At 72.9% G+C, this 227,921-nt stretch carries 197 protein-coding genes, 5 tRNA genes, 9 pseudogenes and 1 riboswitch (1 of these 212 running past the window's edge); of the genes and pseudogenes, 113 read left to right on the forward strand and 98 right to left on the reverse strand.

Annotated features, from left to right (window positions below):
• From M1O15_RS06425 to M1O15_RS06445, 5 genes and pseudogenes are all read right to left on the reverse strand, one after another.
• Positions 1–171 (reverse strand): annotated as a pseudogene (locus tag M1O15_RS06425) (ATP/GTP-binding protein); the annotation flags it as partial.
• Positions 152–559, reverse strand: coding sequence for a DUF742 domain-containing protein (locus M1O15_RS06430; RefSeq protein WP_248632276.1), 408 nt, complete (start codon positions 557–559; stop codon positions 152–154). The gene M1O15_RS06430 and the pseudogene M1O15_RS06425, both read right to left, overlap by 20 nt.
• Positions 560–680: 121 nt before the next feature.
• Positions 681–1,094 (reverse strand): roadblock/LC7 domain-containing protein, encoded by a 414-nt coding sequence (locus M1O15_RS06435; RefSeq protein ID WP_248632277.1) that lies wholly within the window; start codon positions 1,092–1,094, stop codon positions 681–683.
• Between the two features lie 10 nt (positions 1,095–1,104).
• Positions 1,105–4,824 (reverse strand): sensor histidine kinase, encoded by a 3,720-nt coding sequence (locus M1O15_RS06440; RefSeq protein ID WP_248632278.1) that lies wholly within the window; start codon positions 4,822–4,824, stop codon positions 1,105–1,107.
• On the reverse strand, positions 4,824–5,288 hold the full coding sequence (locus tag M1O15_RS06445) for a hypothetical protein (protein ID WP_248632279.1): 465 nt from the start codon (positions 5,286–5,288) through the stop codon (positions 4,824–4,826). The genes M1O15_RS06440 and M1O15_RS06445 overlap by 1 nt, the downstream gene beginning before the upstream one ends.
• 127 nt (positions 5,289–5,415) lie before the next feature.
• Here M1O15_RS06445 and M1O15_RS06450 point away from each other — a divergent pair, with 127 nt between their 5' ends.
• The 10 genes from M1O15_RS06450 to M1O15_RS06495 all read left to right on the forward strand — a co-directional run bounded on the left by M1O15_RS06450 (position 5,416) and on the right by M1O15_RS06495 (position 10,241).
• Positions 5,416–5,652, forward strand: coding sequence for a hypothetical protein (locus tag M1O15_RS06450; protein ID WP_248632554.1), 237 nt, complete (start codon positions 5,416–5,418; stop codon positions 5,650–5,652).
• 130 nt (positions 5,653–5,782) lie between these two features.
• The gene (locus M1O15_RS06455) at positions 5,783–6,571 is read left to right on the forward strand and encodes a fumarylacetoacetate hydrolase family protein (RefSeq protein WP_248632280.1); all 789 of its coding nucleotides are present in this window, start codon (positions 5,783–5,785) and stop codon (positions 6,569–6,571) included.
• 4 nt (positions 6,572–6,575) lie between these two features.
• Complete coding sequence (gene gltX, locus M1O15_RS06460; RefSeq protein WP_282576391.1) at positions 6,576–8,039, forward strand: glutamate--tRNA ligase; 1,464 nt, start codon at positions 6,576–6,578, stop codon at positions 8,037–8,039.
• Positions 8,040–8,157: 118 nt separating this feature from the next.
• Positions 8,158–8,850 (forward strand): DUF4241 domain-containing protein, encoded by a 693-nt coding sequence (locus M1O15_RS06465; RefSeq protein WP_248632282.1) that lies wholly within the window; start codon positions 8,158–8,160, stop codon positions 8,848–8,850.
• A gap of 30 nt (positions 8,851–8,880) precedes the next feature.
• Positions 8,881–9,600, forward strand: a complete 720-nt coding sequence (locus M1O15_RS06470; RefSeq protein ID WP_248632283.1) for an HAD family hydrolase — start codon at positions 8,881–8,883, stop codon at positions 9,598–9,600.
• A gap of 88 nt (positions 9,601–9,688) precedes the next feature.
• Positions 9,689–9,760, forward strand: a tRNA-Gln gene (locus M1O15_RS06475).
• 21 nt (positions 9,761–9,781) lie between these two features.
• Positions 9,782–9,854 (forward strand) — tRNA-Glu (locus M1O15_RS06480).
• An 84-nt stretch (positions 9,855–9,938) separates the two neighbouring features.
• Positions 9,939–10,014, forward strand: a tRNA-Glu gene (locus tag M1O15_RS06485).
• A gap of 18 nt (positions 10,015–10,032) precedes the next feature.
• Positions 10,033–10,104 (forward strand) — tRNA-Gln (locus M1O15_RS06490).
• 61 nt (positions 10,105–10,165) lie between these two features.
• A tRNA-Glu gene (locus M1O15_RS06495) sits at positions 10,166–10,241 on the forward strand.
• A gap of 105 nt (positions 10,242–10,346) precedes the next feature.
• Here the strand turns inward: M1O15_RS06495 and M1O15_RS06500 are convergent.
• Together M1O15_RS06500 and ndgR are read right to left on the reverse strand one after the other, a co-directional pair.
• Positions 10,347–10,595, reverse strand: a complete 249-nt coding sequence (locus M1O15_RS06500) for an SCO4226 family nickel-binding protein (RefSeq protein WP_248632284.1) — start codon at positions 10,593–10,595, stop codon at positions 10,347–10,349.
• Between the two features lie 134 nt (positions 10,596–10,729).
• Positions 10,730–11,446, reverse strand: coding sequence for an IclR family transcriptional regulator NdgR (gene ndgR, locus M1O15_RS06505; protein ID WP_248632285.1), 717 nt, complete (start codon positions 11,444–11,446; stop codon positions 10,730–10,732).
• Between the two features lie 214 nt (positions 11,447–11,660).
• Here ndgR and leuC point away from each other — a divergent pair, with 214 nt between their 5' ends.
• The 4 genes from leuC to M1O15_RS06525 all read left to right on the forward strand — a co-directional run bounded on the left by leuC (position 11,661) and on the right by M1O15_RS06525 (position 15,106).
• The gene (gene leuC, locus M1O15_RS06510; protein WP_248632286.1) at positions 11,661–13,091 is read left to right on the forward strand and encodes a 3-isopropylmalate dehydratase large subunit; all 1,431 of its coding nucleotides are present in this window, start codon (positions 11,661–11,663) and stop codon (positions 13,089–13,091) included.
• A 6-nt stretch (positions 13,092–13,097) separates the two neighbouring features.
• Complete coding sequence (gene leuD, locus M1O15_RS06515; protein ID WP_248632287.1) at positions 13,098–13,691, forward strand: 3-isopropylmalate dehydratase small subunit; 594 nt, start codon at positions 13,098–13,100, stop codon at positions 13,689–13,691.
• A gap of 380 nt (positions 13,692–14,071) precedes the next feature.
• On the forward strand, positions 14,072–14,299 hold the full coding sequence (locus tag M1O15_RS06520) for an SCO5555 family protein (protein ID WP_248632288.1): 228 nt from the start codon (positions 14,072–14,074) through the stop codon (positions 14,297–14,299).
• Between the two features lie 144 nt (positions 14,300–14,443).
• The gene (locus tag M1O15_RS06525) at positions 14,444–15,106 is read left to right on the forward strand and encodes an HU family DNA-binding protein (protein ID WP_248632289.1); all 663 of its coding nucleotides are present in this window, start codon (positions 14,444–14,446) and stop codon (positions 15,104–15,106) included.
• Positions 15,107–15,252: 146 nt separating this feature from the next.
• Here the strand turns inward: M1O15_RS06525 and M1O15_RS06530 are convergent, their stop codons facing one another.
• Together M1O15_RS06530 and cofC are read right to left on the reverse strand one after the other, a co-directional pair.
• On the reverse strand, positions 15,253–15,456 hold the full coding sequence (locus tag M1O15_RS06530; RefSeq protein ID WP_248632290.1) for a hypothetical protein: 204 nt from the start codon (positions 15,454–15,456) through the stop codon (positions 15,253–15,255).
• A gap of 28 nt (positions 15,457–15,484) precedes the next feature.
• The gene (cofC, locus tag M1O15_RS06535; protein WP_248632291.1) at positions 15,485–16,183 is read right to left on the reverse strand and encodes a 2-phospho-L-lactate guanylyltransferase; all 699 of its coding nucleotides are present in this window, start codon (positions 16,181–16,183) and stop codon (positions 15,485–15,487) included.
• Positions 16,184–16,322: 139 nt separating this feature from the next.
• Here cofC and M1O15_RS06540 point away from each other — a divergent pair, with 139 nt between their 5' ends.
• From M1O15_RS06540 to M1O15_RS06550, 3 genes are all read left to right on the forward strand, one after another.
• Complete coding sequence (locus M1O15_RS06540; protein ID WP_248632292.1) at positions 16,323–17,075, forward strand: lysophospholipid acyltransferase family protein; 753 nt, start codon at positions 16,323–16,325, stop codon at positions 17,073–17,075.
• Positions 17,072–18,118 carry an NAD(P)H-dependent glycerol-3-phosphate dehydrogenase gene (locus M1O15_RS06545; protein ID WP_248632293.1) on the forward strand — a complete coding sequence of 349 codons (1,047 nt, stop codon included), beginning with the start codon at positions 17,072–17,074 and terminating at the stop codon, positions 18,116–18,118. The genes M1O15_RS06540 and M1O15_RS06545 overlap by 4 nt, the downstream gene beginning before the upstream one ends.
• 119 nt (positions 18,119–18,237) lie before the next feature.
• Complete coding sequence (locus tag M1O15_RS06550; RefSeq protein WP_248632294.1) at positions 18,238–19,389, forward strand: D-alanine--D-alanine ligase family protein; 1,152 nt, start codon at positions 18,238–18,240, stop codon at positions 19,387–19,389.
• A gap of 164 nt (positions 19,390–19,553) precedes the next feature.
• Here M1O15_RS06550 and M1O15_RS06555 read toward each other — a convergent pair whose 3' ends face one another.
• Entirely contained in the window at positions 19,554–19,787 is a 234-nt protein-coding gene (locus M1O15_RS06555; protein WP_248632295.1) for an Lrp/AsnC family transcriptional regulator, read from the reverse strand.
• Between the two features lie 320 nt (positions 19,788–20,107).
• On the opposite strand from M1O15_RS06555, the gene M1O15_RS06560 reads away from it, so the two are divergent.
• Both M1O15_RS06560 and thiD read left to right on the forward strand, forming a co-directional pair.
• Positions 20,108–21,076, forward strand: a complete 969-nt coding sequence (locus M1O15_RS06560) for a thiamine-phosphate kinase (RefSeq protein WP_248632296.1) — start codon at positions 20,108–20,110, stop codon at positions 21,074–21,076.
• Between the two features lie 23 nt (positions 21,077–21,099).
• Positions 21,100–21,882, forward strand: coding sequence for a bifunctional hydroxymethylpyrimidine kinase/phosphomethylpyrimidine kinase (gene thiD, locus M1O15_RS06565; RefSeq protein ID WP_248632528.1), 783 nt, complete (start codon positions 21,100–21,102; stop codon positions 21,880–21,882).
• A 374-nt stretch (positions 21,883–22,256) separates the two neighbouring features.
• Here the strand turns inward: thiD and rpmB are convergent, their stop codons facing one another.
• A complete protein-coding gene (rpmB, locus tag M1O15_RS06570) occupies positions 22,257–22,442 on the reverse strand; it encodes a 50S ribosomal protein L28 (protein WP_105867062.1) in 186 nt (61 codons plus the stop codon).
• 238 nt (positions 22,443–22,680) lie between these two features.
• Between rpmB and M1O15_RS06575 the strand changes: the two genes are divergently transcribed.
• The 9 genes from M1O15_RS06575 (at position 22,681) to mutM (ending at position 31,833) form a co-directional block, all read left to right on the forward strand.
• Complete coding sequence (locus M1O15_RS06575) at positions 22,681–24,264, forward strand: DAK2 domain-containing protein (RefSeq protein ID WP_248632529.1); 1,584 nt, start codon at positions 22,681–22,683, stop codon at positions 24,262–24,264.
• A 93-nt stretch (positions 24,265–24,357) separates the two neighbouring features.
• Positions 24,358–26,499 carry an ATP-dependent DNA helicase RecG gene (gene recG / locus M1O15_RS06580; RefSeq protein WP_248632530.1) on the forward strand — a complete coding sequence of 714 codons (2,142 nt, stop codon included), beginning with the start codon at positions 24,358–24,360 and terminating at the stop codon, positions 26,497–26,499.
• Positions 26,500–26,578: 79 nt separating this feature from the next.
• Positions 26,579–27,178: a 16S rRNA (guanine(966)-N(2))-methyltransferase RsmD gene (gene rsmD, locus M1O15_RS06585; protein WP_248632297.1), complete on the forward strand. Its 600-nt coding sequence runs from the start codon at positions 26,579–26,581 to the stop codon at positions 27,176–27,178.
• A gap of 26 nt (positions 27,179–27,204) precedes the next feature.
• Positions 27,205–27,693 carry a pantetheine-phosphate adenylyltransferase gene (coaD, locus tag M1O15_RS06590; protein ID WP_248632531.1) on the forward strand — a complete coding sequence of 163 codons (489 nt, stop codon included), beginning with the start codon at positions 27,205–27,207 and terminating at the stop codon, positions 27,691–27,693.
• A gap of 94 nt (positions 27,694–27,787) precedes the next feature.
• Positions 27,788–28,873, forward strand: coding sequence for an ATP synthase subunit B family protein (locus tag M1O15_RS06595; RefSeq protein ID WP_248632298.1), 1,086 nt, complete (start codon positions 27,788–27,790; stop codon positions 28,871–28,873).
• Positions 28,874–29,050: 177 nt separating this feature from the next.
• Positions 29,051–29,653 (forward strand): YceD family protein, encoded by a 603-nt coding sequence (locus tag M1O15_RS06600; RefSeq protein WP_248632299.1) that lies wholly within the window; start codon positions 29,051–29,053, stop codon positions 29,651–29,653.
• Positions 29,654–29,655: 2 nt separating this feature from the next.
• On the forward strand, positions 29,656–29,829 hold the full coding sequence (gene rpmF / locus M1O15_RS06605) for a 50S ribosomal protein L32 (protein ID WP_015036448.1): 174 nt from the start codon (positions 29,656–29,658) through the stop codon (positions 29,827–29,829).
• Positions 29,830–29,837: 8 nt separating this feature from the next.
• Complete coding sequence (rnc, locus tag M1O15_RS06610) at positions 29,838–30,764, forward strand: ribonuclease III (RefSeq protein WP_248632300.1); 927 nt, start codon at positions 29,838–29,840, stop codon at positions 30,762–30,764.
• Positions 30,765–30,969: 205 nt separating this feature from the next.
• Entirely contained in the window at positions 30,970–31,833 is an 864-nt protein-coding gene (gene mutM, locus M1O15_RS06615; protein ID WP_248632301.1) for a bifunctional DNA-formamidopyrimidine glycosylase/DNA-(apurinic or apyrimidinic site) lyase, read from the forward strand.
• 68 nt (positions 31,834–31,901) lie between these two features.
• Here the strand turns inward: mutM and M1O15_RS06620 are convergent, their stop codons facing one another.
• Positions 31,902–32,831, reverse strand: a complete 930-nt coding sequence (locus M1O15_RS06620; protein ID WP_248632302.1) for a CAP domain-containing protein — start codon at positions 32,829–32,831, stop codon at positions 31,902–31,904.
• Between the two features lie 162 nt (positions 32,832–32,993).
• Between M1O15_RS06620 and M1O15_RS06625 the strand changes: the two genes are divergently transcribed.
• From M1O15_RS06625 to M1O15_RS06640, 4 genes are all read left to right on the forward strand, one after another.
• Positions 32,994–33,275, forward strand: a complete 282-nt coding sequence (locus M1O15_RS06625; protein WP_248632303.1) for an acylphosphatase — start codon at positions 32,994–32,996, stop codon at positions 33,273–33,275.
• A gap of 397 nt (positions 33,276–33,672) precedes the next feature.
• On the forward strand, positions 33,673–33,885 hold the full coding sequence (locus M1O15_RS06630; protein ID WP_248632304.1) for a hypothetical protein: 213 nt from the start codon (positions 33,673–33,675) through the stop codon (positions 33,883–33,885).
• Between the two features lie 250 nt (positions 33,886–34,135).
• Positions 34,136–37,690: a chromosome segregation protein SMC gene (smc, locus tag M1O15_RS06635; RefSeq protein WP_248632305.1), complete on the forward strand. Its 3,555-nt coding sequence runs from the start codon at positions 34,136–34,138 to the stop codon at positions 37,688–37,690.
• Between the two features lie 211 nt (positions 37,691–37,901).
• Positions 37,902–39,320 (forward strand): sugar porter family MFS transporter, encoded by a 1,419-nt coding sequence (locus M1O15_RS06640; RefSeq protein WP_248632306.1) that lies wholly within the window; start codon positions 37,902–37,904, stop codon positions 39,318–39,320.
• Positions 39,321–39,407: 87 nt separating this feature from the next.
• Here M1O15_RS06640 and M1O15_RS06645 read toward each other — a convergent pair whose 3' ends face one another.
• A complete protein-coding gene (locus M1O15_RS06645; protein ID WP_248632307.1) occupies positions 39,408–40,904 on the reverse strand; it encodes a cytosine permease in 1,497 nt (498 codons plus the stop codon).
• Positions 40,905–41,079: 175 nt separating this feature from the next.
• On the opposite strand from M1O15_RS06645, the gene ftsY reads away from it, so the two are divergent.
• Positions 41,080–42,309, forward strand: coding sequence for a signal recognition particle-docking protein FtsY (gene ftsY / locus M1O15_RS06650; RefSeq protein ID WP_248632308.1), 1,230 nt, complete (start codon positions 41,080–41,082; stop codon positions 42,307–42,309).
• Positions 42,310–42,524: 215 nt separating this feature from the next.
• Here the strand turns inward: ftsY and M1O15_RS06655 are convergent, their stop codons facing one another.
• On the reverse strand, positions 42,525–43,187 hold the full coding sequence (locus M1O15_RS06655) for a bifunctional DNA primase/polymerase (protein WP_248632309.1): 663 nt from the start codon (positions 43,185–43,187) through the stop codon (positions 42,525–42,527).
• Between the two features lie 446 nt (positions 43,188–43,633).
• Here M1O15_RS06655 and nsdA point away from each other — a divergent pair, with 446 nt between their 5' ends.
• From nsdA to ffh, 5 genes are all read left to right on the forward strand, one after another.
• Positions 43,634–45,103 carry a transcriptional repressor NsdA gene (nsdA, locus tag M1O15_RS06660; RefSeq protein ID WP_248632310.1) on the forward strand — a complete coding sequence of 490 codons (1,470 nt, stop codon included), beginning with the start codon at positions 43,634–43,636 and terminating at the stop codon, positions 45,101–45,103.
• 498 nt (positions 45,104–45,601) lie between these two features.
• The gene (locus tag M1O15_RS06665; RefSeq protein ID WP_248632311.1) at positions 45,602–46,978 is read left to right on the forward strand and encodes an ammonium transporter; all 1,377 of its coding nucleotides are present in this window, start codon (positions 45,602–45,604) and stop codon (positions 46,976–46,978) included.
• Positions 46,975–47,313, forward strand: coding sequence for a P-II family nitrogen regulator (locus tag M1O15_RS06670; protein WP_248632312.1), 339 nt, complete (start codon positions 46,975–46,977; stop codon positions 47,311–47,313). The genes M1O15_RS06665 and M1O15_RS06670 overlap by 4 nt, the downstream gene beginning before the upstream one ends.
• Before the next feature lie 26 nt (positions 47,314–47,339).
• Positions 47,340–49,784, forward strand: coding sequence for a [protein-PII] uridylyltransferase (locus M1O15_RS06675; RefSeq protein WP_248632313.1), 2,445 nt, complete (start codon positions 47,340–47,342; stop codon positions 49,782–49,784).
• Positions 49,785–49,953: 169 nt separating this feature from the next.
• Positions 49,954–51,504: a signal recognition particle protein gene (gene ffh, locus M1O15_RS06680; protein ID WP_248632314.1), complete on the forward strand. Its 1,551-nt coding sequence runs from the start codon at positions 49,954–49,956 to the stop codon at positions 51,502–51,504.
• A gap of 67 nt (positions 51,505–51,571) precedes the next feature.
• On the opposite strand, the gene M1O15_RS06685 is transcribed toward ffh, so the two are convergent.
• Positions 51,572–52,480 carry a methyltransferase domain-containing protein gene (locus M1O15_RS06685; RefSeq protein ID WP_248632315.1) on the reverse strand — a complete coding sequence of 303 codons (909 nt, stop codon included), beginning with the start codon at positions 52,478–52,480 and terminating at the stop codon, positions 51,572–51,574.
• Between the two features lie 695 nt (positions 52,481–53,175).
• Between M1O15_RS06685 and M1O15_RS06690 the strand changes: the two genes are divergently transcribed.
• The 9 genes from M1O15_RS06690 to lepB (M1O15_RS06730) all read left to right on the forward strand — a co-directional run bounded on the left by M1O15_RS06690 (position 53,176) and on the right by lepB (M1O15_RS06730) (position 59,580).
• Positions 53,176–53,769: a hypothetical protein gene (locus M1O15_RS06690; protein ID WP_248632316.1), complete on the forward strand. Its 594-nt coding sequence runs from the start codon at positions 53,176–53,178 to the stop codon at positions 53,767–53,769.
• A gap of 155 nt (positions 53,770–53,924) precedes the next feature.
• On the forward strand, positions 53,925–54,368 hold the full coding sequence (gene rpsP / locus M1O15_RS06695; RefSeq protein WP_248632317.1) for a 30S ribosomal protein S16: 444 nt from the start codon (positions 53,925–53,927) through the stop codon (positions 54,366–54,368).
• 2 nt (positions 54,369–54,370) lie between these two features.
• Complete coding sequence (locus tag M1O15_RS06700) at positions 54,371–54,610, forward strand: RNA-binding protein (protein ID WP_004924853.1); 240 nt, start codon at positions 54,371–54,373, stop codon at positions 54,608–54,610.
• A gap of 142 nt (positions 54,611–54,752) precedes the next feature.
• Entirely contained in the window at positions 54,753–55,325 is a 573-nt protein-coding gene (rimM, locus tag M1O15_RS06705) for a ribosome maturation factor RimM (protein WP_248632318.1), read from the forward strand.
• The gene (gene trmD / locus M1O15_RS06710) at positions 55,322–56,143 is read left to right on the forward strand and encodes a tRNA (guanosine(37)-N1)-methyltransferase TrmD (protein WP_248632319.1); all 822 of its coding nucleotides are present in this window, start codon (positions 55,322–55,324) and stop codon (positions 56,141–56,143) included. The genes rimM and trmD overlap by 4 nt, the downstream gene beginning before the upstream one ends.
• Before the next feature lie 143 nt (positions 56,144–56,286).
• Entirely contained in the window at positions 56,287–56,637 is a 351-nt protein-coding gene (rplS, locus tag M1O15_RS06715; RefSeq protein WP_248632320.1) for a 50S ribosomal protein L19, read from the forward strand.
• 97 nt (positions 56,638–56,734) lie between these two features.
• Positions 56,735–57,559 carry a signal peptidase I gene (gene lepB / locus M1O15_RS06720; RefSeq protein WP_248632321.1) on the forward strand — a complete coding sequence of 275 codons (825 nt, stop codon included), beginning with the start codon at positions 56,735–56,737 and terminating at the stop codon, positions 57,557–57,559.
• Positions 57,552–58,730 carry a signal peptidase I gene (gene lepB / locus M1O15_RS06725; RefSeq protein WP_248632322.1) on the forward strand — a complete coding sequence of 393 codons (1,179 nt, stop codon included), beginning with the start codon at positions 57,552–57,554 and terminating at the stop codon, positions 58,728–58,730. Before lepB (M1O15_RS06720) ends, lepB (M1O15_RS06725) begins: the two co-directional genes overlap by 8 nt.
• Positions 58,696–59,580, forward strand: a complete 885-nt coding sequence (lepB, locus tag M1O15_RS06730) for a signal peptidase I (protein WP_248632323.1) — start codon at positions 58,696–58,698, stop codon at positions 59,578–59,580. The genes lepB (M1O15_RS06725) and lepB (M1O15_RS06730) overlap by 35 nt, the downstream gene beginning before the upstream one ends.
• Before the next feature lie 258 nt (positions 59,581–59,838).
• Here lepB (M1O15_RS06730) and M1O15_RS06735 read toward each other — a convergent pair whose 3' ends face one another.
• From M1O15_RS06735 to M1O15_RS06750, 4 genes are all read right to left on the reverse strand, one after another.
• The gene (locus M1O15_RS06735; protein WP_248632324.1) at positions 59,839–60,714 is read right to left on the reverse strand and encodes a carbohydrate ABC transporter permease; all 876 of its coding nucleotides are present in this window, start codon (positions 60,712–60,714) and stop codon (positions 59,839–59,841) included.
• A gap of 48 nt (positions 60,715–60,762) precedes the next feature.
• The gene (locus tag M1O15_RS06740; RefSeq protein ID WP_248632325.1) at positions 60,763–61,725 is read right to left on the reverse strand and encodes a carbohydrate ABC transporter permease; all 963 of its coding nucleotides are present in this window, start codon (positions 61,723–61,725) and stop codon (positions 60,763–60,765) included.
• Positions 61,726–61,916: 191 nt separating this feature from the next.
• The gene (locus M1O15_RS06745; RefSeq protein WP_248632326.1) at positions 61,917–63,341 is read right to left on the reverse strand and encodes an ABC transporter substrate-binding protein; all 1,425 of its coding nucleotides are present in this window, start codon (positions 63,339–63,341) and stop codon (positions 61,917–61,919) included.
• A 154-nt stretch (positions 63,342–63,495) separates the two neighbouring features.
• Positions 63,496–64,506 (reverse strand): LacI family DNA-binding transcriptional regulator, encoded by a 1,011-nt coding sequence (locus tag M1O15_RS06750; RefSeq protein WP_248632327.1) that lies wholly within the window; start codon positions 64,504–64,506, stop codon positions 63,496–63,498.
• 309 nt (positions 64,507–64,815) lie between these two features.
• On the opposite strand from M1O15_RS06750, the gene M1O15_RS06755 reads away from it, so the two are divergent.
• The 5 genes from M1O15_RS06755 (at position 64,816) to M1O15_RS06775 (ending at position 70,657) form a co-directional block, all read left to right on the forward strand.
• Entirely contained in the window at positions 64,816–68,268 is a 3,453-nt protein-coding gene (locus tag M1O15_RS06755; protein WP_248632329.1) for a CARDB domain-containing protein, read from the forward strand.
• A 189-nt stretch (positions 68,269–68,457) separates the two neighbouring features.
• Positions 68,458–68,664 carry a hypothetical protein gene (locus M1O15_RS06760; RefSeq protein ID WP_248632330.1) on the forward strand — a complete coding sequence of 69 codons (207 nt, stop codon included), beginning with the start codon at positions 68,458–68,460 and terminating at the stop codon, positions 68,662–68,664.
• Positions 68,648–69,169, forward strand: coding sequence for a DUF6879 family protein (locus tag M1O15_RS06765; protein ID WP_248632331.1), 522 nt, complete (start codon positions 68,648–68,650; stop codon positions 69,167–69,169). The genes M1O15_RS06760 and M1O15_RS06765 overlap by 17 nt, the downstream gene beginning before the upstream one ends.
• Positions 69,159–70,007, forward strand: coding sequence for a helix-turn-helix domain-containing protein (locus tag M1O15_RS06770; protein WP_248632332.1), 849 nt, complete (start codon positions 69,159–69,161; stop codon positions 70,005–70,007). Before M1O15_RS06765 ends, M1O15_RS06770 begins: the two co-directional genes overlap by 11 nt.
• Positions 70,008–70,462: 455 nt before the next feature.
• Complete coding sequence (locus tag M1O15_RS06775; RefSeq protein ID WP_248632334.1) at positions 70,463–70,657, forward strand: hypothetical protein; 195 nt, start codon at positions 70,463–70,465, stop codon at positions 70,655–70,657.
• Between the two features lie 82 nt (positions 70,658–70,739).
• On the opposite strand, the gene M1O15_RS06780 is transcribed toward M1O15_RS06775, so the two are convergent.
• Both M1O15_RS06780 and M1O15_RS06785 read right to left on the reverse strand, forming a co-directional pair.
• Entirely contained in the window at positions 70,740–71,777 is a 1,038-nt protein-coding gene (locus M1O15_RS06780) for a PP2C family protein-serine/threonine phosphatase (RefSeq protein WP_248632335.1), read from the reverse strand.
• A gap of 204 nt (positions 71,778–71,981) precedes the next feature.
• Positions 71,982–72,534 (reverse strand): annotated as a pseudogene (locus tag M1O15_RS06785) (GNAT family N-acetyltransferase).
• Between the two features lie 77 nt (positions 72,535–72,611).
• Here M1O15_RS06785 and M1O15_RS06790 point away from each other — a divergent pair.
• A complete protein-coding gene (locus M1O15_RS06790) occupies positions 72,612–73,391 on the forward strand; it encodes a maleylpyruvate isomerase family mycothiol-dependent enzyme (protein ID WP_248632336.1) in 780 nt (259 codons plus the stop codon).
• Positions 73,392–73,469: 78 nt separating this feature from the next.
• On the opposite strand, the pseudogene M1O15_RS06795 reads toward M1O15_RS06790, so the two are convergent.
• From M1O15_RS06795 to M1O15_RS06850, 12 genes and pseudogenes are all read right to left on the reverse strand, one after another.
• Positions 73,470–74,064 (reverse strand): annotated as a pseudogene (locus M1O15_RS06795) (glycosyltransferase); the annotation flags it as partial.
• 56 nt (positions 74,065–74,120) lie between these two features.
• Positions 74,121–75,398 (reverse strand): thymidine phosphorylase, encoded by a 1,278-nt coding sequence (locus M1O15_RS06800; protein WP_248632337.1) that lies wholly within the window; start codon positions 75,396–75,398, stop codon positions 74,121–74,123.
• Between the two features lie 110 nt (positions 75,399–75,508).
• On the reverse strand, positions 75,509–75,910 hold the full coding sequence (locus M1O15_RS06805; RefSeq protein ID WP_308282238.1) for a cytidine deaminase: 402 nt from the start codon (positions 75,908–75,910) through the stop codon (positions 75,509–75,511).
• Positions 75,907–77,196, reverse strand: a complete 1,290-nt coding sequence (locus M1O15_RS06810) for an ABC transporter permease (protein ID WP_248632338.1) — start codon at positions 77,194–77,196, stop codon at positions 75,907–75,909. The genes M1O15_RS06805 and M1O15_RS06810 overlap by 4 nt, the downstream gene beginning before the upstream one ends.
• Entirely contained in the window at positions 77,193–78,305 is a 1,113-nt protein-coding gene (locus M1O15_RS06815; RefSeq protein WP_248632339.1) for an ABC transporter permease, read from the reverse strand. The genes M1O15_RS06810 and M1O15_RS06815 overlap by 4 nt, the downstream gene beginning before the upstream one ends.
• The gene (locus M1O15_RS06820; protein ID WP_248632533.1) at positions 78,302–79,834 is read right to left on the reverse strand and encodes an ABC transporter ATP-binding protein; all 1,533 of its coding nucleotides are present in this window, start codon (positions 79,832–79,834) and stop codon (positions 78,302–78,304) included. Before M1O15_RS06820 ends, M1O15_RS06815 begins: the two co-directional genes overlap by 4 nt.
• A 352-nt stretch (positions 79,835–80,186) precedes the next feature.
• Complete coding sequence (locus tag M1O15_RS06825; RefSeq protein ID WP_248632340.1) at positions 80,187–81,227, reverse strand: BMP family lipoprotein; 1,041 nt, start codon at positions 81,225–81,227, stop codon at positions 80,187–80,189.
• 321 nt (positions 81,228–81,548) lie between these two features.
• A complete protein-coding gene (locus tag M1O15_RS06830; RefSeq protein ID WP_248632535.1) occupies positions 81,549–82,775 on the reverse strand; it encodes an amidohydrolase in 1,227 nt (408 codons plus the stop codon).
• 435 nt (positions 82,776–83,210) lie between these two features.
• Positions 83,211–84,284 carry a hypothetical protein gene (locus M1O15_RS06835; RefSeq protein WP_248632341.1) on the reverse strand — a complete coding sequence of 358 codons (1,074 nt, stop codon included), beginning with the start codon at positions 84,282–84,284 and terminating at the stop codon, positions 83,211–83,213.
• On the reverse strand, positions 84,281–85,171 hold the full coding sequence (locus tag M1O15_RS06840) for an N-acetylneuraminate synthase family protein (protein WP_248632342.1): 891 nt from the start codon (positions 85,169–85,171) through the stop codon (positions 84,281–84,283). Before M1O15_RS06840 ends, M1O15_RS06835 begins: the two co-directional genes overlap by 4 nt.
• Before the next feature lie 63 nt (positions 85,172–85,234).
• Complete coding sequence (locus M1O15_RS06845; RefSeq protein ID WP_248632343.1) at positions 85,235–86,830, reverse strand: acylneuraminate cytidylyltransferase; 1,596 nt, start codon at positions 86,828–86,830, stop codon at positions 85,235–85,237.
• 65 nt (positions 86,831–86,895) lie between these two features.
• Entirely contained in the window at positions 86,896–88,194 is a 1,299-nt protein-coding gene (locus M1O15_RS06850) for a DUF6716 putative glycosyltransferase (protein ID WP_248632345.1), read from the reverse strand.
• Positions 88,195–88,360: 166 nt separating this feature from the next.
• On the opposite strand from M1O15_RS06850, the gene M1O15_RS06855 reads away from it, so the two are divergent.
• Complete coding sequence (locus M1O15_RS06855; RefSeq protein ID WP_248632346.1) at positions 88,361–89,380, forward strand: glycosyltransferase family 2 protein; 1,020 nt, start codon at positions 88,361–88,363, stop codon at positions 89,378–89,380.
• Positions 89,377–90,738: an alpha-2,8-polysialyltransferase family protein gene (locus M1O15_RS06860; protein WP_248632347.1), complete on the forward strand. Its 1,362-nt coding sequence runs from the start codon at positions 89,377–89,379 to the stop codon at positions 90,736–90,738. Before M1O15_RS06855 ends, M1O15_RS06860 begins: the two co-directional genes overlap by 4 nt.
• Before the next feature lie 108 nt (positions 90,739–90,846).
• Here the strand turns inward: M1O15_RS06860 and M1O15_RS31810 are convergent.
• The 4 genes and pseudogenes from M1O15_RS31810 to M1O15_RS06880 all read right to left on the reverse strand — a co-directional run.
• Positions 90,847–91,098: pseudogene (locus M1O15_RS31810) on the reverse strand (MerR family transcriptional regulator); the annotation flags it as partial.
• Between the two features lie 47 nt (positions 91,099–91,145).
• On the reverse strand, positions 91,146–92,255 hold the full coding sequence (locus M1O15_RS06870) for a hypothetical protein (protein ID WP_248632348.1): 1,110 nt from the start codon (positions 92,253–92,255) through the stop codon (positions 91,146–91,148).
• Positions 92,255–92,941, reverse strand: coding sequence for an RNA polymerase sigma factor (locus tag M1O15_RS06875; protein WP_248632349.1), 687 nt, complete (start codon positions 92,939–92,941; stop codon positions 92,255–92,257). Before M1O15_RS06875 ends, M1O15_RS06870 begins: the two co-directional genes overlap by 1 nt.
• 296 nt (positions 92,942–93,237) lie before the next feature.
• Complete coding sequence (locus tag M1O15_RS06880) at positions 93,238–93,837, reverse strand: CGNR zinc finger domain-containing protein (protein WP_248632350.1); 600 nt, start codon at positions 93,835–93,837, stop codon at positions 93,238–93,240.
• 83 nt (positions 93,838–93,920) lie between these two features.
• Here M1O15_RS06880 and M1O15_RS06885 point away from each other — a divergent pair, with 83 nt between their 5' ends.
• Positions 93,921–95,102: an epoxide hydrolase family protein gene (locus M1O15_RS06885; protein WP_248632351.1), complete on the forward strand. Its 1,182-nt coding sequence runs from the start codon at positions 93,921–93,923 to the stop codon at positions 95,100–95,102.
• A gap of 26 nt (positions 95,103–95,128) precedes the next feature.
• On the opposite strand, the gene hemC is transcribed toward M1O15_RS06885, so the two are convergent.
• The 3 genes from hemC to M1O15_RS06900 form a co-directional block, all read right to left on the reverse strand.
• Entirely contained in the window at positions 95,129–96,061 is a 933-nt protein-coding gene (gene hemC, locus M1O15_RS06890; protein WP_248632353.1) for a hydroxymethylbilane synthase, read from the reverse strand.
• Positions 96,062–96,305: 244 nt separating this feature from the next.
• Positions 96,306–97,445: a hypothetical protein gene (locus M1O15_RS06895; protein WP_248632355.1), complete on the reverse strand. Its 1,140-nt coding sequence runs from the start codon at positions 97,443–97,445 to the stop codon at positions 96,306–96,308.
• A 96-nt stretch (positions 97,446–97,541) separates the two neighbouring features.
• Positions 97,542–99,119: a beta-N-acetylhexosaminidase gene (locus tag M1O15_RS06900; protein ID WP_372499373.1), complete on the reverse strand. Its 1,578-nt coding sequence runs from the start codon at positions 99,117–99,119 to the stop codon at positions 97,542–97,544.
• 603 nt (positions 99,120–99,722) lie between these two features.
• On the opposite strand from M1O15_RS06900, the gene M1O15_RS06905 reads away from it, so the two are divergent.
• The 11 genes from M1O15_RS06905 (at position 99,723) to M1O15_RS06955 (ending at position 109,148) form a co-directional block, all read left to right on the forward strand.
• The gene (locus M1O15_RS06905; protein ID WP_248632357.1) at positions 99,723–100,292 is read left to right on the forward strand and encodes a 2-oxo-4-hydroxy-4-carboxy-5-ureidoimidazoline decarboxylase; all 570 of its coding nucleotides are present in this window, start codon (positions 99,723–99,725) and stop codon (positions 100,290–100,292) included.
• Positions 100,293–100,609: 317 nt separating this feature from the next.
• Positions 100,610–100,990, forward strand: coding sequence for a succinate dehydrogenase, cytochrome b556 subunit (sdhC, locus tag M1O15_RS06910; protein WP_308282240.1), 381 nt, complete (start codon positions 100,610–100,612; stop codon positions 100,988–100,990).
• An 8-nt stretch (positions 100,991–100,998) separates the two neighbouring features.
• Positions 100,999–101,475 (forward strand): succinate dehydrogenase hydrophobic membrane anchor subunit, encoded by a 477-nt coding sequence (locus tag M1O15_RS06915; RefSeq protein ID WP_248632358.1) that lies wholly within the window; start codon positions 100,999–101,001, stop codon positions 101,473–101,475.
• 18 nt (positions 101,476–101,493) lie between these two features.
• Positions 101,494–103,248, forward strand: a complete 1,755-nt coding sequence (gene sdhA, locus M1O15_RS06920) for a succinate dehydrogenase flavoprotein subunit (protein ID WP_248632359.1) — start codon at positions 101,494–101,496, stop codon at positions 103,246–103,248.
• The gene (locus tag M1O15_RS06925; RefSeq protein WP_248632360.1) at positions 103,248–104,012 is read left to right on the forward strand and encodes a succinate dehydrogenase iron-sulfur subunit; all 765 of its coding nucleotides are present in this window, start codon (positions 103,248–103,250) and stop codon (positions 104,010–104,012) included. Before sdhA ends, M1O15_RS06925 begins: the two co-directional genes overlap by 1 nt.
• Before the next feature lie 240 nt (positions 104,013–104,252).
• Complete coding sequence (locus tag M1O15_RS06930) at positions 104,253–105,467, forward strand: cytochrome P450 (protein ID WP_248632361.1); 1,215 nt, start codon at positions 104,253–104,255, stop codon at positions 105,465–105,467.
• A gap of 30 nt (positions 105,468–105,497) precedes the next feature.
• Complete coding sequence (locus M1O15_RS06935) at positions 105,498–105,689, forward strand: ferredoxin (protein WP_248632362.1); 192 nt, start codon at positions 105,498–105,500, stop codon at positions 105,687–105,689.
• A gap of 254 nt (positions 105,690–105,943) precedes the next feature.
• On the forward strand, positions 105,944–106,375 hold the full coding sequence (locus M1O15_RS06940) for a hypothetical protein (RefSeq protein WP_248632363.1): 432 nt from the start codon (positions 105,944–105,946) through the stop codon (positions 106,373–106,375).
• 72 nt (positions 106,376–106,447) lie between these two features.
• Complete coding sequence (locus M1O15_RS06945) at positions 106,448–107,245, forward strand: ATP-binding cassette domain-containing protein (protein ID WP_248632364.1); 798 nt, start codon at positions 106,448–106,450, stop codon at positions 107,243–107,245.
• Entirely contained in the window at positions 107,242–108,540 is a 1,299-nt protein-coding gene (locus M1O15_RS06950) for a DUF7224 domain-containing protein (RefSeq protein ID WP_248632365.1), read from the forward strand. Before M1O15_RS06945 ends, M1O15_RS06950 begins: the two co-directional genes overlap by 4 nt.
• Positions 108,510–109,148 (forward strand): hypothetical protein, encoded by a 639-nt coding sequence (locus tag M1O15_RS06955; protein ID WP_248632366.1) that lies wholly within the window; start codon positions 108,510–108,512, stop codon positions 109,146–109,148. The genes M1O15_RS06950 and M1O15_RS06955 overlap by 31 nt, the downstream gene beginning before the upstream one ends.
• A gap of 27 nt (positions 109,149–109,175) precedes the next feature.
• Here the strand turns inward: M1O15_RS06955 and M1O15_RS06960 are convergent, their stop codons facing one another.
• A complete protein-coding gene (locus M1O15_RS06960) occupies positions 109,176–110,627 on the reverse strand; it encodes a hypothetical protein (RefSeq protein WP_248632367.1) in 1,452 nt (483 codons plus the stop codon).
• A gap of 141 nt (positions 110,628–110,768) precedes the next feature.
• On the opposite strand from M1O15_RS06960, the gene M1O15_RS06965 reads away from it, so the two are divergent.
• The 13 genes from M1O15_RS06965 (at position 110,769) to M1O15_RS07025 (ending at position 122,892) form a co-directional block, all read left to right on the forward strand.
• Complete coding sequence (locus M1O15_RS06965; protein WP_248632368.1) at positions 110,769–111,425, forward strand: Crp/Fnr family transcriptional regulator; 657 nt, start codon at positions 110,769–110,771, stop codon at positions 111,423–111,425.
• A 143-nt stretch (positions 111,426–111,568) separates the two neighbouring features.
• Positions 111,569–112,495: a hypothetical protein gene (locus tag M1O15_RS06970; RefSeq protein ID WP_248632369.1), complete on the forward strand. Its 927-nt coding sequence runs from the start codon at positions 111,569–111,571 to the stop codon at positions 112,493–112,495.
• A complete protein-coding gene (locus M1O15_RS06975) occupies positions 112,492–114,702 on the forward strand; it encodes an nSTAND3 domain-containing NTPase (RefSeq protein ID WP_248632370.1) in 2,211 nt (736 codons plus the stop codon). Before M1O15_RS06970 ends, M1O15_RS06975 begins: the two co-directional genes overlap by 4 nt.
• On the forward strand, positions 114,699–115,607 hold the full coding sequence (locus M1O15_RS06980; RefSeq protein WP_248632371.1) for a hypothetical protein: 909 nt from the start codon (positions 114,699–114,701) through the stop codon (positions 115,605–115,607). Before M1O15_RS06975 ends, M1O15_RS06980 begins: the two co-directional genes overlap by 4 nt.
• A 268-nt stretch (positions 115,608–115,875) precedes the next feature.
• Entirely contained in the window at positions 115,876–116,166 is a 291-nt protein-coding gene (locus M1O15_RS06985) for a hypothetical protein (RefSeq protein ID WP_248632372.1), read from the forward strand.
• Positions 116,156–118,210 (forward strand): hypothetical protein, encoded by a 2,055-nt coding sequence (locus tag M1O15_RS06990; protein WP_248632373.1) that lies wholly within the window; start codon positions 116,156–116,158, stop codon positions 118,208–118,210. Before M1O15_RS06985 ends, M1O15_RS06990 begins: the two co-directional genes overlap by 11 nt.
• Before the next feature lie 13 nt (positions 118,211–118,223).
• Positions 118,224–118,964: a hypothetical protein gene (locus M1O15_RS06995; RefSeq protein ID WP_248632374.1), complete on the forward strand. Its 741-nt coding sequence runs from the start codon at positions 118,224–118,226 to the stop codon at positions 118,962–118,964.
• Positions 118,961–119,233, forward strand: a complete 273-nt coding sequence (locus M1O15_RS07000) for a DNA-binding protein (RefSeq protein ID WP_248632375.1) — start codon at positions 118,961–118,963, stop codon at positions 119,231–119,233. The genes M1O15_RS06995 and M1O15_RS07000 overlap by 4 nt, the downstream gene beginning before the upstream one ends.
• Positions 119,234–119,304: 71 nt before the next feature.
• On the forward strand, positions 119,305–120,375 hold the full coding sequence (locus M1O15_RS07005) for a hypothetical protein (protein ID WP_248632376.1): 1,071 nt from the start codon (positions 119,305–119,307) through the stop codon (positions 120,373–120,375).
• A 172-nt stretch (positions 120,376–120,547) separates the two neighbouring features.
• Complete coding sequence (locus M1O15_RS07010) at positions 120,548–120,976, forward strand: hypothetical protein (protein ID WP_248632377.1); 429 nt, start codon at positions 120,548–120,550, stop codon at positions 120,974–120,976.
• A 14-nt stretch (positions 120,977–120,990) separates the two neighbouring features.
• Entirely contained in the window at positions 120,991–121,482 is a 492-nt protein-coding gene (locus M1O15_RS07015) for a thiol-disulfide oxidoreductase DCC family protein (RefSeq protein WP_248632378.1), read from the forward strand.
• 12 nt (positions 121,483–121,494) lie between these two features.
• The gene (locus M1O15_RS07020) at positions 121,495–122,070 is read left to right on the forward strand and encodes a DUF3515 domain-containing protein (protein ID WP_248632379.1); all 576 of its coding nucleotides are present in this window, start codon (positions 121,495–121,497) and stop codon (positions 122,068–122,070) included.
• Between the two features lie 171 nt (positions 122,071–122,241).
• On the forward strand, positions 122,242–122,892 hold the full coding sequence (locus tag M1O15_RS07025) for a TetR/AcrR family transcriptional regulator (protein WP_248632538.1): 651 nt from the start codon (positions 122,242–122,244) through the stop codon (positions 122,890–122,892).
• A 519-nt stretch (positions 122,893–123,411) separates the two neighbouring features.
• Here M1O15_RS07025 and M1O15_RS07035 read toward each other — a convergent pair.
• The gene (locus tag M1O15_RS07035; RefSeq protein WP_248632539.1) at positions 123,412–123,837 is read right to left on the reverse strand and encodes an ATP-binding protein; all 426 of its coding nucleotides are present in this window, start codon (positions 123,835–123,837) and stop codon (positions 123,412–123,414) included.
• A 177-nt stretch (positions 123,838–124,014) separates the two neighbouring features.
• Here M1O15_RS07035 and M1O15_RS07040 point away from each other — a divergent pair, with 177 nt between their 5' ends.
• The 3 genes and pseudogenes from M1O15_RS07040 (at position 124,015) to M1O15_RS07050 (ending at position 125,186) form a co-directional block, all read left to right on the forward strand.
• Positions 124,015–124,812 (forward strand): helix-turn-helix domain-containing protein, encoded by a 798-nt coding sequence (locus M1O15_RS07040; RefSeq protein WP_308282242.1) that lies wholly within the window; start codon positions 124,015–124,017, stop codon positions 124,810–124,812.
• A pseudogene (locus M1O15_RS07045) lies at positions 124,809–124,982 on the forward strand (DUF397 domain-containing protein); the annotation flags it as partial. The gene M1O15_RS07040 and the pseudogene M1O15_RS07045, both read left to right, overlap by 4 nt.
• Positions 124,968–125,186, forward strand: coding sequence for a DUF397 domain-containing protein (locus tag M1O15_RS07050; protein ID WP_248632541.1), 219 nt, complete (start codon positions 124,968–124,970; stop codon positions 125,184–125,186). The pseudogene M1O15_RS07045 and the gene M1O15_RS07050, both read left to right, overlap by 15 nt.
• Before the next feature lie 68 nt (positions 125,187–125,254).
• Here M1O15_RS07050 and M1O15_RS07055 read toward each other — a convergent pair whose 3' ends face one another.
• The 3 genes from M1O15_RS07055 to M1O15_RS07065 all read right to left on the reverse strand — a co-directional run bounded on the left by M1O15_RS07055 (position 125,255) and on the right by M1O15_RS07065 (position 128,200).
• Entirely contained in the window at positions 125,255–126,049 is a 795-nt protein-coding gene (locus M1O15_RS07055; RefSeq protein ID WP_248632381.1) for an SDR family oxidoreductase, read from the reverse strand.
• Positions 126,050–126,239: 190 nt separating this feature from the next.
• A complete protein-coding gene (locus M1O15_RS07060; RefSeq protein WP_248632382.1) occupies positions 126,240–127,802 on the reverse strand; it encodes an ABC transporter substrate-binding protein in 1,563 nt (520 codons plus the stop codon).
• A 104-nt stretch (positions 127,803–127,906) separates the two neighbouring features.
• Positions 127,907–128,200, reverse strand: a complete 294-nt coding sequence (locus M1O15_RS07065; protein WP_248632383.1) for a hypothetical protein — start codon at positions 128,198–128,200, stop codon at positions 127,907–127,909.
• Positions 128,201–128,694: 494 nt separating this feature from the next.
• On the opposite strand from M1O15_RS07065, the gene M1O15_RS07070 reads away from it, so the two are divergent.
• Positions 128,695–131,850 carry an RHS repeat-associated core domain-containing protein gene (locus M1O15_RS07070; RefSeq protein ID WP_308282244.1) on the forward strand — a complete coding sequence of 1,052 codons (3,156 nt, stop codon included), beginning with the start codon at positions 128,695–128,697 and terminating at the stop codon, positions 131,848–131,850.
• Positions 131,851–133,260: 1,410 nt separating this feature from the next.
• On the opposite strand, the gene M1O15_RS07075 is transcribed toward M1O15_RS07070, so the two are convergent.
• From M1O15_RS07075 to M1O15_RS31605, 3 genes and pseudogenes are all read right to left on the reverse strand, one after another.
• Complete coding sequence (locus tag M1O15_RS07075; RefSeq protein ID WP_248632384.1) at positions 133,261–134,139, reverse strand: PhzF family phenazine biosynthesis protein; 879 nt, start codon at positions 134,137–134,139, stop codon at positions 133,261–133,263.
• Between the two features lie 52 nt (positions 134,140–134,191).
• Positions 134,192–135,505 (reverse strand): metallophosphoesterase, encoded by a 1,314-nt coding sequence (locus M1O15_RS07080; RefSeq protein WP_248632385.1) that lies wholly within the window; start codon positions 135,503–135,505, stop codon positions 134,192–134,194.
• 149 nt (positions 135,506–135,654) lie between these two features.
• Positions 135,655–135,885: pseudogene (locus M1O15_RS31605) on the reverse strand (SCO4848 family membrane protein); the annotation flags it as partial.
• Positions 135,886–135,964: 79 nt separating this feature from the next.
• Here M1O15_RS31605 and M1O15_RS07090 point away from each other — a divergent pair.
• The gene (locus tag M1O15_RS07090) at positions 135,965–137,251 is read left to right on the forward strand and encodes a D-alanyl-D-alanine carboxypeptidase family protein (RefSeq protein WP_372499388.1); all 1,287 of its coding nucleotides are present in this window, start codon (positions 135,965–135,967) and stop codon (positions 137,249–137,251) included.
• Here M1O15_RS07090 and M1O15_RS07095 read toward each other — a convergent pair.
• The 3 genes from M1O15_RS07095 to M1O15_RS07105 are packed head-to-tail and all read right to left on the reverse strand — an operon-like array spanning position 137,193 to position 140,143.
• Positions 137,193–138,155 (reverse strand): YihY/virulence factor BrkB family protein, encoded by a 963-nt coding sequence (locus tag M1O15_RS07095; RefSeq protein ID WP_248632388.1) that lies wholly within the window; start codon positions 138,153–138,155, stop codon positions 137,193–137,195. The genes M1O15_RS07090 and M1O15_RS07095 overlap by 59 nt on opposite strands.
• Positions 138,156–138,204: 49 nt before the next feature.
• Positions 138,205–139,167, reverse strand: coding sequence for a decaprenyl-phosphate phosphoribosyltransferase (locus M1O15_RS07100; RefSeq protein ID WP_248632389.1), 963 nt, complete (start codon positions 139,165–139,167; stop codon positions 138,205–138,207).
• Positions 139,160–140,143, reverse strand: a complete 984-nt coding sequence (locus M1O15_RS07105) for a phosphatase PAP2 family protein (RefSeq protein WP_248632390.1) — start codon at positions 140,141–140,143, stop codon at positions 139,160–139,162. The genes M1O15_RS07100 and M1O15_RS07105 overlap by 8 nt, the downstream gene beginning before the upstream one ends.
• An 881-nt stretch (positions 140,144–141,024) precedes the next feature.
• Here M1O15_RS07105 and dprE1 point away from each other — a divergent pair.
• A complete protein-coding gene (gene dprE1 / locus M1O15_RS07110) occupies positions 141,025–142,443 on the forward strand; it encodes a decaprenylphosphoryl-beta-D-ribose oxidase (RefSeq protein ID WP_248632391.1) in 1,419 nt (472 codons plus the stop codon).
• A gap of 55 nt (positions 142,444–142,498) precedes the next feature.
• Positions 142,499–143,260, forward strand: a complete 762-nt coding sequence (gene dprE2 / locus M1O15_RS07115; protein ID WP_248632392.1) for a decaprenylphospho-beta-D-erythro-pentofuranosid-2-ulose 2-reductase — start codon at positions 142,499–142,501, stop codon at positions 143,258–143,260.
• Positions 143,261–143,271: 11 nt separating this feature from the next.
• Here the strand turns inward: dprE2 and M1O15_RS07120 are convergent, their stop codons facing one another.
• From M1O15_RS07120 to glyA, 3 genes are all read right to left on the reverse strand, one after another.
• Entirely contained in the window at positions 143,272–143,865 is a 594-nt protein-coding gene (locus tag M1O15_RS07120; RefSeq protein WP_248632393.1) for a 2'-5' RNA ligase family protein, read from the reverse strand.
• 255 nt (positions 143,866–144,120) lie between these two features.
• Entirely contained in the window at positions 144,121–145,134 is a 1,014-nt protein-coding gene (gene trpS, locus M1O15_RS07125) for a tryptophan--tRNA ligase (protein ID WP_248632394.1), read from the reverse strand.
• A gap of 76 nt (positions 145,135–145,210) precedes the next feature.
• Positions 145,211–146,509 (reverse strand): serine hydroxymethyltransferase, encoded by a 1,299-nt coding sequence (gene glyA, locus M1O15_RS07130; protein WP_248632395.1) that lies wholly within the window; start codon positions 146,507–146,509, stop codon positions 145,211–145,213.
• 32 nt (positions 146,510–146,541) lie between these two features.
• A riboswitch (ZMP/ZTP riboswitch) is annotated at positions 146,542–146,631 on the reverse strand.
• A 107-nt stretch (positions 146,632–146,738) separates the two neighbouring features.
• Here glyA and M1O15_RS07135 point away from each other — a divergent pair.
• Complete coding sequence (locus M1O15_RS07135; protein WP_248632396.1) at positions 146,739–147,236, forward strand: hypothetical protein; 498 nt, start codon at positions 146,739–146,741, stop codon at positions 147,234–147,236.
• 307 nt (positions 147,237–147,543) lie between these two features.
• Positions 147,544–148,740, forward strand: a complete 1,197-nt coding sequence (rocD, locus tag M1O15_RS07140) for an ornithine--oxo-acid transaminase (protein WP_248632542.1) — start codon at positions 147,544–147,546, stop codon at positions 148,738–148,740.
• A gap of 27 nt (positions 148,741–148,767) precedes the next feature.
• Here the strand turns inward: rocD and M1O15_RS07145 are convergent, their stop codons facing one another.
• The 3 genes from M1O15_RS07145 to pdxR form a co-directional block, all read right to left on the reverse strand.
• Complete coding sequence (locus M1O15_RS07145; RefSeq protein WP_248632397.1) at positions 148,768–149,955, reverse strand: glutathionylspermidine synthase family protein; 1,188 nt, start codon at positions 149,953–149,955, stop codon at positions 148,768–148,770.
• A gap of 18 nt (positions 149,956–149,973) precedes the next feature.
• Complete coding sequence (locus tag M1O15_RS07150; RefSeq protein WP_248632398.1) at positions 149,974–150,249, reverse strand: hypothetical protein; 276 nt, start codon at positions 150,247–150,249, stop codon at positions 149,974–149,976.
• A gap of 162 nt (positions 150,250–150,411) precedes the next feature.
• Positions 150,412–151,833, reverse strand: coding sequence for a MocR-like pyridoxine biosynthesis transcription factor PdxR (gene pdxR, locus M1O15_RS07155; protein WP_248632399.1), 1,422 nt, complete (start codon positions 151,831–151,833; stop codon positions 150,412–150,414).
• A 47-nt stretch (positions 151,834–151,880) separates the two neighbouring features.
• Between pdxR and M1O15_RS07160 the strand changes: the two genes are divergently transcribed.
• On the forward strand, positions 151,881–152,411 hold the full coding sequence (locus M1O15_RS07160) for a carboxymuconolactone decarboxylase family protein (RefSeq protein WP_248632400.1): 531 nt from the start codon (positions 151,881–151,883) through the stop codon (positions 152,409–152,411).
• A gap of 371 nt (positions 152,412–152,782) precedes the next feature.
• Here the strand turns inward: M1O15_RS07160 and M1O15_RS07165 are convergent, their stop codons facing one another.
• Positions 152,783–153,892, reverse strand: a complete 1,110-nt coding sequence (locus tag M1O15_RS07165; RefSeq protein WP_248632401.1) for a GNAT family N-acetyltransferase — start codon at positions 153,890–153,892, stop codon at positions 152,783–152,785.
• 114 nt (positions 153,893–154,006) lie between these two features.
• Here M1O15_RS07165 and M1O15_RS07170 point away from each other — a divergent pair, with 114 nt between their 5' ends.
• Both M1O15_RS07170 and M1O15_RS07175 read left to right on the forward strand, forming a co-directional pair.
• Positions 154,007–154,537 (forward strand): DinB family protein, encoded by a 531-nt coding sequence (locus M1O15_RS07170; RefSeq protein WP_248632402.1) that lies wholly within the window; start codon positions 154,007–154,009, stop codon positions 154,535–154,537.
• A 288-nt stretch (positions 154,538–154,825) separates the two neighbouring features.
• Complete coding sequence (locus tag M1O15_RS07175) at positions 154,826–156,805, forward strand: ricin-type beta-trefoil lectin domain protein (protein WP_248632403.1); 1,980 nt, start codon at positions 154,826–154,828, stop codon at positions 156,803–156,805.
• Between the two features lie 84 nt (positions 156,806–156,889).
• Here the strand turns inward: M1O15_RS07175 and M1O15_RS07180 are convergent, their stop codons facing one another.
• From M1O15_RS07180 to M1O15_RS07200, 5 genes are all read right to left on the reverse strand, one after another.
• Complete coding sequence (locus M1O15_RS07180) at positions 156,890–157,474, reverse strand: HAD family acid phosphatase (protein ID WP_248632404.1); 585 nt, start codon at positions 157,472–157,474, stop codon at positions 156,890–156,892.
• A 164-nt stretch (positions 157,475–157,638) separates the two neighbouring features.
• Positions 157,639–158,706, reverse strand: coding sequence for a helix-turn-helix domain-containing protein (locus tag M1O15_RS07185; protein ID WP_248632405.1), 1,068 nt, complete (start codon positions 158,704–158,706; stop codon positions 157,639–157,641).
• Complete coding sequence (locus tag M1O15_RS07190) at positions 158,703–159,599, reverse strand: hypothetical protein (RefSeq protein ID WP_248632406.1); 897 nt, start codon at positions 159,597–159,599, stop codon at positions 158,703–158,705. Before M1O15_RS07190 ends, M1O15_RS07185 begins: the two co-directional genes overlap by 4 nt.
• A 448-nt stretch (positions 159,600–160,047) precedes the next feature.
• On the reverse strand, positions 160,048–160,362 hold the full coding sequence (locus tag M1O15_RS07195) for a hypothetical protein (RefSeq protein WP_248632407.1): 315 nt from the start codon (positions 160,360–160,362) through the stop codon (positions 160,048–160,050).
• Between the two features lie 107 nt (positions 160,363–160,469).
• Positions 160,470–160,925 carry an NUDIX domain-containing protein gene (locus M1O15_RS07200; protein WP_248632408.1) on the reverse strand — a complete coding sequence of 152 codons (456 nt, stop codon included), beginning with the start codon at positions 160,923–160,925 and terminating at the stop codon, positions 160,470–160,472.
• 203 nt (positions 160,926–161,128) lie between these two features.
• On the opposite strand from M1O15_RS07200, the pseudogene M1O15_RS07205 reads away from it, so the two are divergent.
• From M1O15_RS07205 to M1O15_RS31815, 3 genes and pseudogenes are all read left to right on the forward strand, one after another.
• A pseudogene (locus M1O15_RS07205) lies at positions 161,129–161,520 on the forward strand (NUDIX domain-containing protein).
• A 646-nt stretch (positions 161,521–162,166) separates the two neighbouring features.
• On the forward strand, positions 162,167–163,468 hold the full coding sequence (locus tag M1O15_RS07210) for an AAA family ATPase (RefSeq protein WP_248632409.1): 1,302 nt from the start codon (positions 162,167–162,169) through the stop codon (positions 163,466–163,468).
• A complete protein-coding gene (locus M1O15_RS31815) occupies positions 163,425–164,207 on the forward strand; it encodes an HNH endonuclease signature motif containing protein (protein ID WP_372499374.1) in 783 nt (260 codons plus the stop codon). Before M1O15_RS07210 ends, M1O15_RS31815 begins: the two co-directional genes overlap by 44 nt.
• Before the next feature lie 361 nt (positions 164,208–164,568).
• Here M1O15_RS31815 and M1O15_RS07215 read toward each other — a convergent pair whose 3' ends face one another.
• From M1O15_RS07215 to M1O15_RS07225, 3 genes are all read right to left on the reverse strand, one after another.
• A complete protein-coding gene (locus M1O15_RS07215; RefSeq protein WP_248632410.1) occupies positions 164,569–165,564 on the reverse strand; it encodes a hypothetical protein in 996 nt (331 codons plus the stop codon).
• 5 nt (positions 165,565–165,569) lie between these two features.
• The gene (locus M1O15_RS07220) at positions 165,570–166,022 is read right to left on the reverse strand and encodes an NUDIX domain-containing protein (RefSeq protein ID WP_248632411.1); all 453 of its coding nucleotides are present in this window, start codon (positions 166,020–166,022) and stop codon (positions 165,570–165,572) included.
• A 65-nt stretch (positions 166,023–166,087) separates the two neighbouring features.
• Entirely contained in the window at positions 166,088–166,552 is a 465-nt protein-coding gene (locus M1O15_RS07225) for an ATP-binding protein (protein WP_248632412.1), read from the reverse strand.
• A 155-nt stretch (positions 166,553–166,707) separates the two neighbouring features.
• Between M1O15_RS07225 and M1O15_RS07230 the strand changes: the two genes are divergently transcribed.
• From M1O15_RS07230 to M1O15_RS07240, 3 genes are all read left to right on the forward strand, one after another.
• The gene (locus tag M1O15_RS07230) at positions 166,708–168,060 is read left to right on the forward strand and encodes an NsdA family TPR-like regulatory protein (protein WP_248632413.1); all 1,353 of its coding nucleotides are present in this window, start codon (positions 166,708–166,710) and stop codon (positions 168,058–168,060) included.
• A 36-nt stretch (positions 168,061–168,096) separates the two neighbouring features.
• Positions 168,097–168,315 carry a DUF397 domain-containing protein gene (locus tag M1O15_RS07235; protein WP_248632414.1) on the forward strand — a complete coding sequence of 73 codons (219 nt, stop codon included), beginning with the start codon at positions 168,097–168,099 and terminating at the stop codon, positions 168,313–168,315.
• A gap of 131 nt (positions 168,316–168,446) precedes the next feature.
• Positions 168,447–168,785, forward strand: a complete 339-nt coding sequence (locus tag M1O15_RS07240; RefSeq protein WP_248632415.1) for a cold-shock protein — start codon at positions 168,447–168,449, stop codon at positions 168,783–168,785.
• Between the two features lie 57 nt (positions 168,786–168,842).
• On the opposite strand, the gene M1O15_RS07245 is transcribed toward M1O15_RS07240, so the two are convergent.
• From M1O15_RS07245 to M1O15_RS07270, 6 genes are all read right to left on the reverse strand, one after another.
• Complete coding sequence (locus M1O15_RS07245) at positions 168,843–169,028, reverse strand: hypothetical protein (RefSeq protein WP_248632416.1); 186 nt, start codon at positions 169,026–169,028, stop codon at positions 168,843–168,845.
• Positions 169,029–169,181: 153 nt separating this feature from the next.
• A complete protein-coding gene (locus tag M1O15_RS07250) occupies positions 169,182–170,141 on the reverse strand; it encodes an ABC transporter substrate-binding protein (RefSeq protein ID WP_248632417.1) in 960 nt (319 codons plus the stop codon).
• A gap of 2 nt (positions 170,142–170,143) precedes the next feature.
• Positions 170,144–172,060 (reverse strand): ABC transporter permease, encoded by a 1,917-nt coding sequence (locus tag M1O15_RS07255; protein WP_248632418.1) that lies wholly within the window; start codon positions 172,058–172,060, stop codon positions 170,144–170,146.
• Positions 172,057–173,241, reverse strand: a complete 1,185-nt coding sequence (locus M1O15_RS07260) for a quaternary amine ABC transporter ATP-binding protein (protein WP_372499376.1) — start codon at positions 173,239–173,241, stop codon at positions 172,057–172,059. Before M1O15_RS07260 ends, M1O15_RS07255 begins: the two co-directional genes overlap by 4 nt.
• Positions 173,238–174,833 (reverse strand): GMC family oxidoreductase, encoded by a 1,596-nt coding sequence (locus tag M1O15_RS07265; RefSeq protein WP_248632419.1) that lies wholly within the window; start codon positions 174,831–174,833, stop codon positions 173,238–173,240. Before M1O15_RS07265 ends, M1O15_RS07260 begins: the two co-directional genes overlap by 4 nt.
• A 64-nt stretch (positions 174,834–174,897) precedes the next feature.
• Entirely contained in the window at positions 174,898–176,400 is a 1,503-nt protein-coding gene (locus tag M1O15_RS07270) for an aldehyde dehydrogenase family protein (RefSeq protein WP_372499389.1), read from the reverse strand.
• 407 nt (positions 176,401–176,807) lie between these two features.
• Here M1O15_RS07270 and M1O15_RS07275 point away from each other — a divergent pair, with 407 nt between their 5' ends.
• Positions 176,808–177,989, forward strand: coding sequence for an acyltransferase family protein (locus tag M1O15_RS07275; RefSeq protein ID WP_248632421.1), 1,182 nt, complete (start codon positions 176,808–176,810; stop codon positions 177,987–177,989).
• 18 nt (positions 177,990–178,007) lie between these two features.
• On the opposite strand, the gene M1O15_RS07280 is transcribed toward M1O15_RS07275, so the two are convergent.
• From M1O15_RS07280 to M1O15_RS07295, 4 genes are all read right to left on the reverse strand, one after another.
• Positions 178,008–178,997 (reverse strand): malate dehydrogenase, encoded by a 990-nt coding sequence (locus M1O15_RS07280; RefSeq protein WP_248632422.1) that lies wholly within the window; start codon positions 178,995–178,997, stop codon positions 178,008–178,010.
• Positions 178,998–179,153: 156 nt separating this feature from the next.
• Complete coding sequence (locus tag M1O15_RS07285; RefSeq protein ID WP_248632423.1) at positions 179,154–180,242, reverse strand: helix-turn-helix domain-containing protein; 1,089 nt, start codon at positions 180,240–180,242, stop codon at positions 179,154–179,156.
• 384 nt (positions 180,243–180,626) lie between these two features.
• The gene (locus M1O15_RS31610) at positions 180,627–181,001 is read right to left on the reverse strand and encodes a DUF3017 domain-containing protein (RefSeq protein WP_308282245.1); all 375 of its coding nucleotides are present in this window, start codon (positions 180,999–181,001) and stop codon (positions 180,627–180,629) included.
• A gap of 626 nt (positions 181,002–181,627) precedes the next feature.
• Complete coding sequence (locus M1O15_RS07295; RefSeq protein ID WP_248632425.1) at positions 181,628–182,497, reverse strand: bifunctional methylenetetrahydrofolate dehydrogenase/methenyltetrahydrofolate cyclohydrolase; 870 nt, start codon at positions 182,495–182,497, stop codon at positions 181,628–181,630.
• Between the two features lie 295 nt (positions 182,498–182,792).
• Here M1O15_RS07295 and M1O15_RS07300 point away from each other — a divergent pair, with 295 nt between their 5' ends.
• Together M1O15_RS07300 and M1O15_RS07305 are read left to right on the forward strand one after the other, a co-directional pair.
• Positions 182,793–183,371, forward strand: coding sequence for a hypothetical protein (locus M1O15_RS07300; protein ID WP_248632426.1), 579 nt, complete (start codon positions 182,793–182,795; stop codon positions 183,369–183,371).
• 220 nt (positions 183,372–183,591) lie between these two features.
• On the forward strand, positions 183,592–184,383 hold the full coding sequence (locus M1O15_RS07305) for an RDD family protein (RefSeq protein WP_248632427.1): 792 nt from the start codon (positions 183,592–183,594) through the stop codon (positions 184,381–184,383).
• A gap of 115 nt (positions 184,384–184,498) precedes the next feature.
• Here the strand turns inward: M1O15_RS07305 and purH are convergent, their stop codons facing one another.
• Positions 184,499–186,067 carry a bifunctional phosphoribosylaminoimidazolecarboxamide formyltransferase/IMP cyclohydrolase gene (gene purH, locus M1O15_RS07310; RefSeq protein ID WP_248632428.1) on the reverse strand — a complete coding sequence of 523 codons (1,569 nt, stop codon included), beginning with the start codon at positions 186,065–186,067 and terminating at the stop codon, positions 184,499–184,501.
• Positions 186,054–186,677 (reverse strand): phosphoribosylglycinamide formyltransferase, encoded by a 624-nt coding sequence (purN, locus tag M1O15_RS07315; RefSeq protein WP_248632429.1) that lies wholly within the window; start codon positions 186,675–186,677, stop codon positions 186,054–186,056. Before purN ends, purH begins: the two co-directional genes overlap by 14 nt.
• A 299-nt stretch (positions 186,678–186,976) precedes the next feature.
• Here purN and M1O15_RS07320 point away from each other — a divergent pair, with 299 nt between their 5' ends.
• Positions 186,977–187,885, forward strand: a complete 909-nt coding sequence (locus M1O15_RS07320) for a hypothetical protein (RefSeq protein WP_248632430.1) — start codon at positions 186,977–186,979, stop codon at positions 187,883–187,885.
• Between the two features lie 81 nt (positions 187,886–187,966).
• On the opposite strand, the gene M1O15_RS07330 is transcribed toward M1O15_RS07320, so the two are convergent.
• The gene (locus tag M1O15_RS07330) at positions 187,967–189,598 is read right to left on the reverse strand and encodes a cell division protein PerM (protein ID WP_308282246.1); all 1,632 of its coding nucleotides are present in this window, start codon (positions 189,596–189,598) and stop codon (positions 187,967–187,969) included.
• A gap of 123 nt (positions 189,599–189,721) precedes the next feature.
• Between M1O15_RS07330 and M1O15_RS07335 the strand changes: the two genes are divergently transcribed.
• Positions 189,722–191,137, forward strand: coding sequence for a helix-turn-helix domain-containing protein (locus tag M1O15_RS07335; RefSeq protein ID WP_248632431.1), 1,416 nt, complete (start codon positions 189,722–189,724; stop codon positions 191,135–191,137).
• Between the two features lie 96 nt (positions 191,138–191,233).
• Here the strand turns inward: M1O15_RS07335 and sucD are convergent, their stop codons facing one another.
• From sucD to M1O15_RS07365, 6 genes are all read right to left on the reverse strand, one after another.
• Positions 191,234–192,118 carry a succinate--CoA ligase subunit alpha gene (gene sucD, locus M1O15_RS07340; RefSeq protein ID WP_248632432.1) on the reverse strand — a complete coding sequence of 295 codons (885 nt, stop codon included), beginning with the start codon at positions 192,116–192,118 and terminating at the stop codon, positions 191,234–191,236.
• Between the two features lie 20 nt (positions 192,119–192,138).
• Positions 192,139–193,317, reverse strand: coding sequence for an ADP-forming succinate--CoA ligase subunit beta (gene sucC, locus M1O15_RS07345; protein WP_248632433.1), 1,179 nt, complete (start codon positions 193,315–193,317; stop codon positions 192,139–192,141).
• A 321-nt stretch (positions 193,318–193,638) separates the two neighbouring features.
• Positions 193,639–194,811 (reverse strand): VWA domain-containing protein, encoded by a 1,173-nt coding sequence (locus M1O15_RS07350; protein ID WP_248632434.1) that lies wholly within the window; start codon positions 194,809–194,811, stop codon positions 193,639–193,641.
• Positions 194,808–197,306 carry a DUF5682 family protein gene (locus tag M1O15_RS07355; RefSeq protein ID WP_248632435.1) on the reverse strand — a complete coding sequence of 833 codons (2,499 nt, stop codon included), beginning with the start codon at positions 197,304–197,306 and terminating at the stop codon, positions 194,808–194,810. The genes M1O15_RS07350 and M1O15_RS07355 overlap by 4 nt, the downstream gene beginning before the upstream one ends.
• Complete coding sequence (locus M1O15_RS07360; protein WP_248632436.1) at positions 197,303–198,403, reverse strand: AAA family ATPase; 1,101 nt, start codon at positions 198,401–198,403, stop codon at positions 197,303–197,305. Before M1O15_RS07360 ends, M1O15_RS07355 begins: the two co-directional genes overlap by 4 nt.
• 247 nt (positions 198,404–198,650) lie before the next feature.
• Complete coding sequence (locus M1O15_RS07365) at positions 198,651–199,103, reverse strand: MmpS family transport accessory protein (protein ID WP_248632437.1); 453 nt, start codon at positions 199,101–199,103, stop codon at positions 198,651–198,653.
• A gap of 167 nt (positions 199,104–199,270) precedes the next feature.
• Here M1O15_RS07365 and M1O15_RS07370 point away from each other — a divergent pair.
• Together M1O15_RS07370 and M1O15_RS07375 are read left to right on the forward strand one after the other, a co-directional pair.
• Positions 199,271–200,329: pseudogene (locus M1O15_RS07370) on the forward strand (SWIM zinc finger family protein); the annotation flags it as partial.
• 173 nt (positions 200,330–200,502) lie between these two features.
• Positions 200,503–202,173, forward strand: coding sequence for a DUF5691 domain-containing protein (locus M1O15_RS07375; protein ID WP_248632438.1), 1,671 nt, complete (start codon positions 200,503–200,505; stop codon positions 202,171–202,173).
• Between the two features lie 32 nt (positions 202,174–202,205).
• On the opposite strand, the gene M1O15_RS07380 is transcribed toward M1O15_RS07375, so the two are convergent.
• The 3 genes from M1O15_RS07380 to M1O15_RS07390 form a co-directional block, all read right to left on the reverse strand.
• Entirely contained in the window at positions 202,206–202,862 is a 657-nt protein-coding gene (locus M1O15_RS07380; protein WP_248632439.1) for a hypothetical protein, read from the reverse strand.
• Positions 202,863–203,004: 142 nt separating this feature from the next.
• On the reverse strand, positions 203,005–203,418 hold the full coding sequence (icmB, locus tag M1O15_RS07385; protein ID WP_248632440.1) for a coenzyme B12-dependent isobutyryl CoA mutase small subunit: 414 nt from the start codon (positions 203,416–203,418) through the stop codon (positions 203,005–203,007).
• A 173-nt stretch (positions 203,419–203,591) separates the two neighbouring features.
• Positions 203,592–203,957, reverse strand: a complete 366-nt coding sequence (locus tag M1O15_RS07390) for a hypothetical protein (RefSeq protein ID WP_248632441.1) — start codon at positions 203,955–203,957, stop codon at positions 203,592–203,594.
• On the opposite strand from M1O15_RS07390, the gene M1O15_RS07395 reads away from it, so the two are divergent.
• Positions 203,956–204,798: an alpha/beta fold hydrolase gene (locus M1O15_RS07395; RefSeq protein WP_248632442.1), complete on the forward strand. Its 843-nt coding sequence runs from the start codon at positions 203,956–203,958 to the stop codon at positions 204,796–204,798. The two genes, M1O15_RS07390 and M1O15_RS07395, sit on opposite strands and share 2 nt — an antisense overlap.
• Before the next feature lie 223 nt (positions 204,799–205,021).
• Positions 205,022–206,605 (forward strand): M23 family metallopeptidase, encoded by a 1,584-nt coding sequence (locus M1O15_RS07400; protein ID WP_248632443.1) that lies wholly within the window; start codon positions 205,022–205,024, stop codon positions 206,603–206,605.
• Between the two features lie 90 nt (positions 206,606–206,695).
• On the opposite strand, the gene pcrA is transcribed toward M1O15_RS07400, so the two are convergent.
• Positions 206,696–209,158 (reverse strand): DNA helicase PcrA, encoded by a 2,463-nt coding sequence (gene pcrA / locus M1O15_RS07405; protein WP_248632444.1) that lies wholly within the window; start codon positions 209,156–209,158, stop codon positions 206,696–206,698.
• A gap of 448 nt (positions 209,159–209,606) precedes the next feature.
• Between pcrA and M1O15_RS07410 the strand changes: the two genes are divergently transcribed.
• Positions 209,607–210,743 (forward strand): C40 family peptidase, encoded by a 1,137-nt coding sequence (locus tag M1O15_RS07410; protein ID WP_248632445.1) that lies wholly within the window; start codon positions 209,607–209,609, stop codon positions 210,741–210,743.
• A gap of 58 nt (positions 210,744–210,801) precedes the next feature.
• Here the strand turns inward: M1O15_RS07410 and M1O15_RS07415 are convergent, their stop codons facing one another.
• A complete protein-coding gene (locus M1O15_RS07415; RefSeq protein ID WP_248632446.1) occupies positions 210,802–211,155 on the reverse strand; it encodes a hypothetical protein in 354 nt (117 codons plus the stop codon).
• Positions 211,156–211,557: 402 nt separating this feature from the next.
• Between M1O15_RS07415 and M1O15_RS07420 the strand changes: the two genes are divergently transcribed.
• Entirely contained in the window at positions 211,558–212,538 is a 981-nt protein-coding gene (locus M1O15_RS07420) for a C40 family peptidase (protein ID WP_248632447.1), read from the forward strand.
• A gap of 36 nt (positions 212,539–212,574) precedes the next feature.
• Here M1O15_RS07420 and M1O15_RS07425 read toward each other — a convergent pair whose 3' ends face one another.
• Both M1O15_RS07425 and M1O15_RS07430 read right to left on the reverse strand, forming a co-directional pair.
• Complete coding sequence (locus M1O15_RS07425) at positions 212,575–213,276, reverse strand: LuxR C-terminal-related transcriptional regulator (protein ID WP_248632448.1); 702 nt, start codon at positions 213,274–213,276, stop codon at positions 212,575–212,577.
• Positions 213,273–214,544 (reverse strand): ATP-binding protein, encoded by a 1,272-nt coding sequence (locus M1O15_RS07430; RefSeq protein WP_248632449.1) that lies wholly within the window; start codon positions 214,542–214,544, stop codon positions 213,273–213,275. Before M1O15_RS07430 ends, M1O15_RS07425 begins: the two co-directional genes overlap by 4 nt.
• A gap of 190 nt (positions 214,545–214,734) precedes the next feature.
• Here M1O15_RS07430 and M1O15_RS07435 point away from each other — a divergent pair, with 190 nt between their 5' ends.
• Together M1O15_RS07435 and M1O15_RS07440 are read left to right on the forward strand one after the other, a co-directional pair.
• Complete coding sequence (locus tag M1O15_RS07435; protein WP_248632450.1) at positions 214,735–216,030, forward strand: PspC domain-containing protein; 1,296 nt, start codon at positions 214,735–214,737, stop codon at positions 216,028–216,030.
• On the forward strand, positions 216,017–216,280 hold the full coding sequence (locus M1O15_RS07440; RefSeq protein ID WP_248632451.1) for a hypothetical protein: 264 nt from the start codon (positions 216,017–216,019) through the stop codon (positions 216,278–216,280). Before M1O15_RS07435 ends, M1O15_RS07440 begins: the two co-directional genes overlap by 14 nt.
• On the opposite strand, the pseudogene M1O15_RS07445 reads toward M1O15_RS07440, so the two are convergent.
• Positions 216,187–216,654 (reverse strand): annotated as a pseudogene (locus tag M1O15_RS07445) (DoxX family protein); the annotation flags it as partial. The gene M1O15_RS07440 and the pseudogene M1O15_RS07445 overlap by 94 nt on opposite strands.
• 1,075 nt (positions 216,655–217,729) lie before the next feature.
• Here M1O15_RS07445 and M1O15_RS07450 point away from each other — a divergent pair.
• The gene (locus tag M1O15_RS07450) at positions 217,730–218,212 is read left to right on the forward strand and encodes a cupin domain-containing protein (protein ID WP_248632452.1); all 483 of its coding nucleotides are present in this window, start codon (positions 217,730–217,732) and stop codon (positions 218,210–218,212) included.
• Positions 218,213–218,276: 64 nt separating this feature from the next.
• Here the strand turns inward: M1O15_RS07450 and guaA are convergent, their stop codons facing one another.
• Positions 218,277–219,860: a glutamine-hydrolyzing GMP synthase gene (gene guaA / locus M1O15_RS07455; RefSeq protein ID WP_248632453.1), complete on the reverse strand. Its 1,584-nt coding sequence runs from the start codon at positions 219,858–219,860 to the stop codon at positions 218,277–218,279.
• Positions 219,861–220,185: 325 nt separating this feature from the next.
• On the opposite strand from guaA, the gene M1O15_RS07460 reads away from it, so the two are divergent.
• The gene (locus M1O15_RS07460; protein ID WP_282576387.1) at positions 220,186–220,533 is read left to right on the forward strand and encodes a chorismate mutase; all 348 of its coding nucleotides are present in this window, start codon (positions 220,186–220,188) and stop codon (positions 220,531–220,533) included.
• A gap of 718 nt (positions 220,534–221,251) precedes the next feature.
• Here the strand turns inward: M1O15_RS07460 and M1O15_RS07465 are convergent.
• The 4 genes from M1O15_RS07465 to M1O15_RS07480 form a co-directional block, all read right to left on the reverse strand.
• A complete protein-coding gene (locus tag M1O15_RS07465; protein WP_248632455.1) occupies positions 221,252–223,075 on the reverse strand; it encodes a GMC oxidoreductase in 1,824 nt (607 codons plus the stop codon).
• Positions 223,076–223,132: 57 nt separating this feature from the next.
• Complete coding sequence (locus M1O15_RS07470; protein WP_248632456.1) at positions 223,133–224,800, reverse strand: succinic semialdehyde dehydrogenase; 1,668 nt, start codon at positions 224,798–224,800, stop codon at positions 223,133–223,135.
• Between the two features lie 103 nt (positions 224,801–224,903).
• Positions 224,904–226,457, reverse strand: a complete 1,554-nt coding sequence (locus tag M1O15_RS07475) for a serine/threonine-protein kinase (protein WP_372499381.1) — start codon at positions 226,455–226,457, stop codon at positions 224,904–224,906.
• Positions 226,458–226,941: 484 nt separating this feature from the next.
• Positions 226,942–227,921, reverse strand: partial view of a serine/threonine kinase C-terminal domain-containing protein gene (locus M1O15_RS07480; protein WP_248632457.1) — the 3' end only. The gene runs 2,029 nt beyond the window's last position; only the last 980 of its 3,009 coding nucleotides appear in the window; its start codon lies beyond the right edge, outside the window; the stop codon is at positions 226,942–226,944.

The raw sequence follows: 227,921 nt of genomic DNA on the forward strand, positions 1-227,921 counted from the left end.
CGCGGAGGCGGATGTCATGACGGCCTCGGTGCGCAGCGGGTTGATCTCCGAGACGGCGCCGACGAACGTGGTCTTGCCCACGCCGAAGCCGCCTGCCACCACGATCTTCGCGGAGGTGGTGGAGCGGCCGCCGCCGGCCGCCCCGTCGCCGCTAGAGCTTCCGAAGTCCACTGAGCACCCTTTCCAGCAGTGTCACATCCGGCGTGCCGCCGGCCTCTCCGTTGCCCGGCTGGTGGATCGCCACCATGCCGGCCTCGGCCAGGTCGGCCACGAGGATGCGGGCGACGCCCAGCGGCATCGACAGCAGGGCCGACACCTCGGCCACCGACTTGACCTCGCGGCACAGGTGGCAGATCCGCTGGTGCTCCGGGAGCAGCCCGGAGAGGAGGGAGGGGTCGGCCGTGGTGCTGACCAGCGCCTCGATGGCGAGCTGGTAGCGCGGCCGGGTCCGGCCGCCGGTCATCGCGTACGGGCGGACCAGCGGCTGGTCGCCCTCGTCCCCGTAACCGGCGTCCATCGAGACGCCGTACGGATCATGAGAGGCGGGGGGCGGGGTCATTGAGTCCTCCAGTGACAGCAGGGTCTGCCTGTCGTCATTCTGGGCCGGTGGGGGGCCGGACGAGGCGGCCGACGGTGATTGGGCGATGGGGCGCTGGTCGCGGGTGGGGCCGCGAGGCGCCTCAGCGGAGCAGACTGCCTTGCAGTTCCGCCCGGAGGTCCGGGGTGAGGACGCTGCCCGCGCGGTCCACGAGCAGGGCCATCTCGTAGCCGACGAGGCCGATGTCGCAGTCGGGGTGCGACAGCACGGCCAGCGAGGAGCCGTCGGAGACGGACATGATGAAGAGGAAGCCGCGCTCCATCTCCACCACGGTCTGGTTGACCGCGCCGCCCTCGAAGATCCGGGAGGCGCCCGCGGTCAGCGAGGTCAACCCGGAGGCCACGGCCGCGAGCTGGTCCGCGCGGTCGCGCGGGAAGCCCTCGGACATCGCGAGCAGCAGTCCGTCGGCGGAGACCACCACGGTGTGGGACACCCCGGGGGTGTTGTCCACGAAGTTGGTGATCAACCAGTTCAGGTTCTGCGCCGCCTGGCTCATCGGTCTCAAACTAACGCTCCTGCTGGTGAGAGGTGCCGGCGCCGAAGCCGCCGCCGGACTGACCGCCCGCCTGGCGGCCCTGCTGGATACCGCGGCGGAGGTTGGTCAGACGGCCGCGCACGTCGTCGGGCGCGCGCGAGACCTGCGGACCCGGACCGGCCGGGCGGGCCGACTCCTGCGCGGTGCCCGCGACCAGGTTCTGGCGCGGGACCCGGCGGGGCAGGCCCGAGGTGGTGACGCCGCCGGCCGCGGGCTTGCGGACCCGCTCGGCCTGGCGCCCCAGGTCGTCGTTGGGGGTGGTGCGCCACGAACCGGTGGTCGAGGCGTCCGAGGGCTGCTGGGCCGCCGCGCCGTGCTGCGGCTGCTGCGGGGAGACCACCGGGGTGGGCATGGTCTCGTCGAAGCCGCGGCCGCCCTGGCGCTGCGGGGCCTGGCCGTACGCGGGTGCCGGTTGGCCCTGGCCGTTCGGCGCGGGGTGGCCGTTCGGACCGCCCTGGCCGTGGGCCCAGTTGGTCTCCAGTGTGTCGTACAGCGGAGTGCGGCCGTCCCCGGCGTTCGGGGCCGGGGGCAGCGCCTCGGGCCGGGGCTGCGCCGGGAGCCCGGGCCGCTGCCGGCCGCCGTAGCCGCCGTCCGCGTTCCCGGCGGGCCGCTGCTGCGGCGCCGGAGCCTGCGGAAGGCCGTAGTCCGGCTGGGCGAACTGCGCGGTGGACGCCGGGTCCTGGGGAGCGGCCGGACGGGCGTGCTGCCCGGTGCTCTCCGGCTCCTCGTGGCCGCGCGGGGCGTCCAGCGGAGTGGTACGGGCCTGCGGCGGTACGGGCGCGGGGGCCGCGTTCCAGCCGCTCGGGTCCTGCTGCGCGGACGGTACGGGGCCGGTGGGCGCCGGGTTCCAGCCGCCGTCCTGCGCCTGCGGGGCGCGGCCCTGCGGCGGTACGGCGGAGGCGTCGGCGTTCCAGGCGGCCGGCTGGGGCTGCTGCTGCGGGGTCCCACCGGGCAGTTCGCCGCGGGGGGAGCCGGCGGCCGGTGCGGCCGGGCGCTGCTGCTCGCCGGAGCGGGGGCCGTTGCCGCCCGCGTTGCCCCAGACGTCGGAGCGCGTCGGTATACCGCCCTGCGGGGACTGCTGGCCGAGTGCTCCGGCGCCCGCGCCGGCGGGGGCGCCGAAGGCACCGGCGCCCTGGCGCTGCGGGTCGCCCGGCTGCTGCGGCTGCGCGGGGCGCTGCGGGCGCCCGCCCTGCTGGCCGCCGCCGAGCAGTCCGCCGCCCTGGCCGTTCTGCGGGTTGCCGCCGCGGCCGGGGCTGCCGTTGCCGGGCAGCGCCGCGCGGTTGCCGCCGGCGCCGAGCTGGCCGCCCGCGCCGCCGGGACGGCCCGGCAGACCGGTCCGGCCGTTGCCGTTGCCCGCGCCGGGCGGGACCTGGCCGGGAGCGCCCTGGGCGCCGGCGCCCGGCTTGCCGGGAAGCTTCTTGCCCTGGGCCACGTCCACCGGGAGCATGACCAGCGCGGTGGTGCCGCCCGAGTCGGAGGGGCGCAGCTGGATGCGGATGCCGTGGCGCAGCGACAGCCGGCCGACCACGAACAGGCCCATCCGGCGGGAGACGGAGACGTCCACGGTGGGCGGCGAGGCCAGACGCTCGTTGATCGCCGCCAGGTCCTCGGGGGAGAGGCCGATACCGGTGTCGTGGATCTCGACCAGCACCCGGCCGTCGGGCAGCGCGTGGCCGGTGACCCGGACCTTGGTCTGCGGGGAGGAGAACGAGGTGGCGTTCTCCAGCAGCTCGGCGAGCAGGTGGACGAGGTCGTTGACGACCCGGCCGGCCACCTCGGTGCCCGGCACCGAGGCCAGCTCGATCCGCTCGTACTGCTCCACCTCGGAGGCCGCGGCGCGCAGCACGTCGACCAGCGGCACCGGGCGGGTCCACCGGCGGCCCGGCTCCTCACCCGCGAGGACGAGGAGGTTCTCACCGTTCCGGCGCATACGGGTGGCCAGGTGGTCCAGCTTGAACAGCGAGGACAGCTGGTCCGGGTCGGCCTCGCGGGACTCCAGCTCGGAGATCAGCGACAGCTGGCGCTGGATGAGGCCCTGCGAACGGCGCGAGAGGTTGGTGAACATCGCGTTGACGTTGCCCCGCAGCAGGGCCTGCTCGGCGGCGAGCCGGACCGCCTCGCGGTGCACGTCGTCGAAGGCCGCGGCCACCTTGCCGATCTCGTCGCGGGAGTGCACACCGACCGACTCCACGGAGGTGTCCACGTCCTGCGGGTCGGACTCGGAGAGCTGCTTGACCAGCTCGGGCAGGCGGTCCTGGGCGACCCGGGTCGCGGTGTCCTGGAGCCGGCGCAGCGAGCGGATCATGGACCGGGCCACCACGAAGGCGCCGATCAGCGAGACGCCGAGGACGAGCAGGATCAGCGCACCGTTGATCAGCGCGTCCTGCTGCTCCTCCTGGCGCAGCTCACGGGCGGTGGACTCCATCTCGCCCAGCAGCTGGGACTCGATGGTCTTCATCGCCCGCATCTTGGGCTCTTCGGCGTCGGTCCAGTCCAGGTAGTTGCGCGCCTCGGACCGCTCCAGACCCTCCTTGGTGCGCAGCACGCCCTCGGAGTACCGCTCGGCCTGCTGCACCGAGGGGTTGTTGGCGCCCAGCGGGGACAGCAGCTCCTGGGCGTTGCCGCCGAGCGAGCTGTAGACCGCCTCGAACGACCGCAGCGCCTGCTGCTCGTCGCTGTGCGCGGCGTAGCCGTACTCGCGGTCGTTCTCGTCGAGCTTGCCCTTCTCCTTGTTCGTCTCCGGCAGCGCGGCGGCGATGATCGCGCGCTGGATGGAGGCGTACTCCTTGGCGGAGGAGAAGGCGGCCAGGGCCCGGGTCCGCTTGATCATCTCCGGGTTGCTGGTGGCCTGGGCCATGTCCTGGGACAGGCCGATCAGCGAGTCGATCAGACGGCCGTAGCGCTGGACCGTCTGGAAGTCCTGCGCGTTGTCCGAGTAGGCGTTGGTCCGGATCCGGCCCAGGGTGATGACCTGCGCGGCGATCTGCTCCACGTTGGAGCGGATGGACTGCAGCGCCTCGTTGCCCTGGGTGTCGCTGAGCCCCTCGGTGGCCTTGAGGAACCGCTGCTGCGCCTGGTCGGCCTTCTTGCGCCAGTCGGCGACCGTGTAGTCGTCCGAGGAGTAGCCGTTGGAGAGCGGACCGGCCGTCATGTCGCGCTCGTTCTGCAGCGCGGTGGCGAGGCTGGTCGCCTCCTGGGTCAGCCGGGTGAGCAGCTGCATGTGGTCCAGCTGCTCGATGTCGTTCATCGACTCGTTGATCCGCAGACCGCCCAGGGTGGTGGCGGCGACCACGGGGAGGGTCAGCAGCGCCACCAGGCGGGTGGAGATGCGCCAGTTGCGCAGGGCGAGGCGGGAGCCGGTGTCGGAGGGAGTGGCCGACCTGGCCCGCGAGCCGCCCTTTCCGGCGCCCTTGGCACCGGACTTGCCGCCGCCCTTGGCACCGGGGGTGCCGGCCTCGGCGCCGGGCGCGCTGCCGCCCGCGCCGGGGTCCTCACCGGCGGCCGGGTTCTGGCCGGGGCCGCCGGGGCGCCCGGGGTGCTCGGCGCCGCCGGTCTGGCCCGGGTTCCGGGTGTGCTGGGGTGAGGAGCCGCGGTCGGACCCGCCGAACGCCTCCTGCTCCGCTGCGGCTTCCCCCTGGCCCTTGCGGGCCTGGGGACGCCCCGCGCCATCCCTCTTGAAACGTCCCTGCACTAGCGTCGCAACCTCTGGACCAGGCGTCCCGCCGCGTGAACGGCGAGGACGGTGTCGGCGTCGTGGAGCGCGAGCGCGCTCCTGTTCGAAGTGGTCGTCAATGACCGGCGCAGTCCCCCCTCCCGTACCGTCGCCCGGCGCCGCGCTGCGCCCCAGCGCGCCGGTTTCTCGTACGCGACGGTGCGGAGATTCCAGCACAGTGCCGGATCTCCAACAAGGCCGACGATCCGGCCTCCCCACTCGAACACAGCCGGTGAGAAGGGGATCACCTGCTGTCGAAGTCGATCAGGGAGCAAACGGACGTTCCCCTGCGTATCGCTCGATCGCGCAGGGACGGCGATCGGTGTCCCAGTCGCCATGATCAGCAGCGGAATGCAGCATTCCAGCACGGAATGTCCGTTTGCTGCCTCGGAGTTACGCATCCGGAATGCCGGATTCATCCCGCCGGGGGTGAGCAAACTCACATATGGATCGTTGCCTGATACCGGCATTCCACGGGAATCCCATGTTTAGCCTGACGCTTTACTTGGGATGGCCAACAGTCCACCCGGCGTCCCCGCGGCGCCCGTATCCGAGGTTCAGCAGCCACCGATGAAGACGACGAAGACGGCGAAGCCGGCCACCGCGACGGCGGTCATCCGCGCCACCGCCAACCCCCGCCGCACCACCCTGATGCACCTCGACGGCACCGCCGGACTGGAGCGCGGCGCACAGCCGGAGTTCGCCCTCGAACTGCCCGCCGCCACGGCCAACCCGCGCCGCACCATCCTGATGGAGGCTCCCGAGGCCTTCCGGCTCCCGCAGTCCGAGGTCGCCCCCGCCGTCTGACCCGCGGCCCGGCCCGTCCCGGCCCCGCCGTGCGACCCGGCCGCGCCGCCGCGGTCCGAACCGGTCGCCCGCTCCGCGTTAGCCTGGGGTGTCACACTCCAACCAGCGGAAACAGGGGGCTCGGCAGCCCGTGCGCATCGCCAGGTTCTCCATCGACGGCAACGTCGCCTTCGGCGCGGTCGAGGGCGAGGCCGCCCCCGGCACCGCCGACGGCCTCGTCCTCGACATCATCAAGGGCATCCCCTACGGCGACTTCGAGCTCAGCGGCACCAAGGTCCCGCTGAACAAGGTCCGGCTGCTGCCGCCCGTACTGCCCAACAAGGTCGTCGCGATCGGCCGCAACTACGCCGAGCACGCCGCCGAACTGGGCCATGAGGTCCCCGAGGCCCCGGTCGCCTTCTTCAAGCCCACCACCTCGGTGATCGGCAGCGGCGACGCGATCGAGTACCCCTCCTTCTCGAACGAGCTGCACCACGAGGCCGAGCTCGCCGTCGTCATCGGCCGGATGTGCCGCGAGGTCCCCCGCGAACGCGTCAAGGACGTCGTCTTCGGCTACACCTGCGCCAACGACGTCACCGCCCGCGACGTGCAGAAGCGCGAGCTCCAGTGGGCCCGCGCCAAGGGCTTCGACACCGCCTGCCCCCTGGGCCCCTGGGTGGAGACCGACCTCGACCCCGCCGACGCCACCATCCAGTGCACCGTCAACGGCGAACAGCGCCAGCTGGGTCGTACGAGCGACATGCTCCGCTCCGTGGAGGACCTGGTCGTCCACATCACCGAGGCCATGACCCTCCTGCCCGGAGACGTCATCCTCACCGGCACCCCCGCCGGAGTGGGGCCGCTCAACCCCGGCGACGAGGTCGCCGTCACCATCGAAGGCATCGGTACTCTCACCAACAGGGTGATCAAGCGTGGCTAACGGCATGATCCGCGTACGTTTCTGTCCCTCCCCGACCGGCAACCCCCATGTGGGCCTGGTCCGCACCGCCCTGTTCAACTGGGCGTTCGCCCGGCACCACCAGGGCACCCTGGTCTTCCGTATCGAGGACACCGACGCGGCCCGCGACTCCGAGGAGTCCTACACCCAGCTGCTCGACTCGCTGCGCTGGCTCGGCCTGGACTGGGACGAGGGCCCCGAGACCGGCGGCCCGCACGCCCCCTACCGCCAGTCCCAGCGGATGGACATCTACCGCGACGTCGCGGCCAGGCTGCTGGACGCCGGCCACGCCTACCACTGCTACTGCACCACCGAGGAGCTGGAGACCCGCCGCGACGCCGCCCGCGCCGCCGGCCGCCCCTCCGGCTACGACGGCCACTGCCGCGAGCTGACCGCCGAGCAGGCCGAGGCCTACCGCGCCGAGGGCCGCGAGGCGATCGTCCGCTTCCGGATGCCCGACGAGCCGATCACCTTCACCGACCTGGTCCGCGGCGAACTCACCTTCACCCCGGAGAACGTCCCCGACTACGGCATCGTGCGGGCCAACGGCTTCCCGCTCTACACCCTGGTCAACCCGGTCGACGACGCCCTGATGGAGATCACCCACGTCCTGCGCGGCGAGGACCTGCTCTCCTCCACCCCCCGGCAGATCGCCCTCTACAAGGCGCTGATCGACCTGGGCGTCGCCAAGGAGATCCCCGCCTTCGGCCACCTCCCCTATGTCATGGGCGAGGGCAACAAGAAGCTCTCCAAGCGCGACCCGCAGGCCTCCCTCAACCTCTACCGGGAGCGCGGCTTCCTCCCCGAGGGCCTGCTCAACTACCTCTCCCTGCTCGGCTGGTCCTTCTCCGCCGACCAGGACGTCTTCACCATCCCCGAGATGGTCGAGCGCTTCGAGATCGCCGACGTCAACGCCAACCCGGCCCGCTTCGACCTGAAGAAGGCCGAGTCCATCAACGGCGACCACATCCGCATGCTGGACGTGAAGGCCTTCACCGCCGCCTGCGAGCCCTGGCTGCGCGCCCCGCACGCCAACTGGGAGCCCGAGGAGTTCGACCAGGCCGCCTGGGAGGCCATCGCCCCCCACGCCCAGACCCGGCTCACCGTCCTCTCCGAGATCACCGCCAACGTCGACTTCCTCTTCCGCCGCGAGCCGGTCGAGGACGAGGCCTCCTGGCAGAAGGCGATGAAGGGCGACCCCGCCGCCCTGCTCACCACCGCCCGCGCGAAGCTGGAAGCCGCCGACTGGACCAGCCCCGAGTCCCTCAAGGAGGCCGTCCTGGCCGCCGGCGAGGAGCACGGCCTCAAGCTCGGCAAGGCCCAGGCCCCGGTCCGGGTCGCCGTCACCGGCCGCACCGTCGGCCTGCCCCTCTTCGAGTCGCTGGAAGTCCTCGGCAAGGACCGCACCCTCGCCCGCATCGACGCCGCCCTGGCCAAGCTGGCCGGCTAGTCCCGCGTACGCCCCTGGGGGCGGTGGCCGACACCGGCCACCGCCCCCTCGGTGTGTCAGCGCCCCCGGTTAGTGTTCGAGGCGATCACCGAACCGCCGCTCCCTCGGGGGGACAGCCATGCCCATGACCGCGCCCGACCTCGACTGGTACTTCACGCCCGGCAACCGCTTCGAGCGGTCCGGGGACCATCCGCTGGCCGGCACCATGTCCGTGGTCCGGGCGCCCGGGGAGCTGTGGCTGCCGAGCGGGCGGGTCACCGCCTGCGACCCGTTCGTCTCGCTGGGCACCGGCGAGGCCGAGCCCTTCACCGCCGCCGTCCCGCCCGGGCGGTACCCGGTGGAGTGCGCCGTCGCCACCCTCACCCACCCGGGCCAGGAGCCCGGCGACCGGCCGCACCAGCGGGTCGCCGCCGCCCGGCTGCTGATCTCCGGCGCCCCGGCGTTCTCCTGGGAACCGGCCCTCCTCGCCGGCCAGGACCTGTCCGAACTCGGTGACGAGGAGTTCTACGGGTACGGCGTGGACGCCGGCACCGGCTGCTTCTACGACGCCGCCTGCGACGAGTCCTTCCCGGAGGACGAGGACGGCGAGAGCCCGGTCTGGTACGCGCTCTTCGGCGGCGAGGAGCCCCCGGACGACCTCGGTCCCTACCTGGTCGACGCCCCGGAAGGCGGTCACAACCTGGTCGCCTTCACCTCCGGCTGGGGTGACGGCGCCTACCCGACCTGGGTCGGCCGCGGCGCCGACGGACAGGTGGTGTCCTTCGTCACGGACTTCCATGTGGTCCCGGACGGCGTGGGCGCGCGGGCCTGAGCCGCCGGCCGGCCCCGTAGGCTCGGCCCCATGGCGATCCGGGCGGTCCTGTGGGACATCGACGACACGATCTTCGACTACGCGAGCGCCGACCGCGCGGGAATGCTCCACCATCTGCGCGCCGAGGGCCTGAGCGGCGGATACGGATCCGTCGACCAGGCCCTCACCCGCTGGAAGGAGCTGACGCTTCTCCACTGGCGGCGCTTCGAGGCGGGTGGGATCTCCTTCGAGGACCAGCGCCGGGACCGGGTACGGGACTTCACCGGCACCGCCCTCACCGACCCCGAGGCCGACGACTGGTTCGCCCGCTACCTCACCCACTACGAGGCCGCCTGGGAGCTGTTCCCGGACACCCTGCCCGTACTGGAGCTGCTCGCCGCCGACTACCGGCACGCGGTGCTCTCCAACTCCTCGGCCCGCAACCAGGAGCGCAAGCTGCGGATACTCGGGGTGCGCGACCGGTTCGAGGCGCTGCTGTGCGCCGCCGAACTGGGCGTCGCCAAGCCCGCCCCGGAGGCCTTCCACGCCGCCTGCGACGCCCTGCGGCTGCCCCCGGCGGACGTCGCGTACGTCGGCGACCAGCCGGACATCGACGCCCGCGGCGCCGTCGAGGCGGGACTGACCGGGATCTGGCTCGACCGGGCCGGCGCGGGCGGCCGGCCGGAGCTGAAACGGATCACCGGGCTCGACCAGCTCCCCGCGCTGCTGCGGCCCGATACCCGTTTTGGAGCCCCGGACTCCATCGGGTAATGTTCTTTCTGCGCCGAGGGGAGCGGGACGGAAGTCCGGAGCCCGGAGGCGTAACCCGAACGAAGCCCCACAGGGGATCTTGTTCTGGTGGCCTATGGTGTAATTGGCAGCACGACTGATTCTGGTTCAGTTAGTCTTGGTTCGAGTCCAGGTAGGCCAGCTCGCAGAGCTCATCTGCAAAGCCCCCGTTGTGTAGCGGCCTAGCACGCTGCCCTCTCAAGGCAGTAGCGCCGGTTCGAATCCGGTCGGGGGTACAGATCCATCCCGCAGGTCACCAGGGTCGCACCCGGTGAACAAGCGGTGACATCACCCGGCGAGAGCCGGGTGGGATCGCCAGGGCCCCCGTTGTGTAGCGGCCTAGCACGCCGCCCTCTCAAGGCGGTAGCGCCGGTTCGAATCCGGTCGGGGGTACCAACTGGTCTGAGTCACCAGTGGCCTATGGTGTAATTGGCAGCACGACTGATTCTGGTTCAGTTAGTCTTGGTTCGAGTCCAGGTAGGCCAGCGCAGTACAGCAGTACCCAGCAGGACAGGGATCGCGGTTCACCCCGCGTGACATATGGCTAGCCCCCGTTGTGTAGCGGCCTAGCACGCCGCCCTCTCAAGGCGGTAGCGCCGGTTCGAATCCGGTCGGGGGTACCAGCAGGACAGAAGGGGCCTTCCCATCCGGGAGGGCCCCTTCCGCATGTCCGCTCACCCTTGTCCGTCACCTGTGTCCGCTTCCCTCGGTCCGCCGCACACCGGGGCTCACACCGTGATCGGCACCGGGTGCACCTCGTCCGCCGGGTGGCCGGTCCGCTCGTGGACCCGCTGCACCGCGTCCGCCGAGGGGCCCTCCGAGAGGCAGTAGACCGTCCCGGTGTCCGGGTCCGCCCACGCCCGCTTGAAGTGCACGCCCTCCTCGCCCTCGATCGCGAGGTCGGCCCGGTGCGCCTCCATCAGCTGATCGCTGGTGATCCCCTTCATCCCCCGGTGTACGTCCATGAACTCCGTCATCGCCTCTGCACCTCCAGGGCTCGGCAGCCACTCCCTTCCATGGTGCACCCGGGGCCCGGCCCGAACACCTCCGGCCGGGCCCCCGCGGCGTCGCCAGGGGCCCGGCCGGAGAGGGCAGGGGCGGGGGAGTGGGCTCAGCCGGAGCGGCGCAGGGCGTCGCTGAGCCGGGCGGCCGCGTCGATGACCGCCTGGGCGTGCATCCGGCCCGGGTGGCGGGTCAGCCGCTCGATCGGCCCGGAGACCGACACCGCGGCGACCACGCGGTTGGAGGGCCCGCGCACCGGGGCGGAGACCGAGGCCACCCCCGGCTCGCGCTCGCCCAGCGACTGCGCCCAGCCCCGGCGCCGTACGCCGGACAGCGCCGTCGCCGTGAAACGGGCGCCCTGGAGGCCGCGGTGCAGCCGCTCCGGCTCCTCCCAGGCCATCAGGATCTGCGCCGAGGAGCCGGCCTTCATGGTCAGCGTGGAGCCGACCGGCACGGTGTCCCGCAGTCCGGACAGCCGCTCCGCCGCCGCCACGCATATGCGCATGTCGCCCTGGCGCCGGTAGAGCTGCGCGCTCTCCCCGGTCACATCGCGCAGGTGGGTGAGCACCGGTCCGGCCGTGGCCAGCAGGCGGTCCTCACCGGCCGCGGCGGCGAGCTCCGCCAGCCGCGGGCCGAGGATGAACCGGCCCTGCATGTCCCTCGCCACCATCCGGTGGTGTTCCAGTGCCACGGCCAGGCGATGGGCCGTGGGTCGTGCGAGCCCGGTCGCCGCGACCAGCCCGGCGAGGGTGGCCGGACCGGACTCCAGGGCGCTCAGTACCAGAGCTGCCTTGTCGAGAACGCCGACGCCGCTAGAGTTGTCCATGCAACGATACTCTCGTCTCACTCTGTGAAACGCAAGTTCAATTTTCCCGAGAACTTGCCAGGCTGTAGGGGCGGCCCGCGGACCAATCGGGTCCGCAGCCGGCGTCCGCCAGGTGAGAAGCGCGCACGAGACGCGCGCGGTCACCCAGGGGAGCGGACGCGGCCCCCGTATCTCTGAGAAGTGCCGGCGCGACCTGCCGGCCGGAGGGAAAGCGATGGGTAGGACACTCGCGGAGAAGGTCTGGGACGACCATGTCGTCCGGCGCGCCGAGGGCGAGCCCGACCTCCTCTTCATCGATCTGCACCTGCTGCACGAGGTGACCAGCCCGCAGGCCTTCGACGGGCTGCGCAAGGCGGGCCGTCCCGTCCGCCGCCTCGACCTCACCATCGCGACCGAGGACCACAACACCCCCACCCTCGACATCGACAAGCCCATCGCCGACCCGGTCTCCCGCGCCCAGTTGGAGACCCTGCGCAGGAACTGCGCCGAGTTCGGCGTCCGGCTGCACCCGCTGGGCGACGTCGAGCAGGGCGTCGTCCACGTGGTGGGACCGCAGCTGGGACTGACCCAGCCCGGCACCACCGTGGTCTGCGGCGACTCGCACACCTCCACCCACGGCGCCTTCGGCGCGCTGGCCTTCGGGATCGGCACCTCCCAGGTCGAGCATGTGCTCGCCACCCAGACGCTGCCGATGACCCGCCCCAAGACCATGGCGATCACCGTCGACGGCGAGCTGCCCGAGGGCGTCACCGCCAAGGACCTCATCCTGGCGATCATCGCGAGGATCGGCACCGGCGGCGGGCAGGGCTACGTCCTGGAGTACCGCGGCTCCGCCATCGAGCAGCTCTCGATGGAGGCCCGGATGACCATCTGCAACATGTCCATCGAGGCCGGCGCCCGGGCCGGCATGATCGCCCCCGACCAGACCACCTTCGACTACCTCAAGGGCCGCCCGCACGCCCCCGAGGGCGAGGACTGGGACGCCGCGGTCGCCTACTGGAAGACCCTGCGCACCGACGAGGACGCCGTCTTCGACGCCGAGGTCGTCATCGACGCCGCCCGGCTGGCCCCCTTCGTCACCTGGGGCACCAATCCGGGCCAGGGCGCCCCGCTTTCGGCCTCCGTCCCCGATCCCGCCTCGTACGAGGACGCTTCGGAGCGCCTGGCCGCCGAGAACGCCCTGACGTACATGGGCCTGACCGCCGGGCAGCCGCTGCGCGAGATCGCGGTGGACACCGTCTTCGTCGGCTCCTGCACCAACGGCCGGATCGAGGACCTGCGCTCCGCCGCCGCCGTGCTGGACGGCCGCAAAGTCGCCGACGGGGTGCGGATGCTCGTCGTCCCCGGCTCCGTCCGGGTCGCCCTGCAGGCCGTCGAGGAGGGCCTGGACAAGGTCTTCACAGGCGCCGGGGCCGAATGGCGGCACGCCGGCTGCTCGATGTGCCTGGGCATGAACCCCGACCAACTCGCGCCCGGCGAGCGCTCCGCCTCCACCTCCAACCGCAACTTCGAGGGGCGGCAGGGCAAGGGCGGCCGCACCCACCTGGTCTCCCCGCAGGTCGCCGCCGCCACCGCGGTCCTCGGCCATCTGGCCTCGCCCGCCGACCTGACCGAAGCCGCCGCCCCCGCCACCGCCGGAGTCTGAACCGCCATGGAAGCCTTCACCACCCACACCGGCCGGGCCGTCCCGCTGCGCCGCAGCAACGTGGACACCGACCAGATCATCCCCGCGCACTGGCTGAAGAAGGTCACCCGCGACGGGTTCGAGGACGGGCTGTTCGAGGCCTGGCGCAAGGACCCGGAGTTCGTCCTCAACCGCCCCGAGCGCCAGGGCGCCACCGTGCTGGTCGCCGGCCCCGACTTCGGCACCGGCTCCTCCCGCGAGCACGCCGTCTGGGCGCTGCAGAACTTCGGCTTCAAGACGGTCGTCTCCTCCCGCTTCGCCGATATCTTCCGCGGCAACTCGCTGAAGAACGGCCTGCTCACGGTGGTGCTGGAGCAGAAGACGGTGGACGCGCTCTGGGAGCTGACCGAGGCCGACCCGACGGTCGAGGTGACCGTCGACCTCCAGCGGCGCGAGGTGCGCGCCCCGGGCGTCACCGCCCCCTTCGAGCTGGACGAGAACTCCCGCTGGCGGCTGCTGAACGGGCTGGACGACATCAGCATCACCCTGCGCGAGGAGGAGCACATCGCCGCGTACGAGGTGTCCCGGCCGTCCCACAAGCCCCGCACTCTCCAGGGCTGAGCCCCCCGGGCCCCGCGCCCCGCACCCTCGATGCCCCCGGCCGACCCCCGGCCGGGGGCATCGGCGTGTCCGCCACCCTCCCGTACGGCGGGGCCAACTCCGCTCTCCGTGCGGGGGGCGGTGGCCTGAAACCGACCCTGCGGGGTAGCGGAACAGCCGGAGAGAGCCATCCGGCTGACCCTCGCCCGGAGATTTCCACCAAGGTGCCGGACCCCGGATCCGGCCCCGCCGCCAGACGTCAACTGCGTTCTGTTGAAAGGTAGTTGGAGGATGTTGAGGGGGCCGCACGGGGGTGGTGCGACCGGTCCCTACGGCCGGACGCAGCACGGTAGTTGCCCCCTAAGCGGGCGACAACTCGCCCCAGATGGCACAATCGGTGCATGGAACGCGACAGCCAACTCCAGCTCTATCAGGCCGTCGCAGCCCGACTGAAAGAAGCGCACACCCGAGTGCGCGAACTGCAAGTCCCGGAGGGCGTGAGGATGGCGCTGTCCCGGAAGCTGCTGACCATCACGGCTGCGGCGAAGCACGATCTCGCAGGCGCTGCAAGGCGGCTGGACCGGTTGATGAAGGACCTGGACGAGGGTCGATTCCCCGAAGGGGACTGACATCCGATTTCCGTGACGGACGACCGACTCCGTTGCGGCACTAGGGTGATTAGCCCGTTTCGTGTTTGATTTGCGGTATATATCTGCCTAACGTGCGAAAAGCTTGAACACTTTCGTTCCGGCAATGTCTCCGAAGGGGAAGACGTGAACAAGGCGCAGCTCGTAGAAGCGATTGCCGACAAGATGGGTGGCCGCCAGCAGGCCGCCGACGCCGTCGACGCGGTGCTGGACGCCATCGTCCGTGCCGTGGTCGCCGGTGACCGGGTCTCCGTCACCGGCTTCGGCTCTTTCGAGAAGGTCGACCGCCCGGCCCGCTACGCCCGCAACCCGCAGACGGGCGAGCGCGTCCGGGTCAAGAAGACCTCCGTTCCGCGCTTCCGTGCCGGTCAGGGCTTCAAGGACCTGGTGAGCGGCTCCAAGAAGCTCCCCAAGGGTGGCGAGGTCTCGGTGAAGAAGGCCCCCAAGGGCAGCCTCTCCGGCCCGCCCCCCACCATCGCCAAGGCCGCCGGCAAGAAGGCCGCCGCCAAGAAGACCTCGGCCGCCGCGGCCAAGAAGACCGCCGCCAAGAAGGCCACTCCGGCCAAGAAGACGACGGCCACCGCCAAGAAGACCACGGCGAAGAAGACCACCGGGGCCGCGGCCGCCGCCAAGAAGACCGGCGCGGCCAAGACCACGACGGCGAAGAAGACCTCCGCCGCCGCCAAGAAGACCGCCCCGGCGAAGAAGACCACCGCCAAGAAGGCCCCGGCCAAGAAGACCACGGCGCGCAAGACCACCGCCGCGAAGAAGGCCACCAGCAGCAAGTAGGCCGCCGGCGCGCACGCTTCCCCGCCCCGCGGGGGCGGAGCTCCGCCGCACGCCGTACCGGATCGAAAGTCGCACCGCCGGGCCGGGCCCTCCGCGAGGAAGGCCCGGCCCGGCGGGCTGTCGTGCGCTCTGGCGCGGGGGCGCGGCTAGAAGGTCTGCAGGGTGACGAGGGTGATCCGCCGCGCCTCGCCCTCGCCCTCCGTCTCGATCCGCACCCGCTGCCCGGGCCGCAGCAGCCGCAGCCCGCCCGCGTCGAACGCCGAGGCGGGGAAGTCCACCGGGGTGCCGTCGTCGAGCAGCACACTGCCGCTGCGGGTGCCGGGATCGTAGGTGTACGCGGTGGCCTGCATGCCCCAAAGCCTAGCCGCCGCCGACGGTTCAGCCCCGGTCGCGTACCGGTTCGCGGGCGGCCCAGAGGGCGCTGGTGCGGGGGCCGGTGCCGAGTTCCACGGCCGCGCGCAGGTCGTCGGGGGTGTCCACGTCCTGCCGTACCGAGGCGACGTCCGGCAGCAGGATTTCCACCGCGCCCGACACCGAATGGCGGTGCCGCGAGGGGCCGCCGAAAGCGGGGTCCAATTCGACTCCGGGCGCCGCCGACAGCAAAGTCGTACCGATTTCCGCCGCGTCGCAGAGAAAAGCGCGCGGGAATTCCCCGGCCACCGCCAGCACCCGCGCCAGCTCCGCGGGCCGCAGCGCCGGCAGGTCCGCGTTGAGGGCCGCCACCGGGGCCCCGGGCCGCACCGCCCGGGCCGCCCCCGCCCCGTACGCCAGCGCCGCGTTCAGCCCGGCGGCCGGGGCGTCCGGCACCACCCGGGCGCCCAGGGCGGTCAGGGCGAGCGCCGCCGTACGGTCGTCCGTGACGACGAACACATCCCGTACCGCCGCACTGGCCAGCGCCGCGGCCACGGTGTCCTCGGCGAACGCCAGCGCCAGCCGGCGCCGCAGCAGCGGGCCGGCGGCACCGCTCAGCCTGCTCTTGGCCCGTACAAGGGGTTTCAGCGGAACGACCAGCGACCAGGCGCCGGTCGGATCGGGGTTCGTGGCGGGCTCTCCTTCCTCAGGGCGCGCCGTGCGCACCGCGCCCATTGTGGCCCGGCCCCGGGACCGTCCGGCCGTCCGGTGTCCGAGGCGGGGCGTACCGTGTCCTCGACAGACCAGGGGCCCGGGGCCACACTTGATCCCCGGTCGAGCCAAGTCCCTTAAGGAAGGTGTGCGCGTGTCCCGCCGCAGAATCGGCTTCTGGTACCGCCTGGCGGCGGTCATCGCAAAACCGCCGCTGGTGGTTCTGTTCAAGCGGGACTGGCAGGGAACGGAGCACATTCCCGCCGAGGGCGGTTTCATCACCGCCGTCAACCACAACTCCTATCTCGACCCGCTGTCGTACGCGCACTACCAGTACAACACCGGACGGGTGCCGCGCTTCCTGGCCAAGGCCGCGCTGTTCCGCGGCTCGTTCGTCGGCGCGATCCTGCGCGGCACCGGCCAGATCCCCGTCTACCGGGAGACCACCGACGCCCTGAACGCCTTCCGGGCCGCCGTCGCCGCCATCGAGCGCGGCGAGTGCGTCGCCTTCTACCCCGAGGGCACCCTCACCCGGGACCCGGAGATGTGGCCGATGGCCGGCAAGACCGGCGCCGCCCGGGTCGCCCTGATGACGCGGGTGCCCGTCATCCCGGTCGCCCAGTGGGGCGCCAACCTGGCGATGCCGCCGTACGCCAAGGAGAACAGGCTCAACCTGCTGCCGCGCAAGACGCTGATCGTGCGCGCCGGACCGCCCGTGGACCTGGACCGCTTCTACGACAAGGAGCCCACCGGCGAGGTGCTGCGCGAGGCGACCGAGGCCATCATGGTCGCGATCACCGCGCTGCTGGAGGAGGTGCGCGGCGAGCAGGCGCCGCCCGAACCGTACGACCACCGCAAGGCCCGTCTCGCGCAGCGGCGCCGGGCGGCAGGGGAGGAAGTCACGTGACACAGCCCGAACAGCCGGGACACGCCGCTGGGGGCGCCAGGCGCCCGAAGGCCGCGGTCTTCGGCTCCGGTTCCTGGGGCACGGCCTTCGCCATCGTGCTCGCCGACGCCGGTTGCGAGGTGGTCACCTGGGCCCGCCGCAAGGAGGTCGTGGACGCGATCAACACCGGCCGCACCAACCCCGACTACTTCCCCGGCGCCGAACTGCCCGCCTCCATCCGGGCCACCACCGACCCCGCCGAGGCCGCGCACGGCGCCGACTTCACGGTGCTCTCCGTCCCCTCCCAGACGCTGCGCGACAACCTCGCCGCCTGGACCCCGCACCTCGCCCCGGACACCCTGCTGGTCTCCCTGATGAAGGGGATCGAACTCGGCAGCGCCAAGCGGATGAGCGAGGTCATCGGGGAGGTCGCCGGTGTCCTCGAAGAGCGGGTCGCCGTGGTCACCGGACCCAACCTGGCCAAGGAGATCGTCGCCCGGATGCCCGCCGCCGCGGTGGTCGCCTGCCGCGACGAGGAGAACGCCCGCCGCCTCCAGGCGGCCTGCCACACCCCGTACTTCCGCCCGTACACCAACACCGACGTGGTCGGCTGCGAACTGGGCGGCGCGGTGAAGAACGTCATCGGCCTCGCCGTCGGCATCGCGGACGGCATGGGCCTCGGGGACAACGCCAAGGGCTCCCTGATCACCCGCGGCCTCGCCGAGACCACCCGGCTGGGACTGGCCATGGGCGCCGACCCGCTGACCTTCTCCGGACTCGCCGGCCTCGGCGACCTGGTCGCCACCTGCTCCTCCCCGCTCTCCCGCAACCACACCTTCGGCACCAACCTGGGCCGGGGCATGACCCTCGCGGAGACCATCGCCGTCACCAGGCAGACCGCGGAGGGCGTGAAGTCCTGCGAATCGGTGCTCGACCTGGCCCGCCGGCACGGCGTCGACATGCCGATCACCGAGACGGTCGTCGGCATCGTCCACGAGGGCAAGCCGCCGATGGTCGCGCTCAAGGAGCTGATGTCCCGCGCCGCCAAGCCCGAGCGGCGCTGACGCCCGGCGGCGGGGCGGCTCACCGACCGGGGCCGGGGGAGCGGGAGGGGCGCCGGGCGGGTGGACCGGCGGGGCGGGTCACTGACGAGCCCGGGGCGAGCGGGTACCCTCAACGCGATATGAGCAGCGAGAACCTCCCCACCAGCCCCGAGCACAAGCCGCGCGTGGCCGTCGTCTTCGGCGGACGCAGCTCCGAGCACGCCATCTCCGTCGTCACCGCCGGCGCCGTGCTGCGCGCCATCGACCGGGACGTCTACGACGTGCTGCCGATCGGCATCACCACCGACGGCCGCTGGGCGCTCACCGCCGACGAACCGGAGCGGATGGCCATCGCCGGCGGCACCCTGCCCAGCGTCGGCGACCTCGCCGAGTCCACCGAGGGCAGCGTGGTGCTCTCCGTCGACCCCGCCAACCGCGAGGTCGTCTACAGCGAACCCGGCTCGGTGCCCAAGGCGCTGGGCGACGTGGACGTCGTCTTCCCCGTGCTGCACGGGCCGTACGGCGAGGACGGCACCCTCCAGGGCCTGCTGGAGCTGTCCGGGGTGCCCTATGTGGGCGCCGGGGTGCTCTCCTCGGCCGTCGGCCAGGACAAGGAGTACATGAAGCGGATCTTCACCTCGTTCGGGCTGCCGGTCGGCCCCTACGAGGTGATCCGCCCCCGCGAGTGGGAGCAGGACCCCGCCGCCGCCCGCAAGCGGATCGCCGACTTCGCCGCCGAGCACGGCTGGCCGCTGTTCGTGAAGCCCGCCCGGGCCGGCTCCTCCATGGGCATCAGCAAGGTCGACGGCTTCGAGGACCTGGACGAGGCGGTCGAGGAGGCCCGCCGCCACGACCCCAAGGTCATCGTGGAGTCGCTGCTCACCGGCCGCGAGATCGAGTGCGGCGTGCTGGAGTTCGAGGACGGGCCGCGCGCCTCCGTCCCGGCCTGGATCCCGCCCGTCACCGCCCACGACTTCTACGACTTCGAGGCCAAGTACGGCGCCGAGTCCGCGTCCGGGGTGGTCCCCGCCCCGATCACCCCCGAGCAGACCGCCGAGGTGCAGCGCCTCGCCATCGCCGCGTTCGAGGCGGCCGCCTGCGAGGGCCTGGTCCGGGCGGACTTCTTCCTCACCGACGAGGGCGAGTTCGTCATCAACGAGATCAACACCATGCCGGGCTTCACCCCGATCTCCATGTACCCGCGGATGTGGCAGGAGAGCGGCGTGGACTACCCCGAGCTGATCGACCGGCTCATCCAGGCCGCGCTGCGCCGCCCGACGGGGCTGCGCTAGCCGAACGCGTTCGAGGGGCGGCCGCCTGGTGGGCGGCCGCCCCTCGTGGTGTACCGGGGACCGGTACGGGAGGCTGTCGGTAGGCCGGGCGGGTGACCGCGCAGTACGATCGCCCCGTCCCCCGGGCCGCCGCCCGGGACAGGGCGAGCGGCCGGATACGGGGGCTAGAGGTGGACGACCGGGCAGGTCAGCGTGCGGGTGATCCCGTCCACCTGCTGCACTTTGGCGACCACCATGCGGCCGAGCTCGTCGACCGTGTCCGCCTGGGCGCGGACGATGACGTCGTAGGGGCCGGTGACGTCCTCGGCCTGGACCACCCCCGGCATCTTGGCGATGGTCTCGGCGACCGTCGACGCCTTCCCCACCTCGGTCTGAATCAGGATGTACGCCTGTACCACGGAACCTCCAGGGCGGCCATGAGGATCTTGGTCCCCGCCCTCGGCGGGGAGAACGGCAGGTCAAAGAAAGGGACGCCACGGTACCGCGTCGCCGTGGGCGAGCGGGAGACCCGCGCGGTCCACGCGGCGCCCGGGCGGTGGACCGGTGCGCGGGGAGTTGACGGCCCCCGGTCGCGGGGGAGGCACGGGGCCGGGTGCGACGAACGGTACGGGGCCGGGTTCGGGGGGCGGTACGGAACCGGGCCCCGGGCCCGGAACGGGGGCGCGGCCGTACGGTGGCGGCCGCTTCGACTCACGAGCATATGGAGAGGTGAACCTCGGTGAAGGGCACTGTGGGCGAGTTGGGGGAGTTCGGGCTCATCAGAGAGCTCACCTCCCGGCTCACCACCACCCCGGCGGTACGGGTCGGGCCGGGCGACGACGCCGCGGTCGTGGCCGCGCCCGACCGGCGCGTCGTGGCCAGCACGGACATCCTGCTGGAGGGACGGCACTTCCGGCGCGACTGGTCCACCGCCTACGACGTGGGCCGCAAGGCCGCCGCGCAGAACCTCGCCGACATCGCCGCGATGGGCGCGGTCCCGACGGCCCTGCTGCTGGGCCTTGTCGTCCCCGCCGAACTCCCGGCCGCCTGGCCCACCGAGCTGATGGACGGCCTGCGCGACGAGTGCCAGGTGGCCGGTGCCTCGGTGGTCGGCGGCGACGTGGTGCGCGGCGAGACCATCACCGTCTCCATCACCGCCCTCGGCGACCTGCGCAACCACGAGCCCGTCACCCGGGCCGGCGCCCAGCCCGGCGACGTGGTCGCCTACACCGGCTGGCTCGGCTGGTCCGCCGCCGGGTACGCGGTGCTCTCCCGCGGCTTCCGCTCCCCGCGCGCCTTCGTCGAGGCGCACCGGCGCCCCGAACCCCCGTACCACGCGGGCCCCGCCGCCGCCGGGCTCGGCGCCACCGCCATGTGCGACGTCAGCGACGGGCTGATCGCCGACCTCGGCCACATCGCCGAGGCCAGCAAGGTCCGCATCGACCTGCGCTCCGGGTGCATCGACATCCCCACCCAGATGAACGACATCGGCCAGGCCGTCGGCGTGGACCCGATGCAGTGGGTGCTCACCGGCGGCGAGGACCACGCCATCGTCGCCACCTTCCCGCCGGACGTGAAGCTGCCCGCCCGCTGGAAGGTGATCGGCGAGGTGGTCAACCCCTCGGCCCTGCCCCAGGTCACCGTGGACGGGGCGCCCTGGCACGCCACCGGCGGCTGGGACCACTTCGGAGAGGAGCCGCAGCAGTGAGTTTCGTCAACGGTGGTCCGGGTGTGCTGCCCAACGTCCTGACCGTCGCCGGGTCCGACTCGGGCGGCGGCGCCGGGATCCAGGCCGACCTGAAGACCATGCTGGCGCTCGGGGTGCACGGGATGAGCGTGGTCACCGCCGTCACCGCGCAGAACTCGCTGGGCGTGCAGGGCGCCTGGGAGCTGCCCGCGGAGGCGGTGCGCGCCCAGTACCGCAGTGTGGTGGACGACATCGGCGTCCAGGCTGTGAAGACCGGGATGCTGGCGACCGCCCCGCTGGTGGAGGCCGTGGCGGAGCTGCTGGCCGGTACCGAGGCGCCGGTGGTGGTCGACCCGGTGGGGGTCTCCAAGCACGGGGACTCGCTGCTGGCCGCGTCCGCGCTGGACTCGGTACGGGGCGCGCTGCTGCCGGTCGCCACCGTGGCCACCCCCAACCTGGACGAGGTGGCCCAGATCACCGGGGTGCGGGTGGAGCGGGAGGACGACCTCCGTGAGGCGGCGGGGGCGCTGCTCGCCTTCGGGCCCCGGTGGGCGCTGATCAAGGGCGGCCATCTGGCCGGGGACGCGGTGGACCTGCTCACCGACGGCACCGAGGAGCACTGGCTGCGGGCCCCCCGGCACGACAACCGGCACACCCACGGCACCGGTTGCACCCTCGCCTCGGCGGTCGCCGCGGGGCTCGCCAAGGGCCTCACGGTGCCGCAGGCGGTGCGGGCGGCGAAGGAGTACGTGACGGGGGCCATCGCGGCCGGCTTCGCCCTGGGTGCGGGGATCGGGCCGGTGGACCACGGGTGGCGGCTGAGGTAGCCCTGGGGCGGGCGGCGGCCGGGGGTTCGCCCACCGGCCGGTGGGCCCGCTGACGCGGGTGGGTCTGTGCTTGGTGCGGTGCGGTGGCCGGGTGCGCCTTCGGTGGTCGGGTCTGCGGTTCGGTGGGTGGGGGCGTGGGCACTCCGGGCTCACGTGCTCGCGGCTCGCGCTGACCGTTCGACGCTCAAGCGCACCGCCTCATTACGCTCGGCCGCTGCGCGCGCGACCCTGCGTACCCCCACCCGGCCGGTGGGCGGCTGACCCGCCATGGTGGCTGCGCGATTCCCGGCCGACGGCCGGGTACGGCAAAAAGCCGGTCCACCGAGGTGGACCGGCTCTTCTGGCAACCGACAGGCTGCGCTACGACGTAGGCGTCAGCGCGCGACCTTGCCGGCCTTGATGCACGAGGTGCAGGCGTTGAGGCGCTTCGGCGTCCCACTGACCACGGCACGCACGCGCTGGATGTTCGGGTTCCAGCGACGGGACGTACGGCGGTGCGAGTGCGAGATGTTGTTGCCGAAGCCCGGCCCCTTGCCGCAGACGTCGCAGTTGGCAGCCACGGGTCACTCCAAAGACTTCAGATGCACGTACGGTGAAATCCGGCGAGCCGGATCAGTTCGGTGACCGAGTGGCGTTGCCGGGGGAATGGCCCGATTCTCATCGGGCAACCGGAGCAGCATACAACGACCGCTTCGGTAGAACGAAACTACCATGGCTCGCTCCCGCCCCGCCCCGGGGCCGGGATCGTCGCAGGTCTACGCTGCCGTGCAGCCCGTTCCGCCCAAGGAGGACCTCCCGGTGCCGCACCCGCTCGACTCCGCCGCGGTCCGCCTCTGGTGCTCACTGGCGCTGGAGGCGCTGGGGCGGGAACGCGAGGACATCGACGCGATCAACGTCTACCCGGTGGCCGACGGGGACACCGGGACGAACCTGTACCTGACCGCCGAGTCGGCTCGGGAGGCGGTGGAGGCCCTGGCGGGGGCCGGGGTCGGGGTCGGGGAGACCGTACGGGCCATGGCGCACGGGGCGTTGCTCGGGGCGCGGGGCAACTCGGGGACCATCCTGGCGCAGCTGCTGCGGGGGATGGCCGGGGTGCTGGCCGCCGCCGAGGGCGCGGAGTGCTCCGGTGAGCTGCTGGCCCGGGGGCTGGCGGAGGCCGCCTCGGAGGCGCGGCGGGCGGTGGCGCATCCGGTGGAGGGGACGATCCTCACGGTGGCCTCGGCGGCGGCGCGGGCGTGCGAGGACGTGGGCGGGGCGGACGCGGCCACGGTGGCGCGGAGGGCGTACGAGGGGGCGCGGGTGGCGTTGGAGGCGACGCCGGGGCAGTTGGGCGCGCTGGAGCGGGCCGGGGTGGTGGACGCCGGCGGGCGCGGGCTGGTCGCGGTGCTGGGGGCGCTGGTGGAGGCGCTGTCGGGGGCGGCCCCGGCGCGGCCGGTGCGGGCGGCCCGGCCGGTGCCGGTGGTGGAGGAGTGCGCGGCGGGTGGGCCCGCCTTCGAGGTGATCTATCTGCTGGAGGCCGAGGACGCCGCGGTGGACCGGCTGCGGGAGCGGCTGGACGGGCTCGGGGACTCGCTGGTGGTGGTCGGCGGGGACGGGCTGTGGAACGTCCATGTGCATGTGGACGACGCGGGCGCGGCCGTGGAGGCCGGGGTGGAGGCCGGGCGGCCGTACCGGATCCGGATCACCCACTTCGAGGGGGCGGCCCCGATGGTGGAGCGGGTGCAGCGGGCCGTGGTGGCGGTGCTGCCGGGCGAGGGGCTGGCCGCGCTCTGCGAGGCGGCGGGGGCGACGACGGTGCTGGTCAAGGCGGGGGAGTCGCCGGCCAGCGGGGAGCTCGCCGAGGCGATCCGGCGGGCGCACGCCCATGAGGTGGTGCTGCTGCCGAACGCGGTGGAGCTGCGCCACACCGCCGCGGCCGCCGCCGAGCAGGTACGGGGCGAGGGGGTGCGGGTGGCGCTGATCCCGACCCGGTCGGCGGTGCAGGGCATCGCCGCGCTCGCGGTGCACGAGCCGGAGCGGCGGTTCGACGAGGACGTGGTGGCCATGACGGCGGCGGCCGGTGCGACGAGGTACGGGGAACTGGCGCTGGCGGAGCGGCAGTCGTTCACCTCGGCGGGGGTGTGCCAGGCGGGCGACGCACTGGGGCTCATCGACGGGGACGTGGCGGTGATCGGGCAGGACGTGGCCGGGACGGCACGGGAGGTGGTGGACCGGATGTTGTCCGGCGGCGGCGAACTGGTCACCCTGGTGGTGGCGGACGACGCTCCGGAGGGGCTGGCGGACGGGCTTCAGGCGTATGTCCGGGGGACCCGGCTGGCGGTGGACACGGTGGTGTACGCGGGTGGGCCGCAGGCTCCGCTGCTGCTGATCGGGGTGGAGTAGACGGCGGTTGTCGGTGGGGTGGTGGACGATGGGGGCGTGTCCGGACTCGACGAACCCCTGAAGAAGTCGCTGGGGCCCGCCACCGCGAAGGTGATGGCCGAGGCGCTTGAGCTGCACACCGTCGGCGACCTGCTGCATCACTATCCGCGCAGGTACGCCGAGCGCGGTGAGCTGACCACGCTGGCCGATCTGCCGCTGGACGAGCATGTGACGGTGGTGGCCAGGGTCGCCGACGCCCGGGTGCACACGTTCAACGGGGCCAAGGGGCGCGGGCAGCGGCTGGAGGTGACGATCACCGACGGCAGCGGGCGGTTGCAGCTGGTGTTCTTCGGCAAGGGCGTGCACAAGCCGCACAAGGAGCTGCTGCCGGGCACCCGGGCGATGTTCGCCGGGAAGGTGTCGGTGTTCAACCGGCGTACCCAGCTGGCGCACCCGGCGTATGAGCTGCTGCGGGGCGAGGAGGGGGACGGCGAGCCGGCGGTGGACTCCTGGGCCGGGGCGCTCATCCCGATCTACCCGGCCACCGTGAAGCTGGAGTCCTGGAAGATCGCCCGCGCGGTGGACGCGGTGCTGCCCCGGGTGTCGGACGCGGTGGACCCGCTGCCGGCCTCGCTGCGGCAGGGGCGGGGGCTGGCGGAGCTGCCGGACGCGCTGCGCATGATCCACCGGCCCGCCACCAAGGCGGACATCCTGGACGCACGGGAACGGCTCAAGTGGGACGAGGCGTTCGTGCTTCAGGTCGCGCTGGCCCGGCGGCGCCACGCCGACACCCAGCTGGCCGCGGTGCCCCGGGTGGCCACCGCGGGCGGGCTGCTGGACGCCTTCGACGCCAAGCTGCCGTTCACCCTCACCGAGGGGCAGGACAAGGTGTCCGCGGAGATCTTCGGGGATCTGGCGCTGGAGCACCCGATGCACCGGCTGCTCCAGGGCGAGGTCGGCTCGGGCAAGACCATGGTGGCGCTGCGGGCCATGCTCGCCGTGGTGGACGCCGGGGGGCAGGCCGCGATGCTGGCGCCCACCGAGGTGCTGGCCCAGCAGCACCACCGGTCGGTGGTGGAGATGTTGGGGGAGCTGGCGGAAGGTGGGCTGCTGGGGGGCGCCGAGCAGGCGACGAAGGTGGTGCTGCTGACCGGGTCGATGGGGGCCGCGGCGCGGCGGCAGGCGCTGCTGGACCTGGTGACCGGTGAGGCGGGGATCGTCATCGGCACCCACGCCCTCATCGAGGACAAGGTGAAGTTCCACGACCTGGGCCTGGTGGTGGTGGACGAGCAGCACCGGTTCGGCGTGGAGCAGCGGGACGCGCTGCGGGGCAAGGGCAAGCAGCCGCCGCATCTGCTGGTGATGACCGCCACCCCGATCCCGCGGACGGTGGCCATGACGGTCTTCGGCGATCTGGAGACCTCGGTGCTGGACCAGTTGCCGGCCGGGCGCTCGCCGATCGCCAGCCATGTGGTGCCGGCCGCCGACAAGCCGCACTTCCTGGCCCGCGCCTGGGAGCGGGTGCGCGAGGAGGTGGAGAACGGCCACCAGGCGTATGTGGTCTGCCCCCGGATCGGCGACGACGAGGACGAGAAGAAGAGCGGGAAGAAGGGCGCCGCGGCAGGGGAGGACGGGGACAAGCGGCCGCCGCTGGCGGTGCTGGAGGTGGCCGAGCAGCTGGCCAAGGGGCCGCTCGCCGGGCTGCGGGTGGAGGTGCTGCACGGGCGGATGGCGCCGGACGACAAGGACGCGGTGATGCGCCGGTTCGCCGCGGGGGAGGCGGACGTGCTGGTGGCCACCACGGTGATCGAGGTGGGGGTGAACGTCCCCAACGCCACCGCCATGGTGATCATGGACGCCGACCGGTTCGGGGTCTCGCAGCTGCACCAGCTGCGGGGCCGGGTCGGCCGCGGGTCCGCGGCCGGACTGTGCCTGCTGGTGACCGATGCCCCCGAGGCGAGCCCGGCCCGGGGGCGGCTGTCGGCGGTGGCGTCGACGTTGGACGGCTTCGAGCTGTCGCGGATCGACCTGGAGCAGCGCAGGGAGGGCGATGTGCTGGGGCAGGCCCAGTCCGGGGTCCGCTCCAGCCTGCGGGTGCTCGCGGTCATCGAGGACGAGGAGGTCATCGCCGCCGCCCGGGAGGAGGCCGCCGCGGTGGTCGCCGCCGACCCGGAGCTGGAGCACCTGCCGGAGCTGCGGATCGCGCTGGACGCCCTGCTGGACAAGGACCGCGCCGAGTATCTGGACAAGGGCTGACGGCACCGGGCCCGTATCGTGGGACGGGGGCCGTGCGCGGCCCGGTAGACGCCGAACGACGTGGACGGAAGAACAGCAGATGACCCGCGTGATCGCCGGGACGGCCGGCGGACGCCGCCTCGCCGTACCGCCCGGCAACGGCACCCGCCCCACCTCCGACCGGGCCCGCGAGGGGCTGTTCTCCAGTTGGGTGGCGTTCCTGGGAAGCCTGGACGGGGCGCGGGTCGCCGACCTGTACGCCGGGTCCGGTGCGGTGGGCCTGGAGGCGCTGTCCCGGGGCGCCGCCCACGCGCTGCTGGTGGAGGCCGACCAGCGGGCCGCCCGCACGCTCAGGGAGAACGTCCGCACGCTGGGGCTGCCCGGCGCCGAGGTGCGCACCGGCAAGGCCGAGCAGGTGGTGGCGGGCGCTGCCCCGGCGGAGCCCTATGACGTGGTCTTCCTCGACCCCCCGTACGCGGTCCCGGACGCCGAGCTCGGCGAGATCCTGCTCACACTCGCGGCGGGCGGCTGGCTGGCCGAGGACGCGCTGGTCACCGTGGAGCGCGGGACCAGGGGCGGCGAGTTCGGCTGGCCGGAGGGGTTCGAGCCGCTGCGCTCACGGCGTTACGGCGAGGGCACGCTCTGGTACGGTCGCGCCGCCTTCCCCGAGGGGGCCTTCCCCGAGGAGGGCGCACGATGACCGGATCCGAGAGCGAGGGACTTCAGTTGCGCCGCGCAGTCTGCCCGGGGTCGTTCGACCCCATCACCAACGGCCACCTCGACATCATCGCCCGGGCCGCCCGGCTCTACGACGTGGTGCACGTCGCGGTGATGATCAACGCTTCCAAGCAGGGCCTGTTCACCGTCGAGGAGCGGATGGAGCTGATCCGCCGGGTCACCGGCGAGTACGGCAACGTGGAGGTGGAGTCCCACCACGGGCTGCTGGTCGACTTCTGCAAGGAGCGGGAGATCCCGGCCATCGTCAAGGGGCTGCGCGCGGTCAGCGACTTCGACTACGAATTGCAGATGGCCCAGATGAACAACGGGCTGTCCGGGGTCGAGACGCTGTTCGTGCCGACCAACCCCACCTACAGCTTCCTGTCCTCCTCACTCGTCAAGGAGGTCGCCGCCTGGGGCGGGGACGTCTCCCATCTGCTGCCCGCGCCCGTGCACGAGGCGCTGGTCGAGCGGCTGGCGGAGCGCAGGAAGGCCTGACGGCCCGTCATCCGCTGTCCGGGGCCGCCCGGCGGGCCGTACAGTCGTCCTTCGAACCTCTCCATCCCGGCCGCACGAAGTGGAAGAGCACACGGTGGACGTGCACAAGAAGCTCGACGAGATCGTCGAGACGGTCCAGGGCGCCCGGTCCATGCCCATGTCGGCCTCCTGCGTGGTCAACCGCGCCGAACTGCTCGCCCTGCTGAACGACCTGCGGGACGCCCTGCCCGGCTCGCTGGCGCAGGCCCAGGAGCTGATCGGCGGCCGGGACCAGCTGGTCGAGCAGGCCCGCGCCGAGGCCGGGCGGATCATCGAGCAGGCGCACGCCGAACGCGGCTCGCTGATCTCCGGCACCCAGGTCGCCCAGAGCTCCCAGGCCGAGGCCGACCGCATCCTCGCCGAGGCCCGCCAGGAGGCCGAGGAGATCCGCGCCGAGGCCGACGAGTACGTGGACTCCAAGCTGGCCAACTTCGAGGTGGTCCTCACCAAGACCATCGGCTCCGTCGACCGGGGCCGGGAGAAGCTGCTCGGCCGCGGCCCCGGCCTGGACGAGCAGGGCTACGGCGACGCGGACGCCCCCGAGTACAGCGCCGACCCGGCCACCCTGATCGGCCGCGCCGACGCCTATGTGGACACCAAGCTCGGCGCCTTCGAGGCGGTGCTCAGCAAGACCCTGGAGGCCGTCGGCCGGGGGAGGCAGAAGCTGCACGGGCGGATCGCCAGCGACGAGCTGGGCGCGCACATGGCCGCCCAGGACGCCGCCGGGAACCCGCTGCACACCAGCGACGCCGACTACCTGGCCGGGCTGGCCGCCGTCGCCGAGCCCGAGGCCGCCGCCGCGCAGGCCCCGCCCGCCCCCGCCGCGCCCCCGCAGCCGGTGGCGCCCGCCGTGCCCGCGCAGGCCGACCCCTACGCGTACCCCCAGGCCGCCGACGCCTACGGCTACCCGCAGGACCCCTACGCGTACCAGGGCTACGACCAGCAGCAGGCGTACGGGCAGCAGCAGTCCTACGGCTACGAGCAGCAGCAGCCGGTCCCGCAGCAGGGGCACCCCCAGCACGGGCACCAGCAGCAGGGACACAACCAGCAGGCACAGCCGGCCGCGCTGGACGAGACCAGCTTCTTCGACACCAGCATGATCGACCTGGAGCAGCTGCGCCGCTACGAGCAGGGGCGCTGAGCCTCCGGCCCCGATTGGGACGGAGCGAGCCGGGGAGGTATCCTGGCTCTTCGGTCGCGAGTACGTCCGCGATCCAGCCTGCCCGCGTCGGCGCACTGCGCGACCGCGGGCGGCCCCCAGACGAAACCGAAAGCAGGAAGAGCCCTGAGTACGCGCCTCGACCACCGCAACCCCCTCGTGTTCGACACACACGAGCTGGGCCGGCGTCCCGGTGCCCTGCAGCGTCTCGACCGCTCGGTACCGGCACCGGCCGACCTCGGCCTGGACGGCGTCATCGCCGTCCCCGAGGGATCGCCCGTGGAGCTGGAGCTGCGCCTGGAGTCGGTCATGGAAGGTGTGCTTGTCACAGGCACCGCCCGTGCGTCGGCGGCAGGCGAGTGCGTAAGGTGTCTGGAGCCGCTGCACCGCGAGGTCGCCGCGGACTTCCAGGAGATGTACTCGTACCCCGACACCGACGACCGCGGGCGGCACAAGCCCGCGGACGACGAGGACGGGGAAGGCGAGGACATCGTCCCCCTTGAGGACGGCATGTTCGACCTCGAACCCGTGCTGCGCGATGCGGTGGTGCTCGCACTGCCCATGCAGCCGGTGTGCCGGGAGGACTGCGCCGGGTTGTGCCCCGACTGCGGGCTCGACCTGAACGAGGACCCCGACCACCACCATGACGCCGTCGACATCCGTTGGGCGGCACTGCAGGGACTCGCCGGTTCACTCGGAACCGATGAGAAGGACAACATGAGCGGCGCCGAACCTGGCGTCGACGAGAAGCAGGAGAAGTAGCCGTGGCTGTTCCGAAGCGGAAGATGTCGCGCAGCAACACGCGCCACCGCCGGTCGCAGTGGAAGGCTGCGGTCCCCACCCTGGTGTCGTGCGAGCGCTGCCAGGAGCCGAAGCTGCAGCACATCGCGTGCCCGAGCTGCGGCACGTACAACAAGCGCCAGGTCCTCTCGGTCTGAGCGGGCTGGTGAGAGGCACCGTGTCTGGCCAGAAGACGGCGGAAGACGCCAAGAAGCAGGCGGAGAACACGGCCTCGTCCCACACGCTTCTGGAAGGGCGGCTCGGGTACACCCTGGAGTCCGCCCTTCTGGTGCGTGCGCTGACCCACCGCTCCTACGCGTACGAGAACGGCGGTCTGCCCACCAACGAGCGGCTGGAGTTCCTCGGGGACTCCGTGCTCGGCCTGGTGGTCACGGACACGCTGTACCGGACCCACCCCGACCTGCCCGAAGGCCAGCTGGCCAAGTTGCGGGCCGCGGTGGTCAACTCTCGTGCGCTGGCGGAGGTCGGTCGCGGCCTCGACCTGGGAGCCTTCATCCGGCTCGGCCGGGGCGAGGAAGGCACCGGCGGCCGGGACAAGGCGTCCATCCTCGCCGACACCCTTGAAGCGGTGATCGGCGCGGTCTACCTCGACCAGGGCCTCGACGCGGCGTCCGAGCTGGTGCACCGGCTCTTCGACCCGCTGATCGAGAAGTCCTCCAACCTCGGCGCCGGCCTGGACTGGAAGACCAGCCTCCAGGAACTCACCGCGGCCGAGGGTCTCGGGGTTCCGGAGTACCTGGTCAGTGAGACCGGACCGGACCACGAGAAGACCTTCACTGCTGCCGCCCGCGTCGGTGGTGTCTCGTACGGCACCGGCACCGGCCGCAGCAAGAAGGAAGCGGAGCAGCAGGCGGCGGAGTCCGCCTGGCGGTCCATCAAGGCCGCCGCGGACGAGCGGGAGGCGGCGGCCAAGGCCGCGGCCGACGGCACCGGCGCCACCCCGGCACCGGAATCACCCGCCGCGAACGGTGCTCCCGCTTCCGCCGAGGCGCCCACCGCCCGGGAAGAGGCCGCCGACACCTCTTCCGTGGCGCAGGGCTCCTCCCGGGTGGCGGACTCGGCCACCCGCTGAGCACCGCCACCGCCCCGCCGCACCGGGAAACACTCCGGGGCGGCGGGGTTTCCCATGTGCCACGGGGTGTTTCCCAGGTGGTTCGGGCGGTTGCCCAGGCGGCCCCGGGGGTTTCCCGGGTGGCCCGGAGGGTTTCCCGCCCGTTGCCGTCGGCCCCCGTCCGTTCCCGTCGGTGTCCTGTCCGTTTCCCGTCCGAGGAGTCGCGTTGCCCGAGCTGCCCGAGGTCGAAGTCGTCCGGCGCGGACTGGAACGCTGGGTCAGCGGCCGTGTGGTCGCCGCCGTCGAGGTACTGCACCCGCGCGCGGTCCGCCGCCATCTGGCCGGCGGTGACGACTTCGCCGCCCGGCTCACCGGCCACCGCCTCGGCGTGCCCAGGCGGCGCGGCAAGTACCTCTGGCTGCCGCTCGCCGACACCGACGCCTCGGTCCTCGGCCACCTCGGGATGAGCGGGCAGCTCCTCGTCCAGCCGGACACCGCCGCCGACGAGAAGCACCTGCGGGTCCGCGTCCGCTTCGCCGACCCGCTCGGCACCGAACTGCGCTTCGTCGACCAGCGCACCTTCGGCGGACTCTCGCTGCACGACAACACTCCCGACGGGCTGCCGATACCCATCGCGCACATCGCCCGCGACCCGCTCGACCCCGCCTTCGACGAGGACGCCTACCACCGGGCGCTCCGGCTGCGCCGCACCACCCTCAAGCGTGCCCTGCTCGACCAGACCCTGATCAGCGGCGTCGGCAACATCTACGCCGACGAGGCGCTGTGGCGCTCCCGCCTGCACTACGACCGCCCCACCGCCACCCTCACCCGGCCCCGCTCCGCCGAACTCCTCGGCCACATCCGGGACGTGATGACCGCCGCCCTGGACGTCGGCGGCACCAGCTTCGACAGCCTGTACGTCAACGTCAACGGCCAGTCCGGCTACTTCGACCGGTCGCTGGACGCCTACGGCCGCGAGGGCCTGCCCTGCGCCCGCTGCGCCACCCCGATCCGCCGCCGCCCCTGGATGAACCGCTCCAGCTACTACTGCCCCCGCTGCCAGCGCCCGCCCCGGCCGCCGGTGGTCTGAGGCCCACGGAAGACAAGGCGGCCCCGACCGGAACGATCCGGTCGGGGCCGCCTTGTCGCGTACCTCTGCTAGAAGCCGAAGTTCTGCGTCCACCAGGGGCCGCCGGAGCCGAAGTGCACTCCGACGCCCAGGGTCGTGTAGTCGGGGTTGAGGATGTTGGCGCGGTGGCCCGCGCTGGTCATCCAGGAGGCCATGACCGCCTCGGCGTCCGCCTGGCCGCGGGCTATGTTCTCGGCGGACAACCCGGAGACACCGGCCGCGGCGGCCCGGTCCCAGGGGGTGCGGCCGTCGGGGTCGGTGTGCGAGAAGTAGCCGCGGGCGGCCATGTCCCGGCTGTGCGCCCCGGCCAGCGAGTCCAGCTTGGCGGAGGCGGTCAGCGGCTTCAGGCCGGCCTTGGCGCGCTCGGCGTTGACCAGCTTCAGCACGGCGGCCGCGGCGGCCTGCTCACGGCTGCCCGCCGGGTCGGAGGTGCTCGGCGCCGCCTGGGTCGGGCGGACGGGGGCCCGCTCCCGGGTCTTCTCCGGCGCCGGGGCCTGGCTGCGGGAGGGGGTGGCGGTCCGCTCCGGGGCGGCCTTGCGCTCGGGTGCCTTCCGCTCGGCGGCCGGCTTCGCGGCGGGTGCCGCGCTCTTCGCCGCCTTGGGGGCCTTGGTGGAGGGCGCCGCCTTGGGGGCCTTCGACGGGGAGGCCGACGGCGTCGTCGACGGAACGGCGGAGGAGGCCTTGGCCGAGGGGGTGGGAGGCGCCGAACGGTCGGCGCCGCGGCTGGCCGGAGTCTGCTGCGAGCGGTCCTCGGCGCGGGCGCTCGTGCCGCCCTGCGGGTCGAGAGAGGAGCCCTCCACCTGGACGCTGTCCCCGGAGGGACCGCCGACGGTGACGAAGTCCCCGCCGGGCAGCAGGCCCGAGGCGACGGCGACCGCGCCGACCGCCATCGCGGCGGAGGCACCGAGGAGTCCGGTGCGCACCGGAACCACGGCGCGCTTCTTGCGGTGGCGTCCCATCTGCTGAGCCCTCCTGGTCGACGTCAGGCTGGCCGCTCCTCGATCCCCCGAACGGGTGAGGCCATTGCGTCGGGACTGTACGCCATGACGGATGGGGCGGACGGGGATCGTGACGGATTCGGCGGGCATCGAGGCGCGGCGGAGAGCGGTTAGCGTGCTGCCATGAACGAGGAAGCGCGGTTGACGGCCTGGGTGCGCGGGCGGGTACAGGGAGTGGGGTTCCGCTGGTTCACCAGGGCGAACGCGCTGGAGATCGGAGGCCTCTCCGGCTTCGCCCGGAACACCGACGACGGCCGGGTGCAGGTGGTGGCCGAGGGGCCGCGTGAGAATTGCCACCGTCTGCTGGCCTGGCTGAACTCCACCGACACGCCCGGTCGGGTCGACGGCGTCACCGAGATCTGGGACACACCCCGCGGCGGCTACCAGGGCTTCGCCATCCGTTGAGGGGCGGGGCGGCGGTCAAGGGAGCGGGGGTGTGCCGGAGGCGCCTGGCATATGCCGGAGGCGCCGTGACCTGCTGGTTGCCAGACCACGGCTTGTCATGGCAGGCTGCCCGGTCAAGGATGGGCGAAGCACCGTCCGACGCCCCCGGGCACCGCGCGCGAGGCGCCGCCGCCACCGAAGCGGCCGCAGCCCCCCGGTCGCCCGCCGTTGCGGGGTGTGATCGTGTTGACCGTCAAACTTTTTGGTGAGACTCTGAAAGCCCCGCGCACCTTGGCTGTTCGGCAGGCAGAGCACGACGGTATGTACGGACCTGCGAGCACCGCCGGTGCGGGTTTCCCACACGAACCCACGACCCACACCGTTACGGTCGGTCACTCATTGTGGAGGACCAAAAGTCATGGCAAAGGCGCTTCTCGGTTACGTCGGCGGCACCGACCCGCGACTCCTCGCCGAGATGCGACGGCTCCAGCAGCGCGTCCAGGACCTGGAATCGGAACTCGTACGCATCCAGTCCGAGAACGACGCGCTGAACGCTGCCGCCGCTCACAGCGAGTCCCCCTTCGACGGGCTGGACATCGACGTACCCACAGCGGAGCCTGCGCTCACCTGATCCCGCTCGACGGCTTCGGCCCACCGGCCCCCAGGCCGCGGGCAGGGTGAGAGACACTCTCGCGAGATATGCAAGGGACGCTTCGGCGTCCCTTCTGTCTTTCCCCCGCCTCCAGGTGCTGCACGGGCCCTCTCGGCCATCGTCCGGCGCGCTCCGCCCCCCGTTCACCCTCCGTACCCCGCGTTGTACGGACTGATCTGCCCACCGCCCTCACCGGTCAAACGGACACCGGCGGGTAGAGTCCGAAGGCGTGCACCTCAAGGCCCTGACCCTGCGCGGCTTCAAGTCGTTCGCCTCCGCCACCACCCTGCGGTTCGAACCGGGCATCACCTGCGTCGTGGGGCCGAACGGCTCGGGCAAGTCCAACGTGGTGGACGCGCTGTCCTGGGTGATGGGGGAGCAGGGCGCCAAGTCGCTGCGCGGCGGCAAGATGGAGGACGTCATCTTCGCTGGCACCACCGGCCGCCCGCCGCTCGGCCGGGCCGAGGTCGCCCTCACCATCGACAACTCCGACGGCGCGCTGCCCATCGACTACGCCGAGGTCACCATCACCCGGATCATGTTCCGCGGGGGCAGCAGCGAGTACCAGATCAACGGCGACACCTGCCGGCTGCTGGACATCCAGGAACTGCTCTCCGACTCCGGCATCGGCCGCGAGATGCACGTCATCGTCGGACAGGGCCAGCTGGACTCCGTACTGCACGCCGACCCCACCGGCCGCCGGGCCTTCATCGAGGAGGCGGCCGGGGTCCTCAAGCACCGCAAGCGCAAGGAGAAGGCGCTGCGGAAACTGGACGCCATGCGGGCCAACCTGGCCCGCGTCCAGGACCTCACCGAGGAGCTGCGCCGCCAGCTCAAGCCGCTCGGCCGGCAGGCCGCCGTCGCCCGCCGGGCCGCCGTCATCCAGGCCGATCTGCGCGACGCCCGGCTGCGGCTGCTCGCCCACGACCTGGTCCGGCTCACCGAGGCGCTGACGGCGGAACTCGCCGACGAGGCCGCGCTGAAGGAGCGCCGGGAGCGGGCCGAGGCCGAGCTGACCGCGGCGCTCGCCCGGGAGGCGGAGCTGGAGGAGGAGGTACGGCGGCTGGCGCCGCGGCTGGGCCGGGCCCAGAGCACCTTCCACGAGCTGTCCCGGTTCGCCGAGCGGGTCGGCGGCACCGTCTCGCTCGCCGAGGCCCGTGAGCGCGCCGCCCGCAACCAGCCTCCCGAGGAGCGGCGCGGACGCGACCCGGAGGACATGGAGCGCGAGGCGGCCCGGATCCGGGAGCAGGAGGCCGAACTGGAGGCCGCCATGGAGGCGGCCCGGTCCGCGCTGGAGGACACCGTCGCCCACCGGCACGAGCTGGAACGCGAACTCGCCGCCGAGGAGCGCCGCCTGAAGGACGCCGCCCGGGCCATCGCCGACCGCCGGGAGGGCCTGGCCCGGCTGAACGGGCAGGTGGGCGCCGCCCGTTCGCGGGCCGCCGCGGCCCAGTCCGAGATCGACCGGCTGGCCGCCGCCCGCGACGAGGCCCGGGAGCGGGCGGTCGCCGCCCAGGAGGAGTACGAGGAGCTGAAGGCCGAGGTCGACGGGCTGGACGCCGGGGAGAACGCGCTGGGCGAGGAGTACGAGCGGGCCCGGGCCGCCCTCGCCGCCGCCGAGACCGCGCTCGGTGCCGCCCGCGAGGAGGCGTCCGCCGCCGAACGCTCCCGGGCCGCCGCCCTGGCCCGCCGGGACGCGCTCGCCCTCGGGCTGCGCCGCAAGGACGGCACCGGTGCCCTGCTCGGCGCCGCCGACCGGCTGCCCGGACTGCTCGGGCCCGCCGCCGAACTGCTGAGCGTCGAACCGGGGTACGAGGTGCCGGTGGCCGCCGCCCTGGGCGCGGTCGCCGACGCGGTCGCCGTCGACGGTCCGGCCGCCGCCGTGGAGGCGCTGCGGATGCTGCGCGAGCGGGACGCCGGCCGGGCCGCCCTGCTGCTGGGCGGCGCCCCCGGTCCGGCCGGCGCCGGTGGGCGCGAGCCCGGGCTGACCTACGCCGCCGACCTGGTCGCCGGCCCCGAGGCCCTGCTGCCCGCGGTCCGCCGGCTGCTCGACGGGGTGGTGGTGGCCGCCACCCTGGAGCGCGCCGAGGAACTCGTACGCACCCGGCCTTCGCTCACCGCGGTGACCGCCGACGGCGACCTGCTCTCCGCCGGGCACGCGCACGGCGGTTCGGCGGGCGCCCCCAGCCTGCTGGAGGTCCAGGCCTCGGTGGACGAGGCCGCCGCCGAGGCCGGCACCCTCGCCGTACGGTGCGGGGAACTGGCCGCCGCCCAGCGGGCCGCCACCGAGCGGCGGGCCGAGGCGGCCGCACTGGTCGAGGAGGTGGGCGAGCGGAGGCGGGCCGCCGACCGGGAGCGCTCCGGCACCGCCGCCGCGCTCGGCCGGCTCGCCGGGCAGGCCCGGGGCGCCGCCGGGGAGGCCGAACGGAGCGAGGCCGCCGCCGCCCGCGCCCAGGACGCCCTGGAGACCGCCACCGCCGAGGCCGAGGAGCTGGCCGAACGGCTGCTCGTCGCCGAGGAGGCGCCCATCGAGGACGACCCCGACACCTCGGTACGCGACCGGCTCGCCGCCGACGGGGCCAACGCCCGGCAGACCGAGATGGAGGCCCGCCTCCAGACCCGTACCCATGAGGAGCGGGTCAAGGGCCTCGCCGGACGGGCCGACGCGCTGGACCGGGGCGCCAGGGCCGAGCGGGAGGCCCGCGCCCGGGCCGAGCGGCGCCGCGCCCGGTTGCGCCACGAGGCCGAGGTGGCCGCCGCGGTGGCGGCCGGCGCCCGGCAGCTGCTGGACCATGTGCGGGTCTCGGTGGACCACGCCGAGCGGGAGCGTACGGCCGCCGAGGCGGCCAAGGCGGCCCGGGAGACCGATCTGACCGCCGCCCGGGCCCGGGGCCGGGACCTCAAGGCCGAGCTGGACAAGCTCACCGACTCGATGCACCGCGGCGAGGTGCTGGGCGCCGAGAAGCGGCTGCGGATCGAGCAGCTGGAGGGCCGGGCGCTGGAGGAGCTGGGCGTGGAGCCGGCGGTGCTGGTCGCCGAGTACGGCCCCGACCAGCCCGTACCGCCCTCCCCGCCGGCCGAGGGCGAGGAGCTGCCGGAGGACCCGGAGCACCCGCGCAACCAGCCCAGGCGTTTCGACCGGGCGGAACAGGAGAAACGGCTGAGGTCGGCCGAACGGGCGTACCAGCAGCTCGGAAAGGTGAATCCGCTGGCGCTGGAGGAGTTCGCCGCGCTGGAGGAGCGCCATCAGTTCCTGTCGGAGCAGCTCGCCGACCTGAAGAAGACGCGGGCCGACCTCCTTCAGGTGGTGAAGGAGGTGGACGAACGGGTCGAGCAGGTCTTCACGGAGGCGTACCGGGACACGGCCCGGGAGTTCGAGGGCGTCTTCTCGCGGCTCTTCCCGGGCGGCGAGGGGCGGCTGGTGCTCACCGACCCCGACGACATGCTCGCCACGGGCGTGGACGTCGAGGCCCGCCCGCCGGGCAAGAAGGTCAAGCGGCTGTCGCTGCTGTCCGGCGGGGAGCGCTCGCTGACGGCGGTGGCCCTGCTGGTGTCCATCTTCAAGGCGCGGCCCAGTCCGTTCTACGTGATGGACGAGGTCGAGGCGGCGCTGGACGACACCAACCTCCAGCGGCTGATCCGGATCATGCGGGAGCTCCAGGAGAGCTCCCAGCTGATCGTGATCACCCACCAGAAGCGCACCATGGAGGTCGCGGACGCCCTGTACGGGGTGTCCATGCAGGGCGACGGGGTCTCCAAGGTGATCAGCCAGCGCCTGCGCTGAGACCCCTGTGCACCCTCCCTTCACCTCCTGAAGTCGACGCGTGATCGGTGTCCCTCGTTCTTGGGACTTTCTGACTATTGACTTCGAAACTTGAAGGCATAAGGTCGGCAACGTTGTGTTTACCTTCAAGTGGTGGGCAGCGGCATGTTGTGCCCCACTGGAAGGGCTCGCCCCCCATGCCCGGCGACGGTGCCGGGCTCCAGGAGTTCACGTGACCAGCACCGCGCAGCCACCGTCGTCGGGGGCCAGGACGGCCCACCCCGACCACCTCGGGCACGTCATCTTCATCACGGCCTCGGCCGCGATGGGCGGCTTCCTCTTCGGCTACGACAGCTCCGTCATCAACGGCGCCGTCGAGGCCATCCGGCACCGGTACGACATCGGCTCCGCCACCCTCGCCCAGGTCATCGCCATCGCCCTGATCGGCTGCGCCATCGGCGCCGCCACCGCGGGCCGCATCGCCGACCGCATCGGCCGGATCGCCTGTATGCGGATCGCCGCCGTGCTGTTCACCATCAGCGCCGTCGGCTCCGCCCTGCCGTTCGCCCTGTGGGACCTGGCCATGTGGCGGATCATCGGCGGCTTCGCCATCGGCATGGCCTCGGTGATCGGCCCCGCCTACATCGCCGAGGTCGCGCCCGCCGCCTACCGCGGCCGCCTCGGCTCCTTCCAGCAGGCCGCCATCGTCATCGGCATCGCCGTCTCCCAGCTGGTCAACTGGGCCATCCTCAACATGGCCGACGGCGACCAGCGCGGTGAGATCGGCGGCCTGGAGGCCTGGCAGTGGATGCTCGGCGTGATGGTCATCCCCGCCCTGCTCTACGGACTGCTGTCCTTCGCCATCCCCGAGTCCCCGCGCTTCCTGATCTCGGTCGGCCGCAAGGACAAGGCCCGCAAGGTGCTCTCCGAGGTCGAGAGCAAGGGCGTGGACCTGGACGCCCGGGTCGCCGAGATCGAGACCGCGATGCACCGCGAGCACAAGTCCTCCTTCAAGGACCTGCTCGGCAGCCGTTTCGGCTTCCTGCCGATCGTCTGGGTCGGCATCGGCCTCTCCGTCTTCCAGCAGCTGGTCGGCATCAACGTCGCCTTCTACTACTCGGCGACGCTGTGGCAGTCCGTCGGCATCGACCCGGCCGGCTCGTTCTTCTACTCGTTCACCACGTCGATCATCAACATCATCGGCACCGTGATCGCGATGGTCCTGGTCGACCGGGTCGGCCGCAAGCCGCTCGCCCTCGTCGGCTCCGTCGGCATGGCGCTCGCCCTCGCCCTGGAGGCCTGGGCCTTCTCCGCCGACCTGGTCGACGGCAAGCTGCCCCAGGCGCAGGGCGTCACCGCGCTGATCGCCGCCCATGTGTTCGTGCTCTTCTTCGCCCTCTCCTGGGGCGTGGTGGTCTGGGTCTTCCTCGGCGAGATGTTCCCCAACCGGCTCCGCGCCGCCGCCCTCGGCGTCGCCGCCTCCGCCCAGTGGATCGCTAACTGGGCCATCACCGCGAGCTTCCCGTCGCTCTCCGACTGGAACCTCTCCGGTACGTATGTGATCTACGCGGTCTTCGCCGTGCTCTCCATCCCCTTCGTGCTCAAGTTCGTGAAGGAGACCAAGGGCAAGGCGTTGGAGGAGATGGGCTGACCGACCCCGCTGCGCCCACTCCTCGAAACGGCGGCCGCCCCGGACCTCAGGAAGTACGAGGTCCGGGGCGGCCGTGTGCGGTCCGGATCAGCCGGAGACCCGCTCGGGCTCCCGCTCGCCGCCGGCCGGAACCGGGGCGCCCGGGGTGGGCCGGGCGCCCGGCAGCACCGCGTACAGCGCGGCGGCCACCGCGGCCGTCACCAGCCAGCCCAGGCCGTTGGCACCGATCCAGGAACCGGCGAGCGGCCCGGCGAACCAGTCCACCTTGGTGAACAGCAGGCCCACCACCAGCGCGATCGCCCAGGCCGCCATCGCCGGCCAGGCGAAACCGCCGCGGTACCAGTAGGCGCTGGTGCGCCCGGTGTCCATCAGCGCCGCCCCGTCATAGGAGGTCCGGCGGAGCATGTCCACGCCGAAGACACCGATCCACGCCGAGAAGGCCACCGCCAGCAGCGTCAAGAAGGAGATGAACGAGCCGATGAAGCTGGTCGCCACCACCATCAGCAGGAAGCCGAAGACCAGCGAGATCACCGCGTTGACGCTGACCGCCCAGGCCCGGCCCACCCGGATGCCCAGGGTCTGCGCGGTGAAGCCGGCCGAGTACATCGACATGGAGTTGATCAGCAGCATGCCGATCAGCGCGATCAGCAGATACGGCACCGAGATCCAGCCCGGCAGCAGCGCCCCGATGAACGACACCGGATCCTGCGCGGACGCCAAATCCGGCGTACCGACCGCCATCACCGCGCCCATCAGCACCATCGGCAGCACCACGATCCCGGCGCCGCCGACGGTCGTCGCGACCACCGCGCGACTCGACGCCGTACGCGGCAGATAGCGGGTGAAGTCCGGGCCGGAGGGCACCCAGCTGATGCCGCCGGCCGCGATGGTGCCGATACCGGCGACCATCATCGCCGTGGAGCCGGCGGGCTTGGCGAAGACCGCGCTCCAGTCGGTGTTCACCACCAGATAGACCAGCACCAGCACCGAGAAGGCCCCGAAGAGGTACGTCGACCAGGTGCTGCACACCCGCAGCGCGTTGATGCCGAGGCCGGAGACCAGGAAGGTCGCGGCCACGAACAGCAGCAGCACCACCACGATCAGGGCGGTGCTCGACTCCACGCCGAACAGCAGGTCCAGCACGGTCAGCACCGCGTACGCGCCGGTCACCGCGTTGATGGTCTCCCAGCCCCAGCGGGCCACCCAGATCAGCGTCCCGGGGAAGAGGTTGCCGCGCTGCCCGAACACCGCCCGGGACAGCGCCATGCCCGGCGAACCGCCGCGCTTGCCGGCGATGGAGATCAGCCCGACCAGCCCGTAGGAGAGCAGCGGGGCGGCGATCGCCACCACCAGGACCTGCCAGAAGTTCAGGCCGTTGAAGACCACCAGCCCGGCGCCCATGGTGAGCAGCAGCACACTGATGTTGGCGGCCACCCAGGTGGGCAGCAGCTCACGCACCCGGCCGGTGCGCTCGGCGTCGGGGACGGGTTCCAGACCGCGGGTCTCGACCGCGGACTCGGCGCTCGTCGCGGCGGAGGCCGCGGGCGCGGTGGGCGCGGCGGTGCCTTCGGAGGCGTGGGGCATGGATCAGCTCCGAACGGGGAAACGGGGGATTCACGGCATCGTACGTTCTTTCGTATAGAGCCCCAAACAGGTCTTTGGTCCCTCGCCGGGCCCCGGGCCCGGCCGCGCGGGGACGCACCGCACCGGTGCCGGGTGACCTTCCGCCACGGCCGCCGTGGCCGATACTGGACGGGTTATGGACATCCTCATCCTTGCTGTAGTCATCGCCGTGGTCGCGATCGGCGCGATCAGCGGCCTCGTCGTCGGCACCCGCCGCAAGAAGCGGCTGCCACCGCCGGAGGCCCCACCGGCCCCGCCGACCATCACCGCTCCGCCCACCGAACCCCGCGTCGGCGAGGAGGCGGAGACCCCGCGCGAGGAACCGCGCCGGACCATCGAGGAGGTGGACCTGCCGACGGCCGAGGACGCCGTCGAGGCCCCGCCGGCCGTCGAGGACCCGGTCGTCGCCGCGCCGCCCGCCCCCGAGATCGAGATCCCCGAGCCCACCGCCGGGCGGCTGGTACGGCTGCGCGCCCGGCTCGCCCGCTCGCAGAACTCCCTCGGCAAGGGGCTGCTCACCCTGCTCTCCCGCGAGCACCTCGACGAGGACACCTGGGAGGAGGTGGAGGACACCCTGCTCAGCGCGGACGTCGGTGTCGCCCCCACCCAGGAACTGGTCGAGCGGCTGCGCGAGCGGGTGAAGGTGCTCGGCACCCGCACCCCCGCCGAGCTGCGCACCCTGCTCCGCGAGGAGCTGCTCACCCTGGTCGGCCCCGACCTCCCGCGCGAGGTCCGCACCGAGTCCGGGACCGACACCCCGGGCGTGGTGATGGTGGTGGGCGTCAACGGCACCGGCAAGACCACCACCACCGGCAAGCTCGCCCGGGTGCTGGTCGCCGACGGCCGCTCGGTCGTGCTGGGCGCCGCCGACACCTTCCGGGCCGCCGCCGCCGACCAGCTCCAGACCTGGGGCGAGCGGGTCGGCGCCCGCACCGTGCGCGGCCCCGAGGGCGGCGACCCGGCCTCCATCGCGTACGACGCGGTCAAGGAGGGCATCGCCGAGGGCGCCGACGTCGTCCTCATCGACACCGCCGGCCGGCTGCACACCAAGACCGGCCTGATGGACGAGCTGGGCAAGGTCAAGCGGGTCGTGGAGAAGCACGGCCCGCTGGACGAGGTGCTGCTGGTGCTGGACGCCACCACCGGTCAGAACGGGCTGATCCAGGCCCGCGTCTTCGCCGAGGTGGTCAACATCACCGGCATCGTCCTCACCAAGCTGGACGGCACCGCCAAGGGCGGCATCGTCGTCGCCGTCCAGCGCGAGCTGGGCGTCCCGGTCAAGCTGATCGGCCTCGGCGAGGGCCCCGACGACCTGGCCCCCTTCGAGCCGGGCGCGTTCGTCGACGCCCTCATCGGCGAGGGCTGAGACACCCGGAGCACGTACCCGGATACGCCAGGAGGGCGGCACCCGACCACGGGTGCCGCCCTCCTCACGTACCGGCCCCGCCGGTCTACGCGACACGGTGTACACCTGCCCGGAGCCGGCGTCCGCGGCCCCGGCCGCAGGGCTCCCGATGCGCCGGAGGGCGGCACCCGTCCGCCCGGGCGCCGCCCTCCTCGTCCCCCGCCGGCCCCACCGGGCTACGCGGCGCCGGTGGCCGAGCGGTGGCAGATGTAGGCGAGGGTGCCGAGCAGCAGGCGGGCCTGCGGCGGGGCGCAGGTGTCGGGGGCGGGGGCGCGCAGCCAGCGGACCGGGCCGCGGCCGCCCATATCCGAGGGCGGGGCCGTGATGTGCGTACCGGCGCCCAGGCAGAGCAGGTCGAGATCGGCGTCGTCCCAGCCCATCCGGTACAGCAGCTGGGGGAGCTGCGCGGCGGCGCCGGGGGCCACGAAGAAGCGGGCCCGGCCGGTGGGCGTGACGCAGACCGGGCCCAGCGGCAGGCCCATCCGCTCCAGCCGCACCAGCGCCCGACGGCCCGCCGCCTCGGCCACCTCCAGCACGTCGAAGGCCCGCCCCACCGGGAGCATCATCGACGCCCCGGGGAAGCGGGCCCAGGCCCGGGCCGCGTGGTCCAGGGTCGCCCCGGCCGGCACCTCGGGCGCGAAGGAGAGCGGATGCGCGCCCGGCGCCGTACAGGAGTCGTCGCCGCAGGAGCAGCGGCCGGCGGCGGCGCGGGCACCGGGGACGACGTCCCAGCCCCACAGGCCGGTGTACTCCGCGACGGCGGTGCACTCGGCGGTGGTGCGGCCGGTGCGTCGCCGTGAGCCGGACAGGATGCGGGTGGCGCCGATCGTGAAGCCCATGCCCCCTCCAACGGGTGGAACTCGCCGGTGGTTACGACCGGGAACGGTGTGGTGACGCTCCGTCGCGGCCCGGGGTGGCGCGGCGGGGCGCCGGGAAGGGCCGGGGTGGTGCGGTCCGCGGCGCACTCCCCCTCGCGCCACCGGCCGCCTGTGCCTGGTCGTCCTGGTGTCAAGTGAATCGCGCCCGGGCGCCGGGGAGTTCATTCGAAGGGGTGGCGAATGGTGGCGTTTCCCGAAAGGCCCTCGCCGGACGGGTGATCGTAGGATTACTTTCGGTGTACGAACCCGGGGTAACGACCGGCCCCATGGGTATGCCGGAGGCACGTCGGGTTCGTGTTCGAAGGGTGCAACTCCCGGACAGGCGGCCCCCGGCGGCGGCATTCTGGTACACGTTCGCGCGCGACGGACGCGGGCGGCGGCGACACAGCGGATGGGGGCGTTACCGAGTGGACGGCAGCGGCGCGGACGGCACGGGCGCGGGGAAGCGGCCGAACGAACGCCTCACCTCGTGGTTCCTACGCAGCGGCTGGTCCAAGGGCGAGCTCGCCCGCCAGGTCAACCGCAGGGCCCGCCAGCTCGGCGCCCACCACATCAGCACCGACACCTCCCGGGTGCGCCGCTGGCTCGACGGGGAGCAGCCCCGCGAACCCATCCCGCGGATCCTCTCCGAGCTGTTCACCGAGCGCTTCGGCAACGTCGTCGCCATCGAGGACCTCGGACTGCGCAGCGCCCACCAGTCCCCCTCCGTCTCCGGCGTCGACCTGCCCTGGGCCGGGCCGCAGACCGTGGCGCTGCTCGGCGAGTTCTCCCGCAGCGACCTGATGCTCGCCCGCCGCGGCTTCCTCGGCACCTCCCTCGCCCTGTCCGCCGGCCCCGCCCTGATCGAGCCCATGCAGCGCTGGCTGGTCCCCGCCCCGGCCGCCGACCCGGCCCGCGCCGAACCGGACAACCGGCGCCGCGCCCGGCTCTCCGACCCGGAGCTGGAGCAGCTGGAGTCGGCCACCGTGATGTTCCGCCAGTGGGACGCCCAGTGCGGCGGCGGGCTGCGCCGCAAGGCGGTCGTCGGCCAGCTGCACGAGGTCACCGACCTGCTCCAGGAGCCGCACCCGGCCGCCACCTCCAAGCGGTTGTTCACCTGCGCCGCCGAACTGGCCCAGCTGGCCGGCTGGATGAGCTACGACGTGGGCCTCCAGCCCACCGCCCAGAAGTACTTCGTGCTCGCCCTGCACGCCGCCAAGGAGGCCGGGGACAAGCCGCTCGGCTCGTACATCCTGTCCGCGATGAGCCGGCAGATGATCCACCTCGGCCGCCCCGAGGACGCCCTGGAGCTCGTCCACCTCGCCCAGTACGGCAGCCGGGAGAGCGCCACCGCCCGCACCCAGGCCATGCTGTATGCGGTGGAGGCCCGCGCCTACGCCAACATGGGCCAGCCCGGCAAGTGCAAGCGGGCCGTGCGGATGGCCGAGGACACCTTCTCCGACGCCGGATTCGACGGCGAGCCGGACCCCGACTGGATCCGCTTCTTCTCCGAGGCCGAGCTCAACGCCGAGAACGCCCACTCCTACCGCGACCTCGCCTATGTCGCCGGCCGCAGCCCCACCTACGCCTCACTCGCCGAACCGGTCATGGCCAAGGCCGTGGAGCTGTTCGCCAAGGACGGCGACCACCAGCGCTCCTACGCCCTCAACCTGGTCGGCATGGCCACCGTGCACCTGCTCCAGCGGGAGCCCGAGCAGGCCACCGCGCTGGCCGAGACCGCGCTCACCGTCGCCCGCCGGGTCCGCTCCGAACGGGTGACCAACCGGCTGCGCAAGACCGTGGACACCGCCGCCCGCGACTTCGGCGACGTCCCCGAGGTCGTCCGCCTCACCGACAAGCTCACCGCCCAGCTCCCGGAGACCGCCGAAGCCGTCTGACCCGGCGCCCCTCCCCGCGAGAGGCCCGGCACCCCCTGGATTCCGGCCGCGACCGCCGCCCCTACCGCCCGACTCGGCTCCCCCGCCAGGTCACCGGGCAGCGGCCGCGGCCGGTTCGCGTACCGGGCGACGGGGCGCCCTCCCCCGGAGGCGCCTCCGTCCCGTACGCGGTCAGCTCCCCGTGTGCGGCTCCCTCCCGGGGGCGCCTCCGTCGCGTACGCGTGTCCTCGCCCTCCGTGACGCCGACCGGAAGATACTTCCGTTACCTGCCCGTGACCCCAGGGTTCACGGCGGCGTAACACGGCGGCCTCCCTTGTCACGGCCGCGAAACACCGGGCGGCATCGACCGAAACCGCGCTGCGCCAATCTCGGGACCCATAACCGGCCACCCCTCACCGGCCGCGCCACCCGGATCGCCGCCCGGCCCCGTACGCCGACCGGCCCCGCCCGGAACGCGGCCCCGCCCCGCACCGGCCGCACGACGACGAGGAGACGCCGATGCCCCCAGGCATCACGACGCTTGCCGCGGACACGCCCACGCTGTCCGCCGCCAACACCGGGTTCATGCTCATCTGCACCGCCCTGGTGATGCTGATGACCCCGGCGCTCGCCTTCTTCTACGGAGGCATGGTCCGGGTGAAGTCCACCCTCAACATGCTGATGATGAGCTTCATCAGCCTCGGGATCGTCACGATCCTCTGGGTGCTCTACGGCTTCAGCGTCGCCTTCGGCACCGACAGCGGCGGCGTCGTCGGATGGTCGGGCGACTACGTCGGCCTCAGCGGCATCGGCATCACCGAGCTCTGGGACGGCTACACCATCCCGGTATACGTCTTCGCCGCCTTCCAGCTGATGTTCGCCGTGCTCACCCCCGCGCTCATCAGCGGCGCCCTCGCCGACCGCGTCAAGTTCACCGCCTGGGCCCTGTTCATCGCCCTGTGGGTGACGATCGTCTACTTCCCCGTCGCCCACTGGGTGTGGGGCGCCGGCGGCTGGCTGTTCGAGATGGGCGTCATCGACTTCGCCGGCGGCACCGCCGTCCACATCAACGCGGGCGCCGCCGCGCTCGGCGTGATCCTCGTCATCGGCAAGCGCGTCGGCTTCAAGAAGGACCCGATGCGCCCGCACAGCCTCCCGCTGGTCATGCTCGGCGCCGGACTGCTGTGGTTCGGCTGGTTCGGCTTCAACGCCGGCTCCTGGCTGGGCAACGACGACGGCGTCGGCGCGGTGATGTTCCTCAACACCCAGGTCGCCACCGCCGCCGCCATGGTCGCCTGGCTCGCCTACGAGAAGATCCGCCACGGCGCCTTCACCACCCTCGGCGCCGCCTCCGGCGCGGTCGCCGGCCTCGTCGCCATCACCCCCGCCGGCGGCTCCTGCTCCCCGCTCGGCGCCATCGCCATCGGCGCCGTCGCCGGACTGCTCTGCGCCATGGCCGTCGGCCTGAAGTACAAGTTCGGCTACGACGACTCCCTCGACGTCGTCGGCGTCCACCTCGTCGGCGGTGTCGTCGGCTCCCTGCTCGTCGGCTTCTTCGCCACCGGCGGCGTCCAGTCCGACGCCAAGGGCCTCTTCTACGGCGGCGGCCTGGACCAGCTCGGCAAGCAGGCCACCGGCGTCTTCGCCGTCCTCGCCTACTCGCTGATCGTCTCCGCCGTCCTCGCCTTCGCCCTCGACAAGACCATGGGCATGCGGGTCCCCGAGGACGACGAGGTCTCCGGCATCGACCAGGTCGAGCACGCCGAGACCGCGTACGACTTCAGCGGCGCCGGCGGCGGAACCGGCTCCCGCAAGGCCCAGCCCGCCGCCGTGGCCGCCCACACCGCGGCCGGCCCCGCCGCGGCCGAGACGAAGAACACGAAGGTGGACGCATGAAGCTCATCACCGCGGTCGTCAAGCCGCACCGCCTGGACGAGATCAAGGAGGCCCTGCAGGCCTTCGGAGTCCAGGGCCTGACCGTCACCGAGGCCAGCGGCTACGGACGGCAGCGCGGCCACACCGAGGTCTACCGCGGCGCCGAGTACACCGTCGACCTCGTCCCCAAGATCCGCATCGAGGTGCTGGTCGAGGACGAGGACGCCGAACAGCTCATCGAACTCGTCGTCAAGGCCGCCCGCACCGGCAAGATCGGAGACGGCAAGGTGTGGAGCGTCCCCGTCGACACCGCCGTGCGCGTCCGCACCGGCGAACGCGGCCCCGACGCCCTGTAAGACCAGCCGACCAAGGGAGACGCCGGGTGACGAGCGCTGACACGACCGAACCCACGGACGGAACGGGCGGATCGGGCGGATCGGAGCCCGGCGGCTACCCCGCGGCCCGGCTGCGCCTCCTCCGCGAGGAGGCGCGGACCGGGCCGCCCCGGCGCGCCGCCCTCGCCCGCCTCACCGACGAGTGGCTCACCGCCCTGTTCACCGCCGCCCGGCCGCCCCGCGGCACCGCGCTGGTCGCCGTCGGCGGCTACGGCCGCGCCGAACTCTCCCCGCGCAGCGACCTCGACCTGCTCCTCCTGCACGACGGCAGCGCCCGCCCCGACGAGATCGCCGCCGTCGCCGACCGCGTCTGGTACCCGGTCTGGGACCTCGGCCTCGCCCTCGACCACTCCGTACGCACCCCCGCCGAGGCCCGCGCCACCGCCGCCGACGACCTCAAGGTCCACCTCGGGCTCCTCGACGCCCGCCACCTCGCCGGCGACCTCGGCCTCACCACCGCACTGCGCACCACGATCCTCGCCGACTGGCGCAACCAGGCCCCCAAACGCCTGCCCGCCCTCGGCGAACTCTGCCGCGAACGCGCCGAACGCCACGGCGAACTCCCATACCTGCTGGAAGGCGACCTCAAGGAGGCCCGCGGCGGACTGCGCGACGCCACCGCGCTGCGCGCCGTCGCCGCCTCCTGGCTCGCCGACGCACCCCGCGCCGGACTCGCCGACGCCCGCCGCCGCCTCCTCGACACCCGCGACGCCCTCCACCTCACCACCGGCCGCGCCACCGACCGGCTCACCCTCCAGGAACAGGACGAGGTCGCCGCCGCCCTCGGCCTCCTCGACGCCGACGCGCTGCTCCGCGAGGTCTACGAGGCCGCCCGCACCATCGCGTACGCCCAGGACACCACCTGGCGCGAGGTCGACCGGGTGCTGCGGGCCCGCTCCGCCCGGCCCCGGCTGCGCCGCCTCATCGGCGGCCGCCCCCAGCCCGCCGCCCGCGCCCCGCTCGCCGACGGCGTGGTCGAGATGGACGGCGAGACGGTCCTCGCCCGCACCGCCCGCCCCGAACGCGACCCGGTGCTGCCCCTGCGGGCCGCCGCCGCGGCCGCCCAGGCCGACCTGCCGCTCTCCCCGCACGCCGTACGCCACCTCGCCGCCACCGCCCCACCGCTCCCGGTGCCCTGGCCCGCCGAAGCCCGCGAGAGCCTCATCACCCTGCTCGGCGCCGGCCCCTCCGCCGTCCCCGTCTGGGAGGCCCTGGAAGCCGAAGGACTGGTCACCCGGCTGCTGCCCGACTGGGAACGCGTCCGCTGCCGCCCCCAGCGCAACCCCGTCCACACCTGGACCGTCGACCGCCACCTGGTGGAGACCGCCGTCCGCGCCGCCGCCCTCACCCGCCGCGTCAGCCGCCCCGACCTCCTGCTGGTCGCCGCCCTGCTGCACGACATCGGCAAGGGCTGGCCCGGCGACCACGCCCTCTCCGGCGAGACCATCACCCGCGACGTCGCCGCTCGCACCGGCTTCGACCGCGCCGACACCGACACCCTCGCCACCCTCGTACGCCACCACCTGCTGCTCGTCGAGACCGCCACCCGCCGCGACCTGGACGACCCCGCCACCGTACGGACCGTCGCCGACGCCGTCCGTACCACCGACACCCTGGAACTCCTGCACGCCCTCACCGAGGCCGACGCCCTCGCCACCGGCCCCGCCGCCTGGTCCGCCTGGCGCGCCTCCCTCGTCGCCGACCTGGCCGAACGCGTCGCCGCCGTCCTCGCCGGGCAGCCCCCCGCCGCCCCCGAACCGGCCGCCCCCAGCGCCGAACAGGAACGCCTCGCCGTGGAAGCCCTGCGCACCGGCGAACCCGTCCTCACCCTCCGCACCGAGAGCCAACCGGATGAGGACGGCACCGAACCCGTCGGCGTCCAGCTGCACCTCGCCCTGCCCGACCGGCCCGGCGTACTGCCCGCCACCGCCGGCGTGCTCGCCCTGCACCGGCTCACCGTCCGCGCCGCCGACCTGCGCGCCGTCGACCTCCCCGGACCCGGCGGCGCGGTGCTGCTGCTCAGCTGGCGGGTCGCCGCCGAGTACGGCTCCCTGCCCGAGGCCGCCCGGCTCCGCGCCGACCTGGTCCGCGCCCTCGACGGCAGCCTCGACATCCGCGCCCGCCTCGCCGAACGCGAGGCCGCCTACCCGCGCCGCCGCGGCGTCAAGGCCCCGCCGCCCCGGGTCACCGTCGCCCCCGCCGCCTCCCGCCACGCCACCGTCATCGAGGTCCGCGCCCAGGACGCCCCCGGCCTGCTGCACCGCATCGGCCGCGCCCTGGAGGAGGCCGGGGTACGGGTGCGCAGCGCCCATGTCTCCACGCTCGGCTCCAACGCGGTGGACACCGTCTACGTGACGGGGGAGGACGGCGGCCCGCTGGACGCCGACCGGGCGGCGGAGGTGGCCCGGGGGGTGGAGAAGGCGCTGGGGTGAGGCGTGACCTGCTGAGCGGACCGGCAGTTGACCGTATGGTGCTCCCCGCCCATGCGGGGATCTGTCCCCGCTCACCGGATTCCCGGCGGGCGGGGACGATTGCTTTGCCGGGCCGGATAGTCTGGAGGGCGATTCTCCGCCCCCGACCTCCGAAGGACCGACGAGCGCTGTGTTCGATACTCTCTCCGACCGCTTGACGGGTGTCTTCAAGACCTTGCGCGGCAAGGGCCGCCTCTCCGAGGCGGACATCGACGCCACCGCCCGCGAGATCCGCATCGCGCTGCTCGAAGCCGATGTGGCCCTGCCCGTGGTCCGGTCCTTCATCAAGCAGGTCAAGGAGCGGGCGCTCGGCTCCGAGGTCTCCGGGGCGCTCAATCCCGCCCAACAGTTCATCAAGATCGTCAACGAGGAGCTCGTCGGCATCCTCGGCGGCGAGACCCGCCGGCTGCGGTTCGCCAAGAACCCGCCGACCGTGATCATGCTCGCCGGCCTCCAGGGCGCCGGCAAGACCACCCTCGCCGGAAAGCTCGGCCTCTGGCTCAAGGGCCAGGGCCACGCCCCGCTGCTGGTCGCCTGCGACCTCCAGCGCCCCAACGCGGTCAACCAGCTCGCGGTGGTCGCCGAGCGCGCCGGCGTCGGCGTCTACGCGCCCCAGCCCGGCAACGGCGTCGGCGACCCGGTCCAGGTCGCCAAGGACTCCATCGAGTACGCCAGGACCAAGCAGCACGACGTGGTCATCGTCGACACCGCCGGCCGCCTCGGCATCGACGAGGAGCTGATGCGGCAGGCCGCCGACATCCGCGACGCGGTCAGCCCCGACGAGGTGCTGTTCGTCGTGGACGCCATGATCGGCCAGGACGCGGTCAACACCGCCGAGGCCTTCCGCGACGGCGTCGGCTTCGACGGCGTGGTGCTCTCCAAGCTCGACGGCGACGCCCGCGGCGGTGCCGCGCTCTCCATCGCGCACGTCACCGGCAAGAACATCATGTTCGCCTCCAACGGCGAGAAGCTGGACGAGTTCGACGCGTTCCACCCGGACCGCATGGCGTCCCGCATCCTCGGCATGGGCGATGTGCTCTCGCTGATCGAGAAGGCCGAGCAGACCTTCAGCCAGGAAGAGGCCGCCAAGATGGCCTCCAAGCTGGCGAGCAGCAAGGGCAAGGACTTCACCCTGGACGACTTCCTCGCCCAGATGGAGCAGGTCCGCAAGATGGGCAGCATCAGCAAGCTCCTCGGGATGCTGCCCGGCATGGCCCAGATCAAGGACCAGATCAACAACATCGACGAGCGGGACGTGGACCGCACCGCCGCCATCATCAAGTCGATGACCCCCGGCGAGCGCCAGGACCCGACGATCATCAACGGCTCCCGCCGGGCCCGTATCGCCCGCGGCTCCGGCGTCGACGTCAGCATGGTCAAGAGCCTGGTCGAGCGGTTCTTCGACGCCCGCAAGATGATGTCCAAGATGGCCGCCGGCGGCATGCCCGGGATGCCCGGCATCCCCGGCATGGGCGGCGGCCCCGGCCGGCAGAAGAAGCAGCAGAAGCAGGCCAAGGGCAAGCGCAAGAGCGGCAACCCGATGAAGCGGAAGGCCGACGAGGCCGCCGCCCAGGCCCGCCGCGAGGAGGCCGCCCAGCAGGGCGGCGCCTTCGGCCTGCCGGCCGGCCAGGACGCCAAGGACTTCGAGCTCCCCGACGAGTTCAAGAAGTTCATGGGCTGAGGCCCAGTGACGTGGAAGGGGCGCCCACCGGCGGTGGGCGCCCCTTCCCGTACGGTCCCGTACCGCCCTACGGCGTACGGGCCACCAGGTAGCGGAAGACATTGGCCATCCACACCGTGCCGTCCGGGCGGACGTGCGGGTGCAGCGCCTCGATGACCTCCTTCTCGACCGTCGCCTGGTCGGCCGCGGCCACCGCCGCGTCGAACAGCCCGGTCGACATCAGCCCGCGCACCGCGCTGTCCATGTCCGCGTACCCGAACGGGCAGGCCACCCGGCCCGAACCGTCCGGCCGCAGCCCGGCCCGCCCGGCCACCTCCTCCAGGTCGTCCCGCAGCGCCGGCTGCCAGGACTTCGCCGTGTGCAGCCGCTCGGTGAGCCGGCCCGCCACCCGCAGCACCGCCGAGGTCGCGCACCGCTCCGGCGGACCCCAGCCGGCCAGCACCACCGCGCTGCCCCGCTCCGCCATCGGCACCGCCGCGGACAGCGCCGCCGCCAGCGAGTCGGCGTCCTCCTCGTCGTCCACCGCGCAGCCGCCGATCGGCTGGAACGCCGTGATGAGGTTGTACGCCGGACGGGTGGCGTCCCCCGCCTCCGCGGGCCGGCCGTACAGCAGCCGCGTCCCGCCGTGCCGGTGCGCGCCCACCTCGATACCGGCCGCCGTGGAACCGCCGCCGGAGCCCGCGCCGGAGTCCGGCAGCAGCCGCTCCCGCGCCAGGTCCATCCGGGGCTGGTCGGTGTCCACGCCGGTCACCTGCGCGCCGCGCGCCGCCGCCATCAGCAGCGCCAGCCCTGAGCCGCAGCCGAGACCCAGCAGCCGCGTCCGGGTGCCGACCTCCAGGTGCTGGTAGACCGCTTCGTACAGCGGTACGAGCATCCGCTCCTGGATCTCCGCCCAGTCGCGGGCACGGCCGGGGCCGTCCGCCGCGGGGGGAGCCGAAGCCGGGTGGGGGTGGTGCTGGACGAGCATAGGTGTCATCGAAAGCGCCCCAATCCGCCGAAGGTCCGTTACTGCCTCGACTGCCCTCCTGTCCTCACCGGACAGCGGTCGGACAGCCAGTCCCCCCGTGTGCGTGCGCCCGCACTCCCCGTATGCCAGGGAACTGCGCTTCCGCCCCCAAGTCCAGGGGGCGGTGGGCATTGCTTCGTGCCCCGGCCGTGCGCCCCCGGACCCGGCGCGAACCACCTCCCATAGTGGGGTGCCTCCGGGAATCCCGCCACGCCGGCACCGCGCCGCAGGTCGGCACGGACGCCCTGCGCTGGGCGCTTCCCGGCCGCCTCCCCGCGCCCGGGGCGCGCGCCCGGCGGGACGGGGTGGAGCGGATGTCCGAAATCCCGTGGGTGGGGCGGAGGGCGCCGTCGGGCCGCCGGGACCGCCCGGGTAGGGTCCCTCCCGCACCATCGGGCAGCACGGCTTTCCCTCGGCCGCATGGCCCCCTCGGGCGGCATCGGCCCGCCCCTGCCCGTATCGGCCCGGTCCGGTCCTCACCGTCCCCGTCGCGCCCCGCGGTGGACTCCGCTACGTACCGTCTTGCGGCGGGCTGGGCGGCTTCCTGCGCAGTTCCGCGCACTCGGCATCGTCAGACCGCATCAACGGCAACTGACTGGTACGTGCAAATTATTTGGGATGCCCCGGAATGGAACCCAGCGGCTGCCCGGCTCGTTGTACACGACGTGAGCACGACACCACCTGTTCTCGCCGCCGAGCTGGCACAGGCGTGGGCCGACATTCAGCGGCACCACCCCGAGCTGCCCGACCTCGCCGCGCCCGAATCCCTGATCGGAGAGTCCTCGTCGGCCTGCGGGTCCGAGCTCTCCTTCGAACGGCTGCTGCACGAGGCAGTCCACGGCATCGCCGCCGCCCGAGGGGTCCGCGACACCTCCCGCGCCGGCCGCTACCACAACCGCAGATTCCTGGCGATCGCCGAGGAGATGGGCCTGGACCACCCCGAGGAGCCGCACGCCAGCAGCGGCTTCTCGCTGGTCACGCTCAGCCCCGAGGCCAAACGCCGCTACCGCCCCACCATGGAGCGGCTGCAGCGGGCCCTCAAGGCGCACACCGCCGCCACCGCGGGCGACACCAAGCGCTCCTTCCGGGGCCCGGCCGCCCGGCACGGCTCCTCCGGCGGGGGAGTGCGGGTCAAGGCCGTCTGTGACTGCGGACGCAACGTCCGGGTCGTCCCCTCCGTGCTCGCCCAGGCGCCCATCGTCTGCGGCGGCTGCGGCAAGCCCTTCCGCATCCCGGAAGCGGTGGGCGCGGCGAGCTGACCTCGCGTGGTGTGGCACAATGGCCAGCTGTACTCGACAGTCGAACAGGACCCCTCTCTCCTCCGGCTGACGCGTCCGTCGGGCACTCGGGTACCGCAACCCCACGTGGCATCTCGTTGTGCCCACCCACGTCAAGACCAGGAGACACCACACCCGTGGCAGTCAAGATCAAGCTGAAGCGTCTGGGCAAGATCCGTTCGCCTCACTACCGCATCGTCGTCGCCGACTCCCGTACCCGCCGTGACGGCCGGGCCATCGAGGAGATCGGCCTGTACCACCCGGTGCAGAACCCGTCGCGCATCGAGGTCGACTCGGAGCGCGCCCAGTACTGGCTGTCCGTCGGCGCCCAGCCGACCGAGCCGGTCCTCGCCATCCTCAAGCTCACCGGCGACTGGCAGAAGGCCAAGGGCCTGCCCGCCCCGGAGAAGCCGCTGCTCGCCCCGGCGACCAAGGAGGACAAGCGCGCGTCCTTCGAGGCCTTCGCCAAGGCGATCGAGGGCGACGAGAACAAGGGTGAGGCCATCACCCCGAAGGCCAAGAAGGCCGACAAGAAGGCGGACGAGGCCGACGCCGCGTCCACCGAGTCGACCGAGGCCTGAGCATGCTCGAGGAGGCTCTCGAGCACCTCGTGAAGGGCATCGTCGACAACCCCGACGACGTGCAGGTGGCCTCCCGCAACCTGCGCCGGGGGCGTGTGCTGGAGGTCCGGGTCCACCCCGACGACCTCGGCAAGGTGATCGGCCGCAACGGCCGCACCGCTCGCGCCCTGCGAACCGTCGTGGGTGCCATCGGCGGCCGCGGGATCCGGGTCGACCTGGTCGACGTGGACCACGTCCGCTGAGCAGTTGAACACCGGCTGCGGGCCGGGGAGGGCTACGGCCCGCCCCGGCCCGCAGCCGTCCCCGGGAAACGGTGCCGGGGAACGCCGGGGAAACCGCGGACCGCCCCGGGGAAACTCGGGAAACGAAGGAAAGGCAACAGGAGTGCAGCTCGTAGTCGCGCGGATCGGCCGCGCCCACGGGATCAAGGGCGAGGTCACCGTCGAGGTGCGGACCGACGAGCCGGAGCTGCGGCTCGCCCCCGGGGCCGTACTCGCCACCGATCCGGCCGCCACCGGCCCGCTCACCATCGAGACCGGCCGGGTGCACAGCGGCCGGCTGCTGCTGCGCTTCGCCGGAGTCAGCGACCGCACCGGTGCCGAGGCGCTGCGCAACACCCTGCTGATCGCCGACGTCGACCCCGACGAACGTCCCGAGGACGACGAGGAGTTCTACGACCACCAGCTGATCGACCTGGACGTGGTGCTCGCCGACGGCACCGAGATCGGCCGGATCACCGAGATCTCCCATCTGCCCTCGCAGGACCTGTTCGTGGTCGAACGGCCGGACGGCACCGAGGTGATGATCCCGTTCGTGGAGGAGATCGTCAGCGAGATCGACCTGGCCGAACAGCGGGCCGTGATCACCCCGCCGCCCGGACTGATCGACGACCGCGCCGAGGTCGCCACCGCCCGCGGGGACGACGGTGACGAGGGTGCCGAGGACGGGACCCGATGAGGCTCGACGTCGTCACGATCTTCCCCGAGTACCTGGAACCGCTGAACGTCTCGCTGGTCGGCAAGGCCCGCGCCCGCGGCAGCCTCGACGTCCGGGTCCACCACCTGCGGCAGTGGACCCACGACCGGCACAACACGGTCGACGACACCCCCTACGGCGGCGGCCCCGGCATGGTCATGAAGACCGAGCCCTGGGGAGACGCCCTGGACGACGTGCTGGCGGACGGCTACGAGGACGGCGCCCACGGCCCCGCGCTGGTCGTCCCCACTCCCAGCGGACGGCCCTTCACCCAGGAGCTGGCCGTGGAGCTCTCCACCCGGCCCTGGCTGGTCTTCACCCCGGCCCGCTACGAGGGCATCGACCGCCGGGTCACCGAGGAGTACGCCACCCGGATCCCGGTCTACGAGGTGTCCATCGGCGACTACGTCCTCGCCGGCGGCGAGGCCGCCGTGCTGGTCGTCACCGAGGCCGTGGCCCGGCTGCTGCCCGGGGTGCTCGGCAATGCCGAGTCCCACCGCGACGACTCCTTCGCCCCCGGCGCCATGGCCAACCTGCTCGAAGGCCCCGTCTACACCAAGCCGCCGCGGTGGCGCGGCCGCGGCATCCCCGAGGTGCTGCTCAGCGGCCACCACGGGAAGATCGCCCGCTGGCGGCGCGACGAGGCCCTGGCCCGTACCGCCGCCAACCGCCCCGAGCTGCTGGAGCGCTGCGAGGCGTCCGCGTTCGACAAGAAGGACCGCGAGACGCTCTCCATCCTGGGCTGGTCCCCGGAGCCCGGCGGCCGATTTTGGCGCAGGCCGCAGGCCGTGGAAGAATAGGCGGCTGTTGTGCGTCCGGCGCGCGCCCCTGCCACAGGGGGACACGACGCCCGTCCGACGCCGCAACCCCTCTGACGACTGATCGCCGCGCGATCACGATGTACCGCTGATGACCTGTGGCATCAGCGAGGAAGCAGACACACATGTCCCACCTGCTCGACTCCGTCGACTCCGCGTCGCTGCGCTCGGACGTCCCCGCGTTCCGCCCCGGTGACACCGTCAACGTGCACGTCCGCGTGATCGAGGGCAACCGCTCCCGTATCCAGCAGTTCAAGGGTGTCGTCATCCGCCGCCAGGGCGCGGGCGTCCGCGAGACCTTCACGGTCCGCAAGGTCTCCTTCTCCGTCGGCGTCGAGCGCACCTTCCCGGTGCACAGCCCGATCTTCGAGAAGATCGAGCTCGTGACCCGCGGTGACGTCCGCCGCGCCAAGCTGTACTACCTCCGTGAGCTGCGCGGCAAGGCCGCGAAGATCAAGGAGAAGCGCGACAACTGAGCCACCGGCTCGGTTCCGTCCTCCCCGCCCGGGACGGCCGCGCGGCGCGCGGTCCTCACCGTGGCGTTACGGCGGGGCCGGATAGCATCTGGCCCCGATGGACACCGAAGCACAGCACACCGAGCGCGATCGCCCCTCCGGCAGGGAGGAGCGGTCGCGCTCGGCGTGTTCCGGGCCGTCCGCACCCGCCGAGGCACGCGCTGCCGAGGGCGACGGGGACGGCGGGACGGCCGAAGGGCGGGGGGCGGTCCTCCGCGGCTGGCGCCGGCCCGTGCTGATCGCCGCGGCCTTCGCCGCCGTACTGCTGGGGGTGAGCCACTTCCTCGTCCAGCCGTTCCAGATCCCCAGCGGCTCGATGCGGCCGACGCTCCAGGTCGGCGACCGGGTGCTGGTCGACAAGCTGGCGTACGGCGGCGGTACGGCACCCCGCCGCGGGGACGTCGTCGTCTTCGACGGCACCGGCTCCTTCCTCCGCGAGCCCCCGCCGGAGAACCCGCTCACCGATCTGCTGCACGGGACCGCGGCCGCCCTCGGCCTCGCCGAACCGCCCGACACCCACTTCGTCAAGCGGGTGGTGGGCACCGGCGGCGACCGGGTCACCTGCTGCGACCGGGGGGGACGGCTCAAGGTGAACGGCGCGCCCGTACCGGAGGACTACCTCTTCCCCGGGGACGACCCGTCCCGGGTGCCGTTCGACATCGTGGTCCCCGAAGGCTCCCTGTGGGTGATGGGCGACCACCGCAGCCAGTCCCGGGACTCCCGCGACCACCTGGGCGACCCCGGCGGCGGCACCGTCCCGGTGGAGAAGGTCATCGGGCGCGCGGACTGGATCGGCTGGCCGCTCGGCCGCTGGACCGCGCTGCGGCCCACGGACGCCTTCAGCGGCGTGCCCTCCGCACCGGTGGGAGGGGGGCATGGGTAGCCGGGGCCGGGGCAAGCCGGGCAGCCACCGGGCCGACAACCGGCTGCCCACCGGCTCCCGCCCCACCGACGGCTCCCAGACCGCCGGCGGCGGACGGCCGATGCCCGGACGGGCCGAGCGCCGCAAGCTCGCCCGGAAGGTGAAGCGGCGCCGCCGGCGCTCGGCGGTCAAGGAGATCCCGCTGCTGATCACCGCGGCGCTGGTGATCGCCTTCGTGCTGAAGACCTTCCTGGTGCAGGCCTTCGTCATCCCCTCCGGCTCCATGGAGCAGACCATCCGGGTCGACGACCGGGTGCTGGTGGACAAGCTCACCCCCTGGTTCGGCTCCCGGCCGCAGCGCGGGGACGTGGTGGTCTTCCGCGACCCCGGCGGCTGGCTGGCGCAGGAGCGGACCCCGGCCGGGAACGACCCGGTCGTCATCGCCAAGATCAAGGACGGCCTCGGCCTGATCGGGCTGCTGCCCTCGGACGACGAGCAGGACCTGATCAAGCGGGTGGTCGCGGTCGGCGGCGACACCGTCGCCTGCTGCGGCAAGGACGGGCGGGTCACGGTCAACGGCAAGCCGCTCGCCGAGCCGTACATCAACGCCGGGGACGCCCCCTCGACCATCCCGTTCGAGGTCAAGGTGCCGGCCGGGCGGATCTTCGTGCTCGGCGACCACCGGTCCGCCTCGGCGGACTCGCGGTTCCACCTGGACGAGCCGTTCCAGGGGACCGTCTCGGAGGACGACGTGGTCGGCCGGGCCGTGGTCATCGCCTGGCCGTTCCCCCACTGGCGCCGACTGGAGGAACCGGACACCTTCGCCACGGTGCCGGCCCCGCCGACCGGGACGGCGGCGGCGCCCGGCGCGTCGCATAGTGTGTCCCCGCTGAATGTGAACGGATTGACCGGGCTCCCGACCCCTGCGGAACTCCCGCTCGTTATGGGAGTGGTGGGCCTGCCCCTGCTGTGGGGTGGGCGGTTGCACGGATTGAGGAGTGGATGTGGGGGACTTGGCGGTAGGCGCACGTTCCGGACACGACGAGCCCGAGGAGCGGCCGCAGCGGTCCGGAGGGTCCTTCCCGCCCGGTTCCGGGCCATCCGGGCCCGGCTCGTCCGGCACCGGGCCGGTCGACTCCGGCCACCCGGGACGCCCGGTGGGCGGCCTCCCTCCGGAGGTCCCGCCCGCTGACGGCGGTCACGCCGCCGGCGGCGGCTCCGGACACGGCGGTACGCCGGAGGAGGACGGCGAGCCCGGCGACGAGGGCCGCAGCGGCGGCAGGAAGCGGCAGCGCTCCTTCTGGAAGGAGCTGCCGCTGCTGATCGGTATCGCGCTGGTCCTGGCGCTGCTCATCAAGACCTTCCTGGTGCAGGCGTTCTCGATCCCCTCGGACTCGATGATGAACACCCTGCAGCGCGGCGACCGGGTGCTGGTCGACAAGCTCACCCCCTGGTTCGGCTCCGAGCCCGAGCGCGGCGAGGTCGTCGTCTTCAACGACCCGGGCGGCTGGCTGGAGAGCCAGTCCGTGCCCGAGCCCAACGCCCTGCAGACGGTCCTCAGCGCCATCGGCCTGATGCCGTCCGCCAAGGAGCAGGACCTGATCAAGCGGGTCATCGCGGTCGGCGGCGACACGGTCAGCTGCAAGCGGGGCGGCAAGGTGGTCGTCAACGGCAAGCCGCTGAACGAGGAGTCGTACATCTACCCCGGCTCCACCCCCTGCGACGACCAGCCGTTCGGGCCGATCAAGGTGCCCGAGGGCCGGATCTGGGTCATGGGCGACAACCGGCAGAACTCGCTGGACTCCCGCTACCACCAGGAGCTCCCCGGCAACGGCACGGTCGCCAACGACAAGGTCGTCGGCCGCGCCATCGTGGTCGCCTGGCCGGTCACCCGCTGGGCGACCCTCCCGGTGCCCGGCACCTTCGAGCAGCAGGGCCTCGCCGCGGCGGCCACCGCCGCCGCCCCCGGCGCCCTCGGACTGGCGGGCGCCATCCCGCTCGTCCTCTGGCGCCGCCGCACCCGCCGCACCGCCGGGGACTGACGGGCCGCGGCCGCGCCTCCGGGGGCCGGCCACCAAGGGGGGGGGGGGCCCGGGGGGGGGGGGGGGGGGGTGGTGGGGGGGTGGGGGGGGTTGGGGGGGTTGGGGGGGGGGGGCGGGGGGGGGGGGAGAGGGGGGGGGGGGGGGGGGGGGGGGAGGAGGGGGGGGGGGGGGGGGGGGGGGGGGGGGGGGGGGGGGGGGGGGGGGCGGGGGGGGGGGGGCGGTGGGGGGGGGGGGGGGGGGGGGGGCGGGCGGCGGCGATCAGCCCTTGAGGCCGCCGGCGGTCAGCCCGCCCATGATGGTGCGCTGGAAGAGCAGGAAGAGCAGCAGCGTCGGCAGGGAGGCGATGGTCAGCGCGGCGATCAGCACGTTCTCCGGCACACTGGTGGCCAGCGAGTAGATGCCGACGTTGAGGGTCTGCGCCCCGGGGTCGGGCAGGGTGAGCATCGGCCAGAGGAAGTCCTTCCACACGCCGACCACCGCGAAGATCGACACCACTCCGAGGATGGGCCGGGAGACCGGCAGCACGATCGACCACAGGGTGCGCACCGGTCCGGCGCCGTCCATGGCGGCGGCGTCCAGCAGTTCCTTCGGTATCGAGTCGAAGAACCGCTTCAGCAGGAAGATGCTGAAGGCGTTGGTGACCGAGGGCAGCCAGATCGCCCAGGGCGAGTTGAGCAGGTTGCGCTCCACGATCGGCACGTCCAGCACGGTGAGGTACTGCGGGACGACCAGGACGGTCGCCGGGATCATCAGGGTGGCGAGCATCATGCCGAGGATCGCCTTGCCGAGGACGGGCCGCAGCCGGGAGAGCGAGTAGGCCGCGGCCACGTCCAGCACCAGCTGGAAGGCGAGCGCCCCGAAGGCGTAGTAGGCCGTGTTGAACAGCAGCTTCGCCAGGTCCATGACCTCCCAGGCGCGGCCGTAGTTCTCCGGGTGGAGCGAGCCGGGCACCCAGGTCGGCGGGGTCTGGACGGCCTCCTGGGTGGTCTTCAGACCACTTGAGGCCATCCAGTACAGGGGGCCGAGGAAGGCCAGCGTGAACAGGACCACCACCAGCGCGAAGCAGGTCCAGTAGACCAACCGGCCGCGCGGACGGGCCAGTCGGGCGGGTGAGATCAGCGTACGCGTGGACATGTCCGCCTTCGGTGCTCTCGGTGCCATGGTGGTTGTCCCCCCTGCCTCTCAGGCGTCGGCGTCCTGGTCGCGACTGAGCCGGGTGTACGCGGCGGAGAACCCGGCGAGCAGCACCAGGAGCAGCAGCCCGAGCGCCGCGGCGGCGCCGTAGTCGTTGAAGTTGAAGGCGTACTGGTAGATCAGGTAGACCACGGTGGTGGTCGACCCCTCGGGGCCGGCGCCGCCGGTGAGCAGGAACGGCTCGGTGAAGACCTGCATGGTGGCGATGACCTGCATCAGCAGCATCAGCGAGAGCACCAGCCGGGTCTGCGGGATGGTGACGTGCCAGACCTTGCGCAGCAGCCCCGCACCGTCCAGCTCGGCCGCCTCGTAGAGCTCGCCGGGGATGTCCTGGAGGGCGGCCAGGTAGATCAGCGTGGCGCCGCCCATGTTCATCCAGGTGGCGGCGACGACCACGGAGAGCATCGCGGTGTCCGGGTCCTGGAGCCACGGCTGCGCCGGGACACCGAAGACGCCGAGGACCTCGTTGAACAGCCCGTATCCAGGGTCGTAGAGGTAGCGGAAGAGCAGCACCGAGGCGACCGGCGGCAGCATCACCGGCAGGTAGACCAGCAGCCGCAGATAGCCCTGGCCGTGCCGGAACTCGTTGATGACGAGGGCGAGGACGAACGGCACCGCGAAGCCGAGGACCAGGGCGAGCAGGGTGAACCAGAGGGTGTTCAGCCAGGCCTGCCCGAACGCCGGGTCGTTGACGATCTTGACCAGGTTGTCCAGGCCGACCCAGGTGGTGCGGCCGTCCTCGGTCTTCTGGAAGGCCAGCAGGAACTCGCGGACCATCGGGTACCAGGAGAAGAACGAGAAGCAGAGCACCGCGCCGATGAGGAAGCCGTGGGCGGTGAGGTTGCGCCGCAGCTCCCGGCGGAAACCCCCCGGCCGGGGGCCTGGCTCCACGGCGTGCGGCGGGCGGGCGGCGCCGACCGCCGGTTCCTTGGCGAGGGCGGGGGCGGACATGGTCGCTCCTATACGGGCTGCGGTGTCTCCCGGGGGAGGGCGGGGTGCGGTACGGGGGCGGGGTGCGGTACGGGGGCGAGGTGCCGTACGCGGGCGGCGCCGGGCGCGAGGTGCGGGGTGCGGCCCGGGGTGCGAGGTGCGGCCCGGGGTGCGAGGTGCGGCCCGGGGCACGAGATGCGGACGGGCTTCGGTCACCGGTTGGCGAGGACCTGGTTCACCTGGGACGCGGCGGTGGAGAGCAGCTTGCCGACGTCGGCGTCCTCGTTGGTCAGCACCCCCGACATCACGTTGTCCAGCACCTTGTAGATCTCCTGGGCCTTGGGCGGCTCGGCCTTCCCGGGCACCGGCTTGTCCATGTACGCCTGGAAGTTCTCCACCGGCATGGTGGCGTGCTCCTTGCGCGCGGCGTCGTCCTCCGCCTTGGTCCCGTTCAGCCAGAGGTTGGGCTGCGGGAGCCCGACCGGCAGCCCGTCGGCCTTGGACCGCTGCCAGTCGTAGTGGCCCTTGCCCGGGGTGGTGAACTTGAAGTTCAGCCAGGCGATCGCGGCCTTGACCTTGTCGGACGAGATGCCCTTCTTGATCATGTAGTTGTTGCCGCCGGCCAGGGTGGCCCGCCCGCTGGGGATCGGCCCCATGCCGAAGTTCTCGTACTTCGCGCCGAGTTGCTGGACCATGTAGGTGATGTCGTCGGGCGCGGCGAGGAACATGCCGAGCTTGTCAGTGGCGATCTGCTTCTGCAGGTCACCCCACTTCAGCAGCTGGGTCTTGCCCATGGAGTCGTCGTCCCAGCGCATGGCGCGCAGGTTCTCCACGACCTCGCGGCCGGTCTCGTCGTCGAAGGCGGCCTTGGTGCCGCTCGCGTCCACGATGTCCCCGCCGAGGCTGTACAACTGGGCGGTGAAGTGCCAGCCGCCGGTGTTGGCGGCGCTGTACTCGCCGAAGCCGGCGATGCCGTCGCCGAGGCCGGCGATCTTCTTGGCGGCGGTACGCACCTCCTCCCAGGTGGCCGGCGGGGCGTCCGGGTCCAGGCCGGCGTCCTCGAAGAGCTTGCGGTTGACCAGCAGGCCCATCCGGTAGTTGCTGGTGGGCAGCCCGTACAGCTTGCCCTCGCTCTTCAGCGAGGCGAGGACGTCGGGGTCGATGTCCTTCAGCCGCGGCACCGTCCGCTCGTTGACGTACGCGGAGATGTCCTGGGCGCCGTCGTTGTCGAGCACCTGCGGCAGGTCGGTGAAGTAGGTGTAGAACACGTCCGGTTGGGACTTGGCCTTGAGCATCGCGGTGAACCGCGGCGGCTCCAGGCACTGGCCGGGGGTGGAGCGGCCCTGGATGGTGACGTTCGGGTACGTCCGGTTGAACTCCCGGACGTCCTCGTTCCACTGCCTGAGCTCGGCCGCCTTGGCCGCCGGGGGCATGCAGTCGATGCTGAGGGTCACCTTGGCCTTCGGGTCCAGCGGGGCGGCCGGGTCGCCGCCGGCCCCGTTCCCGGAGCCGCCCGCGTCTCCGTCGTCGCCGCCGCTGCTGCTTGTGCCGCAGGCGGCCAGCACGGTGAGCGCCAGCGCGGAGGCGAGGGTGACCGCGCCGACGCGGCGGGTACGGCGGAGCCGGGCTCTTCTCATGGTGGTCCCCTTCGGGCAGGCACGTGGAAGGCACCCCACCGCCGGACCTGGGCGCCACCAAGGGAGCGGCCGGGCGACGGGGGAGCGCCGCACACTCAACCACCACCGTCAGATTGCCGCAATATCTCGCGCCGATTTCGCAATTGCTTGACAGTCAGCCGCGCGGAGCCTGCCCAGTGGAGCCGCGCACCACCAGCTCCGGCTCGAACAGCAGCTCTCCGGGCGGCACTTCACCACCCTGGATCTGAGCGCACAGCAGATCCACGGCCGCGCGGCCCATCGCCTCGATGGGCTGGCGCACGGTGGTCAGCGGGGGCTCGGTGCAGTTCATGAACGCGGAGTCGTCGTAGCCCACCACGGACACTTCCCCCGGCACCGCGAGCCCGCGCCGGCGGGCCGCCCGTACCGCACCGAGGGCCAGTGGGTCGCTGGCGCAGATGATCCCGGTGACCCCGCGCTCCAGCAGCCGGGAGGTGGCCGCCTGGCCGCCCTCCAGCGAGAACATCGAGCGCTCGACATACGCCTCGGGCAGCTCGCTACCGGCCGCCTCGGCCGCGGCCCGGGCGGCGGCCAGCTTGCGGCGCGAGGGCACATGGTCGCCGGGGCCCAGCACCACCCCGATCCGCTGGTGCCCGAGCGAGGCCAGATGGCGCCAGGCCTGCTCGACGGCGACCGCGTCGTCGCAGGAGATGCACGGGAAGTCCAGCCCCTCGATGGAGGCGTTGATCAGCACCACCGGGATCCGGCGCTCGGCGAGCTGCCGGTAGTGGTCGTGCGGGGCGTCCGCCTGGGCGAACAGCCCGCCGGCGAAGACCACCCCGGAGACCTGCTGCTGGAGCAGCAGCTCCACGTAGTCGGCCTCGGAGACCCCGCCCTTGGTCTGGGTGCACAGCACCGGAGTCAGCCCCTGCTGGGCCAGGGCACCCCCGATGACCTCGGCGAACGCCGGGAAGATGGGGTTCTGCAACTCAGGCAGGACCAGCCCGACCAACCGCGCCCGCTCCCCGCGCAGCTGGGTGGGGCGTTCATAGCCGAGGACGTCCAGCGCCGTGAGCACGGACTGCCGGGTGGCCTCGGAGACCCCCGGCTTGCCGTTGAGCACCCGGCTCACCGTGGCCTCGCTGACTCCCACCTTCTTGGCAACCTGAGCAAGTCGTCGCGTCATGCGCGCAAGGCTAACGCAAGCCACGCAAGCCACTTGCGGCCTTCGACGGCCCCGATGGCTCCCCCATCCGCAAGCCGCGCAAGCCGCTTGCGTGCCCCACCTGGGCCCCTGCCGGACCCGTTGACAAAGCGGTGAGACGCGAGAAACCTGTGGGCGTCGTTCCGCAAAGAATCGACGAACTCACTCAAGCGATGTGCAAAGTGGTCAGCTCCCCCCGGCACCCGCCACCGCCCGCTTCCCCCTCCCCCTTTCCTCGCTTCCCTCGCTTCCCTCTCTCCCCCTCCCCTCCCCACCTCGCAGAGGATCCCCATGAGTTGGAGACCCCTCGGCTGGCGCCCGCTGGCCGGAATCGTCATAGCCGGACTCGCCACCACCGGGCTGATGCCCCTGACCTTCGCCCCCGCCGCCCAGGCAGCCTCCTCGCCTCAGTCAGCCCCCTCCTCGCTCTGGGCCGTCGGCGCCCGGGTCGCCGCCGATGCCAACCTGGCGCTCGGCCGACCGGCCAGTGCGGGCGGCGCCCATGGTGAGTACCCCGCCGGGAACACCACCGACGGCGCCCAGGCCTCCTACTGGGAGGGCCCGGCCGGCTCCTTCCCCCAGTGGGTGCACGTGGACCTGGGCGTCTCCCGCTCGGTCAAGCGGGCGGTGCTGAAGCTGCCCACCGGCTGGGAGGCCCGTACCCAGACGCTCTCCCTCCAGGGCAGCACCGACGGTTCCACCTTCCGTACCCTCGCCGCCTCGACCGGCCGGACCTTCGACCCGGCGCGCGCCAACACCGTCACCCTCGACCTTCCCTCCCCCGCCGAGGCCCGCTATGTACGGGTGCAGGTCACCGGCAACACCGGCTGGGACGCAGCGCAGTTGGCCGAGCTGGAGGTGTGGGGCGAGGACGGCGGCGGCACCGATCCCGGCACTCCCCCGCCCGCCGGTACCAACCTGGCCCGCAACAAGCCGGTGGAGGCCACCTCCTCCGTCCACACCTATGTGGCCGCCAACGCCACCGACGACTCCACCTCCACCTACTGGGAGGGCGCCGGGCACCCGGCCGACCTGACGGTGAAGCTGGGCGCGGACGCGGACCTCACCGGAGTGGTGGTCAAGCTCAACCCGGCCGCCGAGTGGGGCGCCCGCCGCCAGGGCGTCGAGGTCCTGGGCCGGGCGGCCTCCTCCGGTTCCTTCACCACCCTCAAGCCCCGTACCGACTACGCCTTCTCCCCCACCACCGGCAACACGGTGACCATCCCGGTGAGCGGCCGTTTCGCCGACGTACGGCTGCGGTTCACCTCCAACACCGGGGCGCCCGGCGGGCAGGTGGCCGAGTTCCAGGTGGTCGGCAGCGCCGCGCCCGCACCCGATCTCACCGTCACCGGGCTGACGTGGACGCCGTCCGCCCCGTCCGAGCGCGACGCGGTCACCGTGAACGCCACCGTCCGCAACGCCGGCACCGCCCGTTCGGCGGCGACCACGGCGGACGTCAGCGTGGAGGGCACGGTCGCCGGGACGGCGAACGTCCCGGCGCTCGACCCGGGCACCTCCACCACCGTCCCGGTCGCCATCGGCACCCGGGCCGCCGGCAGCTACGCCGTCTCCGCCGTGGTCGACCCCCGCAACACCCTCCCCGAGCTGGACGACACCAACAACAGCCGTACCGCCACCGACCGCCTGGTGGTCGCCCAGGCCCCTGGCCCGGACCTCGAAGTCGCCTCCATCACCACCAACCCCGCCAACCCGGCGGTCGGCACCCCGGTCTCCTTCACCGTCGCCGTCCGCAACCGCGGCACCACCGCTGCCCCGGCCGGCAGCGTCACCCGACTCCAGGCGGGCACCACCGTCCTCAACGGCTCCACGGGCCAGATCGCCGCCGGTGCCACCGCCACCGTGCCGATCTCCGGCACCTGGACGGCGACCAGCGGCGGGGCCATCCTCATCGCCACCGCCGACGCCACCAACACGGTCACCGAGACCAACGAGGCAAACAACATCCTCAGCCGCTCGATCGTGGTCGGCCGCGGCGCCGCCGTCCCGTACACCTCCTACGAGGCGGAGGACGGTCGCCACAACGGCACCCTGCTCACCGCCGACGCCAAGCGGACCTTCGGCCACACCAACTTCGCCACCGAGTCCTCCGGCCGCAAGTCCGTCCGCCTCGACTCCACCGGCCAGTACGTCGAGTTCACCTCCACCGCCCCCGCCAACTCCCTGGTCGTCCGCAACTCCGTCCCGGACGCGGCGGCCGGCGGCGGGGCCGAGGCCACCATCAGCCTCTACGCGAACGACACCTTCGTTCGCAAGCTCACCCTCTCCTCCAAGCACAGCTGGCTGTACGGGACCACCGACGACCCCGAGGGCCTGACCAACCGCCCCGGCGGGGACGCCCGCCGCCTCTTCGACGAGTCGAACGCCCTGCTCTCCCAGACCTACCCGGCCGGGACGCGCTTCCGCGTCCAGCGCGACGCCGCCGACACCGCCGCCTTCCACATCATCGACACCGTCGACCTGGAGCAGGTCGCCCCGCCCGCCGCCAAGCCCGCCTCCTGCGTCTCGATCACCGAGTACGGGGCGGTGCCCAACGACGGCCTGGACGACACCGACGCCCTCCAGCGGGCGGTCACCGCCGACCAGAACGGCCAGATCCCCTGCGTCTGGATCCCGGCCGGGCAGTGGCGTCAGGAGCAGAAGATCCTCACCGACGACCCGTTGAACCGGGGCCAGTTCAACCAGGTGGGCATCCGGGACGTCACCATCCGCGGCGCCGGTATGTGGCACTCCCAGCTCTACACCCTCACCCCGCCGCACCAGGCGGGCGGGATCAACCATCCGCACGAGGGCAACTTCGGCTTCGACATCGACCACAACACCCAGATCTCCGACATCGCCATCTTCGGCTCGGGCACCATCCGCGGCGGCGACGGCAACCACGAGGGCGGGGTCGGCCTCAACGGCCGCTTCGGCAAGGGCACGAAGATCAGCAACGTCTGGATCGAGCACGCCAACGTCGGCGTCTGGGCGGGCCGGGACTACTCCAACATCCCCGAGCTGTGGGGCCCGGGCGACGGCCTCGAATTCACCGGCGTCCGCATCCGCAACACCTACGCCGACGGCATCAACTTCGCCAACGGCACCCGCAACTCCACCGTCTACAACTCGTCCTTCCGCAACACCGGCGACGACGCGCTGGCCGTCTGGGCCAGCAAGTACGTCAAGGACACCTCCGTGGACATCGGCTCCGACAACCACTTCCGCAACAACACCGTCCAGCTCCCCTGGCGGGCCAACGGCATCGCGGTCTACGGCGGCTTCGGCAACACCATCGAGAACAACGTCATCGCCGACACCATGAACTACCCGGGCATCATGCTGGCCACCGACCACGACCCGCTGCCCTTCTCCGGCCAGACCCTGATCGCGGGCAACGCCCTGCACCGCACCGGCGGCGCGTTCTGGAACGAGGACCAGGAGTTCGGCGCGATCACCCTGTTCGCCCAGGGCCAGGACATCCCCGGCGTCGCCATCCGGGACACCGAGATCCTGGACTCCACCTACGACGGCATCCAGTTCAAGACCGGCGGCGGCGCGATGCCCGGCGTCAGGATCCAGAACGTCCGCATCGACCGCTCCGACAACGGCTCCGGCATCCTCGCGATGAGCGGCGCCCGCGGCAGCGCGACCCTCTCCGACGTCACCATCACGGGCTCCGCCCAGGGCGACGTCCTGATCGAACCGGGCTCCCAGTTCACCATCTCGGGCACCCCGAACCCGTAAGCCCCTCCTCGGGGAACCCCGCCCCGCCCGACGCCTCCGTGGCGCCGGGCGGGGCGGTGGGCTTGCACGCGCCTGGCCCTCTTTATGCGACAACGCCAATATTGGCGTTGTCGCATGGACGGTGGTCGCGCGGTCTCCGTACGGTTGGCGGCGACGCCCCAACGGGGGTGCGAGACAGGGGGTTTCACCATGGCTCGTGAGGAACTGACGCGGCTTACGGGGAACGGCACGGGGCAGTGCAAGAAGAACGACTGCCCCAACGTGTACCGCACCGTGTCCGGGTCCTTCGTCATACAAGGCAATGTGTCGCGGGCCTTCACCACCCCGACCGGCGAGGGGCTGGTGGAGATTTCGGAGGAGACCCTGAGGGAGGCCGTTCGTGTTCTTGGATGGTGACGAGTGGGCAGCTCGATTCGAGACGTTCCGTCGAGAGGCCTGGCGCCTTGAGACGCTGCCGGCCTACCGAGTACCGCAGGAAGCTGAGGAGATCGCCGAGTTTCTGGCCGGTGAGCGCATCGACCCACGGACATACTCGAACGAGTACACCGAGGACCTCAAACGGGTGCGGCGGGAGGGGAAGAGTAAGGGCCGTGTTCACGTCGTGACTCGCCCCCTGTCGGACTACCTGCGCTTCGAGTTCATGTACTACCAGCCACACGCGGCAGCCGGTGAGGACATTCGCGTCATGGATGTCACGAACCGCCCCAACCCGCTCGCGGGAGTGCAGGACTTCTGGATGTTCGACCGCTCCGAGGTCGTCCTCATGAACTACGAGGCGGACGGCACACAGATCAACCGCGAGGTCTTCGAGGGCGACATCACGCGCTTCCACGAATACCAGCGGATCGCCCTGGCCGAGTCCGTGCCCTTCGAGGAGTACGTGAAGGGCATTGACCTTTGATCCGGAGTCGCTGGGGAGGACACGATCAGACCTGGCGGCGGCACTACGCGACGAGCGCCGGCGGGCGGGGCTCACACAGACCACGCTCGCCCGGCGCTGCAACATGTCGCAGACCAAGATCAGCAACATCGAGAGCGGAAAGATCGCCCCGACGATCGTGGATGTCGAACTGATCCTGGAGACCCTGGGCGCACAAGGATCCGTCGCGACGGACATACTCGCTCTCGCGCGCTCCGCCCATACCGAATGGCAGGACGGCTGGGCGTCACAGCGGCGGGGGCTGGACAAGAAGCAGAACGAACTGGCCCGCCTAGAGGCCGTGACCACCGAATTCCGCTTCTTCTTGCCGACCATGATCACGGGCTTGCTCGCCACGCCCGATTACGTACGCGCCAGCCTCTCGCGCAGTTCAGGCGACATCGCCAAAGTCATCGCCAAGAAAATCGAACGTCAGCGCGTTCTCATGGACTCGTCCAAGTCCTTCACGTTCCTCCTCACGGAGCAGGCCGTGCGGTGGCCCCTGGTACCGCCCCTGGCCATGGCTCTGCAACTCGATCGCCTGGCCTCCCTGTCGCGCATACCCCATCTACGCCTCGGCGTCATCCCGCTCGGGCTTCCGGGGCCCGTGGACGAGACGCCGCTCAGCGTGTTCACCGTGTACGACCGGCGACTGGTGCAGGTCGAGACGCACACCGGTGCGCTGATTCTGCGGGATCACAAGGACGTGGCCGCATACCGCGAGGACTTCGAACGATATGAGGCCCACGCGGTGTGGGGTGACGATTGCCGGGAGCTCCTTGGAGAGTGGGCCGGGCGATTTACCCGACAACGCCAATAAGTTCAGGCCCCCATCGCTCGTCCGGCAAGACTGGTTGCCCACTCGGAACAGCATCGGGGAGGCAACAGACATGGGCGCACCCGGGACGACGACAAGCAGGCCCCGGCCCGGCAACGGCGAGGATGGGTGGGAGTACGTGACGTACGCGCCCTCGGGCGAGCAGTGCACCGCCTGTGGCTCCGGCATCGAACCGTTCGACCCGGTACGCCGGGCCACCGTCGCGCGCGAGCCGGGTCGGACCGTGGCCGTCTACCGGCACATCGGCGCATGTCCCTCCACGCACGCGGCCACGGCGTGACGCCGAGCCGTTCGTAGATGCCCGCCCCGGCGACGGAATCCCTGGACAGGTCGAGCGCCGGGGCGGGTGGCCGACGCAGGAGTCACCCCCTGCGCATCGCGGGCCATGTCTCCGACGGTACGGGGGTGTGGCCTTCCAGAGAAGAGGAGGCTCAACGATGAGCGTGGTACTCGACGCGTACGAGACGAGGGTCCCGGACGCGGACGGCTGGCGCGGGTTCCCGTTCCGCCACCCCGGCGACGAGGGCGTACCCGTCGTCGCGGCGGACGGGGGCAGGCACGACGGCGGGCCGATGCCCCCGGAGGCACCCCGCGACCCGGCCCCGGCGCCGAAGGACGGGGACGGCAAGTAGGCCAGTGGCCCCGTAGGGCGTCAGGAAGGCGGCCCCGCCGGTGAGTGCAGACGGCTCACCGGCGAGGCGAGCCCTTTGTGGTTCAGGGCTCGCCCAGCCGCACCGCGAGGGCGGCGATGTCGTCGTCCAGACGGCCTCGGCTGTAGCGGAGGAGGTCGCGGTGGAGGGCCGTGAGCAGTTCGCGGGGCGGGGTGGGGGGCTGGCGGCGCATCCAGGCGGCCAGGGGAAAGAACTCGCCGTCGTGGGCGCGGGTCTCGGCGACGCCGTCGGTGTAGAGGAGCAGCAGGTCACCGGGGGCGAGGTCGAAGGAGTCCACGTTGTAGTGGTCGCCGATGAGCTCCGCGAGGCTGAGCAGGGGGGAGGGGGTGGCGGGCTCCAGGACGCGGAGGTTGCCGCGGTTGAGGAGCAGCGGGGGCGGGTGTCCGCAGTTGAGGATGTCGATCCGGCCGCCCTTGTGCGGGATCTCCGCGAGGAGGGCGGTGGCGAAGCGCTCCATGGGCCCGTCCGGGGGAAAGGCGGCGTTGTAGCGGGCGCTGCTGGCGTCCAGTCTGCGGGCCACGCTGACCATGTCGGCCTCGCCGTAGGCCGCCTCGCGGAAGGCGTTGACGATCGCCGCGGCCGCGCCGACGGCGGGCAGCCCCTTGCCCCGTACGTCCCCGATGAGCAGCCGTACCCCGTACGGCGTGTCCACCACTTCGTAGAAGTCCCCGCCGATGCGGGCCTCCGCTGCCGCCGCGAGGTACAGGGACTCGATCTCCAGGGGCCCGAAGCGGCGCGGCATGGGGCTCAGGACCACGTGCTGCGCCGCGTCGGCGACGAGTCGTACGTGAAAGAGGGTGCGCTCGCGCTGGAGCCGGACGTGGCTTCCGTACGCGGCGGCCACGGTGACCGCGATGATCCCCGCGGCGGTCCACCAGGTCCCGAGGTCGGGGAAGACCAGGCTGAGACCGATCATCAGCAGCAGGCAGACCGTCCCCAGCAGCACCGTGGGGAGGACCGGCCACATGGCGGCGGCCAGGGCGGGCGCCGCGGGCAGCAGGCGGCTGAAGGCCATCTCCGGAGGAGTGGCGTAGGCCAGGCTGGCGATCACGACGGTCAGGATGACCGGCGACAGCCGCACCAGCCTCCCTCGGCCGTAACGCCGACGGAGCCGCGGCCGGGCAGAATCGATCACACTTAACAGACTAACTACGCGATCGGGACATAGCGCCCTGACGACCCGGCCGTGATCGGGAAACCCCGGCCGGGGAGCCATCCGCCCGGCCGAGGGGCTGTCCGCCCGGCCAGGGATCCGGCACCCCCGCCCAGGGGCCCGGCCCCCGGCTCACACCGCGATGAGCAGGGCCTCGGAGCCGACCGGCCGGTAACCCGCGGCCTGGAAGGCGCGGATGCTCCGGGCGTTGCCGGCGGCCTGCTGGGACCAGAGGGCCTGCCCGTCCGGTACGAGGTGCCGGGCCGACCACCACTCCCCCGTCGGCCGCCCACACCCGTACCCCGTCCCGGCGCTTGCGGGCCCGGGCCGCCCGCGGGTGGTCGGGGTCGGTCAGCTCGCGCAGCGGCAGGGGCGGCGGGCCGGGGAGCGGGTCGGCCACGGTCAGCAGGTCGATGGTGTCGGTGGACCGCGCGGTGCGGTCGAGCAGCGCGGCGAGCAAGCGCGGGTTCATGGTGGCCGCCAGCTCGTCGCAGTCCAGCGCGGCCAGGGCGGCGCGGACCCAGGCCGGGTCCTCGTCGGTGAAGACCACCGAGTGCGCGGTGAAGGCGATCACCCCGGCGTCCCGGTGGCTGGGCTGGGGCACCACCGTGGTGCGCCCGTCGGGCGGCGGGAACTCGCCACGCGCCGCCGCGTCCAGGATGCCGGCCAGTGCCGTGCCACTCATCGCTCCCCCTCGTGGAGATGCTCATCGGATGAAGAAATCGTTGTCTGATGATCAGGACGCGATGGTAGAGAGGCGGGGTGACGACAACACCTGACTTCGCCGAGCTGCTGCGACTGATCGGCGAGCGGTCGACCGCCTTCCGTGCCGCGGTCGCCTCCGCGCCCGACCTCGACGTACCGGTGCCGAGCTGCCCCGAGTGGACGCTGTTCGAGCTGGTCCGGCACCTGGGGAGCGGGGACGGCTTCTGGGCCGCCATCGTGGGCGCGGGCCCCGCCGAGGCGCCCCCGGCCGAGGCCGTGGCCGCGCGCGCCGCGGTGGCCGCGCCACGCGAGCGCGAGGCACTGGTGGCCTGGCTTGAGGAGTCGACCGGGCAGCTGCTGGGCGCCCTGCGGGAGGCGGGCCCGGAGCGCGGCTGCTGGACATGGTGGGGTGCGTCGCAGTCACCGCGGAGCTCCGGCGCCGTCGCCCGGCACCGCGTCCAGGAGACCGCGGTGCATCTGTACGACGTCCAGCTCGCCCTGGGCGCCCCGCAGCCGCTGCCGGCCGAGGTGGCGCTCGACGGGGTGGAGGAGTTCCTGACCACCTGCTGCGCCACCACGAGCCCCTGGCCGCACAAGCCCACCGCCTTCGACTTCCACGCCACCGCCGAGGGCCGCTCCTGGCGGCTCACGGTGGACGGCGACGGGGCTCACGCCGCGCGTCTCCAGGCGCCCGACGACACGGCCGGGGCCGCCGTCCACGGCACCGCCGGTGAGCTGGTCCTCTACCTCTACGACCGCCTCCCGGCGGAGTCGCTGCGGATCGAGGGGGACGCCGGGCTGTTCGACCTGCTCCGCGCCTGGGAGCCGGAGGCGTAGGGCGGGGCGACGGCGGGCCGGGAAGGCGGCCACCCCCGTGGACCGCCTCCCCGCCGCCGATAGGCGGACTCGCCCGGGTCAGCGAGCCGCTACGGCCAGCCGCTCCACAGCCTCGGCCGTTCGGGCCGCCCCGTCCTCCGTCGCCATCGTCCGGGCGGCCCGCGCGGCGGCCCGCCCGTAGCCCGGCTCCCGCACCGCCCGGCCGAGCGCGTCCGCCAACCGCTCGGCGGTGAGCCCGGGGAACGGGACCGGGTCCGGGGCGGCGCCGATCGCGGTGAGGCGCCCGGCCCAGAAGGCCTGGTCACGGCGACCGGCACCGCCACCGCGGGCACCCCGGCCCGTAGCGCGGCGGCGGTCGTGCCCGCCCCGGCGTGGTGGACGACGGCCGCCGGCCGCGGGAACAGCAGGGTGTGCGGCACCTCACCCACGGTGAGGACGTCGTCGCCGCCGTCGGCCACGAGACCGGCGGCCCCGCCCTGGAGGACGCCGCGCGGCCCGGCCCGGCGCAGGGCGGCCACGGCGAGCCCGTCCAGCCGCTCCCCCTCGCCCGCCGCCATGCTGCCGAAGCCGACGAGGACCGGCGGGGGTCGGCGTCGAGGAAGGCGGCCGGCTCGGCGGGGAGCCGTTCCTCCGGCCGGTGGTACGGCCACCAGTTGCCCACCACCTCCAGACCGGCCGCGTACACCTTCCGTACGCGGCCGGGGCCGTCACCTCGCCGGCGGGCGGGTGTCAGGCGATGCGGTCCAGCACGATCGGGGTCGGCTGGTGGGCGGTGCCGGACGGGGCGATGTCCCAGGCGGCGTCCAGGGACTTCAGGGCGTAGTCGAACTTCTCCGGGGTGTCGGTGTGGAGGGTGAGGAGGGGCTGGCCGGCGGTGACGGTCTCGCCGGGCTTGGCGTGCAGCTCGACACCCGCACCGGCCTGGACCGGGTCCTCCTTGCGGGCGCGGCCGGCGCCGAGGCGCCAGGCGGCGACGCCGACGGCGTAGGCGTCCAGGCGGGTGAGGACGCCGGAGGCGGGGGCGGTGACGACGTGCTGCTCACGGGCGACCGGGAGGATGGCGTCCGGGTCACCGCCCTGGGCGGCGATCATGCGGCGCCAGACGTCCATCGCGGTGCCGTCGGCGAGGGCCTTGGCCGGGTCGGCGTCCTTGATGCCGGCCGTGTCGAGCATCTCGCGGGCGAGGGCGACGGTCAGCTCGACCACGTCGGCGGGGCCGCCGCCCGCCAGGACCTCGACAGACTCGCGCACTTCGAGGGCGTTTCCGGCGGTGAGGCCGAGCGGGGTGGACATGTCGGTGAGCAGGGCGACGGTCTTGACGCCGCTGTCGGTGCCGAGGGCGACCATGGTGGAGGCCAGCTCACGGGCGTCCTCGATGGTCTTCATGAAGGCGCCGGAGCCGACCTTGACGTCCAGCACCAGGGAGCCGGTGCCCTCGGCGATCTTCTTGGACATGATGGAGGAGGCGATCAGGGGGATCGCCTCGACCGTGCCGGTGACGTCCCGCAGGGCGTAGAGCTTCTTGTCGGCGGGGGCCAGGCCGTCACCGGCGGCGCAGATCACCGCGCCGGTGGTGTCCAGGACGTGCAGCATCTCCTCGTTGGAGAGCAGGGCGCGCCAGCCGGGGATGGACTCCAGCTTGTCCAGGGTGCCGCCGGTGTGGCCGAGGCCGCGGCCGGAGAGCTGCGGGACGGCGGCGCCACAGGCCGCGACGAGCGGGGCGAGGGGGAGGGTGATCTTGTCGCCCACGCCGCCGGTGGAGTGCTTGTCGGCGGTGGGCCGGGAGAGGGAGGAGAAGTCCATGCGCTCGCCGGAGGCGATCATCGCGGCGGTCCACCGGGCGATCTCGGTGCGGTTCATGCCGTTGAGCAGGATCGCCATGGCGAGCGAGGACATCTGCTCGTCGGCGACCTCGCCGCGGGTGTAGGCGTCGATGACCCAGTCGATCTGCTCGGGGCTGAGCTCGCCGCGGTCCCGCTTGGTGCGGATGACGGAGATCGCGTCCATGGTGAAGTTCCTTCCAGCGAGGGCCTCTACGACGCCGACGACTCTACGCGCATAGAGGAGGAGAGGGGCGGCGCCCCTGCCACGCGGAGGTGACAGGGGCGCCGGGTGGGTCAGGAGAGGTGCTGCGGGCCGAAGGCCTGCGGGAGCATCGCGCCGAGGGTCAGCTCCCCGGCCGGGGTGTCCAGCAGCAGGCCGTCGCCGCCGAACTCGTACAGCAGCTGGCGGCAGCGGCCGCAGGGGACAATGGTCTCGCCCTTGCCGTCCACGCACACGAAGTGGGTGAGCCGGCCGCCGCCGGTGGCCTGGAGCTGGGAGACCAGCCCGCACTCGGCGCACAGCCCGATGCCGTACGAGGCGTTCTCCACGTTGCAGCCGGTGACCGTGCGGCCGTCGTCGGCCACGGCCGCCGCACCCACCGCGTACCCCGAGTACGGGGCGTAGGCGCGGGACATGGCGTCCCGGGCGGCGGCGCGCAGCTCTTCCCAGTCGAACGGGGCGGAGGACGCGATCACTTGCCTTGGCCCTTGCGGTAGCGCATGCCGTCGGCCTTGGGCATCCGCAGGCGCTGCGCGGAGAGGGACAGGACGAGCAGGGTGACCACGTACGGGGTGGCGCTGACGAACTCGGTGGGGACGGTGTCCGTGCCGAGGTACCAGACCAGCGTGCCCGCGGCGATGACCAGGCTGATCGCGGCGGTGAGGTAGCTCTTGCGGTACAGCTTCCAGGCGCCGAGGGCGACCAGGGCGATGGTCAGCAGCAGGAGCAGGGCGTGCACGGAGCTGCCGCCGGCCCGCAGCTGGAGGGCGTCGGCGAAGCCGAAGAGGCCCGCGCCCATGGCCAGCCCGCCGGGCCGCCAGTTGCCGAAGATCATCGCGGCGAGGCCGATGTAGCCCCGGCCGCCGGTCTGGCCCTCGTTGTAGATGTGCGAGGTGACCAGGGAGAGGAAGGCGCCGCCGAGCCCGGCGAGGCCGCCGGAGACGATCACCGCGATGTACTTGTACGTGTAGACGTTGACGCCGAGCGACTCCGCGGCGATCGGGTTCTCACCGCAGGAGCGCAGCCGCAGGCCGAACGGGGTCTTCCAGAGCACCCAGAAGGTGCCGGCGAAGAGCAGGACGGCGACGATCGTCAGCAGGGAGAGGTTGGTGACCAGGCCGCCGAGGATGCCGGCCACGTCGGAGACCAGGAACCAGTGGCGGCCTTCGAGGGAGTGCAGCCAGTCGGAGACCCCGGGCACCGTGATCGAGGTGATGTCCTCGGACGGCGGGGACTGCTTGGGGCTGCCGCCGCGCTCGGCGGCCTCGCCGGTGTTGAACCAGAGCTTGGCGAAGTAGGTGGTGACACCGAGCGCCAGGATGTTGATGGCGATACCGGAGATGATGTGGTCGACGCCGAAGGTGACGGTGGCGACCGCGTGCAGCAGTCCGCCGAACATGCCGCCCAGGACTCCGGCGAGGACGCCGATCCAGGGGCTGGTCTGCCAGCCGGCCCAGGCACCGAAGAAGGTGCCGAGGATCATCATGCCCTCAAGGCCGATGTTGACCACGCCGGCCCGCTCGGCCCACAGGCCGCCGAGGCCCGCCAGGCCGATGGGCACCGCCATCGACAGCGCGGCGCTGATCTGGCCGGCCGAGGTGAGGTCCTGGGCGCCGGTGATGGCGCGCACCGCCGACAGGGCGATCAGGCCGCCGGCGACGATGAGCAGGACGACGGGGAGGGAGAGGCGGGAGCGGCCGCCCTTGCCGCCGGAGACCTTCGGTGCGGCGGGCGGCGGAGTGGAAGTCGCCGTGGCACTCACGCCGACACCTCCTGGTTGTCGGAGTTACGGGCCTGGGCGGCGAGCTTCTCGCCCACCTGCCGCTGCTGGCGCTTGAGGCCGTAGCGGCGCACCACTTCGTACGCGATGACGACGCACAGGACGATGACGCCCTGGATGACGCCGACGATCTCCTTGTCGTACCCCTCGAACTCCAGCTTTCCGGTGCCGCGCTCCAGGAAGCCCCAGAGCAGGGCGCCCAGGGCGATGCCGACCGGGTGGTTGCGGCCGAGCAGCGCGATGGCGATACCGGTGAAGCCGATGCCGACCGGGAAGTCGCCGCTGTACTCGTAGGAGTCGTTGAGCAGGGTCGGCATGCCGATCAGACCGGCCATGGCGCCGGAGATCAGCATGGAGGTGACCACCATGCGCTTGACGTTGACGCCGCTGGCCTCGGCGGCCGAGCCGGACTGGCCCACGGTGCGCAGGTCGAAGCCGAAGCGGGTGCGCGAGAGGGTGAACCAGTAGGCGACACCGGCCAGGACGGCGACGATCAGGAAGCCCCAGACCGGGTCGGGCTGGGTCGGGAAGTCGAAGAAGCGGGCGGACTCGGGCAGCGGGGTGGTGGAGACCTTGGTGCCCGCGGAGTCCAGGTGGCCCAGGCGGCCGGGCTGGAGCAGATAGCCGATGATCGCGGTGGCGATCATGTTGAGCATGATGGTGGCGACGACCTCGCTGACGCCACGGGTGACCTTCAGGACACCGGCGATACCGGCCCACATCGCGCCGACGATCATCGCGGTGATGATGATCAGCGGGATCTGCAGGAAGCCGGGCAGGGTCAGCGCCCCGCCGAGCGCGGCGGCGAAGAACGCGGCCAGCCGGTACTGGCCGTCCACGCCGATGTTGAACAGGTTCATCCGGAAGCCGATGGCCACCGCGAGACCGGCGAGGTAGTACGTGGTCGCCTTGTTGATGATGTAGACCTGGCTGTCCGACTTGACGCCGTAGTCGAACATGATCCCGAAGGCGCTGAACGGCTCCTTGCCGGTGGCCGCCAGCACCAGTGCGGTGACCAGGAAGGCGGCCACGATCGCCAGCAGCGGGGCGGCCAGCCCGAGGAGCACCCGCTCCTTGTCGAACTTCTTCATCGGGCCTCGTCCTCCGGGGCGCTGTCGGCGGGGTGTTCCAGGTGGCCGGTCGCCGCGCCGGTCATGGCCGAACCCAGCTCCTCGGGCGTGATGGAGGCGGGGTCGGCGTCCGCGACCAGCCGGCCGCGGTACATCACCCGCAGGGTGTCGGACAGGCCGATCAGCTCGTCCAGGTCGGCGGAGATCAGCAGCACGGCCAGGCCCTCGCGGCGGGCCTCGCGGATCTGGTCCCAGATCTGCGCCTGCGCGCCGACGTCCACACCGCGGGTGGGGTGGGCGGCGATCAGCAGCTTGGGCTGGTGGCTCATCTCCCGGCCGACGATCAGCTTCTGCTGGTTGCCACCGGACAGGGAGGCGGCGGTGACCTCGATACCGGGGGTGCGCACGTCGTACTCGCGCACGATCCGCTCGGTGTCGGCGCGGGCGGCCTTCAGGTCGAGGAAGGCGCCCTTGCTGTTGGGCTTCTCGGAGACATGGCCGAGGATGCGGTTCTCCCACAGCGGGGCTTCCAGCAGCAGGCCGTGGCGGTGGCGGTCCTCCGGGACGACCCCGATACCGGCCTCGCGGCGGCGGCGGGTCGGCGTACGGGAGATGTCGTCGCCGTCCAGGGTGACCGTGCCGGTGTCCAGGACGCGCATGCCCATGACGGCCTCGACCAGCTCGGACTGGCCGTTGCCCTCGACACCGGCGATGCCCAGCACCTCGCCCTTGTGGATGGTGAAGGACACCCCGTCGAGCACGGCGCGGACCACGCCGTCCGGGTCGGTGGCGGTCAGCCGCAGCCCGTCCACGGTCAGCATCGGCACCTCGGTGACGGTGGACTCGCGGGTCTCCGGCGAGGGCAGCTCGCTGCCGACCATCAGCTCGGCGAGCTGCTTGGTGGTGACGGTCTTCGGGTCGGCGCTGCCCACCGTCGTACCGCGCCGGATGACGGTGATGTCGTCGGCGACGGACAGCACCTCGCCCAGCTTGTGCGAGATGAAGATGACGGTCAGGCCCTCGGCCTTGAGCTCGCGCAGGTTGTCGAAGAGGGCGTCGACCTCCTGGGGCACCAGGACCGCGGTGGGCTCGTCCAGGATCAGGATGCGGGCGCCGCGGTAGAGGACCTTGAGGATCTCCACCCGCTGGCGGTCGGCCACACCGAGGTCCTCGACGAGCACGTCGGGGCGGACCCCGAGCCCGTAGGCGTCGGAGATCTCGCGGATCTTCTGCCGGGCCTTGTCGCCGATGCCGTGCAGCTTCTCGGAGCCCAGGACGACGTTCTCCAGGACGGTGAGGTAGTCCGCGAGCATGAAGTGCTGGTGCACCATGCCGATGCCGCGGTCGATGGCGTCGCCCGGGTTGTGGAAGACGGCCGGCTCGCCGTTGACCGAGATCGTGCCCTCGTCCGGCTTCTGCATGCCGTAGAGGATCTTCATCAGCGTGGACTTGCCGGCGCCGTTCTCGCCCACGAGGGCGTGCACGGTGCCGCGGCGCACGGTGATGTCGATGTCGTGGTTGGCGACGACCCCGGGGAATCGCTTGGTGATGCCGCGGAGCTCTACGGCATGGGTGGTGGGACTGCTGGACGCGTTGATGGCGCACTCTCCCTAGACAGCAGCGGAGGAGCAGGGGGCGGAGGAAGTGGCGGTGGTGGCGAAAACTACCGTGCCGACGCGCTCACTTCGCCGGGCTACGCGCGTAGCATCGCCAAACTGTTCTGCGGACGGCCGGCTCGGCCGTCCGGTGGCGGGCGGCGGGGTCGCCGTCCTCACGGTGGGGGCGGCGCAGTCGCCGTCCTCACAGGGGTGGAGGGGGCGGCGCGGGGTGCGCCGCCGCCGCGCGGACAGTGAGCGGGGCCCGGGTGGCCGAAGTCCCCCCGGGCCCCGCTCGACCGCCGTGTCAGAGGGTGGTCGGCACCTTGATGGAGCCGTCCACGATCTTCTTCTTGGCCTCGTCCAGCTTGGCCTGGATGTCCTTCAGGTGGTCGCCCGTGGTGGTCAGGCTGACCCCGTCCTCGGCCAGCGAGTAGGAGTTGGTGCCGGTCTTCGGCTTGCCGTCCTTGACCGAGGTGATCAGGTCGAAGACGCCGCTGTCGACGTTCTTCACCACCGAGGTCATGATCGAGTTGCTGTACTTGGCCAGCGCCGGGTCCTTGGCCTGGTCCGAGTCCACGCCGATCGCCCAGGTGCCGGGCTTGGCGGCGACGGCCTCGATGGCGCCGGCGCCCGAGCCGCCCGCGGCGGCGAAGATGACGTCCACGCCCTTGTCGAGCATGCCCTTGGCGGCGGCGCGGCCCTTGTCCGGGGCGCCGAAGCCGGAGAGGTCGGTACCGGTGGAGAGGTACTGGACCGTCACGTCGGCCTTGGGGTTGGTGTCCAGGGCGCCCTTGCGGAAGCCGGCCGCGAACTTCTTGATCAGCGGGAGGTCCACACCGCCGATGAAGCCGACCTTACCGTCCTTGGACTTCAGCGCCGCGGCCACACCCGCGAGGTAGGAGCCCTGCTCCTCGGTGAAGACGATGGAGGCGACGTTCTTCTGCTCGGAGGCCGAGTCGATGAGGCCGAAGGTCGTCTTCGGGTACTTGGCGGAGACCTTGTCGATCGCGTCCTTGTACGCGAAGCCGACGCCGACCACCGGGTTGTAGCCGCCCTCGGCGAGGGAGGCGAGGCGCTGCTCGCGGTCGGCCGGGGTCTCACCGCTCTTGGCGGTCAGCTCCTTGGTCTCGGCCTTGTACTCGCCCTTGGCCTTGTCCAGGCCGCGGGCCGCGGAGTCGTTGAACGAGTTGTCGCCACGGCCGCCGACGTCGTAGGCCATACCGACCTTGAGCTTGCCCTCGTCGGAGCCGCCGGCCTCGGTGGAGGACTGGCCGCAGGCGGTGGCGGTGACGGCGAGTGCCGCGGTAAGGGCACACGCGGCGGTGATCTTGGATACCCGGCGCACGAGGAGGGGTCCCTTCAGGATGACCGAAAGCGCCTCTTCCGGCGCTGGTTTCGCGGCGATCGTAACGCGCGTAGATGTCAGTTAAAGACCTGTTCAGCAGTCGTTATCGATTCGTCGCGCATGAGGACGTATTGCGACCGTCGGTGACCCCCCGGGCACTGTCGGCCACGAAGCGCCACGCCGGAGGGGGCAGCTTTCGGACACGCTGAGTGAGCGGTACGGGGTACGGAAAGGGGCGGAGCGCCCGGGTGCGCGGGGATACGCGGAGGGGCGGGGCGCCCGGTTGCGCGCCCCGCCCCTGCCCGTACGGGCCCCCGGGCCTCACACCACCGGCGGCGGCTCCATCAGCGCGGCGGCGGTGAACAGCTCCACGCCGACCTGGATGGCACGCTCGTCCACGTCGAAGTTGCCCCGGTGCAGGTCGAGTCGGGCGCTGTCGCCGGGGCGGCGGACGCCGAGGCGGGCCATCGCGCCGGGGACGTGCTCCAGGTACCAGGAGAAGTCCTCGCCGCCCAGGCTCTGCTCGGTGTCCTCCACCGACTGCGGGCCGAAGCGCGCGGTCATCGCGTCGTGCAGGTGCTGCGCCACCGCGGCGTCGTTGACCACCGGCGGGACGCCCCGGACGTACTCGATCTGGCACTTGGCGCCGTGCAGCTGGGCGACCTCGTCGATCGCCGCGTACACCTGGTCGGGGGCGTCCCGCCAGGCGGACAGCTCCAGGCAGCGGACCGTGCCGCCCAGCTCGGCGCGCTGCGGGATGACGTTGGGGGCGTGGCCGGCCTCGATACGGCCCCAGGTGAGGACCAGTCCGGAGCGGGCGTCCACCCGGCGGGCCAGCAGCGCGGGCGCGTCGGCGGCGACCCGGGCCACCGCGGTGACCAGGTCGGTGGTCAGATGCGGGCGGGCGGTGTGGCCGCCGGGCCCGTCCAGGACCACGTCCAGCCGGTCGCAGGCCGAGGTGATCGGCCCGGTGCGCAGCCCGATCCGGCCCACGTCCACCCGGGGGTCGCAGTGCAGGGCCATGATCCGCCCGACCCCGTCCAGCACCCCGGCGTCCACCGCGGTGATCGCGCCGCCCGGCATGACCTCCTCGGCCGGCTGGAACACCAGCCGGACCGGGTGCGGCAGTAGCCCGCGCTTCTCCAGGTCGGCCAGCACCAGCCCGGCGCCGAGCACCACGGTGGTGTGCACGTCGTGGCCGCAGGCGTGCGCCCGGTCGGGGACGGTGGAGCGGTACGGGACGTCCGTCTTGGTGTCCGGGATGGGCAGCGCGTCGATGTCCGCCCGCAGCGCCAGCATGGGACGTACGCCGTCCCAGGTGCCGATGTCGCAGATCAACCCCGTACCGCCGGGCAGGACCCGGGGACACAGCCCGGCCGCTTCCAGCCGCGCCTTGACGGCGGCGGTGGTGCGGAACTCCTGGAAGCCCAGCTCGGGATGCATGTGCACATCCCGGCGGAACGCGATCAGCTCGGCGCGCAGCGACTCGGGCAGCGTGCCGAGGAGGGGCGTTCCGCCCGGATCGTCGGTTTCGGGGTCGCGGGACATCAATTGGTTCACCCATGAAAGGGTAGGCGTGTTTGGGGCCCAACTAACGTGTGATCTAGAAAACTTCAGCCCTGAAGGGGAAAGAAAAACCCGTCCGGAGGGCTTGACGGCCTTTTCGGGTGGGTAAGCTCACGCGTTTCCGCCCCGAAGAGGGTCAAACGTTCCCATCGCGGGAGAAGTGTGCGGGAAGTGCGGCCGGTGACCGAAGGGGCGCGTGGAGTGACGGTCGAACGCCCCCCGCACGCCCCCGGTTTCGCCGGGTGACCGAATCCCGCCCCGTCTTCGTCGAGTGACCGAGTCCCGCCCCGAGTGCCGACGGGTGACCGAGTCCCGCCTCCGTTGCCGCCGGGAGATCGACGTACGGCCGCGCCGGGTCCCCTGATGTCGTCCTCGGGTGACCGGGCACACGTGCCCCCGGCCCAGGGAGTGAGCCCGTCATGCCTCCGCCGCGCGGGGCGTTCCGGTGAAGGGGATGCCGTGGGCGGCCCGGGCGGAGTCGGCGACCCCGGCCAGGAAGCCGCGGGCCCGGTCGGTGACCGTGGAGCGCAGCCACTCGGGGTCTATCGGGCAGACCCGGATCGACACCCCGTCGCCGGCCAGCACCAGCGGCAGGGTGTGCACCACGGTGGACGGGAAGCTGAGCACGGTCCTGGCGATCGGGCCCCGCCGGGCGATCAGCTCCAGCGGCAGATCGGGGCGGACGATCTCCAGCCCGGTCTCCACCGCGATCCGGTGCAGCTTCTCCGCGCTCTCCCGGCGGTGCGCGAAGTAGCGGCGGCCGCCGTGCGCGGCGGCCAGCGCCCCGACCGCCGCGGTGTAGCGGTCCAGGTCCACCACCCCGGTCTCCACCAGGGAGGTGCCCACCAGGTCGGCGCCCTCGGTCAGCCGGGGCGGCCCGAGCCGGGAGCGGGTCCAGGAGAAACGGTTCTCCGTGATCACCGTGCCCTCCGGGGCCGCCTCCACCGGCAGCGCGGTGAACACCTCCACCTCGCGGTCCCGCCCCGGCGCCAGCCTCCGCCGGGCCAGCGCCGCCACCGGGGCGAGCGCCAGCTCGCGGGGCCCGCGGCCGCGGCGGCGGTGCCAGCGCACCAGCCGCTCGCCGCGGGCCAGCTGCGCCAGGTACTCCAGCGTCGCCGTACCGTCGTCCACCACGGTCAGCCGCCGCGCCCCGAAGAGCGCCAGCAGCAGCTGCACGTACCGCGAGAACGGGTCGCCGACCACCACCCGCTCGGCGCGGGAGATCAGCGGGCCCAGTTCGCGCAGCGCCTGGAGCACGGCGACCCCGTCCTCCCGGGCGTCCTGCCAGCGCACCGTGTACCCCTCGTCCCGGGCCAGCCCGGCGATCCGCCGCAGCTGGCCCCGGGACATCGGGTCGACCGGCGAGAGCACGACCACCTCGGGCCGCGCCCCGCCGGCGTGCGCCCACTCCAGCACGTTCAGGAACTGGACCGGGCTCTCCACGAAGGCGACCGGTGCCCCGGCCTCCGTACCACGGCGGACGGCTGTCATACCGCGGCCGCGACGCGCCGGAGCTTCTTCATCGGACCGAGCTCCGAGTCGTAGACCTTCTTCACGCCGTCGCCGAGGGCCGCCTCGATGGTGCGGATGTCGCGCACCAGCCGGACCAGGCCCTGCGGCTCGACCGAGGCGGCCTGGTCGGAGCCCCACAGGGCGCGGTCCAGGGTGATGTGCCGCTCCACGAAGGTCGCGCCGAGGGCGACCGCGGCCAGCGTGGTCTGCAGGCCTGTCTCGTGGCCGCTGTAGCCGATCGGGACGTTCGGGTACTCACGGTGCAGGGAGTCGATGACGCGGAGGTTCAGCTCCTCGGGCACCGCCGGGTAGGTGGAGGTGGCATGGCACATCACGATGTTGTCGCTGCCCAGCACCTCCACCGCGTGGCGTATCTGGCGCGGGGTGGACATCCCGGTGGAGAGGATCACCGTGCGGCCGGTGGCGCGCAGCGCGCGCAGCAGCTCGTCGTCGGTGAGGGAGGCGGAGGCCACCTTGTGGGCGGGCACGTCGAACTTCTCCAGGAAGGCGACGGCCTCGGTGTCCCACGGGGAGGCGAACCAGGCGATACCGCGCTCCTCGCAGTGCGCGTCGATGGTGCGGTACTCCTCCTCGCCGAACTCCACCCGGTGCCGGTAGTCGATGTAGGTCATCCGGCCCCAGGGGGTGTCGCGCTCGATGTCCCACTGGTCGCGCGGGGTGCAGATCTCCGGGGTGCGCTTCTGGAACTTCACGGCGTCGCAGCCGGCCTCCGCGGCGGCGTCCACCAGCGCCAGGGCCTTGTCCAGGTCGCCGTTGTGGTTGATGCCGATCTCGCCGGTGATGTAGACGGGCTGGCCGGGGCCGACGGGGCGGTTGCCAAGGGTGCGCAGACGGTTGTCGCTCATGGTGGTTCTTTCCTTACTCAGGGGACTTGCGAGGGGGGATCCACGGGGGGCAGGAGGTCGGTCTCAGGGAGTGGGGGCGGCCGGGTGGTCGAGGGTGGGGCCCAGCAGCCAGGCGGCGATCTCGCGGATCGCGCCCTCGCCGCCGGGTGCCGCGGTGACGGCCCGGGCGGCGGCCCGTACCGCGTCATGGGCGCTGGCCACCGCCACCGGCCAGCCGACCAGGGCGAAGCAGCCCAGGTCGTTGGCGTCGTTACCGGCGTAGAGCACCCGGGTGGGGTCCACGCCCTGCTCGTCGCACCAGCGCTTGAGCGCCAGGTCCTTGCGGTCCACGCCGTGCAGTACGGGCACGCCGAGCTTGCGGGCGCGGGCGGCGACCACGGGGTTCTGCTCGGTGGAGAGGATCAGCAGCCGCAGCCCGGAGCGGCGCAGCGCGGCGGTGCCGAGGCCGTCGCCGCGGTGCACGGCGACGAACTCGCGGCCGTCGGCGTCGATCAGCACCCGGTCGTCGGTCTGGGTGCCGTCGAAGTCCAGGACCACCGCGTCCACGTCGGCCAGGGTCGGGGTGGACACCGGGTCCAGCAGCGGGGCGAGCGCCCGGGCCCGGGCCAGGTCGTGCGGGTCGTCGATCTCCAGCACCCGGGCCGGGTCGGTGACGGCCAGCGCGGTGCGGCCGAAGAAGCGGTGCCGGTGGGTACGGAACCCGGCCGCGTCCATCGCGTACGCGGCCCCGGTCTCCAGGTACTCCGGCTCCCGGTCCTGGCGGCGGGGGCGGTACACCTTGTCGTGGTTGACCCCGACGGCACCGGAGGCGAGGGGGGCGCGGAGGGCGCCGGGGGCGCCGTAGGCGGAGACCGCGGCCCGGTCGGCGGCGGAAGCATCGGCTTCCGGGGCGCCCGGAACGGAAGCGGTGCCCGGAACGGAGGCGGTGCCCCCCGGTACGCCGGGGGCGCTGGTGGCGGTCCCTGCCACGCCGGGGGCGGCGGCCCTCAAGGCGTCAGGGGCGCCGAAGGCGGTCGCCACCGCGTTCCCGTCGGTGCGGGCGGCGGCGGCCTCGTGGGCGTCCACGCCGGGGGCCCCGGCCTCGCCCCCACCCCTCCACAGGAAGCCGTGCGACGGCGCCGCCGTCAGCGCGGAGTCGGCGCCCTCCTCCAGTACCCGGGCGGTGACCGCGTCCACGTCCTCGGCGGTCAGGAAGGGGCTGGTGCACTGGACCAGCAGGACCACGTCGGCGGCCCGGCCCCGGGCGGCCTCGAAGGTGTCCAGGGCGTGGAGGACGGCGGCCTCGCTGGTGGCGGCGTCCCCGGAGAGGGCGGCCGGGCGGTCCACCGGCTCGGCGCCGGCCGCGCGGGCGGCGGCGGCGATCTCGGGGTCGTCGGTGGAGACCACCACGTCGGTCACCCGGGCGGCGCCCCGGCAGGCCCGTACCGCGCGGGCCACCAGCGGCACCCCGCCGATCCGCGCCAGGTTCTTCCCGGGCACGCCCTTGGAGCCGCCCCGGGCGGGTATCACCGCCAGCACCAGCGGACGGGTGCCGGGCTCCCGGGTGGTGGCCGCCGAGGGGCGGGCCCTCAGCTCCCCGGTGGCCGCCGAGGGGCGGGCCGCGGCAGGGCTCCCCGTACGGCTCCCCGCACCCTCCCGGGCCGCGGCGGGGCTTCCCATACGGCTCCCCACACCCTCCCGGGCCGCGACGGGGCTCCCCGTACCCCTCGGGTCGTCGTTCACGGTCACAGCTCTCCCAGGCGGCGGATCACCGGGGCGACGCGCTGCACCCCGTGGCGGTAGGCCCCGCGTGCGGCGTCCCGTAGCACGCGCCGGGCCCGGGAGGGCGCCGGGGACGGCGGGGCGTCCAGGCGGTGGCGGGCCAGCACGCCCGGCAGGTAGCCGGGGGCGGTGGCCGCGGTGTAGTAGGGCCGCGGCGGCGGCAGTACGGGCTCCCCGAGCAGGGTCAGCACCCGGTCCCGGGCGGCGTCGAAGGCCCGCTCGTACGAGGGGGAGGAGCCCGCCGGGTGGACGCCGTGGTCGGCCGGCCACTCCGGGTCCGGCTTCGGGCGGTGGTCCTCGTCCAGGTGGTCGAAGGAGGCCAGCAGCCCGGAGCCGATGAAGTGGTGGTTGCCCAGCGCCTCGCGGACCCCGAAGTCGGTGAGGATCGCGGTCGGCACGCCCCGGTGCAGGGACTCCAGCGCGGCCGTGGAGGAGACGGTGACCAGCAGGTCGGTGCGGTCCAGCAGCTCGCCCATGTGCCCGTAGGCCAGGACCAGGTTGGGCGGCAGCGGGCGGCGGGCGGCCAGCCGCTGGTACGGCAGCTCCTCGATGTGCGTGGTGTGCTCGCCCGGCTTGGACCGCAGCTTGAGCACCACCTCCCGTCCCGGGTGCAGCTCGGCGTGGCGGACCAGCCGGTCCAGCAGGTACGCCCGCTCGGCCCGGCCGGCCGGCACGGACGGCTGGGCGGCGAAGACCAGGGTGTCCCGGCCGGACTCCGGCGCGTACGGGGCTCCGCCCAGGAACGGCAGCGCGGCCCGCACCACCGCCGAGGCGTCGGCGCCCACCCCCTCGTACACCGCGCGGAAGCGGCGGGCGTCGGCGGCCGAGTTGGCCAGCACCACATCGGCGCCGTGCCGCAGCAGCAGCCCGTCGGCCAGCTTCTCGTAGACCACCCCGACGTACCCGGTGACGATCACCGGGCGGCGGGCGAGGCCGAGCGCGGCCACTGCGTGCAGCACCGCCTGGACGGTCCCGCCGACCAGGGCGAGCACGACCACGTCGTACCCCTCGTCGGCGAGCACCCGCAGGAACTCCGCCCCAGTCACCTCGCGGGGCGCCGGTCCACCGCTGTCCGCCGCCCCGCCGCCCGCCGTCTCGGCGAGCTGGCGGGCGGTGGGGGTGGCGCGGCCCCGCAGGAGGTAGCCGTCCGGCCGGGTACCGGCCGGGGTGATGCGGCGCGCGGTGAGGGCGCCCCATTTCCATCGGGTGTCGGAGTCGGCGAGCACGGCGACCCGTACCGCTTCTCGGTTGGGTGATGGCACGCCGAGGACGTTAGGAAGGCACCGGCCCCAGCGGCCCAACTGCGCCGCAACAAAGGGTGAACAGCGGTTTGTCGGAACCGAGTTCGCCACGGTGCCGCCCACTGTTCACCGTCCGGCCGCCTCCCGGTCGGCGCCCGTGGCGGACGGCCTGCCTAGCGTCGGAGGCGTGGTCAAGCTCTCCGTCGTCGTGCCGTTCTTCAACGTGCAGACATACGCCTCCGACACCCTGCTCGCGCTGCGCGCCGACGCCCGCGAGGACATCGAGTTCCTTCTCGTCGACGACTGCTCGACGGACCGGACACCCGACATCCTCAAGCGGGCCGCCCGCGAGCTGCCCGGCGCCCGGCTGCTCACCCACGAGGTGAACAAGGGCCTGGCCAGCGCCCGCAACACCGGGCTCGACGCGGCCCGCGGGGAGTACCTGGCGTTCCTGGACGGCGACGACTGGACGGCCCCGGGCCACTTCACCGGGCTGCTGGCCGCCATCGAGGAGCTGGGCTGCGACTTCGTCCGCACCGACCATGTGGTGTGCACCGGCAAAGCCCGCAAGATCGCCCGAGTGCCCGTCGGCAGGCGCGGAGTGGTGCTGAAGCCCCGGGAGGCGATCCTCCCCGCCGACCGCTCCACCTCCGTGGACTACCCGTACGCCTGGGCCGGGATGTACCACCGGCGGCTGGCCGAGCGCGGGCTGCTGCACTTCACCGATGGGCTGCGCACCGCCGAGGACCGGCCGTGGATCTGGCGGCTGCACCGGGAGGCGGAGTCCTTCGCGGTGACCGGGCCGCGCGGAGTGCCCGGCGGGCTGGGCCTGTTCTACCGGCGCGGGGTCGCCACCTCGCTCACCCAGATCGGCGACGTCCGCCAGCTGGACTTCCTGCGCGCCTTCGACCAGGTGCTCGGCGAGACCGCGGCCGACCCGGACGCCGAACGGCTGCTGCCGAAAGCCGTACGCACCTACTGCGCGATCATCGCCCACCACCTGGGCAACGCCGACCGCTTCGAACCGGCGGTGCTGCGGCAGCTGCGCACCCGCGCCGCGGCGGCGCTGCGCCGGATGCCCCAGCCGGTGCTGGACGCCACGCTGGACGCGATGGACGCCGAACGGGCGGTACGGCTGCGCAGACTGCGGCGGCGCGCCGGCGGCGCGGCCCAGGGCGGCGGCGCCCGCGCGGAGGTGGCGGCATGACCACCCGTATCCTCTGCGCCTCCACCCTCTACGGGGCGGTCACCCTGGCCGCCGCGCTGGACAGCGGCTGCTTCGGCCCCGCCGACCGCACCCTGCTCCTCGTCACCAACAACGCGGCGGTACCGGAGACGGCCACCCCGCTGGACCGGATGCCGGGCTTCGAGGCGCTGCGCGACCGGTTCGACGGGGTCCTCTCCTGGAACGAGGCCATCGCCCCCTTCCACCCCTCCGGCTGGAGCCCGCGCGGCGACGACATCCCCCTGTGGGAGCGGTATCTGCGGATGCTCTGGGAACTGGCCGACGATCCGGTGGAGTTGGGCGTGGAATCGCTCCAGGTCTCCCCCGCCCTCTCCGTCACCCGGTGCTTCCCCGACGCGCCGATCGACGTCTACGCGGACGGGCTGATGAGCTACGGCCCCACCCGCAACAAGCTGGACCCGCTGGTCGGCGAGCGGGTGCGGCGGCTGCTCCACCTGGACCTCGTACCAGGGCTGCGCCCACTCCTCCTGGCCGAGTTCGGCACCGTGCCGGAGGTCATACCGACCGCGGCCTTCACCAAGGTGGTGGCCCGGCTGGAGGAGGCCCGCCCGGAGTCGCGGGCCGAGGCGGCCGAACCGGGGGGCGGCGCCCTCATCCTGGGCCAGTACCTCTCCGCCCTCTCCATCCTCACCCCCGAAGAGGAGGAGGAGCTGCATCTGAGCATGGTCCGGGGCGCCGTCGAGCAGGGCCACACCCGCCTCCTCTTCAAGCCCCATCCACTGGCCCCCGCCGCCTGGAACGAGACCCTGGAGCAGGAGGCCGCCGCGCTGGGCGCGGAGCTGACCGTGATCGACCGGCCCGAGCTGGCCGAGGTGCTGCTGCTCCGGCTGCGGCCCGCGCTGGTGGTGGCCTGCTTCTCCACCGGGCTGTTCACCGCGGCCCACTTCTACCGGGTGCCGGTCGCCCGGATCGGCACCGGTCTGCTGCTGGAGCGCCTCACCCCGTACGAGAACAGCAACCGCATCCCGGTGACGCTGGCCGACGTCCTGCTGCCCGATCTGGCGGCCGGCCGCTCCGGCCCGCCGTTCGCCGCCGCCGACCCGCTCGGCCCGGCCGGCGGCAATCTGCCGGGCCTGGTGGCGGCGGTCGGCTTCGCGATGCAGCCCAAGATCCGCCCGGACCTGCGGACCGCCGCCGAGCGGTTCCTCGGCGCCCATCTGGACGAGACCGTCCGCCGCTACTTCAAGCGCCGCCGCCTCACCGCCCTCGGCCTCCCCGGCGGCCTGCCGATGCCCCGCCGCGCGGTGGTCCGCCGCCTCTCCCGGCAGCCCGCCGTCCGCCGGGTGGCCCGGCGGGTGCGCAAGGCGGCGGGGAAGTAGGGCGGCCCTGGGCTGGTGGTCCGGCGCCCCCGTGGTGCCGGACCACCGACCCGCGACAGGAAGGCGCCTCGGACACGGTCATCCCGGCGTGCACGACGATCGAGCCGTCACCCGCTCGGGGCCCACCTGCTCGTCCAGGACGGCCGCCACCTGTTCGAGGGTGAAACCGAGGTCCTTCAGCGCGATCACGCGGTTGAACCGGGCGAGCTGGGCCGCCCCGTAGAGTGTGAGGGTCAAGTATCGGAGAAGAGGGGGCGCGGGCGGGACCGGGGGAACGTGTCCCGCCCGCGCCAGATGCGCTGAGCCGTAGGTACGGGGGGAACCCCGGCTCGATGCGCTGCCGATGACCAGTCGGCTCACTTACTACTGCGCCGGGGCGCCGAAAAACGTCACACCCCTCCGGAGAACTACGACAAAGCGCTGGTCAGGGCCGGTACCGCGGGGCGCGGTGAAATAAACGGACGGGCTGCGGAGCCCTCCCGGCCGCGCGCCGGCGCATCCCCCCGGCCGCCCCCGCCGCCCTTCCCGCCGTCACCCTTGCCGCCGCCGCTTCCCCAGCCGCTGCCGGGAAGGCCGCTGCTCGGCAGACCGCTGCCCGCGCCCCCGCCGTCGCCCGAGGGGCCGTCCAGCAGCCGGTCGCAGAACCGCTCGATGTTGGCGCGACCCTGGGCGTCCGACTCCAACGCGGCCTTGCGTCCGTTGTCCAGCTTCCCCGACCGGTAGTCCCGGCAGGCCTGGACGGTCCGCTCCAGCCAGTTCGCGCCCACGCTCGGCCTGGGCTGCTCGCTCCCGCCCGCGCCGGGATCGGTGCCACCCGGCTCCTCGTCCTCCTCGGTCCGCTCGGGCGCCGGGTCCGCCGGATCGGTGGCACCGGGCCGGGGCCGGCCGGGCTCGCGCTCCTGGCTGCCGGTGCTCGGGCCGGGCGGGCTGGACACCGGGGGCCGCCGCCGCTCGGGGGCCTTAGGCGCCTCGGGGTCGGCCGGCCGGCCGGTGCCGGTCTCGGTCGGCCGGGCGGGCGCGGCCGAGTCGGACGGGGCGGGCTCGACGGAGACGGTGGCGGCGGGCAGCGGCTCGGCGCCCTTGCCGAGCACCGGGAGCACCCCCGTACCGGCGGCGACGGCGACCCCGCCGACCGCGAGTCCCGCCACCGAGGCGGCCAGCCCCCAGCGCATCCCCCGTGCCCAGCCCGGGCGCCGGGCCGACGGCCGACGCGCCCCCGCACCGAGCCGTACCGGACCCAGCTCCGCCCCGCGCGCGGCCTCGCTGCCCGCGGCCGTCTGCCGCCCCGCCCGGAAGGCGGCCAGCGCGGCCTCCTCCCCCGGCAGCTCCCGCCCGGGCGCGGGCTGCGGGGCATGGGCGGCCCGGACCGCCGCCAGCGCCTCGGCGAGCCGCCGCGCCCGCTCCGCGGAGGCTCCGAAGTCACCGGGGTCGACGGGGGTCGGGAGGTCGACGCGGTCACCGCGCAGCAGCCTCTCCGCCACGTCATGGTCGAGCCATGCGTTCCGCTCGTCGGCCATCACAGTTCCTTCTGCGTCCGCGAGCGCCAATGCGTCACACCGGTGCGGGCCATGGATCCCACCCGCTGCCTGCGCTGCGGCGGTACGCCCTCCAGCGGGCCCGCCGGGTCGGTGACGCCACCGGAGGCGGCGCGTCCGCCCGGGTCCATCAGCTCGGCGAGCCGCTTCAGCCCGCGGTGCGCGGCCGTGCGCACCGCTCCGGGCCGCTTGCCCAGCGTCTCGGCCGCGCTCTTGGCGTCCAGCCCCACCACCACGCGCAGGATGACGGCCTCCGCCTGGTCCTGCGGGAGTTGCGCTATCAGGTTCATGGTGCGGCCGGTGGCCAGCGCCTCCATGGCCTCGTCCGCGGTGTCGGACTCGGCCGGCTTGTCGGTGAGTTCGGTCTCGTCGCCGCCGATGGCGGGGCGCCGGCCGCGCATCCGCAGGTGGTCCAGGGCCCGGTTGCGGGCGATACGGGCCGTCCAGCCGCGGAACCGGTCGGCGTCCCCGCTGAACCCGCCGAGGTCGCGGGCGATCTGCAGCCAGGACTCGGAGGCCACGTCCTCCGCGTCGGCGTCGCCCACCAGCGTGCGTATGTAACCGAGCAGCCGCGGGTGTACGGCGCGGTACACAGCACGGAACGCGTTCTCGTCACCGTCCTGTGCCGCGAGCACCGCGGCGGTCAGCTCCGCGTCGTCCCCCAGCACTTCCCTTTACCTGTCCATCATCGCGGCGGGTCACCCACCGCCGCCTCGCGCGGCGCGCAGCAGCACGCTACGTGGTCATCCGGCATCACGTCCATGTCCAGTAGAACGTGCAACATTCTCCCCCGACCCCCCGTCCACGGCCGGTGTGACAGAAAACGCAGCCCCGGCGCTGAAGGGAGTACGGGGCCGTACCGCGGGCCCGTGGACGACCGGGGCCTCTCCTGTGGGGGGTGGCGGCCCCGGTCGTCTGTAGTTTCCGGCCGCACCGCGATCCCTCGGGAAACCGCGGGTGACCCTCACTCCGCCGGTCCGGGACCCTTCCGCCGGTTGGCCTGGAATCGCGCCTTCTTCTCGCGATTCCCACAGGTGTTCATGTCGCACCAGCGGCGGGTGCGGCTCCGGCTGGTGTCGAAGAAGGCGGCCCGGCAGGTCGGTGACGCGCACAGGGCCAGCCGTCCGTCCCGTTCGCCCGTGATGACGCTGATCGCGTCGGCGGCGATCACGCCCAGAGCGTCTTCCACGCAGAAAGCCACCCCGCCATCCGACCCGGAATCCGATCCGAGCCGCCAGCGCCGCTCGCCCTCGGGGGTCAGGATCGCCACCGCCCGGCCCTGGGCGCTGCGGGCGTTGATGACCCGGACCGCGGAGGCGGGCAGGGCGTCCTGGAGCGCGGCCGCCGTCGCGGCGGCGTGGATCGACTCCCTCAGCTCCCGGGCGAGGTCGAGCTGGGCCGTGGTGCAGGAGTCCACGTCGAGGCCGTACACCGCCAGCCAGTCGACCAGCCGGTGCGGCACCGGGATGCGCTCCACGGCGTCGCCATGACGCTCGGACAGGGTCCCCGTGAAGCTGGTCGCCAGCACGCTGCCGAGGCGGAAGTCAGGGAACTCAGCACGCATGGAACCACCATAGCCGGTTGCACCACGGCCTCAATCGCTGCTAGAACCGTCATTGCCGGTTCCGTCATGGATCAGGAGGTCTCATGCCCCGCCCCATCAGCGATGTGCACGCCTTTGAAGCCCGCGCGACCGACGCCGACCTCGATGAACTGCGGGCGCGGCTGGCCGCGGCGCGGCTGCCGGAGGCGGAGACGGTTCTCGGCGCCGCGCCCGGTCCTGGCCGCTGGGGGCAAGGTGTTCCGCTCGCCGACCTGGTCGAGGTCGTGGACTACTGGCGCACCGGGTACGACTGGCGGTCGTTCGAGGAGCGCCTCGACCGGATCGGCCAGTTCCGCACCACCGTCGACGGTCTGGGCATCCACTTCCTGCACCGCCGGTCCGCACGGGCGGACGCCACCCCGTTGCTTCTGACGCACGGCTGGCCGGGCAGCGTCGCCGAGTTCGTCGACGTGGTGGAGGAGCTGGCGGATCCGGCGGACGCGGACGCACCGGCGTTCCACGTCGTGGCCCCATCGCTCCCGGGCTTCGGCTACAGCGACAAGCCGGCCACCACCGGATGGGGGACGGAGAGGATCGCGGCCGCCTGGGTGGAGCTGATGGGCCGGCTCGGCTACGACCGGTTCGCGGCCCACGGCGGCGACTGGGGCGGGGTCGTCACCACGGTCCTCGGCGGCAGGTTCCCGGAACACGTTCTCGGCATCCACTCCACCCTCGCGCAGGCGCCGCCCGGGTTGTCCATGGACGGGCTGACGGCGGACGAGCGCCGGTGGGCCGAGGAGACCCGCCGTTTCTGGCGCCACCGGGCTGCGTACGCCAAGCAGCAGGCGACCCGGCCGCAGACCACCGGCTACGCGCTTGTGGACTCACCGGTCGGGCTGCTCGCCTGGATCCTCGACAAGTTCGCCGAGTGGTCCGACACCGAGGACAGCCCGTTCGAGACGATCTCCCGGGACCGCGTCCTGGACGACGTCACCCTGTACTGGCTGACGCGGACCGGTGCGTCGGCGGCCCGTATCTACTACGAGAGCCACGACTCGCTCGATCCCGAGCTGCGGGTGGACGTCCCGGCGGCCATCACCGTGTACCCCCGCGACATCGAGAAGTGCCCGCGCCCCTGGGCGCAGGAGCGCTACCGGCAGATCGTCCGCTGGAACGCACCCGGGCGCGGAGGGCACTTCCCCTCGCTGGAGGTGCCCGGCTACTTCGTCAGGGACCTGCGAGAGGGCCTCGCGGCGGTGCTCGTTGCCGGCGGCCTGGGCGGGTAGCCCCCGGGTCGGACGCGCCCGGCACCTCAACCGCGCCTGATCTCCGCCAGGATGGCGGTGGCTCCCTGGTCGAGCAGCTCGGCCGCCACGGCGGCGCCGAGCTTCTCCGGGCCGTCGACCGGGCCCGCACCGACGGCCGTCACCTGACGTTCCCCGGTCAGCGAGGTGACGGCGGCGGAGAGGTGCAGCAGCCCGTCGTCGCCGATCCGGCCCCAGGCGCCGACCGGTACGGAGCACCCGCCGTGCAGCTCGGCCAGCAGGGCGCGCTCGGCCCGCACGCACGCGTCGACCTCGGGGTCCCCCGTCCGCGCCAGCAGCTCGGCCGCCGGGGAGCCGGTGCGGACCTGGATGCCGAGCGCACCCTGCCCCGGGGAGGGCGGGAAGGCGAGGGGGTCGAGCACCTCGTGCACCTCGGGGGTCAGACCGAGCCGGCTCAGCCCTGCCGCAGCGAGCACCACCGCGTCCAGCGGGCCCCGGGTGGCCTTGGCGAGCCGCCCGGGAACGTTTCCGCGGATCGGCTCCACCCGGAGGTCGGGGCGCAACGCCAGGAGCTGGGCCACCCGGCGCGGGGCGCCGGTCCCCACCCTCGCCCCCGGCCGGAGGCCCGCGAGCGTGGACCCGCACAGCACATCCCGTACGTCCTCGCGCGGGCCCGGCGTCGTCAGCAGCAGCGTGCCCGGCGCGACCGAGGTGGGCAGGTCCTTCAGCGAGTGCACGACCACATCGACCGCCCCGTCCAGCAGGGCCGCCTCCTGGTTGCTGGAGAAAGCGGACCCGCCCGCCGTCCTGGCGACCTCCGCCAGCGTCGGGGTCACCCGGTCCCGGTCACCGCCCTCCAGGATGGTCTCCCGCCTGAAGGCCACCCCGGGAAACCGCTCGGCGATCGGCGCCAGCCACTCCGCCACCTGCGCCCTCGCGAGCCTGCTGGCCCGGGAACCGATGCGTACCACGTCGCCCATTCGGGTCAACTCCTCCGCCGGCGGGATGTGTTGACCGGCCACCCTACTGACACCGGGGCCCGGCGGATTCCGACACATTGTCTTCAAAGGCGAGGCTCCCGAGGACACTCCCGCGCATCGGCGCCAGCGCCCTCACGGTGCTCGGCCCGGGCACGGTCGCGAAAGCAGCCACGGCCGGCTGCGGCCCGGGGGTCCCGGGTGCGGCCGGCCGTGGCCGGGTGTGGGCGGGTGTGGGCGGGAGGGGTCAGACCGGGTCGACCTCGGAGGCGCCCTCGTCGGAGAAGCCGCCCTCGCCGAGGTCCTCCTCACCGAAGGACGCGTCCTGGCCCATGCCCGGGCCGCCGAAGGCGCCCAGGAGCTCGGTCGGGTCCAGCTTGGTGGCGCCGGCCGGGGCGGTGGGCTGCTCGCCCTTGCTCAGGCGGACGACCAGGCCGAGCTTCTTGACCTTGGCGGACTCGGCAAGCTTGGCCAGGTCGATGCGGACCTCGGTGAGGTCGCCGTTCTTCAGGGTGAAGTCGGCGGCGACCTTGGTGTTCGGCGCGTCCTTCAGGTCCTTGGCCGTCGGCAGCTCTACGCCGGGCGGCAGTTCCTTCTTGAAGGGGCGGATCTCGTCGACCAGTTCGGTGATCAGGGTGCGGAAGGGCGCGGTGGCGACGATGTGCTCCTCGCCGTCCCCGTTGTCCGCGACGGCGAAGTCGACCTCGCGGCTGATGACGTCCTGGATCGCCTTGGTCAGCTTCTTCTGCGTCTTGGCGTCGAGGCTGGGCTCCGGCGAGGGCTCGTCGCTCGCGTCCTCGCCGGCCTTCTCCAGCTCCTTGGTGTCGAAGGTGACCCAGCCGCCTTCCAGCAGCTTCTTGAAGGCGCCGGCCTCCGGCGGCAGGTCCGAGGCCTTCGGCATGGGCTCGCCCACGGCCTTGCCCAGCGCCTCGATGTCGGTGCGCACATAGGCGGCGTCACCGACCTGCCGGAACTCGACCAGGTCGCCGTCCGGGGTGCTGACCTTGGCGGCGGCGCCGACGATGTCCTTGTCGCCGGAGTCCTTCAGCGCCTTCTTGGAGTGCACGGTGAAGCTCATGCGCGCGCCGCTGAGCAGCTCCGCGGCCTTCGGGTCCAGCTCCTCGCCCGGCTCGCTGCCCATCTTCTCGTCCAGTGCCATGAGCGAGGCGGAGTCGGTGTCGAGGTCGAGCTCGAAGGAGAGGGACTTCTCCTGACCCAGCTTGTCGAAGGCCCGGTCGAGCTTCTGCCCGGCGGACAGCTGCTCCGCCGTGCCGCAGGCGGCCACACCGGCGAGGGCGACGGTGACGACGGCGGCGGCGCTCAGGGTCTTGCGTATGGCGGTGATGACTGTCTCCTCATGCGAACGTGTGCGATCACACTCCCCCATCTGTGGTGTGACCCGTCAGCAGAGACTCACAGCTCCCGCAAAGGGTTGTACGGCCGCCGCCCCGGGATTGCCGGGTCCCGGGGCGGCGGTCGGTGGTCAGTCGAGTTGCCGGGCGAGGGACTGGAACTGGGGCCAGGACAGGGGTGGTTCGCCCGCGTCCCAGAGCTTCTGGGAGGTGGCGTTGAGTGGCATGCGGATGCCCTCGGCGACCTGTGCGGTGGTCTGGGCGTTCGCCAGGTCGCACCAGACGGCGAACCGCCCGCCGAGGATCTGCCGGTCGTAGCGGGCCGCGACCGGGGTGGTGCCGCGCAGCACCCGCGGGGTCCACTGCTCGTAGATCCGCTCACCGGTGGGGTAGGTGAAGTCGTTGGGCTCGCCGAGCACGTAGTAGAGGTACTCGTCGTTGAGGTTCACCACCGGGCGGCCCTCGGCGAGGTACGCGGTCGGTGGGCGGGCGCCGATCTCCTTGCCGGTCCAGTACTCGGCCTCGATGGTCTTGTCCGGCGTCACCGCGCTGTCGGCGAAGAAGCCGTCGTTCCAGGCCTTGGCTTTCTTCCGAGTGGAACGGACGGTCGCGGCGCGGTCGTTGAGCCAGCCCTCGGCGAGGTCCTGGACGGTCCCGTCCGGCCCGTACCGCTGCCGCGCGGCGGCGGCGAGCTGCGGGAAGGAGGTGGCCGGGTCGGAGACGGTCAGGGCCTGGTACTCGTCGGCGCCGACGTGGAAGTAGCCGCCGGGGAAGAGCGCCGCGTACTCGCGCAGCAGCTCGTCGATGAGGCGCGCGGAGGCGGGCTTGGAGATGTCGATGGCGCCCTGGCGGGCGTTGCCCTGGGCGCTGCGGAGCTGGAGGTCGGGGTAGGCCCGCAGCACGGCGCCGAGGTGGCCCGGGGAGTCGATCTCGGGGATGACGGTGATGTGCAGGGAGTTCGCCAGGGCGATGATCCGGCGGACCTCGGCCTTGGTGAGGTGCGGGTCGGAGACGATCTCCGGGTGGCTGGACGACTCGATGCGGAAGGCCTGGTCGTCGGAGAAGTGCAGGGCGAGCTGGTTCATCTTGAGGTCGGCCATCTCGCGCAGCCGGGCCTCGATCCACCCCGCGTCGAAGAACTTGCGCGCGATGTCCAGGTGCAGCCCGCGCTGCGGCTTGGCGGGCGCGTCGGTGACCGTGCCCTCGGGGACGGTGCCGCCGGAGCGCAGGGCCTGCTTGACGGTGCGGGTCCCGTAGAAGACGCCGGCCTCGGCCGGCCCGGCTATCCGCACCCGGTTGCCCCGGGTGGTGACGGTGTACGACTCGGCCCCGCCGCCCTGCTTCGGGTCGAGGGCCAGCTCCACGTCGCCGGGCCGGGCGGCGGCCTCGCCCCGGTAGCCGGTGCCGAGCTCCCCGGCGAGCAGCCTGCCCTCGTCGGCGAGGGCGCCGCTGCCCTCGGCGAGCACCACGGCGCTGCCCCCGCCGGGCTTCCAGCCGGGCCCGCGGGCGGCTTGGTGCTCCCGTACCGCGGGGATGGTGCGGGGCTCGGTGGAGAGCGGATACGTCCGAGTGGGTGACGGGGAGGTGGGCGAGGACGGCGAGGGGCTGGTGGCCGCGGGAGTGGGCGCGCCCGCGGAGGCGGCTCCCCCGTCGCCGCTCCCGGCGCAGGAGGCGACGGTCAGCGAGAGCACCACCGCCGCGGCCACCACCCCGGCCCGCCGAACGGCCGAAGGGCCGGTCGCCGAAGACCCGGTAGCCGCCCCGGGTGCCCCCCGCGTGGCCGGACGCGCCGACCACCGGGCCGCCGAAAGACCTGCCCCCGCCTGAGGGACCGCCGCCCCAGAGGCCGCCGAAAAACCGGCCCCCGCCTGAGGGACCGCCGCCCCAGAGGCCGCCGAAGGCCCGGCCGTCGACCGCGAGGCCCCCGAGGAACCGGACCCCGAAGGCCCGGCCGCCGCAGCCCCGGTCACCGAGGGCCCCGACCCCGCCCCGGAATCCGCCGATGGTGGCGTCGACCACGGTGTCGATCGTGATGTCGACCACGGCGCCGATCGTGGGGGCGTCGGGCGTGCGGGGGTGGACTGCCGGAGCCTGGGGTGCCGGAACCGGAACACGGGTTACCTCCGTCCATGGGCCGTACTGAAACTCTCCCTTCCGGGTGAACTTCCCGCATCTCCCGAGACGCTCACGTTCACCCTGGGTAATGTTGTGCCCCTATCCCCACGGTCGTCCCTTCCGTACCGCGGCCATGGCCGCGCCCGACCGTCCGATCCGACCGACCGTCTTCACACCTGCCGAGGAGCCCAACCGACATGGCCGGCGATCCCACCGCGGGCGTTCCGGGCGCCGGCGCGGCCCCCGCCGCCGCCCGGGCGTTACCGGCGCAGGCCCGCGGCTCCCTCGCGGGGTCGCCGCTGACCAGGTTCAACGAGGAGCCGGCCGGCGCCGCCGAGGCCGCGCTGCTGGCCTGCTGCGGCAGCCGCCGGTGGGCCGCGCGGATGGCGGCCCACCGCCCGTACCCGACACTGGACGCGCTGCTCGCCGCGGCCGACGAGGCCGGGTACGACCTGGGCGGCGCCGATCTGGACGAGGCGCTGGCGGACGAGACGGCTCCGCTGCTGCCGCCGGGCGCGCCGCCCGCCGCGCTCACCGCCTGGGACGCCGCGCTGATCCGGTACGAGGAGCGGTTCGGCCACGCCTTCACGCTCTGCCTGGAGGGGCGGCCGCCGAGGGAGCACCTGGACCTGGCACTGGCGGCGATCCACACCCGGCTGGACCACGAGGCGGACCACGAGCGGTCGGTCGCCGCGGACGAGCTGCGCCGGCTGGCCCGGGCCCGGCTCGCCCGGCTGATCGGCACCTGGACCGAGCCGCCCCGCTGATCCCGGATTTCCCGTCATCATCGCGGTGAACAGCCCGGCGAAAGGGCCGGGGAAAAGCGGATAAGACCCGGGAAAAAGGGGGCAAGGGGCGGGTCGGCACCACCGGCGGGCATTCAGTAAGGGAAGCCTTGCCTATGTCAGCTGCAGGCCGCCGCGTCCATAGCCCATCGGTGCCTCTTTGATCACACCTACCGACCCCGGGCGGGCGAACCGACAAAGCGTCGCTACGATTGCCGGGGCCGGTGGACCGTACCCGGCCGGGCCAGACCGCCTACGAAGCCGGCCGGGCCCCAAATCCGCTCCCGGAGGGTTTTTCCGTGCCGGCTGGAACGCTGTACCGCGGCCGGGAAGGCATGTGGTCGTGGGTGGCTCATCGAGTCACCGGCGTCCTCATTTTCTTCTTCCTGTTCGTGCACGTGCTGGACACCGCGCTCGTCCGCGTCTCACCCGAGGCCTACGACGAAGTGGTCGCCACCTACAAGACGCCGATCGTCGCGCTGCTGGAGTACGGCCTCGTCGCCGCCATCCTCTTCCACGCGCTCAACGGCCTCCGCGTGATCGCCGTGGACTTCTGGTCCAAGGGCCCCCGCTACCAGAAGCAGATGCTCTGGACGGTCGTGGGCATCTGGGTCGTCCTGATGGCCGGCGCGATCTACCCCGTCCTCGGCCACGCCGTGCGTGAACTGTTCGGGAGCTGAGACCAGACATGTCGACTGACACCACCCCCGCCGTCGGCCCCGTGGAGGGCGGCCACGTCCACGACGTGGACAACCCGGCCCCGCTCATCGAGCCGCCGCGCAAGCGGACCGGCCGCACCCCGCGCTCCACCCGCGGCAACTTCGAGATGGCCGCCTGGCTCTTCATGCGGCTGTCCGGCGTCGTCCTGGTCGTCCTGGTCATCGGCCACCTGCTGATCCAGCTGGTGCTGGACGGCGGCGTCTCCAAGATCGGCTTCGCCTTCGTGGCCGGCCGCTGGGCGTCCCCCTTCTGGCAGGTCTGGGACCTGCTGATGCTCTGGCTGGCCATGCTGCACGGCGCCAACGGCCTGCGTACCGTCATCAACGACTACGCCGAGCGCCCGACCACGCGCCTGTGGCTGAAGGGCCTGCTGTACACCGCGACGGTGTTCACCATCCTGCTGGGCACGCTGGTGATCTTCACCTTCGACCCGAACATCCGCTGAAGCCGGGGCTGACGACCAATGAAGATCCACAAGTACGACACCGTCATCGTCGGCGCCGGCGGCGCCGGTATGCGCGCCGCCATCGAGGCCACCAAGCGCAGCCGCACCGCCGTGCTGACCAAGCTGTACCCCACCCGCTCCCACACGGGCGCCGCGCAGGGCGGCATGGCCGCCGCGCTGGCCAACGTGGAGGAGGACAACTGGGAGTGGCACACCTTCGACACGGTCAAGGGCGGTGACTACCTGGTCGACCAGGACGCCGCCGAGATCCTGGCGAAGGAGGCCATCGACGCGGTCCTCGACCTGGAGAAGATGGGCCTGCCGTTCAACCGGACCCCGAACGGCACCATCGACCAGCGCCGCTTCGGCGGCCACTCCCGCAACCACGGCGAGGCCCCGGTGCGCCGGTCCTGCTACGCCGCGGACCGCACCGGTCACATGATCCTCCAGACGCTGTACCAGAACTGCGTCAAGGAGGGCGTGGAGTTCTTCAACGAGTTCTACGTCCTGGACCAGCTGATCACCGAGGTCGACGGCGTCAGGAAGTCGGCCGGCGTGGTGGCGTACGAGCTGGCCACCGGCGAGATCCACATCTTCCAGGCGAAGGCCGTGATCTACGCCTCCGGCGGCACCGGCAAGTTCTTCAAGGTGACCTCCAACGCGCACACCCTCACCGGTGACGGCCAGGCCGCCTGCTACCGGCGCGGGCTGCCGCTGGAGGACATGGAGTTCTTCCAGTTCCACCCGACGGGCATCTGGCGGATGGGCATCCTGCTCACCGAGGGCGCCCGCGGTGAGGGCGGCATCCTGCGCAACAAGGACGGCGAGCGCTTCATGGAGAAGTACGCGCCCGTCATGAAGGACCTCGCCTCGCGCGACGTCGTCTCGCGCTCCATCTACACGGAGATCCGCGAGGGCCGGGGCTGCGGCCCGGAGGGCGACCACGTCTTCCTGGACCTCACCCACCTGCCGCCGGAGCAGCTGGACGCCAAGCTGCCGGACATCACCGAGTTCGCGCGGACCTACCTCGGCATCGAGCCCTACACGGACCCGATCCCGATCCAGCCGACCGCGCACTACGCGATGGGCGGCATCCCGACCAACGTCCAGGGCGAGGTGCTGGCCGACAACACCACCGTCGTCCCGGGCCTGTACGCCGCCGGCGAGGTCGCCTGTGTCTCGGTGCACGGCGCCAACCGCCTGGGCACCAACAGCCTGCTGGACATCAACGTCTTCGGCCGCCGCTCCGGCATCGCCGCCGCCGAGTACGCCGCCACGGCGGACTTCGTGGAGCTCCCGGAGGACCCGGCGTCGCTGGTCGTCGAGATGGTGGAGGGCCTGCGCGCCGCCACCGGCAGCGAGCGGGTCTCCGAGCTCCGCCGCGAGCTCCAGGAGACGATGGACGCCAACGTGATGGTGTTCCGCACCGAGCAGACGATCAAGACGGCCGTCGAGAAGATCGCCGAGCTGCGCGAGCGGTACAAGAACGTGTCCGTCCAGGACAAGGGCAAGCGGTTCAACACGGACCTGCTGGAGGCCGTCGAGCTGGGCAACCTGCTGGAGCTGGCCGAGGTCATGGCGGTGTCCGCGCTGGCCCGCAAGGAGTCCCGCGGCGGCCACTACCGCGAGGACTACCCCAACCGCGACGACGTCAACTTCATGCGCCACACCATGGCGTACCGCGAGGTCGGCGACGACGGCTCGGAGACCGTGCGTCTCGACTACAAGCCCGTCGTCCAGACCCGCTACCAGCCGATGGAGCGTAAGTACTGATGGCTACCCCCGTCATGGACAAGGCCGAGGCGACGGCGAAGACCGACGCCTCCCCGTACATCACGGTCACCTTCCGCATCCGCCGCTTCAACCCCGAGGTGTCGGAGCACGCGGTGTGGGAGGACTTCCCCGTAGAGATCGACCCCAAGGAGCGGGTCCTCGACGGCCTCCACAAGATCAAGTGGGACGTCGACGGCACGCTGACCTTCCGCCGCTCCTGCGCGCACGGCATCTGCGGCTCCGACGCGATGCGGATCAACGGCAAGAACAGGCTCGCCTGCAAGACGCTGATCAAGGACATCAACCCGGAGAAGCCCATCACGGTCGAGGCCATCAAGGGCCTGACGGTCCTCAAGGACCTGGTCGTGGACATGGAGCCGTTCTTCCAGGCGTACCGGGACGTCATGCCGTTCCTGGTCACCAAGGGCAACGAGCCGACCCGTGAGCGGCTGCAGTCCGCCGAGGACCGCGAGCGGTTCGACGACACCACCAAGTGCATCCTGTGCGCCGCGTGCACCTCGTCCTGCCCGGTGTTCTGGAACGACGGGCAGTACTTCGGCCCGGCGGCGATCGTCAACGCCCACCGCTTCATCTTCGACTCGCGCGACGACGCCGGGGAGCAGCGGCTGGAGATCCTCAACGACAAGGACGGCGTGTGGCGCTGCCGCACCACGTTCAACTGCACGGACGCCTGCCCGCGCGGTATCGAGGTCACCAAGGCGATCCAGGAAGTGAAGCGGGCGCTGATCACCCGCCGCTTCTGATCCCCGCCTGAGCGGTACGCGTACGAGGGCCCGTCTCCTTTCCGGAGGCGGGCCCTCGCCGTGTCACCCGGACGACCGGAGAGGGACCCGTTCCGGTGGTTTGGCCGAACAGCGCGTAGACGCGATCGATGCCTTGGGCATGTAGTGGACTCGTCACGGGGTGGAGTCGTCACCGACCGCGCCACCGGCGCCGCCCCCACCCCCCGCGTCCGTTCACGAGTCAGCGTCTGCGAGGCCCCCATGACTCAAGCGACCCCCCTGCCGGACGTCGTCGCGTTCCCCCAGGACCGCGGCTGCCCGTACCACCCGCCGACCGCCTACCAGCCGCTGCGCGAGGCGCGCCCGCTGGCCCGGGTGAAGCTCTGGGACGGCCGCCGGGTGTGGGTGGTCACCGGGCACTCCGCCGCCCGCGCCCTCCTCTCCGACCAGCGGCTGTCCAGCGACACCACCCACCCGGCCTTCCCCCGGCCCACCGAGCGGTTCGCCACCATCCGCGAACGGCGGCGCGCCGCGCTGATCGGGCTGGACGACCCCGAGCACAACGTCCAGCGCCGGATGCTCATCCCCAGCTTCAGTGTGCGCCGCGCCGAGCGGCTGCGGCCGCGCATCCAGGAGATCGTGGACGGGGCGCTGGAGGCGATGGTGGCCAAGGGCCCGCCGGCCGAGCTGGTCGCCGACTTCGCGACGCCCGTTCCCTCGATGGTGATCTGCGAGCTGCTCGGGGTGCCCTACGCCGACCACGAGTTCTTCGAGGAGCAGTCCCGGCGGCTGCTGCGCGGCCCGGCCGCCCGGGACGTGGAGGTCGCCCGGGAGCGGCTGGAGGGGTATCTCGGCGAGCTGGTGGAGCGCAAACGCGCCACCCCGGCGGACGGGGTGCTGGACGACCTGATCGCCCGGCAGCTCGACGTCCGCGGCGAGCCGGACCGCCAGGAGCTGGTGGACCTGGCCCTGGTCCTGCTGGTGGCCGGCCATGAGACGACCGCCAACATGATCTCGCTGGGCACCTACACCCTGCTGTCCCACCCCGAGCGGCTGGCCGAGCTGCGGGCCGGCGGCCCGGAGCGGCTGCCGGCCGCCGTGGAGGAGCTGATGCGCTTCCTCTCCATCGCGGACGGGTTCGTGCGGGTGGCGCGGGAGGACATCGAGATCGAGGGGGAGGTGATCCGTGCCGACGAAGGGGTGCTCTTCTCCACCTCCCTGATCAACCGGGACACCTCCGCCTACACCGACCCGGACGCGCTGGACTGGAACCGCTCGGCCCGCCACCACCTGGCCTTCGGCTTCGGCATCCATCAGTGCCTGGGCCAGAACCTGGCGCGGGCCGAGATGGAGATCGCCCTGGGCACCCTGCTCCACCGGCTGCCGGACCTGCGCCTGGCGGCCCCCGCCGACACGATCCCGTTCAAGCCGGGCGACACGATCCAGGGGATGCTCGAACTCCCCATGGCCTGGTGACCGGCCGACGATGGTGAGAGAGGACCACTGATGCGCATCTCGATCGACGAGCACGTCTGCATCGGCGCCGGCCAGTGCGCCCTGACCTCCCCGCAGGTCTTCACCCAGGACGAGGACGGCTTCGGCGCCGTCCTCACCGGCCGCGAGGACGGCGCCGGCGACCCCCTGGTCAAGGAGGCCGCGCGGGCCTGCCCGGTCCAGGCGATCACCGTCGACGGCTGACGGCCGCCCCCGGCACGGGCGCGGGCACGGCGCCCCGGCGCGCGGAGGCCTCGGCCCGGGCCTTGGGCGCCTCCGTGGCGAGCCGGATCATGCGCCTCCGGACAGGAGCCGCCCGCGGCCGCGTGCCCAAAGATCCTGGGCAGGGGCGGTATGGGCCGTTCCGCGGAGTGCTTCCAGCCATTTCACCTCTTGCGTGACTTCCGCCACTGAGACTTCGATGATCACCGCTTACGTTCATCGGGTCCCACCGCTCGATGATCGAACAGGGAGTCATGCACATGTTCCTCACCAAGAAGCGAATAGCGACCGTCGGTCTCGTGGCGGCACTGGCGCTGCCGGCTACGGCCGCCGTGGCGGGCGAGATCTCCGGCAGCCGTCTGCCGTTCTCCATCCAGACTTCCGGCTCCGCTGAGGACAGCAACCGCTGGAACGGCCCGGGCTCCGGTCACGCCAAGCCATGCGGGGATGTCCCGGCCTCGCAGCCCAACTCGTTCAGCGCCTATATCTACGAGGACAAGTCGTTCTTGCCCGACCCGCAGGTCGCCTCGACCTCGCGGGCCTACTCTCAGGCGTACGGCTGCGGCTCGTACAAGGGCACCAACACGGGCGGCAAGTACTACACCAAGGCCACCTGGTCCGGTATCCCCGGCAGCCGCGCCAACGGCTTCGTGGCCGCCGAGAACTGACCGGGCACCGGACCGGACAGCCCGACGGCAGACCGGGACCGGACGACAGACCGGACGAACTGACAGGAAACCGTGTCCGTAGACAGTCACACCACCGCGGGCGGCAGCGCGCCGACCGCGAACGTCGAGGGCGCCACGGTCCGCTACAAGACCGTGGTCGCCCTCGACGGCGTCCATGCCGACTTCCACCCCGGCACCACCGCCCTGCTCGGGCCGAACGGCGCGGGCAAGACCACCCTGCTCTCGCTGCTGAGCACAGCCCGGCAGCCGGACCAGGGGGCGGTGAGCCTGCTCGGCGCACCCGTGCGCGGGCGGGCGAACGTCCGCCGGGTGCGGGAGCGCATCGGCGTGCTACCGCAGTCCTTCGGCTACTACCCGCGCTACACCGTCCGGGAGTTCGTCGAGTACGCGGCCTGGCTGCGCCGGGTACCGAGCACGGAGCGGGCCGGGCGGGTGCGCGAGGCGCTGGGCCTGGTGGAGCTGGAGCGGTACGCGGACCGGCGGATGGGCGCCCTGTCCGGCGGCATGCTGCGCCGGGCCGGGATCGCCCAGGCAGTGGTCAACCGCCCGGCCCTGGTGCTGCTGGACGAGCCGACGGTGGGCCTCGACCCGGCGCAGCGGATCGGTTTCCGCACCCTGATCCGGGCGCTCGGGGAGCGCTCCGCGGTGGTGATGAGCACGCACCTGGCCGAGGACGTGGCGCAGGTCTGCGACCACATCCATGTGCTGCTGGAGGGGCGGATGCGGTTCACCGGCTCGGCCGCCGAGCTGTGCGCCGAGGCCGACGGCCATGACGGCACCACGCTGGACGGCTCGGCGGTGGAGGCCGGCTATCTGGCCGTGGTGGGGCGGAACGGTGTACCGGTATGAGGCGGGTGCTGCTCACCGAGATGCGGCGCGGCGAGGCGGGCAAGGTCGCCCTGCTGGCGGGCGCGGCCGGCGTCTGGTACCTGCTCTCCGCGGACGTGGCGGTCAGTGACTGGATCGGCTGGTGGAATCAGGCGAGCATCAAGGTCCAGGTCTTCGGTGTGATCGTGATGGGCTCGCTGATGAGCGCCACCGCCGCGTGGACGGCGGGCCGGGCCCGGCGCACCCGGGTGGACGCCTGGTCCGACACCGCTCCTCGCGGAGGCTGGTCGCAGGCGCTGCTGCTGTGGGCGGCGGCCTGGCTGTGGTCGCTGCTGGTGTACGCGGTGATGGCCGCCGTCGCCTTCCAGCGCACCGCCGCCGTCAGCGAGGTCACCGCCCCGGTGTGGAGCCCGTTGGTGCTGGGTGCCGCGATGACCGGGTTGCAGATCGCGGCGGGTGTCTGCGCGGGCACCCTGCTGCCGTCCCGGATCACCGCCCCGGCCATGGGTGTGCTCTGGTACCTGGTCTTCGTGGTCCTCGCCTTCCTCCCGGGTCTCTCCCTGGCCCGGCTGTTCCCGGCCCTCGACGAGCACTGGGACGCCACCTTCCAGCCGCACACGGCCCGTCTGCTGGTCGCGGCCCTGTGGTGCGCCGCGGCGGCACTGGCCGTGCTGGCGCTGCCCGCGCTGCTGCGACGGCCGGTGTTCTCCCCGGGGCCACTGGCCGCCGTACCGGCCGTGCTGGCCCTGGCCGCCGGCGGCGTCCTGTTGACCGTCCGCGCCCCGGTGGGCGAACCGTTCTGGGCGGTACGGGCCGAGCAGCCGGCCGCGCCGGTGTGTGCGACGGAGGGCCGGGTCCGCGCCTGCCTGTGGCCGGACGATCGGCATCTGCTGCCCCAGGCGCGCGACGCGGCCCGGGCCGTGGACCGGGCGGTCGGCGCGCTGCCCGGGTTCCGCCGCGACTTCCGTCAGACCGGGCTGCGGCCGGCCGGCCCGGACAGCGCGGAACTCCCGGTGTACCGGCCGGTCCTGGACTCGGCCACGATGACCGAGGCCATGCTCGGCTCCGCCCTCCCCCCGCGACCGGAGGGGTGCGCGCCGCACATGCTGCGGGAGACCGGCGGCTACCCCGACGCCTTCCTGGTGGAGGCCGTGGTCAACTCCCGCGCCAAGCTGGTCACGCCGTACTACGGGGACCAGTTCGCCGCAGTCCTGGAACGGGTGCTGGCCACGCCGGCCGCCGACCAGGACCGCTGGCTGTCCGCCGCCGCCGATGCCATCGGCCGGTGCCGGCCCGTCCCCGCGCCGCCCCGGTGAACCCCGTCCTCGCCTTCGTCCGCAGCCGCGACCTGCCCCGCGCGGCCGCCGTTTCGCTGGTGCTGGCCCTGGCCGCCGCGGTGTTCGCCGGGACGCGGGTCGAGATCCCGGACTTCCGCTACCTGGTCGACTACGGCATCCCGGTGGCGGCGGTCGCGCCGGTGGCCCATGCCATCGTCCTCGGCACCACGCTGCACTCCCCCATGGCCGACCTGGAGCACACCGCCGCCCAGCCCATGGCCCTCTTCCGGCGCCTGCACCTGCTCGCGCTCACCGCGCTGGCGGCCGCGCTCTCCGCACTGCCGGTGCTCTTCGGACTGCCCGTCGACGTGGCGGCCGCCTCGGTCCGCAACGCGGTCGGTTATGTGGGTCTGGCCGCGATCAGCGCGCGCCTCTTCGGCAGCGGTCTGGCCTGGCTGCTGCCGCTGGGCACCTTCGGCCCCACGCTGCTGCTCGGTGTGGCGCCGGACAACACCCCGGAGTGGTGGGCCTGGTCGATCCACCCTCCGTACGCGTCCGGCGCCCTGGCGGCCGCCGCCCTCCTCTGGCTGGCCTCCCTCCTCCTGCCGCCCGCCCCGCCCCGGGCGGAGGACCGCGCGGAGGCGTAGCGGCGGAGTGCGGCGGATGTGCGGCTCCTAGCCCTGGGCCGCCGGGAACACGAAGAAGCCCTTGCCCGTGCTGAGGTAGCCGTATCCCGACGACCGCGAGAAGAGCGGGATGCTCTCCTCGGGCAGGCTCTTGGCGAGCACCTTCTTGGTACGGCCGTCCACGGCGAGGTACGCGTCCTCGGCGCCGTTCTCGCCGTCGACGATGCCGTAGAGGACGCCGTCGGGGGCGAAGCGCAGCGGCTCCATCGCCTTCTCGCCCTCGGCCTGCGCCCTGACCTCCTTGCCGTCGGCCGGCCGCCACACGGCCGTGCCCCGCTCCGTGTGGACGGCGGCCAGGGTGCGGTCGAGGCTGAAGACGGAGGAGCCCTCGGTGTTGACGGTGTCGTACGGGCTGTCCGCGTACGTGTACTTCGAGGAGCCGCCGACCTGCTTGCCGGTCGCGATGTCATAGGTCGCCGTCACCCAGGTGTCAGTGGCGATGACGCCCGCGCCCCAGGCGGTCAGCACCTTGCCGTCGCGCACGTCGAGGACCCGGATATGGCTGCTGGCGCGCTTCCCGTCCTCGTCCAGCTCCACCCCGGGCGGCGGGGTGACGTCCGCGGTGCTCCAGACCTTCTTCCCGCCGGCCGGCTCCGTCATGACGAGCTGCGCCGGGTCCTCCTGGTAGGTGGAGGCGTTCTCCACATGGAAGGTGTACGGGCCGGTGATCAGCGGCGCGTGGCCCGGCCCGCCATCGATGTCCTTGTTGCGCGGGTCGAAACCGCACGAGGCCATCAGCCCGGTGCAGACGACCTTGCGGACCGCGCCGCCGTCGATGGCGGTGAGCTTGAGGCCCGCCTCCCCGTCCTGCTCGACGACATACCCCTCGTGGACGTCGAACGTGTCGCCCTCGCGCGTGATCCTGCCCAGCTCCGCGCCATCGCCGCCGTAGACGGTGACCGTGGTGCTGGTCTTCTCCGCACTCAGCCCGTCCGACTCCGTGGTGGCACCGGTGAGCACCGCGACCGCCCGGACGCCCTGGTGCCAGGTGGTGGCGACCACCCGGTCGGCCTTCACCGTGAGGGTCTTGCGCACCTCGCCGGTCCTCACGTCCCGGAACTCCAGGGTCGTCGGTGCGGAGGCGCCGCCGACGGACAGCGCGCCGACGGTCCCGTCCACCGGCCCCTTGTCGGACCCGCCCCCCGAGGCGTACGCGCCCTGGGCGTCCTTGGCGAACAGGAAGGTGTCCCCGAGGTCGATGGGCTCGGCGGGCGACGGAAGGCTCCACGCCGGTTCGGCGGCCAGGCCCGGGACCGCGGGCCCGTCGTAGCGGGGGCCCTTGACCGCCGCATCGCCCGGTCGGGCCGCGCCGGCCGAGCCGGTGGCCGGTCCCCCGGCCTTCGGCTTCGCGGCGGGCTCCTCGCCCCCGGAGCTGCCGCACCCCGCCACCAGCCCCGCCGAAAGGACGAGGCCGACCGCCGCCACCGTGTACGTGTTCATTTTTCCCCCGTACGCCTGCCATGAGCTGTGGGCGCGTGATCTTGAAATGCCCACGGCAGCGTAAGCGACCCTCACGGAAGTACCGGACCGGAGGCAGATGTTCCGCCACACCGCCATGCGAGCGGCCCCTACGGTGGTCACATGAGCGAAGACACCTCCGCGTTACCGGCCCGTCCGCTGCGCGATCTGATTCCCGCGGAAGCCTGGCAGCACATCGAGGACCTGCCCACCCGCCCGCACCGGGCGGCCGACACCCTGCTGCGGCAGGGCGAGGGCGGGCATCATGTGCTGGCGCTGGTGGACGGTCTGGTCAAGGTCGTCCACACGAGCCGCGACGGCAGGAAGCGGCTGCTGGCCTTCCGGGGTCCGGGTGAACTGCTGGGCGAGATGGCACTCCAGGACGGCGGTGTGCGCACCGCCTCGGTGCACGCGATTACCGACTGCAAAGTGAAGGTCCTGCTGGCGGTCGACTTCCGGAGCTTCGTGGAGAAGTACCGGCTGGCGCCCCAACTGGCGATCTACGCGGTGAGCCGGGTCCGGGAGCAGACCCAGGGCTATGACGGCGACACCGTCCAGCGGCTCGCGGCAGCGCTGCTCCGGCTGGTCGAGATCGCTCCGAAAGGGCGCTTCTCCCTCACCCGGGACGAGTTGGCGCAGCACCTGGGAGTGGGACGTCGCTCCATCGCGGAGGCGCTCACCGTCTTCGGCCCGGAGTGCGTCACGGTGGGCCGGGCGTGGGTCGAGGTACTGGACCCCTGCCGCCTGCGCGCTCTGGCCGGTGGTGAGCCGTACACCTGAGGCATGCGATGTGACGGCCGTCACCCTCCTTGTGTGCTCGCGGAGCGGAACGCCGTGCCCTTCTCCGTGAGGCTCGACGGGCGCCGACCCCGGTGGACGACCACTGGCCGCGCGGCCTGACCGGACCTCACGGAGGAGTGACCATGTACGACGACCACAGCGAGCTGCCCCGGGCGAGCGCCCGCCCCTACACCCGGAGCCGGCTCCTCCCCCCGTACCGCGGCGTCATCGCCGTGGACGCCAAGGACTTCACCGGCCTGCCCGCGATCGAGCACGAGGTGGTCAGCCGGGCGGTGCCGGAGCTGCTCCGGTTGTCCCTGGACCGGGCCGGCCTCGCCGCGCTCTGGGAGGACCGGAAGTTCTCCGCCACCACCGGCGACGGGTATGTCATCGGCTGCGATCCGAGCCTGCTGCCCTTCGTCATCCACCCCTGGCTGTACACCCTCCAAGAGGTGCTGACCGAGTACAACGTCCACTCCCTGGGCGCGGCGCCGATCCGGCTGCGGGTCAGTCTGCACGTCGGCCCGCTGCCCGACACCGGAGACGAGTTCGGCGGCAACGGCACGGCGCGCAACGACACGCACCGCCTGCTGGACTCGCGTCCGGCGAAGGCCGTGCTGGCCGGGTCGCGCAGCATCACCCAGGTGGTGGCCGTCCTCTCGGAGCGCTGCTATCAGGACGCCGTGGCCAGTGGCTACACCGGCCGCCACCCGGACCACTTCATCGAGGTGCCGGCGACCGTGGACGGCAAGCGGTTCGCCCAGCAGGCGTGGATCTACGTGCCGCAGCCCTCCGGCCCGCTGGACGACCGGCACATCCTCGGCGAAGCCGCGGACGAGGGCGCGGGCCCGGACGTGCACCCGCAGGCACGGCCGGACGGTGTCCGGGACGTCGTCCGCACCACCAACAGGGCCCCTCGCGGCAACATCAACACCGGCACGGTGCACGGCGGGCAGAGCGTGGCCAACCATCACGTCGCCGGGGACCAGGTCGGCGGCAACAAGGCCGGCAAGGTCCGCGGCTACCAGGGGGACCGGGTGCACGGCGACAAGAACCAGGGGCGGTCGTGACCGCCGAGGAGCCGGCGGGCGGAGAGCCGGCGGGCGAGGAGCCGCCGGCGGAGGAGACGGCGCCGGAGGGGACGGGTGCCGACGCCGGGGCGTCCCGGCCTGAGGAGGCACCCCCGCCCGGCTTCGACCATGTGCTGCGGGCGCTGGGCGGCGGCCCCATCCACGTCTCGTACAACAACGCCGCCCACGGCAACATCAACACCGGCTCGGTGCACGGCGGGCAGGCGGTGGGGGACGGCCCGGCCGGCGACCGCCGCCGTGCGACCCGGGTCCACGAGGGGCCCATTCCCCAGGCCGAGGTGGACGCCGCGGCCTTCGGATTCGTCGAACCGGACGCCTTCCGGACCTGCCTGGGCCGACTCAGGGACGACGGGCTGCTGTTCCTCTCGGGAAGACCGGGATCGGGCCGCCGTACCACCGCCCTCAACCTGCTGCGCCGGCACTGCGGGAAGAACGCCGCCCTGCGCGCGCTCGACAGCGTCACCGAGCTGGACCGCTGGCGCCCCGACGACCCCGACGCACGCGGCTACCTCCTGGACGGGCTCTTCCCGGCCCGCCCCCTGGGGCCCGGCGTGCTCGGCAACCTGCGGGACCTCCTGGCGCGGGCCGGGGCCTGCATGGTGCTGATCCTTCCGGACGACGACCCGGGGCTGCTGCGCACCCTGGAGCGGGATCTGCACATCAGTCCCGTGCCGTACGAACCGCCGCCGCCCGTCGCGGTGTTCCACCAGCGCCTGGCAGCCGAGGTGGCGGAGGAGCCGGAGCGGAGCAGGCTGCTGGGTGCCGTGGAGCCAGGGCTGCTGGACGAGTTGCTGGTGCCGGGCGTGGTCCCGCACGAGGTCGTCGAGCTGGTGTCGTTCGTCGTCGCGGCCGACGGTGAGCGCGCCGCGCTCGGCGATGTCCGCGAACGGCTCAGCTACCGGGCCGAGGAACGCGTCCCCCCTCTGGTCGACGCACTGCGGGACGACGCCGACGGCCTGGCCTTCCTGCTGTCGGTGGCCGTCTTCGAGGGACTGGACCACCGGGTGGTCCGCGAGGAGGCCGAACGGCTGCTGGAGCTGTCCGAAGGGCGCCTCGCCTCGGTGCTGGAGCCGACCGAGGAGGGCAAGGAGCCCCGCCCCAATCCGCAGTTCGTCTTCCGCCGCCCCCTGCGCGAACTGCTGCGCTCGGTGGGCGGCCGCCGCGAGCCGCGGGAGATCCGGGCCGCCGGGGGCTTCAGCAGCGCGGTCGAGCCGGTGGTGTTCGTCCGGCAGGGGCAGGGCGAGGCGGTGCTCCGGCATGTGTGGCGGGAGTACGGGCAGCTGTCCGAACTGCTGGTGACCTGGCTGCGCGAGGTCGACGGGCGTGATGAACTGACCGAACCGGTCGCCCGGATGATGGGTCAGGCCGCGTCCTGGGGCGGCGGCCGCACCGCACTGCGGCACATCGCGCACCTGGCCGCCTCCGAGCGGATGACCGGTCGGCTCATCGCGGCCCGGGCCCTGGGCATCGCGGCGGAGGACCCGGTCCTGGTGACCGAGGTGCGCCACCGGCTCGGCGTCTGGGCCTGGGGCCGGGACCGGAACCGGCGGGCCACGGTGGCGTATGCCTGCGGCTCCGAGTTCGGTCTCGGACGGCCGGAACGGGCCCTGCGTCTGCTGGGGACACTGCTGCGCGGCGTGCATAGCGACATCCCGGAGGAGACCGGCGTCCTGATGGCCGTGCAGTCCGCCCTGGTGCGCCTGCACCAGGCGGGCCACGAGCAGCGGGTGCTGGACCAGCTGGCGTCCTGGAGCGCCGACATGGCACCGGACGCGGGCCCGCTGCTGTCCGTGCTGCCCCGGCTTCTGGCGGAGCCCCGCTGGTTCCAGAGCGAGCTGGCAGAGCAGACCGCACGCGCCCCGGTCATCGTCGCCCTGATCCGCGCCGCGCTCAATTCGGCAGACGCCTTCGAGGCCGTGTGCCGGGAGGTGCTGCGCTGGTGCGAGACGGCCCGCTGGGAGCCGACGGCGGCGGCGGCCGTCGAGCAACTGCTCACCGCCCTCGCCGATCCCATGGAGTACGGGACGCTGCGGCTGTTCGTCGAGATCGAGCGGAGCGATCCGCAGGTCGCCACCGGGCGGGGCATCGCGCTCCGGGCCCTCCGCGACTGGCGCACCGGCGCCTCGCGCACCCGACCGGGCCCGGGGCCCGGGCCGTCCACATCGACCGGAAGCGAGGCAGCGTGAACGACGACCCGAACGAGCGCATCTTCACCCGTGCAAGCCGGGCGCCATGGCGGGAGATCCTCAGCCACCTGTGGTCGCGGCGACGGGACCGCGCCCTGGTCCTTCGCGACGGAGGCGGGCGGTACCACCTGTCCGGCCGGCCGGGCGGACCGGAGGAGCCGGAGGAGCCGGAGGAGCCGGAGCCCTGGCCACCGGGCCTCCCGGGGTCCGAGGGCGCCGAGCAGCCCATACGCCGGGGAGGTTACACGGACGCCTTCCTGGTCGACCTGACGGAGCAGGTGGACACCCGCGCGGTGGGGCTGCCGACGGTGTACGGCACCGAATCGGTGGACCTGTACGTGGCGTGGTGGGTCCACGACCCGGTGCAGGTCGTGCGGTCCCGGACCCTCTACGGGTGGACCGTGGTCCGGGACCATCTGACCACCGCACTGCGCCACCTGGGGGAGAACCAGGCGGTCGCCGGCGGCGGCCTCGGAGCACCGGAGGTCATTCACGTCCTGGGGCCGCCGCAGCGGGTGGAGGGCGCCGGACTGAGCTACCGGGTCTTCGACGTGAGGCCGCGGGAGACCGGCGAGGAACTGCTGCTCGGCGAGGCCGAGCAGGACGCGGTCCGGTACTCCTGGACGGCCGACCGCCGCGGTGAGTACGAGTTCTGCGTGCAGGCGCTGCGCAACGGACCCGTCTCGCTCGCCGCGCTCTGGCTGCTGCGCCGTCCCGACGAGGTGAGCGCGGTGCTGGACTGGGTGGTGGGGCACCAGGACCTGCTGTCCCAGCGGACGGACTGGCAGGACGAGATGGCCGTCCTGCTGGGCACGTTGACGGAGCAGGAGCGGCAGGAGATGAGCCGGTTGCTGCGCGACCGCCTGCGCGCGCTGGGCCGGCCGGCGCCGGCGGCCTGGGGCTGACGGACGCGGGCCGGGAAGCGGTGGGGGCAAAGCCTCCGCCATGTACGAGAAGGTACGAAAAAGTACGTGAAAGGGAGAGGGCGAGCCGCCATGGTGCGGCTCGCCCTCTCCCTTTCCGCTGCGGTGGAACGGGCGTTCGGAACGTGACCGCATCCATACCTCTTCGGTGCCGCGGGAGCGGAACGCCGTCCGCGGAAGCGGAAACCTCGTGGTGGCAGGACAGCCGCCGGGTGGCCTCGGAAACCCCCGGCCGGATCGTGGAGGAAACATGCGAGAACGTACGGAAGGCGGGGGCCGGCGAGCGGAGCAGGAGCCGCCGCACGGCGCGGAGAACACCGGTCCGGTGACCCCGCTGGTAGGGGAGCTGGTCGGACGTTCGGCCGAGCCGCAGCGGCCGGAACCCCGGGACGAGGAGCGAGGCGGGCCCGCTCACACCTCCTCGACGGTGCTGCGGGCCGATCGCGGCATCATCAACACCGGCACCGTCTTCGGTGGGCAGCATGTCACCGGCGTCGAGGTGGCCGGCGACTATGTCCACGGAGCGGGCGATGTCGTCTGAGACCGCACCCGCCGAGACCGCTCCGGCCGATGTCATCGGTTCTCTGGTACGCCAGTTGACGGACGAGCTCCGGCAGCGGATGGAGGTGTCCGCACCGGGCGGCCTCGTCAACAACGGGGTGGTCATCGGCGGTCAACATCTGACGGCGGGGGGGCCGGAGAAGGACGATCCGGCTCCCGCCCACGGCCCGGTCCGGGCCAGGGACCTCGCCGTCCGCCGGCGCCGGTTCGTCCGGCCGGCCGCCTTCGACGCGGGTCTGTCGGTGCTGGAGACCGGCGTACTGCTGCTGGCCGGAGCGCCGGGCACGGGCAGGTTCACCACCGCCCTCAACCTGCTGGCCGAGGGCCATGCGGACCCCAGGCTCTGCCAGGTGGACGGTGCGGTCGACCTCGCCCGGTGGCAGCCGTCGCGGGACCGGGTCGACGGCTACCTCGTCATGGCGCCGTCCCGCTCCCTCGACCTGCGGCCCTGGGAGCTGGCCCGCTTGGAGGACCGGCTGGCGCGGGCGGAGGCGCGCATGGTCGTCGTGGTGCCGCGCTCGCCGGGGCAGTCGGGGCCACCGCGCGCCGACTTCTCGGCCCAGGTCGTCCACCATGAACCGCCCGACTCGGCCGCGGTGTTCGGTGCGCACCTCGCCGACCTGTGCCCGGCCCGGGACCGTCGGGAGCGTCTGCTGCGCTCGCTGGGCGCCGAGTTCACCTCCGCCCTGCTGCCCGCCGGGCTGCCCCCGCGGTACGCGGCCCGGGCCGCCGAGGCGGTGGTCCGGCTCAGCGCGGGCGGTGGGGCGAGCCATGCCATCGTGGCGGCCGACCTCGCCCGGGCCGAGGCGTCGGCTCTGATGGCGCGAGCAGACGGGGATCCCGAGGTGCTGTCCCTCGTCCTGGCACTGTGCGTGTTCGGCGGGTTGGACCGGGCCGTGATCGAGGACCGGGCCGGAGCGCTGCTCACCCTGGTGAGCGTGGAGCGGCAGCGGACCGACGACGGCCGGTCGTCGACGAGCGCACCCGCGGACACGGGCGGTTCCGGGCGGCGGCCGCTGCCCGAACTGTTCCGTTCGGTCGGTGCCGGGTGCGGTCCGCCGGAAAGCGGCCGGAGCGGAGGCGCCACTGGCTTCTTCTGGCCGGCTGTGGCCGACGGGGTGTGGGACGCCGTCTGCGGTGAGTACGCCGGTCTGCTTCCCGTGCTCCACGCATGGCTGGGCGGCACGGGCACCGATGCCGAAGCGGTCGACCGGGCCGGGCGGGCGGCGGCGCGGATCGCTGTCCGGACCGGTGGGCGCACCCTGGAACTGCTGGGCGGGCCCGCCCTGTTCACGAGTCCTGGGAGCGTCCTGGTCGCCGCACACGCGCTGGGGGCGGCGACGCTCGATCCGGCGTCGGCCGAGTCGGCGTACCGGGTGCTGCGGAAGTGGAGCGAGGATCCCGGGACGGCGCCGCGTACGGCGGTGGCGTATGCCTGCCGGAGCGGCACCGGCGGTCTCCCGGCCGGCCGGGCGCTCGTCCTGCTGCACCGGCTGACGGCCGGGCCGTACGGCGGCGCGGCACTGGCCCCGGCCGTGGTGGACACCGTGGTGGAGCGCTTCGCCACGGGTGGCGACGCCGACCGGACGTCGATCGTCCACGATCTCGCCGACTGGGCACGGGGGGAGGACTCCGCCGCGCTGGTGGCCGCCTTGGCCGTGCCCGCCCTGCTGGAGGCGGGCCGGGACTGGTTCCGGGCGCGGTTGCTCGCCGATCGGCCGACCCGCGAGTGCGTCGGGGAGTTGGTCGGGCACGCGCTCGACGAGACAGCCGGTCACGGTCCGATGCGCGCCGCGCTTCTCGCCTGGTGCGGCGAAGCGGCCCGGACCGGCCAAGGGGCGGACGCACTGGACGAGTTGTTCGGGCAGCTGCTGGAAACCGGGCGACCCGGGTTTCTGCTCCTGCTGCTGTGGTTCGGACGCAGCGAGGACACCACCCCCGGCAAGGATCTCGCCGAACGGCACCTGAAGACCTGGCGTGAGCGGACGCCGGCGCTCGACACCTCCACCCGGCACGACGGCTGATCAGGAGTGAACGATGACCTTACCCTTCGGCCCCGGGCTGTTCGTCCGCATCGAGCGGGAGGTGGCGGCCTGGGACCCGCCGCCCGCGCTCGGGCCGGCCGGCGGCACGGACGACGGCGCCCCGGTATCCCTGCGGGACGCCCGGGTGATGCTCTACGACCGGTCGGTGGACCCCGGGGTGCGCGACGGTCTCTGGCGGCGGACCGCCGCCCTGGCGCGCACCGGCGGCACCCCCAGGCACCGGTTGGCCGCGGTCTGGCTGGCCCTGCCCGGCTTGCGGCGCACGATGTACAAGATCGCGTACCGCCTCGGCCAGGACCGTGAGGACGTGGCCTCCGAACTGATCACGGCCTATCTGGAGGCGCTGGAACGCGTCGGACCGCAGACCCCCGATGTCGCCTCCGCCCTGCTGCGGCCGGCCTGCACCGCGGCCTGGAGTGCGGCGGGCGCGGCCCGGCTGGAGGTGCCGACCGAGGACATGGGTGTCTTCACCGGCGCCGCCGCCGCCACGGGTGAGGTCGGTGAGGAGTGGCCCGACCACCGGTGGGAGGTGGACTTCGCCGGGCCGAACCGGCCCGAGGGCCTGACCGCGGACCTGCGGTTCACCCTTCCGCCGGGCCGGGTGGAGGGCGTCCGGATCGGGGCCCTGGCCCAGGCGTACGGCCTGACCGACACCGTCAGGCAGACCACGAGGCGCCCCCGCGGACGGCGGATCGGCACGCTGTCCCTGCCCGGTCCGAGGAGGCGCCGATGAGCCCGCAGCGGCACGACCTGCTCTCCTTCGGCGAGATCTTCGCCCTGCCGGTCAGCGTCGACCTGCGCACCGCGGCCCGCGCCTTCGGCATGTGCATGGGTACGGCGTACCGGCTCATCGGCCTCGGCACGTTCCCGTGCCGGACCGTACGGGTCGGGCACCGGCACCGCGTTCCCACCACCGAGTTGATGCGCGCCCTCGGCATCGAGGAAGTGCCCGTCCACGCCGAGGACCTCGCGCAGGGCATCGCCCTCACGCTCTTCGACTGACCTTCCCGCACCCCGGCCGCCCCGGTGGCCGGCCAGTCCATTCCGTATCCCCCTCCGAAAGGGAACCCACCGTGCCCACCTGCTTCGTCCTCGCACCGACCCGTATGGCCACCCCGTCCCCGACCGGTGCGGCGGACGCCGGTACCGCGCCCCGCTCCGCGCTCCTCTACGAGGAGGTGGTGCGGCCCGTCTGCGAGCAGTTCGGTTTCCGGCTGGTCCGGGCCGACCGGGAACCGGGCTCCGGTCTGCTGAGTGAGCGGTCGCTGCGCCACCTCGTCGAGGAGGACGTGGTCGTCGCCGACCTCTCGTGCGCCACTCCGGACGTCGTCCACAGCTTGCGCGTCCGGCGCGCCACCGGCCGCCGCACCGTGCACCTGCACGCCGCGGACGGGGCGGCGGTCACCGACCTCCCCCTGCCGGCCGTCGAGTTCTCGCCGCTGCCGGGAGGGGCGGCCGACGCACGGCACCGACTGGCCGACGCCCTGGTGGAGGCCTTCGGTGTGGCGGCTCCGCGGCCGCCCGCCCCCACCTCCGCGCTCGCTCCGGTCACCCACCCGGCACCGGATGACCCGAGCCGGGAGGAGGGGGAGGGCCCGGGCATGTTCGACCTGGCGGCCGCGGCCGAGACCGCGATGGAGTCGATCACGGACGACATGGCGGACCTGGACGCCGCCTTCGCCGACTTCGCGGCGATGGGCACGCTGATCGGCGAGGAGATGTCGCGGCTCGACGCGGGGGCCCCGATGAGCGCCAGGCTCGCGATGGTCAACCGTTTCGCCAAGGCCATCGAGGGCCCGGCGGACGAGATGGAGGCATCCGCCACCCGCTTCGCCGCCCGTATGGAGGTCGCGGCGGAGGCGATGAACGCCTTCCTGCGGTGGATGCGCGACACCCCGCGCGACGAGTGGCCGGACACGGTGGACGCCATGCTCGACGACATGGTGGTCACCGCCCGCGAGATGCGCGAGGCGACGACGGCCCTGCAGCAGTTCATGTCACTGATGGAGATGCTCGGCACGGTGAGCCGACGGCTCCGCCGCCCGACCAGGAGGGTCGGCGCCACCATGCGGACGCTCTTCGGCACTGTGCAGGTGTTCGAGGAGTGGGCGGTCACGGCCACCGAGCTGAGGCAGCAGCGGTAGCCGCCCGGCGCCCACCCGATCACTCCCCGCCCCACCCCATGGCTGCCGGACGCGATACCGCGTCCGGCACCACCCCTGCCCCGAGCACGCGCCACCCATTCTTGAACGCGTTCAACAAAGTCGCTAAGGTGAGCCGCATCAGCTTTTGAACGCGTTCAAAGGAGTGTGGGGCATGGACCTCACTGTTATCGCGTACATCGTCTACCTGCTGGTCAGCGTGGGTCTGACGGTCTGGGTGGCGCGCACCCTCAGCCGCAACGGCCGGGTCTTCCTCGCCGATGTGCTGCACGGCAACGAGAAGCTCGCGGACGCCGTCAACCATCTGCTGGTGGTCGGCTTCTACCTGGTCAACCTCGGCTTCGTCGCACTCCACCTGAGCCAGGACGACCCCGTCGCCGACGCCCGGCAGCTCTTCGAGGCGCTCTCGGTCAAGCTCGGCGTGGTGCTGCTGGTCCTCGGGGTGCTGCACCTGGCCAACGTCTACGTACTGAACCGCATCCGCCGGCGCGGCACCCTGGACCGCGAGCAGCGGCCGCCCGTGGCGCCGCAGGGGTACATCCCGCCCGCCGGTGGCTGGAGCGCTCCCACGGCCCGGACCTGAGGGCGGGCCGCGCCATGACCCACCCGGCACAGCCCGCGCCTGCCCCGCCGCCGGTGCGACGGCTGACGGTGCTGTACGACGCTCGGTGCCCGCTCTGCGTACAGCTGCGCGGCTGGCTCGCGCGGCAGAGGCAGCGGGTGCCGCTGGACTTCGTACCCGCCGGCTCCGCCGAGGCCCGCCACCGCTTCCCGCGACTGGACCACCGCGCCACCCTGGAGGAGATCACCGTGATCGGGGACGCGGGCCAGGTCTACCGCTCGGAGGCGGCCTGGATCACCTGCCTCTGGGCCCTGGACGGCTACCGGGCCACCGCCCACCGGCTCGCCACCCCGGCCGGGCTGCCGCTGGCCCGGGCCACCGTCCTCGCCGCCGCCAGGCTGCGCGCCGCCCGCACCGGCGGCAACGGACCGGACGGCTGCGCCGAGGGACGGTGCGTGCCAGGTCACGGGGGCGCACCTGGCAGGGGGTGGGACCGGCGCGGGGGCCCGGTCCCACCCCCTGGATAGGGTCGGGGGGACATGAGCGAGGGAGTGGACGTGGACGAGGCGACGGGCGGCGCGGCAGCGGGCGGCAGCGGCACCGGGCAACCCGCCGCCCCGGCCCGCCCCCCTCGGCGCGGCCTCCTCCGCCGCCGCCTCGTGCTCTTCGGCGTCCCCCTCGCCGTACTCCTCTCCCTCCTCGCCGCGTACCTGCTCGCCGGCGGGGACGACGTCGAGGTGGACCCTCCCGCCCCCGACGCCACCGGCGAACGGCTCTGCCGCGACCTCCACGACGCGCTCCCCGCCACCGTCGCCGGTCTCCGCCAGCGCGCGACGGAGCCCTCCTCCCCGTACACCGCCGCCTGGGGGGACCCCGCGGTGGTGCTGCGCTGCGGGGTGGCCCGGCCGCCCGTGATGGACGACCCCCGGGCCAACGGCGGCGAGGTGAACGGCGTGGACTGGGTGCTGGAGAAGCGGGAGGACGGCCGCTACCGCTGCACCACCAGCTACCGCAAGGCGTACGTGGAGGTGGTGATCCCCGCCGCGTACGGGGACGTGAAGGCCCTGATCAACCTCGCGGACGCCGTGAAAAAGGCCGTGCCGCGCAGCCTCTAGGCTCGGGGCGTGAGGGGCGTGCGAGTGGCCAGGGACGGAGAACAGGTGAAGGACGCGGTGAGCGGTACGGAACCGGAGACCGGGGCCGGAGCGGAGGCCGAGGCCTCCTCGAAGGCGGCCAAGCCCGCCAGGGCGACCAAGGCGCCGAAGAGCGAGCAGACCCGCACCCTCATCCTGGAGACCGCGCTCCGCCTCTTCGAGGAGCGCGGCTACGACCGCACGACCATGCGGGCGATCGCCCAGGAGGCCGGCGTCTCCACCGGCAACGCCTACTACTACTTCTCGTCCAAGGAGCACCTGGTCCAGGGCTTCTACGACCGGATCGCCGCCGAGCACGCGGCGGCCGTGGGCCCCGTCCTGGCCGGCGGCCCCGAGCTGGCCGACCGGATCGAGGGCACCCTGCTCCGCTGGCTGGAGGTGGCCGAGCCGTACCACCGCTTCGCTGCCCAGTTCTTCAAGAACGCCGCCGACCCGGAGAGCCCGCTCAGCCCGTTCTCCCCCGAGTCCACGACCGCCCGCGAGCGAGCCGTCGACGTCCACCGCCAGGTGCTGGCCGGCTCCTCCACCAAGACCGCGCCCGAGCTGGCCGGCCGACTGCCTTATCTGCTGTGGATGATGCAGATGGGACTGGTGCTGTTCTGGGTGTACGACCGCTCCCCCGGCGCCGAGCGCAGCCACCGCCTGGTGGTGCGCACCGCCCCCATCGCCGCCCGCGCCATCGCCCTCTCCCGCTTCCGCGTGCTGCGGCCCCTGGTGCGCCAACTGGAGGACCTCCTCGCGGAGTTCCTCCCCGACGCCCACGAGGCCGAGGCTGCCCGATAGCGGCCCGGTGCGCACCTGACGTGCACCTGGTGTGCGATTGTCTCGCGGAGGGGCCGCCCCGCGACCTACCCTCGCGGCCATGACCTCGCACGATGCCCGTGAAGGCTCCCAGGATCACTCCTCCTCGTGGAGGCACTGCGCGTCGCGGAGGCCCCGCCGATGTCCTTTGTCGCTGTCGTTGACGACCGTGTCGTCGGGCATGTCCTGCTGAGCGCGGCGCGGTTGGACGCCCCGCGCCGGATCGTGGACGTCCTCTCGCTGTCACCGCTGGGCGTGCTTCCGGAGTTCCAGCGCCCGGTTGTCCGCTCACGAGCCCTGGATGACGGGTACCTTCGTCTACTTGGAGGCCTTCTGGGTCCATGACTGCGTCGGCCTGCGCGACCCCGAGGACTGAGAGGCCAGGACGACGGGTCGGGGGGCGGGCGGCGGCGATCACCGAGGCCGACGAGGAGGAGGCGGCCGGCGAGGGCATGCTCGGACGCGAGCTCATGGTCCGCGTGGATCGGGTCGTCTGGTCGATCACAGGGTCCGCACGATCTCGGCCCAGACCGTCTTGCCGACGTCCCGGGGAGCCGTGCCCCACCGGTCGGACAGCGCCTCGATGAGGTGCAGCCCGTACCCGCTCTCCTCCCCGTGCCCGGAGCGGACCACCGGCAGCCGGTCCTCGCGGGCGTCCGACACCGCGACCCGGATCGCCCCCTCCGGCGTGGTCACCCGGAGCTCGAAGTCCCGCCCCGCGACCCGCCCATGGGTGACCGCGTTCGCCGCCAGCTCGGCCACGATCAGGGCGGCCCGCTCCGAGATGTCGTGATCGTGCGGCACGCCCCACTCGTGCAGCACCAGTACCGCCATCCGCCGCGCGAGCCGCGCGCCCCTCGGGGTCGAGCTGAACCGCTGCGTCCACTGCGGAAGCACCGTCTCGCTCCCCAACGCCTCGGACACCATTGCGATCACCGCACCTTTCGTGGGAATCCGTCGCCTTCGGTGACCAGATGAACGCAGCAAGTCGTACGTTGTGACTGCTTGAGCTTCAGCCGTCAAGGGGCCCGCTCCGCCATGCCGCGAACCGGGTCGGAAGCAGAAAGGTCGGGGAGCATGACAGAAGGTGACTCACGAGCGGACTTGACCCCCTTGCAGAGCTTCGTCGCCGACGTGCAGCAGGTCCGGATCGCTCGCAAGTTCACGCTGAAGAGCCTGGGCGTCGCGACGGGCTACTCGGAGAGCTACGTCTGCAAGGTCGAGAAGGGCGTGCTGATCCCCAGCGACAAGTTCGCGATGGGCTGCGACCGGGCGTTCGGCACCGGCACCCTTTTCACCGGCCAGTTACGGCGTGCGCTCGCCAGCGACCACCCGAGCTGGTTCGCCCCGTACATCCAGCTGGAGCTTCGCGCCGCTGAAATCCTGGACTACAGCACCATGTTCATCATGGGCATGCTTCAGACCGAGGAGTACGCCCGCGCGACCCTGCGGGCCTATCACCCTCGGGATGGGCAGGCGGTGCTGGAGAGCCGGGTCGCCGGACGGATAAGGCGTTACGAGGTGATGGAGCGGCCCTCGCCGCCCCTGCTGTGGGTCGTGCTGCATGAGGCATGCCTGCACACGCAGGTGGGCGGACGGGAGGTGATGGCCGCGCAGTTGGAGCGGCTGGTGGCGGAGGCGGCGGGGCCCCATGTCACGCTCCAGGTACTGCCGTTCGCGGCAGGATCACCGGTCACCGGAGCGCCGTTCACCGTGCTGACCTTCAAGGACGGCCCCTCCGTGGTGCAGTCCGAGGGCGGACCGCTGGGAGGGCGACTCAGCGAAGACCCGAAAACCGTTGCGAATGCCCATCAGGTTTACCATCGACTACGGGCCGACGCCCTGTCCCCTGATGCTTCCGTTGCACGCATCAAGTCGATGCTCAAGGAGTACACAGAATGACCGACAACGCCGGTACGCCGCAGGTCACCGGGTGGGTCTCGTCCTCGTACAGCGAGCCTAACGGCGGCCAGTGCGTCCAGTGGGCCCCCGGATTCGCGGCCGAGCACGGCACTGTCCCCATCCGGGACAGCAAGGCCCCGGACGGGCCCGCGCTGATGGTGAGCCCGCAGGCCTGGACGCAGGTCACCGGGTGGGTCTCGTCCTCGTACAGCGGGCCGGAAGGCGGCCAGTGCGTTCAGTGGGCCCCCGGGTACGCGGCCGAGCACGGCACCGTCCCGGTCCGGGACAGCAAGACGCCTGAGGGCCCTGCCCTGATGGTGAGCCCGCAGGCGTGGGCCGGGCTGATCGGGTTCGCCCGTCGCAGCGCGGTCTGAGTCAGTAGGCAGGAGGCCCCGCCACCCGGCCGGTCCGGGTGGCGGGGCTCCGTCGTCCTGCACTTCGCCTACGCGGTGGTGGCGATGCCGCCGTCGACGGGGATCACGGTGCCTGTCAGGTAGGCGCCTGCCCGGCTGGCGAGGAACACGGCAACACCCGCCATGTCGTCGTCGCGGCCGATCCGGCGTAGAGGGGCCGATGCCGCGATGGCCTCGCCGAGCTTGTCGAGGGTCGCAGCCATCATCGCCGACGGGAACGGTCCCGGCGCCACGGCGTTCACGGTGACGTGCTGCGGTCCCAGCTCCTTGGCGAGCACCCTGGTGAGTTGATGCAGTGCGGCCTTGCTGCTGGAGTACGAGTAGTTGGGCCGCTGGGGGATGTGGATGGCGGCGATGCTGCCGATGTTGATGATCCGCGCGGGATCGTCGGCGGTGCCCGCCCCGCGAAGTGCCGGCAGCAGCGCCTGAACCAGCCAGAACGGCGACTTCAGATTGAGGTCGACGACAGTGTCCCAGGCCGCGTCCGGGAACGTCTCCAGCGGCTCGTCCCACATGGCGCCCGCGTTGTTGACGAGGATGTCGAGACGCTCCGAGTCGGCGGTGACGAGGTCGGACAGTCGCCGACACTCCTCGTGGCGGGACAGGTCGGCGGGGATGGCCCGCACCTCACCGAACCTGGACAGCTGTTCCTGCGCCTGAGCGCACGCTTCCGCGCTGCGTGAGCTGATGACCACGCGGGCGCCTGCCTGGAGAAGGCCACGCGCGATCATCATTCCGATGCCTCGTGTGCCACCGGTGACGAGAGCGCGCTTTCCGCGCAGATCGAAAAGTCCTGCATGCGTTGTGAATTGTTTGTCCACCACTTGCCGTCTTTCCAGTCGGTCGTGCGGGAGGATGCGTCGACGCGTTGGGTATTCCGTTCGGCTGTCTCCACGCTATGACCCTGGAGTGCGCTCCAAGCAAGCGGATCGGGGGGCCCGTCACTCGGCGCCCAGGCCGCCCGGGTAAGGCCCGACCAGGGTGGCGGGGGCCTCTCGTATGCGTCGGGCGTGCTTAGATCCAGCGCAGTTCCCACAGCCGCCAGATGCCGGTGCCGTCGGAGAGGTACTGGGCGCCGGTGACGTCCTCCGTGCTGAGTACGTACTCCTTGTTCTGCCAGAGCGGCAGCAGCGGTACGTCCTTGGCCACCTCGCGCTGGAGGGCTCCGAAGTCCCGTACGGACTTGGCCCGGTCGCCGTACTGCTGGGTGGCGGCGATCAGGCGGTCCACCTGCTTGCTGGCGTAGCCGTTGCGCAGGGTGCTGCCCCGGCCGACCAGCGGCTGGGCGAAGCTGTCCGGGTCGGGGAAGTCCGCGAGCCAGCCGAGGCCGTACATGTCGTACGCCCCGTCCGCGTAACCCCGTTGGAAGTCCTGCCAGTCGGCCGTGACGACGTCGAGCTCGAACAGCCCGCCGTTCTCCAGCTGGCGGCGCAGTTCGACGGCCTCCTCGGCGTAGGCGGCGCCGCTGCGGTGGCCGTAGGTGAGCCGCACAGGGGTCGGGATCCCGGCGTCCCGCAGCAGTTGCGCCGCGCGCTCGGCGGAGGGGGCCGGATACTCGTCGTGGAAGGCGTTGTTGTGGCCGAGGACACCGCGCGGGATCACCGAGTAGAGCGGTTCGACGGTGGAGTGGTACGGCCCGGCGGCGATCCGTGAGCGGTCGAGCAGCGCGGCGACGGCGCGGCGTACGGCCCGGTCGGCGGCGGGTGAGCCCTTGCGGAGGCTGAAGACGAGGTTGCGGGTCTCGGCGCTGCCCGCCTGGGTGATCGTGGCGCCGTCCTCGGCCCCGTCCTCCAGCGCGGCCAGCTCCTGGGGCGGGAGCTGGCGGTGGGCCACGTCGACCCGGCGCTCCTTCCAGGCGGCGGCCAGCGCGGCGGACTCCTTGAAGTAGCGGATCTCGACCGGGCCGCCGGGGCGTGAAACGGCGCCCTGATAGCGCGGGTTGGGCTCCAGCCGGGCGCGCTTGCCGGGCTCGTACTCGGTGAGGAGGTAGGGGCCCGAGCCGTTGATGCCGGCGCTCTTGCGCAGCGCCTTCGCGGGGTAGCTGCCGCGCTCCACGATGGCCCCGGCGCCGGTGGCCAGCTTGTGCGGGAAGGTGGCGTCCCGGGCGGCGAGGTGGAAGGTCACCTCCGGCCCGGCGGCGTCGACCGTGCGGAGTGAGGCGAAGATCGGTGCCGGGCCGACATCGGAGGCGATGGCCCGCAGCCGGTCGAAGGAGTGCTTGACGTCGGCGCCGGTGACGGGGCGGCCGTCGGCGAAGGTGAGGCCGTCACGTAACCGGCAGCGGTAGGTCCGAAGCCCCGTATCGGTGAACGCGCAGCGCTTGGCCGCGTCCGGGACGGGGAGCGTGGAGCCGGAGGTGAAGGTCAGCAGGGACTGGTAGACGTTGCCGAACAGCGCCCAGGAGCCCGCGTCATAGGCGCCCGCCGGGTCGAGGGAGGAGACCTCGTCGGTGGTGCCGACGGTGATCGGTCCGCTCCGCGTCGCGTCCTGCGGCCAGAGCTGCCAGGTGGCCGCCACCACCCCGCCGGCCACCAGGGCGCCGCAGACGAGCAGGGTTCCGAGCCGCACCGATCGCATCGCCGTGTCCCCTTCACGCCCGCCCCCGCCGCGACGCGATCAGCCAATCACAGCGGTTGCGATAGTGGAAGGGTCAACTTCGTTGCCGTACACCGGTGTAGATTTCACGCCGCCGTGTCGTAGGCGGTGCGATCGTCCGGGCCGCCCGGCTCCGGCTCGGCCGACTCACTGTCGGTGCCGCCGGCCCGTACCGCCCGCTTCTCGGCGACCCGTAACGGGGCCCAGAGCAGCAGGGCGGCGGGCGTGGCCCACCAGGGCACCAGCCACGTACTCCGCCACCAGGCGGGGTCGGGGGCGATACTCGCCTCCACCGCCCCGGTGGCCATGGCGATCGCGAGCGACCAGCAGACCAGCCGACCGGTGCAGCGGGTGGCGGCCACCCAGAGACGCGTACGCATCGTTCCCCCCGAGAAAGGTGCGGTTTGTGTGCGCCAAGTGAACGTCTTCTGGCTGGTCCTGATCGCCGCGAGGGCGGCCTCCCGGACATTCACGAAGGCGGAACGAACAGGCTGTAAACGGGCAATTCAACCCACCAAAGGGCACGAATCCGCCCACTCCACCAAGCAGTCGCCGCCCGGACGAAGACTGGAACAGATCGCAAATACTGCCGCCCGGCAGCAGTTCAGCCGTACACCTGTCGATCGCGCCATTCTAAGTGCCCGACCGTCCTCCGGGGCGCGGGAAGACCCGGCACATCAGAGGCAGAAAGATAACTTATGACCCTTTTGGGACGCCTTGGCCGCCCCAACCCGGGCCTATACGGCGGGGCTGATTCCGCACCGCATATGTTCGGGGATCACGGGCAGTCAAGCCGCCCCCGTGGAGGTCCCGTGACACCTTGTGGGTGCCCGGTGACCGCTGGGGTTACTGAGGCGCATCTTCCTGGGGGGAAATGATGCATCCGCGTGCTTCGGGCACGTCTCCTCGACGTGCCCGCGGAACCGCCCGCACCTCTCGTACCGTCCGCTACGGCCTGACCGCCGCGATCACCGCCGTATCGCTGGTGGTGGCCGGGGCCCCGGCATACGCGGCTCCGGGGCCGGACCCGGAGCTGCCGGAGGCGACGACACCGTGGACGACACCGGGCAAGCCGGTGACCGCGCCGGCGGTGCCGTCCGGGACGACCACGGCACCCGCCTCCGAGCCGGAGGCGGAGCGCTCCGCCGAGGTGGCCGCCTGGCGGGCGGCCGAGCGGGCCCGCGCCACCGGCACCGCCGCATCCGCCGCGCCCACCGCCCGGTCCGCGGCCAAGGCCGCCACCACCGACTACGTACCGGAGGGTCAGGGGCAGGTGCCCTGGCACCAGTTCTCCGACACCCGGCTGAGTGACGCGCTGGTGGCGCGGGTGAACCTGTCGAACGGCAACCTGATGCTGGCGGCCACCGACTTCGACATCGCGGGCGTCGGGCAGAAGCTCCAGCTCACCCGGACGTACAACTCCCTGGACGCCCCCTGGGGCAAGGTGTCCCAGCGGTGGTGGCAGGGCTGGGAGCGCTATCTGCTGGTGGACACGGACGAGGTGGTGCTCTTCGACGCCACCGGGGACGCGGTCCGGTTCGCCAAGAAGGCCGACGGCACCTTCACCACCCCGGCCGGCTACTCCAAGGACCTGAAGAAGAACGCGGACGGCACCTACACCCTCACCACCCGCTCGTCCGGGTCCAAGGACACCTACGACACCCACGGCACCCTGACCAAGGTCACGGACAAGAACAACGGCACCATCACCGTCGACCAGCATGACGAGGGCAGCGAGCACAAGGGCTTCAAGCTCACCGAGACCCGCTCCGGCCGCTGGATCGACCTGGTCAAGACGTACGCCAACCAGTGGCAGGCCAAGGACCACACCGGCCGGACCGCCGTCTTCGATCTGAACTCCTCCGGCGACCTCGCCAAGAGCACCGACACCGCAGGCAAGGCGACGACCTATGAGTACGACTCCTCGCGCCGGCTGACGAAGGTGACCACGCCCGAGGGCCGGGCCACCGCCTTCACCTACGACGCCCAGAACCGGGTCCGCTCGCTCCAGCGCCTCACCGGTGCCGGTACCGGGCCGACCTGGACCTACGCGTACTCCGGTTCGACCCCGTCGGCGGCGGGCACCACCACGGCCACCGACCCGGACGGTGACAAGACCGTCCACATCCACAACGCCGACGGCGAGATCACCAAGGTCACCGACCCGCTGAACCACAGCCGCCACCGCACCTACACCAACCGTCAGGTGCAGACCGCCACCGACGCCATGGGCACCGGCAGCGGCGGCACCGGCGGCAATGTCACCACCTACGGCTGGGACAGCCGCAACAACCCCACGTCCGCCAAGCTGCCCACCGGCGCCAACGCCACCGCCCAGTACCAGACCATCGCCGGTACCGATCTGCCCTCCGACATGAGCAACGCCGACGGGCAGAAGGAGAAGTACACCTACGACGCGGCCGGGAACACGCTGTCGGTGGCCACCACCGGCGCCGAGGGCGGTGAGCGCTCCTACACCTACAACAAGGCGAACCCGACCTGCGGCGGGTTCGAGGGCCAGCGCTGCACCGCCAAGGACCCCAACGGCAAGACCACGTCCTTCCAGTACGACGCCAAGGGCAACCTGACCAAGGTCACCCCGCCCACCCCGCTCGGGGTCACCACCTACACCTATGACGCGCTCGGCCGGCTGGAGACCGCCATCGACGGCCGCGGCATCAAGAGCGTGTACGACTACGACAACCGGGACCGCGTCGTCTCGGTGTCCTCCACCACCCAGACCGTCACCTACGCCTATGACGCCGACGGCAACACCGTCTCCCGCAAGGACGCCTCGGGCACGACCGGTTGGGCCTTCGACGCGCTGAACCGCGAGTCCACCCGCACCCTGCAGAACGGTGTGCAGACCGTCCTCGCGTACACGCCGGGCGGTGACGTCGACTGGTACACCGACGCCAACGGCAAGACCGACTACACCTGGGACGCCGCCGGGCGCCTGGACCACCTCACCGACCCGGGCGGCAAGAAGACCGACTTCGACTACGACAACAACGACAAGCGCACCAAGACGACGTACCCGGGCGGCACCACTCAGACCGTCACCCTGGACGCCTCCGGCCGCCCCGAGGCCGTGAAGGCCGTCGCCGGCTCGGCCACCCTGGTCGACCTCGCCTACACCTACAAGTACGGCACCGACGGCAAAAGCGACGGCACCAAGATCCGCACCCGCACCGACAAGGCGGTCCAGACCACCACCACGTACGTCTACGACAGCCAGGGCCGCCTGCACGACGTCCAGCCGGTCAAGCCCGGCCAGCCGACCACCTTCACGAAGTTCTGCTACGACAAGGCCGGCAACCTCACCGACAGCGGCGGCGCCTGCCTCCCCTCCGCCGGCTACGCCTACAACGACGCCTCCCAGCTGATCTCGCGGAACGGCTCCACCACCGGCTGGTCCTACGACAAGTCCGGCAACGAGACCGCGGGCGCGCCGCAGGACGGCACCGCCCGTACCGGTGAGGCCTGGACCGACCACAGCCAGCTCAAGGCCATCACCACCGACGGCACCACCCGCGACGGCGTGCACGCCGGGACCGACAACGACGAGCGCACCAAGCTCGGCACCACCTGGTTCCACACCACGGCCCTCGGCCTGACCGGAACCACCACCGCCGGGACCGACACCGGATTCATCCGCGAACCGGCGGGCACCCTCAACTCCATGCGGACCGGGGGGAAGTCCCACTACTACCTGACCGACGCCACCGGCAACGTCCTCGGCCTGGTCGACGACACCGGCAAGCGCACCCACACCTACTCGTACACCGCCTACGGCCGCCCCGGCACCACCACCGAGACGGTCCCCCAGCCCTACCGCTACGCCGGCGCCTACCTCGACCCCACCGGTCTCTACAAGATGGGCGCCCGCTACTACGACCCCACCCTCGGCCGCTTCACCCAGCCCGACCCCTCAGGCCAGGAGACCAACCCGTACCTGTACGCGGGGGGGCGACCCGGTCAACAACACGGACCTGACCGGATTGCACAGATGTCCGTCCTGGCTCGATAGCCCATGCGACTGGCTGGAAGAAAACACGAAAGACGAATCCGACTTCACCATCATTGCCGGTACTACCACTATCGGCGGCATAGGCGGACCAGTAGGTGCCGCCGGCGGGTTTGCCCTCGGAGTGGGATTCACAGTAGGGCGCAATTTCTAGGAGTTGCCACACACGTCGACTATTAGCCCGATCGACAACTCGAATTTGCGCAAAAAATTCGAGATCTGACCCCACACCAGCGGAAGGCGATAAAAATCGACTCCCGCTGGCAGTCAGGAAGGAAACAAGTGAGCCAGGAAGCACACGCAGGATCACCTGGGCGACTTACTGCCGGACTCGCGTGCGCGCTAGTACTTCTCTGCGGCTCTCTAGCATTGGCTGCAATAACGCAAAGAGTGAGTTACTGGCTAGTGACAGGCCTGCTCCTTGCTTTCTGCACCTTGCTCTACATGGCTAAATCGACCCCGCACGGAAGCGCTATAAAGGCGGTCAAGATAAATTCCGCACGGGAAATCCACTTCATGATGGCAGCCATCCCCAGTGGCACCTTGCTGGGCGGCGCTTTCCTCTGGAGAGGCGACCGTGGTCTTGCGGAAGTCATATGGGGCGCCATGATCGTAGCGGCTATCCGGCTATACATATCCACCGAATAGCCGAATCGCCAGTCACCTCCGCGGTGCTCAGGAGGACCGCAGCCAGGCCAAACCGGAGCCAAGGCGACGAACTGTGCGCCGCACCCCCGCGCAGAACAGGGGGTGCGGCGTCAGTCATGGCGGTGCCTCAGCCGATACGGCCCCCGTCCCGCTCACGTGCACGCGCAGGTCGCCCGGGCAGAGGGCTTGCTGCCTGGCAAGATCGGACAGATATGACCTCCGCAGGATACGCCGTCGCCATCGCGTTCCTTATAGCCGGAACCCTGACACTCAGTACACCAGACATATGGTGGAAGGTAAGACTGCCAAAGCGTCCTAACCGGAGACCTTCGAGGAACGAGTGAGTATGTGCGGAGCGATTGCCACCGTAATCGCCGCCGGAATTCTGGTCGCCCGAATTCCCTGACACGGAAACCGACCCGTACCTCGGTTGCTGCCTATGTGGCCTGGCGGCAGGGCTCGAGCCTGCGCTAGGAGGTATGTTCCACAGTGGGCGCCCAACAAAGGCAATTGATGCTGAGCACTACGGCAGCAGGCTTCACAGCCGCCGGCAGTGGCACACTGGCCCTCTTCCCTCACGGCACCGAGGTCCAGTATTGGCTACTGCTCACGGTCTTCCTCGGTGTCGCAGCCGTCTGCCTGGTGGGAGCAATCGCTCTGTTGCGCGGCAAGGGCTGACTGACTGGGTGGGAGCAAGAACTCGTTCGGAAACTGTTCGCCGCACCTCCGAGCACGAAGGGGGCGGCGTCAGTCGCGGTCGGCGCCTCAGCCGATGCGGGCCCCCGTCCCGCTCACGTGCACGCGGGGGTCGCCCGGGCGGAGGGTGACGGTGAGTTCGCCGGGGCGGCCCAGGTCCTCGCCCTGGTGGAGGCTGAGGACGGCGTCCTCGGGGACGAGGCCGAGCTCCCGGGCGTACGCGCCGAAGGCGGCGGCCGCGGCGCCGGTGGCCGGGTCCTCCACGACACCGCCGACGGGGAACGGGTCGCGGACGTGGAAGACGGTGGCCGACTCCCGCCACACCAGCTGGACCGTGGTCAGGTCCAGGCGGTGCATCAGGGCTTCCAGGCGGGCGAAGTCATAGGCCAGGTCGGCGAGACGGGCGCGGGTGGCCGCCGCGAGGACGAGGTGGCGGGCGCCGGCGAAGGCGATACGGGGCGGGAAGGCCGGGTCGAGATCGACGGACGGCCAGTCGAGCGCGGCAAGCGTTTCGGTGAGGTCGGCGTCGGTGATGGGGGCTGTGTGCGGCTCGACGCTGGTGAGGGTGGCCCGCACGGTCCCGCCCTCCTCGGCCACCTCCACCGGGACGGTGCCGGCGCGGGTGGCGAACACCAGCTTCCCGGGACCGGTCCGCTCGGCGAGGGCGATGGCGGTCGCCACGGTGGCGTGGCCGCAGAACGGCACCTCGGCCTTGGGGCTGAAGTAGCGGATGCGGTACGCCCGCCCGTCCTCGCCGCCGCCGAGGCCCTCGGGGGGCGCGGTCAGGAACGCGGACTCCGAGTACCCGAGCTCGGCGGCGATCGCCAGCATGTCGCCGTCGTCCAGGCCGGTGGCGTCCAGGACCACTCCGGCGGGGTTGCCGCCGTCGGGGGAGCCGGAGAAGGCGGTGTAGCGCAGGATTTCGGGGCGCGGTCCGTTCGTCGTCATGATCGCGGCAACGCGGGGTGCGTCAGGGACTATTCCGGCGGAAGGCCGGGGCTCAGGCCTGGCGGGAGGCGAGCTGGACGAGGGTGATGTCGGACGGCGCGCCGACGCGGACGGGTGGGCCCCAGGCGCCGGCGCCCCGGGAGACGTAGAGCTGGGTGTCGCCGTAGCGCTCAAGGCCGGCGACGGTGGGGTTGGCCAGCTCGGCGAGGAGGTTGCCGGGCCAGAGCTGGCCGCCGTGGGTGTGGCCGGAGAGCTGGAGGTCCACCCCGTGGCGTACCGCCTCGTCGATGACGATCGGCTGGTGGGCGAGGAGCACGGAGGTACGGGTCCGGTCCCGGTCGCCGAGGGCGGCACCGAAGTCGGGGCCGTCGTTCTCGGTCTCGCCCGCGGGGTCGTTGACTCCGGCCAGGTCGAAGCCGGCCATCTCGACGCGCTCGTTCTGGAGGGGGCGCAGGCCCAGTTCGCGGACGTGGTCCACCCATTCGGTGGCACCGGAGAAATACTCGTGGTTGCCGGTGACGAAGAAGGAACCGTGTCGGGCTTGTAGCTGGGCGAGTGGTTCGGCGGCGGGGCCGAGGTCGGCGACGCTGCCGTCCACCAGGTCGCCGACCACGGCCACCAGATCCGGCTGGGTGGCGTTGATCGTGTCCACGATCCGCTGGGTGTGCGCCCGGCCCAGGATCGGGCCCAGGTGGATGTCGCTGACCACGGCGATCCGGTAGCCGTGCGCGGCCCGGCCCAGCCTGGCCAGCGGCACGGTCACCCGCTTGACCCGGGGCCCGCGCAGCACCCCGTAGCTGCCGTAGCCGACGGTCCCCACGGCGGCGGCCGCGGCGGTGCCGCCCACGATCCGGGAGACGAAGAGGCGGCGGGAGACGGCGGAGGGGGAGGCCGCGGAGGGGGCTTCGGCAGCCGTGTCCGCGAGGGTGTCCGCGGGACCGGGCACGGCGGCCGGATCGGTACGGGTGCCCGCGTCGAGGGCCGCACCGGCGGGGACGGGGTCGGCCGGGGTCTCGGAGGCCGGGGCGGCCGGGGCCCTGGTGGCGGCGCGGCGCTCCAGGACACGCCGCAGCAGGGGGCGCACCGCCTCGCCGACGAGGAGGGCGAGCACCACGTAGAGCAGCAGCGCCAGCCAGAGGAAGCCGGGCCAGGCCAGGATCCGCTGGAGGGTGAAGGGCACCCCCGCGCGGCCCGCCGCCAGCGCGGCGAAGGACAGCAGCGGGAGCACCACGATGGCGGTGGTCCCCGCGCGCCGCGCCAGGCTGCCGCGTACCGTCACATCACGGACCAGGCGCCGCCAGACGTACCAGTGGACCCCCGCGAGAAGGGCGATGACGACGACGAGCAGCAGCACAGCGAGCAGCACGGACCCGGACTCCCCTATCCCTGCCTCTCCACCGATCGGTGGTCGGAGGCGTCGGTCGGCTGAACGGGCCGTCGGGGAGGATGGTTCCCGGCCACCCCGTCAGCGGCACCGACCACCCCGTCACCGGCACCGGCCGCCCCGTCCCCCGCGCGGGAGGCGCGGACACCGCGCAACCCGATGGCACCCACAACCGTCCCCAGAACAAAGGACGTGATGGCCAGCAGCAGGTGGACCCAGAAGTAGGGGGTGGGGTCGCCGGCGTCGTCGAAGGCCAGTCCGCTCCCGTCGTTCCAGAGATTCTTGACGAAAGTGATCCAGATGAACCAGCTCCACACCCCGAAGGCGAGCAGGAACCAGGAGGCGCGGCGGCTGAGCTTCATGGATCCAGTATCGCCCGCTCCGGTGGACCGGCTGGGGCGGGGTGCGGCGGCCGCGGTGGAGGGCGAGGAGGCGATACCGATGGCTCGGATAGCCGGGGGCCGGACGGCCCGTAAGAGGATCGCGGCGGCCGCGGTGGTGTCGGCCGCGCTGCTGCCGGTGCTGGTGGCCGGGCCGGCGTTCGCGGCGCCGGGGCCGGACACGGAGGACAAGCAGCCCAAGCCGCCGGCCGGGATGTCCACCCTGGGCGGGATGAAGCTGGGGCGGCCGGGCGTGCAGGTCAATCTGACGCCGGGGGTGCCGGTGCTCCCGAAGCAGGTGACCGGGCGGTCCTGGATCGTGGCGGACGCGGAGAGCGGGCAGATCCTGGCCGCGAACAACGCGCACTGGCGGCTGGCCCCCGCCTCCACCATGAAGATGCTGTTCGCCGACACCCTGCTGCCCAAGCTGCCGCGCACCCAGTCGTACCAGGTGAAGCCGTCCGACCTGGCCACTCTGGGCGCGGGCTCCAGCCTGGTGGGGGTCAAGGAGAAGCAGCGGTACACCGTCCACGATCTGTGGCTGGGGGTGTTCCTCAGGTCGGGCAACGACGCGGTGCATGTGCTGTCGGAGATGAACGGCGGCGTGAAGAAGACCGTGGCCGAGATGAACGAGCGGGCCGCCGAGCTCCAGGCGCTGGACACCCATGTGGTCTCGCCGGACGGCTACGACGAGCCGGGCCAGGTCTCCTCCGCGTACGACCTCACCCTGATCGCCCGCAGCGGGCTGCAGAAGAAGGACTTCCGGGAGTACGCGGCCACGCCCCGGGCCAACTTCCCCGCCGAGGCGAAGAAGGGCAGGAAGCGCGGCTCGTTCGAGATCCAGAACACCAACAAGCTGCTGACCGGCGACTTCGACATGCCCGCCTACCAGGGCATCGCGGGGGTGAAGAACGGCAACACCACGCACGCCGGCCAGACCTTCACCGGGGTGGCCGAGCGGAACGGCAGGGTGCTGCTGGTGACGGTGATGAACCCGTCCCCCAAGGAGAGCCACGCCGTCTACCGGGAGGCCGGGCGGCTGCTCGACTGGGGGTTCTCGGCGGCCGGGAAGGTGAACCCGGTGGGCGAGCTGGTGGCGCCGAAGTCGGCGCGTCCGGGCGGCGGTGAGAGCGGCGGCAACCTCCCGGTGGAGGGGCGGGGCGACACCGGGGACGGGGGCGAGGACAAGACGGCCGCCCAGCCGGCCGGTGGCGGTGCGGACGGAGCCGGGACCGCGCTGGCGGTGGCCGGTGGGGCGCTGGCCCTGCTGGTCGGCGGGGTGCTCCTGGTCAACCGGCGATGGCCGCTGCCGGACCTGGTCCGCCGTCGGCGCTCGCCCCAGGCGTAGACCCCGGGTCGCCGTTCCGCTCCTCGTCGGCCGCGGATCGCTCGTCCAGCTCGCTCTTGGAGCCGGTGGCCGTCCAGGCGGAGCAGAACAGCAGCAGCTTGGCGGTGAAGTTGATCCACAGCAGCAGCGCGACCGGCACCCCGAAGGCGCCGTACATCGACTTCCCCGCCACCCCGCTCATATAGCCGCCGAGCAGCAGCTTCAGCGCCTCGAAGCCGACCGCGCCGAGCAGCGCCGCCACCACCAGCCGGCGGCGCGGCGGGTGCACGCCCGGCAGCAGCGTCAGCACGTACAGCAGGAGCAGGAAGTCGGCGAGCACGGCGAGGGCGAGCGCGCCGAGCTGGAGCAGTACGGCCCCGGCGCCGCTGGACGGGATGCCGAGCCGGTCGGCGGTCCAGCCCACGGCGGTCGAGCCGAAACCGGAGACGGCGAAGGAGGCCAGCCCGGCCGCGCCCAGCCCGGCCAGCACCACCCCGTCCTTGGCCTTGCGGACGATCGGGTTGCCCAGGTCGGCGTCGTCGCACTCCCACACCGCGCGCAGGCAGTCGCGCATGGAGCCGATCCAGCCGATGCCGGTGAAGAGGAGCAGGGCGCCGCCGACGAGGCCGACGGTGCCGGCGTTGGCGATCAGCGAGTTCAGGTCGAGCTGGTCGGAGATGCCCGGCACCTGCTCGCTGAGCTTGCCCTCCAGGGTGCGCACCTGCTGGTGGCTGAGCAGTGCGGCGCCGACCGCGGCGGACACCGTGATCAGCGGGAACAGCGCCAGGAAGCTGATGAAGGTGATGGCGGCGGCCAACCGGGTCCAGTGGGCGCGTTCCAGGGTCTCGTACGAGCGCCAGGCGTGGGTGCGCATCAGCCGGGCGGCGTACGGCCCGACGACGGGGAGCTTGGTCAGCCAGTCCATGGGGCTCCCCCTACCCGCCCTCGCCCACTCGAAAGGGGAAACGCGGTGGTCACAGGCCGGTCACCGCGAGCGCGTACACCGCAAGCCAGGCCAGTCCGATCACGGCCAGCGGCCGGTCCCGCAGCACCACGTCCTCCGGGGCGCCCGCGGTGCCCCGGTCGGCGAAGACCGCGTACCGCAGCACGCCGAGGATGAAGGCGGCCATGGAGAGCTGGCGCCAGGGCAGCAGTGCCCCGCCGGTGGCGCTGCCGCCGCCCTCCAGCGCCCAGAGGCAGTAGCCGAGCACCGCGCCGCCGGCCGCGAGCTGCCAGACGAAGCGGAGGTAGCCGGCGGTGTACTCGGTGAGCAGCGCCCGGGTGCGCCCGTCCCGCCCGGTGGGCTGGACGGCCTCGGAGTAGCGCTTGGCGGCCACCATGAACAGCGCGCCGAAGGCGGTGGTGAGCAGGAACCAGCGGGAGAGGGGGATGTCCAGCGCCACTCCACCGACCATGGCCCGCATCAGGAAACCGGTGGCGACGACGGCCAGGTCGACCACCAGGACATGCTTGAGGCGCAGGCAGTAGGCGAGCTGCATGGCGAGGTACGCGGCGATCAGCACGGCCGTCATCGGGGTGCAGGCGAGCGCCGCCCCGGTGACGGCGGCGCCCGCGAGCAGCGCGCCGGTGGTGTACGCGAGCGGCGCCGGGACCTCGCCGGCGGCGACCGGGCGCAGCCGTTTGACCGGGTGCGCCCGGTCGGCCTCCGCGTCCCGGGCGTCGTTGACCAGGTAGACCGCGGCGGAGGCGGCCGTGAACAGGGCGCAGACCACCGCGAGCCGGAGCAGGGTGTGGCGGTCGGCGAGCTGCCCGGCGGCGGCCGGGGCGGCGACCACCAGGAGGTTCTTCACCCACTGCCGGGGCCGGGCGGTGCGCAGCAGTCCCCGGGCGAGCCGGGCGGTGTGCGCGTACGCGGAGAGGCGGCGGGCCGCGGGGGCCGGGCCGGGCCCGGCGGTCAGCGTGGTGGGCTCAGCCATGGCGGTGGAGGTGCCGCCGGGCCACCACCGCACCGAGCAGCGCCCCGGCGGCCACGTCGGTCGGGTGGTGGGCGCCCGTCACCAGCCGGGCCAGGCACATCGCCGCCGCCACCGCCCCGGCCACCCGCCCCGCCCCCGCCCGCACCGCCCCGAAGGCCACCGCGGCGGCGACCGAGGAGGCGGCATGCGAGCTGGGGAAGGAGTAGCGACCGAGAGTGCCCGTCGACCGGAGGCCGGGGGGCGGAGCGGCGCCGGGGGTGCCTACCGGGCGGGGGCCGGGGGCGGATGGGGTGCCGGGGGTGCCTACCGGGCGGGGGCCGGGGGGCGGTGGTGTCGGGGTGCCGGGGGTGCCCATCGGGTGGGTGCCGGGAGTCGGCGGGGTGCCGGGGGTGGGCGCGGCGGAGGCGGGGGCGCCCAACGGGCGGGTGCCGGGGGCGGGTGCGGTGCCCACCGGGCTAGGGCCGGGAGTCGGCGGGGAGCCGGGGGTGGGTGGGGTGCCTACCGGGCGGCGGTCGGGGGGCGGTGGTGCCGGGGTGCCGGGAGCGCCCATCGGGTGGGTGCCGGGAGCCAGCGGGGTGCTGGGGGTGGGCGCGGTGCCCACCGGGCAGGGGCCGGGAGCCGGCGGAGTGCCGGGGGTGGGCGCGGCGGAGGCGGGGGCGCCTACCGAGCGGCGGCCGGGGGCGGGTGTGGTGCCTTGGGGGCTTACCGGGCGGGGGCGGCGGATGGCTTGTTTGGTGGCGGAGCTTGCCAGGTGGGCGGCGCAGGTGACGGCGGTGGCCCGCAGCCACTCCCGGCGCCGGGCCGGGTCGGCCACGGCGCCCGCCAGTCCGGCGGCGACCCACAGCGCGGCGTGCTCCCCGGCCAGCGACAGCCCCCGCGCGGCCCGCCCGACCCCGGGCCACCGCACCCCCGACCGGCGGAACGCCGCCAGCACCCACTGGTCCGCCCCGAGCAGCGCGTGCCGCGACGCGGCCATGGGCGCGGGCGCCGGGTGGTGGCGGACGGACCAGGCGTCAGCCGCGGCCCCGGTGCCGGTACGAGAGGGGGCCCCGGACGGGCGCACGGCACCCGCTGCGGCTCCGCCGCCGGTCGGCCGTACTGCGTCGGGCGGCCGTACGGCGTCGGGCGGGCATACGGCATCAGGCACCGGTACGGCATCAGGCGGCCATACGGCCCCGGGCCCGTTACGGGCTACAGCCCCGGCCCCGGCCCCCGCCTCGGGCGCACATACGGGACCGGTCACCGGTACGGGATCGGGCGGGCGTACAGCCCCGGCCCCGGGCTCGGGCAGCTCGGGCGGGTGCGGCCGACTCGCGGAAGCCGGCGGCACCGGCGGCACCGGCCGCACCGGCGGCACCGGCGGCATCGGGTGGAAGACCGGGTCCGCCGGGCCGCAGCCCGCGCAGGGGCGGCCCGGGGGGTCGCCGGACGGGGGCCGGCCGTCCTCGTGGCGGGTGTGCCCGTCCGCGTACCGCATCCTCCGCCACCCCTTCCACCGCCGGGACGCCGCCGGTTCCACCACCAGGCCGCCACCGGTTCCACTGCCGGACCGCCGCCGGATCCGCTGCCGGACCGGCACCGGTTCCTGCCGGACCGGCACCGGTTCCTGCCGGACCGGCACACCGGCGGGTCCCTCAGGCGTACGGTGCGCGGGCCCGGTCGGGGGGCGCGCGCAGGGGGACTCTGCCGCGCCGCTCGGCCCACCCGCGCGGGAATCTCGTACGACACTCGTTTCATCACCCGTTTCGGTCAGCCGGGCTACTCCGGCCGCGCCCGTCGGCCCCGCCCCCGGCCGCACCCGGCGACACGGCGGCGGGGGCGGCCGAACCGCCCATATGCGGCGATACCGTCACCCTCATGCCTGACGCCCCCGCCGCCCCGCCCATCACCTCCTCCCCCGAGCCGCCGGAGCCGTACGAGGTACGGCAGGTGACCGGTTGGGGGCGCACCGCGCCGACCGTGTCCCGGGTGCTGCGGCCGCGCAGCTACCAGGAGGCGGCCGCCGCGGTGCTGGGCTGCGGGGAGCGCGGCGGGATCGCCCGGGGGCTGGGCCGGGCGTACGGGGACGCCGCGCAGAACGCCGGCGGGGATGTCATCGACATGACCGGGCTGGGCCGGATCCGCTCGATCGACGCCGAGGCCGGGGTCGTGGTGTGCGACGCCGGGGTGAGCCTGCACCGGCTGATGGAGGTGCTGCTGCCGCTCGGCTGGTTCGTGCCGGTCACCCCGGGGACGAGATATGTGACGGTCGGCGGGGCCATCGGCGCGGATGTGCACGGCAAGAACCACCATGTGTCCGGCTCCTTCGGGCGCCATGTGCGCGCCTTCGACCTGCTTACCGCGGACGGCTCGGTGCGGACCGTGCTGCCGGGCACGGACCTGTTCGACGCCACCACGGGCGGGATGGGGCTGACCGGGGTGGTGCTGGCCGCCGAGATCCAGCTGGTGCCGGTGGAGACCGCCTGGATGTCGGTGGACACCGAGCGCGCCACCGACCTGGACGACCTGCTGGCCCGGCTCACCGCCAACGACGACGGCTACCGCTACTCGGTGGCCTGGATCGACCTGCTGGCGCGCGGCGCGGCCACCGGCCGGGCGGTGCTCACCCGCGGCGACCACGCCCGGGCCGCGGAGCTGCCGCGCCGAACCCGAGTCGGTCGGCGCGGTCGGCGCGATCCGCTGGCGTTCCGCCCGGCCCGGCTGCCCGCTCCACCCCCGTTTCTGCCGGAGGGGTTGCTCACCCGGACCACGGTGGGCCTGTTCAACGAGGCCTGGTACCGCCGGGCGCCCCGGCACCGCACCGGCGAGCTCCAGCGGCTGACCTCCTTCTTCCACCCGCTGGACGGCGTACCGCACTGGAACCGGGTCTACGGCCGGGGCGGCTTCGTGCAGTACCAGCTGGTGGTGGGGCACGGCCGGGAGGAGACCCTGCGCCGGGTGGTGCGGCGGATCGCCCGGCGCGGCTGCCCGTCCTTCCTGGCGGTGCTCAAGCGGTTCGGCGCGGGCGACCCAGGCTGGCTGTCGTTCCCCATGCCGGGCTGGACCCTGGCCCTGGACATCCCGGCCGGGCTGAGCGGCCTGGGCGCCTTCCTGGACGAGCTGGACGAGGAGGTCGCGGACGCCGGCGGCCGGGTCTACCTCGCCAAGGACTCCCGGTTGCGGCCGGACGCGCTGGCCGCGATGTACCCGCGGCTGGCGGACTTCCGAGCGCTGCGCGCCGCACTCGACCCGCGCGGGGTGTTCACCTCGGACCTCGCCCGCCGCCTCTCCCTCTGATCCCTGCCGATCCCTGCCGATCCCTGCCGATCCCTGCTGATCCCTGGAGCCTGTTGTGAAAGACGCGTTCGGAGCGCCGCAGTCGGTGCTGGTCCTCGGCGGTACCTCGGAGATCGGCCTCGCCACCGCCCGCCGGCTGATCGCCCGCCGCACCCGCCGGGTCTGGCTGGCCGGCCGTCCGTCCCCCGGGCTGGACTCGGCGGCCGAGGCGCTGCGCTGCCGGACCCGGGTGGAGGAGGTGCGCACGGTGGACTTCGACGCGCTGGACACCGCGAGCCACCAGGAGGCGCTGGGCAAGGTGTTCGCCGAGGGGGACATCGACCTGGTGCTGCTCGCCTTCGGGGTGCTCGGCGACCAAGCGCGGGACGAGACCGACCCGCCGGCCGCGGTGCGGGTGGCGCAGACCAACTACACCGGGGCCGTCTCGGCCGGGCTGGTGTGCGCCGGGGCGCTGGAGGCGCAGGGGCACGGCTCGCTGGTGGTGCTCTCCTCGGTGGCGGCCGAGCGGGCCCGCCGGGCCAACTTCCTCTACGGGTCCAGCAAGGCCGGTCTGGACGCCTTCGCCCAGGGCCTCGGGGACGCGCTGTACGGGACCGGGGTGCATGTGATGGTGGTGCGGCCCGGCTTCGTCCGGACCCGGATGACGGCGGGGCTCACACCGGCGCCGCTGGCCACCACCCCGGAGGCGGTGGCCACCGCGATCGAGCTGGGGCTGCGCCGGCGCACCGAGACGGTGTGGGTGCCGGGGGCGCTGCGGCCGGTGATGGCGGCGGTACGCCAGCTGCCGCGGCCGCTGTTCCGCCGGCTGCCCCTGTAGCCGGACGGGGGTCAGTGGCGGAAGGCGGCCCGCTCGTCGATCGGTGAGCCGCCCTGGGCGGGCACCGCGGGGGTGTTCAGCCCGGCGCCGAACTCGTAGTCGGAGAGCTTGCGCCAGACCTGGTCGGCGCCCTGCTCGTAGAGCGCGAAGGAGCCGACGTTCCAGGCGGCCTCGAAGCCGGCCAGCTCCTCGTACGCCCGGTCCATGCCCTCCTCGGAGATGCCGTGGGCGACCGTGACATGCGGGTGGTACGGGAAGGCCAGCTCGCGCACCAGGGGCCCGGAGGCGTCCCGGACCCGCTGCTGGAGCCAGGAGCAGGCCGCCGCGCCCTCCACCACCTGGACGAAGACGACCGGGGAGAGCGGGCGGAAGGTGCCGGTGCCGCTCAGCCGCATGGGGAACGCCCGGCCGGACGCGGCCACCCGGGCGAGGTGCGCCCGTACGGCGGGCAGCCGCTCTGGCTCCACCTCGGTCGGCGGCAGCAGCGTGACATGGGTGGGAATGGCGTGCGCGGCGGGGTCACCGAAGCCCGCGCGCCGCTGCTGGAGCAGGCTGCCGTAGGGCTCCGGGACCGCGATCGAAACGCCGAGCGTTACGGTCCCCACGTCGTACTCCTCACAGGTCGTCTCGCAGCTGGTCCCGGTGCGGCGGTCCCGCCCGCCGCCTCCCCGGTGGTCGTCGCTTCGTCGTGCTGTCGTGCCGGTGTCCGTGCCGTCTCCGTCGTGCTGTCGTGCCGGCTTCCGTGCCGTCTCCGTCGTGTCGGTCCGTCGTCAGTGTGGCGGGTGCGCCCGCCGCTGACCAGAGCCACCGGAGCGAGTGACCAGGGCCACGGGGGTGCGCCGGCGGCCCCGGCCGGGTGCTCAGTGCTTGGCCGGCAGGAATCCCACCCTGGCGTAGGTCTGGGCCAGTGTCTCGGCGGCCACCGCCCGGGCCTTCTCCGCGCCCTTGGCCAGGATCGAGTCCAGCGTCTCGGGGTCGTCCAGGTATTCCTGGGTGCGGTCCTTGAACGGAGTGACGAAGTCCACCATCACCTCGGCGAGATCGGTCTTCAGCGCCCCGTACATCTTGCCCTCGTACTCCTTCTCCAGCGCGGCGACGGTGGAGCCGGTGAGCACGGACATGATGGTGAGCAGGTTGCTGACGCCCGGCTTGCCGACCGGGTCGAAGCGGATCACCGTGTCGGTGTCGGTGACCGCGCTCTTCACCTTCTTGGCGGTGGCCTTGGGCTCGTCCAGCAGGTTGACCAGGCCCTTGGGCGTGGAGGCCGACTTGCTCATCTTGACCGAGGGGTCCTGGAGGTCGTAGATCTTCGCCGTCTCCTTGGGGATGTACGGCGCGGGCAGGGTGAAGGTCTGCCCGTAGCGGCCGTTGAACCGCTCGGCGAGGTCGCGGGTCAGCTCGATGTGCTGGCGCTGGTCCTCGCCCACCGGCACCTGGTCGGCCTGGTAGAGCAGGATGTCGGCGACCTGGAGGACCGGGTACGTGAAGAGGCCGACGGTGGTCCGGTCGGCGCCCTGCTTGGCGGACTTGTCCTTGAACTGGGTCATCCGGCTGGCCTCGCCGAAGCCGGTCAGGCAGTTCATCACCCAGCCGAGCTGGGCGTGCTCGGGCACATGGCTCTGGATGAAGAGGGTGCAGCGCTCCGGGTCGAGTCCGGCGGCCAGCAGCTGGGCGGCGGCCAGCCGGGTGTTGGCGCGCAGCTCGGCCGGGTCCTGCGGAACGGTGATCGCGTGCAGGTCCACGACGCAGTAGAACGCGTCATGGGTGTCCTGGAGCGCCACCCACTGGCGGACCGCGCCGAGGTAGTTGCCGAGGTGGAACGAGCCGGCGGTGGGCTGGATCCCGGAGAGCACACGAGGACGATCAGAGGCCATGTCCCACATTGTCTCAGGTGCCGCCGACAGCTCGGGAACGGTGCCCCGGGGGACGGTCCCCCCGGGGCAGCGCGTGTCACACCGGCAGGCCCGGGGCCGGGTACGCGGCCATCAGCTCGGCGACCTCGGCGCGGACCGCGGCGAGCGCGGGCTCGTCACCGGTGCGAGCGGCGGTGACGGAGCGGTCGATCCAGCCGGCGACCGCGTCCATGTGCTCCGGCAGCAGGCCCCGGGAGGTGAGCGAGGGGGTGCCGATCCGGATGCCGGAGGGGTCGAAGGGCTTGCGGGGGTCGAACGGGACCGTGTTGTAGTTCACCACGATGCCGGCCCGGTCCAGCGCCTTGGCGGCGGTCTTGCCGGGGACGTCCCGGGAGGTGAGGTCGACCAGCACCAGGTGGTTGTCGGTGCCGCCGGAGACCAGCTCGAAGCCCCGGGCCAGCAGGCCGTCGGCGAGCGCCCGGGCGTTGGCGACCACGGTGTGGGCGTACGCGCGGAAGTCGGGGGCGGCGGCCTCGTGCAGGGCGACCGCGATGGCGGCGGTGGTCTGGTTGTGCGGGCCGCCCTGGAGGCCCGGGAAGACCGCCTTGTCGATCGCCCGGGCGTGCTCCTCGCGGCACATCAGCATGGCGCCGCGCGGGCCGCGCAGGGTCTTGTGGGTGGTGGTGGACACCACGTCGGCGTAGGGCACCGGGGAGGGGTGGGCGCCGCCCGCGACCAGTCCGGCGATATGCGCGATGTCGGCGACCAGGACCGCGCCGGCCTCCTCGGCGATCCGGGCGAACGCGGCGAAGTCGATGGTGCGGGGCAGCGCGGTGCCGCCGCAGAAGAGCACCTTGGGCCGCTCCTTCAGGGCGAGGTCGCGCACCTGGTCGTAGTCGATCAGCCCGTCGTCCCGGCGGACCCCGTACTGCACCCCGCGGAACCAGCTGCCGGTGGCCGAGACGCCCCAGCCGTGGGTGAGGTGGCCGCCCATCGGCAGGGCCATGCCCATCACGGTGTCGCCGGGCTGGGCGAACGCCAGGTAGACGGCGAGGTTGGCGGGCGAGCCGGAGTACGGCTGGACGTTGGCGTGGTCGGCGCCGAACAGCGCCCGGGCCCGGTCGCCGGCCAGCCGCTCCACCTGGTCGATGACCTGCTGGCCCTCGTAGTAGCGGCGGCCGGGGTAGCCCTCGCTGTACTTGTTCTGGAGGACGGTGCCGGAGGCCTCCAGCACGGCGGCGGAGACGTAGTTCTCGCTGGGGATCAGGCGCAGCGTCTCGGCCTGGAGCCGCTCCTCGGCGCCGACCAGCGCGGCCAGCTCCGGGTCGGTGGCGGCGAGCGCCGGGTGGCGCCCGGGAGCGGGGGTGGCGACGGGTACGGGGGCGGAGATGGTCATGGCGTCCCTCCGGGGGCGGCAGCACGGTCGAGCCGGGGTGCCCAGGCGGGCGGCACCCGTACGGTCTGCCGCGCGCGGCTCCCCCGGGGTCGCTTCCCCGTACGCCAGTCGCCGCGCGTACCGCACACCCTAGCCGGAGGGCGCCCGGGGCGTGGCGCTACCGTCGGAGGGGCCGGTGGCCTCGGCCCCGCTCGCACGTCCTGGACGACTCCGTACGGAAGGCGCTGCCATGAGCCCCACCACCCCTCCCCCGGAGGCGGGCGTCCCGCCCGGGCTGCCGTTCGTGGACGAGCAGCGGGTGCGGATCGCCGCCGGGCCGGTGGTGGTGTGGGCGGCGCTGGCCGGCTGGCTCGGGGAGCGCGGAGGCCCGGGCCCCGCCGCGTACGCCCGGCTGGTCCGCGCCGAGCCCGCCTCCGCCAGGCCCGCCGGCTCCTCGGGCGGTGCGCTCGCGCGGGGTGCGGCGCTGCCCGGCTTCCGGGTGGCGCTGTCGGTGCCGCCGGAGCGGGCGGTGCTCACGGGCCGTCACCTCTTCTCCCGGTACGCGGCGGTGCTCGCCCTCTCCCCGGAGCGCGGAGAGGGGACGGGGACGGTGCTGGCGGTACGGACCTACGCACGGTTCCCCGGCCCGCTGGGCGCGGTGTACCGGGCCCTGGTGATCGGCTCCGGCGGCCACGGGGTGGCGGTCCGGCGCATGCTGGGCTCGGTCCGCCGCCGCGCCGAGGGCTGAGCGAGGAGCGAGGACGAAGGCGGGCGTGCTCCTGCGATCGGTTTCCGGCCGCCGGGGAGGTCGCTTTCCGGCCATTACAGGCGGAGGATTCCGGCGTACGGTGAGTTCCCCGCCCACAGGGGAGGTTTCCGTGCCCGCACGGGAGGTTTCCCCGCGGGTGAGGCGAGCGACGATAGGAAGGGGCGCCACCACCGCCCCGGGCCGCACAGAGGACGGAGACCCCGTGTCGAGCGCATACGACGAGCCGAACACCGAGCCGGCGACCGAGGCGGGCACCGCATCCGCCGGGGCGGCGACCCGGGAGGCGATCGACGCCGCCGAGGCGCACGGCGCGCACAACTACCACCCGCTGCCGGTCGTCGTCTCCACGGCGGACGGCGCCTGGATGACGGATGTCGAGGGGCGGCGCTACCTGGACATGCTGGCCGGCTACTCGGCCCTCAACTTCGGCCACGGCAACCGCCGGCTGATCGACGCGGCCAAGGCGCAGCTGGACCGGGTGACGCTGACCTCCCGGGCGTTCCACCACGACCGGTACGCGGAGTTCTGCGAGCGGCTGGCGGAGTTCTGCGGCATGGAGATGGTGCTGCCGATGAACACCGGGGCGGAGGCGGTGGAGACCGCGGTCAAGACCGCCCGCAAGTGGGGCTACCGGGTCAAGGGCGTGCCGGACGGGCGGGCGCGGATCGTCGTCGCGGACGGCAACTTCCACGGCCGTACCACCACCATCGTCAGCTTCTCCACCGACCCGGAGGCCCGGGAGCACCACGGCCCCTACACGCCCGGCTTCGACGTCGTCCCGTACGGGGACCTGGCGGCGCTGGAGGCCGCGATCACCGAGGAAACGGTGGCCGTGCTGCTGGAGCCGATCCAGGGCGAGGCGGGCGTGCTGGTGCCGCCGCCCGGCTACCTTCCGGCGGTACGGGAGCTGACCCGGCGCCGCGGGGTGCTGTTCGTCGCGGACGAGATCCAGTCCGGGCTGGGCCGCACCGGGCGGAGCTTCGCCTGCGAGCACGAGGGTGTCGTCCCGGACATGTACCTGCTCGGTAAGGCGCTGGGCGGCGGGGTGGTGCCGGTCTCGGCGGTGGTGTCCAGCGCGGAGGTGCTGGGTGTGCACCGGCCGGGCGAGCACGGCTCGACCTTCGGCGGGAACCCGCTGGCCTGCGCGGTGGCGCTGGAGGTGCTGGCGATGCTGCGCACCGGCGAGTACCAGGAGCGCGCCGCCGAGCTGGGCGACCATCTGCACCAGGAGCTGGGGCTGATGGTCGCCGACGGCACGGTGGCGGCGGTGCGCGGCCGGGGCCTGTGGGCCGGTGTGGACGTGGTGCCGGGTCTGGGCAGCGGCCGGGAGGTGTCCGAGCGGCTGATGGAGCGCGGGGTGCTGGTGAAGGACACCCATGGCTCCACCCTCCGGATCGCCCCGCCGCTGGTGATCTCCAAGGAGGACCTGGACTGGGGGCTGGAGCAGCTGCGCCAGGTGCTCGCGGACGCCGCCGCGCGCTGAGCCGCCCGCCGCTCCTCCTGGGGCGGGTCAGAGGATGACGTGCGGCAGGAAGCGGGCGTACTCGTCGGTGACCAGGTCGGCCGACTCCCGGATGCCGAGCCCGGCGGCCTCGTCCTCAACCACCCAGGCGCCGAGCACCGTCCGGTTGCCGTCGAAGTCGGGCAGCGGGGCCAGCTCCTGGTAGCAGCAGGGCTCGTCCCGTACGGCCGGGGCCTCACCGGGCCCGTGCACGGTGACCCCGGCGCCCTCGCGGCCCAGCAGCGGCTTGGCCACGTACCCGGGGCCGCCGGGATCGGCCAGCTCTCGTGGGCCGTCCAGATAGGCGGGCAGCAGGTTGGGGTGGCCCGGGTACAGCTCCCAGAGGATCGCCAGTAGCGCCTTGTTGGAGAGCAGCATCTTCCAGACCGGCTCGATCCAGCAGGTGGAGCCGGTGCCGCCGCCGTTGTCGAGGGTGGCGAGGACATGCGGGCCGAACCGGTCGGTGGTCAGCCACTCCCAGGGGTAGAGCTTGAAGCAGCTGCGGATGAAGCGCAGCTTCTCGTCCACGAAGCGCCCGGTGATCCGGTCGAAGCCGATCCGCTCCACCGACAGCGCCTCGGTCTCCAGCCCGGCCTGCTCGGCGGTCTCGCGCAGATACGCGACCGTCATCAGGTCCTCGCCCAGCTCGTCGCCGTCGCTGTGCGCGAAGTGCACCGGCCCGGGCGGCAGCAGGTGCTTCTGCCGGCGCCAGGCCTCGACCAGCCGCTCGTGCAGCGAGTTCCACTGGTCGGCGCCGGGGAAGCGCTCCTCCATCCAGAACCATTGCGGACTGGCCGCCTCCACCAGGGAGGTGGGGGTGTCCGCGTTGTACTCCAGCATCTTGGCCGGGCCGGTGCCGTCATAGCGCAGGTCGAACCGCCCGTATACGGACGGCAGTTCGGCGCGGCGGCGCCAGGCCTCGGCGATCAGGCGGACCAGTCGGGGCTCGGTGATGCCGAGGTCGGCGAACCGCTCCTTCTCCACGATGTGCGCGGCCGCGGCCAGGCACATGGTGTGCAGCTCCTCGACGACCTCCTCCAGCGCCTCGACCTCGGGCAGCGAGAAGACGTAGTAGGCGCTCTCGTCCCAGTACGGGCGCAGCGAGCCGTCCGGGTAGCGGGTGAGCGGGTAGACGCAGCCCTGCTCCTCGACGGTCTGCTGCCAGCCGGGGCGCGGCTCGATGGTGTGGCGCTTCATGGGTCGGCTGGTCCGGGCTCAGCCGCCGCCGGACCCGGAGCAGCCGAAGCCGCCGCGGTCCACGGCCGCCTTGTCGAAACTGCCGCCGGACACCTTGCCCTTGCTGCTGGAGCCGCCGTAGTAGTACGCGCCCCGGCTGCCGCTGCCGCCGTCGTCGCAGTCCTCGCGGGAGAGCTCCTTGCGCGTCTGCCGGTCGGCGCAGCGCTTGTCCGGCTCGGAGCCGCAGGAGGTGAGGGCCACCGCCATCAGCCCCATGCTGCCCAGTACCACCGTGCTCGACCTCAGCCTGCGCATCGCAGTCCGTCCCTCCCCGTTGTGGCGCGTCCGGCCCCCGTGCCGTTCCGGCCGTCCGCACACCCTAGAGGGCGGCCCACCGCCCCCGTAAGCCCGGTCCCGGCTCCGCCGAATCCGTCTGCTCGCCCGGCGGCCCTTCACACACCCCGCGCCACCCGTTTCTCAGGGCAGCGCCCGGCAGAGCGCCTCCAGGGCGCCGGACCAGGCGCTGTCGGTGGGGGTGGCGTAGCCGACGACCAGGCCCTCCCGGTCGTGCGGCACCGCGGGGTGGCGGAAGCGGCTCAGGCCCTGGACGGCAAGCCCCTGGTACGAGGCGGCCTGGACGACCGAGGCCTCGGTGCCGGGCGGGAGGTCCAGCACCGCGTGCAGCCCGGCCGCGATGCCGCTGACCCGGATGTCCGGGGCGCGTTCGGCGAGGGCGGCGACCAGCTGGTCGCGGCGGCGGCGGTAGCGCAGCCGGCGGCCCCGGATGTGCCGGTCGTACGCCCCGGAGGTGATGAACTCGGCCAGGGTGAGCTGGTCGATCGCGCCGCCGGCCCAGTCCGACCACCCCTTGGCGGCCAGCACCTCGCCGATCAGCCCCTGCGGGAGCACCATCCAGCCCAGCCGCACCCCGGGCGCGAGCGACTTGCTGGCGGTGCCCAGATAGACCACCCGCTCGGGGTCGAGGCCCTGGAGGGCGCCGACCGCCTGCCGGTCGTAGCGGAACTCGCCGTCGTAGTCGTCCTCCAGGATCAGCGCGCCCTCGGCCCGGGCCCAGTCCACCGCGGCCGCCCGCCGGTCCGGGGGCAGCGCGCCGCCCAGCGGGAACTGGTGCGCCGGGGTGATCAGCAGGGCGCCCTGGCGGGCCAGTTCGCCGGTGCGGGTGCCGTGCTCGTCGTACGGGAGGGCGGGGGTGCGCAGCCCGGCGCCGGTCAGCAGCTCCCAGTGGACGTCCAGCCCGTACGACTCCACGGCCACCTCCCGGACCCGCCGGTCGGCCAGCACCCTGGCCAGCAGCCGCAGCCCGTGCACGAAGCCGGAGCAGACCACGACCCGGTCCGGGTCGGCGTGCACCCCGCGGGCGCGGGCCAGATAGTCGGCGAGCGCGGTGCGCAGCTCGATCCGGCCCCGGGGGTCGTTGTAGCCGAAGGCCTCGTTGGGCGCGGCGTTCAGGGCCCGCCGGGCCGCCTTCAGCCATGCGGCGCGCGGGAAGGAGCCCAGGTCGGGGGTGCCCGGGTGCAGGTCGTGGGCGGGTGGGCGGCGCGCCGGGGTGTGGGTCAGCCGGGTGGCGCCGGGCGGGCGGCTGCCGACGGCGGCGCGGCGGCCGGTGAGCGGGACGGCACGCTGGGCGACCCGGGTGCCGGAGCCCTGGCGCGCGGTGAGCCAGCCCTCGGCGACCAGCTCCGCGTAGGCGTCGGCGACGGTGTTGCGGGCCACGCCGAGGTCGGCGGCGAGCGTACGGGACGAGGGCAGCCGGGTCCCGGGCGCCAGCCGCCCGGTGCGTACGGCCTCCCGGAGCGCGTTCATCAACCCCGAGCGGAGCCCCGCCCCGCCCAGGTCGAGGTGGAGGTCGGTCCCGAAAGTGGCCCAGGATTCCGTCATGGAAATGGACCATACCCCTGTGCCACACCGCACCTAGGCTCATGACCATGACGACGAACACCGCACAGGACGACAACGGCGCGCAGGGCGACAACGGCAAGCTCCCCGAGCACACCGCCCGGCTGGCGTGGGCGCAGCACGCCCCGGAGGTCTACAAGGCGATGGTCCGGCTGGACGCGGCGGCCCGTAAGGGCGTGGACCCGGTCCTGCTGGAGCTGGTGAAGATCCGCGCCTCGCAGCTGAACCACTGCGCCTACTGCCTGGACATGCACACCAAGGACGCGCTGGCCGCCGGGGAGTCGGTGGACCGGATCATCCAGCTGAGCGCCTGGGAGGAGTCCCGGCACTTCTACACCGCCAAGGAGGTCGCCGCGCTGGAGCTGACCGAGGCGATCACGGTGCTCACCGACGGCTTCGTGCCGGACGAGGTCTTCGAGAAGGCCGCCAAGGAGTTTACCGAGCCGGAGCTGGCGCAGCTGATCGCGGCCATCAACGTGATCAACGCCTGGAACCGTTTCGCGGTGACCTGCCGAATGGTCCCGGGCCACTACACCCCGGGGCAGTACAAGAACGGCTGAGGTGGGCTGCCCCGGGCCGATCGGGGGGGAGCGGGGACGGTCGGGCGGACCGGGCCCGTCTTCTGCCCCGCCGGGGGGGCTGAGGCGGTCGGATCCCGGCCCGGAGGCGGGCCGAGTGCGCCGCGGGGGGGGCTGAGGCGGCCGGGTCCCGGGCCCGGGGGGCCGCGTGTACCTGACGGTCGCGCTTGCCGCCGTACGCCCCAGAGGCGCGGGCGGGCCGGGTGTGCCGCCGCCGGGGACGGAGATCGGCCGGGGTCCCGGCCCGGAGGGACGGGGGTCCGCCGGGGGTTCGGGGCTCCGCCCGTTGTGCGCCCGGCGGCCCCGGCCCGTACACCCGCGTGCCGCCCGGCTCACGGGCACGGTCGCCGGGGCTACTCCGCCGGCCGCAGCTCGTACCGTACGTTCTCCGCGTCGGCGGACACCCGCTGGAAGCCGGCGCGGGCGACGACCGCGTGGGAGGCGGCGTTGGGGTGGTCCACGGTGGCCCGCACCAGCCGGACCGCCGGGTCGGTGAGCGCCCGGCGGACCAGGGCGGCCAGCGCCTCGGCGGCGTAGCCCCGGCCCCGGGCGGAGGCCACCACGTCGTAGCCGATCTCCACCGCCCCCTCCTGGTCGGGCGCGGCGTGGAAGCCCACCCCGCCGACCGCGCGGCCGTCCTCGGCGCGGACGATGGCGTACGAGCCCCAGCCCGGCCGGTACGAGCCGTCCTCGTAGGCCTTGACCACCATCCCGCCGGCGAACCGCGTCCCCTCCTCCGGGCCGCCCTCGGCCCAGTGGAACCCGCCGCTGCCGCCGCCGTGCAGATCGGCGCCGTCGGGCGGCGAGATCTCGCAGAGCAGCAGCCGCTCGGAGCGGACCGGGTCCGCGTACCAGCGCCAGACGGACGGCCGGGCGGTGCCGTCCCCGGCCTCCGCGCGGCCGGTGGCGTGCAGCAGCACCGTCCACGGGTCGGCACCGGCCGGACGGTGGGCGTGCGGGAACAGCCGGTCCAGGACCCGGTCCACGATCCGCTCGCACCGCCCGGCCGGCGGCCGCCAGCCGGTGCCGGTGAGCGCGGTGACGATGTCATGGGTGTGCAGCAGCGCCTCCAGGATGCCCATCGCGGCGAACCCGTCCGGACCGGCGTCACCGTAGGGGTGCCAGGCCCGGACGTCGGCGGGGGTGGTGCGGACCACGGCGGAGAGCAGCCCGCCGGTGGCCCCGACGATCCGGACCAGCCCCCGCGCGTCGGTGCCGGGCCTGGCGACGATCTCGTAGGGCGCGTACCCCTCGGCCGAGCGCCCGGTCAACTGGGTGGCGTAGCCCGCGAAGTCGCTCGCGATGTGCACGGCCGTCTTCCGGCAGCTCCACTCCAGCCCGTGCGCCGCCTCCGCCCACTCCTGCTCGCCATCCCCGCCCCCGCCCGCGACCGCGCTCAGCGCCTCCACGGTGACAGCCACCGCCACGTCCACGTCATCCGCCCACTCACCCATGATCGCCATGGCCGTGACCCTAGGGGCCGGGCATGGTCTCGGCCACTGAATTCCCTTGCGCCGTGCGGCTGATCGGTGATCCTGGTCGGGACGGTGATCACCCCTCCCCGGAAGGACCTACGCATGTCCGGCTCCGACTCCTTCGCCCGCGTCGACCGGGTGGGCCCGCCGCTGACCGGCGGCGAGCGCGAGACGCTCCGCGCGTACCTGGACTACCACCGGGCCACCCTGGCCATGAAGTGCGCGGGCCTCGGCGACGAGGAGCTGCGGCGCCGCACCATGCCGCCGTCCACGCTGTCGCTGCTGGGCCTGGTGCGGCACATGGCGGAGGTGGAGCGGGCCTGGTTCCGCCGGACCATGGCGGGCGAGGCGGAGCTGCCGCTGGTCTGGTCGCCGGAGGGGGACTACCAGCGGGCCTACGACCCGGAGGGCTCGACCGGTCCGGAGGCGTTCACCGCCTGGCAGGCCGAGGTCGCGGAGTCCCGCCGTATCGAGGACGCCGCGCCCTCGCTGGACGTCACCGGCGAGAACAAGCGGTACGGCTGCGAGGTCTCGCTGCGCTGGGTGATGCTGCACATGATCCACGAGTACGCCCGGCACAACGGGCACGCCGATCTGCTGCGCGAGGGCGTCGACGGGGCGGTCGGGGTGTGAGGGCCTTCCGGGGGGAACCGGCGGCGCTGATCTCCAAGGGGCGTCCCATTCCGCTGTTCCAGGGCGACCGTGTCGCCCCTGCTCACCGCCTGTCCCGGCGTTCCAGCGTCCCGGGATGACCGGTTTCCCTGGCGGGTGGGACGGATCGGCCCACACGCTCGGAAACGCGCACAGGACACCTCACCCACCGCCCACCGGACGGAGCGCTTCCGCTGCGGTGCGGTGCCGGCGGACGGAGGTCGTCCCTGTGCCACCCGATCCCGCATCCTCACGTGAGGAGACCCAGCAATGCACTTAGCGCCACGCCCCCGCCCCACGTCCCGCTCCGGACCGCGCAGGTCGCGGTTGGCGGCGACCCTCACCTCCGCGCTGCTGACCGTCGGCCTGCTGGTCGGTGCCGCGCCCGGCCCCGGCGGTCACCCGGCGCGGGCGGCGGACGGCAAGCCGTCGGGGACGGCGCGTCAGGCCGATGACAGCCTGCCGTTCGCCACGAACAACATGGAGGGTTCCAACGGGGGAATCCGCTGGACGGGCGAAGTCGGCCCGCTCACGGAGCATCACGAAGTCATCGCCCTCCAGGAGGTCGGCAGCGGTCCGCCCACCGAAGCGCGCGGCACCCAGTCCGAGTCGATCCCCATCCCTCCCGATGTGACGCGCCCCGCCGGCCTGCCGCGCTTCGTCAACCACTCGCAGTGGCAGTACGGACGCCGCAGTGCCAACCCTCCTCGGCACGTCTACTACCTCCAGACCGACCCGCGGCACAGCCGGGAGACGGGACAGGACCGCTGGGTGGGCGGCCGGGTCAACCTCGCGGTGGTCACCCATGAACCCGCGACCGAGGTCCGTGTCATCGAGAACCCGCTGTACAACCCGAGCGAGACCAACAACGCCTACCGATTCCGTCGCGCCCTGGGAGTGCGGATCGGTGACACCTTCTACTACAACGTGCACGCACGCGGCTCCGACGTCGGCGGCCTGCTCCAGGGCATCCGCGACGCGACCCGCCCCGGCGAGCGGTGGGTCATGTTCGGTGACTTCAACCTCGACATCCGCAACCGCACCGACGAGGAGGCCCGGAACCGGAGCCTCCACCTGCGCGACGACGAGCTGCTGGTCCGGCCGAACCGCGCCACCCACCAGAACGGTTCCGAGATCGACTACGCGATCACCCACGGCCTGGGCCGCCACAACGCGGACATCCCCTCGGGGCGCGGCCCGGACCACTACCCCGTCCAGTTCGAACCGGCCCCCACTCCGGTGCCGGCCGCGCCCGACGGCGAGGCGCACGCCTTCTCCTCCGCCCTGGAGAACGCCGGGACCGGGTGGGTGATGAACGCATCGACCGACGGCAGGGTGACCACCACGGCGGATCGGTACAACGACCGGCAGCGGTTCCGTATGGAGACCGTACGGGGACACTGGTACCGCTTCCGCGTCGGCCAGAGCCCCGACGGCGCTTCCGGTGCCCGCGCTGCCACCGCCGCTTCCGGTGCCCGCGGTGCCGCCGCCGCTTCCGGTGCCCGCGGTGCCGCCGCCGCTTCCGGTGCCCGCGGTGCCGCCGCCCAGGAGGCGGCGCCCACCGGGTGCCCCGGCCTGAGCCCGTGGCTTCAGCTGGTCGTCACGCTCCGCTCGTGTGACGCACCCGAAGCCCAGTGGCACTCCGAGGACCTGGGTGCCCCTGACGGCGCGCTGCGCTGGCACAACTCCGCCAACCCGGCGCTGTGCCTGACCGGTGCGGGCCAGGGGGATGCCGTTCTGGCGATGCCGTGTGGCGACAGCCGCCGCCAGCAGTGGGTGGACTCCTCCCGCGCGGTGCCCGACAGCGTGTGGGAGACCGGTGAGAGCAGGGTCCGGCTGCGCGCGTCGAACGGCCTCTACCTGGCCGCCAAGGACGATGCCACCGGCGACGACACCCCACTGACCGTCCACGGCCGGGACCAGAGCGAGCGATGGGACATCGAGTACGCGGGCGAGGGCGACAACATCGCACGGCTCAAGGGAGAGGACAGCGGCAAGTGCGCCGACGTCCTGGACAGCGAGGACGCCGGAGAGGGCACGGCCGCCGTGCTGGGCGACTGCGGCACCGGCAACAGCGTGAACGACGGCACGGGCCGCCGCTGGGTGGCGGAGACCTACGGCGACGGCACTCTGCGCCTGCGCAACACGGCTACGGGTCTGTGCATGGTGCCACCGCTGAAGGAGGCGCACTACGTGACGGTCCGCGGGTGCGACGACGAGGCGCGGCAGCGTTGGACGGTCGAGCAGTGACGTCGTAGCCACGAGGTGAACAGGCCCGGGGTCCGGACCGGTTGCGCAGGCAGCCGGTCCGGGCCCCACTCGCGGAGCAGCGCCTCAGGACAGCTGCTCGTCGTAGTCCGGCAGCTTGAAGCCCCGCTCGTAGTTCTTGTACTCCAGGTCGCCGGGCCGGTTGCCCACGTTGGCGATGAGCGTGTAGCCCTCGGAGACGAACTGCTTGCGGCACCGGATCTTCACGTCCACCGCGTGGGATTCGTTCTTCTTCAGGCAGATCGCGGTGATGGCCGGGTAGCCCGCCTTCTTCAGCGCGGAGAGCGCCGAGGCCTTGCCGCTCTCCTTGCGGGCGGTGGCGATCAGGATCGGCACCCCGTGGCCGGCGGCGGCCTTGGCGAACTCCAGCACCGGCTTGTTGGGGGCGCCGGGGTGGTACTCGGTCTCCAGCGAGGTGTTGTCGATGTCCAGCACGACCGCCAGCTTCGAACCGCCCTGCCGCACCCGCTCGTCGAGGTACGGCACCGAGGGGTCCATGACCTTGCGGACGTCGGCCTGCCAGGTCTCGTAGCTCGGCAGCTTGGCCGCGGCGGAGCCGGTGGCGGCGGAGGCGGTGGCCGGGGCGGCGGCCAGGCAGAGGGCGAGCAGTCCGGCCGCCGAGGCAGCCGCCTTCCCGATCTTCGTACTCATGTCGTCGTCACTTTCCATTTCGCTTCCCGCGCCCGCGTCCTGCGACACCGGCCGGGAAAGAGGCAGAGGGGGAGGCCTCGTCGGACGGAATCCCGGACGAGATCCCGACGAGGCGCTGCGATGGAGTGTGCGAGACGACGCTAGCAACGCGGTAACAGAAAGTGTCACCCGTCCGACCGCGACAAGGATTCACAGTTTTGACGCGCGGCGCCGGACATCGCTGCCGCCACGGGCCTCGATTCCACAGATCCTCCCGGATCCGCCATATGCCAGGAGATGCCGAATTTGCCGGGGCCGAAGTCCAGACCAATGGCGTGTACGCGGCCGGACGCGTTGAGTTCCAGGTCCCGTACGGCCTTGGGCACCACCTCCCCGAGACGGGTGGTGAGCTGCCGGCACCGGACCGGGAGCGCGGCAGGATGGAAGCAGACCTCCAGCACGCATTCGCGCACCGGCCCCCGGAAGTACCGCGAGCTGCGATCCCCGCCCACCATCCGGCCATCGCCGAACGGGCCCCGGGGCCGAACGCAGACGTACTCCACCAGGATGGTCTCCCCCCGGCGCAGCGGCCGCTCGAAGAGCAGTTCCGTGGCGACCAGCCCGGAACGCGGGTGCCCGGCCACCCGGCCCACCCGGCAGTTGCGCACCCGGCTCACCGACGCCGGACTCCTCGGCCCGTCCCCCCAGTCCATCACCGTCAGCAGCCGGTCCGGCCCGTCCTCCTCGGCCCGCAGCACGATCCTGCTGTGCTTCTCCCCCGCCCTGCCGTCCGGCCCGACCAGCACCCGGTCGTGCACGCTCAGCCGCCGCAGCGCCCCGCTGTCCGCGCACCCGGCGAACGGCGCCAGCACCTCGGCCGCCTCGGGCCGGGTGGCGGCCCACACCTCCGCCGTCGCCGGCAGCCGCTCCGTCAACGTACGGCGCCCCCGCGCCCTGGCCGGCTCCAGCAGCCCCCGCAGCCCGTCCTCCGGCACCCCGAGTACGGCTTCCAGCCGGCGCAGCGCCCGCAGCGACTCGGGCCGCTCGGGCCGGCGCCGCCCGGACTGCCAGGAGCTGAGGGTGGCGACGCTCAGCCCCGTACCGTACCGGTCCAGCCGGTCCCGCAACCGGCCCAGGCTCAGCCCCCGCTCCGCGATGGCCACCCGCAGCGCGTCCGCGAACGGCCCCCGCTCCAGCAGCCGCTGCAACTCCTCCGACGGCGTTCCCGACGGCGTTCCCGACCGCGTGCTCATACCGCCTCCCCTGACGCCTGCCCGGGCCACTCCCAGTCGACCCCGTGCACTCCCGGAAGGCAACGGTCCGGCACCAGGTGCACGGTGTGCGAGGCGTCCGGCACCAGCCGCTGCCCGCGCCTCGTCGGCGCCCCGACGTGCTCGCGGTAGTACGGGCGGCAGACCGCCGGAAGCGCCCTCGGGTCGAACCGCACATGCAGCAGAAAGGCGCGCAGGGTGGCCGGCACCCGGCGCTCGTAGTCGTGCGAGGGGGTGGTCGCCCCGGCCATCCGTACGGTGTAGTCGACCACCGCCGTCTCGTTGCGCACCAGGCTCCGGCCGAACAGGATGTCCGCCGTCAGGCAGCCCAGCTCCGGCAGGCAGGTCACCCGCGCCGACTCCCCGTACCGCACCTCGAAGGCGATGTCCCCCTCCGGCAGCACCAGATCGTCCATCGCCACCACCACGCTCAGCTGGGACACCCCGCTCCGCCGCGCCTTCACCACGTGGGTCGTCGCCAGCTCGCACACCGCCCGATGCCGGTTCAACGTCACCGTCGTGTGGATGACCGTGGACTGCAGCCCCTCGTTGAAGTGCGCGAACCGCTCGTCACCGAGCGCCTTCCGCAGATACGGATCGTCCGCGTAGACCCGGCGCCGCACCTCCGGGTCGTACCGCGCCGCCCGCCCACGCGGACGGCGCGGCGCCAGCAGCGAACTCAGCGTCCCGTGCGGCAGGTCGAGCAGCCCCTCCAGCGCGTCGACGGCCCGCAGCGACTCGGGCCGCTCGGGCTGGCTGCGCCCACTGCGCCAGTAGCTCAGCGTCGCCAGCCCGACGGTTATCCCCTGCGCCCGCAGCCGGTCCCGGACACGCTCCAGGGGCAGGTCCCGTCTTCGCAGGGCGGCCGCGAACACGGCGGCGAAATCGCCGCGCTCGCCCAGCCCATTCGCCGATACAGAGGAATTCGCAATACATGGGGCATCTGACGGATCCGGGGGATTCGGAACGGTCGGCATGGTTCTTCCGGTTGCGTGGGGGAGGGCACCCGTCCGCCCGCGCGGGGAAAGACGCAGGCCAAGGGCATGGGCCGAAGGAAAGCCCTCACCCTATACGCCGACCCCTTACACCGACCACTTTCACACCAATTGCCAATAACTGTGAAAACCCGCCCCCGCCGCACCCCTTGAACAACCCCTCCCCCTGCGCCACAGTCATTCCACGGCGAAGCCCCCCACCTTCACCGCCCGGGCACGTGCCGGCCCTTCACCGAGCCGGCGCCTACCCAGCCCCGCTGCCCGCAAGGGCCGGCACGCGCCCGTCCCACCTGGGGGGCCACCTGCCGTCCCGCCTCTCGGGCCCGCGTCACGACGCCTCCCCCACCTCCCGCATCGCCAACTCATGCCGGTGCCGCCTCGGCAGCTCGCCACACGCCATCGAGTAGTACGCGAGCGCCAGATCGGCGAAGTCCTCGGCGGCCTGCGGGTCCTCGGCCACCTCGATCACCGCCAGCGGCCAGTACAGGTTGACCAACCCGTCAAACTCTCCACCGGTCCCGACCATGAGCAACTGCCGGTAGAACCGCGCCCGTTCATCGACCCGCAGCGCCTCCCCCACCCCCTCAACCGTCCGCACGACCTCCGGCCCCCGGTAGCCGGTCTCCTCCTGCGCCCGTCTCACGCTGTCGTGCCAAATGCCCACAACGGCTCTCCCCTCTCATCGATCCGTCTGCCATCACCAACGAGCGAGGCCTTCGGGGGCTTCGCCCCGATCCATATCCCGACGGTTCAGCCGGCGCCCGCGCCCTCGATCAACTGCCGATGCACCAACTGGAGTCCATCCGGCAGCGCGTCCACATCGCACCACCGCGCCTCCAGGATCTCGAAGTCGTCCAGCTTCAAGGTCCCGCCCACATACCGCGCCTCATACGCCACCTCCACCCGGAGCCGGTAGCCGCTCTTCAGCCACACCAGCCGCCCGGGCTCCACATCCAGCCCGGTCTCCTCCTTCACCTCCCGAACGACCGTCATCCCGAACTCCTCGCCCCTGCGGGCGAACCCAGTCGGCAGCCCCCACGGCCGCTCCGGCGCCCACATCCGGTGCCGCAGCAGCAGCACCTGCCCCTCGTCGTTCCGCACCACCCCGGTGACGCCCACCATGAACGTGGCATGCGCGAACCAGAGGATCCGCCACTGCAGGGGTCCTCGGATGAGCCGCCACACTCGGGCGACAAGTCGGTTCACGGGATGGCCTCTCGGTCGTTTCGGCGGGAGCACCACAGCGCTGCCCCGCCGATTACACCTCGCCGCCAGTTGCCGTCCGACACATCGATGAGCGCCCGTACAACTGGCATCAGCTTGGACGAGCTCACGTCGGGAAAGCCAAGGGCAGCACTCGCGCTCTCCATCTGTTGCCAGGCCACTCTGCGTTCGTCGCAAGCCTGGTTATACGTGAGGACGGCCGACTCCTGGCCACCCGCCGGGCCGACAACGGCACCTGGGAGGTCCCGAGCAACGTGCTCGACCTCGCCGACTCTCCCGAGCACGGGTGTCGTTCGCGAGGTCTGAGAGGAGACCGACATCCGGGACGAGGTGGACGAGCTGACCGGGGTGTACAAGAACACCGTGCGCGGAGTCGTCGCCCTGGTTCTTCCGCTGCAAGCCGCCTGGCGGCGCCGAGCGCACCTCGGAGGAGTCGACCGCGGTCGACTGGCTCGCCCCGCGGCAGGTCTCCGACCGCATGGCCGAGGTCCACGCGATCCGCCTCCTTGATGCCCTGGACGGTAACGGGCCTCACGTGCGGAGCCACGACGGCAAGCACCTGATCGCCGCGCGGTAGGAGTTTCCCTACTTCATCAAGGCACCCGCCGCGCACATGCGGCCCGTCGCCCGGACCTGCGCTCCCCCCCTCTGCCCCGCCACGATCCCGGGCACAGTCGGCCCGCCTACGGTTCGGGTTGATGGACGGGGCACCGAGCGATGGAGCATCCCTCACGGACAAGCCCCCGGCGGGGGCGCTCAGGCTCCGGGACGATGGGGGCTCCGTATACGGGTGCCAGCGCGTAGGTGGCTGGGCTGGGGACTTCCGTCCCGTCCGCCATCGACCCAGGACAAGCCGAGCCGTCCTTGTCCAGAGGGGCGCTCCCCTTGGAGGTCCGACACCGCGCCCGCTCCACGTATGCGTGGGTCGACTGCACACGGGAGGTGAGGTGGGGTGAACAGTGAGTTGGCGAGTGACCCGCAACGGCAGCGGATCATCGCGCCCCACCTGTCTCGACCGCTTGGAAAACGGACCACAGATCTTGATCACGAGGTAACAGGCACATCAAGGTCAGCCTTGGAGACCGCGGAACTCCGGCGAGCCGACACGAGCGGGATCTCACGGGCTAGGCGTCCCGCGCCGCACTGTCTCGGGAAAACCTTCGGTTTAGGCGGTGCTGACGCGCAGTTCAAGTCTATGCTACCCGCATGAGTGCGCACCGGCCGTGCCTATCCACGCCCTGGGGGGCTGCATGTATGTAGAGCGAGTAGCGCTGAGGAATATCAAGGGGTTCACTGAGGCGGAGCTAGATTTCTCAGGGGACGACGGAAAGCATGCGGGTTGGGCTGTAATAACTGGTGATAACGGGTCAGGGAAAACCGCTTTTCTAAAGTCTATTTGCATGGCCGTCCTAGGGCCCGACGATTCTCGGGTTCTTATTCCAGATCTACGTGGATGGGTTACCGAAGGGGAAGATAGCGGGTCAATCTCAGTCGAAGTGAAACCACATCACGACTTCGACCGAACAGCCAAGGGTGGGTTCCGCGTCCAGAATACGTTCTGGGCAGAAATCGAATTCAAGCGGGAAGGCGAATCGTGGGCAATCTCTTCAGCTGATGTTTACAGGAACAAGAAGAAGGGGGCGTTCAATGGGCCTTGGTCCGTTGGCACTCCCGGATGGTTCTCGCTGGGGTACGGACCATTTCGCCGCCTGTACGGAAGCTCTCCCGACGCTCAACGGCTTATGGTAATCCCTGGCCGTGTGCCGCGGTTTGCAACTCTCTTCAAGGAAGATGCGACACTCGGCGAGTGCGAACAGTGGGTGAAGCAACTCAACTATAAGAAGTTGGAAGAGCAAGAATCTGAGAAGATTGCACTGGACGGTCTTCTTGAGATTCTAAACGACGATTTCTTGCGGCAAGGAGTGTCGGTTCGAGGGGTCAACTCAGAGGGGATTTGGTTGACAGATTCAGCCGGACGGAACATGCCTCTTGCGGACATGAGCGAGGGGTATAGGTCTGCTCTCGCGATGCTCATCGACATTTTCCGACACATGGTAGATGTCTATGGAGCAGTCGATCTAACAGCCAAAAGCGAGGATGGGTCGTCGTATGTAAATCGCCCCGGTGTCGTAGTTATCGACGAGGTCGACTCGCACCTGCACCCGGCCTGGCAGCGGGAGATTGGCTTTTGGCTGAAGAAGCACTTTCCGCTAGTTCAATTCATTGTTACGACCCACAGCCCCTTGGTGTGCCAGGCCGCTGATCGCGGTCGCATCTATCACATGGCTCAGCCGGGATCGGGCGAGCTGCCGTTCCGACTCGACGAAAACGACTTCAACCGAGTAATCGCAGGAAAGCCAGATCAGATTCTCATTTCGCCAGCCTTTGGCATGCCTCACACTCGATCACCCAAAGCTGTGATGGCGAACCGACAACACTCTCGGCTCCGCGCAAAACAGCTCTCGGGAAAGCTTAGCAAGAATGAAGAGCGAGAGCTGGAACAACTTTCTCTTTTCGCTGATTGATCGGAGAGAAGTGCGAAAGATCGACAGGGGGGAAATCCCTCTACAGGCGCGTCAAGAGCTCTTCAGGCGCCAGCGAGTAGTGAGCTCTCAGGAGAAGGCTAGGCTTGAGTGGGACAAGTATCGAAGGTCGGCGAACTGTAGACCTGTCATCGATGCCCTGAGAACTGCGGTAGGTATACGTCAAAGGTGCCTATACTGCTGCGACTCCCGTTCGGCTGACGTTGACCACTTTATCCCGATCGGCGTAGACTTTACGAAGGCATTCAAGTGGTCCAACTTCATTTGGGTTTGCCCTGAGTGCAATAGAAGGAAAGGGAAGAAATTTCCTATTGACTCAATGGGGGTGCCGCTAATTATCGATCCGACTCGAGTTGATCCGTGGGATCATCTGATCTTGGATACGGCCACAGGGTACCTGGCCCCTCGTTTTGTCGAAGATGATTTCGACCCCATGGGTGAGGCTACGCTTGACGTGCTTTCGTGTATAAACTTCGAATCGGTCACTGAAGGCCGTAAGCGGATAATTCGTCGCTATTATGAGGCAGTCAACCGAGTCTTGGAGGCCAATGGTTCCCCTAGACAGCTCGCTGGCCTTATGCGCGAGGTCAAAGAAGATGAGTACGGTGTATCCACATGGTTTGCACTCCGGGACGGTGCAGCCGAGGATAAGTTCCTTCAGATGAAGGAAGACTTCCCTCGCTGCTGGCGCGCTTTTGTGCGAGTCGCGATGTTGAACTAGGCCTCGGGATCACCGTCTTCCAGGAGTAGATTTCGCCACGGGCTGTGTACACGCCAGGGTGTATCGGGGAAAGGGACCGACACGGGTCGCGAGGAGGCCATTGGCGAGAATCCAGCTACCCGGGCACTCAGCCCAGTGCGCTACCGCCCTCTACGGCCTTGGTAGCCACCGGCACGGCCGTCGCTGACCGTTCCGGCGGGAGCTGCCGGTCAGATGCTGCTGACGACCCTGCCGTCGGGGCCAACGTGTACACAGACCGACGCTGTGACCAAAACTTTCCTTCGGACGGCGGGGATGAGCGGGCGCTCTCGTCAAGCGCCCGCGTGGAGCCGCCAGCCCGTCGACAGACAACGCCACTGCTCTACGGTGTCGCGCCCCAGGGGCCGGGCGCGGGGGCGAAGTAGGTGCCCGACTGGAAGGCCCCGGCAAAGGTCCCGGGGCCGTGTCGGTCATCGAGCCAGGCGCATACGCCCTTCACGTCTCCGCTGATCACGGCGGTCAGGAGGAGGTCGTGAAGGTCTTCTTCCTCCCCGGGCGCGAACTCGCCGAGGAAGGTCTCGTAGCAGCCGTTCACTGCCGCCTGATAGTGGCGGAGAGCTTTGACGTATCGGGCAGCCTCGGAGGTGGAGTCGGCTTCCGGCCCGTCCACCATGTCCTCCTCGGTCAGGGCGCCCGTGCTGTCGCGGAAGGCGAGTCGTGCCAGCACGTCGTCCGGTTCGCGAAGGCCGGCTCGGGCCGCCGGCTCGCGGGTGATGCGCCGGGCCTCGCGGTCGCAGGCGCCCTCCATCACCACTCCGAGGTTGCGGGTGTACCCACTTCCCTCAGGGTCGGCCGCGGAGTAGGACTGCCCGGTGAGACGGCGGAAGTTGATGCCGTACTGCGTGCGGGTCGGGGTGCCTGCCACGTCGATGTACCGCCGCCGAGAGCCGTAGTGCAGGCAGTCATGGGCGTACGCGCGCAGCAGGTCGAGCAGCGCTTGGTCGGCGTCTTCGGGGGTGTCCCCCTCCATGGGGCCGTACATGGTGACGACCGCGACCATCTGCAAGTGGCGGTAGCCCTGGTTCGGGTGGTGGAAGCCGCCGAACGCTCCCGGTCGTGACGACTCCGCCCCCACCAGTACGCGGTCCAGCGGCAGCATCTGCGTCAGGCCGAGCTCGGCGTAGCGGCAACGGGCGGCATACAGACCGCTGTGGAACACCGCCGTGTCGGCCCCGGCTTCCTGCCACTGCCGCAGGCGGCCGGCCGTGGCACGGAAGACGTGGTCGGGGTGGGCCGCCGTCAGGGCGGAGGGGTCGGACCGCAGAGCGGCCAGGGTGGCGGCGGCCCGTTCGCCGAGGACGGTCTCGTTGGGCGCCAACGGGGTCAGGAGGACGTGTCCTCGATGAGCCGCCGGTGGGAGTCCTGCATCCCCTCCGGGAGCGAGTCCACGCTGAACCACTGTGCCTCCAGGATCTCGAATCCGTCGATCTTCAGCTCGCCTCCGGTGTGCAGGGCCTCGTAGGCCACCTCCACCCGGAGCCGGTATCCGCTGTTGAGGCTCACCAGGCGACCGGGCTTGACGTCCAAGCCGGTCTCCTCTTTCACCTCGCGGACGATGGTCAGCGGGAACTCCTCGCCCTTGACCGCGTAGCCGGTCGGCAGACCCCAGGGGCGGTCCGGGGGCCACATGCGGTGTTTGAGCAGCAGGACCTGTCCGGCGTCGTCACGGACGACCCCGGTGACGCCCACCATGAACTTGGCGTGGGCGAGCCAGAGGATCCGCCACTGAAGGGGACCTCGGATGAGCCGCCACAGCCGGGCAACGAGTCGCTTCATGGGGCCGACCCTTTCGGTCTGTTGGGGGCGGTTCGGTGCCGCCCCTGATGCTGGGCACAACGCCGTCAGCTGCCGTCCGACACGTCGGCGCACGCTGACACCTCGGCCCACACCGCCTTGCCGAAGGGGATGTCGGCCACGCCCCAGGCCTCGGGGCAGAGGGCGTCGAGGATGACGAGCCCGCGCCCCCGGCCGCGCTCGTCGGAGGCGGGCCTTCGGCGGGGATGGCGGCGCACCGGGTCGTGCACCTCGACGCGGGTGCGCCGCTCGTCGGTATCCAGGACCAGACGGACGGAGTCCCCGGGCTCGGTGCCGTACCGGATCGCATTGGTGACCAGCTCGCAGGCGACCAGGACGACGGTGTCGATGTGGTCGGTGGATACGCCCGGGAGGTGGTATCCGACGTACTCGCGTGCGAACTGGCGGGCTGCCTGGGCGGATTCGGGATCGCCTGGCAGTACCAGGATGGGCGGCGGGCCGAGCGGCGGTGCACAGCAGGCGGTTACGGTGCCCTGTCGCGGTTCGTTCATGCGGTTCCCCTTGAGGGTGCGCTGCGCGGTCCGTCCAAGTGGACCGATCGGTTCTTCCGTTCAGGCAACACCCGCACGCACAGGAGCAGTACGGTCACCTGGGGTGTCGAAGGGTGTCGTTCCCGTGCCCCTACTGACGCGGAAGAGGCTGTGCAATGACCTCATCGAACGAACAGCTCGCACAGTGGCTCGATCGGTCGCAGATGAGCCGTGGTGAATTAGCCCGACGTGTGAAATTAAAGGCGCTGGCGTGGCGCCAACCCCACATCACACCGGATGCCACCCGCATTCGGTGCTGGCTCCAAGGCCAGACTCCGAGAGCCCCGTTGCCGGACGTTCTGGCCGCCGTGTTCTCGGATCACTTCGGATTCCGCGTCACAACCTACGACTTGGGGCTCGGAGACGGCGGCGCTGCCGAGGCGGCCCTCGTGTACAACTCCTCGTACGCGGCTACGGTGGAGGTCGTCGCAGACCTGGGGAGAGCTGACGTGGATCGACGTAAGTTCCTTGCCGCCGCGCCGTTCGCGGCCATCGCCGGAGTGGGACCGTCGCGGGACTGGCTGCTCAACACGCTCGACCAGAAGCCGAAGCCGGGCCCGCAGGTTCGGCTGGAGGACGTGTCCGCAGTGAAGAACATGTTCACCACGTTCCAGCGCATGGACATCTTCCAGGGTGGAGGCTCCGGACGGCCGGCGCTGGCGGAGTACATGAACCAGCACGTCTATCCGCTGCTGCGCCGTACCCACGGCGAGGAGGTGCGTCGGGCCCTGTGCGGAGCGACGGCCGAGCAGACCTATCTGCTGGGCTGGATGGCGTATGACAACGGGGAACACAGCGTCGCCCAGCGGTATTTGGTGCAGTCGTTGCGGCTGGCCGAGGAGTCGGGGGACGCGGCGCTGGGTGCGCATGTCCTCGCGGGCATGGCGGACCAGGCCACGCTGCTCGGGAACCCGGTCGAGGGTCGGCGGCTGGCTCAGGCCGGGCGCCAGGGTCTGCGGGACACGGACTCTCCCGCCTGTCTGGCCGACCTGTGGTGCCTGGAGGGGCGGGCACTGGCGCTGCTCGGAGAGAAGGCGGCGGCCGCGCGGGCGGTGGCGCGCTCCGAGAAGGCGTACGAGCGGGTCGATCTGGCCGGAGAGCCGGACTGGGCCGCGTTCATCGACCCGGCCTATCTGCACGGCGAGCACGCGAACACCTTCCGCGACCTGGGTGACCCGCAGTCGGCCGAGGAGCACGCCCGCCGCTCGATCGAGCATGCAGCCGGTCAGGGGCGGGCCCGCCGGGGAGCGATGTCGCAGGCCGCGCTGGCTGTCTCGCACTTGCAGCGGAATGACCTGGAGGCCGCCCATGGCACGGGAGTTCGGACGATCACGCTCGCTGGACGGGTGAAGTCGTCGCGGTGCGTGGAAGCGGTACAGGACCTTCAGAGGCGGATGCGGCCCTTCGGTCGGCACCGGCTCGTCGCGGACTTCGACGCGCGAGTGCGACAGCTGACCATGGCTGCTTGACGGGGGAGCCATCGGACTAGGAGAGAGCAGGACGTTATGAGCCACTGCGACGCCGCCACCCTTCCCGTGAGCTGGTGGAAGTCCTCGTACAGCGACAGCGGAGCGCAGTGCGTCGAGTGCGGCATCCTCGATGACCGCACCGTCGCCGTCCGCGACAGCAAGGACCCCCATGGGCCCGCGCTGCTCCTCCCCCGCGCCCACCTGGCCGCCTTCATCGCGGCCGTGGCCGACGGGCGGCTTCGCGGCGCCCGGTAGATCCGACCACTTGACTGCGGCCCGTCTCTTGTATCTGCGCTCTGCGCGTATGCAGGGGCGGGCTGTCAGTGCGTGCCCGCCGGTACGGTACCGGCTTGAATGGTCGATGATCGTGAGTATGGAGGGGAAGCGTGCCCGAGCGAGCCATGTCCGGTGTGCCTCCTGAGCAGGTGCACAGCGGGCACGTACGCGCGTGGCACCGGGAGGAAGGCTGGGGTGTGCTGGGCACTCCGTCTCTTCCCGAGGAGGTGTGGGCGCACTACTCGCTCATCGAGGCCGGGGGCGGGGGCTTTCGTGAGCTGACCGTGGGGGAAGCGGTCACCTTCACCGCAGAGCGAGCCGAACAGGACGGGTTTCATTGGCGGGCCGTGTCCATCCGGACTTCTGATCCGCAACCGCTGCCTCGGGACGGCCGGGACACCGAGGGGCCGGGCTTCACGTCCTGCCTCGACATCACCTTCGACTCCTGACCTTTCCGGGTGGAGACCATCCGGAAAGGTGGCACCGGCAGTCTCGGCGCGATCAGATCAGCCGTTTGATGTGGGGTCACTGCCGGAGGTCGCGTCCGGAGCCGGGGGGAAGGCGGCCCAGGACCAGTAGCCGGGTGGGAAGTCGTCGGGGTCGGTGGGCCGGGCGGTGCCCGGGAACAGGACCGGGGCGATGTCCGAATCGGGCCTGCGGCGCGGCGGGCGCGCCACCGTGGCCATGGCCATGATCGTCACCGTAGGAGTATCCGAACGGTCCTGTCGCTGTCTCGCGCATGGTTAAGCCTATGGCCTCGCCGGAGCAGGGATGGACAGCGGACGGCCCGCCCCCCGGCGCGGATGTGCGCGGGAGACGGGCCGTTCGTCGTCAGGGGGCGGTGGCTACTTCTTCGGGAGCCACTTGCGCCAGATCGGCTCGTTGGCCTTGACCCACTTCTCGGCGGCCTCGTCCGGGGAGAGCTTCTGGTCGGCGATCATCAGGGAGACCTCGTTCTGGTGCTCCTCGGACCAGTGGAAGTTCTTGAGCAGAGCAGCTGCTTCGCCGCCGTTCTGGGCGAAGTCGGTGTTCAGGAACTTCTGGAGGGGGGTGTGCGGGTAGGCGCAGGCGACCTTGTCGGGGTCGGCGTCGCAGCCCTCCTTGTAGGCGGGGAGCTTGACCTCGGTCATGGGGACCTTCTCGAACAGCCACTGGGGCTTGTACCAGTAGGTCAGGAAGGGCTTCTTCTCCTTGGCGAACTGCTTGATCTGGGTGATCTGGGCGGCCTCGGAGCCGGCGAAGACGACCTGGTAGTCCAGCTTCAGGTTCTTGACCAGGGCCTTGTCGTTGGTGACGTAGGAGGGGGAGCCGTCCAGGAGCTGGCCCTTGCCGCCGGACTCGGCGGTGCGGAGCTGGTCGGCGTACTTGTCGAGGTTGCGCCAGTCGGTGACGTCGGGGTGGGCCTTGGCGAAGTACGTGGGGACGTACCAGCCGATGTGGCCGGTGACGCCCACGTCGCCGCCGCGGGTGATCAGGCCCTTGTCCTCGATGTAGCGCTGCTCCTGCTCGGGGTGGCCCCAGTCCTCCATGATGGCGTCCACCCGGCCCTGGCTGAGGGCGTCCCAGGCAGGGACCTCGTCGACCTGGACGGTGTCCACCCGGTAGCCGAGCTCGTGCTCCAGCAGGTACTTGGCGACGGCCGTATTGGCCTGGGCGCCGACCCAGGACTGCTGGGAGAGGGTCACCGTCTTGGAGCCCTCGGCGGCGGCGAAGGGGGAGGACTGGACGGTCATGTCGGCGGCGCCGCAGCCGGTGGCCAGCAGAAGGAGACCGGCGGCCGCCATGGAGACAATGCGCCTGGGCATGGTCAGGCCTCCTTTGAAGAGGTGGGCTGGGTGACGCGGTCGAGCATCAGGCCGAGGCAGACGATCGCCGCTCCGGCGACCAGCCCGGTGGCCAGGTCGCCCTGGGCGAGGCCGAAGACCACGTCGTAGCCGAGCGCGCCACCGCCGACCAAGCCGCCGATGATGACGACGGCGAGGACCAGGACGACCGCCTGGTTGACGGCGAGGAGCAGGGCCGGGCGGGCCAGGGGGATCTGGACTTGGCGCAGTTGCTGCCAGCCGGTGGCGCCCAGGGAGCGGGCGGATTCCAGGGCGACCGGGTCGACGCCGCGCAGGCCCTGGGTGGTGATGCGGACGACGGCGGGGAGGGCGTAGACCACCGCGGCGGCGACCGCGGGGGCGCGGCCCACGCCGAACAGGGCGACCACCGGGATGAGGTAGACGAACTGCGGCATGGTCTGGAAGACGTCCAGGACCGGGCGCAGCCAGCGTTCCACGCGGGCGCTGCGGGCGGCGGCGATGGAGACGGCGAAGCCGAGGACGAGGGTGACGGCTACGGCGGCCAGCACCTGGGACAGGGTGTCCAGGGAGGCGTCCCAGACGCCGAGGACGCCGATGGCGGCCATCGCGAGGACGGCGGTGAGCGCGGTGCGCCAGGTGCCGACGAGCAGGGCCAGGGCGCCGACCAGCAGGAGCAGGCCCCACCAGGGGAGGGCCTGGAGGCCGGAGCGTACGGGGTCGAGGACCCAGCCGGTGAAGGCGGCGGCCCAGTCGGCGGTGCCGCCGATGACGGGGACGCCGGTGTAGAGGTGGTCCGTCATCCAGTCGACGGCGGTGTTGACCGGTTCGGCGATCGCCAGATGCCAGGAGGTCGGCCAGCTCAGCGCCCCGGAGAGGCGGGCGGCCACAGCCACCGCGGCGGTGAGGGCGGCGGCCAGCAGCCAGGCGGGCCAGCCGCGGCCGTCCCGCTCCTCGCGCTCGGCGGTGGCGGTGCGGTCGAGCACGATGGCGAGCAGGACGATGGGGATGCCGGCGGCGAGCGCGGCGCCCACGTCGACGGAGGCCAGGGCCTGGTAGACCCGGTCGCCGAGGCCGCCCGCGCCGATGACGGAGGCGATGACGGCCATGGAGAGGGCCATCATGACGGTCTGGTTGACGCCGAGGAGGAGCTGGCGGCGGGCCAGCGGGAGGCGGGCGGTGAGGAGGCGCTGGCGGGCGGTGGCGCCGAGGGAGTCGACGGCTTCGAGGACGGTGGGGTCGGCCTCGCGCAGGCCCAGCGCGGTGAGGCGGGCCATCGGCGGAGCCGCGTAGACGACGGTGGCCAGCACGGCCGCCGGGACGCCGATGCCGAAGACCAGGACGACGGGGAGGAGATACGCGAAGGCCGGGAGGACCTGCATGGTGTCCAGGACCGGCCGCAGGGCGCGGAAGGTGCGGTCGGAGAGGCCGGCGGCCAGACCGAGCAGGGCGCCCAGGGCGAGGGAGGCGGCGACGGCCACCACCATCAGGGCCAGGGTCTGCATGGTGGGCACCCACATGCCGAGCAGCCCGCAGACGGCGAACGCGGCGGCGGTGGACAGGCCGATACGGATGCCGGCGGCGCGCCAGGCGATGACGGCCGCGGCCACCGTGACCCCGGCCCAGCCGAGGGCCAGGAGGAGCAGATAGACGGCGCGGACGGAGAAGACCACCGCGTTGCTGATGTGGCCCAGGAAGTAGAGGAAGAGCGGGTGGCTGTCCCGGTTGTCGATGATCCAGTCGCTGGTGGAGCTCAGGGGGGAGGACAGGTCGACGGAGAGGGCGGTGGGCCAGTCGACGCCGGTGGCGGTGAGGAGGCCGACGGCGGTGAGGAGGACCGCGGCGGCGAGGGGCCACCAGCGGCGGGCGGGGAGTCTGGGAGACGGAGACGGTACGGACAGGGGGGCTGTGGTGGTGGTCATGCGGCGGCCGCCTTCCGGCCGTCCTCCTGCGACGGGACGGTGGCGGGCACCCCGGCGACGACGGCCAGCAGGCCCTGGTGGTCGACCACTCCGAGGCAGCGGCCCCGCTCGGTGACCCGGGCCGGGCCGCCGCTGCGGGCGACCGCCTCGATGGCCTCGGCGACCGTGGCGCTGGGCGCGAGGGCGGGCCCGGAGGAGTCGGCCTCGCCGTCGCGGGCGGGCCGCATGGCACCGCGTACCGTCATGACCTGCTCGCGCGGCACATCGCGTACGAAGTCCCGGACGTAGTCGTCGGCGGGCGAGCCCACGATCTCCTCGGGGGTGCCGAGCTGGACGATCCGGCCGTCGCGCATCAGGGCGATCCGGTCGCCGAGGCGCAGCGCCTCGTTGAGGTCGTGGGTGATGAAGACCATGGTGCGGCCCTCCTCGCGGTGGAGCCGGGCCACCTCCTCCTGCATGTCGCGGCGGATCAGCGGGTCTAGCGCGCTGAACGGCTCGTCGAAGAGGAGGACTTGGGGATCGGACGCGAGGGCGCGGGCGAGTCCGACGCGCTGCTGCTGGCCGCCGGAGAGCTGGCCGGGGCGGCGCTGCTCCATCCCGTCGAGGCCGACCTTGGCGACCAGTTCGGCGGCCTTGGCGCGGCGTTCGGCGCGGCCCATGCCCTGGATCTCCAGGCCGTAGGCGACGTTGTCCAGGACGGTGCGGTGCGGCAGCAGCCCGAAGTGCTGGAAGACCATCGCGGCGCGGTGGCGGCGCAGTTCGCGCAGCCGGGCCTTGTCCATGGCACCGACGTCCTCGCCGTCGATGGCGATGGTGCCCGCGGTGGGCTCTATCAGCCGGGTGAGGCAGCGGACCAGGGTGGACTTGCCGGAGCCGGACAGGCCCATGACGACGAAGACCTCGCCCTTGCGGACGTCGAAGGAGACGTCCCGGACGGCGGCGGTACAGCCGGTGCGCTCGCGCAGTTCGGCGGCGGGGAGGGCGGTCAGCTCGGGGTCGCCGGGTATGCGGCGCGCGGCGGACTTCGGGCCGAAGACCTTCCAGAGGCCGTCCACGGAGAAGACCGGGGGCGGTTGTTCATCGACCGGGGCCGTACTCGCGGCCGGGGCCGTCTTCGTGTCCGGGGTCGGGGTCTGGGTCGGGGGCTTCTTCTCGGCGGGGGTGGGGACGGTGGCGGTCACTTGGCACCGCCTCCCAGCAGTTCAGCAGCCTTTTCGCCGACCATGAGGACTCCGATCATCGGATTGACGGCGGGCATGGTGGGGAAGACCGAGGCGTCGGCGATACGAATGCCGTCCAGGCCGCGGACCTTCAAGTCGGGTGTGACGACCGCCAGTTCGTCGTCGGCGGCGCCCATCTTGCAGGTACCCGCCGGGTGGTAGACGGTGTGCGCGACCTTGCGGGCGTACTCGCTCAGCTCCTCGTCGCCGGTCACCTCGGGGCCGGGGCAGACCTCGCGCTTCAGCCAGCCGGCCAGCGGCTCGGCCTTGGCCACCTCGCGGGCGATCCTGATGCCGTCCACCAGGGTGCGGCCGTCGTAGTCGTCCTCGTCGGTGAAGTACCGGAAGTCCAGGGCGGGCTTGGCCTCGGGGTCGGCGCTGGTGAGGTGGAGACGCCCGCGGGAGCGGGGCTTGGGGATGTTCGGGGTCATCGAGACGCCGTGCGCGGGCCGTTCGTAGCCCAGCCGCTCCGGGTTGTCGGTGAACGGGATCTGGTAGAAGTGGAACATGAGGTCCGGGCCCTCGGAGTCCGGGTCGCGGCGGACGAAGAGCCCGGCGTCGCTGTCCATCGCGGAGTTCTCCGGGATGGGGCCGTGGGTCTCCCAGACGATCACCGACTCGGGGTGGTCCAGCAGGTTCTCGCCGACGCCCGGCAGGTCGCGGACGACCGGGATGCCGAGGGCGTCCAGATCGGCCCGGGGGCCGATGCCGGAGTGCAGCAGCAGCCGCGGGGTGTCCACCGCGCCGGCGCAGACCACCACCTCCCGGCGGGCCGAGATCAGCTTCTCCTCGCCGTCCTTGGTGCGGACGTGGACGCCGCGGGCGGTGGTGCCCTCCAGCTCCAGCCGGTACGCCCAGGTCTCCAGCAGGATGGTGAGGTTGGGCCGCTGGTCCATGACCGGGTGGAGGTAGGCCACCGAGGCGGAGGAGCGCTTGTTGTCCTCCGGGTGGTACGCCAGGTCGAAGAAGCCGACGCCCTCGTGGAACGGCTTGGCGTTGAAGCCCTCGACGCGCGGCACGTCCAGCGCCTTGCGCGCCGCGTCCACGAAGTCGCGGGCGATGGCGTTGCGGTCCTTCTCGTCCACCGAGACGATGTTGTTCAGCAGCCGGGCGTAGTACGGGTCCATGGCGGCCGCGTTCCAGCCGGTGGCGCCCGCGGCCTCCCACTCGTCCCAGTCGGACGGCAGCGGCTTGAAGGAGATCAGGGTGTTGTGCGAGGAGCAGCCGCCGAGCACCCGGGCGCGGCTGTGCCGGATGTGGGAGTTGCCGCGCGGCTGCTCGGTGGTCGGGTAGTCGTAGTCCAGGTCCCCGCCGAGCAGGCCCATCCAGCGGCGCAGGGTGAGCACGTCGGGCCGGTCGACATCGGAGGGGCCGCCCTCGATGACGGCGACGGTGGTGCCCGGGTCGGCGCTCAGCCGGTGGGCGATGACCGAGCCGGCGGTGCCGCCGCCGACGATGACGTAGTCGTAGGTGTCGGCCGTCTCGGCAGTCGGCTCGGTCGACTCGGTCGGCTCTCCGGCGGAGTCGTATACGTGGTTGTACGCGGCGATCATGCGGGGGTCTCTTCTCTGCGGCTCTGCGGCGGTGGTGCTGGGGGCTTCGGCCTGTGGATACGGCTCAGCCCTTGAACCAGCGCACCGGGCGCGGGGCGAGGTTCTGGTAGACGTGCTTGGACTCGCGGTACTCGGCGAGGCCCGCCGGTCCCAGCTCGCGGCCGATGCCGCTCTTGCCGAAGCCGCCCCACTCCGCCTGCGGCAGGTAGGGGTGGAAGTCGTTGATCCAGACGGTGCCGTGGCGCAGCCGGCCGGCGACCCGGCGGGCGCGGCCCGGGTCGGCCGTCCAGACGCCGCCGGCCAGGCCGTACTCGGTGTCGTTGGCGAGGGCGACAGCCTCGTCCTCGGTGCGGAAGGTCTCCACGGTGAGGACCGGGCCGAACACCTCCTCGCGGACCACCCGCATCTCGCGGTGGCACCGGTCCAGGACGGTGGGGCGGTAGAAGTAGCCGGCCTTCAGGGCGGGCTCCAGGTCGGCGGGGCGCTGTCCGCCGGCACGCAGTACGGCTCCCTCGGCGAGCGCGGAGGCGACGTACTCCTCGGTACGGGCGAGCTGCCGGTCGGAGACCAGCGGGCCGCACTCCACGCCGTCGGCGGTGCCCCGGCCGAGGCGGATCTTCTCGGCGCGGCGGGCGAGTTCGGCGACGAAGCGCTCCCGCACCGACTCCTCGACGATCAGCCGGGAGCCGGCCGAGCAGACCTGGCCGCTGTGGATGAAGGCCGCGTTCAGCGCCTGGTCCACGGCGGTGTCGAAGCCCTCGTCGGTGGCGCAGGCGTCGGCGAAGACCACGTTGGGGTTCTTGCCGCCCAGTTCCAGGGCGACCTTCTTCACGGTGTCGGCGGCGGCGCGCATCACCTTCGTACCGCTGACCAGTCCGCCGGTGAAGGAGACCAGGTCCACGTCCGGGTGCTCGGACATCCGGGCGCCGACCGGGTCGCCCGCGCCGGTGACCAGGTTGGCCACCCCGTCGGGCAGTCCAGCCTCGGCGAGCAGGCGGATCAGGGCGACGGTGGTCAGCGGGGTGATCTCGCTGGGCTTCAACACGAAGGTGTTGCCCGCGGCCAGCGCCGGGGCGATCTTCCAACTGGCCTGGAGCAGCGGGTAGTTCCAGGGGGTGATCAGGGCGCAGACGCCGACCGGCTCATGGACCACGGTGCTGTGGACCTCGGGGGTCCCGGCGTCCACCACCCGGCCGCCGGACTCGCCGGCGACCAGGTCGGCGAAGTAGCGGAAGGCGTCGGTGACGCAGTCCACGTCCACCCGGCCCTCCTCGACGGTCTTGCCCGCGTCCCGGCTCTCCAGCAGGCCCAGCTCCTCGCGGTCGCGCTGGAGGAGGTCGGCGACCCGGCGCAGCAGTGCGGCGCGCTCGGCGACCGGGGTGGCCGGCCAGGGCCCCTGGTCGAAGGCGGCGCGGGCGGCGGCGATCGCGGCGTCGGTGTCCTCGGCCCCGCCCTCGGCGACGACCGCGAGGACGGTCGCGTCGACGGGGTCGAGGATCTCGCGGGTGGCGCCGTCGGCGGCTGCTCGCCACTCGCCGCCCACGTGGATGGTGTGTCGGTCGGACACGTGCTGGTCGGACACGTCGCGTTCTGCCTTCCGTTCCGGGTCGTACCGGCACCCGCGGGGGGGCGCCGCGCCTCGTCGGGGTCGATCGGGCCGATCGAGGGCCCGGTCGAGGCCTGGTTGGTGGCCTGATCGAGGCCTTTGCAGGGCGCAGCCGGCGGCCGGAGGGGCCGTGAATGGCTGCGATTCCGGCGGGCTACCGGAGAACGGCTCCCTGCCCCCCGTGGCGAGAACCATGCCTGAACGTGGGTTTGCTCACTTCGGAGAGGGGTAGTTCGCCACTTGCTCTCTGTCACGGGACCGGCTCCGGTCGCTCGATGCCGAGACGGATGATCCGATCGGATGATGATCTGCGGGCGGTGCTGGCCGGTCGCCCGCCGGCCGGCCGGGGCGTGCCTAGGGTGCCCTGCATGCGCAGTAGCGACGACCGCGTCTATCTCGCCCCCGTCGACCATCTGCGCGCCGCCGCCGCCGTGCTGGTGGTGCTCTACCACGGCTGCCAGGTGCTCGGAGCCCGGTTGCAGGGGCGGGAGTTCCGGCCGGCGGTGGACTGGCCGCATTCGGTGAACCCGGCCTGGACGCTGGTCTTCGAGGGGCACACCGCCGTCGCGCTCTTCATGGTGCTGTCCGGCTTCGTCTTCACCGTCGGTGCCCGCGGGCGGCCGGTCCGCTACGGGCGGTTCCTGGGCAACCGGGCGCTGCGGGTCTACCCGCTGTATCTGCTGGTCGCGCTGCTGGGGCTGGCCACCCAGGTGTCCCTGCCGACCTGGCGGGAGCTGCTGGGGGTGGTCACCTTCGCGGCGCCCGCCCAGCCCTACGGCGGGGTGTTCTGGACGCTCGCCGTGGAGATGCAGTTCTATCTGGTGTTCCCGCTGCTCAACCGGCTGCTCACGGAACGCGGCCCGGGCGCCCTGCTGCGGCTGCTGGCCGCGGTGGCCGTGCTGCGGGCCCTGGTGTGGCTGAGCAGCCCGGTGGCCGAGCCGCACACGGTGGCGCTCTACCTGGGGCTGGCCGGGCGGATCGACCAGTTCCTGCTGGGGATGCTGGCGGCCTGGGCGTATCTGCGCCATCGGGAGCGGCTGCGGGCGGGACGGCGGGTGCTGCTGCCGGTGGCGGGGGCGCTGGCGCTCGGCCTGGCCTGGTGGTTCAACCAGGTGCGCGGCTTCGTCTCGGACAGCCCGTTGAAGCTGGTGTGGGGGACGGCCGAGGGCGCGGTGTGGGCGCTGGTGGTGCTGGTGTACGTGGCGGGGGGCCCGAGTCGCGGGGTGCTGTCCCGCGCGGTGGCCCGGCTCGGCGAGGTCAGCTTCTCGGTGTATCTGACGCACTTCATGGTGCTGGCGGTGCTCGGCGAGTACGCGGCCGGGGGGCCGATCCGGGCCCTGGTCCCGGCCGGGACGCCCCCGCCGGCGGCGGCGCTCTGGCTGACGCTGCTGGTGGCGCTGCCGTCGACGCTGGCGGTCTCCTGGCTGACGTACCACGCGGTGGAGCTGCCGTTCCTCCGGCTGCGGCGCCCCTACACCGCCCCGGGCGTGGAGACACCTCGCCCCCGGCAGCACGCGGCCGCCGGGGGCGAGGAGCGGATCACAAGCTGACCGGAAGTCAGCTCAGGGTCAGATCAGGCCCAGGCCGCGGACGGCGTCGCGCTCCTCCGCGAGCTCCTGCACCGAGGCGTCGATGCGGGTGCGGGAGAACTCGTTGATGTCCAGGCCCTGGACGATCTCGTACTTACCGTCCTTGCAGGTGACCGGGAAGGAGGAGATCAGGCCCTCCGGGACGCCGTAGGAGCCGTCCGAGGGGATGCCCATGGAGGTCCAGTCGCCGGCCGGGGTGCCGTTGACCCAGGAGTACACGTGGTCGATGGCGGCGTTGGCGGCGGAGGCGGCCGAGGAGGCGCCCCGGGCCTCGATGATCGCGGCGCCGCGCTTGGCGACGGTCGGGATGAAGGTGTCGGCGAGCCAGGCCTCGTCGTTGACCGTCTCGGCGGCGTTCTTGCCGGCGATCTCCGCGTGGAAGATGTCCGGGTACTGGGTGGCCGAGTGGTTGCCCCAGATGGTCAGCCGCTTGATGTCGGAGACGGCGGCGCCGGTCTTGGCGGCCAGCTGCGAGATGGCCCGGTTGTGGTCCAGGCGGGTCATCGCGGTGAACCGCTCGGCCGGCACGTCCGGCGCGGCGGCCTGGGCGATCAGGGCGTTGGTGTTGGCCGGGTTGCCGACCACCAGGACGCGGATGTCGTCGGCGGCGTGGTCGTTGATGGCCTTGCCCTGCGGCTTGAAGATGCCGCCGTTGGCCTCCAGCAGGTCGCCGCGCTCCATGCCCTTGGTACGGGGGCGGGCGCCGACGAGCAGCGCGACGTTGGCGCCGTCGAAGCCGACGTTCGGGTCGTCGGTGATCTCGATGCCGCGCAGCAGCGGGAAGGCGCAGTCGTCGAGCTCCATGGCGGTGCCCTCGGCGGCCTTCAGGCCCTGGGGGATCTCCAGCAGGCGGAGCTTGACCGGCACGTCCGCGCCGAGCAGGTGGCCGGAGGCGATGCGGAAGAGCAGCGCGTAGCCGATCTGGCCGGCCGCGCCGGTCACGGTGACATTCACGGGAGTGCGGGTCATGGCGATCTCCGTAAGACAGCTGGCGGTGGGGGTCCCTGCCCCTGGTGCTGGACATCCCCATGATCGATCGGTGTCTCGACGTGAAGAGATATCCAGCGGTCAGGCTATCCGAACCGGCAGCGCCTCAATCCCCGCCCCCGCACCCTGTGTCGTGGCTCACTGCGCTCCCGGGGCCCCGTCCGTGCAGTCCTGGCCGCCGGCCGCCAGGGTGGCGCAGGCCTTGGACGCGTCGGCGGAGGCCGCGGCCACCATTGCGGTGTAGGTGTCGGTGCCGCCGGCCTTGACCGACCGCTGCTCGGTGGTGCCCGCCGCGGAGACGGTGACGGTGTCCCCGCCGGCCGCCTGGGTGATACGGGCCCAGGCCGCGCCGCACACCTTGCTGTAGCGGACCTCGATCCGGGCGGTGCCGACCGTGGCGGTCGCGGCGGTGGTCGCGTACTCGCCGCCGCACCCCATCTGCTGGGCGTCCTGGCCGGTGCAGTCCTTGCCGCTGCACTTCACCCCGGGCGGCAGCTTGACGGGGGCGCTGGTGCTGGGGGCGGCCGAGGTGGGCGGCCCGGCAACGGTCTTGCCGGTGCCGGCGTCCTCGCCGCCTTGACCGATCAGGAAGTACGCGCCGGCGGCGACGGCCACCACGGCGGCGGCCGCGGAGGCGATCAGCGGGAGCCTGCTTCGGCGGCGGGCGGGGCCGGCCGGTCCTTCGGCTTCCTGCGTACGGGGCTGGGGGGCGTCCGTGGTGTTCCTGCCCGGGCCGCGCGGGGCGGGTCCGTTGGGGCCGCCGTCCGCGGGGATGACGGAGCCGTGGGCGGGGCGCGGGCCGGGGGACGGGGTGGCGGCGGGCGCGGGGCCGGTGGGGCGGTCGCCGGGCCGGTCGGTGGCGGGGGCGGGGGCGCCGGTGCCGCCGCCGAAGTCGCCGAGGGCGGCCCGCGCCTGGGATATGCGGATCGCCTCCATCGTCATGTCATGGCGCATCTCCGCGCGGCTCCAGGCCCGCTCGGCCAGCTCCCACATGGTGGTGAGGTGGATCGGGTTGGTGCCGGTGACCTCGGCGAGCGCGAGGACGGCGCCCTTGGGAGGGAGCAGCCGGCCGTTGAGGTAGCGCTCCCAGGACGTCTTGCTGTACCCGGTGCGGTCCGCGACGGCGGCGACGCCCAGCCCGCCGCGGTCCACCAGCCGGCGCAGCTGGCTGGTGAACTCCTTGACCTGCGGGTCGAGTTCCTCCGGTAGCGGCTTCCAGCGAGGCATTGCCTCCCCCTTGTCCCCCCGTTGCGTGCTGATGTGCTCCCCGTGCCGCGCCCTGCGGGCGCCTGCCGGGTCTCCGCTGGGAGGGATGCGCGGAGCCGGGGTGCCAGTTCCCGTGGTCGGGGCGGGTACGGACGCACCCGCGCCCGGACGTGCCCCGTCGCACACCCGGCGCCGAGTGCCGACCCAGTCTCGCATCCCGCCACCGGTCGCCCACACCATGCCGGAATGGTCACTTCCGTGCCACAGCCGCAGGAAATCCCTTGCTCGCGATTGGCGAGTGCATGACCCTTCTGGGACAACGCCACGGCGCCCGTCCTGCTCGGGGGAGAGGATGGGCGCCGTAGCGGAGGTCCGGGCGCGGGGGCCCTTCCATGGGGGGGGTGGTCAGCGGACCGCGAACCGGACGGCCTTCTCCAGGAGCGGGATCTCCAGCCAGGGGCCCGGCTGGGTCATCAGCGCGAGGAAGACGATCGCCGTGCCGAGCAGCCCGTACGTGGCCATGTCGGTGAACCGCGACCGTACGGCGAGCATCCCCACCGACGGCAGGACGCGGCGCATCACGGCCCCGGTCAGCAGGGCCGCCCCGATCAGCAGCGAACCGACGCGCGCGGCCTGCGGGAACGGGTCGAAGCCGACCACCAGCAGACCCAGGGCGACCAGCCCGACCACGGTGAGCAGCGGCCACTGACGGGCCGGCGCCGGGGCGTCCCCGGGCGCGGCCCGCCCGCCGCCCTCGGGGCGCGCGGTGTCCCGGGTCACGGCCGGCGGCCGCCGCGAACCGGACGGGGCCGCACCACTTCCCGTAGCACCGCCTGTTTCCGCAGCGCCGCCGGTTTCCGCAGCGCCGCCGGTTTCCGTTGCACCGCCGGTTCCCGCAGTACCGCCGGTTTCCGTTGCACCGCCGCCCGCGCCGGTCCCGGCGTCCGGGAGGCCGGAGGAGGCGTCGGCGGAGGCGTGCGAGGAGTCGCCGGCGGGGGCGTCGGCCCCGGCGGCGTTCCCGGCGGTTCCCTCGGCCCTGGCGGACGCGATCCCGTCAGCACCCCCGAGACCCGGCCCCTCGGCCCCGGCGGCGCTCCCAGCGCCAGCCCCGGCCCCGGCGGGCGCGGCGTTCCCGGCCCCCATGGGCGCGACACCGCCGACACCCCCGGGGCCCGACCCCCCGGCCCTCGCCCCGGCGACGTTCCCGGCGCTCTCCCCGGCCCCTGCGGGCGCGGCACCGCCGACATCCCCAAGGCCCGGCCCCTCGGCCCCCGCCCCGGCCGCGGCCCTCGCGGACGCGGGGCCCGTCGGCCCGGTCGCCGTCGCCGGGTCGTCGTCAGCCCGTACGCCCATGGGTCGCTCTCTTTCGGTCTTGTGCCGTCTCTCGCGGTCGGGCCGTGTGTCGGTCAGGCGGTCTCGGTGGCGGCCGCGGCACGCTCGGCCGCCTCGACCACGTTGACCAGCAGCTGGGCCCGGGTCATCGGGCCGACGCCGCCCGGGTTCGGGGCGCGCCAGCCGGCCACCTCGTTCACCCCCGGGTGCACATCGCCGACGATCTTGCCGCTCTCGTCCCGGCTGACGCCCACGTCCAGCACCGCCGCGCCCGGCTTGACGTCCTCCGGCTTGATCAGGTGCGGTACGCCCGCGGCGGCCACGATGATGTCCGCCCGGCGCAGATGCGCGGAGAGGTCACGCGTACCGGTGTGGCACTGGGTCACCGTCGCGTTCTCGGAGCGGCGGGTGAGCAGCAGCGGCATCGGGCGGCCGATGGTGGTGCCGCGGCCGACCACCACGACCTCCGCGCCGTTGATCTCCACCCCGTGCTTGCGCAGCAGGGTGATGATCCCGTTGGGGGTGCAGGGCAGCGGCGCGGGCTCGTTGAGCACCAGCCGGCCGAGGTTGGTGGGGTGCAGTCCGTCGGCGTCCTTGGCCGGGTCCATCAGCTCCAGGATCCGGTTCTCCACGATGCCCCTGGGGAGCGGGAGCTGCACGATGTAACCGGTGCAGGCGGGGTCCTCGTTCAGCTCGCGGACGACCGCCTCGATCTCGTCCTGGGTGGCGGTGGCGGGCAGTTGGCGCTGGATGGAGGCGATGCCGACCTCCGCGCAGTCGCGGTGCTTGCCGGCGACGTACTTGTGGCTGCCCGGGTCGTCGCCGACCAGGATGGTGCCGAGGCCGGGGGTGGCGCCCCGGGCCTTGAGGGTGGCCACGCGGGCGGCCAGTTCGGACTTGATCGCGGCGGCGGTGGCCTTGCCATCGAGAATCTGGGCGGTCATGGGTCCATCCTCCCGGATGAACCCGCCCCTGTTCCAATTCGCGGGCGGTCCCCCGTACCGGTCGGCCCGCGGCGGCGCGGGCCGGTGTCCCGGCCGCGCTTCCACCCCGGAGGTCGGCCGAGGTTGCACTTGCACAACGCCTCGTTCTATCGACTGGACAAGCGGTCTGGGCAGCGACCACGATGATCCGCGCAGTGCCGCGGGCAGTGCAGGGGGGCAGAACCGCAGGAAACGGGCACAAACGTTCCTCCGCGCGGGCCGCGCCGTCCCCGCACCACAACGGAGGAAAACCGCCATGAGTTTCGGCGACCCCAACAACCCCTACGGCCAGCAGCAGGGCCAGCCCCAGCAGCCGGGCTACGGCTACCCGCAGGGCGGCCAGCCCGCGCAGGGCGGCTACGGCTACCCGGCCGCTCCCCCGGCCCAGGACTACGGCTACTCCGGCGGCCCGCTGGTGATGCCGGGTGGGGTCAAGGCCGCCCGCGTGATGCTCTGGGTGATCGCCGGTCTCCAGCTCGTCGGCATCGCGCTGCTCGCGCTGGCCGTCGTCGCGGTCAACAAGTACCGGGACGACCCGCAGCTCAAGGACTCCGCGGACTTCAACCAGTTCGCGGACTTCGGCACCGGCCTGCTCTATGTGTTCATCGCCCTGGCGGTGGCCTACCTGGTGGCGTCGATAGCCCTGGCGATCCAGTGCGGCAAGGGCGGCAACGGCGCCCGTATCGGCATCATCGTCTACGCCTCGTTCGGCCTGGTGCTCAGCCTCTACCCGTTCTTCCCGCTGAGCCTCATCCACCTGGTGCTGCTCATCCTGGTGATCGTCTTCGTCGCCAAGAAGGACGGCGAGGCCTGGTTCAAGCGCCCGCGCCACTGACCGCGCGCCGCTGATCGCGCGCCCGGTGGACCCGTAGGACCACCGGGGCGCGCCTCCGCGCCCACCCGCGCGTACCCACGTACCGGCGACCCTCCGCACCGCGGCACCGCCACCCCGCCGGTACACCTGCCTTCCCTGCCCGCGCACCGCCGTCCCACGCACCGCTCACCACGCGTCGCCGGCCCGCGCCGTCCCCATCCGCAACGGAGGAAATCCCGCCATGAGCTTCGGCGACCCCAACAACCCCTACGGCCAGCCCCAGAGCCAGCCCCAGCAGCCCGGCTACGGCTACCCGCAGGGCGGCCAGCCCCCGCAGCCCGGCTACGGGTATCCCCAGCAGGCGCCCCAGAGCGTGCCCCCGCAGCCGGACTACGGCCAGCAGCAGAACTACGGCTACCCGCAGCAGCAGCCGCAGCAGGGCTACGGCTACCCGCAGGCCGCCGGCACCCTCCAGGCCAACAACGGCTACATCAACGTGCCGGGCCTCGGCACCGTGGAGATAGCCAGCATGGGCCGGCGGTTCGCCGCCCGGGTGATCGACGGCCTCATCATCGGTGTGTTCTACGGCGTGCTGATGGCGATCGGCTTCGCCGGGCTGATCGGCGCCGCCGACGACGCGCAGGCCGCCGTCGACAAGTGCGACGCGACCTCGGCGAGTTACCAGAGCTGCGTCGACTCCGCCATGGCCGAGTCCACCGGCGGCTTCCTGGCCGCCATGATGACCGCGATCTTCGCCATCTTCCTGATCACGCTGCTCTACGAGTGGCTGCTGATCTCCTTCGTCGGCGCCACCCTCGGCAAGATGGCCGTCGGCCTGCGGGTCGTCAAGGAGCGCACCGGCGGCACCCCGGGCGTCGGCGGCGGCTTCATCCGCTGGATCCTGCCGCAGGTCGGTTCGCTGCTGTGCGGTATCGGCGCGCTGCTCGTCTACCTGTCGCCGTTCTTCGACAACTCCGGCAAGACGCAGGGCTGGCACGACCGCGCCGCCGGCACCCTGGTGGTCAAGAAGTAGCCGTCACGCAGCGGTAGTCGAGCACGGCGAAGGCCCCGCCCCCGGACGTCCCGGGGGCGGGGCCTTCGCCCTGTTCAGGCTCTTCGAAACGCGGACTCCTCGAAACGCTCGGGACTCAGTGGAAGAAGTGCCGCGTCCCGGTGAAGTACATGGTCACCCCGGCCTTGCGGGCCGCCTCGACCACCTGCTCGTCGCGGACCGAACCGCCCGGCTGCACCACGGCCTTGACGCCCGCCGCGGTCAGCACCTCCAGGCCGTCCGGGAACGGGAAGAACGCGTCGGAGGCGGCGTACGCCCCCCGGGCCCGCTCCTCGCCGGCCCGCTCCACGGCCAGCTTCGCCGAGTCGACCCGGTTGACCTGGCCCATGCCCACGCCCACGCTGGCACCGTCCTTGGCGAGCAGGATGGCGTTGGACTTCACCGCGCGGCAGGCCCGCCAGGCGAAGGCCAGTTCGGCCAGCTCGTCGGCGGACAGCGCCTCACCGGCGGCCAGCGTCCAGTTCGCCGGGTCGTCGCCGTCGGCCTGGAGCCGGTCGGTGACCTGGAGCAGCGCGCCGCCGTCGATCGGCTTGACCTCGACCGTCGCGGAGGGGGCGCCGGACGCCCGCAGCACCCGGATGTTCTTCTTCCTGGCCAGCGCCTCGACCGCGCCGTCCTCGTAGTCCGGGGCCACGATGACCTCGGTGAAGATCTCGGCGACCTGCTCGGCCATGGCCACCGACACCGGGCGGTTGACCGCGATCACCCCGCCGAACGCGGAGAGCGGGTCGCAGGCGTGCGCCTTGCGGTGCGCCTCGGCGACATCCGCGCCGGTGGCGATCCCGCACGGGTTGGCGTGCTTGATGATCGCCACGCACGGCTCGTCGTGGTCGTAGGCGGCCCGGCGCGCGGCGTCGGTGTCCGTGTAGTTGTTGTACGACATCTCCTTGCCGTGCAGCTGCTCGGCGCCCGCGAGGCCGCCGCCCTCCTCGGAGCGGTACAGCGCGGCGCCCTGGTGCGGGTTCTCGCCGTAGCGCAGCACGTGGGAGCGCTGGTGGACGGTGCCCAGGAACTCGGGGAAGCCGGAGTCGTCGGCCGGGGCGTACTCGGCGGCGAACCAGGAGGCCACGGCCGTGTCGTACGCGGCGGTGTGCCGGAACGCCTCGGCGGCCAGCCGCTTGCGGGCGGTCAGCTCGAACCCGCCGTCCTTCACCGCGTCCAGCACCTCCGCGTACCGCCCCGGGGAGGTGACCACCGCGACCGAGGGGTGGTTCTTGGCGGCGGCGCGGACCATCGACGGGCCGCCGATGTCGATCTGCTCCACGCACTCGTCCGGGGTGGCACCGGAGGCGACCGTCTCACGGAACGGGTAGAGGTTCACCACCACCAGCTCGAACGGCTCCACGCCCAGCTCGGCCAGCTGCTCGCGGTGGGCGTCCAGCCGCAGGTCGGCGAGGATCCCGGCGTGCACCCGCGGGTGCAGCGTCTTGACCCGGCCGTCCAGGCACTCGGGGAAGCCGGTCAGCTCCTCGACCCGGGTGACCGGGACGCCGGTGCCGGCGATCCGGGCCGCGGTGGACCCGGTGGAGACCAGCTCGACACCGGCCTCGTGCAGCCCCCGGGCGAGCTCCTCCAGCCCCGTCTTGTCGTAGACGCTGATCAACGCGCGACGGATGGGCTTTCGGGTGGGCTTATTCACCGACATGAACCTTTCGTCCCTCAATGCGGTAGCCGTGCCGGGCCAGACGCCCCACGACCTCGACGAGCAGCGAGCGCTCGACTTCCTTGATCCGCTCATGCAGAGCGGCCTCGTCGTCCTCGTCCCGGACCTCAACCACGCCCTGGGCGATGATCGGGCCGGTGTCGACGCCGTCGTCGACGAAGTGGACGGTGCACCCGGTGACCTTGGCGCCGTACGCGAGCGCGTCGCGCACCCCGTGGGCCCCGGGAAAACTGGGCAGCAGGGCGGGGTGGGTGTTCACCGTCCGCCCGCCGAAGCGCTCCAGGAACGCCTTGCCGACGATCTTCATGAACCCGGCCGAGACGACCAGGTCCGGCTGGTACGCGGCGACCGCCTCGGTGAGCGCCCGGTCCCACTCCTCGCGGCTCGGGTAGTCCCCGACCCGGACCGTGAAGGTCGGCAGCCCGGCGCGCTCGGCCCGCTCGAGGCCCGTGATCGCGCCGCGGTCCGCGCCGACGGCGACGACCCGTGCCCCGTACCCCTCGGGGTCGGCGGCGATCGCGTCGAGCAGGGCCTGCAGATTGGTCCCGGATCCGGAGACCAGGACGACGAGGCGGGCGGGGGCGGCGGCCACGGCGGGACTCTTTTCGCGTTGCGGCGGTGGGGACCAGGGGTGGGGAGTACGGAGTGGGGCGGTGCGGACGACCGGCCGGGGCCACCGTTTGTACGGTCGTACGAACGGATCGCGCCTCTCGATACGGGGAACCCTACGAGGCGGCCGATCGTCAGCAACGATACCGGCACACCCGACCGCCCCCACGGGACGGGGGCGGACCCGACGGGTAGCGTCTGGGGAAGGGCCGCCCCGGCACGGGGCGGGCACGACGACACGAGACCCGGCAGCGACGGGTCTGAGGGGAAGACGTTCACCACATGCCGGACCGACGCCGCCGCACGGCCATCCACCTGCTGTCGCGGGACCGCCAGTCCACCGACCCGGCGGGCTCGTCCGGACCGGGGAGCAGCGGACCGGGGAGCTCGGGACCGGGTTCCGGGTCGTCCGGGTCCTCCGGGTCTTCGGCGCCCTCGGGGTCCTCCGCGCCCTCAGGGTCTTCCGGGTCCTCGGGGTCCTCCGGTGACGAGCACAACCCGTTCGCCCCGCCCCCCGAGGGCCGCCCGGACCAGCCCTGGCAGCCGCGCCGCCCGGAGGGCGAAGGGTCCGGGGACGGGGACGAGGGGTCCGAGGGCGGCGGGCGCAACCGGACGCCCTGGGGCCAGTGGAGCCCCCGGCAGCCGGGCCGCTCCTCCGGCGGCTTCGGCAGCCGGCCGCAGAACGGCGACCAGCGCGACCAGCAGGGCGGCGGTCCGGGCGGCGGTCAGAACACGTCGTCTCCTCGGGTCGACATGAAGGACCCCGCCCAGCGCCGGGCGCGTTACGCGCTGCTCGCCGGTATGTGGGGCTTCTTCTTCGCGCTCTTCGACCTCACCGAGATCGGCCTGCTGCTCGGCGCCCTGGGCCTGTACTGGGGCATCAGCTCGCTGCGCGCCCGCCGGTCCGCCGCCACCGCGACCGACGCCACCCGGCCGGCCACCGGTGCGGCCCCCGCTTCGGCCACCCCGGCCAAGTCCTCGGGTGGCGGCCGGCCGCAGACCACGGCGGCCGTCAGCGGGGTGGTGCTGGCCGCGATCACCCTGGCGATCGTGGCCGGTGCGTACACGGTCCAGCTCGCCTATCGCGACTACTACACCTGCGTGGACGACTCGCTGACCCGCAGCGGACTGCTGGCCTGCAACGAGCGGCTGCCCGAGCCGCTGCGGGACGTCTTCGGCGTCCAGGACTGACGCCCCGACGGCCTCTGCCGACGGCGACGGCCCCCACCGCGACTTCGCGGCGGGGGCCGTCGGTCACTCAGCCGCCGAGGGCTACTGAGGGGGATACGGGGCGGAGTACGGGCCGGGCCCGGCCGCCCCCGAGGCCGCTCCCCCGCCACCCGGCTCCGCCCCGTCCTCCGCGGCCTCCCCGCCCTCTCCGTCCTCCGGGTCCTCCGTGTCGGTCTCCTCCGGGGTGTCCGGGAGCGGCGGCGGCCCCACCAGCGGGTTGGAGGCCTCCTTCAGGGCCGCCCAGCGCGCCCGCCGGGCCTCCGGCTCCTCCCAGTCGGCCGGCAGGAACCCGTACACCTCCGCGGCCTCGAAGGCCTCCGAGACCGGCTCCCGCTCCTCCGGGTCGTCCGGCACCCCGCCCGTCTCCTCGTCCGCCGCCCCCTGCTCCGGGGCCTCCTCCCGGGCCGTCGGCAACGGCGGTGGCGACTCCTCGTACGCGGCGAACTCCCACGCCTCCCGGGCCTCCCGCCGTACCCGCCAGGCCCGTAGCAGCAGGGCCCCCGGCAGGCCGACCGCCGCCGTCCAGCCCATCGCCGCCGCCCCGGTGCGCCACCAGACCGGGCCGAACTCGGCCAGCCGCGCGGTGCCCAGCGGCCCGCCCGCCGCCGCCGCGAGTCCGGCCATGGCCGCCCCGCAGACCACCGCCGCCAGCAGCGCGGCCAGCGCCGTGTCGCGTACCCGCGCGCTGGTGCGCCGCCCGGCCTGGCGGGCCACCGCCACCCCGGCGGCCAGGGCGACCAGCGCGCTCGTCCAGTGCGGCCAGCTTCCGGGGCCGTCCCCCGGGACCGCGGCCAGCAGCGGGAACGGCGGCAGCCCCGCCGTGCCGGTGGCCGACAACGGGGCGGCGGTGGCGGCGGCACCGACCGCGAACCCGGGGCCGAGCCCGTACGCGGCACCCCAGACGGCGGCGTTCGGCAGCAGGGCCAGCGCCAGCAGCACCACAGCCGTCCGTCCGGACCAGGTCCCGGACAGCCCCAGCAGGGCGTCCCGGGCCGCCCCGAGGTGCCAGACCAGGGAGGCCAGCACCAGCAGCGCTCCCCCGGCCAGCAGTACGGCGGTGGCGACGGCTCCGGCCCGTACGCCGACGGTGGTACGCGAACGGGCCAGGGCCACCCGCAGCCGCTCCGGCGCCCAACCGGGCAGGGGGCCCGGCGGCCGCCCGTACGCGCCCCACACCCCGGCGGCGGCCGACAGCACGGCGAGCGGCACCAGCCGCAGGGCCGCGCCGAGCGGGTCGACGGTCAGCGGGCCGCCGGTCCCCGCGTAGCCGATCGCCCCTGCGGCCACCAGCAGATAGCCCCCGGAGACGGCGGCCACCACGGCTCCCGGCGGAGGCGGCCGGCCGTCGTCCTCGGGGTCGGCCGCGTCCCGGGCGGTCCGGTGCACCAGCCAGGCCGGCAGGGCGACCAGCAGCAGCGGGACCACCCCGATGGGGGCGAAGGCCCCGGCGGGGGCAATGGGACGGGCCAGCTCGGCCCCGTGCGCCAGCAGCCACAGGGCGGCGGCCACATGCAGGGCGCCCCCGGGGCCGCTGTCGGGGTAGGGGGAGCCGATCCACAGGGCCAGCACCACGACGGTGACGGCACCGAGTCCGAGCCCCGCCGCGAGGGCGCCGCGCACACAGAGCCCGGGAAGGACCCCCGAGAGGCGGCGGACGGTCGTCGTTCCGATCACCCGGGCCATGGTGCCAACGACACGCGCTTGATCCGGGTAACGGGCGAAGAGCCGGTGTGGCGCGCAATATACGCTTATGTACTTTTCGCCCTCCGCCGACGGCCGTCCTGCCGGGGGCCGGCCATGACCCGGACCGCGACCACCTCCGAGCCCGACGAGTTCCACGAGTCCGACGCGCCGGCGCCCGTCGGGCCGTCGGACGGGCCGCCCGACCGGGCCGGAAAACCCGACGCCCCGCCGCCAGGACCCACACCTCCGCTGCCGTCCGCCCGGGAACGGCGCCGGCTCCGGGAGGCGAGGAACCTCTCCGAGGAGCAGCTCGCCCGCATGCTGGGGGTCACCCGGGCGACGGTGCGCTCCTGGGAGAACGGGCGCACCACCCCGCGCGGCCGCAAACGCCAGGCATACGCCAGGATCCTGCACGCCGTACCGGAGACACCGCCGGATACACCGGTGGAGACACCGCCGGAGACACCGGTGGTGGAGACCGGGGGCGGGGGCGAGAGCACCGGCGCCGATCCCGTACCGCGGGAAGCGACCGCGGCGCCCGAGCCCGCTGCTGACACCGAGCCCGCCTTCGTACCGGCGTCCGAAGCCGTGGCCGACACCGAGCCCGCCCCCGAGGCCGAGCCGGAGCCCACGGCCGGGACCGACGCCGACACCGAACAGGCGGCCGACGCGGGCACCGACGCCACCGCCGCTACCGCTCAGGCGGCCGAGCCCTCCGCGGAGGCCGTCTCCGCGCCCGCCGCGGCGTTCGACGCGCTGTACGAGGCGGCGGCGCCCGGGCTGGTCCAGCAGGCCTATGTGCTGACCGGGCGGCGCAGGCTGTCGCGGGAGGCGGTGGAGTACGCCTTCCATCTGGCCTGGGAGCGGTGGCCCGAGGTCGCCGTGGACCGGGATCCGGCGGGCTGGGTACGCGCCGCCGTGCACGAGTACGCGCTGTCGCCCTGGCACCGTTTCCGGCGCTCGCAGCGCGTGCCCGACTCCCCCGGTGCCGACCGCGCCGCCCAGGCGCTGCGGGCCGCGGTGCTGGAGCTGCCACCGGTGTACCGGCGCACCCTGCTGCTCTACGACGGGCTGGGCCTGGATCTGCCGGAGACGGCGGCCGAGACGGAGGCGAGCACCCCGGCGGCGGGCAACCGGGTGCTGCACGCCCGGGCCGCGGTGGCCGAGAAGGTGCCGGAGGTGGCCGATCCGGCGGTGCTGCACAAGCGGCTGACGTTCGTGCTGACCAAGGGGCCGGCGGTGTCGCTGGCCGCGCCGCGCTCGGTCCGCAGCGGCAGCGAGCGCCGGATCCGGCTGTGGACCCGGGCGGCGATCGTGCTGACGGTGCTGATCGTCGGGGCGACCGCGTTCACCCTGGCGACCGCCCCGACCTCGTACGAGCCACCGCTGGCACCGGGCGAACCGGTGGCCGGGGTGCCGGTGCTCAGCGGGCCGGAGCGGAGCCTGACCCGGGAGGACGCCGCCCTGCGCGACCGGCTGCGCTCCGAGCCGGCCGGCGGCCCGGCCCGGCTGGTCCCCCAGCTGCCCTGAGAGCGGCCCCGGGTACACGCGGACGGGCCCGCCACCGGTTGCGACCGGTGGCGGACCCGTCCTGCCGTGCGGAGCCGGGTGGGGCTCCTGGTGGGCTCAGCCCTCCAGGATGGCGCGGGCCAGCTTGGCGGTCTCGGTCGGGGTCTTGCCGACCTTGACGCCCGCGGCCTCCAGGGCCTCCTTCTTGGCCTGGGCGGTGCCGGAGGAGCCGGAGACGATGGCGCCGGCGTGGCCCATGGTCTTGCCCTCGGGCGCGGTGAAGCCCGCGACGTAGCCGACGACCGGCTTGGTGACGTTGGCCTTGATGAAGTCGGCCGCACGCTCCTCGGCGTCGCCGCCGATCTCGCCGATCATCACGATCAGCTCGGTCTCCGGGTCGGCCTCGAAGGCCGCCAGGGCGTCGATGTGGGTGGTGCCGATGACCGGGTCACCGCCGATGCCGACCGCCGAGGAGAAGCCGATGTCCCGCAGCTCGTACATCATCTGGTAGGTCAGGGTGCCGGACTTGGACACCAGACCGATCTTGCCCGGCTTGGTGATGTCGCCGGGGATGATGCCCGCGTTGGACTGGCCGGGGGTGATCAGACCCGGGCAGTTGGGGCCGATGATGCGGGTCTTGTCGCCCTTGGACTTGGCGTACGCCCAGAAGGCGGCCGAGTCGTGGACGGCGATGCCCTCGGTGATGACGACGGCCAGCGGGATCTCCGCGTCGATGGCCTCGACGACGGCGGCCTTGGCGAAGGCCGGCGGCACGAAGAGGACCGAGACGTCGGCGCCGGTCTTCTCGATCGCCTCGGCGACCGAGCCGAAGACCGGTACGGAGGTGCCGTCGAAGTCGACGGTGGTGCCGGCCTTGCGCGGGTTCACGCCGCCGACGATGTTGGTGCCGTCACCCAGCATGAGCTTGGTGTGCTTCATGCCCGTGGCACCGGTCATGCCCTGGACGATGACCTTGCTGTCCTTGGTCAGGAAGATAGCCATGGTGTTTCCGACCTCGTCCCTTACTTCGCAGCCGCGAGCTCGGCGGCCTTGTCGGCCGCGCCGTCCATGGTGTCCACGCGCTGCACCAGCGGGTGGTTGGCGTCGGACAGGATCTTGCGACCCAGCTCCGCGTTGTTGCCGTCGAGCCGCACGACCAGCGGCTTGGTGACGTCCTCGCCCTTGGACTTCAGCAGCTCCAGGGCCTGGACGATGCCGTTGGCGACCTCGTCGCAGGCGGTGATGCCGCCGAAGACGTTGACGAAGACGGACTTGACGTCCGGGTCGCCGAGGATGATCTCCAGGCCGTTCGCCATGACCTCGGCGGAGGCGCCACCGCCGATGTCGAGGAAGTTGGCGGGCTTGACGCCGCCGTGCGCCTCACCGGCGTAGGCGACCACGTCCAGGGTGGACATGACCAGGCCGGCGCCGTTGCCGATGATGCCGACCTCGCCGTCCAGCTTGACGTAGTTGAGGTTCTTGGCCTTGGCGGCGGCCTCCAGCGGGTTGGCCGCCGCCTTGTCCTCCAGCGCCTCGTGCTCCGGCTGGCGGAAGTCGGCGTTCGCGTCCAGGGACACCTTGCCGTCCAGGGCGATGACCCGGCCGTCGGCGACCTTGGCGAGCGGGTTGACCTCGACGAGGAGCGCGTCCTCGGCGACGAAGGTCTCCCAGAGGGTGACCAGCACGTCGGCGACCTGGTCGGCGACCTCGGCCGGGAACTTCGCCAGGGCGACGATCTCGGCGGCCTTCTCCTTGGAGACGCCCTCGTTGGCGTCGACCGGCACCTTGGCGAGCTTCTCGGGGGTCGTCGCGGCGACCTCCTCGATGTCCATGCCGCCGGCGACGGAGGCCATCGCCAGGAAGGTGCGGTTGGTCCGGTCGAGGAGGTACGAGACGTAGTACTCCTCGGCGATCTCCGGGGCGGTCTCGGCGATCATCACCTTGTGGACCGTGTGGCCCTTGATGTCCATGCCGAGGATGTCGGTCGCGCGGGCGACCGCCTCGTCGGGGGTGCCGGCCAGCTTGACGCCACCGGCCTTGCCGCGGCCGCCGACCTTCACCTGGGCCTTGACGACCGACTTGCCGCCCAGCTTCTCGGTGGCCTCGCGCGCCGCCTCAGGCGTGTCGATGACTTCACCGGCCAGCACCGGTACACCGTGCTTGGCGAAGAGGTCCCTCGCCTGGTACTCGAACAGGTCCACGCGCGTCCGTCCCTTTTCTGGTGATCGCGGTTCGTTGTCTGCGTGGGCGTGCCGCGCGCCCGGTCAGGGCGGAGGGCAACGTGACTGCGCTGTCACAAGGGAGGCGTACACGGTGTCCGTGGACGCGGCATGTCCGTCTCGCAGGTTATCCCCGACCGCCCCGGGCCCCTAAATCGCAGATCACAACCGAGCGGTGATACCGGTCACAGGATCCGGCCACACCGGACCGGATCACCGAGCCGGATCACCGGGCCGGATCACCGGGCGGCCCCCTCCGGGCCGGACGGCCCGGATATCCCCGTACCGGGCAGGCCGGCCGCCTCAAGGATCGGTCGGGTCGGGTACGGGGAGCGGCAGCCCCTCGATGGCGGCGGCCATCACCTCGGGGAAGAGGTCGGGGGTGCAGGCGAAGGCCGGGGCGCCGAGCGCGGCCAGCGCCGCCGCGTGGGCGCGGTCGTAGGCGGGGGCGCCCTCGTCGGAGAGCGCGAGCAGGGCCACGAACCGCACTCCGGAGGCCTGCATCGCCGCGACCCGCTTCAGCATCCCGTCCCGTATCCCTCCCTCGAACAGGTCGCTGATCAGGACGACGACCGTGTCCGCCGGACGGGTGATCCGGGACTGGCAGTAGGCCAGCGCGCGGTTGATGTCGGTGCCGCCGCCGAGCTGGGTGCCGAAGAGCACGTCCACCGGGTCGTCCAGCTGGTCGGTGAGATCGGCGACGGCCGTGTCGAAGACGACCAGCCGGGTGGAGAGGGAGCGCATGGAGGCGAGCACCGCGCCGAACACCGAGGCGTGCACCACGGACGCGGCCATCGAGCCGGACTGGTCGACGCAGAGCACCACCTCCTTGCGCACCGACCGGGCCGCCCGGGCGTGCCCGACCAGCCGCTCGGGCACCACGGTGCCGTACTCGGGGAGGTAATTGCCGAGGTTGGCGCGGATGGTGCGGTTCCAGTCGATGTCCCGGTGGCGGGGGCGGCTGGTGCGCGCACCGCGGTCCAGCGCCCCGCCCACCGCGGCGCGGGTGCGGGCCGCCACCCGGCGCTCCAGGTCCTCCACCACCCGGCGGACCACGGACCGCGCGGTCTCCCGCACCGTCTCGGGCATCGCCTTGGCCAGGGAGAGCAGGGTGCCGACCAGCTGGACGTCCGGCTCCACCGCCTCCAGCGTCTCCGGCTCCAGCAGCAGATCGGCCAGGCCGAGCCGGTCGATCGCGTCCCGCTGCATCAGCTGGACGACCGGGGTGGGGAAGTAGCGGCGGATGTCGCCGAGCCAGCGGGCGACCGAGGGCACCGAGGCGCCGAGCCCCGCCGCACGCTCGCCCCGCCCCGGCCCGCGCCGCGCCCCGGCCCCGCCACGCTCGTCCGCCCCGTACAGCGCGCTCAGGGCATCGTCCATGGCCGCGTCGGCTCCGCCCAGGGCCCGCCCGGTGCCGTCGCCCGCACCCGGGCCGAGCACCATCCGCCAGCGCCGCAGCCGCTCGTCCTCGCTCATCGCCCCGCCCCCACGGTGTCCGTTCCTGGTCGGCCGGGTCCTTGCCCCGGTTCTTGCCCGGACGGGTCTCCGAGCAGCAACCGCAGCACCGGCAGTACGGCGTCGGCGCGCTCCCCGTCCAGCCCCGGCCCGAAGCCCGGCGCACCCGGCAGGGCGGCGCCGGAGCTCTGCCGCCGACCGGCGGGACCCCGCCGTACCAACTCGCCGATGGACCGCCGCACCGCCGGTTCGTACGCGGAGAAGGTGCGCCGCAGCAACGGCAGCACATCGGTGAACGCCTCGGGCGGCACCGTGCTCAGCCAGCCGTCGACCAGGCCGAGCAGCCGCTCGTCATGGACCAGGAGCAGCCCGCCGCCGGCCCCGTCCGCCCCGCCGCCGGCGAACCCCTCGATCCAGGCGGCCGCCGCGGCGGGCGGCGCCCCGGCCGAGAGGGCCTGTGCCATCAACCGGGCGGCCTCCTCCTCGTCCAGCCTCCCGTCGTCGAAGAGCAACCGGGCTGCCCGCCCGCGCACCACCCCCGGCACCGCGTCCCGGTCCGCGAGCCGCCCCAGCGTCTCCGCCCACCGCCCGAGCAGCCCACGCCCCGCACTCGCGTCCATGACCGCATCCGCGCCCCCACCCGTGTCCGGCAGCAGCCGTATCGCGGTGTGGACGGCGTCGAGATGGCCGCGCATCTCCGCCGCGGCGTCCGCGCCCAGGCCGGTGCAGGCGGGCGGGAGCAGAACCCGGATCCGCTCGGCCAGCCCGACGGCGACCTCGGCGAGCGCGGCGGTGTCCGTACCGCGCACATCCCCGTACCGCAGCGAGCGGGCCAGCGCGGGCAGGGCCTGCGCCAGATGGGCGACGTCCGCGTCGAGCGCGGCCCGGTCGGACAGGGCCCGCATCACCACCGGCAGCGCCTCCGCCAGGCCCGCCGCCAGACAGGTCTCGGCGAGGGCGGTGACCTCGGCGAGCGTGGTCGCCGCGACCGCCCGGGCCTCGGCCTTGGCGGTCGCCGCGCCGTGCACCGTGGTGCCCCACACGCCGGCCTCGGCCACCCGGATGTGCAGCTCCGGCTCCCAGCGCAGCCGCCAGGGCTCGCGGAAGGTGCCGGTGCCAGAGCGGCCGGCCACCGGCTCTCCCCAGGGGACGCCGAGCAGCCGGAGCCGGTGGAGCAGCCGGCTGCGTGCCGCGTCGGTCTCCTTGCGCAGATCGAGGTCGAGGGCGCGCTCGTCCGGCTCGGGCCGCAGCCGCAGGGTGCGCTGGAGCCGGCTCAGGTCCCGTTGCAGCGGGACGGCGGGCGCCCCCTCGGGGACCTGCCCCATGACGTCCCCGACCACCAGCCGGTCCTCGACCAGCCGGAGCGGGACGTCGGAGCCGCCGCACATCGCCGCCCGGACCGCGTCGGTGGTCTCGGCCAGCCCGGCGAGCGGCCGCCCACGCAGGGCGGCGAGCATCTCGGCGAGCCGGACAGCCTCGATCACCTGGGCGGGAGAGACGGCGTGGTCCTCCTCCCGCAGCAGTCCGGCGACCCGGGTCAGCCAGCGCTCGACCGGGCGGTCCGGGGCCGCGAAGAGATGGGCGTACCAGCCGGGCGAGTCGACGCCCGCGCCGTAGCCGGTGTGCCGGGCGAGCCGGCGGTGGGTCCAGGGCACCCAGGTGGTCTCGGTACGGACCTTGGGGAGCCCCTTGAGCAGGGCCCGGTCGGCGGTGGCGGTGGTCCGGGCGGTGAGGGCGGGCACATGCCAGGCCCCGCAGACCACCGCCACCTCCTCGCCGTACTCCCTGCGCGCCGCCCGGAGCCGGAGCCGCATATGGGCCTCCCGTACCGCCTCGCGCCGGGCCTCGGCCGTCCCGGGTTCCTCTTCCCGGGAGGCGTCCTGGCGGAGTGCGGCCATGGCCTCGGCGAGGCGCGCGAAGACGGCGAGCGGATCGCGCGGGGCGGTGTCCGGTGGGCCGTTGGCCCCGGGCCCGGCGGCGGCCCGGTGCTCCACCACGTCCTCCCACCACCGCTCGGCGTCCTCGTATCCCCCGGCCTCGGCGAGCGCGGCAAGCGGGTCGCGGCGCAGCCCCGCCCGCCGGGCCCGGTCCGCCGCGGCCTCGGGATCGTCACCGTGCCCGCCGCCGCCCGAGTCCCCGCCGCCTCCGTCTCCCCCTTCCGCGTCCCCGTCGGTCCAGGAGGGGTCCTGGGCCATGGCGAGCGAGTGGGCGGCGGGCAGGTCGAAGAACCGTACGGCCGCGCCCCGTTCCAGCGCCCAGCGCAGCGCCACCCACTCCGGGGAGAACTCCGCCATCGGCCAGAACGCGGCCCGGCCGGGGTCGTCCGCGGTGTGCGCGAGCAGCGCGACCGGTGGCCGCATCCGGGGGTCGGCGGCGAGCGGCAGCAGCGCGTCCGCCTCGGGCGGGCCCTCGATCAGCACGGCGGCCGGTGCGGCGGCGTCCAGGGCGGCGCGGACGGCGCGGGCCGAGCCGGGGCCGTGGTGGCGCACCCCCAGCAGCAGCGGGCCGGCCGTCATCGCGTCACCTCCCGGCAGGCGCGGTAGAAGTCCTGCCAGCCGTCCCGTTCGCGGACCACGGTCTCCAGGTACTCCTGCCAGACGATCCGGTCGGCGGCCGGGTCCCGGACGACCGCGCCGAGGATGCCCGCGGCCACGTCCCCGGGCCGCAGCAGCCCGTCCCCGAAGTGCGCGGCGAGGGCGAGTCCGCCGGTGACCACGGAGATCGCCTCCGCCGTGGAGAGCGTGCCGGAGGGGGACTTGACCTTGGTCCGGCCGTCGGTGGTGAGCCCGGAGCGCAGCTCCCGGAAGACGGTGACGACCCGTCGGATCTCGTCGCCGCCGTCCGGCGCGGTGGGCAGTCCGAGGGAGCGCCCCAGCTGGTCGACGCGGCGCGAGACGATGTCGATCTCGTCCTCGGGGGTGGCCGGCAGCGGCAGGACCACCGTGTTGAAGCGGCGGCGCAGGGCGCTGGAGAGTTCGTTGACCCCGCGGTCGCGGTCGTTGGCGGTGGCGATGAGGTTGAAGCCCCGTACCGCCTGGACCTCCTGCCCGAGCTCCGGGATGGGCAGCGTCTTCTCGGACAGGATGGTGATCAGGCTGTCCTGGACGTCGGCGGGGATACGGGTGAGCTCCTCCACCCGGGCGGTCCTGCCCTCGGCCATGGCACGCATCACCGGACTGGCGACGAGGGCGTCGGCGCTGGGGCCGTCGGCGAGGAGGCGGGCGTAGTTCCAGCCGTAGCGGATGGCCTCCTCGGGTGTGCCGGCGGTGCCCTGCACCAGCAGCGTGGAGTCACCGCTGACGGCGGCGGCGAGGTGCTCGGAGACCCAGGTCTTGGCCGTGCCGGGCACGCCGAGGAGCAGCAGGGCCCGATCGGTGGCCAGCGTGGCGATCGCGACCTCGACGATCCGGCGCGGCCCCACATACTTCGGGGTGATGACGGTGCCGTCGGGCAGGGTGCCACCGAGCAGATAGGTGGCGACGCCCCACGGCGAGAGCTGCCAGCGCGGCGGTCTGGGCCGGTCGTCGGCGGCCCGCAGCGCGCCCAGTTCACGGGCGAAGGCGTGCTCGGCGTGCGGCCGGAGCACCCCGGCGGCCGCTCCGTCCACGGCCACGTCTGCCTCTGCGTCTACATCTACGTCTACGTCTACGGGTGTGGCGCCGGTGGTTTCGGGCACGGTCGGGTCCCCCTCCGGATCGTGTGCGATCGGCTACGGGTTCCACCGTGCACCACGCCACTGACAATCGGGGTCCGAGCACCGGGACAACCGTCAGGGGGCCGCGTCCGGCGGCCCGCTGACGGCGACGGGCGCCCCCGGCCGAGCCGGAGGCGCCCGTGTGAAGCGCGAGAAGCGAGCGGGCTCAGCTGGCGATCGGCGAGACGGCGACGCACCCGCCGGCCGCGGCGTACCCGGTGCCCGACTCCTCGGCGATCGCCTTGCCCTTGTAGATGATCTTGCAAGTGACCTTGCCGTCGCCGGCCACGTCCAGCGCGTTCGGCGCGACGGACGGCGGCTCGATACCGCGCAGCTTCACGGTCTTCGTCCACGGCAGCGTCGGGTTCTCGACGGTCTCCAGCTTCGGGTCCATCGCCGACTTGCCGCCGCCCGCGTTGAACTCGATCGACGTGATCTTCTCGCCGGTCACCTCGTAGGTGACCTCGTACTCCTCGTTCACCGCCTTGTCGACAGCCTTGTCGACCTCCTTGGTGACCTCCTTCTCGGTCTGCTCGGCGATCTCGGAGCAGGCACCGAGGCCCAGGACCAGGCCACCCGCGACGAGCACGGAGGCGACGGAGCGACTGATGCGGTTCATCGGAACGGGACCCCCCGGAGTGTGAACATGGCAAACGCAGAGAACAGTAAAGATGTCGCAAAGTCAACTCGTTGCGCAGCACCGCCCATCCGAGCGAAAACCGCTGCTCGGAGCGATTGTCAGTGGGGGGTCGTACGGTCGTTCGCATGGACCAACAGGGGGAGCGCGGAGCGGCCGCCGCCGAGGCCGCGGACCGACGGGCCGCGCGGCGAGCGGCCCGGATCAGCGCGGGTGTCGAGGAGTTGGAGCAGCGCCTGGCGGATCTGCTCCGGGCCGGGCTGGCGACGGCCGACCGCACGGGGTACGGCCTCTGGGAGGAGACCGCGGCGCGGATGGTAGACGCGCAGGCCCCCGGGCTCGCCACCCGGGTCCGCGAGTTGGGCGCGATACCGGGTTCGGGCCCCGGATGGCCGGCCCGGCTCCTGGAGGAGTGCGCGCTGACCCAGCTGCTGGGCCGGGCGTGGAGCCGGATCGACGCCCTCCCGGAGCCGCTGGCGTCGGCGGTGCGGACGAGGGTGGGGCTGACGGCGCCCGCCGACGGCCCCGCGCGGCGCGACCACTGGTCGGTGCTGGCCCAGTACGACACCTCCGACGGCAAGCTGACCACCCGTCGGATATGGCTGCATGGGCGGCGGACCGGGCGTACGGCGCTGGTGCTCTCCTACGGTGCGGCGGGCCGCGCGCCCGCGCTCGCCCTGCCGGTGGGCGCGGTGGTGGACGCGGAGCTGATCGCGCGCCCCGGGGCGGGAGGGCTCCGGATGGAGCTCGGCGAGCGGTTCGCCGACCCGGCGCCCGGCGAAGGCCCGCCATCCGGTGAAGGCCCGTCATCCGGCCGAGACACGGCGCCCGGAGCGGGTCCACCGGCCGGTGGTGGCGTCACCGAGGCCCTGGCCGCCTACGGGTCGGCGCTCCGGGAGGACCCCTGGCTGGACGCCCGGCCGGTCACGCTGGCCGCGGTCATACCGCTGCCGGACGGCCAGGGCGGCTGGCAGCTGGCCGAGGAGGACGGTTCGGCGGCCCTGCCACTCTCCCCGGCCGCGCTGGGCAGGCCCGGGCTGTGGCGGCTGGCGGCGGTGTCCGGGGGCCGCCCGGTGACCGTCTTCGGCGAGTGCGGCCACCGGGGCCTCACCCCGCTGGCCGTCTGGGCGGCGTACGGCGACGGGGCCCGCGCGACCACCGAGGGCGCCGCCGTCGCCACCGCCCCGCCCCTGGTCGCACTCGTCTGACACCACCCGGGGCGCGGAGCCGGATCCGGGCGCCAAAGCCCGGGGCAGAGGCCCGGAACAGAAGCCCGGAACAAAGGATCCCGACGACGCAGGATCTCGACGACGCAGGGTTCCGACGACGCAGGATCTCGACGGCAGAGGACTTCGACGGATCAGGACGAAGGGGGACCCGGATGACGACACCGCGCCCGACCACGCCCACCGCCTGGGAGGAGCTGGTCACCACCGCCCTGCTGGGCACCGACCGCCGCATACCCCGGCGCGTCCACACCGGGAGCCCCGGTCAGTCGCGACCGCCCGGCCCGACGTCCGGGCCCGCCGCCTTGCTGGACGAGGCCGCAGTGCACACCGTACGGCGCCGGGCGGGGCTGCGGCCCGCGCCCCTCGCCGCGGCCCTGCCGGAACCGGCCCCGCACGACCCCCGGCCCGAACCGCCCGGGGCCGCCTGCCGCCGCCTCGCCTCGCTGCTCGCCGACCGAACCACTCCCGGCGCGGCGGCTGGTGGGCGGCGCGGGTCGGCGCCCGACCTCACCGAGCTGCTGCCGCAGTGGCTGGCGGTGGCCCGTGCCCATGGCTACCGGGCCCCGGCACCGCTGCTGCCCGCGCTGCTCGACGCGGCCCGGGCCCGGACGGATCTGCGCCCCGCGGCCCTGGCGTTCGCCGGGCCCCTCGGGCTGTGGCTGGCCCGGCTCAACCCCGACTGGCGGTTCGCGCTGCGCGGCACGCCGGGAGCGGACCCGCTGACCGGGAGCGACAGCGCCAAGGACGTACGGCAGCTCTGGCAGGAGGGCCTGTTCGCCGAGCGGGTCGCCCTGCTGACCGCGGTCCGCACCCGTGACCCGGCCGAGGGGCTGACGCTGCTCATATCGACCTGGCCGACCGAGCGGGCCGAGGACCGGCTGATGTTCCTGGACTCGCTGCGCACCGGTCTGTCCGACACCGACGAGTCCTTCCTGGAGCAGGCTCTCGCCGACCGCAGCCGCAATGTCCGCGCCACGGCCGCCGAGTTGCTGTCCGCGCTGCCGCGTTCCGCGTTCGCCGCGAGGATGGCCGAGCGGTCAGCGAGCTGTGTGGGGCCCGACCGTACGGGCGGCACGGGCGCGGCGATCGCCGTCGAGGCGCCCCATGAGTGCGACGCCGGTATGCAGCGGGACGGGGTGGTCCCGGCACCGCCGCCGGGGCGCGGCGCACGGGCCTGGTGGCTGGGCCAGTTGGTGGAGGCGACGCCCCTGGCGGCGTGGTCCGGGCGGTTCGGCGGGCGGAGCGCCGAGGAGATCGTCGCCCTCGACGTGGCGGACGACTGGCGGGACGAGCTGCACGCGGCCTGGTGCCGGGCGACGGTACGCCAGCGGGACGCGGAGTGGGCCCGTGCCCTGCTGGGTTCCCCGGCCGCTCCCCTGGCGACCGGCCCCGGCACCTCCTCGCTCGCCGAGCGCTCCCGGCTGCTGTCCGTACTGCCCGGGGGCGAACGCGCCGCGTGGGTGGCCGGGTTCGTCTCGGCGCACGGCCTGTCCGACGCGTTCCAGCTCCTGGGGACCTGCGCCGTTCCCTGGGCCGCGCCGCTGGGCCGCGCGGTGGTGGACGCCCTGGACATCGCCCGGGACGCGGGCAGTTACCCCTGGAGCTTCAGCGGGGTGATGGGCCTGGCCGAGCGCTGCCTCGACCCGGCGGAGGCCGAGCGGCTGGAGGTCCTCACCGGCCGCTCGGACGACCCGGAGGACGCCGCCCCGGGAGCGGGCGACTACTGGGCGGAGGCCTTCCAACGGCTGGTCGCCACCCTGCGGCTACGCGCCCTGATGCGAGCCGAACTCACCCCGGGCTCCGCACTCGGTCCGCAGCCCTGACCGACGCGCGGCTCCCCGGGACTACCGACCATTCACCCCCAGGTCTCCCCGATGACCAGGTCCGGGCCGACATGGCGGCGGACAACGGGAGCGATCACCGGAGAGGCCCCCTCACCCGTCGACAGCTTGAAGGTGTGCACGACACAGGTACGCACCGGGTGGACCGGCCCGCTGGTCTCGGCGCTGTCACTGCTGGACAGGGGCCGGACCTGCGCTCGGGCCAGCGCGAAGCAGGCCAGCGTCGTCCGCTCGTCCTCGGACCAGAAGTGCTCGATGACACCCCGGTTGCCGAAGTCCAACTGGTCGAAGACCACGCCGAGGTCCTCCTCTCCGTACGGCGCCTCGCGCAGAGCGGGAAGGACGTCGAGGACCGCCTCGCCATGAGCCAGCACGCGGGCCCGCTCGTCCGAGGCGCCCCACGGGGGCGGTGCGTCGTAGTCCCTTGGCTCCTCGGGCATGTCGTCATCCGTGCGCAGCTCGGTGCCCGGGGCCGGCTTGTCCCAACGGGCCTGCCCGCTGACGCTCCCCCAGTTCAGGGAGGCGTTGACGCACAGTCGGCCGGCCACCAGCACCCAGGGAGGACGGACGACCCGCTCGCGCGCCAGGTCGACCACCAGGCGCCCGAAGTCCTCCCGGGGCAGCAGGGTCGGCAGCTCGGGGGCGAGGAAGGCGTCGGCCCAGATTCCCATGCGAACGGTTGTACCAACACGCCCTCGGGGCGCTCATCGGCTTTTCCACACCGCGGCGAGCAGTCGCCATACGTTGGGACTCGGCCCCGGAGGGGCCGAGAAGCGCGAGCCCCAGCCCCGCGCAGCCGGCAGGCCCCCGCCCCTACGCCTCCGCCGAGACCCGGACGTTGGCGTTGACCCACTCCACGATGGAGGTGGTCGTCGCGCCCGGGGTGAAGATCGCGGCGACGCCCTTCTCCTTCAGCGGGGCGATGTCGTCCTCCGGGATGATGCCGCCGCCGAAGACCTTGATGTCCTCCGCCTCGCGCTCCTTCAGCAGGTCGAGCACCTTGGCGAACAGCGTGTTGTGGGCGCCTGAGAGGATCGACAGCCCGATGGCGTCGGCGTCCTCCTGGATCGCGGTGTCCACGATCTGCTCCGGCGTCTGGTGCAGCCCCGTGTAGATGACCTCCATACCGGCGTCCCTGAGCGCCCGCGCGATCACCTTCGCGCCGCGATCGTGGCCGTCGAGACCCGGCTTGGCCACCACCACGCGGATCGGACCGGTCACACCCATCACTGCCTCCAGCTGCGTCCCCCGCGCCTGGTGCCCCGGGGAGGTGAACGAACGTTATCTACAGCATCCCGCACCCGGTCGTTTCGCGACCGCCGGGGAGGGGGAAATCACACGCGGGACATGTTCGTCGCGGATCGCCGTCCGGAACGGGCCACCGCCGGGCAGAGTGGCGATCACCAGGAAGCCGCAGCGAGGAAGCCGTGGCGCCGCGCCGCAGGCCGCGCGGCGCGCGCCACGGCAGGCAGACCACCAGCCACAGCGGGCAGCCACGGCAAGGCAAGCAGCCACCCGGCCATGGCACGGCAGGCACGCCACGGCCACGGCCACAGCCACAGCCACAGCCACAGCCACAGCCACAGCCACAGCCACAGCAGGCAAACAGCTCGCCGCCAGGCGCACCGCTCGCCACCAAGCAAGCAGCTCGCCGCCAAGCGCACCGCTCGCCGCCGGGCAGGCAGCTCACCGCCGGGCACAAGAGCGCGCCACCACGGCAGGCCATCGCCCTCCACCCGGCTTCCCTTTCCTCGGAGGTCGGCCATGCATCCGCTCCTCGCTCTCCCCTTCCGGCCCCTCCCGATCCGCCTCCCGCTCCGCCTCCCCCTCGGGCTGTCCGCCGCGCTCGTCCGGGCCACCGCGCTGGACGCCGCGCTCCTCGCCGGACACCTCCTCCTCTACCCGACGGGCATCCACCCGGCGGGCATCGCGGACGGACGCCACCGGGCGCCGGGCCGGACCGCCGGGGCGGAGCCACCGGCCGTACTGCTGCACGGGCTGGTGGACAACCGCTCCGTCTTCGTCGTGCTGCGCCGCACCCTGAGCCGGCGGGGCCGGCGGCTGGAGTGCCTCAACTACTCGTTGCTGACCTGCGACATCCGTACGGCCGCCGAGTTGCTGGGCCGCCATGTGGAAGAGGTGTGCGCCCGCAGCGGACACGCGCGGATCGACCTGGTCGGCCACAGCCTGGGCGGGTTGATCGCCCGGTACTACGTGCAGCGGCTCGGCGGCGACCGCCGGGTGCGCACCCTGGTCACGCTCGGCACCCCGCACTCCGGCACCGTCGCCGTGCCGCCCGCCGGACTGCATCCGCTGGTCCGCCAGATGCGGCCCGGCTCCTCGGTGCTGCGGGAGCTGGCGGGACCCGCACCGGGCTGCCGTACCCGCTTCGTCGGCTTCTGGAGCGATCTGGACGCGCTGATGTCACCGGCCGAGACGGCCAGGATCGACCACCCCGACCTCACGGCGGAGAACGTCAGGGTCACCGGAATCGGTCATCTGGCACTGCTGTTCCATCCGGCCGTCGCCGCGGCGGTCCACGAGGCGCTCTCCGCGAGCCCCGACGGGCGCTCCGACGGAACGTCTGATTCCGCCGCCGTCGCCTAGCCGTCACCCCAGAGATTCGAACGACTGTCGAACGTACGGCCAAGGCTGCGCCCGCCCTCCGCCGAAAGACGGCCGAATGCCCGTTTCCCTCCGGGTCGAAACCCCGCGGAAGATTGTCGCTCGCGCATACCGCCGGGTACAGTCGCGCCCACTGCTTTCCCCTCTGGGGCCCCCTTCGCGGGGCCGTCCCGGAACTGGTCCTGCTGCCGAGGCGAGAGAGACGTTGGTGAACGACCAGCACCCCCACGCCGGGTACCTCGGGGACGGCGCCTATGCGCCGACCACCCACGAGACCGGCAGCTTCACCGCCAGCGGCTTCCACCCGGGCCACGCCCAGAGCACCGGCCACGACCAGAGCGCCGGGTACGACCACGGCTCCGGTTACGGCGGCGCCGACGCCGGATACGCCACCGGCTCGTTCACCCCCGGCGCCTTCGCCGCCGACCCGCTCTTCGGCGACTACCCCGGAACCGCCGAGCAGACGCACGCCGCCTACACCGCGACCCTTCCCGAGGGCGGGGGCGTCTTCCCCCAGGACCCCGGCACCGCCGCGTACCCGATGCCCGGCTGCGAGGGCCCGACGGCCGACGGCCACCACAGCGGCCCGTACGACACCACCCAGTGGACGGCCGCCGCCGGGTACGGCGAGTACCCCGAGTACACCGGCCAGTGGGACGCCACTACCTGGGCCGACGCCGCCACCCAGACCATGCAGACGGCCACCCTGGCCGGCCCGGAGGCCCCCGCCCCCCAGCCGCCGGCCCCGGTCTACGAGGCCACCGCCCAGTGGGACGCCTCCGGCTATGACACCGGCGCCTACTCCACCGCCGCCTGGGAGTACGCGGCCGCGCCCACCGAGACGTTCACCGTCCCGGAGCAGTACGACTACGCGGCGGCGGACCAGCCCCTGGAGGACCGGCAGGACGGCGAGCCCGCGCAGGATGCGGCGGGCGACGCCGCGGAGAGGGACGAGGACGAGGCGCCGGAGCAGGAGCAGGTGCATGAGCTCGCCGCGGTGGTCCCGCGGCCGGCGCGGCGCGGCTCCCAGGGCGGTGCCCGCGGCCGGCGCCGTACCCCCGCCAAGCGGTCCGCGCTGCTGACCGTCGCCGTGCCCTCGGCCTGCGTCATGGGCGTCGCCGGTATCGCGGCCGCCTCGGTCACCGACCTGACCGGCGAGGCGACCAAGCCGAAGACCGACGACAAGGCCGTGACCGCCGCCGACACGCCGACCGTGCAGCCGGTCGTCGCCAATCGCCAGCTCGACACCCAGCTGGAGGCCTTCAGCGCCGACGCCCGCGACTTCGGCGACCGGGCCAGCCGCACCCAGGAGCGCATCGACCTGAAGGTCCGCCAGGAGACCGAGCGCAAGAAGCGCATCGAGGAGGCCGCCCGGCGCGAGGCCCTGCGCCCCAAGTTCGCGCTGCCGGTGGCGCTGCACCAGCTCAGTGCCCGCTACGGCCAGGCCGGCGTCAACTGGATGTCGCTGCACACCGGGATCGACTTCCCGGTGCAGTACGGCACCCCGGTGATGGCCGCCACCGACGGCACCGTGCGCACCCAGTGGAACAGCGCCTACGGCAACATGGTCATCGTGACCGCCCCCGACGGCACCGAGACCTGGTACTGCCACCTCAGCAGCGCCAAGATCCGCTCCGGCTCGGTCAAGGCCGGCGAGACCATCGCGTACTCCGGCAACTCCGGCAACTCCACCGGCCCGCACCTGCACTTCGAGGTGCGCCCCGGCGGCGGCTCCGCCATCGACCCGCTGCCCTGGCTGCTCAGCCACGGCCTCAACCCGACCGGCTGACCGGCCGAACCCCGCTGACAGCACGCGAAGGGGCCCGAACTCCTCCCGGAGCCGGACCCCTTCACCGTATCCGCACCGCTCCCGCCGGTGCTACAGCTTTTCGACCGGGGCGTACCGCAGCAGCAGCCGCTTGGGCTTCTCGTCCCCGAAGTCGATGGTGGCCTGGGCGTCCCCGCCCGCTCCGGTCACCGCCAGCACCGTGCCGAGGCCGAACTGGTCGTGGGTGACCCGGTCGCCGACCGAGAGGGCGATCACCGGCTTGTCCGTCGTACGCCGGGTGGCGAAGCCGGACGGACCCGCGCTGCGGGAACGCGAGGAGGACAGCGAGGAGGCGATCCCGGAGATCGGACCGGCCGGCGCCGCCTTCGCCCCGGTGCGCTTCCACTCCAGATACGCGCCGGGGATCTCCTCCAGGAAGCGGGAGGGCGGGTTGTACGAGGGCTGGCCCCAGGCGCTGCGCAGGGTGGAGCGGGTGAGGTAGAGCCGCTCGCGGGCGCGGGTGATGCCCACGTACGCCAGGCGCCGCTCCTCCTCCAGCTCCTTGGCCTGGCCCAGCGCCCGCATGTGCGGGAAGACGCCGTCCTCCAGACCGGTGAGGAACACCACCGGGAACTCCAGGCCCTTGGCGGTGTGCAGGGTCATCAGCGTGATGACGCCGGAGCCCTCCTCGTCCTCGTCCGGGATCTGGTCGGAGTCGGCGACCAGCGCCACCTGCTCCAGGAACTCGGCCAGGGTGCCGGGGTTGTCCCCCTGCCGGTCCTGCTCGAACTCCAGAGCCACGGCCGCGAGTTCCTGGAGGTTCTCGATGCGGGTCTCGTCCTGGGGGTCGGTGGAGGCCTGGAGCTCGGCGAGGTACCCGGTGCGCTCCAGTACGGCCTCCAGCACCACGGCCGGGCCCGCGCCGGACTCGACGACCGTGCGCAGCTCGTCCATCAGGGTGTTGAACCGCTTGACCGCGTTGGCCGAGCGGGCGGCCATCCCGTACGCCTCGTCCACCCGGCGCAGCGCCTGCGGGAAGGTGATCTTCTCGCGGAGCGCGAGGGCGTCGACCATGGCCTCGGCGCGCTCGCCGATGCCGCGCTTGGGGGTGTTGAGGATACGGCGGAGCGGGACGTTGTCCTCGGGGTTGGCGAGCACGCGCAGATAGGCGAGGACGTCCCGGACCTCCTTGCGCTCGTAGAACCGGACGCCGCCGACGACCTTGTAGGGCAGCCCGACCCTGATGAGGATCTCCTCGAAGACACGGGACTGGGCGTTGGTGCGGTAGAACACCGCCACGTCCCCGGCCTTGGCGTCACCGGCGTCGGTGAGCCGGTCGATCTCGTCGGCGACGAACTGGGCCTCGTCGTGCTCGGTGTCGGCGACGTACCCGGTGATCTGGGCGCCGGCCCCGGCGTTGGTCCACAGGTTCTTCGGGCGGCGGCTCTCGTTGCGCTCGATGACCGCGTTGGCGGCGGAGAGGATGGTCTGCGTGGAGCGGTAGTTCTGCTCCAGCAGGATGGTGGTGGCGTCCGGGTAGTCCTCCTCGAACTGGAGGATGTTGCGGATGGTGGCCCCGCGGAAGGCGTAGATCGACTGGTCCGCGTCGCCCACCACGCACAGCTCGGCCGGGCCCAGGTCCTCGTAGCCGGTGCCGACCAGCTCGCGCACCAGGGTGTACTGGGCGTGGTTGGTGTCCTGGTACTCGTCCACCAGCACATGCCGGAAGCGGCGCCGGTAGTGCTCGGCCACGTCCGGGAAGGCCTGGAGCAGATGGACGGTGGTCATGATGATGTCGTCAAAGTCGAGGGCGTTGGCCTCGCGCAGCCGGGACTGGTACATCCGGTACGCCTCGGCCAGCGTCTTCTCGAAACCATCGGCGGCCTGATCGGCGAAGGCCTCCTCGTCGATCAGCTCGTTCTTCAGGTTGGAGACCTTGGCGCTGAAGGACTTCGGCGGGAACTTCTTCGGGTCCAGGTCCAGATCCCGGCAGACCAGCGCCATCAGCCGCTTGGAGTCGGCGGCGTCGTAGATCGAGAACGAGGAGGTGAAGCCCAGCTTCTTGGACTCGCGGCGCAGGATCCGGACACAGGCGCTGTGGAAGGTCATCACCCACATCGCGTTGGCGCGCGGGCCGACAAGCTGCTCGACGCGCTCCTTCATCTCCCCGGCGGCCTTGTTGGTGAAGGTGATCGCCAGTATCTGGCCGGGATGGACATGCCGGGTGCCCAGCAGATGCGCGATGCGGTGGGTGAGCACCCGGGTCTTGCCGGAGCCGGCACCGGCCACGATGAGCAGCGGGGAGCCGGTGTGCACCACGGCGGCGCGCTGCTGCTCGTTCAGCCCCTCCAGCAGCGCGGCGGGGTCCAGGGCGGTGTGCCGGGTGTCCCGGGGCGGGGGCACGTCGAAGCGGTCCCCGAAGAGGTCGTGCGGAACCTCCTCGCCGCCCGGACCGTGGTCACCGTGGTCGTCGAGGTCCTCGGGCGGGGGCGGTTCCTCGGCCGTACGGTCACCGGCCTTGCGGTCGCGGTCGCCGAGTCCCGCCAGGAAGCTGTCGTCAAAGAGGCTGCTCATCGCCTATCGAGTTTAGGACCCCCCACTGACAGCCGGGGCCGAACGGCCGGTCCCACCGTATGGACTCGGCCACCCCGCGCCTCCGGGGTGCCGTCTCCGGGCCCGGCGGCTCACTCTGCGTACCGGATCCGTACCGGCCCGCAGACATCGCGCCAAGGTCACGGAAATGTATCGGGCAAATCGAACATCATCCTTCACAGCACCACCACACGTTGGCTAGCGTGCTCGCCCAAGCGGCCCGTCCCGCATCGGCGAACCACGCCGGTCGGGTCGCCACCGCCGTCTCCGTGCTGCCCCGCGGCGGCACGGCACCGGGTCCCACGACGTACGACCGAGGTGAATCGGCCCGCGACCGCTCCCCCGGCGGCGGGCCGTAGGGCACCTTCCGTTCCGCCCGAACCTGCACCGGCCGCCCAGGGCCGACCCGGTAGGCGGTCCATGGAAGGAGATGCCGGCCTTGGCGTCGCATCGCAAGCCGCGCTCACGCACCCTGCCCGTCCTGCACGGTTCCTCCCCCGCCGCCGTCGGGGTCACCACGGCTGCCGCCCTCGCTTCGGTGGCCCTCATCTCCTCGCAGAGCGCCACCGCCGCCACCGCCCCGCCCTCCGGGCGCACACCCACCGCCGGAGCGCCCTCCCCCGAGGAGGTCAGCGCCAAGGTGGACGACCTCTACCGGCAGGCCGGCGGCGGCGACACCGGCCGGACGGCGGCGGTACGGTCCGGGGCCACCGCGGTCGGGACGGCGCCGGCCGAGCGCCCGGCCGACCGCGTCACCGACCGTATCGACGACCGCACCGCCGACCATGTCATCGACCGCATCGACACCCCGCCGCCGCGCGCGGAGGACCGGCTGCCGGACGCCTGGACCGCGCCCTGCCCCGGGGACGTCCGCGCGGGGACGGTACGGGACGAGGCGGGGTGCGGGGAGGAGGACCGTACGGGAGGGGTGGCCGCGGAGACCGCCCCGCGGGTGGTCAAGGAGCGCAGCCAGTCGCGGCTGGCCCAGGCCCGGCTGCTGCTGGTACGGGCCGCCGCCGAGCGGACGCCCGCCACGGGGATACCGGCCACGGGGATACCCGCCCTGGGCACACCCGTAGAGCCCCGCTCCACCGCCGTCCTCGCGGCCGCACGGCAGCTGTCGGTGGTGCCGCCTTCGCCGCCGGTGGCACCGGTGACCGCCCCGGCCGCCCCTGCCGCCCACGCCACGGGCTCGCTGGGGAGCGAGGCGGCCAGGGTGGTCGCCTTCGCCGAGGCCCAGTTGGGAAAGCCCTATGTGCCGGGGGCGGCGGGCCCGAGTTCGTACGACTGCTCCGGGCTGGTGCGTGCCGCGTGGAAGGCGGCGGGGGTCGAACTGCCCCGGGACGCCGGGGCGCAGGCGCTGGCCGGGACGCCGGTCGCGATGGGGCAGATGCGCGCCGGTGACCTGGTGTTCTTCCATGGCGGCGGCGCCGGCCCCGGCCCGGGCGGCCATGTCGGCATCTACAAGGGCGACGGGATGATGATCCACGCGCCCGGGCCGGGTGCCGGGGTGCGCGAGGAGTCCGTGTTCTCGATGCCGATCCACGGCAGCGTCCGCCCCGCCTGAGGGCCAAGGGCCCGCCCGAGGCCCGCGGGCCCCTCTGCGGCCCGCGGGCCCGGCGCGGTCAGGTCCAGAGGGTGGCGATGAGGATGTTCGCCAGGGTCAGCCCGCCGACGGCGCCGAACTGGGCCTTGTCCGCCTTCTCCTCGTCGCGCTTGACGTAGACCAGGCCGAGGATGACGACCAGGATCGCCAGCTTCACGCCGATCTTGATGTTGTTCACGGTCTGGTACTCGGCCTGGTTCAGCCCGACCAGCACCATGCCGGTGAGCAGCATGGTCAGGGCGCCGTGCAGCATGGCCGGGCTGAACCGCGCGGTGCCCGCGCTCATCGCCTTCATCTGGGTGAGGAAGCCGCCGAGGAGCGCGGCGATACCGATGATGTGCAGGGCGACGAAGACATTGATGAGGACGTCCATGGCCCGGAGCCTAGACGGGGCCCCGGGGCCCTCCGCCGCCCGGGGCCGGGCCCGCGCCTCGCGCGACAAATCCTCACCACAGATCCGCCTCGGGGCCGTTCCGGTCCGATCCCGCCCGGCATCCGGTCGCACCGGGTCACCGAGGCTCCAAGGGCGAACAGTTGCGGTCATTCCCCGTCCGGCGTGTGACCCGGGCGCCTAGCGTCCCTGCCACGTCCAGGAAGGGAAGTGACCGCCGCCGTGGCAGCACGCCAGCACCAGGAACCCGTCCCCCCTCACGATCCGGGGCCGCCCGGCCCGCGGCGGGAGGGCGGCGGTATCGAGGGGCGGTCCGGTGGCCGCCATCGCGGGCGGCGGGGCCGGGAGACTTCGGCCCGGAGGGCCGGAGCGGCCGGTGGGCGGGTGGCGCTGACGCTGGCGCTCGCCGGGGCGGCGACCGCGACCGCGCTGACGGGTTCCGGGCACGCGGAGCCCCGGCTGACCCCGGCGGGGGCCAAGGCGGAGGCGGACCGGCTGTACCGGGCCGCCGAGGAGGCGGCCGAGCGGTACAACGCCGTCCGGGAGAAGGCGGACGGCGCCCGGAAGGCGGTGAACGCGCTCCGCGACGAGGTGGCCCGGCGGGCGGCGGTCCTCAACACCGCCCGAGGCGCGGTCGGCGCGATGGCCGCCGCCGACTACCGCTCCGGTACGGGCGGTGGGCTGCCGCCCGCGCTGCGGCTGGCGCTCACGGCCGACCCGGACGCCTATCTGGACGGCGCCGTGCTCGCCGGCCGGGCCGCCGACCACCGGGCCCGTACGGTCGGCGCGCTGCGCGGAGAACTGGTGGAGCTGGCCCGGCTGCGGTCGGAGGCCGCCGGCCGGCTGACAGAGCTGGAGTCGCTACGGGCCGAGGCCGGCCGCCACCAGGCGGTGGTCCACGGCAAGGCCGCGGCGGCGCGGCGGCTGGTCGACAGCCTGCCGCAGCCGCAGCGCGCGGCCTACCAGGGGGAGGTGGCCGCGCCCGGGCCCCGGCCGGGGCCGCCGCCGGGCGACGGGTCCCGGGCCGCCGCGGCCGTCGCCTTCGCGTACGGAGCGCTGGGGAAGCCGTACGTCTGGGGGGCGACCGGCCCCGCCTCGTTCGACTGCTCGGGGCTGACCCAGGCGGCCTGGCGCTCGGCCGGGGTGGCGCTGCCCCGGACCACCTACACCCAGATCGGGGCGGGGCGGCGGGTCGGGAGGGGTGAGCTGGCCCCGGGCGACCTGGTCTTCTTCTACTCCGGGATCAGCCATGTCGGGCTCTACATCGGCGGCGGCCGCATGATCCACGCGCCCCGCCCGGGCGCCCCGGTGCGGATCGCCCCGATCGACGAGATGCCCTGGGCGGGCGCCACCCGGGTGGCCTGAGCCCACTGGGGCCCGGGGGCGTCGGGGGCCCGGGGGTCAGACCAGCCGGCGTGCGGTGGCCCAGCGGGTCAGCTCATGGCGGTTGGAGAGCTGGAGCTTGCGGAGCACCGCGGAGACATGGGACTCCACGGTCTTCACCGAGATGAACAGCTGCTTGGCGATCTCCTTGTACGCGTATCCCCGGGCGATCAGCCGCAGCACCTCGCGCTCACGCTGGGTGAGCCGGTCCAGGTCCTCGTCCACCGGAGGGGCGTCGGTGGAGGCGAAGGCGTCCAGCACGAAACCGGCCAGCCGGGGCGAGAAGACCGCGTCGCCCTCCTGGACCCGGAAGACCGAGTCCACCAGGTCGGTGCCGGTGATGGTCTTGGTGACATAACCGCGGGCACCGCCCCGGATGACACCGATGACGTCCTCCGCCGCGTCCGAGACGGAGAGCGCCAGGAACCGCACCGGGTCCTCGGCGGCCGCCATCAGACCGGCGCAGCGGCGCAGCACCTCGACCCCGCCGCCGCCGGGCAGATGGACGTCGAGCAGGACCACCTCGGGGCGGCTCTCGGTGATCACGGCGACCGCCTGGTCGACGTCGGCGGCCTCGCCGACCACCTCGACCCCGGTGGTGTCGGTGCGGCCGATCTCGGCGCGCACCCCCGTACGGAACATCCGGTGGTCGTCCACCAGCACCACCCGCACCCGGCGTCCGGCCGCCGTCTGCCCGGCCCCCGTCGTGGTCTCGCTCATCCGTCCGCCCTCTCCATCTCCAGCTCCACCTCGGTGCCCTCGCCCGGGGCGGTCCGCACCCGGGCGGTGCCGCCGTTGCGACGCATCCGGCCGATGACCGATTCTCGTACGCCCATCCGGTCCTCGGGAACCGCGTCCAGGTCGAAACCGGGGCCCCGGTCGCGCACCGAGACGAAGACCGTGCGGCCCTCGACCTCCGCGAACACCTGGACCGGCCCGCCCCCGCCACCGTACTTGGCGGCGTTGACCATGGCCTCGCGCGCGGCCTGGAGCTGGGCGGCCAGCCGCTCGTCCAACGGGCAGTCGCCGACGACCACCACCTCTATCGGGACGCCGTGCTTGTCCTCGACCTCGGCGGCGGTCCGCTTCACCGCCTCGGCGAGGGTGTCGGGCTCGTCGCTCTCGTCCTTGCCGGTGCCCTCGGGGCGGTAGAGCCAGTTCCGCAGCTCCCGCTCCTGGGCGCGGGCGAGCCGGCGGACCTCGCCGGGGTCCTCGGCGTGCCGTTGTATCAGGGTCAGGGTGTGCAGTACGGAGTCATGGACATGGGCGGCGACCTCGGCCCGCTCCTGGGCGCGGATGCGCATGGTCCGCTCCTCGGAGAGGTCCTGGGACATCCGCACCAGCCACGGCCCGGCGAGCAGGGCCATCCCGGCGAGCACCGCTATCGCGGCGGTCAGCGCGGTGCCGAGCTGGGCGGCGGCCCCGCGGACCACCAGGAACACCGTCAGCCCCATGCCGACCAGGGCGACCCCGGCGACGGCCCGGGCGAGCTGGAACAGCCGCCTGCGGCCGCCGGCCTCGGTCCAGCGGGCGCGGCGCGCGTTGTCCACCTGACGCCAGACCAGGACGACGCCGACGCCGACCAGCAGGGTCGGCCAGACATACCGCCCGGCGCCGGCGCCGAAGTCCACGCTGCCGGCGAAGGCGACCGCGCCGATGGCGAGCGCGACCATGGCGACGACCTGGCCGCGGTCCGGCTTGCGCAGCCGGCGCCGCCCGTCCGCGGTGGTCTCGAACACCGAGCGTGACTCGCTGGCGCGGCCGCCGACCCCGAGCGGGACGGCGATCCAGAACGCCGCGTACAGCAGGACGCCCAGGCCGTTGGAGAGGAACAGCGCGAGGAAGGCGAACCGCACCCACACCACCGGCAGCCCCAGGTGCCCGGCCAGCCCGCGGGCCACACCACCGAGCATCCGCCCGTCGGCGCTGCGGTACAGCTTGCGCACGGGAGGGTCGTCGAGGTCGGCCGGACGGGTGGTGACGGGCATGCTCTGATCGTCACACGTCCGGCCGCACCCCGGTATCAGGGCGGTCCCCTGGCTCGACCCTGAGACCGGCCCGGAGACCATCCCGGAGGACGGCCCGGTGAGCGTTCGAGTGGACGGGGCGTGAACCTCAGGGTCGGACCAGGGTCGCGAACGGTGGTGGCGGGGGGTCACCGTCGGTCACCATGGACGTATGACGCGTTCGGCTCCCTCCGCTCCCCCCGACGGCCGCGAGGCCCCGGGGGCACCGCCCGTCCCGCTGCGGCGCACCGCGCGCCGCCGGGTCGTGGCGGGCGTCTGCGGCGGCTTGGGCCGGTACTACGACCTCGACCCGGTGATCTTCCGGGTGGCCACCGGTGTGCTCGCGGTGACCGGTGGCATCGGGCTGGTCTTCTACGGCTTCGCCTGGCTGCTGCTGCCGGCCGACGGCGAGGAGGAGCCGGAGGGGCGGCGGCTGCTGTCCGGCCGGGTGGACGGGGCCTCGCTGCTGGCCGTGCTGATGGCCCTGGTGGGCTGCGGGCTGTTCCTGTCGATGCTGAACAACGGCGGCACGGTCTCCTTCTCGCTGCTGCTGGTGCTGGCGGTGGGCGGGGCGGCCGTCTGGTCCCGGCGGCGCTCCACCGAGCCGGAGCCCGGCGAGGGCCCGGCCGCCGTGCACACCGTGGCGGAGGCTCCGCCGGAGACCAAGGCGCCGCCCCCGCGCGACCTGCCCTCCTGGTGGCGGGACCCGATCGTCAAGGACGGCACCACCGGCCCGGTGCCCCTGGGGTATCTGTGGGGCCCGGAGGAGGCGGTGGGGCCGGGCTCCCCCGCCGAGCGGCGCAGGAGCCCCGCCTCGGCGGTCCCGGTGGCCCGGGGCCCGCGCGCCCTCGGCGGCCTGGTGCTGCTGCTGGCGCTGCTGGCGGGCGCTCTGGGCACCGGGCTGCGCTGGGGCTCCGAGCCGCTGGCGGTCTGCCTCCAGACCGGGCTGGCCTGTGCGCTGGCGGTGTTCGCGTTCGGGCTGGTGATCAGCTCGTTCGCCGGCCGCACCGGCTCGGGGACGGTCTTCCTGACCGTGCTGACGGCCCTGCTGCTGGCCGGTGCCTCGGCGCTGCCGCACCGGATCACCACCGACTGGATGCGCACCGAGTGGAAGCCGGCCGTGGCGGCGGACGTCCGGCCCTCCTACGCGCTGGGCAGCGGAGTCGGCACCCTCGACCTGTCCGCGCTCTCCATACCCGCCGGCCAGACGGTGAGGACCTCCGCCGAGGTGGGCGCCGGCCGGGTCGAGGTGGTGGTGCCCTGGGACGTCACGGTGAAGGTGCGCGCCCAGAGCGGGCTCGGCGACCTGAAACTGCCGGACGACCCGCCCGGGGACATCGACGTGGCCCCCGGGCAGGAGGCGGTGCACACCGTCGCCCCGCCCCGGGGCGCCGCCCCGGCGGGCACCGTCGAGCTGGAGCTGAACATCGCCGTCGGCCTGGTGGAGGTCACCCGTGCTGCGCCATGAGTTCCACCCCGGCCGCCTGGTCACCGGCGCCACCGGCCTGGCCGTCGCCGTCCTCTACGCGGGCGACGCGGCCGGCGCCTGGCACGCCCCCTGGTACGCGGTGTTCCCGGTGCTCGTGCTCGGGCTGCTGCTGGCCGGGGCGGCGGGCTACGCCGGCTACCGGGCCCGGCGGCGGCGCGCGGACCAGGCCGCGTCGACCGAGAACAGCGGCGCCCCGGCCAGCACCAGGGGCAGCCAGCCGATCAGATAGGGGAGGTCGTTGCCGTAGTAGTAGGGGGCGGACGGCCAGCTGACGGTCAGCCACAGGCTGAGCGAGATCAGCGCCCCGCCGAGCGCCGCCAGCCGGGCCAGCACCCCCACCAGGGTGCCGACCCCGACGGCCAGCTCACCGGCGGCCAGGGCGTAGCCGAAGCCCTCGGGGTTCCGCAGCGCCAGGTCCACCAGCCAGGGCACGGCGGAGGAGTCCCGGACCGCGCGCATGGTCTCGCCGACGGACCCGGGGCCGGACGCGGCGAGGAAGCCGGGGTCGGTGAGCTTGTCCAGCCCGGCGTAGATGAAGGTCACGCCGAGGAAGATCCGCAACGGAAGCAACGCGTACCGCCCGCCCCCGGCCCGCCACCCGGCCCCGGGTCCCGCGGGGGCGCCGCCCTGGTCCCCGCCCTGGCGCCCGCCCGCCCGACCGGCCTCGAAGCGCCCAGGCCGCTCCCGCGCGCCGAAGCGTCCGGGCCGCTCCTGTGCACCGAAGCGCACGGTGGACTCGCTTCCGGCGAAGCGCACGGTGGGCTCGCCGTCGTCGTAGCGCCCCGCCGCGCCGTGGGTGTGGGTCATCGCCGTCCGCCTCTCCACGCCGGGCCCGGACCCCGATGGTCCCGCGGACCCCCTCCCGGGGATACGTACCGGGGACCGACCGGGTTCACCACCCGAGGCCAGGCCTACCGCCCGGGACCGGGTCATCCTCCGGGGCCAGGTTCGCCGCCTGGACGGGCCCACCACCCGAGGTCGGGCCCACCGCCCGGGGCCGGATCGCCCCCCGGGGCCAGGTTCCCCGCCCGGACCGGGCCCACCACCCGAGGTCGGGCCCACCGCCCGGGGCCGGATCGCCCCCCGGGGCCAGGTTCCCCGCCCGGACCGGGCTCACCACCCGAGGTCGGGCCCACCACCCGGGACTGGATTCCACACACGACCGGGTTCCCATCCCCGGGACCGGGTCACCCCCGGGGCCAGGTTCCCCGCCCCGGACCGGGCTCACCACCCGAGGTTGGGCGCACCACCCGGGACCGGGTCGCCCCCCGGAGCTGGGTTCACCACCGTGTCCGGGCCCCCCGGAACCGAGCCACCCCCGGGACCGGGTTCACCCCCCGGGGCCACGTTCAACCGCCCCGGACCGGGTTCAGCGCACACGACCGGGCTCACCACCCGAGGTCAGGCCCGCCCCGGACCAGGCTCACCACCCGAGGTCGGGCGCACCACCCGAGGCGGGGTCGCCCCCGGGGCCAGGTTTCCCGCCCCGGACCGGGCTCACCACCCGAGGTCGGGCCCACCACCCGGGGCCGGATCGCCCCCGGGGCCAGGTTTCCCGCCCCGGACCGGGCTCACCACCCGAGGTCGGGCCCACCACCCGGGACTGGATTCCCTACACGACCGGGTTCCCATCCCCCGACCCAGGTTCACCCCGCACGACCGGGGCCAGAATGCGGGCATGACCGACGACGCATCGCGTGCACTGTCCACGGCCCGCTCCCCGCTGGTCGACCTGCTCGGGCTGGAGCCCCATGTGGAGGGCGGCTGGTATCGGGAGACCTGGCGGACGGAGGGCGCCACGGCTCCCGACGGCTACCCGGGCGCCCGCCCGTACGCCACCGGTATCCACTTCCTGCTGCACCCCGGGGAGACCTCCGCCTGGCACCGGGTGCGCTCCGACGAGCTGTGGCTCTGGCACCGCGGCGGGCCGCTCCGGCTCTCGCTGGGCGGACCGGGCGAGAAGCCGAGCGGGGCACCCGAGCACCTGGTGCTCGGCGCCTCCGTGGAGGACGGCGAGCACCCGCAGCTGCTGGTCCCGGCCGGTCACTGGCAGTCGGCCGAGCCGCTGGGCGACGAGCCGGTGCTGGTCTCCTGTGTGGTGGCGCCGGGCTTCGCCTACGAGGACTTCGAGCTGCTGGAGGGCGGGGAGACGGAGGGGTGAACGGCCGGAGCCGCCGTCCACGAGGGGTGGGCGGCGGCTCCGGTACGGACGGCCGGCGGGAGGGCTACTCCCACTCGATGGTGCCCGGGGGCTTGGAGGTCACGTCCAGGACGACGCGGTTGACGTCGCGGACCTCGTTGGTGATCCGGGTGGAGATCCGGGCCAGCACGTCGTACGGCATCCGCGTCCAGTCGGCCGTCATCGCGTCCTCGGAGGACACCGGGCGCAGCACGATCGGGTGGCCGTAGGTGCGGCCGTCGCCCTGCACGCCGACGCTGCGGACATCGGCGAGGAGGACCACCGGGCACTGCCAGATGTCCCGGTCCAGACCGGCCGCGGTCAGTTCCTCGCGGGCGATGGCGTCGGCATCGCGGAGCAGGTCGAGCCGCTCGCGGGTCACCTCGCCGACGATCCGGATACCGAGGCCGGGGCCCGGGAACGGCTGGCGGTGGACGATCTCCTCCGGCAGGCCGAGCTCCTGGCCGACCATCCGGACCTCGTCCTTGAACAGCTGGCGCAGCGGCTCGACGAGCTGGAACTCCAGGTCCTCGGGCAGCCCGCCCACGTTGTGGTGGGACTTGATGTTGGCGGTGCCGGTGCCGCCGCCGGACTCCACCACGTCCGGGTAGAGGGTGCCCTGCACCAGGAACTCCACCGGCTGGTCGTTCGGCGCCTCGGCGACGATCTCGGCCTGGGCCTGCTCGAAGACCCGGATGAACTCCCGGCCGATGATCTTGCGCTTCTCCTCGGGGTCGGAGACCCCGGCGAGCGCGGACAGGAACCGCTCCTGGGCGTCCACGACCTTCAGCTGCACACCGGTGGCCGCGACGAAGTCCTTCTCGACCTGCTCGGTCTCGCCCTTGCGCATCAGCCCGTGGTCGACGTAGACGCAGGTGAGCTGGGAGCCGATGGCCTTCTGCACCAGGGCCGCGGCCACCGCCGAGTCGACGCCGCCGGACAGCCCGCAGATCGCGCGCCGGTCGCCGACCTGGGCGCGGATCGACTCGATCTGCTCCTCGATGACGTTCCCGGTGGTCCAGTCGGGGGTGAGCCCGGCGCCCCGGTAGAGGAAGTGCTCCAGGATCTGCTGGCCGTGCGTGGAGTGCATCACCTCGGGGTGGTACTGCACCCCGTAGAGCTTCTTCTCGTCGTTCTCGAAGGCGGCGACCGGCACCACGTCGGTGGAGGCGGTGACGGAGAAGCCCTCGGGCGCGGCGGAGCAGGCGTCACCGTGCGACATCCACACCGGCTGCTCGGTCGGGGTGCCCTCGAAGAGGGTGGAGGAGGCCTTGGAGACGTGCAGCGGGGTGCGACCGTACTCGCGGGCGCCGGTGTTGTCGACGGTGCCGCCGAGCGTGGTGGCCATCAGCTGGAAGCCGTAGCACATGCCGAAGACGGGGACACCCGCCTCGAAGAGGGCGCGGTCGATGCTGGGCGCCCCCTCCTCGTACACGGAGGACGGCCCGCCGGAGAGGATGATCGCCTTGGGGTTCTTCGCCAGGATCTCGTCCACCGGCATGGTGGAGGGGACGATCTCGCTGTAGACCCGGGCCTCACGGACGCGGCGGGCGATGAGCTGGGCGTACTGCGCGCCGAAGTCGACGACGAGTACGGCGTCGGGCGCGGCAGCGGGATTCGCTGATGACACTACGGCGGCCTTCCGGCGTGGAGACGTGAGGTGTGGGGTGCGGTGATGTAGGGGGTGTGTCTCGATTCTAACGGCCCCGGTCACCCGTCCTCTCGTCTCACCATCCGAACCGGCGGCCGCCCCCTTCGGGTGATGGTCCATACTGTCGCCATGCGCGAGCTCCCGACCTTCGTCTTTACCTATGGCACCCGGCCCGTCCGGCTGCCATGGTCGTGCTGCTTGAGCCACTGACAAGCGACTTCCCAGGCGCCCCGGGCCGATTCGGTCCGGGGCGCCTGTGTGTTTCCCGGACCGGACCGCCCGGGGCCCGCCGCCCCGGCCCCCGATGACCGAGCCCTCCGAGGAGACCCCCGTGAACGCCGTCACCACCTCCACCCACCCCGCCGCCCGCGCCGCCGACGCCGAGTGGACCGGCGCCCGCACCGAGGAGGCGTCCCGGGTGGTCTCCGGCGCCCGGGAGCGCATCGACGCCCTGGACGACCGGATCATCGGCCTCATCCAGGAGCGGATGGCCGTCTCGGCCGTCATTCAGGAGGCCCGGATCGCCTCCGGCGGCCGCCGGGTGAACCTGGCCCGCGAGACGGAGGTCCTCTCCCACTACCGGGACGCCCTGGGGCGGCGCGGCACCACGCTGGCGATGACCGTGCTGGAGCTGTGCCGGGGCACCGTCTGACCCCTCAGCCGACCCCGGCTGAAAAGTGGCCGGATGTGAGTTCGGAGCCGGTCTCACCCGTCTGGCGCGTGACCGCCCGGGACCGGCCTTCGTTGGTCGGGGTGTCCGTGTCAGCCAGGGGCGGGCCGCCAGAAACCACGCGTGGCTTCGCTGGGGCGTGTGGCGTACCTCCTGGTACGCCGTGGGACCTCGCCTCAGCGTGCGTGACCGGACGGCAGGGGACAGCAGCCCGGTCACCCAAAGAGCGGCCGGTTCCAGGGACGCCCGGAACCGGCCGCATCGGGTCCCTCCCCGACCCGCACACCCGTCCCGTACACCCCGTCCCACACCAGCTCAGCAGCACCGCAGTCCAGCAGCACCCCGGCCCCGTCCCCCGGCCGGACCCCCGGAAGCACACCTCCCCGGCGGCGCCACCCCCCGCGCCGCCGCACCGGGCACCGCCGCCGCCCTGTCGCCGGCGCCCGGACCCGAGGGGCCCGTGGAGCCCGCGAGAGCGGCGCCCACGGGCCCCTCGGCATGTTCCGGGCCCACTCCACAGCGAGTGTGACGCAGACCACACCGGGTTTCCCTCGGCGGGTGGGCAACCGTTCACACCACTCACAGGTCATGCATACGACACAAAGGCCACACCCGTGACCACACGCGGGCGGCCGGAAGGCGCTGCACTCGGAGGGGGGTGCAGCGCCTTCGTCGTATCCGAGCGGCCTCCGGGACGCTCTCAGGCCTTCGGCGGGACGGTCGGGATGCCGAGGAACGGCAACCGCAGCGCGCCGAAGGCGTCCGCCGGGACGGTGGGCGACACGGGTTCGACCGGCGCGATCCGGGCGTACGCCTCGCCCTGGCGCGGGCGCGGGTCCTCCTCGTCCTTGTTCGGCCAGAAGGACATGGCCCGCTCGGCCTGCGCGGTGATGGTCAGCGACGGGTTGACGCCGAGGTTGGCGGAGATCGCGGCGCCGTCCACCACGAAGATCCCGGGGTGCCCGTGGACCCGGTGGTACGGGTCGATGACACCGTCCTCGGCGGTGGCGCCGATCACGCAGCCGCCGAGGAAGTGCGCGGTCAGCGGGGTGCCCATCAGCTCCCCGACGTTGGAGCCGGCGAAGCCGTTGATCTCCTCGGCGAGCAGGGTGGCGGCCCGGGTGCCCTCGGCGATCTGCTTGGGATTGGGCGCGCCATGGCCCTGGCGGGCGGTCAGCAGGCCCTTTCCGACCCCGCCCCGCTTGCGGTGGGTGGTCAGCGAGTTGTCCACCGACTGCATCACCAGACCGATGATCGTCTTCTCCGACCAGCGGTGGTTGGAGAGGGAGCGCACCGTCAGCCAGGGGTGCCGGGCCACGTTCTTCAGCCAGGCGGCCACCCGCCGCTCGGCGAAGGGCACCTGGAGGATGGAGAGCGAGCCCATCGCGTTGGAGCCCTTGCCGTAGCGGACCGGCTCGATATGGGTGTTCCCGTCCGGGTGGATGGACGAGGTGATGGCGACGCCCCGGGTGAAGTCGGCCTTCGGGTGGCCGTGGCGCTTGCGGTAGCGGCGGTCGGAGGTCTGCGAGCCGACCAGCGCCTCGGAGTTGGTACGGGTCAGCTCGCCGAGGCGGTCCGAGATCCGCGGCAGCAGCCCGCGGTCCTTCATGGTGTGCAGCAGGGTCTGGGTGCCGTAGGTGCCGGCGGCGACGATCACGTACCGGCTGCGCAGCACCCGCGGGGCGGCCTTGCGGCGGCGCTGGGTGGGCACCACCGAGACGCGGTAGCCGGTGCCCGAGGGGTCCTCGGTGACGGCGGTGACGGTGGTCATCGGGTGGATGACCGCACCGGCCCGCTCGGCGAGGTGGAGGTAGTTCTCGGTGAGGTTGTTCTTGGCGCCGTGCCGGCAGCCGGTCATGCACTCGCCGCACTCGGTGCAGGCCCGGCGGGCGGGACCGGCGCCGCCGAAGTACGGGTCGGGGACCTCCCGGCCGGGCCGCGCCTTCACGCCCTCGGCACCGTCCGCGTCCTTGCCGTCGCCGAAGAAGACGCCGACCGGGGCCAGATGGAAGGTGTCGCCCACGCCCATCGCCTCGGCGGCCGCCTTGAGGTGGACGTCGGAGGGCGTCATCGTCGGGTTGAGCCGCACCCCCAGCATCCGCTTGGCCTGGTCGTAGTACGGGGCCAGCTCCTCCTGCCAGTCGGTGATGGACGCCCACTGCCGGTCCTGGAAGAAAGCCGGCGGCGGTACGTAGAGGGTGTTGGCGTAGTTGAGCGAGCCGCCGCCGACCCCGGCTCCGGCCAGCACCATCACATTGCCCAGCAGATGGACCCGCTGGAGCCCGTACAGCCCGAGGGCCGGGGCCCACAGGTAGTTGCGCAGGTCCCAGGAGGTCCGGGGCAGGGTGGCGGGCGTGAAGCGGCGGCCGGCCTCCAGGACGCCGACGCGGTAGCCCTTCTCGGTCAGCCGGAGAGCCGAGACCGAGCCGCCGAAACCCGAGCCGACGACGAGGACGTCGTAGTCGTCACCGGCTTCCTGGTCGCCGGTGTCTTCCTGGTCGCGGGCAGGGGTGACCTGAGGCATGGCGCTCCTCGTACCGGAGGGAGTGAAGGGGAGGGAGAGAAGGGGGAGGGGTGGGGGTCAGCGGAAGCGGAGGGCCTTCATCACCCGCAGTCCGCGGGTCATCAGGGCCGCGTACGCCTCGTCGTCCATACCGAAGGCCGGGGCGAGCGGGAGCAGCCGCTGCTGTGCCACGGTCTGGGCCTCGGTGTACTTGAGGATGCCCTCGGAGCCGTGCCGGCGGCCGAGGCCGGAGTCCTTCATTCCGCCCATCGGCGACTGGACGCTGCCGTAGGCGGGCGCGTACCCCTCGTTGATGTTGACCGTGCCGGTGCGCAGCCGGGCGGCGATGGTGTGGCCGCGGGCCGAGTCGCGGGTCCAGACGGAGGCGTTGAGCCCGTACGCGGTGGCGTTGGCGCGCTCGACGACCTCGTCCTCGTCGCGGAAGCGGTAGACGGAGACGACCGGGCCGAAGGTCTCCTCGGAGCAGACGGCCATCGGCTCCTGGACGCCGTCCAGGATGGTCGGCTCGTAGAACAGCGGGCCGATGTCGGGGCGGGCGGTGCCGCCGGCGACGAGTACGGCGCCCTTGGCGACGGCCTCCTCGACGTGCCGGTTGACGGTCTCCAGCTGGCGCTCGCCGACCAGTGAGCCCATGTCCGCCCCGTACGCCAGGGAGTTGCCGAGCCGCATGGCCCTGGTCCGGGCGGCGAACCGCTCCACGAAGTCGTCGGCGACGGACTCGTGGACGTACAGCCGCTCGATGGAGATGCAGAGCTGACCGGCGGAGGAGAAGCAGGCGCGCACGGCGCCCGCCGCGGCCTTCTCGACGTCGGCGTCGTGCAGGACCAGCATGGCGTTCTTGCCGCCGAGTTCGAGCGATACGCCGACCAGCCGGGCGGCGGCGCCCTGGGCGACCTCGCGGCCGGTGCGGGTGGAGCCGGTGAACGAGACGTAGTCCGCGTGCCGGACCACCTCGGGCCCGACCACCGGGCCCTCGCCCAGCACGACCTGGAACACCTCCTCCGGCAGCCCGGCCTCGATCAGCAGCTCACGCGCCCACAAGGCGGTCAGCGCGGTCTCGGTGTCCGGCTTCATGACGACCGCGTTGCCGGCGACGAAGGCGGGCAGGGCGTCGCCGACGGACAGCTCCAGCGGGTAGTTCCAGGGGGCGATCTGGCCCACCACCCCGCGCGGCTGGCGCAGTTCGGTCACCTTGGTGAGGGTGGGCAGCACCCCGGTGTGGCGGCGGGGCCTGAGGTACGCGGCGGCCCGGCGGCCGTAGTGGCGGGCGGCCACGGCGACGGCCTGGATCTCCTCATGGGCGTGCAGCCGGGCCTTGCCGGTCTCCAGCTGGACCAGGTCCAGGCCCTCGGCCTGCCGCTGGAGGACCAGGTCGTGGAAGCGGAGCAGCACCGCGGCACGGTCCCGCACTGGCGTGGCCGCCCACACCCGCTGGGCGGTGCGGGCCCGGTCGAAGGCCTCCGCGACGTCCTCGGGGGTGGACTCGGGCAGCTCGGCCAGCCGCTCCCCGGTGAACGGGGTGTGGTTGGCGGTACGTCCGGAGCCGACGACCCCGCGGGTGAGCCGGGCGACCAGATCGGGGGTGACCACGTCGGCGGCGGTGCGCGCCCCGGCCGGTGCCGGGGCGACCGGGTTGGTCCCACCGCCCGGCCCCTGGGCCGCCTGGCCCGGCCCGGTGGCCGTCGCGCCCGCCCGGGCGCCCTTCGCGGCAGTCGTGTCCGTCATGGGGCCGAGGGTATGCCGGAAGGCGGCACTTCGGTACCCGCCGGTAACAGCTTTTCACCGACCGCCCCCACCCCGCCAGCGTTCACTGGCACATAAGGCCTGATCAGGGGCGTTGGGGCGGCTTGACGGTGTGGGGGACGTCTTGGCCCGTCCGCGGGCGCCAGGGCGGGGTGGACGGCTCGGGGGCGGGTGAGGTGGTGGCCGTACGCCGGTCCCCGCCCCCGCCCTCCCCGTCATGGCCCCGCAGCAGCAGGACTCCCGCGGCCCCCAGCCCGGCCAGGGCCACCAGCAGCGCGGCGGCGATCAGCGGCGCCCGGACCGGGATACGGGGGTGGGGCCGCCCGAAGGGATCCCGGAAGGGGCGGCGGGCGGCGGCCCCGTGCGGGGATCCGCCGATGGCGGAGGGCCACGGTCCGGGCCCGGAGCGGGACCTGGGCCCCGAAGGGCCGGGCCGTCGGCGTACGGGCCGGGCGGGCGGCGCCGCGTCCCACGGACCCGGACGGGCGGGGTCGGGACGGGAGGGGCCGCGGCGGTGCTCACCGTGGGCGGGGTGGCCGTGCCCGGAGGGCCCGTGGAGGGACGAGTCCGGCGGCACCGCGTCGGCGCGGTCGTGCGGCGGCGCCCCCTCGAACGCACCGCCCTCGGACCCACCACCCTGGGACGCACCACCCTCCGGCGAATCCCCCTCCGGAGGACCCCCCTGCGGCGGAAGGCCTTCCGGCCGACCACCGTCCGGCACGGCGCCCTCCAGCGGGGAGCCTTCGGCGCCGGTTGCCAGGGTGCCGAGCGGCAGGGTGCCGCCCGGCAGGCGGTACCCGGGCGCCTCGCCCGCGCCCTCCGCGTACGACCGCAGCAGCCGCTCGGCCTCCGCGCCGCCCATCCGGCGGTCCGGATCGCGCTGGAGCAGCCCGCGCACCACCGGCAGCAGCGGTCCGGCCGCCGCGGGTGGGCGGATGTCCTCCTCGACCACCGCGTGCAGCACCCCGCCCAGCGAGTCCCGGTGGAACGGCGACTGGCCGGTCAGCGCCGCGCACAGCAGCGCGCCCAGCGACCACAGATCGCTGGCCGGCCCGGCCTGGGCGCCCCGCATCCGCTCCGGAGCGGTGTACTCGGGCGAACCGACGAACATCCCCACCTCGGTGATCGTGGTGGACCCGGCGAGCTGGGCGATGCCGAAGTCGGTGAGCACCACCCGGCCGGTGCCCTCCTCCAGCAGGACGTTGGCCGGCTTCAGATCGCGGTGCAGCACCCCGAGGGCATGCGCGGCGCGCAGGGCGCTCAGCAGCGCGAGCCCCAGCCGGGCCGCCTCCCTCGGGGCGAGCGGGCCGCGCCGTGCCAGCCGCCGGGCCAGCGAACCGCCCTCCACCAGTTCCATCACGATGTACGGGACGCTGTCCTCCTCCACCACATCGTGGACGCAGACGATATGGGGGTGGTGGACCCGGGCGATGGCGCGGGCCTCCCGCAGCGAGGAGGAAGCGGCGGCGCCCGGGTCCGCGTCGAGCTGGAGCTCGTCCAGATGAAGCTCCTTCACGGCGACGCGCCGGCCGAGCAGTTCGTCGTACGCCCGCCAGACCGTGCCCATTCCACCGCGCCCGAGGCGCGCCTCCAGCCGGTAACGTCCGGCGATCCGCCGCTGCTGCCGAGGTCCGGACACGGCACATCCCCTCTGCTCGCGTCCGCCACCGGGCCCCCGGAAAATGTCCGGAACAGGTCCAGGACAGCTCCCGGGCAGGCCCGGAACGGCTCCGAAACGTATCCGGAACGGATCCCGGTGAGGTCCGGAACGGCCCCGAAACGGCTCCGGGTCGGGTCCGGGCCGGGTCGGGAACGGATCCGGGGACCCTCTCCGTGCGGCCCGCGGGCCCGCGCCCCGCCCGCCCCCGGGTGGGGTTACGCGGACGGCCTTCAGGTGAGCGACGAACAACGTGTACGGGTGCGGTGGGCCCGCCGTTCCCGCGCCGGACCGGTCGAGAGAGCCGGAGGCCGCCGGACGGACACCCGCCGGAGCGACCCGGGCGGCTCCCCCGTCCCCGTACCCGCACGGGATCACGCCGACACCGGGGGCACCCCAGCGCATCCGCCCGAATGGCGCGAACCCGACGGTCGCGCGCCGGGCCCTCCGGGCCGGACGGCGGCCGTCAGCGGGTGGAGCGGTAGGCGGTGACGGCCTGCTGGTAGATCTCGGACACCTTGTCGCGCTGGCTCTCCGGGCCGATCACCTGCACCACGTGGTAGCGCTCGCCGACGATGAGCGCCAGATTGCGCACGTACACCTCGCGACCGCTACCGTCGGTCCAGGTGAACTGGCCCTCCGCGGTGGCCTGGCGGCCCACGTCCACCCGGCGCAGGCCGGTGGCGGTCGCCCAGGTGGAGTCCCGCCAGGGCTGGAGCTCGCGCTCCCGGGTGCGCTGGTACTCCAGCGGATCGCCGCCGGCCGACTGCACGGTGTCGCGGCCGGGGACGACGATCAGGGTGAAGTCCCCGCCGGTGTAGCGGACCTGGCCGGCGTCGTTGATCGGGCTGCGCTGCCAGCTCTTGTCCACCCCGATCCGGAAGCCCTCGGCGTCGTCGCGGACCGCGTAGCCGTCGGCGAGTTCGGGGCCGCCGCCGGGCGGGACGGTGTTGGTGGAGGGCGCCTGGCCGCCGTCGGTGGACGGGTCGGCCGGGGCCGGGTCACCGCCCGGGCCCGGCGCGGTCGCGGAGCCGGAGGCTGAAACGGAGGGGGAGGGTCCGGGGGTGGGCGGGGCGGCGGACTGCCCGTTGCCGCTGTTCTCGGTCTGCCCCGCCCTGGGCATGAACGCCACCGCGTACGCGATGGCCGCGGCCAGCAGCAGCAGGACGAGCAGCAGCAGAAGGCGGCCGAGCGAGCGGGGGCTGCCGCCGCCGCTCGCGGCCTTGTCCGGCCGGCGCTCCCGAGCGGGGCGCGGCAGGGGCGCGGTGGTCTCGACGGGTGCGGCGGCCGCCGTCCGGGAGGCGGCCCGGGCCTTGCGGTGGGCGCCCGCCTGGGCCCGGCCCGCCCGCCTCCGCCGCACCAGCTCGCCCCGGCGGCGTACCACCGGCAGCCGGCCGGCGTCGACGGACGGCATCGGTACGAGATGGGCCCCGGCCTCCGGTTCGG

The sequence above is a fragment of the Streptomyces lichenis genome, from assembly GCF_023218175.1.
In the GTDB taxonomy this organism is placed as follows: domain Bacteria; phylum Actinomycetota; class Actinomycetes; order Streptomycetales; family Streptomycetaceae; genus Streptomyces; species Streptomyces lichenis.

Coding starts and splice junctions, on each gene's coding strand:
- M1O15_RS06430 (WP_248632276.1), bottom strand. CDS start 559: ATGACCCCGCCCCCCGCCTCTCATGATCCGTACGGCGTCTCGATGGAC.
- M1O15_RS06435 (WP_248632277.1), bottom strand. CDS start 1,094: ATGAGCCAGGCGGCGCAGAACCTGAACTGGTTGATCACCAACTTCGTG.
- M1O15_RS06450 (WP_248632554.1), top strand. CDS start 5,416: ATGAAGACGACGAAGACGGCGAAGCCGGCCACCGCGACGGCGGTCATC.
- gltX (WP_282576391.1), top strand. CDS start 6,576: ATGATCCGCGTACGTTTCTGTCCCTCCCCGACCGGCAACCCCCATGTG.
- M1O15_RS06465 (WP_248632282.1), top strand. CDS start 8,158: ATGCCCATGACCGCGCCCGACCTCGACTGGTACTTCACGCCCGGCAAC.
- M1O15_RS06470 (WP_248632283.1), top strand. CDS start 8,881: ATGGCGATCCGGGCGGTCCTGTGGGACATCGACGACACGATCTTCGAC.
- M1O15_RS06500 (WP_248632284.1), bottom strand. CDS start 10,595: ATGACGGAGTTCATGGACGTACACCGGGGGATGAAGGGGATCACCAGC.
- ndgR (WP_248632285.1), bottom strand. CDS start 11,446: ATGGACAACTCTAGCGGCGTCGGCGTTCTCGACAAGGCAGCTCTGGTA.
- leuC (WP_248632286.1), top strand. CDS start 11,661: ATGGGTAGGACACTCGCGGAGAAGGTCTGGGACGACCATGTCGTCCGG.
- leuD (WP_248632287.1), top strand. CDS start 13,098: ATGGAAGCCTTCACCACCCACACCGGCCGGGCCGTCCCGCTGCGCCGC.
- M1O15_RS06520 (WP_248632288.1), top strand. CDS start 14,072: ATGGAACGCGACAGCCAACTCCAGCTCTATCAGGCCGTCGCAGCCCGA.
- M1O15_RS06530 (WP_248632290.1), bottom strand. CDS start 15,456: ATGCAGGCCACCGCGTACACCTACGATCCCGGCACCCGCAGCGGCAGT.
- M1O15_RS06550 (WP_248632294.1), top strand. CDS start 18,238: ATGAGCAGCGAGAACCTCCCCACCAGCCCCGAGCACAAGCCGCGCGTG.
- recG (WP_248632530.1), top strand. CDS start 24,358: ATGGCCGAGGCGCTTGAGCTGCACACCGTCGGCGACCTGCTGCATCAC.
- rsmD (WP_248632297.1), top strand. CDS start 26,579: ATGACCCGCGTGATCGCCGGGACGGCCGGCGGACGCCGCCTCGCCGTA.
- M1O15_RS06620 (WP_248632302.1), bottom strand. CDS start 32,831: ATGGGACGCCACCGCAAGAAGCGCGCCGTGGTTCCGGTGCGCACCGGA.
- M1O15_RS06625 (WP_248632303.1), top strand. CDS start 32,994: ATGAACGAGGAAGCGCGGTTGACGGCCTGGGTGCGCGGGCGGGTACAG.
- M1O15_RS06630 (WP_248632304.1), top strand. CDS start 33,673: ATGGCAAAGGCGCTTCTCGGTTACGTCGGCGGCACCGACCCGCGACTC.
- M1O15_RS06645 (WP_248632307.1), bottom strand. CDS start 40,904: ATGCCCCACGCCTCCGAAGGCACCGCCGCGCCCACCGCGCCCGCGGCC.
- ftsY (WP_248632308.1), top strand. CDS start 41,080: ATGGACATCCTCATCCTTGCTGTAGTCATCGCCGTGGTCGCGATCGGC.
- M1O15_RS06655 (WP_248632309.1), bottom strand. CDS start 43,187: ATGGGCTTCACGATCGGCGCCACCCGCATCCTGTCCGGCTCACGGCGA.
- M1O15_RS06665 (WP_248632311.1), top strand. CDS start 45,602: ATGCCCCCAGGCATCACGACGCTTGCCGCGGACACGCCCACGCTGTCC.
- M1O15_RS06670 (WP_248632312.1), top strand. CDS start 46,975: ATGAAGCTCATCACCGCGGTCGTCAAGCCGCACCGCCTGGACGAGATC.
- M1O15_RS06685 (WP_248632315.1), bottom strand. CDS start 52,480: ATGACACCTATGCTCGTCCAGCACCACCCCCACCCGGCTTCGGCTCCC.
- M1O15_RS06700 (WP_004924853.1), top strand. CDS start 54,371: ATGCTCGAGGAGGCTCTCGAGCACCTCGTGAAGGGCATCGTCGACAAC.
- trmD (WP_248632319.1), top strand. CDS start 55,322: ATGAGGCTCGACGTCGTCACGATCTTCCCCGAGTACCTGGAACCGCTG.
- rplS (WP_248632320.1), top strand. CDS start 56,287: ATGTCCCACCTGCTCGACTCCGTCGACTCCGCGTCGCTGCGCTCGGAC.
- lepB (WP_248632321.1), top strand. CDS start 56,735: ATGGACACCGAAGCACAGCACACCGAGCGCGATCGCCCCTCCGGCAGG.
- lepB (WP_248632322.1), top strand. CDS start 57,552: ATGGGTAGCCGGGGCCGGGGCAAGCCGGGCAGCCACCGGGCCGACAAC.
- M1O15_RS06735 (WP_248632324.1), bottom strand. CDS start 60,714: ATGTCCACGCGTACGCTGATCTCACCCGCCCGACTGGCCCGTCCGCGC.
- M1O15_RS06740 (WP_248632325.1), bottom strand. CDS start 61,725: ATGTCCGCCCCCGCCCTCGCCAAGGAACCGGCGGTCGGCGCCGCCCGC.
- M1O15_RS06745 (WP_248632326.1), bottom strand. CDS start 63,341: ATGAGAAGAGCCCGGCTCCGCCGTACCCGCCGCGTCGGCGCGGTCACC.
- M1O15_RS06750 (WP_248632327.1), bottom strand. CDS start 64,506: ATGACGCGACGACTTGCTCAGGTTGCCAAGAAGGTGGGAGTCAGCGAG.
- M1O15_RS06755 (WP_248632329.1), top strand. CDS start 64,816: ATGAGTTGGAGACCCCTCGGCTGGCGCCCGCTGGCCGGAATCGTCATA.
- M1O15_RS06760 (WP_248632330.1), top strand. CDS start 68,458: ATGGCTCGTGAGGAACTGACGCGGCTTACGGGGAACGGCACGGGGCAG.
- M1O15_RS06775 (WP_248632334.1), top strand. CDS start 70,463: ATGAGCGTGGTACTCGACGCGTACGAGACGAGGGTCCCGGACGCGGAC.
- M1O15_RS06800 (WP_248632337.1), bottom strand. CDS start 75,398: ATGGACGCGATCTCCGTCATCCGCACCAAGCGGGACCGCGGCGAGCTC.
- M1O15_RS06815 (WP_248632339.1), bottom strand. CDS start 78,305: ATGAAGAAGTTCGACAAGGAGCGGGTGCTCCTCGGGCTGGCCGCCCCG.
- M1O15_RS06830 (WP_248632535.1), bottom strand. CDS start 82,775: ATGTCCCGCGACCCCGAAACCGACGATCCGGGCGGAACGCCCCTCCTC.
- M1O15_RS06835 (WP_248632341.1), bottom strand. CDS start 84,284: ATGACAGCCGTCCGCCGTGGTACGGAGGCCGGGGCACCGGTCGCCTTC.
- M1O15_RS06840 (WP_248632342.1), bottom strand. CDS start 85,171: ATGAGCGACAACCGTCTGCGCACCCTTGGCAACCGCCCCGTCGGCCCC.
- M1O15_RS06845 (WP_248632343.1), bottom strand. CDS start 86,830: ATGGGAAGCCCCGCCGCGGCCCGGGAGGGTGCGGGGAGCCGTACGGGG.
- M1O15_RS06860 (WP_248632347.1), top strand. CDS start 89,377: ATGACCACCCGTATCCTCTGCGCCTCCACCCTCTACGGGGCGGTCACC.
- M1O15_RS06870 (WP_248632348.1), bottom strand. CDS start 92,255: ATGGCCGACGAGCGGAACGCATGGCTCGACCATGACGTGGCGGAGAGG.
- M1O15_RS06880 (WP_248632350.1), bottom strand. CDS start 93,837: ATGCGTGCTGAGTTCCCTGACTTCCGCCTCGGCAGCGTGCTGGCGACC.
- M1O15_RS06885 (WP_248632351.1), top strand. CDS start 93,921: ATGCCCCGCCCCATCAGCGATGTGCACGCCTTTGAAGCCCGCGCGACC.
- hemC (WP_248632353.1), bottom strand. CDS start 96,061: ATGGGCGACGTGGTACGCATCGGTTCCCGGGCCAGCAGGCTCGCGAGG.
- M1O15_RS06895 (WP_248632355.1), bottom strand. CDS start 97,445: ATGGGGGAGTGTGATCGCACACGTTCGCATGAGGAGACAGTCATCACC.
- M1O15_RS06905 (WP_248632357.1), top strand. CDS start 99,723: ATGGCCGGCGATCCCACCGCGGGCGTTCCGGGCGCCGGCGCGGCCCCC.
- M1O15_RS06915 (WP_248632358.1), top strand. CDS start 100,999: ATGTCGACTGACACCACCCCCGCCGTCGGCCCCGTGGAGGGCGGCCAC.
- sdhA (WP_248632359.1), top strand. CDS start 101,494: ATGAAGATCCACAAGTACGACACCGTCATCGTCGGCGCCGGCGGCGCC.
- M1O15_RS06925 (WP_248632360.1), top strand. CDS start 103,248: ATGGCTACCCCCGTCATGGACAAGGCCGAGGCGACGGCGAAGACCGAC.
- M1O15_RS06930 (WP_248632361.1), top strand. CDS start 104,253: ATGACTCAAGCGACCCCCCTGCCGGACGTCGTCGCGTTCCCCCAGGAC.
- M1O15_RS06935 (WP_248632362.1), top strand. CDS start 105,498: ATGCGCATCTCGATCGACGAGCACGTCTGCATCGGCGCCGGCCAGTGC.
- M1O15_RS06940 (WP_248632363.1), top strand. CDS start 105,944: ATGATCGAACAGGGAGTCATGCACATGTTCCTCACCAAGAAGCGAATA.
- M1O15_RS06950 (WP_248632365.1), top strand. CDS start 107,242: ATGAGGCGGGTGCTGCTCACCGAGATGCGGCGCGGCGAGGCGGGCAAG.
- M1O15_RS06960 (WP_248632367.1), bottom strand. CDS start 110,627: ATGAACACGTACACGGTGGCGGCGGTCGGCCTCGTCCTTTCGGCGGGG.
- M1O15_RS06965 (WP_248632368.1), top strand. CDS start 110,769: ATGAGCGAAGACACCTCCGCGTTACCGGCCCGTCCGCTGCGCGATCTG.
- M1O15_RS06970 (WP_248632369.1), top strand. CDS start 111,569: ATGTACGACGACCACAGCGAGCTGCCCCGGGCGAGCGCCCGCCCCTAC.
- M1O15_RS06985 (WP_248632372.1), top strand. CDS start 115,876: ATGCGAGAACGTACGGAAGGCGGGGGCCGGCGAGCGGAGCAGGAGCCG.
- M1O15_RS06990 (WP_248632373.1), top strand. CDS start 116,156: ATGTCGTCTGAGACCGCACCCGCCGAGACCGCTCCGGCCGATGTCATC.
- M1O15_RS06995 (WP_248632374.1), top strand. CDS start 118,224: ATGACCTTACCCTTCGGCCCCGGGCTGTTCGTCCGCATCGAGCGGGAG.
- M1O15_RS07000 (WP_248632375.1), top strand. CDS start 118,961: ATGAGCCCGCAGCGGCACGACCTGCTCTCCTTCGGCGAGATCTTCGCC.
- M1O15_RS07010 (WP_248632377.1), top strand. CDS start 120,548: ATGGACCTCACTGTTATCGCGTACATCGTCTACCTGCTGGTCAGCGTG.
- M1O15_RS07015 (WP_248632378.1), top strand. CDS start 120,991: ATGACCCACCCGGCACAGCCCGCGCCTGCCCCGCCGCCGGTGCGACGG.
- M1O15_RS07020 (WP_248632379.1), top strand. CDS start 121,495: ATGAGCGAGGGAGTGGACGTGGACGAGGCGACGGGCGGCGCGGCAGCG.
- M1O15_RS07035 (WP_248632539.1), bottom strand. CDS start 123,837: ATGGTGTCCGAGGCGTTGGGGAGCGAGACGGTGCTTCCGCAGTGGACG.
- M1O15_RS07050 (WP_248632541.1), top strand. CDS start 124,968: ATGGTGAGCCCGCAGGCCTGGACGCAGGTCACCGGGTGGGTCTCGTCC.
- M1O15_RS07060 (WP_248632382.1), bottom strand. CDS start 127,802: ATGCGATCGGTGCGGCTCGGAACCCTGCTCGTCTGCGGCGCCCTGGTG.
- M1O15_RS07065 (WP_248632383.1), bottom strand. CDS start 128,200: ATGCGTACGCGTCTCTGGGTGGCCGCCACCCGCTGCACCGGTCGGCTG.
- M1O15_RS07070 (WP_308282244.1), top strand. CDS start 128,695: ATGATGCATCCGCGTGCTTCGGGCACGTCTCCTCGACGTGCCCGCGGA.
- M1O15_RS07075 (WP_248632384.1), bottom strand. CDS start 134,139: ATGACGACGAACGGACCGCGCCCCGAAATCCTGCGCTACACCGCCTTC.
- M1O15_RS07090 (WP_372499388.1), top strand. CDS start 135,965: ATGGCTCGGATAGCCGGGGGCCGGACGGCCCGTAAGAGGATCGCGGCG.
- M1O15_RS07095 (WP_248632388.1), bottom strand. CDS start 138,155: ATGGACTGGCTGACCAAGCTCCCCGTCGTCGGGCCGTACGCCGCCCGG.
- M1O15_RS07100 (WP_248632389.1), bottom strand. CDS start 139,167: ATGGCTGAGCCCACCACGCTGACCGCCGGGCCCGGCCCGGCCCCCGCG.
- M1O15_RS07105 (WP_248632390.1), bottom strand. CDS start 140,143: ATGGCCGCGTCGCGGCACGCGCTGCTCGGGGCGGACCAGTGGGTGCTG.
- dprE1 (WP_248632391.1), top strand. CDS start 141,025: ATGCCTGACGCCCCCGCCGCCCCGCCCATCACCTCCTCCCCCGAGCCG.
- trpS (WP_248632394.1), bottom strand. CDS start 145,134: ATGGCCTCTGATCGTCCTCGTGTGCTCTCCGGGATCCAGCCCACCGCC.
- glyA (WP_248632395.1), bottom strand. CDS start 146,509: ATGACCATCTCCGCCCCCGTACCCGTCGCCACCCCCGCTCCCGGGCGC.
- M1O15_RS07135 (WP_248632396.1), top strand. CDS start 146,739: ATGAGCCCCACCACCCCTCCCCCGGAGGCGGGCGTCCCGCCCGGGCTG.
- M1O15_RS07145 (WP_248632397.1), bottom strand. CDS start 149,955: ATGAAGCGCCACACCATCGAGCCGCGCCCCGGCTGGCAGCAGACCGTC.
- M1O15_RS07150 (WP_248632398.1), bottom strand. CDS start 150,249: ATGCGCAGGCTGAGGTCGAGCACGGTGGTACTGGGCAGCATGGGGCTG.
- pdxR (WP_248632399.1), bottom strand. CDS start 151,833: ATGACGGAATCCTGGGCCACTTTCGGGACCGACCTCCACCTCGACCTG.
- M1O15_RS07160 (WP_248632400.1), top strand. CDS start 151,881: ATGACGACGAACACCGCACAGGACGACAACGGCGCGCAGGGCGACAAC.
- M1O15_RS07165 (WP_248632401.1), bottom strand. CDS start 153,892: ATGGCGATCATGGGTGAGTGGGCGGATGACGTGGACGTGGCGGTGGCT.
- M1O15_RS07170 (WP_248632402.1), top strand. CDS start 154,007: ATGTCCGGCTCCGACTCCTTCGCCCGCGTCGACCGGGTGGGCCCGCCG.
- M1O15_RS07175 (WP_248632403.1), top strand. CDS start 154,826: ATGCACTTAGCGCCACGCCCCCGCCCCACGTCCCGCTCCGGACCGCGC.
- M1O15_RS07180 (WP_248632404.1), bottom strand. CDS start 157,474: ATGAGTACGAAGATCGGGAAGGCGGCTGCCTCGGCGGCCGGACTGCTC.
- M1O15_RS07185 (WP_248632405.1), bottom strand. CDS start 158,706: ATGAGCACGCGGTCGGGAACGCCGTCGGGAACGCCGTCGGAGGAGTTG.
- M1O15_RS31815 (WP_372499374.1), top strand. CDS start 163,425: ATGAAGAGCGAGAGCTGGAACAACTTTCTCTTTTCGCTGATTGATCGG.
- M1O15_RS07220 (WP_248632411.1), bottom strand. CDS start 166,022: ATGAAGCGACTCGTTGCCCGGCTGTGGCGGCTCATCCGAGGTCCCCTT.
- M1O15_RS07225 (WP_248632412.1), bottom strand. CDS start 166,552: ATGAACGAACCGCGACAGGGCACCGTAACCGCCTGCTGTGCACCGCCG.
- M1O15_RS07230 (WP_248632413.1), top strand. CDS start 166,708: ATGACCTCATCGAACGAACAGCTCGCACAGTGGCTCGATCGGTCGCAG.
- M1O15_RS07235 (WP_248632414.1), top strand. CDS start 168,097: ATGAGCCACTGCGACGCCGCCACCCTTCCCGTGAGCTGGTGGAAGTCC.
- M1O15_RS07245 (WP_248632416.1), bottom strand. CDS start 169,028: ATGGCCATGGCCACGGTGGCGCGCCCGCCGCGCCGCAGGCCCGATTCG.
- M1O15_RS07250 (WP_248632417.1), bottom strand. CDS start 170,141: ATGCCCAGGCGCATTGTCTCCATGGCGGCCGCCGGTCTCCTTCTGCTG.
- M1O15_RS07255 (WP_248632418.1), bottom strand. CDS start 172,060: ATGACCACCACCACAGCCCCCCTGTCCGTACCGTCTCCGTCTCCCAGA.
- M1O15_RS07265 (WP_248632419.1), bottom strand. CDS start 174,833: ATGATCGCCGCGTACAACCACGTATACGACTCCGCCGGAGAGCCGACC.
- M1O15_RS07275 (WP_248632421.1), top strand. CDS start 176,808: ATGCGCAGTAGCGACGACCGCGTCTATCTCGCCCCCGTCGACCATCTG.
- M1O15_RS07280 (WP_248632422.1), bottom strand. CDS start 178,997: ATGACCCGCACTCCCGTGAATGTCACCGTGACCGGCGCGGCCGGCCAG.
- M1O15_RS07285 (WP_248632423.1), bottom strand. CDS start 180,242: ATGCCTCGCTGGAAGCCGCTACCGGAGGAACTCGACCCGCAGGTCAAG.
- M1O15_RS07295 (WP_248632425.1), bottom strand. CDS start 182,497: ATGACCGCCCAGATTCTCGATGGCAAGGCCACCGCCGCCGCGATCAAG.
- M1O15_RS07300 (WP_248632426.1), top strand. CDS start 182,793: ATGAGTTTCGGCGACCCCAACAACCCCTACGGCCAGCAGCAGGGCCAG.
- M1O15_RS07305 (WP_248632427.1), top strand. CDS start 183,592: ATGAGCTTCGGCGACCCCAACAACCCCTACGGCCAGCCCCAGAGCCAG.
- purH (WP_248632428.1), bottom strand. CDS start 186,067: ATGTCGGTGAATAAGCCCACCCGAAAGCCCATCCGTCGCGCGTTGATC.
- M1O15_RS07320 (WP_248632430.1), top strand. CDS start 186,977: ATGCCGGACCGACGCCGCCGCACGGCCATCCACCTGCTGTCGCGGGAC.
- M1O15_RS07335 (WP_248632431.1), top strand. CDS start 189,722: ATGACCCGGACCGCGACCACCTCCGAGCCCGACGAGTTCCACGAGTCC.
- sucD (WP_248632432.1), bottom strand. CDS start 192,118: ATGGCTATCTTCCTGACCAAGGACAGCAAGGTCATCGTCCAGGGCATG.
- M1O15_RS07350 (WP_248632434.1), bottom strand. CDS start 194,811: ATGAGCGAGGACGAGCGGCTGCGGCGCTGGCGGATGGTGCTCGGCCCG.
- M1O15_RS07355 (WP_248632435.1), bottom strand. CDS start 197,306: ATGACGGCCGGCCCGCTGCTGCTGGGGGTGCGCCACCACGGCCCCGGC.
- M1O15_RS07365 (WP_248632437.1), bottom strand. CDS start 199,103: ATGAACCGCATCAGTCGCTCCGTCGCCTCCGTGCTCGTCGCGGGTGGC.
- M1O15_RS07375 (WP_248632438.1), top strand. CDS start 200,503: ATGACGACACCGCGCCCGACCACGCCCACCGCCTGGGAGGAGCTGGTC.
- M1O15_RS07380 (WP_248632439.1), bottom strand. CDS start 202,862: ATGGGAATCTGGGCCGACGCCTTCCTCGCCCCCGAGCTGCCGACCCTG.
- icmB (WP_248632440.1), bottom strand. CDS start 203,418: ATGGGTGTGACCGGTCCGATCCGCGTGGTGGTGGCCAAGCCGGGTCTC.
- M1O15_RS07395 (WP_248632442.1), top strand. CDS start 203,956: ATGCATCCGCTCCTCGCTCTCCCCTTCCGGCCCCTCCCGATCCGCCTC.
- M1O15_RS07390 (WP_248632441.1), bottom strand. CDS start 203,957: ATGGCCGACCTCCGAGGAAAGGGAAGCCGGGTGGAGGGCGATGGCCTG.
- pcrA (WP_248632444.1), bottom strand. CDS start 209,158: ATGAGCAGCCTCTTTGACGACAGCTTCCTGGCGGGACTCGGCGACCGC.
- M1O15_RS07410 (WP_248632445.1), top strand. CDS start 209,607: ATGCCGGCCTTGGCGTCGCATCGCAAGCCGCGCTCACGCACCCTGCCC.
- M1O15_RS07415 (WP_248632446.1), bottom strand. CDS start 211,155: ATGGACGTCCTCATCAATGTCTTCGTCGCCCTGCACATCATCGGTATC.
- M1O15_RS07425 (WP_248632448.1), bottom strand. CDS start 213,276: ATGAGCGAGACCACGACGGGGGCCGGGCAGACGGCGGCCGGACGCCGG.
- M1O15_RS07430 (WP_248632449.1), bottom strand. CDS start 214,544: ATGCCCGTCACCACCCGTCCGGCCGACCTCGACGACCCTCCCGTGCGC.
- M1O15_RS07435 (WP_248632450.1), top strand. CDS start 214,735: ATGACGCGTTCGGCTCCCTCCGCTCCCCCCGACGGCCGCGAGGCCCCG.
- M1O15_RS07450 (WP_248632452.1), top strand. CDS start 217,730: ATGACCGACGACGCATCGCGTGCACTGTCCACGGCCCGCTCCCCGCTG.
- M1O15_RS07460 (WP_282576387.1), top strand. CDS start 220,186: ATGACCGAGCCCTCCGAGGAGACCCCCGTGAACGCCGTCACCACCTCC.
- M1O15_RS07465 (WP_248632455.1), bottom strand. CDS start 223,075: ATGCCTCAGGTCACCCCTGCCCGCGACCAGGAAGACACCGGCGACCAG.
- M1O15_RS07470 (WP_248632456.1), bottom strand. CDS start 224,800: ATGACGGACACGACTGCCGCGAAGGGCGCCCGGGCGGGCGCGACGGCC.